The organism is Nocardioides sp. S5-5, from assembly GCF_054954065.1.
Map to the genome: position 1 here is coordinate 731,509 of NZ_CP199913.1, position 225,686 is coordinate 957,194.

205 protein-coding genes, 7 tRNA genes and 6 pseudogenes (2 of these 218 only partly in view) are annotated in these 225,686 nt (G+C 71.3%); 137 read left to right on the forward strand and 81 right to left on the reverse strand.

Annotation, left to right across the window (positions count from 1 at the left end; genetic code table 11):
- Together ACUP6Y_RS03440 and ACUP6Y_RS03445 are read right to left on the reverse strand one after the other, a co-directional pair.
- Positions 1 to 1,659 carry the 5' portion of an ABC transporter ATP-binding protein gene (locus ACUP6Y_RS03440; RefSeq protein ID WP_462554222.1) on the reverse strand. It extends 312 nt beyond the left edge of the window, so only the first 1,659 of its 1,971 coding nucleotides appear in the window; it begins with the start codon at positions 1,657 to 1,659; the stop codon falls past the left edge of the window.
- Positions 1,659 to 2,321, reverse strand: coding sequence for a nitroreductase family protein (locus tag ACUP6Y_RS03445; protein WP_462554223.1), 663 nt, complete (start codon positions 2,319 to 2,321; stop codon positions 1,659 to 1,661). Before ACUP6Y_RS03445 ends, ACUP6Y_RS03440 begins: the two co-directional genes overlap by 1 nt.
- Before the next feature lie 106 nt (positions 2,322 to 2,427).
- On the opposite strand from ACUP6Y_RS03445, the gene ACUP6Y_RS03450 reads away from it, so the two are divergent.
- The 3 genes from ACUP6Y_RS03450 to ACUP6Y_RS03460 are packed head-to-tail and all read left to right on the forward strand — an operon-like array spanning position 2,428 to position 7,053.
- Positions 2,428 to 2,580 (forward strand): hypothetical protein, encoded by a 153-nt coding sequence (locus ACUP6Y_RS03450; protein WP_462554224.1) that lies wholly within the window; start codon positions 2,428 to 2,430, stop codon positions 2,578 to 2,580.
- 47 nt (positions 2,581 to 2,627) lie between these two features.
- Positions 2,628 to 5,612 carry a helix-turn-helix transcriptional regulator gene (locus ACUP6Y_RS03455; protein ID WP_462554225.1) on the forward strand — a complete coding sequence of 995 codons (2,985 nt, stop codon included), beginning with the start codon at positions 2,628 to 2,630 and terminating at the stop codon, positions 5,610 to 5,612.
- Between the two features lie 40 nt (positions 5,613 to 5,652).
- Positions 5,653 to 7,053 carry a cytochrome P450 gene (locus ACUP6Y_RS03460; RefSeq protein ID WP_462554226.1) on the forward strand — a complete coding sequence of 467 codons (1,401 nt, stop codon included), beginning with the start codon at positions 5,653 to 5,655 and terminating at the stop codon, positions 7,051 to 7,053.
- 14 nt (positions 7,054 to 7,067) lie between these two features.
- On the opposite strand, the gene ACUP6Y_RS03465 is transcribed toward ACUP6Y_RS03460, so the two are convergent.
- On the reverse strand, positions 7,068 to 7,625 hold the full coding sequence (locus ACUP6Y_RS03465; protein WP_462554227.1) for a hypothetical protein: 558 nt from the start codon (positions 7,623 to 7,625) through the stop codon (positions 7,068 to 7,070).
- A gap of 94 nt (positions 7,626 to 7,719) precedes the next feature.
- Between ACUP6Y_RS03465 and ACUP6Y_RS03470 the strand changes: the two genes are divergently transcribed.
- Positions 7,720 to 8,079, forward strand: coding sequence for a VOC family protein (locus tag ACUP6Y_RS03470; protein WP_462554228.1), 360 nt, complete (start codon positions 7,720 to 7,722; stop codon positions 8,077 to 8,079).
- A 61-nt stretch (positions 8,080 to 8,140) separates the two neighbouring features.
- Here ACUP6Y_RS03470 and ACUP6Y_RS03475 read toward each other — a convergent pair whose 3' ends face one another.
- Complete coding sequence (locus tag ACUP6Y_RS03475; protein ID WP_462554229.1) at positions 8,141 to 9,298, reverse strand: sulfotransferase family protein; 1,158 nt, start codon at positions 9,296 to 9,298, stop codon at positions 8,141 to 8,143.
- Positions 9,291 to 10,097, reverse strand: coding sequence for an SDR family oxidoreductase (locus tag ACUP6Y_RS03480; RefSeq protein ID WP_462554230.1), 807 nt, complete (start codon positions 10,095 to 10,097; stop codon positions 9,291 to 9,293). The genes ACUP6Y_RS03475 and ACUP6Y_RS03480 overlap by 8 nt, the downstream gene beginning before the upstream one ends.
- Before the next feature lie 104 nt (positions 10,098 to 10,201).
- Between ACUP6Y_RS03480 and ACUP6Y_RS03485 the strand changes: the two genes are divergently transcribed.
- Positions 10,202 to 11,050 carry an aldo/keto reductase gene (locus tag ACUP6Y_RS03485; RefSeq protein ID WP_462554231.1) on the forward strand — a complete coding sequence of 283 codons (849 nt, stop codon included), beginning with the start codon at positions 10,202 to 10,204 and terminating at the stop codon, positions 11,048 to 11,050.
- Positions 11,051 to 11,071: 21 nt separating this feature from the next.
- On the opposite strand, the gene ACUP6Y_RS03490 is transcribed toward ACUP6Y_RS03485, so the two are convergent.
- The 3 genes from ACUP6Y_RS03490 to ACUP6Y_RS03500 form a co-directional block, all read right to left on the reverse strand.
- On the reverse strand, positions 11,072 to 11,725 hold the full coding sequence (locus ACUP6Y_RS03490; RefSeq protein ID WP_462554232.1) for a Uma2 family endonuclease: 654 nt from the start codon (positions 11,723 to 11,725) through the stop codon (positions 11,072 to 11,074).
- Positions 11,726 to 11,835: 110 nt separating this feature from the next.
- Entirely contained in the window at positions 11,836 to 12,996 is a 1,161-nt protein-coding gene (locus tag ACUP6Y_RS03495) for a hypothetical protein (RefSeq protein WP_462554233.1), read from the reverse strand.
- Positions 12,996 to 13,883 (reverse strand): TIGR03619 family F420-dependent LLM class oxidoreductase, encoded by an 888-nt coding sequence (locus ACUP6Y_RS03500; protein ID WP_462554234.1) that lies wholly within the window; start codon positions 13,881 to 13,883, stop codon positions 12,996 to 12,998. The genes ACUP6Y_RS03495 and ACUP6Y_RS03500 overlap by 1 nt, the downstream gene beginning before the upstream one ends.
- A gap of 46 nt (positions 13,884 to 13,929) precedes the next feature.
- Here ACUP6Y_RS03500 and ACUP6Y_RS03505 point away from each other — a divergent pair, with 46 nt between their 5' ends.
- The 11 genes from ACUP6Y_RS03505 (at position 13,930) to ACUP6Y_RS03555 (ending at position 28,912) form a co-directional block, all read left to right on the forward strand.
- A complete protein-coding gene (locus tag ACUP6Y_RS03505) occupies positions 13,930 to 14,424 on the forward strand; it encodes a nuclear transport factor 2 family protein (RefSeq protein ID WP_462554235.1) in 495 nt (164 codons plus the stop codon).
- A 30-nt stretch (positions 14,425 to 14,454) separates the two neighbouring features.
- Positions 14,455 to 15,057 carry a hypothetical protein gene (locus ACUP6Y_RS03510; RefSeq protein WP_462554236.1) on the forward strand — a complete coding sequence of 201 codons (603 nt, stop codon included), beginning with the start codon at positions 14,455 to 14,457 and terminating at the stop codon, positions 15,055 to 15,057.
- 148 nt (positions 15,058 to 15,205) lie between these two features.
- The gene (gene dnaK, locus ACUP6Y_RS03515) at positions 15,206 to 17,065 is read left to right on the forward strand and encodes a molecular chaperone DnaK (protein WP_462554237.1); all 1,860 of its coding nucleotides are present in this window, start codon (positions 15,206 to 15,208) and stop codon (positions 17,063 to 17,065) included.
- Positions 17,062 to 17,631 (forward strand): nucleotide exchange factor GrpE, encoded by a 570-nt coding sequence (gene grpE / locus ACUP6Y_RS03520; protein ID WP_462554238.1) that lies wholly within the window; start codon positions 17,062 to 17,064, stop codon positions 17,629 to 17,631. The genes dnaK and grpE overlap by 4 nt, the downstream gene beginning before the upstream one ends.
- A gap of 36 nt (positions 17,632 to 17,667) precedes the next feature.
- On the forward strand, positions 17,668 to 18,897 hold the full coding sequence (gene dnaJ, locus ACUP6Y_RS03525; protein ID WP_462554239.1) for a molecular chaperone DnaJ: 1,230 nt from the start codon (positions 17,668 to 17,670) through the stop codon (positions 18,895 to 18,897).
- Positions 18,897 to 19,328, forward strand: a complete 432-nt coding sequence (locus tag ACUP6Y_RS03530) for a heat shock protein transcriptional repressor HspR (protein WP_462554240.1) — start codon at positions 18,897 to 18,899, stop codon at positions 19,326 to 19,328. Before dnaJ ends, ACUP6Y_RS03530 begins: the two co-directional genes overlap by 1 nt.
- Positions 19,329 to 19,464: 136 nt before the next feature.
- Entirely contained in the window at positions 19,465 to 20,796 is a 1,332-nt protein-coding gene (locus tag ACUP6Y_RS03535) for a hypothetical protein (protein WP_462554241.1), read from the forward strand.
- 28 nt (positions 20,797 to 20,824) lie between these two features.
- On the forward strand, positions 20,825 to 21,742 hold the full coding sequence (locus ACUP6Y_RS03540; RefSeq protein WP_462554242.1) for an Abi-alpha family protein: 918 nt from the start codon (positions 20,825 to 20,827) through the stop codon (positions 21,740 to 21,742).
- A 266-nt stretch (positions 21,743 to 22,008) separates the two neighbouring features.
- A complete protein-coding gene (locus tag ACUP6Y_RS03545; protein WP_462554243.1) occupies positions 22,009 to 24,954 on the forward strand; it encodes an InlB B-repeat-containing protein in 2,946 nt (981 codons plus the stop codon).
- 197 nt (positions 24,955 to 25,151) lie between these two features.
- A complete protein-coding gene (gene clpB, locus ACUP6Y_RS03550) occupies positions 25,152 to 27,743 on the forward strand; it encodes an ATP-dependent chaperone ClpB (protein ID WP_462554245.1) in 2,592 nt (863 codons plus the stop codon).
- A 125-nt stretch (positions 27,744 to 27,868) separates the two neighbouring features.
- Entirely contained in the window at positions 27,869 to 28,912 is a 1,044-nt protein-coding gene (locus ACUP6Y_RS03555) for a hypothetical protein (protein WP_462554246.1), read from the forward strand.
- A gap of 68 nt (positions 28,913 to 28,980) precedes the next feature.
- Here ACUP6Y_RS03555 and ACUP6Y_RS03560 read toward each other — a convergent pair whose 3' ends face one another.
- A complete protein-coding gene (locus tag ACUP6Y_RS03560; RefSeq protein ID WP_462554247.1) occupies positions 28,981 to 30,153 on the reverse strand; it encodes a pyridoxal phosphate-dependent aminotransferase in 1,173 nt (390 codons plus the stop codon).
- A 27-nt stretch (positions 30,154 to 30,180) separates the two neighbouring features.
- On the opposite strand from ACUP6Y_RS03560, the gene pyrE reads away from it, so the two are divergent.
- Positions 30,181 to 30,717, forward strand: a complete 537-nt coding sequence (gene pyrE, locus ACUP6Y_RS03565; protein ID WP_462554248.1) for an orotate phosphoribosyltransferase — start codon at positions 30,181 to 30,183, stop codon at positions 30,715 to 30,717.
- A gap of 34 nt (positions 30,718 to 30,751) precedes the next feature.
- Here pyrE and ACUP6Y_RS03570 read toward each other — a convergent pair whose 3' ends face one another.
- From ACUP6Y_RS03570 to ACUP6Y_RS03605, 8 genes are all read right to left on the reverse strand, one after another.
- Positions 30,752 to 31,945 carry a vWA domain-containing protein gene (locus tag ACUP6Y_RS03570; protein ID WP_462554249.1) on the reverse strand — a complete coding sequence of 398 codons (1,194 nt, stop codon included), beginning with the start codon at positions 31,943 to 31,945 and terminating at the stop codon, positions 30,752 to 30,754.
- Positions 31,942 to 34,185, reverse strand: a complete 2,244-nt coding sequence (locus tag ACUP6Y_RS03575) for a DUF5682 family protein (protein ID WP_462554250.1) — start codon at positions 34,183 to 34,185, stop codon at positions 31,942 to 31,944. Before ACUP6Y_RS03575 ends, ACUP6Y_RS03570 begins: the two co-directional genes overlap by 4 nt.
- Positions 34,146 to 34,814 (reverse strand): AAA family ATPase, encoded by a 669-nt coding sequence (locus ACUP6Y_RS03580; protein ID WP_462554251.1) that lies wholly within the window; start codon positions 34,812 to 34,814, stop codon positions 34,146 to 34,148. The genes ACUP6Y_RS03575 and ACUP6Y_RS03580 overlap by 40 nt, the downstream gene beginning before the upstream one ends.
- Complete coding sequence (locus ACUP6Y_RS03585; RefSeq protein ID WP_462554252.1) at positions 34,754 to 35,242, reverse strand: AAA family ATPase; 489 nt, start codon at positions 35,240 to 35,242, stop codon at positions 34,754 to 34,756. The genes ACUP6Y_RS03580 and ACUP6Y_RS03585 overlap by 61 nt, the downstream gene beginning before the upstream one ends.
- A complete protein-coding gene (locus tag ACUP6Y_RS03590) occupies positions 35,239 to 36,525 on the reverse strand; it encodes a DUF5691 domain-containing protein (RefSeq protein ID WP_462554253.1) in 1,287 nt (428 codons plus the stop codon). The genes ACUP6Y_RS03585 and ACUP6Y_RS03590 overlap by 4 nt, the downstream gene beginning before the upstream one ends.
- A complete protein-coding gene (locus ACUP6Y_RS03595; protein ID WP_462554254.1) occupies positions 36,522 to 37,811 on the reverse strand; it encodes an SWIM zinc finger family protein in 1,290 nt (429 codons plus the stop codon). The genes ACUP6Y_RS03590 and ACUP6Y_RS03595 overlap by 4 nt, the downstream gene beginning before the upstream one ends.
- Before the next feature lie 364 nt (positions 37,812 to 38,175).
- The gene (locus ACUP6Y_RS03600) at positions 38,176 to 38,595 is read right to left on the reverse strand and encodes a VOC family protein (RefSeq protein WP_462554255.1); all 420 of its coding nucleotides are present in this window, start codon (positions 38,593 to 38,595) and stop codon (positions 38,176 to 38,178) included.
- Between the two features lie 138 nt (positions 38,596 to 38,733).
- Positions 38,734 to 39,465, reverse strand: a complete 732-nt coding sequence (locus tag ACUP6Y_RS03605; protein WP_462554256.1) for a DedA family protein — start codon at positions 39,463 to 39,465, stop codon at positions 38,734 to 38,736.
- An 85-nt stretch (positions 39,466 to 39,550) separates the two neighbouring features.
- On the opposite strand from ACUP6Y_RS03605, the gene ACUP6Y_RS03610 reads away from it, so the two are divergent.
- From ACUP6Y_RS03610 to ilvA, 3 genes are all read left to right on the forward strand, one after another.
- Positions 39,551 to 40,198 (forward strand): TrmH family RNA methyltransferase, encoded by a 648-nt coding sequence (locus ACUP6Y_RS03610; RefSeq protein ID WP_462556606.1) that lies wholly within the window; start codon positions 39,551 to 39,553, stop codon positions 40,196 to 40,198.
- Between the two features lie 62 nt (positions 40,199 to 40,260).
- Entirely contained in the window at positions 40,261 to 41,292 is a 1,032-nt protein-coding gene (gene fbaA, locus ACUP6Y_RS03615; RefSeq protein WP_462554257.1) for a class II fructose-bisphosphate aldolase, read from the forward strand.
- Position 41,293: 1 nt separating this feature from the next.
- Positions 41,294 to 42,625, forward strand: a complete 1,332-nt coding sequence (gene ilvA, locus ACUP6Y_RS03620; protein ID WP_462554258.1) for a threonine ammonia-lyase IlvA — start codon at positions 41,294 to 41,296, stop codon at positions 42,623 to 42,625.
- Positions 42,626 to 42,872: 247 nt separating this feature from the next.
- Here ilvA and ACUP6Y_RS03625 read toward each other — a convergent pair whose 3' ends face one another.
- Complete coding sequence (locus tag ACUP6Y_RS03625; protein ID WP_462554259.1) at positions 42,873 to 44,354, reverse strand: DHA2 family efflux MFS transporter permease subunit; 1,482 nt, start codon at positions 44,352 to 44,354, stop codon at positions 42,873 to 42,875.
- A 57-nt stretch (positions 44,355 to 44,411) separates the two neighbouring features.
- Between ACUP6Y_RS03625 and ACUP6Y_RS03630 the strand changes: the two genes are divergently transcribed.
- Together ACUP6Y_RS03630 and ACUP6Y_RS03635 are read left to right on the forward strand one after the other, a co-directional pair.
- Positions 44,412 to 44,852: a DUF3151 domain-containing protein gene (locus ACUP6Y_RS03630; RefSeq protein ID WP_462554260.1), complete on the forward strand. Its 441-nt coding sequence runs from the start codon at positions 44,412 to 44,414 to the stop codon at positions 44,850 to 44,852.
- Between the two features lie 13 nt (positions 44,853 to 44,865).
- Entirely contained in the window at positions 44,866 to 45,192 is a 327-nt protein-coding gene (locus ACUP6Y_RS03635; RefSeq protein ID WP_462554261.1) for a winged helix-turn-helix domain-containing protein, read from the forward strand.
- A gap of 1 nt (position 45,193) precedes the next feature.
- Here the strand turns inward: ACUP6Y_RS03635 and lysS are convergent, their stop codons facing one another.
- Both lysS and ACUP6Y_RS03645 read right to left on the reverse strand, forming a co-directional pair.
- Positions 45,194 to 46,867, reverse strand: a complete 1,674-nt coding sequence (gene lysS, locus ACUP6Y_RS03640; protein WP_462554262.1) for a lysine--tRNA ligase — start codon at positions 46,865 to 46,867, stop codon at positions 45,194 to 45,196.
- A 19-nt stretch (positions 46,868 to 46,886) separates the two neighbouring features.
- A complete protein-coding gene (locus ACUP6Y_RS03645) occupies positions 46,887 to 47,777 on the reverse strand; it encodes a diacylglycerol/lipid kinase family protein (protein ID WP_462554263.1) in 891 nt (296 codons plus the stop codon).
- A gap of 68 nt (positions 47,778 to 47,845) precedes the next feature.
- Here ACUP6Y_RS03645 and ACUP6Y_RS03650 point away from each other — a divergent pair, with 68 nt between their 5' ends.
- From ACUP6Y_RS03650 to ACUP6Y_RS03680, 7 genes are all read left to right on the forward strand, one after another.
- Positions 47,846 to 49,294 (forward strand): carboxyl transferase domain-containing protein, encoded by a 1,449-nt coding sequence (locus tag ACUP6Y_RS03650; RefSeq protein WP_462554265.1) that lies wholly within the window; start codon positions 47,846 to 47,848, stop codon positions 49,292 to 49,294.
- Positions 49,295 to 49,634: 340 nt separating this feature from the next.
- On the forward strand, positions 49,635 to 50,918 hold the full coding sequence (locus ACUP6Y_RS03655; RefSeq protein ID WP_462554266.1) for an adenylosuccinate synthase: 1,284 nt from the start codon (positions 49,635 to 49,637) through the stop codon (positions 50,916 to 50,918).
- 103 nt (positions 50,919 to 51,021) lie between these two features.
- On the forward strand, positions 51,022 to 52,293 hold the full coding sequence (purD, locus tag ACUP6Y_RS03660; protein ID WP_462554267.1) for a phosphoribosylamine--glycine ligase: 1,272 nt from the start codon (positions 51,022 to 51,024) through the stop codon (positions 52,291 to 52,293).
- Positions 52,290 to 52,421, forward strand: a complete 132-nt coding sequence (locus ACUP6Y_RS03665; protein WP_462554268.1) for a hypothetical protein — start codon at positions 52,290 to 52,292, stop codon at positions 52,419 to 52,421. The genes purD and ACUP6Y_RS03665 overlap by 4 nt, the downstream gene beginning before the upstream one ends.
- Complete coding sequence (locus ACUP6Y_RS03670; RefSeq protein ID WP_462554269.1) at positions 52,414 to 52,914, forward strand: GNAT family N-acetyltransferase; 501 nt, start codon at positions 52,414 to 52,416, stop codon at positions 52,912 to 52,914. The genes ACUP6Y_RS03665 and ACUP6Y_RS03670 overlap by 8 nt, the downstream gene beginning before the upstream one ends.
- A 96-nt stretch (positions 52,915 to 53,010) precedes the next feature.
- Positions 53,011 to 54,429 (forward strand): adenylosuccinate lyase, encoded by a 1,419-nt coding sequence (purB, locus tag ACUP6Y_RS03675; protein ID WP_462554270.1) that lies wholly within the window; start codon positions 53,011 to 53,013, stop codon positions 54,427 to 54,429.
- Complete coding sequence (locus ACUP6Y_RS03680; RefSeq protein WP_462556608.1) at positions 54,426 to 54,824, forward strand: SRPBCC family protein; 399 nt, start codon at positions 54,426 to 54,428, stop codon at positions 54,822 to 54,824. The genes purB and ACUP6Y_RS03680 overlap by 4 nt, the downstream gene beginning before the upstream one ends.
- Here ACUP6Y_RS03680 and ACUP6Y_RS03685 read toward each other — a convergent pair.
- Both ACUP6Y_RS03685 and ACUP6Y_RS03690 read right to left on the reverse strand, forming a co-directional pair.
- The gene (locus ACUP6Y_RS03685) at positions 54,811 to 55,128 is read right to left on the reverse strand and encodes an antibiotic biosynthesis monooxygenase family protein (protein WP_462554271.1); all 318 of its coding nucleotides are present in this window, start codon (positions 55,126 to 55,128) and stop codon (positions 54,811 to 54,813) included. The two genes, ACUP6Y_RS03680 and ACUP6Y_RS03685, sit on opposite strands and share 14 nt — an antisense overlap.
- Positions 55,129 to 55,402: 274 nt before the next feature.
- Entirely contained in the window at positions 55,403 to 59,995 is a 4,593-nt protein-coding gene (locus tag ACUP6Y_RS03690; protein WP_462554272.1) for an Ig-like domain-containing protein, read from the reverse strand.
- Positions 59,996 to 60,118: 123 nt separating this feature from the next.
- On the opposite strand from ACUP6Y_RS03690, the gene ACUP6Y_RS03695 reads away from it, so the two are divergent.
- Entirely contained in the window at positions 60,119 to 61,540 is a 1,422-nt protein-coding gene (locus ACUP6Y_RS03695; RefSeq protein ID WP_462554273.1) for an MFS transporter, read from the forward strand.
- Here ACUP6Y_RS03695 and ACUP6Y_RS03700 read toward each other — a convergent pair.
- Both ACUP6Y_RS03700 and ACUP6Y_RS03705 read right to left on the reverse strand, forming a co-directional pair.
- Positions 61,494 to 64,052 carry a LuxR C-terminal-related transcriptional regulator gene (locus ACUP6Y_RS03700; protein ID WP_462554274.1) on the reverse strand — a complete coding sequence of 853 codons (2,559 nt, stop codon included), beginning with the start codon at positions 64,050 to 64,052 and terminating at the stop codon, positions 61,494 to 61,496. The two genes, ACUP6Y_RS03695 and ACUP6Y_RS03700, sit on opposite strands and share 47 nt — an antisense overlap.
- Before the next feature lie 75 nt (positions 64,053 to 64,127).
- Complete coding sequence (locus ACUP6Y_RS03705; RefSeq protein WP_462554275.1) at positions 64,128 to 64,490, reverse strand: hypothetical protein; 363 nt, start codon at positions 64,488 to 64,490, stop codon at positions 64,128 to 64,130.
- A gap of 107 nt (positions 64,491 to 64,597) precedes the next feature.
- Here ACUP6Y_RS03705 and ACUP6Y_RS03710 point away from each other — a divergent pair, with 107 nt between their 5' ends.
- Positions 64,598 to 65,482, forward strand: a complete 885-nt coding sequence (locus ACUP6Y_RS03710; RefSeq protein ID WP_462554276.1) for a hypothetical protein — start codon at positions 64,598 to 64,600, stop codon at positions 65,480 to 65,482.
- A 42-nt stretch (positions 65,483 to 65,524) separates the two neighbouring features.
- On the opposite strand, the gene ACUP6Y_RS03715 is transcribed toward ACUP6Y_RS03710, so the two are convergent.
- The gene (locus ACUP6Y_RS03715; RefSeq protein WP_462554277.1) at positions 65,525 to 66,493 is read right to left on the reverse strand and encodes a sulfotransferase family protein; all 969 of its coding nucleotides are present in this window, start codon (positions 66,491 to 66,493) and stop codon (positions 65,525 to 65,527) included.
- Positions 66,494 to 66,580: 87 nt separating this feature from the next.
- Here ACUP6Y_RS03715 and ACUP6Y_RS03720 point away from each other — a divergent pair, with 87 nt between their 5' ends.
- The 4 genes from ACUP6Y_RS03720 to ACUP6Y_RS03735 all read left to right on the forward strand — a co-directional run bounded on the left by ACUP6Y_RS03720 (position 66,581) and on the right by ACUP6Y_RS03735 (position 70,820).
- On the forward strand, positions 66,581 to 67,132 hold the full coding sequence (locus ACUP6Y_RS03720; RefSeq protein ID WP_462554278.1) for an RNA polymerase sigma factor: 552 nt from the start codon (positions 66,581 to 66,583) through the stop codon (positions 67,130 to 67,132).
- Entirely contained in the window at positions 67,129 to 68,184 is a 1,056-nt protein-coding gene (locus ACUP6Y_RS03725; protein ID WP_462554279.1) for a hypothetical protein, read from the forward strand. The genes ACUP6Y_RS03720 and ACUP6Y_RS03725 overlap by 4 nt, the downstream gene beginning before the upstream one ends.
- Before the next feature lie 119 nt (positions 68,185 to 68,303).
- Positions 68,304 to 69,206, forward strand: coding sequence for a phosphoribosylaminoimidazolesuccinocarboxamide synthase (locus ACUP6Y_RS03730; RefSeq protein WP_462554280.1), 903 nt, complete (start codon positions 68,304 to 68,306; stop codon positions 69,204 to 69,206).
- A 57-nt stretch (positions 69,207 to 69,263) separates the two neighbouring features.
- Positions 69,264 to 70,820 carry a long-chain-fatty-acid--CoA ligase gene (locus ACUP6Y_RS03735; protein ID WP_462554281.1) on the forward strand — a complete coding sequence of 519 codons (1,557 nt, stop codon included), beginning with the start codon at positions 69,264 to 69,266 and terminating at the stop codon, positions 70,818 to 70,820.
- 25 nt (positions 70,821 to 70,845) lie between these two features.
- On the opposite strand, the gene ACUP6Y_RS03740 is transcribed toward ACUP6Y_RS03735, so the two are convergent.
- On the reverse strand, positions 70,846 to 71,352 hold the full coding sequence (locus ACUP6Y_RS03740; RefSeq protein ID WP_462554282.1) for a YflT domain-containing protein: 507 nt from the start codon (positions 71,350 to 71,352) through the stop codon (positions 70,846 to 70,848).
- A 239-nt stretch (positions 71,353 to 71,591) separates the two neighbouring features.
- Between ACUP6Y_RS03740 and purS the strand changes: the two genes are divergently transcribed.
- Both purS and purQ read left to right on the forward strand, forming a co-directional pair.
- Positions 71,592 to 71,837 carry a phosphoribosylformylglycinamidine synthase subunit PurS gene (purS, locus tag ACUP6Y_RS03745; protein WP_462554283.1) on the forward strand — a complete coding sequence of 82 codons (246 nt, stop codon included), beginning with the start codon at positions 71,592 to 71,594 and terminating at the stop codon, positions 71,835 to 71,837.
- Positions 71,834 to 72,502, forward strand: coding sequence for a phosphoribosylformylglycinamidine synthase subunit PurQ (gene purQ / locus ACUP6Y_RS03750; RefSeq protein WP_462554284.1), 669 nt, complete (start codon positions 71,834 to 71,836; stop codon positions 72,500 to 72,502). The genes purS and purQ overlap by 4 nt, the downstream gene beginning before the upstream one ends.
- A 42-nt stretch (positions 72,503 to 72,544) precedes the next feature.
- On the opposite strand, the gene codB is transcribed toward purQ, so the two are convergent.
- A complete protein-coding gene (gene codB, locus ACUP6Y_RS03755; protein ID WP_462554285.1) occupies positions 72,545 to 73,849 on the reverse strand; it encodes a cytosine permease in 1,305 nt (434 codons plus the stop codon).
- The gene (locus tag ACUP6Y_RS03760; RefSeq protein ID WP_462554286.1) at positions 73,846 to 74,304 is read right to left on the reverse strand and encodes a nucleoside deaminase; all 459 of its coding nucleotides are present in this window, start codon (positions 74,302 to 74,304) and stop codon (positions 73,846 to 73,848) included. Before ACUP6Y_RS03760 ends, codB begins: the two co-directional genes overlap by 4 nt.
- A gap of 117 nt (positions 74,305 to 74,421) precedes the next feature.
- Between ACUP6Y_RS03760 and ACUP6Y_RS03765 the strand changes: the two genes are divergently transcribed.
- Positions 74,422 to 75,966, forward strand: coding sequence for a PucR family transcriptional regulator (locus ACUP6Y_RS03765; protein ID WP_462554287.1), 1,545 nt, complete (start codon positions 74,422 to 74,424; stop codon positions 75,964 to 75,966).
- Between the two features lie 22 nt (positions 75,967 to 75,988).
- Here ACUP6Y_RS03765 and ACUP6Y_RS03770 read toward each other — a convergent pair whose 3' ends face one another.
- Positions 75,989 to 77,170 (reverse strand): glycoside hydrolase domain-containing protein, encoded by a 1,182-nt coding sequence (locus tag ACUP6Y_RS03770; RefSeq protein ID WP_462554288.1) that lies wholly within the window; start codon positions 77,168 to 77,170, stop codon positions 75,989 to 75,991.
- Positions 77,171 to 77,431: 261 nt separating this feature from the next.
- Here ACUP6Y_RS03770 and purL point away from each other — a divergent pair, with 261 nt between their 5' ends.
- On the forward strand, positions 77,432 to 79,705 hold the full coding sequence (gene purL, locus ACUP6Y_RS03775) for a phosphoribosylformylglycinamidine synthase subunit PurL (protein WP_462554289.1): 2,274 nt from the start codon (positions 77,432 to 77,434) through the stop codon (positions 79,703 to 79,705).
- Between the two features lie 13 nt (positions 79,706 to 79,718).
- Here the strand turns inward: purL and ACUP6Y_RS03780 are convergent, their stop codons facing one another.
- Entirely contained in the window at positions 79,719 to 80,783 is a 1,065-nt protein-coding gene (locus tag ACUP6Y_RS03780; RefSeq protein WP_462554290.1) for a hypothetical protein, read from the reverse strand.
- A 20-nt stretch (positions 80,784 to 80,803) separates the two neighbouring features.
- On the opposite strand from ACUP6Y_RS03780, the gene ACUP6Y_RS03785 reads away from it, so the two are divergent.
- The 6 genes from ACUP6Y_RS03785 (at position 80,804) to ACUP6Y_RS03810 (ending at position 86,980) form a co-directional block, all read left to right on the forward strand.
- Complete coding sequence (locus tag ACUP6Y_RS03785) at positions 80,804 to 81,163, forward strand: sterol carrier family protein (protein WP_462554291.1); 360 nt, start codon at positions 80,804 to 80,806, stop codon at positions 81,161 to 81,163.
- A gap of 58 nt (positions 81,164 to 81,221) precedes the next feature.
- Entirely contained in the window at positions 81,222 to 82,574 is a 1,353-nt protein-coding gene (locus ACUP6Y_RS03790) for a M20/M25/M40 family metallo-hydrolase (RefSeq protein ID WP_462554292.1), read from the forward strand.
- A 49-nt stretch (positions 82,575 to 82,623) separates the two neighbouring features.
- Positions 82,624 to 84,018, forward strand: coding sequence for an FAD/NAD(P)-binding protein (locus tag ACUP6Y_RS03795; RefSeq protein ID WP_462554295.1), 1,395 nt, complete (start codon positions 82,624 to 82,626; stop codon positions 84,016 to 84,018).
- Positions 84,019 to 84,043: 25 nt separating this feature from the next.
- Positions 84,044 to 85,513, forward strand: a complete 1,470-nt coding sequence (gene purF, locus ACUP6Y_RS03800; RefSeq protein WP_462554296.1) for an amidophosphoribosyltransferase — start codon at positions 84,044 to 84,046, stop codon at positions 85,511 to 85,513.
- 64 nt (positions 85,514 to 85,577) lie between these two features.
- A complete protein-coding gene (gene purM / locus ACUP6Y_RS03805) occupies positions 85,578 to 86,639 on the forward strand; it encodes a phosphoribosylformylglycinamidine cyclo-ligase (protein WP_462554297.1) in 1,062 nt (353 codons plus the stop codon).
- 155 nt (positions 86,640 to 86,794) lie between these two features.
- Complete coding sequence (locus ACUP6Y_RS03810; protein WP_141797229.1) at positions 86,795 to 86,980, forward strand: DUF3073 domain-containing protein; 186 nt, start codon at positions 86,795 to 86,797, stop codon at positions 86,978 to 86,980.
- A 120-nt stretch (positions 86,981 to 87,100) separates the two neighbouring features.
- Here ACUP6Y_RS03810 and ACUP6Y_RS03815 read toward each other — a convergent pair whose 3' ends face one another.
- The 3 genes from ACUP6Y_RS03815 to ACUP6Y_RS03825 all read right to left on the reverse strand — a co-directional run bounded on the left by ACUP6Y_RS03815 (position 87,101) and on the right by ACUP6Y_RS03825 (position 89,675).
- Positions 87,101 to 88,414, reverse strand: a complete 1,314-nt coding sequence (locus ACUP6Y_RS03815; protein WP_462554298.1) for a hypothetical protein — start codon at positions 88,412 to 88,414, stop codon at positions 87,101 to 87,103.
- A gap of 33 nt (positions 88,415 to 88,447) precedes the next feature.
- Positions 88,448 to 89,524, reverse strand: a complete 1,077-nt coding sequence (locus ACUP6Y_RS03820) for an NADH:flavin oxidoreductase (protein WP_462554299.1) — start codon at positions 89,522 to 89,524, stop codon at positions 88,448 to 88,450.
- 74 nt (positions 89,525 to 89,598) lie between these two features.
- A tRNA-Phe gene (locus tag ACUP6Y_RS03825) sits at positions 89,599 to 89,675 on the reverse strand.
- 166 nt (positions 89,676 to 89,841) lie between these two features.
- Here ACUP6Y_RS03825 and ACUP6Y_RS03830 point away from each other — a divergent pair.
- Positions 89,842 to 89,914, forward strand: a tRNA-Glu gene (locus ACUP6Y_RS03830).
- Between the two features lie 30 nt (positions 89,915 to 89,944).
- Here the strand turns inward: ACUP6Y_RS03830 and ACUP6Y_RS03835 are convergent.
- A complete protein-coding gene (locus ACUP6Y_RS03835; protein ID WP_462554300.1) occupies positions 89,945 to 90,721 on the reverse strand; it encodes a hypothetical protein in 777 nt (258 codons plus the stop codon).
- Positions 90,722 to 90,861: 140 nt separating this feature from the next.
- Here ACUP6Y_RS03835 and ACUP6Y_RS03840 point away from each other — a divergent pair, with 140 nt between their 5' ends.
- The 4 genes from ACUP6Y_RS03840 to ACUP6Y_RS03855 all read left to right on the forward strand — a co-directional run bounded on the left by ACUP6Y_RS03840 (position 90,862) and on the right by ACUP6Y_RS03855 (position 94,698).
- Positions 90,862 to 92,061, forward strand: coding sequence for a HupE/UreJ family protein (locus tag ACUP6Y_RS03840; RefSeq protein ID WP_462554301.1), 1,200 nt, complete (start codon positions 90,862 to 90,864; stop codon positions 92,059 to 92,061).
- A 135-nt stretch (positions 92,062 to 92,196) separates the two neighbouring features.
- A complete protein-coding gene (locus ACUP6Y_RS03845) occupies positions 92,197 to 93,993 on the forward strand; it encodes a purple acid phosphatase family protein (RefSeq protein ID WP_462554302.1) in 1,797 nt (598 codons plus the stop codon).
- 143 nt (positions 93,994 to 94,136) lie between these two features.
- A tRNA-Asp gene (locus ACUP6Y_RS03850) sits at positions 94,137 to 94,213 on the forward strand.
- Between the two features lie 119 nt (positions 94,214 to 94,332).
- Positions 94,333 to 94,698 (forward strand): metallopeptidase family protein, encoded by a 366-nt coding sequence (locus ACUP6Y_RS03855; protein ID WP_462554303.1) that lies wholly within the window; start codon positions 94,333 to 94,335, stop codon positions 94,696 to 94,698.
- A gap of 11 nt (positions 94,699 to 94,709) precedes the next feature.
- Here the strand turns inward: ACUP6Y_RS03855 and ACUP6Y_RS03860 are convergent, their stop codons facing one another.
- Complete coding sequence (locus tag ACUP6Y_RS03860; RefSeq protein ID WP_462554304.1) at positions 94,710 to 95,696, reverse strand: ATP-binding protein; 987 nt, start codon at positions 95,694 to 95,696, stop codon at positions 94,710 to 94,712.
- A 247-nt stretch (positions 95,697 to 95,943) separates the two neighbouring features.
- Here ACUP6Y_RS03860 and ACUP6Y_RS03865 point away from each other — a divergent pair, with 247 nt between their 5' ends.
- On the forward strand, positions 95,944 to 97,434 hold the full coding sequence (locus ACUP6Y_RS03865; RefSeq protein ID WP_462554305.1) for an NAD(P)/FAD-dependent oxidoreductase: 1,491 nt from the start codon (positions 95,944 to 95,946) through the stop codon (positions 97,432 to 97,434).
- A 28-nt stretch (positions 97,435 to 97,462) separates the two neighbouring features.
- On the opposite strand, the gene ACUP6Y_RS03870 is transcribed toward ACUP6Y_RS03865, so the two are convergent.
- Complete coding sequence (locus tag ACUP6Y_RS03870) at positions 97,463 to 98,101, reverse strand: PaaI family thioesterase (RefSeq protein ID WP_462554306.1); 639 nt, start codon at positions 98,099 to 98,101, stop codon at positions 97,463 to 97,465.
- Positions 98,102 to 98,174: 73 nt separating this feature from the next.
- On the opposite strand from ACUP6Y_RS03870, the gene ACUP6Y_RS03875 reads away from it, so the two are divergent.
- Complete coding sequence (locus tag ACUP6Y_RS03875) at positions 98,175 to 98,708, forward strand: GNAT family N-acetyltransferase (RefSeq protein WP_462554307.1); 534 nt, start codon at positions 98,175 to 98,177, stop codon at positions 98,706 to 98,708.
- On the opposite strand, the gene ACUP6Y_RS03880 is transcribed toward ACUP6Y_RS03875, so the two are convergent.
- A complete protein-coding gene (locus tag ACUP6Y_RS03880; protein WP_462554308.1) occupies positions 98,695 to 99,639 on the reverse strand; it encodes a hypothetical protein in 945 nt (314 codons plus the stop codon). The genes ACUP6Y_RS03875 and ACUP6Y_RS03880 overlap by 14 nt on opposite strands.
- Positions 99,640 to 99,823: 184 nt before the next feature.
- Between ACUP6Y_RS03880 and ACUP6Y_RS03885 the strand changes: the two genes are divergently transcribed.
- Positions 99,824 to 100,243 carry a Fur family transcriptional regulator gene (locus tag ACUP6Y_RS03885; RefSeq protein ID WP_462554309.1) on the forward strand — a complete coding sequence of 140 codons (420 nt, stop codon included), beginning with the start codon at positions 99,824 to 99,826 and terminating at the stop codon, positions 100,241 to 100,243.
- On the opposite strand, the gene ACUP6Y_RS03890 is transcribed toward ACUP6Y_RS03885, so the two are convergent.
- The 4 genes from ACUP6Y_RS03890 to ACUP6Y_RS03905 all read right to left on the reverse strand — a co-directional run bounded on the left by ACUP6Y_RS03890 (position 100,241) and on the right by ACUP6Y_RS03905 (position 103,861).
- Positions 100,241 to 100,313 (reverse strand) — tRNA-Lys (locus ACUP6Y_RS03890). The genes ACUP6Y_RS03885 and ACUP6Y_RS03890 overlap by 3 nt on opposite strands.
- 9 nt (positions 100,314 to 100,322) lie before the next feature.
- On the reverse strand, positions 100,323 to 101,927 hold the full coding sequence (locus tag ACUP6Y_RS03895) for an acyl-CoA synthetase (RefSeq protein ID WP_462554310.1): 1,605 nt from the start codon (positions 101,925 to 101,927) through the stop codon (positions 100,323 to 100,325).
- A gap of 13 nt (positions 101,928 to 101,940) precedes the next feature.
- Positions 101,941 to 103,071 carry a DUF5938 domain-containing protein gene (locus ACUP6Y_RS03900; RefSeq protein WP_462554311.1) on the reverse strand — a complete coding sequence of 377 codons (1,131 nt, stop codon included), beginning with the start codon at positions 103,069 to 103,071 and terminating at the stop codon, positions 101,941 to 101,943.
- Between the two features lies 1 nt (position 103,072).
- Entirely contained in the window at positions 103,073 to 103,861 is a 789-nt protein-coding gene (locus tag ACUP6Y_RS03905) for an SDR family NAD(P)-dependent oxidoreductase (RefSeq protein ID WP_462554312.1), read from the reverse strand.
- A 147-nt stretch (positions 103,862 to 104,008) separates the two neighbouring features.
- Here ACUP6Y_RS03905 and ACUP6Y_RS03910 point away from each other — a divergent pair, with 147 nt between their 5' ends.
- The gene (locus ACUP6Y_RS03910) at positions 104,009 to 104,755 is read left to right on the forward strand and encodes a TetR/AcrR family transcriptional regulator (RefSeq protein ID WP_462554313.1); all 747 of its coding nucleotides are present in this window, start codon (positions 104,009 to 104,011) and stop codon (positions 104,753 to 104,755) included.
- On the opposite strand, the pseudogene ACUP6Y_RS03915 reads toward ACUP6Y_RS03910, so the two are convergent.
- A pseudogene (locus tag ACUP6Y_RS03915) lies at positions 104,688 to 105,083 on the reverse strand (universal stress protein); the annotation flags it as partial. The gene ACUP6Y_RS03910 and the pseudogene ACUP6Y_RS03915 sit on opposite strands and share 68 nt — an antisense overlap.
- A gap of 28 nt (positions 105,084 to 105,111) precedes the next feature.
- Positions 105,112 to 105,471, reverse strand: coding sequence for a hypothetical protein (locus ACUP6Y_RS03920; RefSeq protein WP_462554314.1), 360 nt, complete (start codon positions 105,469 to 105,471; stop codon positions 105,112 to 105,114).
- Positions 105,472 to 105,554: 83 nt separating this feature from the next.
- Here ACUP6Y_RS03920 and ACUP6Y_RS03925 point away from each other — a divergent pair.
- A pseudogene (locus tag ACUP6Y_RS03925) lies at positions 105,555 to 106,582 on the forward strand (acyl-CoA dehydrogenase family protein).
- Positions 106,572 to 107,618 (forward strand): LLM class F420-dependent oxidoreductase, encoded by a 1,047-nt coding sequence (locus ACUP6Y_RS03930; RefSeq protein WP_462554315.1) that lies wholly within the window; start codon positions 106,572 to 106,574, stop codon positions 107,616 to 107,618. The pseudogene ACUP6Y_RS03925 and the gene ACUP6Y_RS03930 overlap by 11 nt, the downstream one beginning before the upstream one ends.
- A gap of 6 nt (positions 107,619 to 107,624) precedes the next feature.
- On the opposite strand, the gene ACUP6Y_RS03935 is transcribed toward ACUP6Y_RS03930, so the two are convergent.
- The 6 genes and pseudogenes from ACUP6Y_RS03935 to ACUP6Y_RS03960 all read right to left on the reverse strand — a co-directional run bounded on the left by ACUP6Y_RS03935 (position 107,625) and on the right by ACUP6Y_RS03960 (position 112,365).
- A complete protein-coding gene (locus ACUP6Y_RS03935; RefSeq protein WP_462554316.1) occupies positions 107,625 to 108,413 on the reverse strand; it encodes an SDR family NAD(P)-dependent oxidoreductase in 789 nt (262 codons plus the stop codon).
- A 103-nt stretch (positions 108,414 to 108,516) separates the two neighbouring features.
- The gene (locus ACUP6Y_RS03940) at positions 108,517 to 108,861 is read right to left on the reverse strand and encodes a hypothetical protein (RefSeq protein WP_462556612.1); all 345 of its coding nucleotides are present in this window, start codon (positions 108,859 to 108,861) and stop codon (positions 108,517 to 108,519) included.
- Complete coding sequence (locus ACUP6Y_RS03945) at positions 108,783 to 110,099, reverse strand: diflavin oxidoreductase (protein ID WP_462554317.1); 1,317 nt, start codon at positions 110,097 to 110,099, stop codon at positions 108,783 to 108,785. The genes ACUP6Y_RS03940 and ACUP6Y_RS03945 overlap by 79 nt, the downstream gene beginning before the upstream one ends.
- Before the next feature lie 395 nt (positions 110,100 to 110,494).
- Positions 110,495 to 110,803: pseudogene (locus ACUP6Y_RS03950) on the reverse strand (molybdopterin dinucleotide binding domain-containing protein); the annotation flags it as partial.
- The gene (locus ACUP6Y_RS03955) at positions 110,722 to 112,026 is read right to left on the reverse strand and encodes a molybdopterin-binding protein (RefSeq protein WP_462556615.1); all 1,305 of its coding nucleotides are present in this window, start codon (positions 112,024 to 112,026) and stop codon (positions 110,722 to 110,724) included. The gene ACUP6Y_RS03955 and the pseudogene ACUP6Y_RS03950, both read right to left, overlap by 82 nt.
- Before the next feature lie 263 nt (positions 112,027 to 112,289).
- Positions 112,290 to 112,365: transfer RNA gene (locus tag ACUP6Y_RS03960), tRNA-Arg, on the reverse strand.
- Between the two features lie 387 nt (positions 112,366 to 112,752).
- Here ACUP6Y_RS03960 and ACUP6Y_RS03965 point away from each other — a divergent pair.
- A complete protein-coding gene (locus tag ACUP6Y_RS03965; RefSeq protein ID WP_462554318.1) occupies positions 112,753 to 113,280 on the forward strand; it encodes a helix-turn-helix domain-containing protein in 528 nt (175 codons plus the stop codon).
- On the opposite strand, the gene ACUP6Y_RS03970 is transcribed toward ACUP6Y_RS03965, so the two are convergent.
- Positions 113,237 to 114,499: an ISL3 family transposase gene (locus tag ACUP6Y_RS03970; protein WP_462552196.1), complete on the reverse strand. Its 1,263-nt coding sequence runs from the start codon at positions 114,497 to 114,499 to the stop codon at positions 113,237 to 113,239. The genes ACUP6Y_RS03965 and ACUP6Y_RS03970 overlap by 44 nt on opposite strands.
- Positions 114,500 to 114,514: 15 nt before the next feature.
- On the opposite strand from ACUP6Y_RS03970, the gene ACUP6Y_RS03975 reads away from it, so the two are divergent.
- The 5 genes and pseudogenes from ACUP6Y_RS03975 (at position 114,515) to ACUP6Y_RS03995 (ending at position 118,470) form a co-directional block, all read left to right on the forward strand.
- Positions 114,515 to 115,315 (forward strand): IS630 family transposase, encoded by an 801-nt coding sequence (locus ACUP6Y_RS03975; RefSeq protein ID WP_462556618.1) that lies wholly within the window; start codon positions 114,515 to 114,517, stop codon positions 115,313 to 115,315.
- 27 nt (positions 115,316 to 115,342) lie between these two features.
- On the forward strand, positions 115,343 to 115,615 hold the full coding sequence (locus ACUP6Y_RS03980; RefSeq protein ID WP_462554319.1) for a hypothetical protein: 273 nt from the start codon (positions 115,343 to 115,345) through the stop codon (positions 115,613 to 115,615).
- A 166-nt stretch (positions 115,616 to 115,781) separates the two neighbouring features.
- Positions 115,782 to 117,340, forward strand: a pseudogene (gene istA / locus ACUP6Y_RS03985) (IS21 family transposase).
- A complete protein-coding gene (gene istB, locus ACUP6Y_RS03990) occupies positions 117,337 to 118,116 on the forward strand; it encodes an IS21-like element helper ATPase IstB (protein ID WP_462551617.1) in 780 nt (259 codons plus the stop codon). The pseudogene istA and the gene istB overlap by 4 nt, the downstream one beginning before the upstream one ends.
- A gap of 69 nt (positions 118,117 to 118,185) precedes the next feature.
- On the forward strand, positions 118,186 to 118,470 hold the full coding sequence (locus ACUP6Y_RS03995; protein ID WP_462554320.1) for an alpha/beta fold hydrolase: 285 nt from the start codon (positions 118,186 to 118,188) through the stop codon (positions 118,468 to 118,470).
- Between the two features lie 190 nt (positions 118,471 to 118,660).
- On the opposite strand, the gene ACUP6Y_RS04000 is transcribed toward ACUP6Y_RS03995, so the two are convergent.
- Positions 118,661 to 119,875 carry an IS4 family transposase gene (locus ACUP6Y_RS04000; protein WP_462551601.1) on the reverse strand — a complete coding sequence of 405 codons (1,215 nt, stop codon included), beginning with the start codon at positions 119,873 to 119,875 and terminating at the stop codon, positions 118,661 to 118,663.
- Positions 119,876 to 119,932: 57 nt separating this feature from the next.
- Here ACUP6Y_RS04000 and ACUP6Y_RS04005 point away from each other — a divergent pair, with 57 nt between their 5' ends.
- Positions 119,933 to 120,292 (forward strand): alpha/beta fold hydrolase, encoded by a 360-nt coding sequence (locus tag ACUP6Y_RS04005; protein WP_462554321.1) that lies wholly within the window; start codon positions 119,933 to 119,935, stop codon positions 120,290 to 120,292.
- 262 nt (positions 120,293 to 120,554) lie between these two features.
- On the opposite strand, the gene ACUP6Y_RS04010 is transcribed toward ACUP6Y_RS04005, so the two are convergent.
- Entirely contained in the window at positions 120,555 to 120,956 is a 402-nt protein-coding gene (locus ACUP6Y_RS04010) for a PaaI family thioesterase (protein WP_462554322.1), read from the reverse strand.
- A 1,024-nt stretch (positions 120,957 to 121,980) separates the two neighbouring features.
- Entirely contained in the window at positions 121,981 to 122,472 is a 492-nt protein-coding gene (locus tag ACUP6Y_RS04015) for a nuclear transport factor 2 family protein (RefSeq protein ID WP_462554323.1), read from the reverse strand.
- Positions 122,473 to 122,638: 166 nt separating this feature from the next.
- Here ACUP6Y_RS04015 and ACUP6Y_RS04020 point away from each other — a divergent pair, with 166 nt between their 5' ends.
- From ACUP6Y_RS04020 to ACUP6Y_RS04040, 5 genes are read left to right on the forward strand one after another with little or no spacing between them, the layout of a single operon-like run.
- Entirely contained in the window at positions 122,639 to 123,139 is a 501-nt protein-coding gene (locus ACUP6Y_RS04020; RefSeq protein WP_462554324.1) for a MarR family winged helix-turn-helix transcriptional regulator, read from the forward strand.
- 41 nt (positions 123,140 to 123,180) lie between these two features.
- Entirely contained in the window at positions 123,181 to 124,362 is a 1,182-nt protein-coding gene (locus ACUP6Y_RS04025; RefSeq protein ID WP_462554325.1) for a flavin reductase, read from the forward strand.
- A 41-nt stretch (positions 124,363 to 124,403) separates the two neighbouring features.
- Positions 124,404 to 125,432 carry an LLM class flavin-dependent oxidoreductase gene (locus ACUP6Y_RS04030; RefSeq protein WP_462554326.1) on the forward strand — a complete coding sequence of 343 codons (1,029 nt, stop codon included), beginning with the start codon at positions 124,404 to 124,406 and terminating at the stop codon, positions 125,430 to 125,432.
- Entirely contained in the window at positions 125,429 to 127,036 is a 1,608-nt protein-coding gene (locus tag ACUP6Y_RS04035) for an AMP-binding protein (protein WP_462554327.1), read from the forward strand. The genes ACUP6Y_RS04030 and ACUP6Y_RS04035 overlap by 4 nt, the downstream gene beginning before the upstream one ends.
- Positions 127,033 to 127,965, forward strand: a complete 933-nt coding sequence (locus ACUP6Y_RS04040) for a beta/alpha barrel domain-containing protein (RefSeq protein ID WP_462554328.1) — start codon at positions 127,033 to 127,035, stop codon at positions 127,963 to 127,965. Before ACUP6Y_RS04035 ends, ACUP6Y_RS04040 begins: the two co-directional genes overlap by 4 nt.
- 61 nt (positions 127,966 to 128,026) lie before the next feature.
- Here the strand turns inward: ACUP6Y_RS04040 and ACUP6Y_RS04045 are convergent, their stop codons facing one another.
- Positions 128,027 to 129,037, reverse strand: a complete 1,011-nt coding sequence (locus tag ACUP6Y_RS04045; protein ID WP_462554329.1) for an Ldh family oxidoreductase — start codon at positions 129,035 to 129,037, stop codon at positions 128,027 to 128,029.
- A gap of 67 nt (positions 129,038 to 129,104) precedes the next feature.
- Between ACUP6Y_RS04045 and ACUP6Y_RS04050 the strand changes: the two genes are divergently transcribed.
- Positions 129,105 to 129,659 (forward strand): PaaI family thioesterase, encoded by a 555-nt coding sequence (locus ACUP6Y_RS04050; protein ID WP_462554330.1) that lies wholly within the window; start codon positions 129,105 to 129,107, stop codon positions 129,657 to 129,659.
- Between the two features lie 94 nt (positions 129,660 to 129,753).
- On the opposite strand, the gene ACUP6Y_RS04055 is transcribed toward ACUP6Y_RS04050, so the two are convergent.
- A complete protein-coding gene (locus ACUP6Y_RS04055; protein WP_462554331.1) occupies positions 129,754 to 131,283 on the reverse strand; it encodes an MFS transporter in 1,530 nt (509 codons plus the stop codon).
- Between the two features lie 296 nt (positions 131,284 to 131,579).
- Here ACUP6Y_RS04055 and ACUP6Y_RS04060 point away from each other — a divergent pair, with 296 nt between their 5' ends.
- From ACUP6Y_RS04060 to ACUP6Y_RS04075, 4 genes are all read left to right on the forward strand, one after another.
- Complete coding sequence (locus ACUP6Y_RS04060) at positions 131,580 to 132,101, forward strand: type II 3-dehydroquinate dehydratase (protein ID WP_462554332.1); 522 nt, start codon at positions 131,580 to 131,582, stop codon at positions 132,099 to 132,101.
- A complete protein-coding gene (locus ACUP6Y_RS04065) occupies positions 132,101 to 132,841 on the forward strand; it encodes a carboxymuconolactone decarboxylase family protein (protein WP_462554333.1) in 741 nt (246 codons plus the stop codon). The genes ACUP6Y_RS04060 and ACUP6Y_RS04065 overlap by 1 nt, the downstream gene beginning before the upstream one ends.
- A 21-nt stretch (positions 132,842 to 132,862) precedes the next feature.
- Complete coding sequence (locus ACUP6Y_RS04070; RefSeq protein ID WP_462554334.1) at positions 132,863 to 133,024, forward strand: hypothetical protein; 162 nt, start codon at positions 132,863 to 132,865, stop codon at positions 133,022 to 133,024.
- A 134-nt stretch (positions 133,025 to 133,158) separates the two neighbouring features.
- The gene (locus ACUP6Y_RS04075) at positions 133,159 to 133,464 is read left to right on the forward strand and encodes a Clp protease/crotonase-like domain-containing protein (protein WP_462554335.1); all 306 of its coding nucleotides are present in this window, start codon (positions 133,159 to 133,161) and stop codon (positions 133,462 to 133,464) included.
- 42 nt (positions 133,465 to 133,506) lie between these two features.
- Here ACUP6Y_RS04075 and ACUP6Y_RS04080 read toward each other — a convergent pair whose 3' ends face one another.
- Positions 133,507 to 134,103: a TetR/AcrR family transcriptional regulator gene (locus tag ACUP6Y_RS04080; protein ID WP_462554336.1), complete on the reverse strand. Its 597-nt coding sequence runs from the start codon at positions 134,101 to 134,103 to the stop codon at positions 133,507 to 133,509.
- A 111-nt stretch (positions 134,104 to 134,214) separates the two neighbouring features.
- On the opposite strand from ACUP6Y_RS04080, the gene ACUP6Y_RS04085 reads away from it, so the two are divergent.
- The 6 genes and pseudogenes from ACUP6Y_RS04085 to ACUP6Y_RS04110 all read left to right on the forward strand — a co-directional run.
- Positions 134,215 to 134,646: an Ohr family peroxiredoxin gene (locus ACUP6Y_RS04085; protein ID WP_462554337.1), complete on the forward strand. Its 432-nt coding sequence runs from the start codon at positions 134,215 to 134,217 to the stop codon at positions 134,644 to 134,646.
- A 29-nt stretch (positions 134,647 to 134,675) separates the two neighbouring features.
- Entirely contained in the window at positions 134,676 to 135,269 is a 594-nt protein-coding gene (locus ACUP6Y_RS04090; RefSeq protein ID WP_462554338.1) for a hypothetical protein, read from the forward strand.
- Complete coding sequence (locus ACUP6Y_RS04095) at positions 135,266 to 136,171, forward strand: FAD-dependent oxidoreductase (RefSeq protein WP_462554339.1); 906 nt, start codon at positions 135,266 to 135,268, stop codon at positions 136,169 to 136,171. The genes ACUP6Y_RS04090 and ACUP6Y_RS04095 overlap by 4 nt, the downstream gene beginning before the upstream one ends.
- Before the next feature lie 108 nt (positions 136,172 to 136,279).
- Positions 136,280 to 136,684 (forward strand): hypothetical protein, encoded by a 405-nt coding sequence (locus tag ACUP6Y_RS04100; protein WP_462554340.1) that lies wholly within the window; start codon positions 136,280 to 136,282, stop codon positions 136,682 to 136,684.
- 566 nt (positions 136,685 to 137,250) lie between these two features.
- Positions 137,251 to 137,643 carry an aconitase family protein gene (locus ACUP6Y_RS04105; protein WP_462554341.1) on the forward strand — a complete coding sequence of 131 codons (393 nt, stop codon included), beginning with the start codon at positions 137,251 to 137,253 and terminating at the stop codon, positions 137,641 to 137,643.
- A gap of 261 nt (positions 137,644 to 137,904) precedes the next feature.
- A pseudogene (locus ACUP6Y_RS04110) lies at positions 137,905 to 138,067 on the forward strand (IS5/IS1182 family transposase); the annotation flags it as partial.
- A gap of 216 nt (positions 138,068 to 138,283) precedes the next feature.
- On the opposite strand, the gene ACUP6Y_RS04115 reads toward ACUP6Y_RS04110, so the two are convergent.
- Positions 138,284 to 138,356, reverse strand: a tRNA-Arg gene (locus ACUP6Y_RS04115).
- A 202-nt stretch (positions 138,357 to 138,558) separates the two neighbouring features.
- Here ACUP6Y_RS04115 and ACUP6Y_RS04120 point away from each other — a divergent pair.
- The 3 genes from ACUP6Y_RS04120 (at position 138,559) to ACUP6Y_RS04130 (ending at position 140,938) form a co-directional block, all read left to right on the forward strand.
- A complete protein-coding gene (locus ACUP6Y_RS04120; RefSeq protein WP_462554342.1) occupies positions 138,559 to 139,929 on the forward strand; it encodes an LCP family protein in 1,371 nt (456 codons plus the stop codon).
- An 11-nt stretch (positions 139,930 to 139,940) separates the two neighbouring features.
- Positions 139,941 to 140,114, forward strand: coding sequence for a hypothetical protein (locus tag ACUP6Y_RS04125; protein WP_462554343.1), 174 nt, complete (start codon positions 139,941 to 139,943; stop codon positions 140,112 to 140,114).
- Between the two features lie 107 nt (positions 140,115 to 140,221).
- Positions 140,222 to 140,938 carry a helix-turn-helix domain-containing protein gene (locus ACUP6Y_RS04130; RefSeq protein ID WP_462554344.1) on the forward strand — a complete coding sequence of 239 codons (717 nt, stop codon included), beginning with the start codon at positions 140,222 to 140,224 and terminating at the stop codon, positions 140,936 to 140,938.
- A gap of 2 nt (positions 140,939 to 140,940) precedes the next feature.
- Here ACUP6Y_RS04130 and ACUP6Y_RS04135 read toward each other — a convergent pair whose 3' ends face one another.
- Positions 140,941 to 141,579 (reverse strand): TetR/AcrR family transcriptional regulator, encoded by a 639-nt coding sequence (locus ACUP6Y_RS04135; protein WP_462554345.1) that lies wholly within the window; start codon positions 141,577 to 141,579, stop codon positions 140,941 to 140,943.
- Positions 141,580 to 141,673: 94 nt separating this feature from the next.
- Between ACUP6Y_RS04135 and ACUP6Y_RS04140 the strand changes: the two genes are divergently transcribed.
- Complete coding sequence (locus ACUP6Y_RS04140; RefSeq protein WP_462554346.1) at positions 141,674 to 142,744, forward strand: hypothetical protein; 1,071 nt, start codon at positions 141,674 to 141,676, stop codon at positions 142,742 to 142,744.
- A complete protein-coding gene (locus tag ACUP6Y_RS04145; protein WP_462554347.1) occupies positions 142,741 to 143,652 on the forward strand; it encodes a hypothetical protein in 912 nt (303 codons plus the stop codon). Before ACUP6Y_RS04140 ends, ACUP6Y_RS04145 begins: the two co-directional genes overlap by 4 nt.
- Here ACUP6Y_RS04145 and ACUP6Y_RS04150 read toward each other — a convergent pair.
- From ACUP6Y_RS04150 to ACUP6Y_RS04160, 3 genes are all read right to left on the reverse strand, one after another.
- A complete protein-coding gene (locus tag ACUP6Y_RS04150; protein ID WP_462554348.1) occupies positions 143,615 to 143,956 on the reverse strand; it encodes a large conductance mechanosensitive channel protein MscL in 342 nt (113 codons plus the stop codon). The two genes, ACUP6Y_RS04145 and ACUP6Y_RS04150, sit on opposite strands and share 38 nt — an antisense overlap.
- A gap of 62 nt (positions 143,957 to 144,018) precedes the next feature.
- Positions 144,019 to 144,675: an SAF domain-containing protein gene (locus ACUP6Y_RS04155; RefSeq protein ID WP_462554350.1), complete on the reverse strand. Its 657-nt coding sequence runs from the start codon at positions 144,673 to 144,675 to the stop codon at positions 144,019 to 144,021.
- Positions 144,676 to 144,726: 51 nt separating this feature from the next.
- Complete coding sequence (locus ACUP6Y_RS04160; protein WP_462554352.1) at positions 144,727 to 145,050, reverse strand: FmdB family zinc ribbon protein; 324 nt, start codon at positions 145,048 to 145,050, stop codon at positions 144,727 to 144,729.
- A 95-nt stretch (positions 145,051 to 145,145) separates the two neighbouring features.
- Here ACUP6Y_RS04160 and ACUP6Y_RS04165 point away from each other — a divergent pair, with 95 nt between their 5' ends.
- Positions 145,146 to 147,761: a penicillin acylase family protein gene (locus tag ACUP6Y_RS04165; RefSeq protein WP_462554354.1), complete on the forward strand. Its 2,616-nt coding sequence runs from the start codon at positions 145,146 to 145,148 to the stop codon at positions 147,759 to 147,761.
- On the opposite strand, the gene ACUP6Y_RS04170 is transcribed toward ACUP6Y_RS04165, so the two are convergent.
- Positions 147,745 to 148,347: a 5-formyltetrahydrofolate cyclo-ligase gene (locus ACUP6Y_RS04170; RefSeq protein ID WP_462554356.1), complete on the reverse strand. Its 603-nt coding sequence runs from the start codon at positions 148,345 to 148,347 to the stop codon at positions 147,745 to 147,747. The two genes, ACUP6Y_RS04165 and ACUP6Y_RS04170, sit on opposite strands and share 17 nt — an antisense overlap.
- 29 nt (positions 148,348 to 148,376) lie before the next feature.
- Between ACUP6Y_RS04170 and ACUP6Y_RS04175 the strand changes: the two genes are divergently transcribed.
- The 9 genes from ACUP6Y_RS04175 (at position 148,377) to ACUP6Y_RS04215 (ending at position 154,853) form a co-directional block, all read left to right on the forward strand.
- A complete protein-coding gene (locus ACUP6Y_RS04175) occupies positions 148,377 to 149,768 on the forward strand; it encodes a UTP--glucose-1-phosphate uridylyltransferase (RefSeq protein ID WP_462556620.1) in 1,392 nt (463 codons plus the stop codon).
- Entirely contained in the window at positions 149,761 to 150,960 is a 1,200-nt protein-coding gene (locus ACUP6Y_RS04180; protein WP_462554358.1) for a molybdopterin molybdotransferase MoeA, read from the forward strand. The genes ACUP6Y_RS04175 and ACUP6Y_RS04180 overlap by 8 nt, the downstream gene beginning before the upstream one ends.
- Positions 150,953 to 151,429, forward strand: a complete 477-nt coding sequence (gene moaC, locus ACUP6Y_RS04185; RefSeq protein WP_462554360.1) for a cyclic pyranopterin monophosphate synthase MoaC — start codon at positions 150,953 to 150,955, stop codon at positions 151,427 to 151,429. Before ACUP6Y_RS04180 ends, moaC begins: the two co-directional genes overlap by 8 nt.
- Positions 151,426 to 151,908 carry a MogA/MoaB family molybdenum cofactor biosynthesis protein gene (locus ACUP6Y_RS04190; protein ID WP_462554362.1) on the forward strand — a complete coding sequence of 161 codons (483 nt, stop codon included), beginning with the start codon at positions 151,426 to 151,428 and terminating at the stop codon, positions 151,906 to 151,908. The genes moaC and ACUP6Y_RS04190 overlap by 4 nt, the downstream gene beginning before the upstream one ends.
- A complete protein-coding gene (locus ACUP6Y_RS04195) occupies positions 151,905 to 152,558 on the forward strand; it encodes a GNAT family N-acetyltransferase (RefSeq protein WP_462554365.1) in 654 nt (217 codons plus the stop codon). Before ACUP6Y_RS04190 ends, ACUP6Y_RS04195 begins: the two co-directional genes overlap by 4 nt.
- A gap of 107 nt (positions 152,559 to 152,665) precedes the next feature.
- The gene (gene sepX / locus ACUP6Y_RS04200) at positions 152,666 to 153,526 is read left to right on the forward strand and encodes a divisome protein SepX/GlpR (RefSeq protein ID WP_462554367.1); all 861 of its coding nucleotides are present in this window, start codon (positions 152,666 to 152,668) and stop codon (positions 153,524 to 153,526) included.
- A gap of 50 nt (positions 153,527 to 153,576) precedes the next feature.
- Positions 153,577 to 153,652 (forward strand) — tRNA-Ala (locus ACUP6Y_RS04205).
- A 380-nt stretch (positions 153,653 to 154,032) separates the two neighbouring features.
- Entirely contained in the window at positions 154,033 to 154,218 is a 186-nt protein-coding gene (locus ACUP6Y_RS04210; protein ID WP_462554369.1) for an antitoxin VbhA family protein, read from the forward strand.
- Positions 154,215 to 154,853, forward strand: a complete 639-nt coding sequence (locus ACUP6Y_RS04215; protein ID WP_462554371.1) for a Fic/DOC family protein — start codon at positions 154,215 to 154,217, stop codon at positions 154,851 to 154,853. The genes ACUP6Y_RS04210 and ACUP6Y_RS04215 overlap by 4 nt, the downstream gene beginning before the upstream one ends.
- A gap of 1,154 nt (positions 154,854 to 156,007) precedes the next feature.
- Here ACUP6Y_RS04215 and ACUP6Y_RS04220 read toward each other — a convergent pair.
- On the reverse strand, positions 156,008 to 156,934 hold the full coding sequence (locus ACUP6Y_RS04220; RefSeq protein WP_462554373.1) for an AraC family transcriptional regulator: 927 nt from the start codon (positions 156,932 to 156,934) through the stop codon (positions 156,008 to 156,010).
- A gap of 81 nt (positions 156,935 to 157,015) precedes the next feature.
- Here ACUP6Y_RS04220 and ACUP6Y_RS04225 point away from each other — a divergent pair, with 81 nt between their 5' ends.
- The 3 genes from ACUP6Y_RS04225 to ACUP6Y_RS04235 all read left to right on the forward strand — a co-directional run bounded on the left by ACUP6Y_RS04225 (position 157,016) and on the right by ACUP6Y_RS04235 (position 159,335).
- Positions 157,016 to 157,927, forward strand: coding sequence for an SDR family NAD(P)-dependent oxidoreductase (locus ACUP6Y_RS04225; protein ID WP_462554375.1), 912 nt, complete (start codon positions 157,016 to 157,018; stop codon positions 157,925 to 157,927).
- Between the two features lie 122 nt (positions 157,928 to 158,049).
- Positions 158,050 to 158,799, forward strand: coding sequence for an SDR family oxidoreductase (locus tag ACUP6Y_RS04230; protein WP_462554377.1), 750 nt, complete (start codon positions 158,050 to 158,052; stop codon positions 158,797 to 158,799).
- Positions 158,800 to 158,882: 83 nt separating this feature from the next.
- Positions 158,883 to 159,335 carry an RrF2 family transcriptional regulator gene (locus ACUP6Y_RS04235; RefSeq protein ID WP_462554379.1) on the forward strand — a complete coding sequence of 151 codons (453 nt, stop codon included), beginning with the start codon at positions 158,883 to 158,885 and terminating at the stop codon, positions 159,333 to 159,335.
- A 34-nt stretch (positions 159,336 to 159,369) separates the two neighbouring features.
- On the opposite strand, the gene ACUP6Y_RS04240 is transcribed toward ACUP6Y_RS04235, so the two are convergent.
- On the reverse strand, positions 159,370 to 160,944 hold the full coding sequence (locus ACUP6Y_RS04240) for a 4-hydroxyphenylacetate 3-hydroxylase family protein (RefSeq protein ID WP_462554381.1): 1,575 nt from the start codon (positions 160,942 to 160,944) through the stop codon (positions 159,370 to 159,372).
- Between the two features lie 66 nt (positions 160,945 to 161,010).
- On the reverse strand, positions 161,011 to 161,577 hold the full coding sequence (locus ACUP6Y_RS04245) for a flavin reductase family protein (protein ID WP_462554383.1): 567 nt from the start codon (positions 161,575 to 161,577) through the stop codon (positions 161,011 to 161,013).
- A gap of 208 nt (positions 161,578 to 161,785) precedes the next feature.
- Here ACUP6Y_RS04245 and ACUP6Y_RS04250 point away from each other — a divergent pair, with 208 nt between their 5' ends.
- Positions 161,786 to 162,862, forward strand: a complete 1,077-nt coding sequence (locus ACUP6Y_RS04250) for an AraC family transcriptional regulator (RefSeq protein WP_462554385.1) — start codon at positions 161,786 to 161,788, stop codon at positions 162,860 to 162,862.
- 41 nt (positions 162,863 to 162,903) lie between these two features.
- Here the strand turns inward: ACUP6Y_RS04250 and ACUP6Y_RS04255 are convergent, their stop codons facing one another.
- Positions 162,904 to 164,517 (reverse strand): FAD-dependent monooxygenase, encoded by a 1,614-nt coding sequence (locus ACUP6Y_RS04255; RefSeq protein WP_462554387.1) that lies wholly within the window; start codon positions 164,515 to 164,517, stop codon positions 162,904 to 162,906.
- A 155-nt stretch (positions 164,518 to 164,672) separates the two neighbouring features.
- Here ACUP6Y_RS04255 and ACUP6Y_RS04260 point away from each other — a divergent pair, with 155 nt between their 5' ends.
- Positions 164,673 to 165,596, forward strand: a complete 924-nt coding sequence (locus ACUP6Y_RS04260; RefSeq protein ID WP_462554389.1) for a LysR family transcriptional regulator — start codon at positions 164,673 to 164,675, stop codon at positions 165,594 to 165,596.
- 22 nt (positions 165,597 to 165,618) lie between these two features.
- Here the strand turns inward: ACUP6Y_RS04260 and ACUP6Y_RS04265 are convergent, their stop codons facing one another.
- Positions 165,619 to 166,305, reverse strand: a complete 687-nt coding sequence (locus ACUP6Y_RS04265; RefSeq protein WP_462554391.1) for a GntR family transcriptional regulator — start codon at positions 166,303 to 166,305, stop codon at positions 165,619 to 165,621.
- Positions 166,306 to 166,334: 29 nt separating this feature from the next.
- Entirely contained in the window at positions 166,335 to 166,847 is a 513-nt protein-coding gene (locus ACUP6Y_RS04270; RefSeq protein ID WP_462554393.1) for a VOC family protein, read from the reverse strand.
- A gap of 134 nt (positions 166,848 to 166,981) precedes the next feature.
- Between ACUP6Y_RS04270 and ACUP6Y_RS04275 the strand changes: the two genes are divergently transcribed.
- From ACUP6Y_RS04275 to ACUP6Y_RS04290, 4 genes are all read left to right on the forward strand, one after another.
- Positions 166,982 to 169,162, forward strand: a complete 2,181-nt coding sequence (locus ACUP6Y_RS04275; RefSeq protein ID WP_462554395.1) for an alpha-ketoacid dehydrogenase subunit alpha/beta — start codon at positions 166,982 to 166,984, stop codon at positions 169,160 to 169,162.
- A gap of 37 nt (positions 169,163 to 169,199) precedes the next feature.
- Positions 169,200 to 170,498, forward strand: a complete 1,299-nt coding sequence (locus ACUP6Y_RS04280) for a dihydrolipoamide acetyltransferase family protein (protein ID WP_462554396.1) — start codon at positions 169,200 to 169,202, stop codon at positions 170,496 to 170,498.
- Between the two features lie 25 nt (positions 170,499 to 170,523).
- Positions 170,524 to 171,906, forward strand: coding sequence for a dihydrolipoyl dehydrogenase (gene lpdA / locus ACUP6Y_RS04285; protein WP_462554397.1), 1,383 nt, complete (start codon positions 170,524 to 170,526; stop codon positions 171,904 to 171,906).
- A 122-nt stretch (positions 171,907 to 172,028) separates the two neighbouring features.
- Positions 172,029 to 172,931 (forward strand): cupin domain-containing protein, encoded by a 903-nt coding sequence (locus ACUP6Y_RS04290; RefSeq protein ID WP_462554398.1) that lies wholly within the window; start codon positions 172,029 to 172,031, stop codon positions 172,929 to 172,931.
- Positions 172,932 to 173,019: 88 nt separating this feature from the next.
- Here the strand turns inward: ACUP6Y_RS04290 and ACUP6Y_RS04295 are convergent, their stop codons facing one another.
- Positions 173,020 to 174,267: an MFS transporter gene (locus ACUP6Y_RS04295; RefSeq protein WP_462554399.1), complete on the reverse strand. Its 1,248-nt coding sequence runs from the start codon at positions 174,265 to 174,267 to the stop codon at positions 173,020 to 173,022.
- Between the two features lie 436 nt (positions 174,268 to 174,703).
- On the opposite strand from ACUP6Y_RS04295, the gene ACUP6Y_RS04300 reads away from it, so the two are divergent.
- From ACUP6Y_RS04300 to ACUP6Y_RS04315, 4 genes are all read left to right on the forward strand, one after another.
- A complete protein-coding gene (locus ACUP6Y_RS04300) occupies positions 174,704 to 176,224 on the forward strand; it encodes a 4-hydroxyphenylacetate 3-hydroxylase N-terminal domain-containing protein (protein ID WP_462554401.1) in 1,521 nt (506 codons plus the stop codon).
- Between the two features lie 146 nt (positions 176,225 to 176,370).
- Positions 176,371 to 179,436 carry a BTAD domain-containing putative transcriptional regulator gene (locus tag ACUP6Y_RS04305; RefSeq protein WP_462554402.1) on the forward strand — a complete coding sequence of 1,022 codons (3,066 nt, stop codon included), beginning with the start codon at positions 176,371 to 176,373 and terminating at the stop codon, positions 179,434 to 179,436.
- Positions 179,437 to 179,516: 80 nt separating this feature from the next.
- Positions 179,517 to 180,056 carry a flavin reductase family protein gene (locus ACUP6Y_RS04310; protein ID WP_462554403.1) on the forward strand — a complete coding sequence of 180 codons (540 nt, stop codon included), beginning with the start codon at positions 179,517 to 179,519 and terminating at the stop codon, positions 180,054 to 180,056.
- A gap of 135 nt (positions 180,057 to 180,191) precedes the next feature.
- Entirely contained in the window at positions 180,192 to 180,434 is a 243-nt protein-coding gene (locus ACUP6Y_RS04315) for a hypothetical protein (RefSeq protein ID WP_462554404.1), read from the forward strand.
- Positions 180,435 to 180,460: 26 nt separating this feature from the next.
- Here the strand turns inward: ACUP6Y_RS04315 and ACUP6Y_RS04320 are convergent, their stop codons facing one another.
- A complete protein-coding gene (locus ACUP6Y_RS04320) occupies positions 180,461 to 181,165 on the reverse strand; it encodes a helix-turn-helix domain-containing protein (RefSeq protein ID WP_462554405.1) in 705 nt (234 codons plus the stop codon).
- 232 nt (positions 181,166 to 181,397) lie between these two features.
- Between ACUP6Y_RS04320 and ACUP6Y_RS04325 the strand changes: the two genes are divergently transcribed.
- The 6 genes from ACUP6Y_RS04325 to ACUP6Y_RS04350 all read left to right on the forward strand — a co-directional run bounded on the left by ACUP6Y_RS04325 (position 181,398) and on the right by ACUP6Y_RS04350 (position 187,826).
- Entirely contained in the window at positions 181,398 to 182,462 is a 1,065-nt protein-coding gene (locus ACUP6Y_RS04325; protein ID WP_462554406.1) for an alkene reductase, read from the forward strand.
- A gap of 143 nt (positions 182,463 to 182,605) precedes the next feature.
- Complete coding sequence (locus ACUP6Y_RS04330; RefSeq protein WP_462554407.1) at positions 182,606 to 183,982, forward strand: NADP-dependent succinic semialdehyde dehydrogenase; 1,377 nt, start codon at positions 182,606 to 182,608, stop codon at positions 183,980 to 183,982.
- The gene (locus ACUP6Y_RS04335) at positions 183,979 to 184,854 is read left to right on the forward strand and encodes an NAD(P)-dependent oxidoreductase (RefSeq protein WP_462554408.1); all 876 of its coding nucleotides are present in this window, start codon (positions 183,979 to 183,981) and stop codon (positions 184,852 to 184,854) included. Before ACUP6Y_RS04330 ends, ACUP6Y_RS04335 begins: the two co-directional genes overlap by 4 nt.
- A 113-nt stretch (positions 184,855 to 184,967) precedes the next feature.
- The gene (locus ACUP6Y_RS04340; RefSeq protein ID WP_462554409.1) at positions 184,968 to 186,359 is read left to right on the forward strand and encodes a M24 family metallopeptidase; all 1,392 of its coding nucleotides are present in this window, start codon (positions 184,968 to 184,970) and stop codon (positions 186,357 to 186,359) included.
- A 127-nt stretch (positions 186,360 to 186,486) separates the two neighbouring features.
- The gene (locus ACUP6Y_RS04345; RefSeq protein ID WP_462554410.1) at positions 186,487 to 187,134 is read left to right on the forward strand and encodes a hypothetical protein; all 648 of its coding nucleotides are present in this window, start codon (positions 186,487 to 186,489) and stop codon (positions 187,132 to 187,134) included.
- Between the two features lie 20 nt (positions 187,135 to 187,154).
- Entirely contained in the window at positions 187,155 to 187,826 is a 672-nt protein-coding gene (locus tag ACUP6Y_RS04350) for an enoyl-CoA hydratase/isomerase family protein (protein ID WP_462556622.1), read from the forward strand.
- Between the two features lie 44 nt (positions 187,827 to 187,870).
- Here ACUP6Y_RS04350 and ACUP6Y_RS04355 read toward each other — a convergent pair whose 3' ends face one another.
- Positions 187,871 to 190,153 (reverse strand): LuxR C-terminal-related transcriptional regulator, encoded by a 2,283-nt coding sequence (locus ACUP6Y_RS04355; protein ID WP_462554411.1) that lies wholly within the window; start codon positions 190,151 to 190,153, stop codon positions 187,871 to 187,873.
- A 143-nt stretch (positions 190,154 to 190,296) separates the two neighbouring features.
- On the opposite strand from ACUP6Y_RS04355, the gene ACUP6Y_RS04360 reads away from it, so the two are divergent.
- The gene (locus ACUP6Y_RS04360; RefSeq protein WP_462554412.1) at positions 190,297 to 191,820 is read left to right on the forward strand and encodes a 4-hydroxyphenylacetate 3-hydroxylase N-terminal domain-containing protein; all 1,524 of its coding nucleotides are present in this window, start codon (positions 190,297 to 190,299) and stop codon (positions 191,818 to 191,820) included.
- A 16-nt stretch (positions 191,821 to 191,836) separates the two neighbouring features.
- Here ACUP6Y_RS04360 and ACUP6Y_RS04365 read toward each other — a convergent pair whose 3' ends face one another.
- The 4 genes from ACUP6Y_RS04365 to ACUP6Y_RS04380 form a co-directional block, all read right to left on the reverse strand.
- A complete protein-coding gene (locus tag ACUP6Y_RS04365) occupies positions 191,837 to 193,819 on the reverse strand; it encodes a LuxR C-terminal-related transcriptional regulator (RefSeq protein ID WP_462554413.1) in 1,983 nt (660 codons plus the stop codon).
- Positions 193,820 to 193,822: 3 nt separating this feature from the next.
- Positions 193,823 to 194,356, reverse strand: a complete 534-nt coding sequence (locus tag ACUP6Y_RS04370) for a flavin reductase family protein (protein WP_462554414.1) — start codon at positions 194,354 to 194,356, stop codon at positions 193,823 to 193,825.
- Positions 194,357 to 194,574: 218 nt separating this feature from the next.
- Positions 194,575 to 195,159: a carboxymuconolactone decarboxylase family protein gene (locus tag ACUP6Y_RS04375; protein ID WP_462554415.1), complete on the reverse strand. Its 585-nt coding sequence runs from the start codon at positions 195,157 to 195,159 to the stop codon at positions 194,575 to 194,577.
- 73 nt (positions 195,160 to 195,232) lie between these two features.
- A complete protein-coding gene (locus ACUP6Y_RS04380) occupies positions 195,233 to 196,036 on the reverse strand; it encodes an SDR family NAD(P)-dependent oxidoreductase (RefSeq protein WP_462554416.1) in 804 nt (267 codons plus the stop codon).
- Positions 196,037 to 196,511: 475 nt separating this feature from the next.
- On the opposite strand from ACUP6Y_RS04380, the gene ACUP6Y_RS04385 reads away from it, so the two are divergent.
- From ACUP6Y_RS04385 to ACUP6Y_RS04440, 12 genes and pseudogenes are all read left to right on the forward strand, one after another.
- Positions 196,512 to 197,168, forward strand: coding sequence for a methylenetetrahydrofolate reductase (locus ACUP6Y_RS04385; protein ID WP_462554417.1), 657 nt, complete (start codon positions 196,512 to 196,514; stop codon positions 197,166 to 197,168).
- Between the two features lie 31 nt (positions 197,169 to 197,199).
- A complete protein-coding gene (locus ACUP6Y_RS04390) occupies positions 197,200 to 198,546 on the forward strand; it encodes a hypothetical protein (protein WP_462554419.1) in 1,347 nt (448 codons plus the stop codon).
- A gap of 36 nt (positions 198,547 to 198,582) precedes the next feature.
- Positions 198,583 to 199,440 carry a formyltetrahydrofolate deformylase gene (gene purU, locus ACUP6Y_RS04395; RefSeq protein ID WP_462554420.1) on the forward strand — a complete coding sequence of 286 codons (858 nt, stop codon included), beginning with the start codon at positions 198,583 to 198,585 and terminating at the stop codon, positions 199,438 to 199,440.
- 207 nt (positions 199,441 to 199,647) lie between these two features.
- The gene (locus ACUP6Y_RS04400) at positions 199,648 to 202,575 is read left to right on the forward strand and encodes a BTAD domain-containing putative transcriptional regulator (RefSeq protein ID WP_462554421.1); all 2,928 of its coding nucleotides are present in this window, start codon (positions 199,648 to 199,650) and stop codon (positions 202,573 to 202,575) included.
- A complete protein-coding gene (locus ACUP6Y_RS04405; RefSeq protein ID WP_462554422.1) occupies positions 202,572 to 203,681 on the forward strand; it encodes a cupin domain-containing protein in 1,110 nt (369 codons plus the stop codon). The genes ACUP6Y_RS04400 and ACUP6Y_RS04405 overlap by 4 nt, the downstream gene beginning before the upstream one ends.
- A 43-nt stretch (positions 203,682 to 203,724) precedes the next feature.
- Positions 203,725 to 203,877, forward strand: a pseudogene (locus tag ACUP6Y_RS04410) (LacI family DNA-binding transcriptional regulator); the annotation flags it as partial.
- A gap of 45 nt (positions 203,878 to 203,922) precedes the next feature.
- Positions 203,923 to 204,744, forward strand: coding sequence for a substrate-binding domain-containing protein (locus ACUP6Y_RS04415; protein ID WP_462556624.1), 822 nt, complete (start codon positions 203,923 to 203,925; stop codon positions 204,742 to 204,744).
- A gap of 201 nt (positions 204,745 to 204,945) precedes the next feature.
- Entirely contained in the window at positions 204,946 to 205,932 is a 987-nt protein-coding gene (locus ACUP6Y_RS04420) for an MBL fold metallo-hydrolase (protein ID WP_462554423.1), read from the forward strand.
- A gap of 13 nt (positions 205,933 to 205,945) precedes the next feature.
- A complete protein-coding gene (locus ACUP6Y_RS04425; RefSeq protein WP_462554424.1) occupies positions 205,946 to 206,446 on the forward strand; it encodes a VOC family protein in 501 nt (166 codons plus the stop codon).
- A gap of 152 nt (positions 206,447 to 206,598) precedes the next feature.
- Entirely contained in the window at positions 206,599 to 207,414 is an 816-nt protein-coding gene (folP, locus tag ACUP6Y_RS04430; RefSeq protein ID WP_462556626.1) for a dihydropteroate synthase, read from the forward strand.
- A gap of 198 nt (positions 207,415 to 207,612) precedes the next feature.
- A complete protein-coding gene (locus tag ACUP6Y_RS04435) occupies positions 207,613 to 208,620 on the forward strand; it encodes an AraC family transcriptional regulator (RefSeq protein WP_462554425.1) in 1,008 nt (335 codons plus the stop codon).
- Between the two features lie 153 nt (positions 208,621 to 208,773).
- A complete protein-coding gene (locus tag ACUP6Y_RS04440) occupies positions 208,774 to 210,033 on the forward strand; it encodes an MFS transporter (RefSeq protein ID WP_462554426.1) in 1,260 nt (419 codons plus the stop codon).
- Between the two features lie 52 nt (positions 210,034 to 210,085).
- On the opposite strand, the gene ACUP6Y_RS04445 is transcribed toward ACUP6Y_RS04440, so the two are convergent.
- Positions 210,086 to 210,601 carry a carboxymuconolactone decarboxylase family protein gene (locus ACUP6Y_RS04445; protein WP_462554427.1) on the reverse strand — a complete coding sequence of 172 codons (516 nt, stop codon included), beginning with the start codon at positions 210,599 to 210,601 and terminating at the stop codon, positions 210,086 to 210,088.
- A gap of 191 nt (positions 210,602 to 210,792) precedes the next feature.
- Between ACUP6Y_RS04445 and ACUP6Y_RS04450 the strand changes: the two genes are divergently transcribed.
- Positions 210,793 to 211,059, forward strand: a complete 267-nt coding sequence (locus ACUP6Y_RS04450) for a hypothetical protein (protein ID WP_462554428.1) — start codon at positions 210,793 to 210,795, stop codon at positions 211,057 to 211,059.
- 54 nt (positions 211,060 to 211,113) lie between these two features.
- Here the strand turns inward: ACUP6Y_RS04450 and ACUP6Y_RS04455 are convergent, their stop codons facing one another.
- Both ACUP6Y_RS04455 and ACUP6Y_RS04460 read right to left on the reverse strand, forming a co-directional pair.
- The gene (locus ACUP6Y_RS04455; RefSeq protein WP_462554429.1) at positions 211,114 to 212,187 is read right to left on the reverse strand and encodes a mandelate racemase/muconate lactonizing enzyme family protein; all 1,074 of its coding nucleotides are present in this window, start codon (positions 212,185 to 212,187) and stop codon (positions 211,114 to 211,116) included.
- Positions 212,184 to 213,320, reverse strand: coding sequence for a hypothetical protein (locus ACUP6Y_RS04460; RefSeq protein WP_462554430.1), 1,137 nt, complete (start codon positions 213,318 to 213,320; stop codon positions 212,184 to 212,186). Before ACUP6Y_RS04460 ends, ACUP6Y_RS04455 begins: the two co-directional genes overlap by 4 nt.
- Positions 213,321 to 213,452: 132 nt before the next feature.
- On the opposite strand from ACUP6Y_RS04460, the gene ACUP6Y_RS04465 reads away from it, so the two are divergent.
- From ACUP6Y_RS04465 to purU (ACUP6Y_RS04495), 7 genes are read left to right on the forward strand one after another with little or no spacing between them, the layout of a single operon-like run.
- Complete coding sequence (locus tag ACUP6Y_RS04465) at positions 213,453 to 214,643, forward strand: homogentisate 1,2-dioxygenase (protein WP_462554431.1); 1,191 nt, start codon at positions 213,453 to 213,455, stop codon at positions 214,641 to 214,643.
- 1 nt (position 214,644) lies between these two features.
- A complete protein-coding gene (trxB, locus tag ACUP6Y_RS04470) occupies positions 214,645 to 215,610 on the forward strand; it encodes a thioredoxin-disulfide reductase (RefSeq protein ID WP_462554432.1) in 966 nt (321 codons plus the stop codon).
- A 1-nt stretch (position 215,611) separates the two neighbouring features.
- Entirely contained in the window at positions 215,612 to 216,040 is a 429-nt protein-coding gene (locus tag ACUP6Y_RS04475) for a hypothetical protein (RefSeq protein WP_462554433.1), read from the forward strand.
- 10 nt (positions 216,041 to 216,050) lie between these two features.
- Positions 216,051 to 216,890: a methylenetetrahydrofolate reductase gene (locus tag ACUP6Y_RS04480; protein WP_462554434.1), complete on the forward strand. Its 840-nt coding sequence runs from the start codon at positions 216,051 to 216,053 to the stop codon at positions 216,888 to 216,890.
- A 39-nt stretch (positions 216,891 to 216,929) separates the two neighbouring features.
- Complete coding sequence (locus ACUP6Y_RS04485; protein ID WP_462554435.1) at positions 216,930 to 218,285, forward strand: hypothetical protein; 1,356 nt, start codon at positions 216,930 to 216,932, stop codon at positions 218,283 to 218,285.
- 34 nt (positions 218,286 to 218,319) lie between these two features.
- On the forward strand, positions 218,320 to 219,249 hold the full coding sequence (locus ACUP6Y_RS04490) for a bifunctional 5,10-methylenetetrahydrofolate dehydrogenase/5,10-methenyltetrahydrofolate cyclohydrolase (protein WP_462554436.1): 930 nt from the start codon (positions 218,320 to 218,322) through the stop codon (positions 219,247 to 219,249).
- Positions 219,246 to 220,112: a formyltetrahydrofolate deformylase gene (gene purU, locus ACUP6Y_RS04495; RefSeq protein WP_462554438.1), complete on the forward strand. Its 867-nt coding sequence runs from the start codon at positions 219,246 to 219,248 to the stop codon at positions 220,110 to 220,112. Before ACUP6Y_RS04490 ends, purU (ACUP6Y_RS04495) begins: the two co-directional genes overlap by 4 nt.
- Before the next feature lie 23 nt (positions 220,113 to 220,135).
- Here the strand turns inward: purU (ACUP6Y_RS04495) and pabB are convergent, their stop codons facing one another.
- The 3 genes from pabB to ACUP6Y_RS04510 form a co-directional block, all read right to left on the reverse strand.
- Positions 220,136 to 221,422, reverse strand: a complete 1,287-nt coding sequence (gene pabB, locus ACUP6Y_RS04500; RefSeq protein WP_462554439.1) for an aminodeoxychorismate synthase component I — start codon at positions 221,420 to 221,422, stop codon at positions 220,136 to 220,138.
- Positions 221,409 to 222,227 carry a dihydropteroate synthase gene (folP, locus tag ACUP6Y_RS04505; protein WP_462554440.1) on the reverse strand — a complete coding sequence of 273 codons (819 nt, stop codon included), beginning with the start codon at positions 222,225 to 222,227 and terminating at the stop codon, positions 221,409 to 221,411. Before folP (ACUP6Y_RS04505) ends, pabB begins: the two co-directional genes overlap by 14 nt.
- Before the next feature lie 151 nt (positions 222,228 to 222,378).
- Positions 222,379 to 222,855 carry an OsmC family protein gene (locus ACUP6Y_RS04510; protein WP_462554441.1) on the reverse strand — a complete coding sequence of 159 codons (477 nt, stop codon included), beginning with the start codon at positions 222,853 to 222,855 and terminating at the stop codon, positions 222,379 to 222,381.
- A gap of 141 nt (positions 222,856 to 222,996) precedes the next feature.
- On the opposite strand from ACUP6Y_RS04510, the gene ACUP6Y_RS04515 reads away from it, so the two are divergent.
- The 3 genes from ACUP6Y_RS04515 to ACUP6Y_RS04525 form a co-directional block, all read left to right on the forward strand.
- Positions 222,997 to 223,689, forward strand: a complete 693-nt coding sequence (locus ACUP6Y_RS04515) for an IclR family transcriptional regulator (protein ID WP_462554442.1) — start codon at positions 222,997 to 222,999, stop codon at positions 223,687 to 223,689.
- Positions 223,690 to 223,955: 266 nt separating this feature from the next.
- The gene (locus tag ACUP6Y_RS04520; RefSeq protein WP_462554443.1) at positions 223,956 to 224,621 is read left to right on the forward strand and encodes a peroxiredoxin-like family protein; all 666 of its coding nucleotides are present in this window, start codon (positions 223,956 to 223,958) and stop codon (positions 224,619 to 224,621) included.
- A gap of 44 nt (positions 224,622 to 224,665) precedes the next feature.
- Positions 224,666 to 225,686, forward strand: partial view of an ABC transporter substrate-binding protein gene (locus ACUP6Y_RS04525; protein ID WP_462554444.1) — the 5' portion only. Its footprint extends 242 nt past the window's final position; the window shows 1,021 of its 1,263 coding nt (coding positions 1-1,021); it begins with the start codon at positions 224,666 to 224,668; its stop codon lies beyond the right edge, outside the window.

The following is a 225,686-nucleotide window of genomic DNA, read 5'->3' on the forward strand; positions in this document are numbered from 1 at the left end:
GAGCAGCACCCGGGCGATGGCGAGGCGCTGCTTCTCGCCGCCGGAGAGCCGGTAGCCGCGCTCGCCGGTGATCGTCTCGTAGCCCTCGGGGAAGCTCATGATCCGGTCGTGGATGTTGGCGTCGCGGGCCGCCCGCACGATCTCCTCGGAGCTCGCGCCGGGGCGGGCGTAGGCGATGTTGTCGCGGATGGTGCCGTGGAAGAGGTACGGCTCCTGGGTGACCATCCCGACCGCGTCGGCGAGCGAGGAGAGGGTCAGGTCGCGGACGTCGTGCCCGTCGATGAGGACCGCGCCCTCGGTGACGTCGTAGAACCGCGGGACGAGGTACGTCGCCGTCGTCTTGCCGCTGCCCGACGGGCCCACGATCGCGGCCAGCTGGCCGGGCTCGACCACCAGCGACACGTCCTCGAGCGCCCAGCCGGAGCCCTCCGGGAGCTCGTCCTCGGTGTCGTCGGCCTCGATCCGCATCCCCGCGTCGCCGAATCGATCGCGATGGACGGTGCCGGACAGCGACCGCGGCTCGGGGTAGCGGAAGCGCACGTCGCGCAGCTCGACTCGCCCACGCAGCCGCTCGGGGTCGAGGTCGACCGCGCCGGGCCGCTCGGTGATGGCGGGCTCGAGGTCGAGGTACTCGAAGATCCGGCGGAACAGCGCGAGCGAGGTCTGCACGTCCAGCGAGACCCGCATCAGCTGGAGCAGCGGCATCTGCAGCCGGCTCTGCAGCGTGGTGAACGCGACGAGCGTGCCGGCGGTGAGGGCGCCGTCGCCCGCGGGCAGCGAGCCAGTGAGCATCCACCCGGCGACCAGATAGATCAGCGCCGGGGTGATCGCGAAGAACGTCTGCACCACGGCGAAGAACGTGCGGCCGGTCATCGCCTGCTTGACCTGCAGCCGGGTCTGTCGCCGGTTGGCCCTGCGGTAGCGCTCGACCTCCGACTCGGCCCGGTTGAACACCTTCGCGAGCAGGATCCCGCTCACCGACAGGGCCTCCTCGGTGATCGCGGTCATCTCGGACAGCGACTCCTGGGTACGCCGCGCGAGCCGCTGCCGCCGTCGCCCGACCCGCAGCTGCAGGGTGATGAACAGCGGCATCACGATCAGCGTCAGCACCGTCAGCTGCCACGACAGCACCACCATCGACACGAACGCCGCGGTCACCGTGACGGAGTTCTGCACGATCGTGGTCGCCGTGTCGGTGAGGACGGTCCGCACACCGGCGACGTCGTTGGCCAGCCGGGACTGGATGGCCCCGGTCTTGGTGGCGGTGAAGAAGGCGAGCTCCATCTTCTGCAGGTGCTCGAAGAGGTCGCCGCGCAGGTCCGCCATCGCGGAGTTCCCGACGGTCGAGGTCAGCCAGTTCTGCCCGATCCCGATCAGCGCCGTCGCGACCGGGATCACGCACATCCCGGCGACCAGCCAGGCCAGCAGGTCCAGCCGTGGCCTGCCCCCGTCCAGCGGGAACAGTGCGTGGTCGAAGACCGCCCGGGTCAGGAAGGGGACGACGGCCTGGAGCGCCGCCGAGGCGACCACCGCGCCGAGCACCAGCGCGATCTTGGCGCGGTAGGGCCGCAGCATCCGCGCGACCCGCGGCAGGACCTCCTGGTTGCCGCGCAGCTCGTCGGGGGAGAGGTGCGTGATCGTGGAGCTCGCGCGCGGCATCAGCTGTCCTTCTCGGTCGTCGGCTCCCAGCCCGCGCCCCAGCGGCCGCGGTGGGCCACCTCCTGCCACGGCGTACGACGCCGGCGGCTCGCCGAGCCTCGCGCACCCGTCGCGCGGGGGGCCGGGTGGCCGATCGTGATCGCGCCGACGGGATGCGGCGCCTCCTCGTCGGCGGAGTCGAGGAGCCCGAGCGCGGCCTTGACCGCGTCGACCCGGCCGGGCACCAGCCCGAAGAAGCAGCCACCGAGGCCGGCGTCGGTCACCGACTGGAGCAGCAGCAGCGACGCCATCGCGGCGTCGAGGTGCCAGTAGGGCATCGCCCAGCGGCTCTCGTCGTGCTCGTGGAGGCCGGCACGACGCTTGTCGGGCTCGGCGTAGCGGTCGAGGTACGCCGAGCGGCGGCTGCACGGGACGACCACCACCGGCGCGCTCATCATCCCGGCCAGCCAGCGGTCCGGCGCGGAGGTGTCGGTCTGCGCCTCCCAGAACCCGCCGACCGTCTCCGGCGTGTCGAGCACGACGAACGCCCAGCCCTGCGCGAAGCCGGCGCTCGGCGCGCGGGTGGCGTGGTCGAGCGCCCGCTCGAGCACCGCCGGGTCCACCGGGGCCGAGGTGTAGGCGCGCGTCATCCGGCGCCGACGGACCACCTCGGAGAACTCCACGGGGGTCAGCCTAGGGGTGGGCCCGACCGAACCTGAGGTAGCCGCTTCGCCGGATAGGGCAGTCGTCCGATGTGGGGGCCTACCTCAGAGGACGAGTCTCGACGTCATGAGCAGCAACTACTACCTGAGCGCAGAGAACGACTACCGCCGCCTGCAGGCGGCCCGTGGGATGGCCGCCAGCCGGGCGGGCCGCAGCCGCACCTCCTGGCTGCGGGGCATCGCCGCCACCGACCCCAGCGTGGAGCGGCGCTCCCGCTGAGCCTCACCGTGACCGCCCTGTCGGTGGCGGACGCCATGATGGTGCCCGTGGCCGCACACAGCAGCCTGACCATGGTCGGGCGTGACACCGAGCTCGCCGAGGCGATCGCGGTGCTCGACGACGCCGTGAGCGCCGCCGAGTCCGAGACGTCGCGACGCGCGGTGCTGCTGTCGGGCGACGCCGGCGTCGGCAAGACCCGGCTGCTGCGGGCGCTGCGCGACCACGCCCTCGACAGCGGGTGGCAGGTGCTGGCCGGACACTGTCTCGACTTCGGCGACAGCGCGCTGCCCTACCTGCCCTTCAGCGAGGTGCTCGGCCGGCTCGCCGCCGGCCACCCCGAGCTGGTCGAGGCGGTGGCCGCCGTCCATCCGGCGTTGACCCGGCTCCAGCCCGGGCGGCGTACGCGTGTCGTGGGCGAGGAGTCGTCCGACGAGCGCAGCCGCGGCGCCGACCGTGGTGACACCTTCGTGGCCGTGCATGCGCTGCTCGACGCGGCGGCCACCGAGGCGCCCGTGCTGCTCGTCGTCGAGGACCTGCACTGGGCCGACCAGTCGACCCGCGACATGCTCGGCTTCCTGTTCACCCGGGCCTTCGCGCGGCCGGTGGCCATCGTGGCGTCGTACCGCTCCGACGACCTGCACCGCCGCCACCCGCTGCGCCGCCAGGTCGCCGAGTGGACCCGGCTGCCGCAGGTCGGGCGCCTCGGTCTCGGGCCGCTGCCCGCGGAGGCGGTGCGCGCCCTGGTGGGCGAGCTGGCTCCGGCCGGGCTCGACGAGCGCTCGGTCGCGCGGATCGTCGAGCGGGCCGAGGGCAACGCCTTCTTCGTCGAGGAGCTGGTGGCGTCCGGGTCCTGCGCCGACGGCGACGTTCCGGGCGACCTGGCCGACCTGCTGCTGGTCCGGCTCGACCGCCTCTCCGACGAGGCGCGCCACGTCGTCCGGGTGGCCAGCGTCGCCGGGCGGCGGGTCACCCACGACCTGCTCGCCGCCACGGCCGACATCCCCGTCGAGCAGCTCGACTCCGGCATCCGCCAGGCCGTGGAGATGAACGTGCTCGAGGTGGGCGGCCACCTCTACTCCTTCCGCCATGCGCTGCTCGGCGAGGCGGTCTACGACGACCTGCTGCCGGGCGAGCGGGTCCGGCTGCACGCCCGCTACGTCGCCGCGCTGTCGAGCGGCGCCGCCGGAGGTACGTCGGCCGAGCTGGCCCGCCACGCCCGCCGTGCCAACGACCTCGACCGAGCGGTGACCGCCGGGATCGAGGCCGGCGACGAGGCGATGGCGGTCGGCGGTCCCGACGAGGCGGCCGACCACTACCAGCAGGCGCTGGAGCTGCTCGAGGACCCCGACCGCGTGGCCCGGCTGGAGATCGACCGGGCCAGGGTCGTGGTGAAGGCCGCCGACGCGCTCACCGCCGGCGGCGGCGTGCTGCGTGCCTCCCAGCTCCTCGGCGCACAGCTCGACGCGACGCCGCGGCGACCCGGCGGCGGGCCCGACCCGGAGCGGGCCCGGATGCTCAGCCGATACGCGGACCTGCTGCTGATGACCGAGATCGCGCTCGACGCGGTCGCGCTCTCGGCCGAGGCGGTCGCGCTGACTCCCGACGAGGAGAGCGTGCTACGGGCGAAGGTCCTCGCGACCCATGCTCGGATCCTCGCCAGCCACCACCCCGATCGGGCCGACGAGGCCGAGGTGTTCGCGACCGAGGCGCTCGCCCTCGCGGAGCGGTTGGCGATGCCGGCGCTCACCGCCGACATCGTCACCACGCTGAGCGGCCTGCGGGTCAAGCTCGCCGAGGGCGGCGAGCAGAGTCGGCTGCGCGAGGCGCTCGTCGCCGCGGTCGACCACGCGGTCGCCGCCGACGCGCTCGACGCAGAGGTCCGCGGCCGTTGGCTGCTCGGCCGCTCCTACCAGGACACGGGCGAGTGGGAGCCCTCCGTGCGCTGGTTCGCGTCAGCGCTCGAACGCGCCGACCCGCTGGGGCTGGTCTGGGCGCCCTATGTCATCGACTCCCGCTGGCAGCTGACCTGGATCCACTACCTGCTCGGCGAGTGGGACGACGTCCTCTCCCTCGTCTCGGTCATCGACGACCAGTCCGGTCCGTCGATCCCGGTCGGGGTCATCGAGCCGGCTCGGCTCGCCGTGCTGGCCGCCCGTGGCGAGGACGTGCTCGACCGGCTTCGGGCGCTGCGCCCGCTCTGGGCGGACGAGGGCGGCATCACCGTCCACAGCGCCGGTGTCGAGATCGAGGTCCACGCCGCCCGCGGCGAGGCGAGGGCGGCGATCCAGGTCTACGACGACGCCGTCGCGGTGCTGGGCCGGATCTGGCAGGAGCACTTCGGCGGCCGGGTCCGGCTGGTCGCCCAGAGCCTCGCCGCGATCGCGGCCGGGATGCGCTCGGCGAGCGCCGCGGAGAGACGCGCCCTCGTCGATCGCGCCGACCGGCTCCGGGCCGACGGCGAGGCGGTGATCGCCTGGTTCCGCGAGCACGACAGCCCGTGGGGACCCGAGGGCCGGATGTGGGCCGACCGACTGGTCGCCGAGCATGCCCGGATCGCCTGGCTGGCCGGCGCCGAGGGCGCGGTGGGCCGCGAGGAGCTGCTCGCCTCCTGGTCGGCCGCGCTCGACTCCGCCCGCAAGCTCGGTCACGTCCCCGAGCAGGCGCGCATCCACGCGGCCCACTCCCAGATCCTGCGTCTCGTCGGCGACACCGCCCGCGCCCGCGACGAGGCCGACCAGGCGCGTACCCTCGCCGACCGGCTCCGCGCCCCGCTCCTCGTCGCCGACCTCGCGGCCGAGTCCTCCGGCCCCCGGCCCGCGGCTGCCCCCACCGGCGGCGCCGCCCTCACCGCGCGCGAGCTGGAGATCCTCGCCCTCGTCGCCGAGGGCCGGTCCAACGGCGAGATCGGCAAGCAGCTGTTCATCAGCACCAAGACCGTCAGCGTCCACGTCTCCAACATCCTCGGCAAGCTCGGGGCCGCCGGACGCACCGAGGCCGCCGCGATCGCGCGCCGCGACGAACTCCTACCGTAGGCGGAGGCCGGGCGCCGAGCCGCGGCGTAGCGTCAGGGGGGTGACCCAACGCGTCGACACCGCGGCACACGACGACACCCGCGAGCTCACCCTGCGCCGGTTCCGGCGCAGCAGCGTGGTCGGCGGGCGCGAGCTGCCGCCCGTGCCCACGGACGGCCTGCCGCCCGGCCCGCGCTGGCCGGCGCTGGTGCAGACGGTGGCGCTGATGCGCTTCCGGCACCAGTTCCACCCGTGGCTGCACCGCAGGTACGGCGACGCGTACACCCTCAACCTGGTCCCCGGGAACCGGCCGCTCGTGCTGTTCACCCGGCCCGAGGTCACCAAGGAGATCTTCGCGGCCGACCCCGAGGTCTTCCACGCCGGCAAGGGCAACGCCGTCCTCGGCCCGATCATGGGCGAGCACTCCCTGCTGCTCCAGGACGGAGGAGAGCACCACCGCGCCCGCAAGCTGCTGATGCCGGCCTTCCTCGGCCACGCGCTGCGCGGATACCGTGGTCTGGTCGCCGAGGTCGCGGCCGCGGAGGTCGGCACCTGGAGCGAGGGCGAGCCGTTCCGGGCGCTGGAGCGGATGAACGCGCTGACCCTCGAGGTGATCCTCCGCGTCGTCTTCGGTGTCACCGACGAGGACCGGCTGGCCCGGCTGCGACCGGCGGTCAACCACACCGTCGAGATCCACCCGGCGATCCTGCTCGGCTGGGCGTACCCGCGGCTGCAGCGGCTCGGCCCGTGGCGTCGTACGGTCGACAACCAGGTCGAGCTCGACCGGCTGATGTACGCCGAGATCCGCGAGCGCCGCGCCGCCGACGACCTCGCCGACCGGTCCGACGTCCTGTCCCGGCTGCTGGCGGCGGGGGACGCCGAGGAGCACGGCCTGGACGACACCGAGCTGCGCGACCAGCTGGTGACGCTGCTGCTGGCCGGTCACGAGACCACCGCCTCGGCGCTGTCGTGGGCGCTGGTCGAGGTGGGCCGCGACGCCGACCTGCTCGCGCGCACCCAGCGCGCCGTCGACGACGGCGACGACGCCTGGCTCGAGGCCGTGCTCAAGGAGTCGATGCGGCTGCACCCGATCATCCCGATGGTCGTGCGCACCCTGATGGCGCCGGCCACCGTCGGCGGCTGGGACCTGCCCGCCGGCACGACGGTCGGCCCCTCGATCATCATGAGTCACCAGCAGGAGTCGAACTTCGCGGACCCGGACGTGTTCCGGCCCGAGCGCTTCCTCGGCGAGGACGTGCCGCCGCTCACCGTGTGGATCCCGTTCGGTGGCGGCGTGCGGCGCTGCATCGGCGCGGGGTTCTCGCTGATGGAGGGCGTCGAGGTGCTGCGCGAGGTGTTCGGCCGCTACGACGTCACCGCCGTCGGCACCGACGAGCCGTTGGTCCGCAACATCACCAGTGTGCCCCGGCGGGGCGCGCGGATCCGGGTTCGCGCGCGCTGAGTCCGGCCCGGTGCTCACGCGACGACCCGGGGCACCAGCACCACGGTCGCCGCCACGTCCTCGAACAGGTCGCAGTAGTCGGCGTAGTCGGCCCGCGCGACCGTGCCGGTCAGGGTCACGCCGACGCCGTCGCGCAGCCAGGCCCACTGGTCGCACAGCACGTCGGTCCCGCCGATCCGGTGGGAGAAGCGGACGTAGGCGACCGTCTCGCCGTCGAGGTCGACCAGGTCGGTGTCCTCGACATCGAGGGCGTCGAGCTGGCGGGCGAGCGTCGACATCGCGTCGGTGCGCCAGTCGGTGAGGGACGAGGTGTCGTCGACCGGACCGGAGTGCAGCGTCAGCTCCGGGGTGAAGCCCGAGGGCGCGGCAGCCGGCGCCCGGGCGACCAGCGAGACGCCGGGAGCGGGGTCGTCGAAGGTGGCCCAGCGGCGGGGCACGGCGAGCGAGACGGCAGGGGTGTGGTGCATCGTTCCACCTCCGGTGGGTCGGGCTGAGGGATGAGCGGGCGGCCGGGCGTCCTCGCCGGGCGGCCGGCCGACGGGCAGCGGGGCGGGGTCGACGGTGGAGGTCATGCCGGGAGCCTCGGCGGCGCCGGGCTGTGGACAAACCTCGCCTGTCCGGGCCTGTGGACGGGAGTGTGTCGGAGGTGCCGCCTACCGTCAGGACATGGCTATCGCACGCAATCCCCAGTTCGTCATCGACTGCCCGGACCCGCGGGTCCTCGCCGAGTTCTACGGCGCCCTGCTCGGCTGGGAGTCGAGCACCGAGGAGGACGGTTCCTGGGCGACCGTCTGGTCCGGCGATCACTTCATCCAGCTGCAGCGGGTCGGCGACTACCGTGCGCCCGACTGGCCGGGGCAGGACGTGCCCCAGCAGGTCCACCTCGACGTCGACGTCGAGGACCTCGACGTGGCCGAGGCGGCCACGCTCGCGCTGGGCGCGACCAAGCATCCCCACCAGCCCGGCACGTCGTTCCGGGTGTTCCTCGACCCGGCCGGCCACCCGTTCTGCCTGTGTCGGGCGTGAGAGGAGATCGTGATGCTGCCTCCGGAGCCACCGCTGGTGGGCTGCCGCGCGCCGCCCGGGCTCAGCGCGCGAAGGACTCCCTCACCTCGTCCTCCGTGATGCCGTAGTCCGCGAGGTCGTACTGGTGCGACGGACGGCGCGGTCCCTGGCGCGACTCCTCGTCGAGCCGGCGCACCGCGGCCTGCGCCTCGGCGCTCCAGGTGAGGCCGAAGGCGTCGTAGATCGCGCCGACGGTGCCGACCGGGTCCTGCACGAAGCCGCGGTAGTCGACGTCGAAGAACTGACGCTCGTCGGCTTTCTCCCGGGCCTGCCAGAACGCGTCCCACTGGCGGGTGAGGTGGCCGAGCTGGTCGCGGCCGAGGGTCTCGCCGGCGAAGGTCGTCGAGTGGCCGGCGGTCGCCTCGGCGGACAGTGAGCAGGCCGACGCGACCGAGGTGACCGGGTCGCGCCGGGTCATCACGACCAGTGCGTCGGGATAGACCTCGAGCAGGGCGTCGAGCGCGATCAGGTGCGAGGGGTTCTTCAGCACCCAGCGCCGGTCCTGGTCGTTGAGCCCGATCAGCTGCAGGTTGCGGCGGTGCCGCTCGTAGGCGTCGGTCCAGGGCTGGGTGGCCAGCCAGCGGGAGTACGCCGGCACGTGCGCCAGCGACTCGAAGCCGAGCGACTTGCCGGTCTGGCGCAGCACCCGCCAGCACTCCTCCGGCTCGGTGGCGTCGGAGTAGTGGATGCCCATGAACTCGGGGTTGGTGACGTGGTGCTCGCGGAAGGCCGCCTGCATGGCGGCGAAGATCGGGTCGTCCTCCCAGGTCTCCCGCGGCGGGCGCGGCTGGGGGAACTCGGTCAGCCACATCTCGAGGCCCTGGTGCGCGGGGTCGGCGCAGAGCAGGCGGCTCAGGGCCGTCGTACCGGTGCGGGGGAGACCGAGCACGAAGATCGGCCGCTCGACGGCGACCTCGGCGTGCTGGGGGAACTCGGCGAACCGGGCCTGGGTGAGCAGACGCGCCACCAGCGCGCTCTTGACCTGCGAGCGCATGAAGTAGTTGCCGATCCCGGTCAGTCCGGCCTCGGCGGACCCGAGATCCTGGACCAGGGTCCGGAACGCCTCCTCGTGCCCGGGGGCCTCGGCGAAGCCGAAGTCGCTCAGCCCGGTGGTGCGGGTCGCGGCCGCGCAGATGTCCTCGAAGCTGCCGACGTCGGCGCGCTGGCGGGGCTCAGGCATGGAATTCCCCGCAGTCGACGTTCAGCATCTGGCCGGTGACCGCGGAGGCCAGGTCGGAGGCGAGGAACAGCGTGGCCTTCGCGACCTCGTCGGGGGTGGCGAGCCGCTTGAGATCGGTGGGGGCCGCCTTCTCGGCGTACACGTCCTGGTGGGTGCGGCCCGACTCCTGCGCGATCCAGTCGAAGTAGGCCTTGTTGACGTCCTCGTAGATGTAGGAGGGCGCGACGCTGTTGACCCGGATGCCGCGCGGGCCGAGCTCGGTGGCGAGCGACTGGGCGAGGTGCTCGAGGGTGCCCTTCGACAGCTTGTAGCCGGAGTACTCCGGCTGGCTGCTGTAGATCACGCACGAGTTCACCATGATCACCGAGCCGCCGATCTTGTCGTCGGCAGGATCATCGGAGCGGGCGAGGGCGTCGGCGAACAAGGACGTCAACCGCAGCGGCGCGAACACGTTGGTCTCGTTGGCGGTGCGCAGGCCGTCGAGGTCCAGGGTGCTGATCGGGTCCATCGGCGGGATGCCGAACGCGTTGTTGATCAGGCAGTCGACCTTGCCGAACTCGTCGAGGGAGGCCTCGACCAGGGCCTTGCGCTGGTCCTCGTCGGTGATGTCGGTGGGGACGACGAGCGCCCGGCGGCCGTACGAGCGGACGACCTCGGCCATCTTCTCCAGTCGCTTCGGAGTACGGCTCGCGAGCACCAGGTCGGCCCCCATCCGGGCCGCCTCCTCGCCGAGCGCGCGCCCCAGGCCCGGCCCGACGCCGGAGAGCACGATGACCTTGTCCGTCAGCAGATCCACCATGGCGGACACACTAGAACGTGTTTCAGTTTCGGGAAAGGGCTCTCGGTGGGCGATCTCCGGATCGGCGTCCGGAATAGACGCGGACCGGGGTCGTTGGACTTCTCGTGAGCATTCCCCGGATCGAACTCAACGACCACACGTCCATCCCGCAGTTCGGCCTCGGGGTGTGGCAGGTGCCGCCGGCCGACACCGAGCGGGTCGTTTCCGACGCCCTCGAGATCGGCTACCGCCACGTCGACACCGCCCAGATGTACGGCAACGAGGAGGGCGTCGGTGCCGCGATCGCGCGCTCGGGCCTCGCCCGTGAGGACGTCTACGTCACCACCAAGGTCAACAACAACCGGCACCGTCCGGCCGATGCCAAGGACTCCGCGCGGGCATCGCTGGACCGGCTCGGCCTCGACCGGGTCGACCTGCTCCTCATCCACTGGCCGCTGCCGACGCAGTACGACGGCGACTTCGTCTCCACCTGGGAGGCGCTGCTCGAGCTGCGTGAGGCCGGCCTGGCCACCTCGGTCGGCGTCTCCAACTTCCAGCCCGACCACCTCGACCGGATCGTCGCCGCCACCGGCGTCGTGCCGGCCGTCAACCAGGTCGAGGCGCACCCCTACTTCGCCAACGACGCGGTCCGGACCGCGACCACCGGCCACGGCGCCCACGTCGAGGCCTGGTCCCCGCTGGGCCAGGGCGGTGGCGAGCTCACCGACCCGACGGTGACCGCGCTCGCCGAGCGCCACGGCAAGACCCCGGCCCAGGTGCTGCTGCGCTGGGCGCTGGACCGCGGCGACATCGTGTTCCCCAAGTCGCTGAGCAGGTCCCGGCTCGCGGAGAACTTCGAGGTCTTCGACTTCGCTCTCACCGCCGACGAGGTGGCCAGCCTGGCCGTGCTCGACAAGGGCGAGGCGGGGCGGCAGGGCCCGAACCCCGACGTCTTCGACTGGATCCCCGCCTGACTCTCGGGCTTCCGGGCCCGGTCAAGGCAGGAGGACGGCGAGGTCGAACGAGACGCACACCGGCTCGTCCACCTCGACCGTCTCGCCTGCCGTCCAGGCGCCGAGCTCGGTGTAGCCGCCGTCGCGCAGGGCGTGGGCGATGACCTTGATCGGGTCCAGCTCCACGCGCCAGTAACCGGGGATGCCGGCCTCGGCGTACTTCTCTGCCTTGACGGTTCGGTCCTTGAGCTGGGTGGTCGGTGAGGCGACCTCGATGACCAGTCGGACGGCCGTCGGAGACTGGGCGCTGCTCTTCCGATCGACATCCGCGTTCTTCAGCACCACCACATCGGGGATGACGGTCGAGTCAGGGAACGTCGGCAGAGCGATGCCGACCTCGCGGACGACGGCCATGGAGGGATCGAGTTGCCCGAGCAGGACGCGAACCAGAGTGTCCGCGGTGGACTGATGCTCGAAGCTCGGGGCCGCGTTCACGTAGAGGATCCCGTCGATGATCTCGAAGAGCGTCGACTCAGGCAGTCGTTCGAGGTCCTCGTCCGTCCAGATGTGATTGCGGAACGGGTTGGACTCGACGATGAGGGTGCCGTCGATGACCTCGGCCCGGAACTTCTCCGGGAACCGCTGCAGTTCCTCGGGTGTCCAGGGCTGTGGGTGGTCCACGAGCAACTCAAGCACCGCTTCACCGTCCATTCGTCGAGTGTGTCATTGGTCCGAGACATGGACCAAGCATCACGCGGACCGGCGACATCTCGCCGTGGTCGGCCGACCGGCTGTGGATAACCCTCCTACGAGATCATCCGCCGCGCGACCGCGCGCTGCCGCGCGGCGATCCGCTCGGCGTACTCCTCCTCCGTCAGCCCGCCCGGCCCCGGCAGCCGCGCCGCCACCTCGGCGACGGGGACGACCTCGACCGTGGGCCCGTCGGCGGCGGTGAGCGCGCGCGAGAGCTGCTGCCACCGCAGCATGATCGGGCCGGTGCGGTGGCCGGTGGTCTCCAGCCAGTTGGCGAGAGGGCTGCCGTCGGGTCCCGGCGGACGCTCGGAGATGACGAAGCGCATCACGCCGTCGGCGTCGCAGGCCGCCTGCGCCTTGGTGAGCGAGGTCTGGTGGGTCTCGTAGTCGGTCGAGGCGTACCAGTCCGAGCCGAGCTGGACGGCCTGGTAGGTGCAGTCGTCGCAGCGGGGGACTTCGACGATCATGGCCTCGTCGGGGCCGAGCTCGTAGTGCCCGATCGAGGAGAACTGCGAGGACAGGCCGCCGGGCGTGGACGCGGGGGCGGTCAGGGTGTTGACCGGCTCCTGGTACTGGAAGAAGTGGGGGAAGGCGAACCAGGTCTGGATCGAGCCGATCAGCGACCGGGCGGCGACCTCGTACTTCTTGCGCAGCACGTCCTCGGTCAGTGGCCGCCGGGCGAGTCCGATCGTGTCGACCCGCTCGATGGTGAGCGTCCCGCGGGTCTCGGTGTCCCAGTCGTTGAAGACCTCACGCACGATCAGGGTCTTGGCGCCGGGCTCGGCGGTGTACTCGAAGGAGAAGCTCCCGTCCGCGTCGATCGACAGCTCGCGCTCGTCGAAGGCCATGAGCGACGTGGCCGCAGACGAGGCGGAGTAGGTGCCGCCCATGACCTGGAAGGACAGGTCCGCCGACGTGCCCCGCCGACCGCGGATGACGTACGAGACGCCCTCGCGCAGGTAGGCGTGGAGGTACACCGCGTCCGGGTTGTCGAGCCCCTGGCGCGAGAACTGGTGCGTGGGGTTGATGAACAGCGGCTGCTCGAGGTCGTAGTCGAAGGCGGTCTGCAGTGCCATCCGGATCCGGCCGGCGAGGTAGTCGTAGCCCTCGAGCCGGTCGGCCTCGGTCTTGATGAACGGCGCGTTCGCGATCAGCTCCTCGGCCTGCGCGATCGCCTCCTGCAGGACCCCGGTCAAGCCGAGGGCGGCCGACATCAGGACGCCTTCGCGATGATGCTCTCGGCGTACTGCTCCAGGTGCTTGACCTTCGTCTCGAGCGGCTCGGTGTCCGGGCCTTCGATGTAGGGCACCCGGAAGCCGACGATGCAGTCGGTGACGCCCTTGTCCTCGAGCCGCTTGATGCCGTCGAGGGTGTACGCGTCGTACGAGATCACATGGACCTCGAAGTCCGAGCGGGTGTCGCCCTCCTCGGCGCGGATCTCCGCGAGCCGGGCGAGCAGCCGGTCCAGCTCCTCGCCGTCGCCGCCGGCGTGCATCCACCCGTCGCCCTTGCGTACGGCGCGCCGCAGGGCCGCGTCGGAGTGCCCGCCGACGAGCAGCGGGATCCGCTCGGTCGGGGCGGGGCACTGCTGGAGCGGCTCGATGTCGTAGAACTCGCCGGAGTAGCCGAAGAAGGTCGGCTCGTCGCCGGGCTGGGTGAGGCCGCGCAGGACGTCCATGCACTCGTCCATCCGCCTGCCGCGCCTCTCCCACGGGACGCCGAGCGCGGCGAAGTCCTCGGGCCAGGGCGAGAGCCCGACGCCCAGCCCGAGCCGGTTGCCGGACAGGAAGGCCAGCGAGGACGCCTGCTTGGCGACCAGCACCGGCGGCCGGATCGGCAGCTTGAGCACGAACGGCGTCAGCCGCAGCGTCGAGGTGACCGCGAACAGGTGCGCGCACAGGATGAACGTCTCGATGAACTCCTTGCCGAGCAGGAACTCGCGGTCCCCGGTGTCGGTGTAGGGGTACTTCGAGTCGGACTCCTGCGGGTAGATCAGGCTGTCCGCGATCGTCATCGAGGTGTAGCCGGCGGCCTCGCAGGCCTGGGCGAGCGGGGCGTAGTAGTCGGCGTGGGTCATGCCCTCGGCGAAGGAGAAGCGCATGGTCAAACACTAGAACGTGTTCTAGATTTCTGCCAGAGTGAGTCCCATGGCAGCGACCGAGCCGAAGCCCGGCGGCCCCGCCGAGCGCGCGAGCCACCGAGGAGCGACCGTGGACGTGCAGCAGCTGATCGACCGCGCCGAGATCACCGACGCGATCACCCGGTACACCCTCGCCGTCGACGAGGGTGACTTCGACCGCCTCGACACCGTCTTCACCCCCGATGCGCAGATCGACTACACCGAAAGTGGCGGCGTCGCCGACGTCTTCCCGGTCGTCAAGGCGTGGCTCGCGCAGGCGCTGCCCGCCTTCTCCACGCACCGGCTGCACACGGTCGGGCAGGTCGACGTCGACTTCGCCGACTCCCGCGACGAGGCTGCCGTGACGGCGTACTTCCACAACCCGATGCGGATCTCGGACGGCCAGGGCGGGGAGCGCGTGGTCGAGGTGGGTGGGCTGTACCGCCACACCTTCGTTCGCACGACGGCCGGCTGGCGCTCCCGCCGGCTCCACGAGCAGGTCGTCTGGACGCGCGGTTTCTGATTTCCTCGGCCCGACTGGAGAATGGGCCGGGTGAGCGACCAGCAGAAGCCCCCCGGCGAACGTCCCGTACTCAACGGGCTGGTGGCGCTGGTCGCGGTCGCGCTGGGGGTCGGGCTGATCCTGGCCGTGGTCGCCCTGGTCGGCTCCCAGGTGCTCGGCCTCGGCGGTGACGACGGCGACTCGTCGGCGCGCACCACGGTGCGCCAGTCGATGTACCTGCCCACGCCGGTCGAGACCGACGAGGCCACCGGCCCGCTGGTCACCCTGAACACCCAGAGCACCGACGAGCCCACGGCGACGGGCGAGAGCGAGCAGTCCGAGGACGAGCCGACGACCGAGCCGCCCAGCGACAGCGCCACCGCCGGCCAGATCTCCCTGCAGGCCCTGGCGAACACGGTCGCCAGCGGCGAGCGGATCTACTTCAGCGGCGTCTACCCCGGCGGTGAGGGCGCGATCTTGTTCGTCCAGCGCTTCGAGAACGGCGAGTGGGCGGACTTCCCGGCCAGCGTGGGCGTCACCAACGGCACCTTCTCCAGCTACATCTTCACCGGCGTCGGCGGCGTCAACCGGTTCCGCGTGGTCGACCGCGACAGTGGCACCGTCAGCAACGAGATCAGCGTCACCGTCGGCTGATCGCGGCGCGTCCGACGCCCGCGGGGAACTCCTCCCGTCCACCGGGAACAACCCGGTGGACAGGTCCGTTGTGGCCTGTGTCAGACTTGAGTCCATCCGGCTCAACTAACTTGCATCAACGTCTTCACAACACGGAGGAGAAACACCCATGGCACGAGCGGTCGGCATCGACCTCGGTACGACGAACAGCGTCGTCGCGGTCCTCGAGGGCGGCGAGCCCACGGTCATCGCCAACGCGGAGGGAGCGCGGACCACGCCGTCCGTCGTCGCCTTCGCGAAGAGCGGTGAGGTGCTCGTCGGCGAGGTCGCGAAGCGCCAGGCGGTCACGAACGTCGACCGCACCATCCGGTCGGTCAAGCGCCACATGGGCACCGACTGGACCCAGCACGTCGGTGACCCGGTGGACAAGGACTTCACGCCGCAGCAGATCTCGGCGTTCATCTTGCAGAAGCTCAAGCGCGACGCGGAGGCCTACCTCGGCGAGACCGTCACCAACGCGGTGATCACGGTTCCGGCGTACTTCTCCGACGCGCAGCGCCAGGCCACCAAGGAGGCCGGCGAGATCGCGGGCCTCAAGGTCGACCGGATCGTCAACGAGCCCACTGCGGCCGCGCTGGCCTACGGCCTCGACAAGGGCGACGACCAGACGATCCTGGTCTACGACCTCGGCGGCGGCACGTTCGACGTGTCCCTGCTCGAGATCGGCGAGGGCGTCGTCGAGGTCAAGGCGACCAGCGGCGACAACCACCTCGGCGGTGACGACTGGGACAACGCGATCGTCGAGTGGATGGTCAAGAAGTTCAAGGACGCCAACGGCGTCGACCTGGCCGCCGACAAGATCGCCGCGCAGCGCCTCCAGGAGGCCGCGGAGAAGGCGAAGATCGAGCTGTCCTCCTCGAGCGACACCACGATCCACCTGCCCTACATCACCCACGGCGAGAACGGCCCGCTGCACTTCGAGGAGCGGCTCACCCGTTCGGAGTTCCAGCGTCTCACGGCCGGGCTGCTCGAGCGCACCAAGGCGCCGTTCCAGAACGTCCTCAAGGACGCCGGCGTCGCGCTCTCCGCGATCGACCACGTGGTCCTCGTCGGCGGCTCGACCCGGATGCCCGCGGTGACCGAGCTGGTCAAGGAGATGCTCGGCGGCAAGGAGCCCAACAAGGGCGTCAACCCCGACGAGGTCGTCGCCGTCGGCGCCGCTCTGCAGGCCGGTGTGCTCGCCGGTGAGGTCAAGGACGTGCTGCTCCTCGACGTCACCCCGCTCAGCCTCGGCATCGAGACCAAGGGCGGTGTCTTCACCACCCTGATCGAGCGCAACACCACGATCCCGACCAAGCGGTCCGAGATCTTCACGACCGCCGACGACAACCAGCCGTCGGTCGAGATCAAGGTCGCCCAGGGCGAGCGCGCGATCTGGTCGCAGAACCAGGGCCTCGGCAACTTCGAGCTGACCGGACTGCCGCCCGCCCCGCGGGGTGTGCCCAAGATCGAGGTCACCTTCGACATCGACGCCAACGGCATCGTCCACGTCTCCGCCAAGGACCAGGCGTCCGGCCGTGAGCAGTCGATGACCATCTCCGGCGGCAGCGCGCTGTCCAAGGACGACATCGACCGGATGGTCAAGGAGGCCGAGCAGTACGCCGAGGAGGACGCCAAGCGTCGCGAGGCCGTCGAGGTCCGCAACCAGGGCGACCAGCTCGTCTACACCACCGAGAAGTTCCTCGCCGACAACGGCGACAAGATCCCGGACGACGTCAAGGCCGAGGTGACCACCGACCTCGAGGCGCTCAAGGGCTTGCTCGAGAACGCCGAGTCCAGCGCCGAGGACCTGACCGGCGCCATCTCCAAGCTGGGCGAGTCCAGCCAGAAGATGGGCGCCGCGATGTACGCCGCGGCCGAGGCCGACTCCGCCGCCGCGGGCGGCACCACCGGCGCGACCGGTGAGTCCGACGACGATGTCGTCGAGGCCGAGATCGTCGACGAGGACACCGAGGGCGACGCCAAGTGACCGAGGAGAACCTCAACCCGGAGGAGGGGGAGCTGCAGGAGACTGCGGCTCCCTCGCCCGAGGGCGACCAGCCCGAGGCGGCCGAGGGTCCCGAGGCACCCGAGCCCGAGGCCGAGGCCGAGCCCGAGGCCGACGAGCTGACCGTCACGAGGATGGAGCTCGAGGAGCGGACCCTCGACCTGCAGCGCCTGCAGGCGGAGTTCCTCAACTACAAGCGGCGGGTCGAGCGCGACCGCGAGCTGCTGCGCGAGAACGCGACGTACGCCGCGCTCACGCCGATCATCGACGTCCTCGACACGATCGACCGGGCTCGTGAGCACGAGCCGCTCGAGGGTGGCTTCAAGGCCGTCGCCGAGCAGTTGGAGCGCACTGTCGCGGGTCTGGGCCTGGTGAAGTTCGGCGAGCCGGGCGACGCCTTCGACCCCACCGTCCACGAGGCGCTCTCGCACATCGGCACCGACGCCGAGGTCGAGGTGACCACGTGCAAGGTGGTCGCGAAGGCCGGCTACAAGATCGGCGACCGGGTGGTCCGCGCAGCGCAGGTGCTGGTGGTCGACCCGGCTTGATGACGGACACGACAACGACGAGGAGGGAGGTGCGCGATGAGTGACGACGGGATCCGGTCCGACTGGGCGACCAAGGACTTCTACAAGGAGCTCGGGGTCGCCAAGACCGCGTCGCAGGACGAGATCAAGAAGGCCTACCGCAGGCTCGCGCGCGCCAACCACCCCGACTCGCACCCCGACGACACCGCCAAGCACGACAGGTTCAAGGCGGTGGCCGAGGCGTATGACGTCCTCGGTGATGCCGAGAAGCGCAAGAAGTACGACCAGGCCCGTGAGATGTTCAGCCGCGGCGGGTTCCCCGCGGGTGCCGGCTTCGGCGGGGGCGCGGGCGGCTTCGGCGGTGGCTTCGGCGGCAGTGTCAACGTGGAGGACCTGCTCCGCGACCGCGCGGGTGGTGGTGGCGGCTTCGGAGACCTGTTCGGCGATCTGTTCGGAGGGGGTGGCCGGGGCCGGGCCCGCGCTCCACGGGCGACCCGCGGCGCCGACCTGGAGACGACCGCGACCATCGGCTTCACCGAGGCGCTCGAGGGCGCCACGGTGTCGCTGCGGGTCAGCTCCGACGGCGCCTGCGCGACCTGCCACGGCACGGGCGGCAAGCCCGGTACCCAGCCGCACGTCTGCCCGACGTGCGACGGCGCCGGTGTCGTGACGGCCTCGGTCGGCGGCGGGTTCTCCATGAACGAGACCTGCCCGACGTGTGGGGGACGTCAGCTCGTCTACGACGACCCGTGCCCCACCTGCCACGGCACCGGCCAGGGGCGTGCGACCCGGACCATCCAGGCCAAGATCCCCGCCGGGGTCAAGGACGGCCAGCGGATCCGGTTGCGCGGCAAGGGAGTCCCGGGCGACAACGGCGGCCCCGCCGGCGACCTCTACGTCACCGTCAAGGTCACCGGGCACCGCGTGTTCGGTCGCAAGGGCGAGCACCTCACGGTCGACGTACCCGTGTCGTTCGCCGAGCTCGCCCTCGGCGCCGAGATCAAGATCCCGACCCTCGGCGGCGCCCCGGTGACCCTCAAGGTCCCCGCCGGCACGCCGAACGGGCGCACCTTCCGGGTCCGCGGCAAGGGCGCGACCAAGGCCGACGGCTCGCGGGGCGACCTGCTGGCCACGGTCGAGGTGCAGGTGCCGAGCAGCCTCGACGCCGAGGCCAAGGAGGCCCTGGAGGCGTACGCCGCCGCCACGGCCGACGCCCGGCTGCGGTCGGGCCTTTTCGCTGGCGAAGCCGGCGGGGAGCGCAGCGACCGACGCCAGGACGCGAGCTGATGACGCCGCGACCGCCGCAGGGTCCTCCCGGTGAGGAGGAGGCCGTCTACGTCATCAGCGTGGCGGCCCAGCTCAGCGGCCTGCACCCGCAGACGCTGCGGACCTACGAGCGGGTCGGGCTGATCACGCCCGGCCGCACGGGGGGCGGCGGTCGGCGGTACTCCTACCGTGACATCGAGCGGCTGCGCGAGATCGCGCAGCTGACCGCGTCCGGCATCGGCATCGAGGGCGTCAAGCGGATCCTCGACCTCGAGAACGCCGTCACCGCCCTCCGTGCCCGCAACGCCGAGCTGGTCGCCGAGCTCGAGGCCACCCGCGAGGCGCTGCGCCACGCCACCGCCGCCCGCCCGAGCCTGCCCCGCAGCAACCTCCCCGCCCTCCCCGCCACCACCGTCGGCCAGTCCGTCGTCGTATGGCGCCGCAACCCCTGACCTGTCACCCGGTTCCTGCGACACCGTGACCTGAGATCCCTGTGCCGGTTGTCACAGCAGGCGTTAACCTCCACCCGTCGGGTCCATTGCCGGTGCATGGGGGCACGGCCGGGACCGACAGGGACGAGAGGTACGCGTGGACGCAGTGCTGGACGGGCTCAGGGACTGGGCCGACCACGTCGACTGGTTCGCCTTCGTGTCGATCCCGTTCTTCACGGGCGTCATCGGCTGGCTGATCAACTGGTCGGGCCTGTGGATGCTGTTCAAGCCGATCGACTTCCACGGCTTCCGGGTCCCCGGCCTGCGCGAGGTCGCGGGCGTGCTGCCCCGCAAGCTGCAGGAGGTCCCCGGCTGGATGGAGGGCGGCCTCGGCTGGCAGGGGATCGTGCCCGCGCGCGCCGCCAAGATGGGCAGCATCGCGGTCGACAAGGTGATCGCCAAGCTCGGCACGCCCGCCGAGTTCTACGCCCAGCTCGAGCCCGACCAGATCGCCGAGCACATCGTCGCGGTCTTCCGCCCCGACCTGCCCGCGCTCGTCGACGACGTGATGATGCGCGAGCATCCGCGGCTGTGGCGCGACCTGCCGCGCCCGGTGCGTCAGGCGGTCATCGACCGGGTCCAGGCCCAGCTGCCGGGCGTCGTCAAGACGATCACCGACGAGATCGGCGTCCACATCAACCAGCTGCTCGACCCGAAGATCATGGTGATCGACCACTTCCGCAAGAACCCCGAGCTGGTGGTCAAGGTCTTCAAGGACGTCGGCCAGCGCGAGCTGAACCTGATGGTCGCGTTCGGCTTCATCTTCGGCTTCCTGCTCGGTGTCCCGGTCGCGATCATCGACCAGACCTGGCACATCTGGTGGCTGCTGCCGCTGCTCGGGATCGTCGTCGGCTGGACCACCAACCTGCTCGGCATGTGGCTGATCTTCGACCCGCCGGAGGAGAGGCGGATCCTCGGCATCAAGGTGCAGGGCCTGTTCCTGCGCCGCCAGGACGAGTGTGCCGAGGTCTACGCCCGGATCATCGCCGACGACGTGATCACGCTCGAGCGGATCGGCGACTTCCTCATGGACGGCCCCCGCGGCGACCGCACCCGTCAGATGATCGCCACCGCGATGCGCCCCGCGATCGACAAGGCCGCCGGCCCGCTGCGCGGCGCGGTCAACGTCGCGATGGGCGGTCGGCGCTACGACAGCATCAAGGACTCCTTCGCCCAGGAGGCGGTCGGGCGCACCATCACGCCGTTCCGCGACGCGGACTTCAGCCGCCAGCAGTCGGAGAAGATCCGGGTGCTCATCGCCCGGCGCACCAAGGAGCTGGCGCCCAAGGACTTCGTCGAGATGATGCGCTCGGCGATCAAGGAGGACGAGTGGATGCTCTACGCCCACGGCGCGATCATGGGGGCCGCCGGCGGGTTCATCCACCTCGGCATCTTCAATTGGGGCTGGATCCCCGGCTTCCCGCCGTGACCACATGTCCGAGCACCGGAAGGCAGAGATGACTGAGGACCTCGACCAGGACGGCCTGCCGCGCCTGCCCGCGCTGACCGGGCCCGCGGTGGCGGAGTCGCTGCCGGGGCTGGCCCGGGTCGCCGGCTCGGCCGCGCTGCACACCGCCGGCTGGGGCCTGCGCACGACCACCCGCAACTGGATGCGGGTCGGCCGCGCGGTGACCAGCCGCGACGAGGCGACCTCCCTCATCCGCGACGTGGGCTCGTACGTCGGCGCCCTCGGCGAGGTCGCCAAGCAGGTGTCCGGCGGGGTGCCCGTCGCCACCGCGCTGATGCGGGCCGGCGAGTCGCTGGGCGCCGCTGCCGACCGGCCGCGGGAGGCGTTCGCGTCTCCGGTGGTCGACGGCCAGGTGATCGCCTCCCGGCCGCAGTCGCTGCGCGACCGGGGCAAGGACCTGCTCGAGCGCTCCCGTGACGTGTGGAGCACCGACGACCGGCACCCGGCGTTCGACCGGATCCTCGACGAGCTCGCGCCCGACGAGGCCCGGATCCTGGTGATGCTGCTGCGCGACGGGCCGCAGCCGTCGGTCGACGTGCGCACCGGCGGCCCGATCGGCATGGTCAGCAGCCAGCTCATCGCCCCCGGCCTCAACATGGTCGGGCCGCGGGCCGGGCTGCGCTACCTGGAGCAGGTGCCGTCGTACCTCAACAACCTGTTCCGGCTCGGCCTGGTCTGGTTCTCGCGCGAGCCGGTGCGCGACCACCTGGAGTACCAGGTGCTCGAGGCGCAGCCCGACGTGCTGGCCGCGCTGCACTCGGTGAAGTTCGCCAAGGTCGTGCGGCGCAGCATCCACCTCACCCCGTTCGGTGAGGAGTTCTGCAAGCTGGCGCTTGTCGACGAGCAGACCGCGTCCAGCTCGGACCTGCCCGAGCACGAGACCCCGCCCGAGGCCGAGGGGCAGTGACCCGCGTCAGCGGATGATCCGGCCGCCACCACCGAGCCGCTGCGCCGGCCGGTGGTCTCGACGCGCGACAGCGTGGCGGCCGACAGCCCGCCGCCGCTGCGGGCCGCGAACTCGCGCAGCGCGGCCCGGGCCGACCGCGACGACTACGCCGCGCGGGTGATTGGGCGGGCGACACCGGGGTGGTTCGCGGCGAATCCGGCCCCGGCATCCGCGAGTGCGGCCGACAATGAGGCGCTCCCCGTACGGCCCTCCGAGAGGCTCCCTCGATGTCCGGCTCCCGCACGTCTCGCCTGTCCCGCACCCTGGTGCTCACCCTGCTCGCCGGCGCCGCCGGCTCCGCGGTGGCGCTCCAGGGCGCCGTCCCCGCCGCGGCCGCCGCTCCCGGCGGGCCCGACTGCACCACCGTCCCGGGCACATGCGCGGTGACCTTCGACGACCTCGACGACTTCGAGACCTGGACCGTTCCGGCCGGGGTGAGCAGCGTGACCTTCACCGCGGTCGGCGGCGGCAGCTGGGGCGGCGGCCAGGGCGAGACCGGTGCGGGCGGGGGTGGCGGCGCCAGCACGGTCGAGCTCGACGACACGGCCGCCGACGACTGGGTGGAGCTGCTGGTCGCCGGCGGCGGTGGCGGCGCCGGCCGCACCGCCGCGGGCGCCGAGGCCGGCGGTGCGGGAGGTACGGCGACGGACGGCTCCACGACGCGTACCGGCGTGTCGGGCCGCGCGATCCTCGGCGGCGGCTTCGGCAACCCGTACGCCCCTGGGTACGCCGCCTTCGCCGCTTCCGCGGGCGGAGGCGGCGGCCGGTACGGCGGCGGCCAGGGCACGGTCTCCTACGCCTCCCTCGCGGGCGGGGGTGGCGGTGGCGGCTCCAGCTACGCCGCTGCCGAGGTGACCGCGGTGAGCTTCGCCAGCGGGGCGAACCCGATCTCCGGGCAGACGAGCGGCAACGGCTACGTCACCGTCTCGTACGCCGACCCGGACGCCGGGCCACCCGCTCCCAGCGACGTGTACGTCGCCGTCACCGGCACGGACAGCGGCGACTGCTCGACGCCGGCCGAGCCGTGCGCGACGCTGAACTACGCGTACGGCAAGGCCGCCGCCACCGCGACGATCCACCTAGGGCCGGGCGAGTTCCCGCAGGGCGGGTCGTTCACCGGCAGCGACCGCGACGTGACGATCCTCGGCGACCCGGGCGGGACCCGGATCGGCTACGGCCTCTACCTGTGGATCGCCGACGCGCCCACGGTCACGGTCCGCGACCTCACCCTCACGACCGCGCTGGTGTGCGGTGGCGCCGTCACGCTCGACCGGGTGCTGGTGGCCGGTGACCCCGCCTTCCCCTACTACGGTGTCAACGCCTGCGGCGGTGCCGTCGACGTGCGCAACAGCACGATCGCCGGGCCCGGCATCACGAGCGGCGTGCGTGCCGAGGCCGGCAGCGTCGTCGACGTCCGCGGCAGCACGATCGCGGAGGTCACCGAGGACGCGCTCCAGGAGGTCGGTGGCGTGATCGAGGTGTCCGGCTCGCTGCTCACCGGGTCTGCCGGCGCCGAGTGCAGCGGCGTGGTCGCCGACGGTGGCTACAACCTGGCGGAGGACGACAGCTGCGCCTTCGGCTCGGTCGGCAGCAGTACCGGTGTGACCGATCTGGACCTGGGCTCGCTCGGCGACCACGGTGGGCCGACCGCGTCGTACCGTCCGGGCGCGGACAGCTCGGCGGTCGACCTGATCCCCGCCGCCGCGGCGTTCTGTCCGGTCGCTGCCGGCGCGGGTCGGGACCAGACCGGCGCCGCCCGGTTCCAGGGAGCCGGCTGCGACGCGGGCGCGGTCGAGCAGGCCGGCCTGAGGACGGTCACCTTCGACGCGGCGGGCGGCTCGGGCGTCGTACCGGTCGAGGTGGCCTACGGTGACGCCGTGCCCGAGCCGGCCGAGCCGACCCGGGCCGGCTACACCTTCGACGGCTGGTACGACGGCGGGTCGGCGTACGACTTCGACGCGCCGGTGACCGACGACCTCACCCTGACCGCCCACTGGACGCTGATCACCGTCGGCACCGTGATCACCGACCAGCCTGACGACGTGACGGTGAACGAGGGCCAGGACGCCACCTTCACGCTGACCGTCACCGGGACCCCGGACCCGGTGGTGCGCTGGCAGGTGAGCACCGACGGAGGCCAGCACTGGAGCACGCAGGGCGACGAGGTCGCCACCGTGTCGGGACAGCCGACGACGCTGACCCTGGCGGACGTCACGGCCGCGATGGACGGCTACCGGTACCGGGCGCGGGTCAGCAACGGCGCCGGCGACCTCCTGGAGACCGATGCGGCCACTCTCACGGTGCGCTCGCCGGTGACGGTCACCTTCGACTCCCGGGGCGGCAGCGCGGTCGCCGCGCAGAGCGTCGTCCACGGCACGCCGGTCGCCCGCCCGGCCGATCCGACGCGGGCCGGCTACAGCTTCACCGGCTGGTACACGACGGCCGACGGCAGCACGCCGTACGCCTTCGAGACGCTGGTCTCCGGTCCGGTCACGGTCTACGCGCACTGGGTCCCGGCGGGGGACCTGACGGTCGACGCCCAGCCCGTGGTCGTGACGGCGGACCGGTTCGAGGTGCGCTGCCACGCGACGGCCGGCACGCTGCGCAGCTGCGCAGCGACCGTGACCACCCGGCACCGGGGCCGGACCGTGGTCCTGGCACGCGGCGAGGCCACGGCGAGCACGGCGGACGCGGTGGTGGGGATGACGCTGACCAAGGCGGGCCGGCGGCTGACCCGGCCGGCGCTCGGCGGGGTGGCGGTCACACTGCTGGCCACGGGGGTGCTGGACAACGGGCTCACCCGGCACGCCGAGCGGTCGTCACTGCTGTTCGCGCCCAAGCAGAGCCGGCGCGGGGCGAGCGCGATGTTCGGACCCGACGGCGCCCGGCTCACCGCCGCCGGCCGGCGGTTCCTCGACCGGATCGCCGCGCGGGCCGAGCAGGTGTCCCTGCTGACCTGCGTCGGCCACACCGCCCGGACCGGCAACCGGGTCGGCAACCGGATCGCCCACCGGCTGTCGGTGCGCCGAGCGAGGGCGGCCTGCGCCTACCTGGTTCGGCACGGCGTCCAGGTCCGCACCAAGGTCCGGGTGGTCGGCGTCGGCAACACCGAGACCCGGACGGGCGGCGCGCCGCGGAACCGGTTCGTGGACGTGGTCGTCCGGCACGGGTGAGGGGGCTGCAGGAATCACCGGTTGAGCGGTGGTTCCTGCACTTCTTGGCCGTTGCATCGGCCACGAAGCGAGAGCCTTCTGCCAACCGGCGCTTCCGGCACCCAACGAATTCGGCAGAGTTGAGTGGAACAGACTCAACTTTCCTGATGTTGGGACGGTAGCTCGATCATCCCGACGACACAGGAGAGACTCTGCACATGAGCCAATTCGGGGCCGACAAGTTCACCACGCGCAGCCGCGAGGCGATCGAGGCCGCCCAACTCGCCGCGACCACTGCCGGCAACACCAGCGTCGAGCCGATCCACCTGCTCGTCGCCCTGCTGCTGCAGGAGGACGGGACCACCGCCCACCTCGTCGCCAAGGCCGGCGTCGACGTGTCGGCCCTGGTCCACGCCGCCTCCGCGACGCGCGACGCGCTGCCGCGCGCCAGCGGCGCGACCGTCCAGCAGCCCGCCGGCTCGGCCGCGCTGACCCGGGTCCTCGCCGCGGCGCTGGACCTGGCGCGCTCGATGAAGGACGAGTACGTCGCGACCGAGCACCTGCTCATCGGGCTCGCCACCGTCGAGTCCTCGGCCCAGCAGGTGCTGGGCGACGCGGGCCTGAGCGCCGACGCCCTGCGCGAGTCGCTGACGGCCGTGCGCGGCAACCGGCGCGTGACGTCGCAGGACGCGGAGGCGACCTACGAGGCCCTGGAGAAGTACTCCGTCGACCTCACCGCGGCCGCGGAGGAGGGCAAGCTCGACCCGGTGATCGGCCGGGACCAGGAGATCCGTCGCGTCGTCCAGGTGCTGAGCCGTCGTACCAAGAACAACCCGGTGCTCATCGGCGAGCCCGGCGTCGGCAAGACCGCCGTCGTCGAGGGCCTCGCCCAGCGCGTGGTGGCCGGCGACGTCCCCGACTCCCTCAAGGGCAAGCGGGTGCTCTCGCTCGACCTGATGGGCATGGTCGCGGGCGCGAAGTACCGCGGCGAGTTCGAGGAGCGGCTCAAGGCCGTGCTCGACGAGATCAAGCAGTCCGAGGGCCAGGTCATCACCTTCATCGACGAGCTGCACACCGTCGTCGGCGCGGGTGCCGGCGGCGACTCGCAGATGGACGCCGGCAACATGCTCAAGCCGATGCTGGCGCGCGGCGAGCTGCACATGATCGGCGCCACCACGCTCGACGAGTACCGCGAGTCGATCGAGAAGGACCCCGCCCTGGAGCGCCGCTTCCAGCAGGTCTTCGTCGGTGAGCCCTCGGTCGAGGACACCATCCAGATCCTGCGCGGCATCCAGGAGAAGTACGAGGCCCACCACGGCGTACGGATCACCGACGCCGCCCTGGTCGCCGCCGCGACCCTGTCCGACCGCTACATCTCCGGACGCCAGCTCCCCGACAAGGCGATCGACCTCGTCGACGAGGCCGCGTCCCGGCTGCGGATGGAGATCGAGTCCTCGCCGGAGGAGATCGACCAGCTCCGCCGAGCCGTCGACCGGCTGAAGATGGAGGAGTTCGCGCTCGCCAAGGAGTCCGACGACGCCTCCCGGGATCGGCTGGAGGTGCTGCGCGCCGACCTCGCCGACAAGGAGGAGGAGCTGCGCGGGCTGGAGATCCGCTGGGAGCGGGAGAAGTCGGAGCTGGAGGGCGAGGGCGCCCTGCGCCGTCGGCTCGACCAGCTGCGCAGCGAGGCCGAGCGGCTGCAGCGCGAGGGCGACCTCGGTGGTGCCAGCGCCATCCTCTACGGTCAGATCCCCGCACTGGAGCAGCAGATCAAGGCCGTCGAGGCGGCCGAGGACAATGTCGACGCCAGCGAGAAGCTGGTCGGCGAGGAGGTCGGCTCGACCCAGATCGCCGAGGTCGTCGAGGCCTGGACCGGCATCCCGACCGGCCGGCTGCTGCAGGGCGAGACCGCCAAGCTGCTCGACATGGAGCTGGCGATCGGTGCCCGGCTGATCGGCCAGGCCGACGCGGTCCGCGCGGTCAGCGATGCCGTCCGCCGCGCGCGGGCCGGGATCTCCGACCCCAACCGGCCGACGGGCTCCTTCCTGTTCCTCGGCCCCACCGGCGTCGGCAAGACCGAGCTCGCCAAGTCGCTGGCGGACTTCCTGTTCGACGACGACCGCGCCATCGTGCGCATCGACATGAGCGAGTACGCCGAGAAGCACTCGGTCGCACGGCTCGTCGGCGCGCCTCCGGGCTATGTCGGCTATGACCAGGGCGGCCAGCTCACGGAGGCCGTCCGCCGGCGCCCGTACTCCGTCGTGCTGCTCGACGAGGTCGAGAAGGCCCATCCGGAGGTCTTCGACGTCCTGCTGCAGGTGCTCGACGACGGCCGCCTCACCGACGGCCAGGGCCGCACGGTCGACTTCCGCAACACGATCCTGATCCTCACCTCCAACCTGGGCTCGCAGTTCCTGGTCGACCCGTCGCTGTCCCCGGAGGTGCAGAAGGAGTCGGTGATGGGCGTGGTGCGGGCCTCGTTCAAGCCGGAGTTCCTCAACCGTCTCGACGAGATCGTCATGTTCGACACGCTGACGCGCGAGGACCTGGCGCAGATCGTGGAGCTGCTGCTGCGTTCGCTGGAGGCTCGGCTCTCCGCCCGCCGGATCTCGCTGTCGGTCACGCCCGAGGCGCGGGCCTGGCTGGCCGAGACCGGCTACGACCCGGCGTACGGCGCCCGGCCGCTGCGCCGGCTGATCCAGACCGCCATCGGCGACCCCCTCGCCCGGCTGCTCATCGGTGGCGAGGTCGCCGACGGTGGGTCGGTCACGGTCGACCGGGGTGAGGCGGGGTTGGTGCTCCTCGGCTGAGGCCCGAGGCGCAGGAATCGCCGCTGAGGAGGTGATTCCTGCGCTTCTTGGCCTTTGCAGCGGACAAGAAGCGCGAGAACCGGTCAGGAAGTACGCCGTGTGGGCCGGTCTGGTGGAATGGGGCCATGAGCGAGCAGCAGCCCCGGCCGGGACAGGCGACGCTGGCGGGCGCGCTGATCATCGGCGGGTCGGTGTTCGTCGTCCTCGCCGCGTGGCAGCGGATCTCCACGCTCCACACCATCGCGGTGCAAGAGGAGCTGCAGAAGGTCCTCACCGAGCCGATGACCGCCGACCTCGGCCTCGACGCCGACGGGCTGGCCACGATGATCCGCGTGCTCTGCCTGGTCGGCGCGGGCGCGGCGACGGCGTCGGCGATCCTCGGCTTCCAGGTCTTCAAGCGCTCGTCGAGTGCCCGGGTCGCGCTGACCGCGCTGGCGCCGCTGCTGTTCGTGGGGGGCCTCGCCACGGCGGGCTTCCTGGCGCCGATGGTGCTTGCCGGGATCGCGCTGCTGTGGTTGCAGCCCACCCGGGACTGGTACGCCGGCCGGCCCTGGGCCCAGCGCCTCGAGGCGCGCCAGGCCGCCCGGCTGGCCGCGATCCGGTCCGCGGCCCGACCGACCCCGCTCAACCAGCCCACCCAGCCCACCCAGCCCACGCAGCCCACCCCGCCCGGCCCGGTGCCCGGCGCGGTGCCTGGTCCCGCGATCGGCGTCGCCTCGCCCGCTCCCGTGCTGGGCGCCCGGCCGCCGGCGTTGGTGGCGGCGTGCGCGATCACGTGCGTCGTGGCGGTCGTGATCGTGCTGCTCGTGGCCGGCGCGGTCGCCTACGTGTCGGCCAACAGCGAGAAGCTGTTCGCCGACGTGATGAAGGACCAGCCGTCGTGGCTGGACACCTCGCAGCTCACCGAGCGGGACCTGGTGGCCGGCATCTACGTGCTCATGGCCGGTGTCATCGCCTGCGCGCTCGGCGCGATCGTCCTCGCCGCGCTCGCGTTCGTCGGTCAGAACTGGGCCCGGATCGTGTTGGCGATCGGGGCCGCGGGCGGCGCGGCCGTCTCGCTCTTCCTCGCGCTCGGCGCCTGGCCGTTGGTGATCCTCGTCGCGGCGCTCGCCGGCACGACCAGCCTGCTGCTGCGGACCGAGGTCAGTCGCTGGTACGTCGGCCGCTGACCTCCCAACGTTACGTCATTCGTTCCGTGGGCGATCGCCCACGGAACGAATGACGTAACGCCAGGAGGTCAGACCCGCAGGTCGGCTGCCGCGAGCCGGCGGACCGCCTCGGCGATCACCTCCGGCCGCTTGCAGAACGCCCACCGGACCAGATGTCGGCCGCTGCCGGGGGCGTCCGGGTCGTCGTAGAACACCTCCGACGGGATCGCCACCACGCCGGCCCGCTCGGGCAGGGCGCGGCAGAAGTCGCCGCCGCTGGCCCAGCCGAGCGCGCTGACGTCGGTGGTGGCGAAGTAGGTCCCCTCGGGCACGTACGTCGTCAGCCCGGCCGCCCGCAGCCCGGAGACCAGCTGGTCGCGTTGGGCCTCCAGGTCGCGGGCCAGCCCGGTCGGGAAGGCGTCGCCCGCGTCGAGGGCGGCGGCCACCGCCGGCTGCAGCGGCGCGCCCGAGGTGAAGGTCAGCCACTGCTTGGCCGCGGTCACGGCCGCCACCAGCTCGGCCGGACCGGTCGCCCAGCCGACCTTCCACCCGGTCACCGACCAGGACTTCCCGGCGCTGGACAGGGTCAGGGTGCGCTCGGCCATGCCGGGCAGGGTCGAGATCGGGACGTGCGCGCGCCCGTCGAAGGTGAGGTGCTCGTAGACCTCGTCGGTCACGACCAGCAGGTCGTGCGCGATCGCGACCCGCGCCACGGCGGCCAGCTCGTCGGCGTCGAGCACCCGTCCGGTGGGGTTGTGCGGGGTGTTGAGCAGGATCAGCTTGGTCCGCGCCGACACGGCCGCCTCGAGCTCGGCCGGGTCGAGCCGGAAGTCGGGGGCGCGCAGGGTCACCGGCCGTCGTACGCCGCCGGCGAAGTCGATCATCGCGGTGTAGGAGTCGTAGTAGGGCTCGAGGACGACCACCTCGTCGCCCGGGTCGACCAGCCCCAGGAGCGCGCCGGCGATCGCCTCGGTGCAGCCGGTGGTGACCACGACCTGGCGGTCCGGGTCGAGGTCGATGCCGTAGCGGCGCTGCTGATGGCGGGCGATCGCCTGCCGCAGCGCCGGGATGCCGGGCCCGGGCGCATACTGGTTGGCGCCGCCGCGCAGTGCGGCGACGGCCGCATCGAGGATCACCGGGGGTCCGTCGGTGTCGGGGAATCCCTGACCGAGGTTGACGGCGCCGGTACGGACGGCGAGGGCGGACATCTCGGCGAAGATGGTGGTACCCATCCCGGCGACGCGTCGGGCAGCAGCAGGCATGGGCACGACGATAGATAACCTGTGCGCGTGACGACCACGGACACCGCCCTCGCCGCCGACATCGACGCCACCTGCCGCCTTACCGGCGAGTTCGTGCTCCGGTCGGGGCAGGTGAGCAGCGAGTACTTCGACAAGTACCTCTTCGAGGCCGACCCGCTCCTCCTCGCCCGCGTCGCCCGCGAGGTCGCCCAGCTGCTGCCGGCCGACGCCGAGCTGCTCGGCGGCCTGGAGATGGGCGGCATCCCGATCGCCACCGCGGTCAGCCAGCTCGTCGGTCTGCCGGTCGTCTTCGTGCGCAAGAAGGCCAAGGAGTACGGCACCGCCAAGCTCGCCGAGGGCCCGTCCTTCGGCGGCCGGAAGGTCGTGCTGATCGAGGACGTCATCACCACCGGTGGCGCGGTCCGCGACGCGACGAACGCGCTGCGGTCGGGCGGGGCCGTGGTCGAGACCGTCGTCTGCGCGATCGACCGCAGCCCGGCCGGCGAGAACCCGCTCGCCGACGTCGAGCTGGAGGTCCGCGCGGTGCTGACCAAGGCCGAGCTGGACGAGGCGCGCGCTCGTTGATCTTGGCCCTCGCTTCGGCCCGACGGGACTGCTCCTAGTCCTCCTCCGGGACGGCGCTGGCGATCACGATGTCGTTGGCCGCCGCCCACTGCGCGAGGTCGCGCCTCTCGATGGCGGCGGCCATCAGATCGGGGAACTGGTCGGGCGTGCATGCGAAGGCGGGGACGCCGATCGCGGCCAGCGCGGCGGCGTGGGTGGCGTCGTACGACGGCGCCCCGGAGTCGCTCAGCGCCAGCAGCGCGATCATGACCGCGCCTGAGGACGTGATCGCGTGGGCCCGGCGCAGCATCTCCTCGGCGATGCCGCCCTCGTAGAGGTCGCTGATCAGCACCAGGACCGTCTCCTCGGGCCGCTCGATGAGCGACTGGCAGTAGGCGAGGGCGCGGTTGATGTCGGTGCCGCCGCCGAGCTGGACGCCGAAGAGGACGTCGACCGGGTCCTCGATCTCGTCGGTGAGGTCGACGACCTCGGTGTCGAAGGCGACCAGCCGGGTCGACACCGCGCGCAGCGAGGCGAGGACGGCGCCGAAGACACTCGAGTGGACGACGGACTCGGCCATCGATCCGGACTGGTCGATGCAGAGGATGATGTGGCGCTGGGTCTGGCGGCTGCGGCGGGCGTGGCCGTAGAGCCGCTCCGGCACGACGGTGCCGTACTCGGGCAGGTAGTGCCTGAGGTTGGCGGCGATGGTGCGCCGCCAGTCGATCTCGTGGTGCCGGGGGCGGCGGGTACGGGCGGCCCGGTCGACGGCGCCGGTGATCGCCTGCACGGTGCGGCTGCGGAGCCGCTCCTCGAGCTGGTCGGTGACGGCGCGGACCACGGCGCGGGCGGTGGTGCGGCTGTGCTCGGGGATCACCCGGTTGAGGCCGACCAGGGTGGTCACCAGGTCGAGGTCGGGCTGCACCGCTGCCATCGTCTCGGGCTCGAGCAGCAGCTCGTGGAGGCCGAGCCGGTCCATCGCGTCGGCCTGCATGACCTGCACCACCGACGACGGGAAGTAGGTGCGGATGTCGCCGAGCCAGCGGTTCACGCCGGGCGCCGAGCGGCCCAGCCCGCCGCGCCGCGGGCCGCCGGGACGACCGGGGCCGGCGCCGCTGCCGTCGTACAGCTGGGCGAGGGCGCGGTCGCGGACCAGGTCCTCCGCCGACAGCTGGACGTCGTCGGGATCGGCGTCGTCACCGCCGAGGACCAGGCGCCAGCGGGTCGGCCGGTCGCGGGGCTCGGTCATGGGCTCACCTCCAGGCCGAGCAGCGAGGCCACGCGGCGGGCGGCGTCGCGGCCGGCGACCAGGTCGAGGTCGGGGACGACGTCGGTGTGGTCGCGGTCGAGGTTGCGGACCCGGGTGGCGACCTGGCGGCGCTCGGCGGGCGGGAACCGGGAGAAGGTACGGCGCAGCAGCGGCAGCAGGTCCTCGAAGACGGACTCGTCGACCCGGCCGACCCACTCGTCCACCATCGCGAGCAGGGTCGGGTCGTGGAGCAGGAGCACCGACTCGCCCTCGAGGAAGCCGTCGAGCCAGGCCGCCGCGTGGACGGGGGAGGCGCCGACGGAGAGCTGGCGGCTGAGCCGCTCGGCGGCCCGCTCGGCCGCGAGGTGCCCGCCGTCGAGCAGGATCCGGTTGACCCGGCCGGCGACCGAGCCGTGCATCCGGTCGTCGGCGGCCACGCCGGCCAGCGCCTCGCGCCATCGGTCGGCGCCGGCGCCGACCAGGGCGATCCCGCGCTGGGCGCTGTCGATCGAGCCGCGCAGCGCGGCGGCCGCGTCGTCGTCGAGCCCGCTGCACGCCGCGCGCAGCTCGACCGCCGCGCGCACCACGACGGTGTCGAGGACCTCGCGGACCCGGCCCAGGTCGGCGCGCCGGACGTCGCCGTACCGCTGGGTGCGCGCCAGCGGCTCGACCGCGTCGAGCAGGGCGCGGGTGTCATGCTGGTGGGCGGTGGCGGGGGCGAGCGCGTCGACCACCGTGGCGAGGGCGCGGGGGAGGTCGGCGACCAGCGCGGACTCGACCAGCCGGCCGAGCGTGGCCAGGTCGGTCGCGGCGGCCGCCGCCTCCCGCACCCGGGTCTCCGCGGCGCCGAGCACGGTCGTGCCGAGCAGCCCGGCCTCGACCAGGGCCACCGCGAACTCCGGCTGCCACTCGAGGTCCCAGGCCTCCTTGAAGGTGCCGGTCGTGCGGCCGGCGTCGCCAGGGGTGCCCCACGGGACGCCGAGGAGCGCGAGCCGGTGGAGCAGCCGGGAGCGCTCCAGTTGCGCGTCCTTGCGCAGGTCGAGGGCGATCGTGGTCGGCGTCGGCGACGGCCGGAGCCGGAGCCGGCGCTGGCTGCGGGCCAGGTCCTCGGCGAGCGGGACCAGCGGCACCTCGTCGGGCACCCGGCCGAGCTCCTCGCCGATCACCAGCCGCCGCTGCACGAGACCCAGCGGCACCGCCGAGCCGCCGCAGAGCACCGTCTGGCTGGCGTCCATCAGCTCGTCGAGGCCCGCCGACGAGCGCCCGCGTACGGCGGCCAGCGCCTCGGCCATCCGCACCGCCTCCACCACCGTCGCCGGCGCCGCGTCGAGGCCGTCCTCGCGCAGCGCCCGGGCCACCCGGGTCAGCCAGCCCGGGACGACGTCGCCGGGCCGGTCCGCGGCCCAGCAGGCGAACAGGTGCTGGTACCAGCCGGGCGAGGTCACGCCGGCGCCGTACCCGCTGGCGTAGGCCAGGCGCCCCGCCGTCCACGGCGCCCAGGTCGCGGTCACCTTCACCTTCGCCAGCCCGGCGAGCAGCCTGTTGTCGGCGCTCTGGGCCGGGAAGCCCGCGGGGTCGAGGACGGGCGCGTGGTAGGCGCCGCAGACGACCGCGACGCGCTCGGGCCGCCCCTTGAGCGTCGTGCGCAGCACCTTGCGCATCGCCGCCTCGCGGCGCAGGTTGTCGTCGCTCACCGGTCCGGCCGCACGGGCCTCGGCCATCGCCTCGCGCAGCAGCGCGAACCGCTCCAGGGACGACTCCGCGCGATGCTCGACCGCGTCCTCCCACCAGCGCTCGGGGTCGTCGTACCCGGCGGTCGTGGCGAGCAGGGCGATCGGATCGACGCGCTCGGTGGGCTTCTCGTCGGGATCCTCGGCAGGGGCGAGGGCGTTGGCGGCGGGCAGGTCGGCGAACCGGACAGGGACGCCGTGCTCGACCGCCCAGGTCAACGCCACCCACTCGGGGGAGAAGGCCGCCATCGGGTAGAACGCGGCCCGCCAGGGCTCGGCGGTGACGTACGCGAGACCGGCCACGGGCGGCACCAGGCCGGCGCCGACGTACGACGTCAGCCGGTCCAGCTCCGGAGGCCCCTCGATCACCACGGCATCCGGCGCGAGCTCGTCGAGCGCGCCGGTGACCGAGCGCGCCGAGCCGGGGCCGTGGTGGCGGATGCCGAGCACCTCGACCCGGGGCTTGGTGCTCAGGTCAGCTCCCGACAGGCGCGGTACAGGTCGGCCCACTCGGGGCGGTCCTTGACGACGGTCTCGAGGTACTCCTGCCACACGATGGAGTCCTGTACCGGGTCCTTGACCACCGCGCCGGTGATGCTGGCGGCGAGGTCGTCGGCCCGGACCACGCCGTCGCCGAAGTGCGCGGCCAGCGCGACGCCGTTGGTCATCACCGAGATCGCCTCGGCGGTGGACAGCGTGCTCGACGGGGACTTCACGGTGGTGCGCTGGTTGAGGGTCATCCCGCCGCGCAGCTCGCGGAAGATGGTCACCACCCGTTCGATCTCCGGGGTGGCCGCGAGCTCGTCGGGCAGGGCCAGACCGCGACCGATCGAGGTCACCCGGGTCCGGACGATCTCGACCTCCTCGTCGAGGCTGTCGGGCAGCGGCAGGACCAGGGTGTTGAACCGGCGCTTGAGCGCCGAGGAGAGCTCGTTGACGCCCTTGTCGCGGTTGTTGGCGGTGGCGATGACGTTGAACCCGAGCCGGGCCTGCACCTCGTCGTCGAGCTCCGGGACCGGCAGCGTCTTCTCGGAGAGGATCGAGATCAGCGCGTCCTGGACGTCGGCCGGGATCCGGGTCAGCTCCTCGACGCGGACCAGCGCGCCCGTCTCCATCGCCCGCATGACCGGGCTCGGCACCAGCGCCTCGCGGGAGGTCCCTCGGCGAGCAGCCGCGCATAGTTCCAGCCGAAGCGCAGCGACTCCTCCGGAGTCCCGGCCGTGCCCTGCACCACCAGCCTCGAGCTGCCGCTGATCGCGGCCGCGAGATGCTCGCTGACCCAGGACTTGGCGGTGCCGGGCACGCCGAGCAGCAGCAGCGCGCGGTCGGTGGCCAGGGAGGCGACGGCGATCTCCATCAGGCGCCGCGCGCCGACGTACTTGGGGCTGATCTCGGTGCCGTCGTCGAGCCGCCCGCCCAGGAGGTAGGTCGTCACCGCCCACGGAGACAGCCGCCACTGCGGCGGCCGGGGCCGGTCGTCGGCGGCGACCAGCGCGGCGAGCTCGTGGGCGTACTCGTCCTCGGCGTGCCGGCGCAGCACCCCGTGGGTCGGGTCGGTGAGGTTCATCGGAAGGCCTCCGTGATCGCGGGCAGGAAGGAGAGGTACTGGTCGAGGTCGGCGGGCAGCGAGCCCCAGCGGTGCTCGGAGCGGGCCCACGTCGACACCGCGGGCCGGACCGAGGGGTGCAGGCCGGCGGCGAGGGCGACCAGGCCCACCGAGGCCGAGCCGGCGGCCGGCGCGGTATGGCGCAGCACGTCGACGACGCCGGCGCTCACCGCCGGACTCCACGGCGGCGCGACGTGGTGGACCACCGCCGCGACACCGGCCGGAGTCGTGGTGGCCCGCAGCAGCCGGAGCGCGGCCGGGTCCTGGTCGGCGACCGGCAGGAGGGCCAGCAGGTCCGGGCTGTCGGCGACCGCGGCGGTGGCCCAGGCGACGTCGCCGCGCGCCCGGATGGCCCGCAGGACGCCGGCCCGCGCGGCCGGCCGGGTGATCAGCGGCCAGGTGTGGGCAGGGTCCTTGCCGGTCGCGTCGGTCCACACCGAGAGCGGGGCCCCGGCGCTGATCAGCTCCAGCCACCGCTCCCGCTGCGAGCCGCCGCGAGTGCTGGTCAATCCGTCGCGGACCCCTGCCGCATCGGGCTCGGTCGGCAGCGCGATCTCGAGACTCCGCCGGAGCCGGCCGCTCGGCGTCAGGAGCGGGCGCAGCCGGGCGGCCATCCGGGCGGCCCGGGCCGAGTCCGGCGCCGCGTCGAGGAGGGCGACGGCCTGGCGTCGTACCTTGGCGGAGCGATCGTCGAGGGCCGCCTCGAGCAGGTCGGGGTCGAGGACCGGGGGTACGGCGGGAGCCGGGTCCGCCCCGAGCGCCCAGGCCCAGTCGGACCGCAGTCCGGCCAGCCAGCGGCCGCGCTCGCCGATCGCGAGCCTGGCGGTGGGACGCAGATCCGGCTGCTGGGTGGCCAGCGCGAGCAGCCGGGGCAGGACGCGCGCCGGAACCCGGACGCCGCGGTCGGCGGCGACGCCCAGCCAGCGCTCGAGCGCCAGCGGACGCAGCCGGGCGGCCACCGGCGACTGGTCGAGGAGCAGGCCGAGCAGCTGGACGGCCGTCGGTGGCGCGACCGGGGTGGGGTCGGGTGGTGCGGGGCTGGGCAGCTCGCCGGTGATACGGGCGGGCAGGTCGGCGCGGAGCAGGGCGCCGCCGACCGCGGCCGCGTCGAGCAGCGCCGTCTCGGGTGTGTGATCGGGGCGCTCGGCGATGCCGAGGTCCGGAGGGAGCGCAGGCGGCTCGCGGCGCTCGGTGCCGAGCAGCGCGGCCGCGGTGGTCTGCTGCCACCAGGTGGGGGCGCTCACCCGTCGACCTCCAACAGGCTGAGCGGGCGCAGGCCACGCTCCTCGAGCTCCCCGAACACGTCGCTCACCGCACCGCCCGTCGCGGCCAGCGCGTCCCACGGGTCCGGGCCGAGTACGTCGACCGTGTCGCCGGACTCGTCGACGAGGCGGGCCGGCGCGCCGTCGCGTGGCGGGACCAGGCGGCCCCGCACCACCGTCGGCACTCGGACCGCCCACGGGTTGCGCTGCCACAGCCCGGTCAGCGCCGCCCGGGCGTCGGCGAGCGAGCCGCCGGTGGGCAGCGGGGTGTCGAGGGAGAGCGGCGCGGGGGTGCCCGCGAACCGGGCACGGGCCGGTGCCGAGCAGGGGTAGCGGACGAGCGGGACGTCGAGGATGCTGCCGTCGAGCTGGGGCACCGGCAGCGGCTGCGGGCCGCCCGCGAAGTCGAGCACCAGCACCAGCTCGCCGGTCGCGACCGAGCGCAGCCAGGTCCGCTGCTCCTTGAGCCGCCCGCTCTCGTCGCGGTGCGCCCCCAGCACCTGCCAGCCCTGGGTGGGCTCCGGCGCGGCGAGGTCGTCGGTGCCCCATGACCAGCCGAGGTAGGTGCGCAGGTCGCCCTGGGTCTCCGGCGCCAGCTCGTCCCAGCGCCGCCACGCCTGCACCGCCAGCCACCACCGGCCCGCCTCGGCCAGCAGGTACACGGCCCAGTCCTCACGGCTGCCCACCGCCGCCCCCATGTCGCGCAGCCGCTCCGCCAGGCCCGGCACCTGGCCGTCGACCAGACGCGCGGCCGCCGTGTCCCACCAGGTCCACGGCTGGCGGCGCGTGGTCGCCGTACCGCTGCGGGCGAGGTCGGCCAGCCACTGCGCGAAGTCCTCGAGCGCCGCCGACATGGTCGCCCGCCGCTCCTCGACCCGCTTCGCCCGGGCCTCGGGGTCGACCGGCTTCGTCGCCTTCACGGCCTCCGCGGCTCGGCTCGCCCGGATCGCGGCCCAGTCGCCCGCGAACCCGGCCGGCTCGGCCGCCTCCGCCACCGCCCCGTCCGAGCGCACCCACAGGAGCAGCAGCGCCAGCGCATGCTTGCAGGGGAACTTCCGGCTCGGGCAGCTGCACCGGTACGCCGGTCCGGCGAGGTCGATCGACACCTGGTACGGCGTCCTGCCGCTGCCCTGGCACCTGCCCCACACGAGGGCGTCCGTGCTGCCCGTCTCGGACCAGGGGCCGGGGACCGCGAGCTTGCGGGCGGCGCTCAGGGACGAGGCGTCCGGGGCGGCCTTCTCGACGGCCTGGAGGTTCCAGCGGGGCATGGTGCGTTCATCATGGCCGATGGGTCCGACTCGGGTGCTTCGGCGGATGTGCTGCGGGAACGGATCACGGTGCTTGTTTGGCGCTCGCTTCGCTCGCGCATGTCGCGCGCGCTTTTGCGCGTTGCCTTCCTCCGCTCCGCTCGTTCCTCGCTCCGCTACGTCCAGGCAACGCGGCGCGCGCGACGGGCTCAGCTGAACGTCATGCACCGCCGAGCGTCATGCCGCTGAATGTCGTCGGGCGCCCCGCGTGGTCTGGACTGAGCGAAGCGAGCGAGGAACGAGCGAGCGCAGCGAGGGAAGACCACGCGCTAAAAGGGCGCCCGACATGCGCGAGCGAAGCGAGCGCCAAAATCACACCGCCAAATCACGCAGCGATGTTGATCAGCCAGTCGACGCCGTACTTGTCCTGCAGCATGCCGAAGCTGTCGCCCCACGGCGCCTTCTCGAGCGGCTGGTGGATGGTGGCGCCGTCGGAGAGGCCGTCCCACCAGGCGCGCAGGGTGGCCTCGTCCTCGGCGGGCCCGCTGATGCTGACCTGCTGGGTCTGCGGCTCGCCGGGGACGTGGCTGGGGTGGTCGGCGCCCATGAGCAGGACCGAGGGGGACACGGAGAGGGCCGCGTGCATCACCCAGTCGACCTCGGCCTCGGCGACGCCCATGGCGGTGCCGCCCATGTCGGCGAAGGTCATCACGTTGAGCTCGCCGCCGAGGACGGACTGGTAGAACTCCATCGCCTCGCGGGCCTGGCCGCGCCAGTTGACGTAGGGGTTGAGGTTGATCGCCATGGTTGCTCCCGGGGTGGTTGGGGTGGACGCCGGGATGGACCGGCGGCCGGTCCGGAAATCATCGCGCCGACCACCGACACTGACCACCAACGTACGGCGACGACCCGGCGACGGTGACCGGACCGCCGTGACCGCAGCTCACTCGACGGGCGAGTCGACCTCGACCGTGCTGGCGCGACGCTTGGCGCTGGGCCGCTTGTGTCGCCACCACTCCCAGGCGACCGGGACGGCGGAGAAGGCGAGGATGGCGAGGGTGACGTAGTCGATGTTCTCGCCGAGCGCGGGGATCGCGGCGCCGAGGAAGTAGCCGAGCAGCGTGATCGAGACGACCCACAGCACGGCGCCGATCGCGCTCCAGGTGAAGAAGCGGCGCCGCTCCATCATGGTGACGCCGGCGACGACGGTGATGTAGGTGCGCACGAACGGCACGAACCGGCCGATGACCAGCGCCTTGTTGCCGTGCTTGTCGAAGAACGCGCTGGTGTTGTCGAAGTACTTCTTCTTCAGGACCCGGCCCTCGCGCTCGTAGAGCGGCGGCCCGAGCTTGCGCCCGATCTCGTAGCCCGCGACGTTGCCGGCGAAGGCCGCGACGATGAGCAGGACGCAGGCGATGACCAGCTCGACGGGCTCGTTGGAGATCCCGACGACGGAGTACCCCGTCTTGTTGCTGCCGGCGATGAACAGCCCGAGCGCGAACAGCAGGGTGTCACCGGGCAGGAACGGGAAGAAGAGGCCGCACTCGATGAAGACGATCGCGATGGCGATCCAGATGAACGTGGTGCCGTACTCGTGCTGCAGCCACTCGGGATCCAGCCACTTGATGCCCAGCAGCATCGGTACGACGAACGGGGTCGCCACCAGCGAGTTCACGCGGTCACGCTACCTGTCGGGACCCAGCAGGGTGGTCGATAGGGTCGGGTTCGTGGATGGGGAGGAGCGCGCGCCGTACGACCCGATGCCCCACGGTCCGCCCGAGGTCGGGGTCGGCCCCTGGCCCGGGGCGTGGCCGCAGGGCCCCGGGAGCGAGGCGTACGACGAGGCGCTGCTCCGCGACGGCGACCGGCGCAACGTCGTCGACCGGTACCGGTACTGGTCCGTCGAGGCGATCGTCGCCGACCTCGACCGGCGCCGCCACGGCTTCCACGTCGCCATCGAGAACTGGCAGCACGACTTCAACATCGGCACCATCGTCCGCTCCGCCAACGCCTTCCTCGCCGCCGAGGTCCATATCGTCGGCAACCGCCGTTGGAACCGGCGCGGCGCCATGGTCACCGACCGCTACCAGCACGTGCGCCACCACCCGAGCGTCGCCGATCTTCGCGCCCACCTCGCCGAGACCGGCGTGCCGCTGCTCGGCATCGACAACCTCCCGGGCTCCGCCCATCTGGAGACGATGGAGCTCCCCGAGCGGGTCTGCTTCCTGTTCGGGCAGGAGGGGCCGGGGCTCTCGGACGCCGCGCGCGAGGCCTGCGACGGCACCTTCTCCATCGCCCAGTTCGGGTCCACCCGGTCGATCAACGCGTCCGCCGCGGCGGCGATCGCGATGCACTCCTGGGTGCGCCAGCACGCCGACCTCGACAGCGACGAGGCCTGGCGGGGATGAGCAGGTCGCGGACGCGGTAGGTTGAGGCGGACGTCACCGCACCCCGCGCAGGAGCCAATCGCATGCCCATCGCCACCCCTGAGAAGTACGCCGAGATGCTCGACGCCGCGAAGGCCGGCTCGTTCGCCTTCCCGGCCATCAACGTCACGTCGTCGCAGACCCTCAACGCGGCGCTCAAGGGCTTCGCGGACGCCGGCTCCGACGGCATCCTGCAGGTGTCGACCGGCGGCGCGGAGTACCTGTCCGGCCCCTCGGTCAAGGACATGGTCACCGGCTCGGTGGCCTTCGCCGCGTACGCCGTCGAGGTCGCGAGGAACTACCCGGTCAACATCGCGCTGCACACCGACCACTGCCCCAAGGACAAGCTCGACGGCTTCGTCCGCCCGCTGCTCGCCCTCTCGGCCGAGCGGGTCGCCCGCGGTGAGGCGCCGCTGTTCCAGTCGCACATGTGGGACGGGTCCGCCGTACCGCTGGACGAGAACCTTCAGATCGCCGAGGAGCTGCTCGCCAAGGCCGCGGCGGCCAAGGTGATCCTCGAGATCGAGGTCGGCGTCGTCGGTGGCGAGGAGGACGGCATCGTCGGCGCGATCGACGAGAAGCTCTACACGACAGCTGAGGACGCGCTGGCCACGGTGCGCGCGCTCGGCATCGGCGAGAAGGGCCGCTACCTGACGGCGCTGACCTTCGGCAACGTCCACGGCGTCTACAAGCCCGGCAACGTCAAGCTGCGCCCCGAGATCCTGCGCGACGCACAGGCCGCGGTCGTCGCCGAGCTCGGCCTGGCTGCCGACGCCCGGCCGTTCGACCTCGTCTTCCACGGCGGCTCCGGCTCTACGCCCGCGGAGATCGCCGCCGCGGTCGACTACGGCGTCGTGAAGATGAACGTCGACACCGACACCCAGTACGCCTTCACCCGCCCCGCCGCCGACCACATGCTCCGCAACTACGACGGTGTGCTCAAGATCGACGGCGAGGTCGGCGACAAGAAGGCCTACGATCCGCGCGCCTGGGGCAAGGCCGCCGAGGCCGGCATGGCCGCCCGCGTCGTCGAGGCCGCCGAGAACCTGCGCTCCGCCGGCAAGTCCGTCGGCTGACGTGCCGGAGATCGAGGAGGTCGCGCAGCGACCGTCACGAGATCCCGCTCTCCCGAACGCCGCGGACGTCGACCGGGCGGCCGGGCTGCTCGGCTCGGTCATTGCGCCGACCCCGCTGCAGCGGGCCGACCGGCTCTCCGCGCTGACCGGATACGACGTCTGGCTCAAGCGCGAGGACCTCACCCCGGTCCGCTCGTACAAGGCCCGCGGCGCCTACACCGTGCTCGCCGGGCTGACGGAGGAGGAGCGGTCTCGGGGCGTGACCTGCGCGAGTGCAGGCAACCACGCCCAGGGCGTCGCCTTCGCGTGCGCCCGGGCCGGCGTCCACGCCACGATCTTCCTGCCCCGCACCACCCCGCGGCAGAAGCGGGACCGGGTCGCCGCCCTCGGCGGCAACCAGGTCGAGGTCGTTATCGCCGGCGACCAGTACGACGACGCCGCCGTCGCCGCCGCCGACTTCGCCGCCGCCTCCGGCGCCACCTCGGTCCCCGCCTTCGACCATCCGGGCATCGTCGCCGGCCAGGGCACCGTCGCCGCCGAGATCCTCGCCCAGGCCGCCGAGCTGGGCTGGCAGCCCGACGCGCTCGTCCTTCCCGTCGGCGGGGCCGGCCTGATCGCCGGCTCCCTCACCGTGCTCGCCGAGCGCCTGCCCGGGGTCCGCGTCCTGGCCGCCGAGCCCGGCGGCGCCGCCTCGCTCGCTGCCGCCCTCGCCGCCGGCGGCCCGGTGGAGCTCGACTCCGTCGACCCGTTCGTCGACGGCGCCGCCGTACGCCGGGTCGGCGACCTCACCTACCGTGCCGTGGCCTCCGCCCGTGCCTCCGTCGACCTGTCGGTCGTCGCCGTGCCCGAGGGGCTGATCTGCGTCGAGATGCTCGACCTCTACCAGGTCGACGGCATCATCGCCGAGCCCGCCGGCGCGCTCGCCCCCGCCGCACTCCGCCTGCCCCCGGCCGACGGTGGTCTGGAGGGACTGGCACCCGGCGGCCGGGTCGTCGTGGTGGTCTCGGGCGGCAACAACGACGTCTCCCGGTACGCCGACATCGTCGAGCGGGCGCTCGTTCACGAGGGGCTCAAGCACTACTTCCTGGTCGAGTTCCCGCAGGAGCCGGGCGCGCTGCGCCGCTTCCTCGACGAGGTGCTCGGGCCCGACGACGACATCACGCTCTTCGAGTACACCAAGCGCAACAACCGGGAGACCGGACCCGCGCTGGTCGGCATCGAGATGCAGTCGCCCGACGATCTCGCCGGCCTGCTGGCCCGGATGGAGGAGTCGCGGCTGCGGGTGCAGAAGGTGCCGCCGGACAGTCCGCTGTTCGGGTTCGTGCTGTCCTGACGGCGTTCGCCTCAGGTGGCACCGTGATCACGTCCAGGGATCCGGGGGCGTCGGGATCACCTCTTCAGAGGTGATCGTCTCGCTTCCTGCCCGTTGCAACGGGCAGGAAGCGACAGTTTCGCCTCTGAAGAGGTGATTCCTGCACCGGCTCCAGCACCATCTCGGCGGCGGGGCCGACCACCAACCCGATTCTGGGTACGTCGGCTGGGCAGGCCGGCGATGTCGGCCGCCCGCTCCTCGTGGCAGCTCAGTGCCCGAAGCCCTCGTGCCGCGGCCTCTCGTAGAACATCACGGCGATCAGGCCGACGAGATACATGGCGGCGGGCAGCCACAGGGACTGCTGCATGGCCTTGCTGAACAGCTCGGCGACGTGAGGGTCGGGGATCTGGGCGGCGCCGGCCTCTCCGTGGGCGGCGGCGCCGGGGAGGAAGTGGGCGAGCCGGGCGTCCATGAGGACGGCGATGGCGGCCGCGCCGAGCACCGAGCCGACCTGGCGGGTGGCGTTGTAGACCCCGGCGCCCGCACCGGCCTGATGCATCGGCAGGTTGCGGTTGGCGGTGGTGGCGGTGGGCGCCCAGATGAAGGCGTTGCCGATGCCGATCACGGCCATGGGGACGGCCAGCTCCCAGATCGCGACGTCGGGCTCGAGGCGCCACATCAGGAGCAGGAAGCCGACCAGGCTGGCGGCGAAGCCGAAGCCGAGCACTCGTCGCGGATGCTGCTGGTCGGAGAGGCGGCCGACCAGGCGGGCGAGCACGATCGACATCAGCGCCATGGGCAGCATCAGGAGGGCGGCGCCGGTGGGGGAGTAGCCGCGCACGGCCTGGGCGTAGAGCATCAGCGGGAAGCCGAAGGACGCGGCGATGGCGCCCATGCAGGTGATCGCGACGGTGGACACCGAGAAGTTGCGGTCGCGGAACAGGTCGAGCGGAACCAGCGGCTCGGCGCGGTTGAGGCGCTGCCAGACGACGAAGGCGACCAGCAGCACCGCGCCGCCGACGATCGTCGCGATGATCCACCCGGCCCAGTCCATCTGGTGGCCCTCCTGGATGCCGAAGCAGAGCAGGAACATGGCCGCACCCGACAGGCCCACGCCGAGCCAGTCGAACTTGTGGGGGTGGGTGGGCAGCGCGGGAACGAGGCGCCACGCCATCGCGAAGGCGACCAGGCCGACGGGGACGTTGATGAAGAAGATCCACTCCCAGCCGAGGCCGTCGGTGAGCACGCCGCCGAGGATCGGGCCGACCACCATGGCCACGCCGGCGGTAGCGCCCCAGACCGCCATCGCGCTGCCGCGCTTCGCGGGCGGGAAGATCCGGGTGATGATCGCCATCGTCTGCGGCGTCATCATCGAGGCGCCGAGGCCCTGCACGACGCGGGCCAGGATCAGTGCCTCGACCGTGGTGGTCAGGCCGCACCACAGGGAGGCGAGGGTGAAGACGGTGAGCCCGGCGAGGTAGAGGTACTTCGAGCCGAACCGGTCGCCGAGCCGGCCCATGATCAGCACCGGCACGGCGTAGGCCAGCATGTAGGCGCTGGTGACCCAGACGACGTCGTTCACGGACGCGTCGAGGTCCTCGATGATCGTCGGCGTCGCGACCGTGACGATGGTGAGGTCGACGAGGATCATGAAGAAGCCGAGGACCAGGGCCCACAGGGCCGGCCACGGATTGCTCTCGGTCGCGGCGGGCGGATTCGCCGTCGGGGAGGTGGGTGCGCTCTGGGTCACGACATCAGTCAACACCCGGGCACCGACAACGCTTCCCGGTCGAGCGAGAATGTTCACATGAGCATCACGCCCGGCGCCGACCTGATGGCCGGCCCCCCGCCCACGCACCTGCCCGTCGACCCCGCCGAGGCCCTCCTCGCCGAGGGCCAGGCCCCCGCTGCCGTCGTACGACGCCTGCCCGCCTCGCCGCTGGCCTGGGCCGCGTTCGCCGAGCAGGCACGGAGTCAGCTGGATGCCGGCGCCGCCGGTGTCGATTGGGTGACGGTCTACGCCTACTCCCGGGTCGGCTACCACCGCTCGCTCGACCTGCTGCGCCGCAACGGCTGGAAGGGCAACGGCCCGGTGCCGTGGGAGCACGAGCCCAACCGCGGCTTCCTGCGCGCCCTCGCGCTGCTCGCCCTCGCCGCCCGCGCGATCGGCGAGACCGACGAGTGGGAGCGCTGCGCGGGCTTCCTGCGCGACTCCAGCCCGACGGCGTACGACGAGCTGCTGGGCTGAGGCAGGCTCAGCGGTGACCGGCGGCCTGCCGCGGCTGGGCCCCCGGGTCTGGTGGGTCTACCTCGCGGTCGACACGCCGAGGACGGTCGACCAGCTCGCGGCGGACGCCGGGATCGTGCCCGCTTCGATCCGCCGGCACCTGCGCACCCTCGAGCGCGCCGGCCTGGTCCGGGTCAGCGCGGAGCCGGGTGCGGAGCCGATGTGGGTGCAGGCGCGGGAGATCGACCCGGCGACCCGGTACCGGATCGTCGGCCGGGTCGAACGGGGCCGGCTGCGCCAGCCGCCCGACGCGGTCGGGGCGGAGTGCCCGCCCCGGCGGCGCAGGTGGTGGCCGTGGTGACTCAGCCGGCGAGCAGCTCGCGCACCTTCTCGGGCCCCAGCGCCGCGAACAGCGTGGGCAGCCGCGGACCGCGCTCGGCGTCGACGAGCAGGTGGTAGAGCAGCGTGAAGAACGCCTTCTGGTCGGCCTTGACCTCGTCGGTCGGCGCGTCCTCGAGGGCGAGGCCGCGGGCCAGCTTGGGCACGCCGTAGATCAGCGTGGTCAGCTCATCGACGGAGTCGAAGGCGGGCGGCAGGCCGTCGAGCAGCAGCCCGAGCCAGCGCGCCTCGTCCTCGTCGAGCGCGGCCAGACGGGCGGCGTCGGCGGCCCCGCGCACGGTGGTGCGCTCGTCGGGGTCGACGTACTCGGCGATCCAGGTGGCGGCCTTCGCGAGCCGGGGCTCGAGGTCGGCCTCGCCGGCGCCGACGGTGCGCGCGATGATCTCCCGCGAGCCGGCCGTCACGTCGGCGACCGACGACAGCATCCGGAACGGTACGACGACCGCGGGCGTCGGCAGCGTGCCGGCCGTCGACGTCGCGGACGCCCGCTCCCAGGCGAGCACGGCGGCGTCCCGCTTCTCCGGGATCGCGGCCTTCTTCGTGAGGGCGTCCCACTCGTCGTAGAGGCGCAGCACCTCCTGCCCGAAGTCGACGTTGAACGCCTGCTTGGGCTGCCGGCGGGCGTAGAGCCAGCGCAGGATCGGCGCCTCGAGGATCCGCAGCGCCTCGGCCGCGGTCGGCACGCCGCCCCTGGACGACGACATCTTCGGCATGCCGGCCACGCCGACGAAGGAGTAGCCGACGAACGACGGGGCGGTGCCGCCGAAGATCGGGCCGACGATCTCCTTGCCGACGGTGTACGACGACCCGGGGGAGGCGTGGTCGACGCCGCCGGGCTCGAAGTGCACGCCCTCGAACGTCCAGCGCATCGGCCAGTCGACCTTCCAGACCAGCTTGCCCTCGTCCTGCGTCGCGACGTTGGTGACGAACGAGTCGCCGCAGACGTCGCAGGTGTAGGCCAGGTCGGTGGTCGCGTCGTCGTACGACGTGAGGGTGACGGTGTCGCGCCCGCAGCCGCGGCAGTAGGGCTTGTAGGGGAACCGGGCGAGATCCTCGGTCGAGCCGTGCCCGGAGTCCTCCTCGGCCGTCGACTCGCCCTCCACCTTCTTGGTGCGGAACCGGGCCATCACGGTCTCGATCTCGCCGCGCTTGCGGATCGCGGTGAGCACCTGCTCGCGGTAGATCCCGGACCGGTACATCGCGGTCTGGTCGACCTCGACCATGTCGCAGCCCATCTCGACCAGCGCCGCGCGCAGCGGCGCCTTGTAGCGCTCGCCCCAGTCGGCGAACTCGCCCGTCGGGTCGGGGACGGCGGACAGCGGGCGGCCGATGTGCTCGTTCCACGCGGTGTCGACGCCGGCCGGCACCTTGCGGAAGCGGTCGTAGTCGTCCCAGCTGTGCAGGTGGCGCACGTCGATGCCGCGGCGCCGGATCTCCTCGGCCACGAAGTGGACGGTGAGGAACTCGCGCAGGTTGCCGAGGTGGATCGGCCCGGACGGGCTGATGCCGGATGCGCAGGTCACCAGGTCGGGCAGGGTGCCGCCATTGACCTGCTCGGCGTGCCGGAGCGCCAGGTCGGCGGTCCGGGTCACCCAGTCGGCGGGGTCCTGCTGCTGGTTGCGCTGTCCACGTGCCACGGCGCCCAAGCCTATTGCGCTAGCGCGGCGGGACCACCATCGCGTACGCCGCCGGCAGCACCCGCCAGGTCCGCGACCGCACCGGCCCGTCGATCTCGCCGTCGCTGTTGCAGTCGAAGGGGGTGCCGCTCACCCGGACCGTGCGCCCGCGCAGGATCCGGACGTCGCCGTGCTCCTCGTGGCGCGCGAACGGCAGCCGGACGAGGTAGCCCAGCCGAGCGAGCGGCCCGCGCGGCGTCGCGATCAGCACGTCCACCTCGCCGTCGTGGGGCTCGGCGCCGGGCGTGAGCTCGGTGCCGCCGCCGACGGAGGCGCCGTTGCCGACGGCGACCATGAGCACCGGTCGGTCGACGTCGGCGACCACCGCGCCGTCGACCTCCACCCGCACCCGCAGGCTGGGTGGGTTCAGCGCCGTCTGCAACACCCCGATCGGGTAGCCCACCCGGCCGAGTCGCTCCTTCCAGCGGGCCCCGCGCCGGCCCGCCTCCGCGCCGGCGCCGAGGTGGACGCTGTTGACGGTGACCTGCTCGTCGTCGTCGACGACCAGATCGGTCGCGCGCGTCGTACCCCCGGCGACCACGCGGGCGGCCGCCGCCGGATCCAGGGGCAGGCCGAGGGTGCGGGCGAAGTCGTTGCCGGTGCCGAGAGGGATCAGGGCCAGCGTCCGTCCGCTGAGGTCGCCGCGGGAGCGCAGCGCCTGGACCACCGCGTGGATGCTGCCGTCGCCCCCCGCCACCACGATCGTGCGGTCGCCGGCCGCGGCCAGCACGCCGTCGAGCTCCTCGGGGGACGAGGTGCCGCGGACCTCGACCTCGGCACTCTCGCGAAGAACCGCCAGCGCCGCGTCGACCCCGTCGCGGTCGGCCGCGCCCGCGTCGCCGTTGGTGATCAGCAGCAGTCTCGTGGCCACGGATCCACCCTACGGATTGGCAGAACTTGCCGACGTACGCCGTGCGCGGCCGTGGTTGGATCCGGGCCATGAGCACCTCTCGCCGCTGGACCGCCCGCGAGCTGATCGACCTCGTCCTCGACGACGGCTCCTACGAGTCGTGGGACACGCCCGTCGACATCAGCGGGCACGCCCAGGCCTACCAGGCCGAGCTGCGTGCGGCGGCCGAGAAGGCCGGGACCGACGAGTCGGTGCTGACCGGGCGCGGCACCGTGCGCGGGCGGCCGGTGGCCTTCGTGGTCAACGAGTTCCGGTTCCTCGCCGGCTCGATCGGCGTCGCCGCGGCGACGCGGATCGCGGCCGCCGTACGCCGGGCCACGGCCGAGGGCCTGCCGGTGCTGGCGAGCACGTCCTCGGGCGGGACCCGGATGCAGGAGGGCACCCGGGCCTTCGTGCAGATGGTCGAGATCTCGCGGGCGCTGATGGAGCACCGCGGTGCGGGGCTGCCGTACCTCGTCCACCTGCGCCACCCCACCACCGGCGGCGTCTACGCCTCGTGGGGCTCACTGGGGCACGTCACCGTCGCCGAGCCGGGGGCGCTGGTGGGCTTCCTCGGGCCGAAGGTGTACGAGGCGCTCAACGGCCGGCCGTTCCCCGAGGGCGTCCAGCTCGCCGAGAACCTCGCCGCCCACGGCGTCATCGACGCCGTCATCCCCGCCGAGCACCTCCCGGCCCTGGTCGACCACGCCCTCGGCGTGCTCGTCGACCCGCCGTCCGCACCCACCCTGGAGCGTCGTACTCCGGTCGTTCGGGGGACGGCGCTCGACCACCCGGTCTGGGAGGACGTCGAGGCGACCCGCGCGCCCGGGCGGGTGGGGGTCCGCGACCTGATCAGGTGTGGCGCCGCGAGCACGCTGCGGCTCAAGGGAACCGACGAGGGCGAGCGCGACGACTCGGTCCTCATCGCCCTCACCCGCCTCGACGGGCAGCCGTGCGTCCTGGTCGGCCAGGACCGCTCCCGCCAGACGCCGGCGACCCCGATGGGACCGGGCGCGCTGCGCGAGGCCCGGCGCGCCATGGAGCTCGCCGAGGAGCTGCGGCTGCCCCTCGTCACGGTCATCGACACCCCGGGCGCCGAGTTGTCGCAGGCTGCCGAGGAGGGCGCGATGGCCGGCGAGATCGCCCGCTGCATCGCCGGCCTGGTCACCATGACGGTGCCCACCGTGTCGGTCATCCTCGGCCAGGGCTGCGGCGGTGGCGCGCTCGCCCTGCTCCCCGCCCGGACGGTCCTCGCGACCGAGCGCGGCTGGCTGTCCCCGCTCCCGCCCGAGGGCGCCAGCGTCATCGTCCACGGCGAGCCGTCCCGGGCCGCCGAGATGGCCGCCGCGCAGGGCGTCGGGGCGCTCGACCTGCTGGCCGACGGGGACGTCCACGGCGTCGTGCCCGAGGTGGAGGGGGACACGCCCGAGACCCTCGCCCGCGCCGTGGTCGCCGAGATCGCCGCCCGGCTCGCCGACCCGGCGCGCAGCGACTCCTGAGATCCGCCGACCCGGCGCAAACAGAACTCGCGGACGCCTCGACCCGCCACAGTGACGCGTCCGATGTGATCGGCGGGGCGCCGGGTCGGCGTTCGGTGGCCGTTGTTTCGCGCCGGGTCGGCGTCTCGCGGCCGGCCCCTCTGACTGCTCCTGAAAATAGAACGTGTTCTTGTTCTGGCTCAACTTAGCGGGCAGGTCGCGATTTGGTAACGTGACGCCGCAAGAGCCCCGGTCTTGCCGGGGCTCCTGCATGTGAGGACACCAACAACAGTGGTGCGTTGAGCAGCCGACCCGGTACGCCGGGGCGGAGGGACTCCGTCCGTGCGAAGGAGCAGCCAAGATGCCGGCAATCGTGATCGTCGGAGCCCAGTGGGGCGACGAGGGCAAGGGCAAGGCGACCGACCACCTCGGCAGCCAGGTCGACTACGTCGTCAAGTTCAACGGCGGCAACAACGCCGGCCACACCGTGGTCATCGGCGACGAGAAGTACGCCCTCCACCTGCTGCCCAGCGGCATCCTCACCCCCGGTTGCACGCCGGTCATCGGCAACGGCGTGGTCGTCGACATCGACGTGCTGTTCCAGGAGATCGACGGCCTCGAGGGCCGCGGCGTCGACACCGGCAAGCTCAAGCTCAGCGCCAACGCGCACGTCATCGCCGACTACAACCGCACCATCGACAAGGTCACCGAGCGCTTCCTCGGCTCCCGGCGGATCGGTACGACGGGCCGCGGGATCGGCCCGACCTACGCCGACAAGATGAACCGGATCGGCATCCGGGTCCAGGACCTGTTCGACGAGAAGATCCTCACCCAGAAGGTCGAGGGGGCGCTGGAGCTCAAGGGCCAGATCCTGACCAAGATCTACAACCGGCGCGCGCCCTCGGTGCAGCAGACCGTCGAGGGGCTGCTCGCCCACGCGGAGCGGCTGGCGCCGTACGTCTGCGACACGGGGCTGCTCCTCAGCCAGGCCCTCGACCGCGACGAGGTGGTGCTGATGGAGGCCGGCCAGGCCACCCTGCTCGACGTCGACCACGGCACCTACCCGTTCGTGACCTCCAGCAGCGCAGTCTCCGCCGGCGCCTGCACCGGCACCGGCATCCCGCCGACCCGGATCGACCAGGTGATCGCCATCGCGAAGGCCTACACGACGCGCGTCGGTGAGGGCCCGTTCCCGACCGAGCTGTACGACGAGAACGGCGAGTTCCTGCGCAAGGCCGGGTGGGAGTACGGCACCACCACCGGCCGCCCGCGCCGCTGCGGCTGGATGGACACCGTGATCACCCGGTACGCCGCGCGGGTCAACGGCGTCACCGACTTCGTGCTCACCAAGCTCGACACCCTGACCGGCCTCGCGGAGCTGCCGGTCTGCGTCGCGTACGACGTCGACGGGGTCCGTCACGACGACATGCCGGTCAACCAGACCGACTTCCACCACGCCGTGCCCGTCTACGAGAACCTCCCCGGCTGGACCGAGGACATCTCCGGCTGCCGCAGCTTCGAGGAGCTGCCGAAGGCGGCGCGGGAGTACGTCGAGTTCGTCGAGGCGCGCTCCGGCGCCCGCATCTCGGTCGTCGGCGTCGGCCCGGAGCGCGAGCAGGCGGTCGTCCGGCACCCCCTGCGCTGATTCCTCCCGGGGTCCAGGCGCCCCCTTCGCGCACCCAATGCACGCACCCTGGGCACGCGACGGGGCAAGCCGCCTCAGCGCCACACCACTAGGATCGACGCCCGTGAAGACCCTCGTCATCGGCACCGGCGGCCGCGAGCACGCCCTCGCGCTCGCCCTCTCCCGCGACCCGGGCGTGAGCGAGGTCCACGCCGCCCCCGGCAACCCCGGCATCGGCGCCTTCGCCACCCTGCACGAGGTCGACCCGATGGACGGTGCGGCCGTCGCCGCTCTCGCCGTCTCCCTCGGCGCGGAGCTCGTCGTGGTCGGACCCGAGGCGCCGCTGGTCGCCGGGGTCGCCGACACCGTGCGCGCGGCCGGGATCGCGGTCTTCGGACCGTCGCGGGCCGCCGCGCGGCTCGAGGGCTCGAAGGCGTTCTCCAAGGAGGTCATGGCCGCCGCGGGGGTGCCGACGGCCGGGTCGCGGACCTGCACGACCGCCGAGGAGGTCGCGGCGGCGCTCGACGAGCTCGGGGCGCCGTACGTCGTGAAGGACGACGCGCTCGCCGCCGGCAAGGGCGTCGTGGTGACCCTGGACCGCGCCGAGGCGCTCGCCCACGCGGCCGGCTGCGAGCGGGTCGTGGTCGAGGAGTTCCTCGACGGCCCGGAGGTCTCGCTGTTCGCGGTCTGCGACGGCGCGACGACGTACCCGTTGCAGCCGGCGCAGGACTTCAAGCGGATCTTCGACGGCGGTCGTGGGCCCAACACCGGCGGCATGGGGTCGTACTCCCCGCTGCCCTGGGCGCCCGTCGACCTCGCCGCCACCGTGGTCGACACGGTCGTGCGGCCCACGCTCGACGAGATGGCCCGCCGGGGCGCGCCCTTCGTCGGCTGCCTGTACGTCGGCCTCGCGCTCACCGCCGCCGGTCCGCGGGTCATCGAGTTCAACTGCCGCTTCGGCGACCCCGACGTCCAGCCCGTCCTGGCGCTGCTGGAGTCGCCGCTGGGCGCCCTGCTGCACGCGGCGGCGACCGGGCGGCTGGCGGAGGTCGAGGCCCCGCGGTTCGCCGACGGCGCGTCGGTCACCATGGTCCTCGCCTCGGCCGGCTACCCGGAGTCCTCGTCGAAGGGCGACGTGATCACCGGCGTCGGCCGGGCCAACGGGGTCGCCGACGTCGACGTCATCCACGCCGGCACCGCCCTCGACGGCGACCGCCTGGTCACCGCGGGTGGGCGGGTGCTCGCCGTACGCGCGGTCGGGTACGACATCGCGGACGCCCGCTCGCGCGCGTACGCCGCGGCCGACCTGATCGCCTTCGACGGCATGCAGCGGCGCTCCGACATCGCCGCCGAGCCCCTCGGCGTGGTCGAGGGCGCCTCGCTGAGGGACGCGTGAGCACCGTGCCCGGCCATCAGCTCGCCGAGCGGCTGGCGTGCCCGCTGCTGACCACCGACGCGCGGCTGGAGCGCGCCGATCCGCCCTGCGAGGTCATCGTGGCGCGGGCGGGGGCCGTCGATGACTGACGCACAGCCCGTCGGCGTGCGGACCGACCGCCTGCAGCTGGTGCTGTGGGACGAGGCGACCGTGGCGGCGATCCGCTCCGGGGAGCGGCTCGCGGGCTGGCACCCGGACTTCCCGCGCGAGGACGACCGCGGCGCCGCGACCCTGTGGCGCGACGGCGACCCGTGGGGCCCGCGGTCGATCGTGTCGCTCACGCAGCGGCTGGTGATCGGCTCGATCGGGTTCTTCGGGCCGCCGGAGCCGGCGGCCGACGAGGTTGCCGAGGTCGAGGTGGGCTACGGGCTGGTGGAGCCGGCGCGCGGCTACGGCCTGGTCACCGAGGCGCTGGGCGCACTGCTCGCCCGGGCCGACGCGGCGGGCGTGCGCGTGCGGGCGTCGATCGCGCCCGACAACACCGCGAGCCTGCGGGTGGCGGCCAAGGCCGGGTTCACCGGGGTGCGGGGCAGCACCGAGGACGGCGAGCTGGTGCTGGTCCGCCCGCTGCGGTCGGCCTGACCGGCCACATCGGCGATCGGGGCGCCGACTCGTCCCGATGACCACCGCAACGCCGGGTGCGACGGCGCGGCCGGCAGCGTGGGAGAATCACCACCCGTGACCGTGCCGAACGTCCTCGCCACCCGCTACGCCGCCGCTGACCTCACCGCGATCTGGTCGCCGGAGCACAAGATCGTCCTCGAGCGGCAGCTGTGGATCGCCGTGCTCAAGGCCCAGCGCGACCTGGGGATCGACGTACCCGACGGCGTGGTCGAGGCCTACGAGAAGGTCGTCGACGACGTCGACCTCGCGAGCATCGCCGAGCGGGAGCGGGTGACCCGCCACGACGTGAAGGCGCGCATCGAGGAGTTCGCGGCGCTCGCCGGGCACGAGCACATCCACAAGGGCATGACCAGCCGCGACCTGACCGAGAACGTCGAGCAGCTGCAGGTCAAGCAGTCCCTGGAGCTGCTCCGGGACCGCGCGGTCGCCACCCTGGCCCGGCTCGGCCGCCTCGCCGCCGAGCACGAGACCACCGTCATGGCCGGGCGCAGCCACAACGTCGCCGCGCAGGCGACCACGCTGGGCAAGCGGTTCGCGACCGTGGCCGACGAGCTGATGATCGCGGTGGAGCGGATCGAGGACCTGCTCGGTCGCTACCCGCTGCGCGGCATCAAGGGCCCGATGGGCACCGCGCAGGACATGCTCGACCTGCTCGGTGGCGATGCCGACAAGCTGGCCGACCTCGAGCAGCGGGTGGCCGGCCACCTCGGCTTCGAACGGGTGCTCACCAGCGTCGGGCAGGTCTACCCGCGCTCCCTCGACTTCGACGTGCTCTCGGCGCTGGTGCAGCTGACCGCGGCGCCGTCCAACCTCGCCACCACGATCCGGCTGATGGCCGGCAACGAGATCGTCACCGAGGGCTTCAAGGAGGGCCAGGTGGGCTCGTCGGCGATGCCCCACAAGATGAACACCCGCTCCTGCGAGAGGGTCAACGGCCTCGCGGTCGTCACCCGCGGCTACCTGTCCATGGTCGGCGAGCTCGCGGGCGACCAGTGGAACGAGGGCGACGTCTCCTGCTCCGTCGTACGACGGGTGGCCCTGCCCGACGCCTTCTTCGCCGTCGACGGGCTGTTCCAGACCTTCCTCACCGTGCTCGACGAGTTCGGTGCCTTCCCGGCGGTGATCCAGCGCGAGCTGGACCGCTACCTGCCCTATCTCGCCACCACCAAGGTGCTGATGGCCGCGGTGCGCAACGGCGTCGGCCGCGAGAGCGCACACGAGGCGATCAAGGAGGCGGCGGTGGGCACCGCCCTCGCGGTGCGCCAGGGCCAGGCCGAGAACGACGTCTTCGCCAAGCTCGCCGCCGACGAGCGCCTCGGCCTCACCGAGGAGCAGCTGCAGTCGCTGGTCGCCGAGCCGATCACCTTCACCGGCGCCGCGGTCGCGCAGACCCAGGAGGTCTGCCGCCGGGTCGCGGCCGTCGTCGCCGCGCACCCCGGCGCTGCCGACTACCACCCGGGCGCGATCCTCTGACCCCGGTCGAGGTCGCCTTCCCGGTCCGCGCGGACCGGGCCTTCGACTACCTCGCCGATCCGCGCAACCGCCCGCTGTGGCAGTCGTCGCTGCGGGCGGTGGCCGACGTCGTACCCGACCACAGCGTGTGGACCGACGTGACCGTGGTGCCCGGCGTGCGGCCGCGGATGCGTACGACGACCCTCGAGCCGCCGTACCGGTGGGTCGAGGAGGGGGAGTGCGGGCCCTTCCGGGCGCGCCTCGAGCTCCGGTTCGCGCCGAACGGGAGCGGATGCCGCGTGAGCGCGGACTTTTCCGTCCGCGGCCTCGGGCTGGGACGGCTGCTCACCGCCGGCGCCCGGCCGGCCGTGGCGGCCGACCTGCGCCGGGCGGCGCGCCTGCTCAGGCCGGCCTGACGTCCAGCACGACCTCGAACTCCAGCAGGCTCGCGCCCGTGGCGACCGGCTTGCGCGGCGCCTCGCCCTCGGGCGTCGCGTGGGCGGCGCGGGCGTCGCCGTCGCGCCAGGCGGCGAAGGACTCCTCGTCGGCCCAGTGGGTGACCACGAAGTAGCGATCCTCGCCGGCGGTGGGGCGCAGCAGCTGGAAGCCGAGGAAGCCGGGCGAGCTCTCCACCGCCCCGGCGCGGGCGGCGAACCGCTTCTCCAGCTCGGGGCCGGCGTTGGGCGGGATCTGGATGGCGTTGATCTTCACGACGGACATGGGTGTCTCCTCCGGTGCTCTCGGGTCTGACGTGACGGTAGTGCCTGCCGCGGGCGTCAGCGGCGGCGGGACGCCCGCCCCGCCCGCGCCCGGTCAGGCCTGCGGGCCGAGGCTCGGACCGGCCCTGCTCGGTGAGTACGTCGAAAGGTGTGGCCCGGACGGACCTGGGGGGATCGGTCCGTCCGGGCCACACCGGTCGGTGGGTGCCGGTGACTCCAGCCAACCGGACCCGGTGCGGGTCGACAACGCGGCGGGCCGGATGTCGCCCGGCAGGTCACCCGATCGGCACGGCGGTGACGATGAGGTTCTTGGTGTAGTGGAAGTGGCCGTTGCGGTAGGTGACCCGGCCGGTGCAGGTGACCAGCGTGAGCCGGTGGTCACCGGTGGTGGAGACGGCGGCGCCGGAGAGTCCGGTGGTGCGGGGTTGGGTGGTGATGGAGGTGATCCGGTAGCGCAGCCGGCGGCCGTCGGCGGTCTTGACCTCGATGACCTGGCCGGGGCGGGCGTTGCGGAGCCTGCCGAAGGCGCCGGGACGGTCGCCGCGGTCGGAGACGTGGCCGGCGATGACCGTGGAGCCGACGGTCTCGCCCGGGGCGGCGGAGCCGGCGAGCCAGCCGCCCTTGGCGACGTCGTCGGGGATGACCATCGCGCGGTGGCGGGTGCCGACGGTCTGAAGACGGGCCTTGAGGCCGACGGCGCGGACCGTGAGTCGGGTGGGTCGGACCCGGCGGCCGGCGACGGAGTCGGCACGGACGCCGGTGTAGCCGGTCTTGACCTGGACGCGACCGATGTCGGGACGGTGGACCAGGGTGGTGGAGCCGGATGCGCCGCAGGCGGAGGTGGCGGCGAGGTTGTCGCCGTCCGCCGTGGTGGCGGCGACCCAGGTGTAGTGGCCGGGCCTGGTGACGGTCACCGATGGGAGGGTGATGGTGCCGTCGGCGGGAACGAACGCGACCGTGGCGACGGCGTCGGCGGGACTGCACATCGTGTCTGACGCCGTCGTCGCGGGCCCGTAGAGGGTCGCCGTCCCGGTCGTCGCCCGGCTCGTCACCGGGCGCCCGGCCAGACCGGTGACGGTGACCCGCGCGGTCAGGGCCAGTGGCCTGGTCCGTCCGGACCTGGTGACCTTCATGGTGGCCTCGGGCGGAGCGGTCACGGTGATCGCGGGACCCGTCGACGGCCCCGCCGACGGACCCGACGCGGCCGACACCGTCACGCTCACCTCGACGTCGGTGCACTGGACCGGCGCGGAGGTGTCGCACACGGTCACGACGTAGCCGTCGGAGCCGCTGAAGCCGGGGACCGGGGTGTAGGTGACCCCGCCGGTGGCCGGGTCGATGGCGAGCGACCCGTGGGCCGGAGAGGTGAGCGAGGCCACGGCACGCGGGTCCAGGGGAGCGCCGGTGGTGGTGGCGATCTCCGCCAGGGGGGTGGTGACCGGCGTGCTCTGCGGGGTGCTCACCCCGGGGCCGGGCACGAACTCGTTGGCGACGCTCACCGTCACCTGGGCCGCATCGCAGGCGACGGCAGGGTCCTGGTCCTCGGAGACGCGGTAGCGGTAGGAGGCGCGTCCCGAGAAGCCGGCTGCCGGCGTGAAGGTGATCGTGCCGTCGGCGTTCACGCTCGCGGCGCCGCCCTGCGCCGTACCGACCAGGGTGGGATCCGACAGCGGGGTGCCGTCGGGCGTCGCGCTGTCGTTCGACCGGACGTCGGTCGTCACCGGCGTCGCCACGGTCGTGGAGCCGGTGTCGTCCTCGGCGTCGACGGTGATCGAGCCGATCACCACGACCTCGGCGGTGTCCTGGTCGACGACCAGGATCGCGCCGGTCGCGGTGGTCGCCACCCAGGTCGGCGTGTGGCTGCCCCAGACCTCGACGGTCTCCTGGCGGTAGCCCGAGCCGTCGGGCACCAGGCGCAGCACCCGGTCGTTGCCGGAGTCGCCGACGATCAGGGTGCCGTCGGGCTCGGCCGCGATGCCGTACGGGTTGTCGACGCTGCGCGAGACCACGCTCTGCGTGTACGACGTGCCGGTCGGGCTCAGCCGCACGATCTTGTCGCCGTCGGCCCAGTCCGCCACGAAGACGTTGCCGTCGGCGTCGACCGCGACGCCGCGCGGGCGCTCGTAGCCGGATCCGACCAGCGACCTCGTGTAGCCGCCACCGGCGGGCGTCAGCCTGTGGACGTGCCCGCTGGAGCTCTCGGCGAAGTAGACGTTGCCGTCGGCGTCCACCGCGACGCCGGAGGGCCGCTGCAGGCCGGTGGCGAGCACCGAACGGGTGTAGCCGCCGCCGGTCCAGGCGAGCTTGACGATCTCGTGCTCGCCCTCGTCGGCGTAGTAGACGTTGCGGTCGGCGTCGACCGCGATGCCCTGCGGGTCGATGTCGCCGTTGCTGTCGATCGTCGAGGGGCCGGAGCCGGGACTCCAGCCGATCACCTTGCCGTTCCCACCGGCGCCGACGTCGGAGATGTAGATGATGTTGCCCGCGTCGGCCGCGATGCCGGTCGGCTCGGACAGGCCGGTCGTTGCGGCGACCCGGAAGGCGTCCGCCGTCGGCGGCAGCGTGGCGCAGCCGGTCGCGGTCGCCACGGTGATCGTGACGGTGGCGAGGCTGCACACCTGCGCCGGCATGCCGTCGTCACGGACCAGGTAGGTGTAGCTGTCGGTGCCGGAGAAGCCGGCGGCCGGGGTGTAGCTGACCGTGCCGTCGAGGTTGACGCTCGTCGTACCGTGCGCCGGTGCCTGGACGACCGTGGGCGGCGACAGCCTGGTGGTGGCCCCGTCGTTGGCGCGGACGTCGGTCGTCACCGTGCGCGGCGCGGTCACCGTCGTGGTGTCGTCGGCGGCATGCACGGTCGTGGGGCCGAACCTCCACAGACGTTCGAAGTCGGAGACGTGGACGGCGTCGTCGTCGGTGATCGCGAGGGTGGTGGCGTACTCCGCACCCCAGGGCGCGTAGAGCTGCTGGGCGTCGTAGCCGGATCCGGACGGGGTCGCCGTCCAGAGGCCCGGGTTCTCGGAGGTGCTGACCCAGAGGGTGCCGGTGCTGTCGACCGCGACGCCCTGGCCGCTGCCGAGGCCCGTCACGGCGTTCGTCGGGGTCCAGCCGGACCCGGTGTCGACGGCCTTCACCACCCGCGTGTAGCTGGCCACGTAGACCGCGCCGCCGTCGTCGACCGTGACCTGATGCACGAACTGGAGGCCACCGAGGACCTGGGTCTGCGACATGCCCGACCCCACGGCCAGGCGGGCCACGCCGCCGGCGCTGGACGAGGTGGCGTTGAAGCTCACGTAGACGTCGCCGTCAGGCCCCACGTCGACGCCGCCGATCTTGGTCAGGAACCCACCGGTGTGGATGTCGGCGATCGTGTAGTCCGACCCTGTCGCCGTCAGCTCGAGCAGCTCGTCGGGATAGCGCACGACCCACAGGGCGCCGTTGTCCCCGATCGCGATGGCGGTCACGTTGCCCACGCCGGTCGCCACGACCGAGCGGCTGTAGCCCGACCCGGAAGGGGCCAGCCTGACGATCTCGCCGGCCTGGGAGTCGGTGACGAAGATGGTGCCGTCGGCGTCCACGTCGAAGTAGTTCGGGTAGTCGGTGCCGGTCTCGATCGGGAGCCGGGTGATCTCGCCGCTGGTGCCGAGTGGGTCGCAGGAGTTGCCCTGGGCGACCGTGACGGTGACCGTCGCGGTGGCGCACGCGCTGCGGGTGTCGTCCGCGACGGCGTAGGTGTAGCTGTCGGTGCCGGAGAAGCCGGCCTCGGGGGTGTAGGTGATGGTGCCGTTCGCGTTGACGCTCGCCGTGCCGTGGGCCGGGCGCTTCGCGATGGTCGGGTCCGCGAGGGTGACGTCCGTCGCGGTGTCGTTGGCGAGCACGTCGGTGGTGACGCTGCCGCCGGCCGTCGTCGTCCCCGTGTCGGCGGCGGCGTCCACCGAGACGGGAGTCAGCTTGACCACCCGGTCGTTGCCGGTGTCGGCGACGTACAGGTTGCCGTCCTCGTCGGCCGCGACGTCCTGGGGCTGGTTGAGGCCGTCTGCCGGCAGGGTGTCCTGGTCGCCGCTCGTGAGGCTGAGCCGGACCAGCCGGTTGTTGCCGGTGTCGGCCACGACGAGGGCGGGCGTCGGGCCGGACGGGTCGATGTCGAGGCCACGCGGGTCGGACAGTCCGTTCGTCGGGACCGGATTGCCCGGGGTGTTGCCGAGGACGTTCAGCGCACGCACCGTGTCGTCGTCCATCGAGAACCACAAGGTGGTGCCGAACACGGAGATGCCGCGGACGTCGGTCAGCGGGAGCGACTGCACGCCCGAGGGGACGTAGCCACCGCTCCCCGGGGTCAGCTTCGTGATCCGCTGGTTCGAGGTGTCGCCGATGAAGACCGCGCCCGCGGCGTCGACATCCAGCGCAGCCAGACCGCCGCCGTAGCCCCACGCGACGTTCTCCTGGGTGTACGTGTCGCCCGACGGCGTCAGCTTCTCCACCTTGCCGTTCGGGCGATCGGCGACGTAGATCGTGCCGTCGGTCCCCACCGCGACCGCAACGGGCGTGAAGGCGCCGCCCGCGGTGGTCTGGGTGTACGTGTCGCCCGACGGCGTCAGCTTGTCGACCTGACCGCCGTTGCCGACGTAGACCACGCCGGCGGCGTCGACGTCGATGCCGCGAGGCGTGGTCAGGCCGTTTGCGATGGTCGAGTGGCGATAGCCGGACGCCGTCAGGGTCTCGCAGCCGACCGTCGCGGCCCCGGCGGGAGGCGCGAGCGTCGTCGCGACGCCGGTGACCACCAGCGCGCCGCTGACGGCGAGCGCCGCGGACAGTGCGATCCGGGGGAGTCGGGCAGGTCGAGGGCAGGCGAGGGCGCGTCGAGAACGCATGGGGGAGCAGCTCCGTTCCGAGGGCCGGACGACAGGCTCCGGCGGGTCCAGCGAACCCTCACCATGGGGACCGTGACAATGCTCCGTCGCAGATGTCGCCCGTCGAGTCACCCGCTCGTCGCGGTGATCGGGCTTCTGGCCGCCGTCGAGGTCGCCAGCGGTGTGGTCCAGGGCTACTACGGCCCGGTCATGGTGGACATCGCCCACGACCTCGACGTCCGCTACGCCGACCTCAACTGGCTCGAGGCCGCCCAGCTGGTGTTCTCGGCGCTGGTCGTGCCGCCGCTGGCCCGGCTGGGGGACCTGGTCGGGCACAAGCGGGTGCTGCTGGCGGCGACCGCGGTGACCGCGCTCGCCAGCTGGGGGATCGCCTTCGCGCCGAGCTTCCCCGTGATGCTGGTCGCCTGGACCCTCCAGGGCGCCTACGTGGTCTGGCTGCCGATCGAGGTCGCCGTCATCCACCGGCGCACCGCCGGCCGACCCGACCAGGGCCGGCTGACCCGGCGGGCGGCCGCGATCCTGGTCGCGACGCTCGAGCTCTCGATCATCGTGGCCGCCGTGCTGGCCGGTCAGCTCGCCGACCGGGTCTCGGTGACCACGATGCTGGTGCTGCCCGCCGTGGCCGTCACGGTGTGCCTGCCGCTGCTCGCGCTGCTCGAGGACGTCCCCGGGCTGGGGGGCGGGCGCTTCGACTGGGGCGGTCTGGGCCTGATGGCGCTGGCGGTGCTGTCCGTGCTCGGCGGCCTGGTGGTGATCCGGGTCGAGGGGATCTCCTCGCTCGCCGCCTGGCTCCTGGTCGCGCTCGGCACGGCGCTGCTCGTGCCCTGGTGGCGCTATGAGGCCCGCCACCCCGACCCGATGGTCGACGTCCGGCTGCTCCGGCAGCCGGCCCAGTGGAGCGTGCAGGCGACGGCCTTCCTGGTCGGCATGTCGCTGCTCGGGGCCCAGGTCCCGCTGTCGACGTACTTCCGCAGCGACCCGGCGGTCCACGGCTACGGCTTCGGGCTGACCGCGGCCCAGGGCTCGGTCCGGATCGCGTTCTACGTCGCCTGCCTGGCGCTCGGCGCGCTGGCCCTCGGCCCGGTGAGCCGCCGGCTCGGCGTCCGCGGCGCGATGGCCGTCGGCTGCGTCGTCTACGCGGTCGGGTACGCCGCCTGGCTGCCGTGCCACGCCAGTCCCGCGGCGGCGTGGGCCGTGATGGCCGTGATCGGGCTCGGTACCGGAGGGCTGATCGCCGCGATCCCCGCGGCCGCCGCGGCGGTCGCGCCACCCGGGCGGGTCGGCTCGGCCACCGGTCTCACCAACGCGGCGAAGACCATCGGCGGCGGCATCGCGTCGTCGGTGTTCGCGATCTGCCTCGCGCGGACCGGAGGGATCCGGGTCGACGGCGGCAGCCTCGGCGGCTACTACGCCGTGTGGTCGATCTGCGCGGTCTCGGGGCTCGCGGCCGCGGTGGTCCTGGTCGTCGCCGCCCGCGCGCGCCTCACCGACGCCGCGCTCACCGGACCCGCCCCAGCAGATCCAGCTCGATCGCCTTCTCGATGACCCCGTCGCGGGAGTTGACCCCGAGCTTGCGGTAGATCCGCTGCAGGTGGGTCTTCACCGTGTTCTCCGAGACGTGCAGGGCGGCGGCCACGGCGGCCCGGGTCGGGTGGTAGGCGAACGCCGCGACCACGAGCCGCTCCTGCGGGGTCAGGGAGAAGGTCATCGTGTCGCCGGCGACGCAGTCCGGCACCGCCGCGCCGAGGTAGTCGCGCAGCGCCGCGTCGTCCTGGGCCTGAGCGAGCCGGCGCAGGCCCGCCAGGTCGGGCGCCGGCAGGTACATCAGGTGGGCCCGGGCGCCTCCGGGGCCGACCAGGGCGAGGACCCGGTCCAGCAGCGCCACCGCCGTGTCGCGGCGCTCGGAGCGCAGCGCGGCCGCGGCGCCGAGCGTGAGCACGGCAGCCCGGGACCGGTTGGTGTGGCCGGGCTGGTCCTCGAGGCGGGGGAGGACGGCGAGCGCGTCGGCACTCTCGCCCGCGAGCAGCCGGCCGAGCAGGACGGCGGGGGCCAGCTGGCCGGCGTACCTGGTGCGGGTGCGGAGCAGCGGGCCGGCCTTGGTGCGGTTGCCGGCGGCCAGCCACAGCACCGCCAGCGCCGCGCGGACCGCCGCCCCGCCCAGACTGTCGGCGGTGCCGGGCGGCGCGGGGGTGCGGGTGAGGGCCGCCTCGACCCGGTACGCCTCGGTGGCGGCATGGCCGAGCCCGAGCCGGGCATGCATCAGGGTCCAGGTGACGAAGGGCCAGAACTCGGAGGCGACCGCGAACTGGCAGCCGTCGTACTGCGCGACGGAGGCCGCCAGCTCGAAGTCGTCGAGCAGCAGCGTGGCCTGCCCGATCCGGCCCAGCGCGTTGACGTAGTTGTGGGTCTGGCCGGGGCGCCAGGCCGCCGGATCGACGTGCTCCTGCGCGGCGCGGGCCTCGGCGCAGCGGCCGTCGAGGGCGTCGAAGCCGACCGCGTAGACCGCCGTGTGGTTGAGCGACTCCGGGCGGGTGCTCATCGTGATCGCCCGGTTCACGGCGCTGCGCGCGGCGTCGACCTGCCCGTCCTGGAGGAGGGAGTAGGCCAGGTGGCGCAGGGTCGTGGCGCCGAGGTCGGCGACGTGGTGCTGCTCCCCGTCGGGGATGGTGTCGAAGTGGGCGAGGGCCTGGTGCGCGGCGCGGGCCGAGTCGTCGAAGCGGCCCAGCACGCGCAGGCTGGCCACCTTGGCGGTGTGGAGCATGAGCACTTCGCCGGGGGTCATGTCCGGAGGCGGCGGGCCGACCCACGAGGCGGGGATCCGGAAGTACTCCGCGGCCGCGCCGTGCAGTGCCGGGTTGCGGTGGCAGGCCAGCCCCCGGCCCAGGGAGAGGGCGGGGTACTGGGCCAGCGCTCGCCGCGGCACTGTCGCCAGCTGCCGGTCGAAGCGGCTGGTCGTGATCGTCTCGGGGTTGCTCGCGACCAGGTCGGCGTAGACCCGCCCGGCGACGTCGTACTGGCGGGCGGCGACGGCCAGCTCGAAGGCGGCTTCGAAGTTGCCGTTGCGGTGCAGCCAGGTGGCCGCCGTCCGCGCGGCCCGGGCCTGCTTGGCGGCCGGCTGGCGGGTGGCGTCGGCGAGCATGGCGGTGCGCAGCGACTCGACGTACTGGAACACCTGGCGACCGGGCGCGAACGGGATCCAGCGCCCGTAGCCGTTCCACTCCAGCTCGGCCAGCGGCTCCTTCACGTCGGTGGAGCCGGTCAGCTCGATCGCGAGGTCGGTGTCGAAGTACGGCGGCAGGCAGGTCGCCAGGACCAGCTCGTACGCCGTCCCCTCGCCGAGCTGGACCCGCAGGTCCTCGGCGACCAGCGACTGCCAGTCGGGGGCGTCGGGGTAGGTTCCCGAGCGGGCCAGCGAGAGCATGCCGGCGCGCACCGCGAGCGGGAACCCGCTCGTCGCGGCGTGCAGCTCGGCCGCATGCTCGGCGACCCCGGGCTCCCCGAAGCTCGCCAGCAGCTCGTGGGTCTCGGCCGCGGTGAAGGCCAGGTCGGCGGCGGTGAGCAGCTCGACGTCGCCGCGCAGGGTCCGGCCCGGGTTGGCGAGCCCGCTGCCGGTGCGGGTCGTGACGACCACCCGGACCTCGGGCGCCAGCCGGACCAGCCGGACCAGGTCGGAGTCGACGGGACCGCTGTCGTCGCGCAGCCGCTCGTGGGCGTCGACGACCAGGACGAGGGGTCCGTGACCGGACAGGGCGCCGGCGACCAGCTCGGCCAGGTCGGCGCTGCGCTCGACGTCACCGACGAGGCCGGCCACCTCCTCGGCCGGCAGCACGCCGAGCCGGCCGGCGCTGGTCAGCACCAGCTGCCAGAAGCTGGCCCGGCGTACGTGGTCGGTGTCCAGGGTCACCCACACGACGGTGTCGGCGCGGGGCGCGACCCAGCACCGGACCAGGCTGGTCTTGCCGGACCCGCTCGGCGCCGAGAGGACGACGATGCGCGGGTCCTCCCGGTCCAGCCGCTCGTGCAGGCGGGGACGCGTGAGCAGCACCGGTCCCGTCATCGGCGTCTTCCCCCTTTCGGAGGAACCCTAGTGTCGAGACGCCGAGTCGGTGGGGTTTTTGGTGAGGCCAGCCGGTCAGGCGCGAGCGTCGCCGCCCCAGTTGGCGAGCTTGACCGCGATGTCGTGCAGACGGCCCTCCGGCACGCCCTCCGCCTCGAAGGCCAGCTGGACGTGGTCGTCGGAGGTGCGGGCCAGCCGTACCTTCCCGGCGTCGGGCAGGTGCTCGATGATCCGGACCAGGCGGTTGCCGATCCGGCCGAGCTGCGAGGCGTGGTCGTCGGAGAGCTGGCCGAGGGACTCGGGCTCGCGGTGGTGCAGGGTCAGGCCGAGCCGGGTGCCGGCGTCGTGGCGGGCGAGGATCCAGACCTCGTCCTCCCACACCACCTGGCCGGGGGCGAAGGACGAGCTGTCGATGAGCGGCTGCGCGGACTCCGTCATGGCGACACTCTGCCATTGGCCGTCCGGGTGCCGACCGGCACCCCCTGTCGCTCCGTCCAGCACCCTGTCGTCAAAGTCAGTCGACTTTGTGAAGTATCATGCGGGCCATGACCCTGGGTGCCCTCGCCGTCCCGACGTACGACGACCCGCGGGTCGTCGTACCCGCCCCGGCCGCCGGTGCCGGCAACTGGGCCGGTGCGGCCAGTGCCGTGCTGGTCGACGGGGTCTTCTGGCTCACCTACCGGGTGCGCCGCCCGCTCGACGAGGGCCGCGGGGTGACCGTCGTGGTCGCGCGGTCCGAGGACGGTGAGCGGTTCACCACCGTGGCCGAGGTGCACCGCGACGCGTTCGGGTGCGAGTCCTTCGAGCGGCCGGTCCTGGTGCCGGTGCCGGGGGAGGGCTGGCGGCTGTACCTGTCCTGCGCGACGCCCGGCTCCAAGCACTGGTGGGTCGACAGCCTCACCGCCGCGACGCCGGAGGAGCTGCCCGGGGGGCGGCGGCAGGTCGTGCTGCCCGGCGACGACACGGTCGCGGTCAAGGACCCGGTCCTCACCCACGGACCCGACGGCTGGGAGATGTGGCTGTGCTGCCACCCGCTCACCGCGCCCGGCGACGAGGACCGGATGACCACCCGGCTGCTGCGCAGCGCCGACGGCCTCGCCTGGACCGACCACGGCGAGGTCCTCGCCGGCCGCCCGGGGGAGTGGGACGCGCGCGGCGCCCGGGTCACCACGGTGCTCGCGACCAGCCCGCTGACGGTTCTCTACGACGGCCGCGCCGACGCCGCCGCCAACTGGTTCGAGACCACCGGCGTCGCCACCTGGGACGGCTCCCGACTGGTCGCCGCCGCCGGCCCGCCGATCGCCTCGCCGCACGGCGACGGCGCCTGGCGCTATGCCACCGCCGTGCCGCTCCCCGACGGCCGCACCCGGTTCTACGTCGAGGCCGCGCGACCCGACGGAGCGCACGACCTGGTCACGTTGGTCCGCTGAGGACGGACGACCCGCGACGGGGGCGCTCCGGACTCGATCGTCTCAGGCCGACCGGGTCCCGCTCCGCTGCGCGAAGGATCCGCGGTCGCGGGTGGAGAGCCAGTCGGAGAAGTCCTCGCCGGTGATCTCGCCGAGCAGCCGGATGTCGTCGGCGAACGACGGCAGCAGCCGGGCCCGCTGCTCGGCCGTGAGCGAGGGCCGGTGCGTGTCGCGGGTCTGCAGTCGCGCGATGACCGGGACGCTCGCGCGGCGCCACACCTCCGGCCGCACGAACTGGCCGGCCCAGGCGCCGCCGCGCACCACCGGGCCGAGCACGCGCGGGCGCCAGCCGGGAGCGACGTACGGACGTGAGTTGTCGCGCGGGATCGCCGCGACCTGGCCCTCGCGGATGCCGAGGAAGCGGCAGGCCCGGTCGACGGTCTCGGCGGGACGATCGACGATGTCGCGGTAGCGCAGCACCAGGATCCGCGCGGGGTCGACCAGCTTGACCAGGTCGCGCAGCTGCTCGCCGTACCGGCCGAGCTCGCGGTAGCGCCAGAACGGCGCATGGCCGGCGGCGATCCGCTCCGCCTCGCGGCCGAACGCGGTCTCGAAGTCGGCCTCCGGCTCGAGGCCGTCGGACCACAGGTGCATCCAGTTGCTGTACGCGCGGTCGATCGGGTCCCGCACCACGGCGATCAGCCGTACCTCGGGCAGGGCGTCGGCGATCCGGCGCTGGGCGCCGCGGTGCCACAGGTAGAAGGGCGTCGACTCGCCCCGGATCGCGTCGGGCGGCGCGGGACGGAACAGGTCGGCGTACGCGTCGGCGCGCCAGACCCACTCCTGTTGGGAGTGCCGGTCGCCGGGGCCGCTCCAGTGCGGCGGGGGCGCGCCCTCGCAGAGCCAGAACTTCGGCTCCTTGGGCGTCGTCACGAAGACGTCGGGATGGGTGGCGAGCGCCAGGTGCAGCGCGCTGGTGCCGGCCTTGGGTGCGCCGACGAGCAGGAAGTCGGGGCGGGGCTCCCGGGTCATCTGCGCCTCCTTAAGTCTGGTAAGTCAGTTTAGATAAACAACAAGGCGCGATGCAACGATCGTCCTGCATCCGGACATGGGAGAGGCATGGGCGAGGACGACTTCCGCCGGCTGTACGCCGCGCACTTCGACGCGATACTGGGCTTCGCCCTGCGCCGGGTCGACCGGCCCGAGGACGCGGCCGACGTCGCCGCGGACACCTTCCTGGTCGCGTGGCGTCGCCTGGCGCACGTCCCCGAGGGCGACGCGGCCCGCCCCTGGCTGTACGGCGTCGCCCGTCGCAGCCTCGCCAACCACCGCCGCGGCGAAGGCCGTCGTGCCGCCCTCGGCGAGCGGCTGCGCCGCCAGCTCGCCCACGCCGTCGCGGACCTCGCCGACGAGGTCGTCCACCGCGCCGACGTCACCGCCGCGATGCGGCGGCTCAGCGCCCGCGACGAGGAGGTCCTGCAGCTGCATCTGTGGGAGGGCCTCGAGTCGCGCGAGATCGCCGAGGTGCTCGGGCTGCCGGCGGCCGTCGTCCGGCCCCGGCTGTCGCGGGCCCGGTCCCGGCTGCGCGACCTGCTCGGCAACGATCCGCCCGGCACCGGACATCTCCCTGCAGAACCCGTCACGTCGACCCGCGAGGAGGGACGCCGATGAACCGCACCGTCACCGATGCCGAGGTCGCCCGGCTGCCCATCGCCGAGGGCCGCGCCGAGCTGCTGGAGGAGATCATGACCCTCGCCCCCGTCCAGACCCCCACGCCACCTGCCCCCCGGCAACGCCGAGTGCTGCCGGTCCTCGCCGCCGTCGCCGCCGTCCTGGCCGTCCTCGGCGGGGTGAGCTGGCTCGGCCGGCAGGGCGGCTCCGGTGCCTCGGTGACCGCGACGCCGGCGCCGCCCGGCGCCGAGCTCGCCCTCCTCGACGTCGCGGGCTGGCGCCTGGAGCGGGCGCATGTCGGCGACGACGGGGGCGAGCTGGTCTATGCGGGCGACGACGGCGCCGAGGTGGAGATCGACTGGCGTCCTGCCGACCGGTACGCCGGCTACCTGGCCGACCGCGAGGACGTCGGCTCCGGCGAGCGGATCGAGGTGCTCGGCGTACCGGCTCGACTGTGGACCTACGCGACCGACGACCACACCGTGCTGCGCGACGTCGTCGGCGAGCACACCGTCGAGGTGCGCGGGATCCGGCTGTCGCGCGGCGCCTACCTCGACCTGCTCGCGCGACTCAGCCCGCTGAGCACCGCCGATCTCGGCGCCCGGGTGCCGAAGGCGGCGTTCACCGACGACGGCTACCTGCGCCCAGGCGCCGAGGCGCGGGGTCTGCCGGCGGCGCCCGACCGTCCGGCCCTGATCCGGGCGCCGGGCTGGTCGATCGGGGTGGACGACAGCGTGTTCTGGGAGCGGGCCCGTGCGCGGGTGCTGATGACCACGGTCGGCAACGTCCCCGATGCCTTCACCTACGACCGCTACCTCGACGCCGATCTGCGCCGGCCGATCCAGGTCCTGGGACAGCGTGCGCTGCTCGCCGAGTGGCGTCAGGGCGGCGTGCAGTACCGGGTCGCCGCACTCTCGGCCACGCCGAGCACCGTGCTGATCTTCGAGGGCACCGGTCTGAGCCGAGCGGAGTTCCTCGAGGTGGTCGGCTCGGCGCAGTGGGTCTCGCGGCAGGAGTACGACGACGCCGTCGCCGGCGTCGGGCGGGGGTAGGGACCGCTCGTCGTCCATCGGAGCCCTGGATGCGCGGTGGGCCGGTCACGGGTCCGGTCACGGGTCCGGGCACGGTCAGGAAGTTCGTGGTCCGCCGCCGCTGGTCCTACCTTTGCTCCGTGACGCTCGCGAACATCCCGCCCGCCCCGGAGCTCCCCGGCGCCCGCCACCTGCACTCCGGCAAGGTCCGTGACCTCTACGAGCTCACCGAGGGACCCCATGCCGGCAAGCTGCTCATGGTCGCCAGCGACCGGCTCTCGATCTTCGACTTCGTGCTCGAGACCACGATCCCCGACAAGGGCGAGATCCTGACCCGGATGTCGTCGTGGTGGTTCGACCAGCTCTCCTCCCTGGTCCCCAACCACGTCGTCGCCACCGACGTGCCGGACGCCGTCCGCGGCCGCGCGGTGATCTGCGAGCGGCTCGACATGTTCCCGGTCGAGTGCGTGGCCCGCGGCTACCTCACCGGCTCCGGCCTCCTCGACTACCGCGCCACCGGCGAGGTCTGCGGAATCGCGCTGCCCGCCGGACTCGAGGACGGCAGCCGCCTGCCCGAGCCGATCTTCACCCCCGCGACGAAGGCCGAGCTGGGCGACCACGACGAGAACGTCTCGTACGACGCCGTCGTCGCCACCGTCGGCGCCGACGCCGCCGCCGCCCTGCGCGAGCTCACCCTGCGGGTCTACGGCCGGGCCGAGGAGATCGCCCGGGAGCGGGGGATCCTGCTCGCCGACACCAAGCTCGAGTTCGGCGTCGCCCCCGGCGGCGACGGCCACATCGTGCTCGCCGACGAGGTCCTCACCCCCGACTCCTCGCGGTACTGGCCGGCCGACGACTGGCGGCCCGGGCGCGCGCAGCCGTCGTACGACAAGCAGATCGTGCGCAACTGGGCGCTCTCGCCGGAGAGCGGCTGGGACAAGACGTCCGGCGAGGCCCCGCCGCCGCTGCCCGTCGAGGTCGTCGAGCGCACCCGCAACCGCTACCTCGAAGCCTACGAACGGCTCACCGGCGAGCGGTTCTGACCGGGCTGGTCCCGCGACCCGTGACCGGGGTCACGACCGGCCAGTAGGTTGTGCGGCATGACGAACCTCGCCGAGTTCCTCGAGAACAGCGCCCAGTCCTACCCCGACCGCACGGCCGTCGTCTTCGGGGACACCCGGCTGTCGTACCCCCAGGTGAACGGCGCGGCCAACCAGGTCGCCAACCTGCTCGTCTCGCGCGGCATCCAGCCGGGCGACAAGGTGGCCCTCAGCTGCCCGAACCTCCCGTACTTCACGATCATCTACTACGGCATCCTCAAGGCCGGCGCGACCGTCGTCCCGCTCAACGTGCTGCTCAAGGGCCGCGAGGTCGCCTACCACCTGGGCGACTCCGACGCGAAGGCCTACTTCGCCTTCCAGGGCACCCCGGACCTCGCGATCGGCGCCGAGGGGTACGCCGGCTTCCAGCAGGCCGACGGCTGCGAGCACTTCTTCGTCGTCACCGCCGACCCGACCGCCCCGTCGCCGATCGAGGGCACCGAGACCTTCGGCCAGGCGCTCGCCGGCCAGCCGCCGACCTTCGACACCGTCCAGGCGGACGACGACGACACTGCCGTCATCCTCTACACGTCCGGCACCACCGGCCAGCCCAAGGGCGCCGAGCTGCGGCACCGCAACATGCGCGACAACGCGCTCGCCGGCGAGGACCTGTTCGGCGCCGACCCGGAGCGCCCCGACACCTTCTTGTGCGTGCTGCCGCTGTTCCACTCCTTCGGCCAGACCGTCATCCAGAACGGCGCCTTCGCGTTCGGCGGCACCGTCGTGATGCTGCCGCGCTTCGAGGCGGCCCCCGCGATCGGCCTGATGCTCAAGGAGAAGGTCACCTTCTTCGCCGGCGTGCCGACGATGTACTGGGGCCTGCTCAACGCCCTCGACGACACCGTCGACGTCAAGGCCCTCGCCGAGAGCCTCCGGGTCGCGGTCGCCGGCGGCGCCGCCCTCCCGGTCGAGGTCCACCACCAGTTCGAGGAGCGCTTCGGCGTGACCATCCTCGAGGGCTACGGCCTCTCGGAGACCTCGCCCGTCGCGAGCTTCTCGCGGCTCGGCTCGCCGGTCCGGGTCGGCTCCATCGGTACGCCGATCCCCGGCGTCGAGATGAAGCTGCTGGAGCCGGAGTCCTGGGACGAGGTGAAGGACCCTGACGGCATCGGCGAGATCGCCATCAAGGGCCACAACATCATGAAGGGCTACTACCAGCGGCCCGAGGCCACCGCCGAGGCGATCAGCGGGGACGGCTGGTTCCGCTCCGGCGACCTCGGCCGCAAGGACGCCGACGGCTGGTACTACATCGTCGACCGGTCCAAGGACATGATCATCCGCGGTGGCTTCAACGTGTACCCGCGCGAGATCGAGGAGGTCCTCCTCACCCACCCGGCCGTCTCGCTGGCCGCCGTCATCGGCGTCCCGCACGAGAGCCACGGCGAGGAGATCAAGGCGTTCGTCATCCTCAAGCCCGGCGCCACCGCCACCCCCGAGGAGATCGTGGCCTGGGGCAAGGAGCAGATGGCGGCGTACAAGTACCCGCGCGTCGTCGAGGTCGTCGAGAGCCTGCCGATGACCGCCACCGGCAAGATCCTCAAGCGTGAGCTGAGCTGAGCGTTGAGTCGCCCCTGACTCGACGTCAGGCGAACGGGTTCGGCAGCGCGCCCGGCAGCTTCGCGAGCAGCTCGCGGGCCTGGGCGGCCACCTTGTGCTCGACCAGCACCTCGTAGCGGGTCGCGACGACCGAGCTCACCGAGGAGAAGTCCCGCTGGCCGCGGGTCACGGCGTACCCGGCCAGCGCGAAGACGACGCCGAACGCGATGCCCATCAGCGTGGTGGACAGGATGATCGGCAGCGTGTCGCCGGTGCCGAAGAAGCTGAACAGCACGCCGACGAACAGCCCGAACCACAGCCCGCTCATCGCGCCGCCGGCCGCCACCCGGCCACTGGTGAGCCGGCCGGTGATCCGCTCGACCTGCTTGAGGTCGGTGCCGACGATCATGCAGTTCTGCACCGGGAAGCCCTCGTCGGAGAGGAAGTCGACGGTGCGCTGGGCGGTCACGTAGTCGTCGTACACGGCCAGCGACTGGGGGAACTCGAGCGTCAGCAGCGAGCGCGACATCGCGCCGGGGGTGGGGTTGCTCATGACCCCAGTCTGCCCCTCGTCCGGCAGAGGAGCGCGGAATCGGCAGCCGGGAGCGTGGCCACTGGTGGTCATCTCCGGAAGTTGTGCGGGGGTGGCCCGTGCTCCGGGTGCGTGCATCGCAAGGCGCCGGCGCGCAGCCATACCGGGTCGTCTCGCCAGCGTCGGCAACGCCGCGAGGTGCGTGCCCGGGGTGCGGGACACCCGAAGAACTTCCGGAGATGACCACTAGACTGCGGGCCGTGGCCCGAGTCGTCGTAGCTGTCATGCCGAAGCCCGAGATCCTCGACCCCCAGGGGAAGGCCGTCCAGGGCGCGCTGCCCCGGCTGGGCTTCACCGGCGTGACCGACGTCCGCCAGGGCAAGCGGTTCGAGATCGAGCTCGAGGGCGAGGCCACCGACGCCGTGCTCGCCGAGGTCGAGAAGATGGCCGAGACGCTGCTCTCGAACCCGGTCATCGAGAACTACACCGTGAGCGTCGAGCAGTGAAGGTCGGCGTCGTCACCTTCCCCGGCTCGCTCGACGACGTCGACGCGCGGCGCGCGGTCCGGATCGGCGGCAACGAGGCGGTCGCGCTGTGGCACGGCGACGCGGACCTCAAGGGGGTCGACGCGGTCGTCCTCCCCGGTGGCTTCTCCTACGGCGACTACCTGCGCTGCGGCGCGATCTCCCGGTTCGCGCCGGTGATGGACAAGGTGGTCGAGGCGGCCGACGCCGGGATGCCCGTGCTCGGCATCTGCAACGGCTTCCAGATCCTGTGCGAGTCCCACCTGCTGCCCGGTGCGCTGATCCGCAACGACCACCGCAGGTTCGTGTGCCGCGACCAGCTGCTGCGCATCGAGAACGCCACCACGCCGTGGACCTCCGCCTACGAGCAGGGCCAGGAGATCCGGGTCGTCCTCAAGAACGGCGAGGGCGGCTTCGTCGCCGACGCCGAGACCCTCGCCCGGATCCAGGGCGAGGGCCAGGTCGTGGCCCGCTACCTCGAGGTCAACCCCAACGGCTCGCTCGACGACATCGCGGGCGTCAGCAACGAGCGCGGCAATGTCGTTGGCCTGATGCCGCACCCCGAGCACGCGGTCGAGGAGCTCACCGGCAGCGGCCTCGACGGGCTCGGGTTCTTCACCTCGCTCGTCGAGACCGCCTTCGCCTGACCCCGGACCCGCCCCAGTGGGGCCCGGGGCCAGACGACCGGATCAGTCCCCGGTGGGGGTGAGCCGGCGGTTGAGCCCGGCGCGCCCGACGGCGTACGAGCCGCACGCGGCCAGCACGACGCCGATGACAGGTGGCACGCCGAACTCGGTCTCCTTGGCGATCCACGCGAGGCCGCTGGCGAGCGCGTAGACCGCGAGGTTGGGGATGTTGAGGGCGGGCAGCGGCTCGCCCTCGGGCATCCCACCGCGGCGCCAGCGGGCGAGATAGTCGCCGATCACGACACCGCCCAGCGGCGGGATGAAGACGCCGAGCAGGACCAGGTAGTCGACCAGATGGTTCTGCACGCCGACCAGGGCGAGCACGGTGCCGATCACTGAGCCGTACACGACGAAGGGCGTCTTCTTGGGCTTCTCGAAGAGCTCGGCGCCCGCGACCCCGAAGGCGTACGCCGTGTCGGCGTTCGACTTCCACAGGTTGCCGAACAGCAGCACCAGGCCCCAGGTGACCAGGCCGAGGTCGTAGAGCACGAGCACGAAGTCGCCCTGGCCGAAGGTCATCGCGCCGGTGGCGCCGAAGAAGATCATCAGCCCGTTGCCGATCAGGAAGCCGATCACGCAGGCGACCAGGGCCTGGCTGCCGGAGCGGGCGAACCGGGTCCAGTTGGGTGCCTGGGTGCCGGCGGAGACGAAGGTGCCGACCACGGTGGTGATCGCGACCGCCATCGTCATCGACCCGTTCGGCTGGACGTCGGCCAGCCCGGACCAGCCGCCGACCTCGTCGAGGGAGCGGAAGAGCACCCAGAACGCGAGGATCAAGATGAGCGGCGTGGAGATCGCGGAGACCCAGTACATGCCGCGGTAGCCGTAGCAGGCGGTCAGGCACATGAGCACGCTGGTGGCGATCATCACGGCGGCCTTCGCGAGGTCGGACTCCCAGGAGAAGGCCTGCGCGGTGAGGTCGCCGATGGTGCCGATGACGACGCCGTACCAGCCGATCTGGGTGCCGCCCAGCAGGATCGAGCCGAGCTTGCTGCCGCGGTGCCCGAGCACGTAGCGCGCCATCACGACCGTGGTCAGGCCGGTGTTGGCGCCGATCCAGCCGAGGAGGGCGACGTAGGTCCCGAGCACCAGCGAGCCGAGCAGGATCACCCGGATCAGCTCGCCGAGCGCGAACGCCGAGCCGAGCTGGGCGCCGGCCAGCATGGTCGGGGTGAAGACGGTGAACCCGAGCAGCACCACCGCGAGGGAGAGGAACGACTTGCGGGCGTGCGCGGGGACCGGCGTGACCGGGTAGTCGGGGTCGACCACCGCCGCCGTGGTCTCGGTGCCCGGCTGCACGGCCGTCACGCCTCCTCCCCGATGTCCTCGGCCCACAGGTCGGGCTTCTCCCGCATCATCGTGGCCATCAGGTCCCGGCACGCGGGGTCGTCGAGTACGTCGACGACGACCCCGCGCGAGCGCAGCCACTCCTCCGAGGCCTGGAAGCTGTGGTTCTCGCCGACCACGATCCGCGGGATGTCGTAGAGGACCGACGTGCCCGCGCACATGAAGCACGGCGAGAGCGTCGTGTAGAGCGTGCTCGCCCGGTAGACCTTGGCGGGCAGCCGCCCGGCGTTCTCGATGCAGTCGGTCTCGCCGTGCCGGATGGCGGAGCCGAGCTGGACCCGACGGTTGCGGCCGACGGCGAGCACCTCGCCCTCGTGGACGAGCGCGGCGCCGATCGGGATGCCGCCCTCCTCCCAGCCGATCCGGGCCTGCTCGATCGCGAGATCGAGGAACCTGCGGTCGTCGTCGGTGATCATGGGTGCCTCCGCGTCGGGTGGGTCGGTGTGTCGGGGCTCACATCACCAGAGGCGCCGGAGGGCGACAAGGGACATACTGTCCGGCATGGATGCTGACTCTGCGGACGGAATGTCCTGATGGGAGCAACTCTCGCCGAGGTGTTGGGCCTCCCGTCGTTCCGGGCTGCCAACACCGAGGTGCTGCACGGCGACGTCGACCGGGTCCAGGTGCGCTGGGTGCACTCCTCGGAGGTCTTCGAGATGGGCGCCCTGCTGGCTGGGGGAGAGGTGCTGCTGACCACGGGGCTCGGCCTGCACGGGCGCACGGCCGACCACCTGGCGTCGTACGTCGACCAGCTGGCCGACGCCGGCGTCGCGGCCCTCGCCCTGGAGCTGGGCCGGACCTTCTTCGCCGTGCCGGAGCCGATCCTGGCGGCCGCCCGGCGCCGGGACCTGGCGCTGCTGGCGTTCCCGACGATGGTGCCCTTCGAGCGGATGGTCGAGGACTTCCACGAGCTGCTGGTACGACGCCGGGTCGCCTCGGGCGGGGACGCGGGCGACTCCGGGTGGCGGGCGCTGACGCAGGTGGTGATCGAGGGCCGAGGGCTGCGCGCGCTGCTCGACGAGGTCTCCCGGCTCGCCGGCTGCGCGGTGGAGCTGCGCGATCCCGACGGCCAGACCGTCGAGCGGAGCCGGATCGCGTCGGTGTCGGCGGACGCGGCGCACGCCACTCCGGTGCGGGGCGCGTCCGGTCCGGTCGGGACACTGCGCCTGCTCGGCGAGGAGAGCCCGGACCGGCTGCGGCTGGCCGAGGTCGCGGCGCACGCCGTCGCGCTCGAGGTGGGCCGGGGGAGCGGGGCGGGGCACCGGCCGGGACCGGCGCAGTCCCTGGTCTCCGACCTGGTCGCCGGGGTCGTGGTGTCGCGGGCCGACGTGCTGCACCGGCTGGCCGCGCTCGGCTGGCCGCCCCAGGAGGGCCGGCACCTGGTGGTCGCGGCGGTCGAGGTCGACGCCGCCGTACCGCTGACCGACGCGGTGGCCGCCACCGAGGCGGTGTTCCACGAGGACGAGCGCGGCGACCCCGCGGTGCTGGTCGGCGTCAGCGGCGGGCACGTCGTGGTGGTGCATCGCGGCGGCCGGCGGCCGGTGCCGGCGCAGGTCCGCGACGAGCTGGTCGCCGCACGCGACCGCCTCGTCGCGCGGCTCCCGGGCCGGGTGCTGGTCGCTGCCACGACGCCCGTCGCCGACGCGGGCGACCTGGCCGCGGCGGTCGGCCGGGCCCGTCAGGTGCTGCGCACCGCCCGGCGCTACGGCCGGCGCGACGGCGTCGTGATGGAGCGCGACGTGGCCGCGCACCGGCTGGTCACCTCGGCGGTCGACCCCGCGGTGATGCGGGCCTTCGTCCGCGAGCAGATCGGGCCGCTCGTCGACCACGACCGCGAGCACCGCAGCGAGCTGCTGCGCACCCTGGACGCCTACCTCGCCTGCTCGCTCTCCAAGGCCCGCACGGCCGACCTGCTCGGGATCCGCCGGCAGTCGCTCTACGACCGGCTGGCCCGGATCGAGCGGCTGCTCGGCGTCTCCCTCGATGAGCCGGACCACCGCACCGGCCTCGGGATCGCGCTCCTCGGCTGGCGGATGCGGACCGGGCTCGACCCGCAGGTCGGCTTCGGCGGCCCTTAGCCTCGAATCACCGATTCGTGGCTCAGCCGCCCAGCAGGGACGCCCAGTTCTTCTTGGTCCAGTTGTCCTTGACCTTCTGGCCGGCCTGCGTCTGCCAGGCGTGGACCCCCGCCCGCATCTTCTTGTTGTATTTCTTCGACATCTTGCCGGGGTAGAGGCCCTTGCCCTGCAGCAGGCACTTGAGGGCACGCACCTGGCGCGGCTTGGCCTTGCGCGGGGTGATCTTCTTGTAGTTCTTCAGGCTCACCTTGATGCCGCCGCACCCGTACCCCGGCACCGCCGTGTCGCCGAGCTCGAGCCAGTTGCGGTCGATGTTGATGGTGACGCCGCCCCAGGTCTCATTGTGGCCGCCCTGGTACTGCTTCACCCGGCCGCCGGGGCGCCAGCCGTCCTCGGCGATGTAGCTGGTCGAGGTGTTCGCGATGTTGTCCCAGCGGGCGATCCAGATCCGGTCGGGGAGGGTCACGTCGGCGCGGCCCTGCAGCCGGGCGTCGTCGAGGACCTTCATGCCGGATCCCGCGCTGGAGTAGACGCCCGAGAGGTAGCCGAGCTGGCGCACCCGCGTGGTCCAGGCGCTCAGGAAGGCCAGGGCGGACTCGCGGCAGGTGGCGTCCTTGTAGTTCGACCAGCCCTCGAGGTCGTACCAGAGCGTGCTGCCCGGGACGATGCCGAGGGCGGTCGCTGCGGCGACGGCGGTGTCGGCCTCGACCGAGCCCTGGGACCGGGCGGCGGCGTACGCGTCTGCGCCGGCGTTGCTGATCGTCGGGTCGACGGCGGCGCCGTACCGCGGGAATCGGCCGACGCAGGTCGACTGCGGGCCCAGCGTGATCGCCAGGATCTGCCAGCCCTTCGCGAGCTGGGTGGCCACCCACGTGGGCGTCAGGTTCTTCTGCGTCTTGCAGAACCGCGAGGCGCCGGAGATGTAGACCCCGACGGCCCGGAACGGCGAGTGGGCCAGCCAGGTGTCCATCTTCTTCTGCGACTGGGTCTCGCACTGGTCGAAGCCCAGGCCGGTGAAGTTGCCCGGCGTCGGCGGGTTCGTGGACGTCGCCGCCAGGTCGACCGGCGCGTCGGTGCTGCGCGCCGTGGGCGTGCCGCTGAGGGGCGACAGCACGAGCGCGAGCAGCACGATCAAGACGCCGGTCCCGGTACCGAGCAGGGGGAGGCGGAGACGGCGGGGCGGGCGGACGGGCCGGGAAGGCATCTCTCGGACTCCAGGGGAAGAGGGGTCTGTGGGTGAAGGCCGAGTCACGATAACCACAAGATTCACACGAGTAACAGGGTTGTCGGTGAACTACAGATCTGTAATTCGTCGACGACGTCCGGGTGCCGCTGCGACCGGGTGACTCCTTCGGTCGACACGAGGTGGCGGCCTCGACCTGCCGTCGGCCGCCGAGGCCGCTGCCGTCCCACGGGGGCTGAGCCGATCAGCGTGATCGGGCCGGTCCCGGATAGCCTTGGGGCCGTGGCCGACACCGCTTCCGCACCTGCCCGTTCCAGTCTCGACACCGTGGCCGTGGCGGCCGGTGACCCCGACCGCGAGCAGCCCTGGGCCGAGCTCGGCCTGAAGGCCGACGAGTACGACCGGATCCGCGAGATCCTCGGTCGCCGGCCCACCGGCGCGGAGCTGGCGATGTACTCGGTGATGTGGAGCGAGCACTGCTCCTACAAGTCCTCCAAGGTGCATCTCAAGCAGTTCGGCGAGCTGGCCCAGGAGACCCCGATCGGCCCGATGCTGGCCGGCATCGGCGAGAACGCCGGCGTCATCGACATCGGCCAGGGCTACGCCGTCAGCTTCAAGGTCGAGAGCCACAACCACCCGTCGTACGTCGAGCCCTACCAGGGTGCCGCGACCGGCGTCGGCGGCATCGTCCGCGACATCATCGCGATGGGGGCCCGTCCGATCGCGGTCATGGACCCGCTGCGCTTCGGCCCGCTCCACGCCGACGACACCCACCGGGTGCTGCCCGGGATCGTCGCGGGCGTCGGCGGCTACGGCAACTGCCTCGGCCTGCCGAACATCGGCGGCGAGGCGGTCTTCGACGAGACCTACCTCGGCAACCCGCTCGTCAACGCGCTGTGCGTCGGCGTGCTGCGTCACGAGGACCTGCACCTCGCCAAGGCGTCCGGCACCGGCAACCGCGTCATCCTGTACGGCGCCCGCACCGGCGGCGACGGCATCGGCGGCGTCTCGGTGCTGGCCTCCGAGACCTTCGATGCCGACGGTCCGGCCAAGCGGCCCAGCGTCCAGGTGGGCGACCCGTTCATGGAGAAGCTGCTCATCGAGTGCACCCTCGAGCTGTTCGCGGCGGGCGTCGTCGCCGGCATCCAGGACCTCGGCGGCGCCGGCCTGTCCTGTGCCACCTCGGAGCTGGCCTCGGCCGGTGACGGCGGCATGCGCTGCGAGCTCGACCGCGTCCCGCTGCGCGACTCCACGCTCTCGCCCGAGGAGATCCTCATGAGCGAGAGCCAGGAGCGGATGATGGCGGTCGTCGAGCCCGCCGAGGTCGCGGCCTTCCTCGCGATCTGCGCCAAGTGGGACGTTGAGGCCGTCGACATCGGCGAGGTCACCGACACCGGCCGGCTCGAGATCACCTGGCACGGCGAGACCGTGGTCGACGTACCGCCGCGGTCGGTGGCGCACGACGGACCGACCTACCACCGCCCCTTCGCCCGCCCCGACTGGCAGGACGCGCTGCAGGCCGATGGCGCCGAGAGGCTCTCGCGCCCGAGCACCGGCGAGGAGCTGCGCGCCACCCTGCTGCGGCTGGTCGCCAGCCCCAACCTGTGCGACAAGTCGTGGATCACCGACCAGTACGACCGCTACGTCCAGGGCAACACCGTCCTCGCGCAGCCGGCCGACTCCGGCATGGTCCGCGTCGACGAGGAGACCCACCTCGGCGTCTCCGTCGCCACCGACTGCAACGGCCGCTTCGCCAAGCTGGACCCGTACGCCGGTGCCCAGCTCGCGCTGGCCGAGGCCTACCGCAACGTCGCCACCGGCGGCGCCGTCCCGTTGGCGGTCAGCGACTGCCTCAACTTCGGCTCGCCCGAGGACCCGGCCGTGATGTGGCAGTTCGCCGAAGCCTGCCGTGGCCTCAAGGACGCCTGCGCCGAGCTCGGCATCCCGGTGACCGGCGGCAACGTGAGCCTCTACAACCAGACCGGCGAGACCGCGATCCTGCCGACGCCCGTGGTCGCGGTGCTCGGCGTGATCGACGACGTGCGGCGTCGTACCCCGTCGTCGTTCCCGGCTGCCGACGAGCGGGTCGTGCTCCTCGGCACCACCCGAGAGGAGCTGTCCGGCTCGGAGTGGGCGAAGGTCGTCCACGACCACCTCGGCGGTCTCCCGCCGCAGGTCGACCTCGCCGCCGAGCGCTCCCTCGCCCGGCTGCTCAAGGACCTGGTCGGCGTGGCCACCAGCGCCCACGACCTCTCCGACGGCGGCCTCGCCCAGGCCCTCGCCGAGTCGGCCATGGTCAGCGGCATCGGCGTCCGGGTCCGCCTCGAGGGGGACCCCTTCGTCGGCCTCTGGTCGGAGTCCGCGGCTCGCGCCGTCGTCACCGTCGCGGCCGGCGATCTCGACGAGCTGCGCGGGCTGTGCGCCCGCCACGGGGTCGCGATGACCGAGCTCGGCTCGACCGGCGGCGACGTGCTCGCGGTCGAGGGCGCCTTCGAGGTGCCGCTCGCCGAGCTGCACGAGGCGTGGACCGGCACCCTGCCCAACGCGCTGGGCTGAGGGGCGGTGCGGGCTACCTCCTCAGCGTCGTCTTCGCGGTGACGCCGAGGTCGAGGTCCTGCGGACCCTGGCCGCCGCCCCAGACCGAGGCCTGGCGCAGCCGGTAGTCCTGCTCGATCCTCAGGGCCCTGGACGTCTTGGCGTCGACCCGGAACAGGGCGTGGTAGGTGCTGGTGCAGGAGCCGCTGTCGGTGACGTCGGGGCAGCTGGACTTCGCGGAGTCCACGATGACCTGGTCGGCCTCGGCCTTCCCGAGCCTGACGCTGCTGTCGGCGCGGTCCGCGTAGTAGACGACCCCGGACTGGAGATCGGATGCGACCTCGTTCCAGTGCCCGAGCCTGGTGCGCACGGTCACGACCAGCCAGCTCTGGCCGTCCTCGGCCCAGGAGTCGCCGGCGTACGGCAGCTCGAAGGGCCGCGTGGTCGCACAGCTGTACTCGGCCGCACCGACCAGGTCCCTGCTGAAGGTCACCTCGCCGGAGCACGGGAGCTCCTTGGCGGGCGGTCTCGTGATCTCGTAGAGCGGCGCGGCGCGGCCCTTCTCGACCTCGCCGCTGGACAGGTCGACGTGCTGGGTCACGCCGTCGAAGTCGACGTCGAGCCGCAGCTCGCCGGCCGTGCCGGAGACCAGCACGTAGAACGACTCCGAGCCCTCGCCCGAGGTCGCCGGCGCCGGGATCCGGTACGACGCCCCGTCGGCCACCAGGTCGACCACGGGGCTCGCGTCGGTGTCGAGGTAGCCGCTGAGCGCGCCGAAGGTGGCGGCGTCGTACTGCCAGCTGATCGGCACGAACGTGCTGCCCTCGGGAGCCTCGACCTTCTCGACCTGGCGGGTGTCCTCGGCGGGGATGTGCGTGATCGGCGTGCCGGCGGTGATCTCGAGCCGCCCGATCGGCAGCGCCACCATGGACTCGACGCCCTGGCCGGTGAACTGGGCGTCGTTCGCCGCCGGCACCACGGTGCCGACCCTGATGCCGCTCTCGCCCCCGCAGGCGGCGAGGGCGGGGGCGAGCAGGAGCAGGCCGAGGGCAGGAGCGAGCGTGGCCGTGCTGCGGCGCGGGCGGGAGCGGGGGCGCATGGGGAGTAGCGTGCCACCCCGTGCCCTCTCGTCTGCGTCCCGCTGCCCCGGAGGCGGTGGCGGCCGCGCTCGCCCGCGTCGACGCCGGCGCCGCCGAGCGTGCCGACCTGCGGCTGTTGACCAAGCACTTCCTCGCGCTGCTCGAGAGCCTCGCGCCGGGGCGCTCGGTCGAGGTCCGGGTGCCGCCGTACGCGGCCGTGCAGGTGATCGCGGGCGTGCGCCACACCCGCGGCACCCCGCCCGCGGTCGTCGAGACCGACGCCGCCACCTGGATCGCGCTCGCGACCGGCCGGCTCACGTGGACCGATGCCGTCGCGGAGGCCCGGGTGCAGGCGAGTGGTGAGCGGACCGAGCTGACGGCGTACCTGCCGCTCGGGTGATCGCCCCGAGGGCCCGAGAAGGTGCCATGCCTCGATCCAGCCCCATATCTTGAGACGCATGACCGGACCCGTCCCCACCACCGACCTGCGTACGCGCCTCGCCGAGATCCTCCCGGGTGTCCGATCGGACCTCGAGGCGCTCGTCCGCATCCAGTCCGTCAGCGCCGACCCCGCCCGCCTCGACCAGGTCGAGGTGAGCGCACGGGCGACGGCTGACCTGTTCGCCGCCGAGGGCGTCGACGTCCAGATCGTGCGGGCCTTCGAGGGCGCTCCGCCGGCCGTGATCGGCGAGAAGTCGGGGCCCGAGGGTGCGCCCACGGTGCTGCTCTACGCCCACCACGACGTACAGCCCGAGAACGACCACGCCGAGTGGGACAGCCCGCCGTGGGAGCCCACCGAGCGCGACGGCCGGCTCTACGGACGCGGTGCCGCCGACGACAAGGCCGGCATCCTCACCCACGTCGCGGCGCTCCGGCTGCTCGGCGACGACCTGCCCGTCACGGTCCGGCTGTTCATCGAGGGGGAGGAGGAGGTCGCCAGCGCGACCCTCCCGCAGCTGCTGCAGAAGTACGTCGAGGAGCTGCGCTCCGACGTCATCGTGATCGCCGACTCCGGCAACTGGGACATCGGCGTACCCGCCCTCACCACCAGTCTGCGCGGCCTGGTCCGCGTCAACGTCGAGGTCCGCACGCTCGACCACGCCGTCCACCAGGGCATGTGGGGCGGCCTGGTCCCCGACGCCCTCATCGCCCTGTCCCGGCTGATCGCCACGCTGCACGACGACGCCGGCCAGGTCGCCGTCGCCGGCCTGCACTCCGGTCCGGCCGCCGACATCGAGTACCCCGAGGAGCGGCTGCGTGCCGAGTCCGGTGTCGCCGAGGGCGTCCAGTGGGTCGGCTCCGGCCCGGCCGTCGAGAGGCTGTGGACCCAGCCCGCGCTGTCGGTCATCGGCCTCGACGCGCCCAAGGTCGACGGCTCCTCCAACACCCTCATCCCGTCGGCCCGCGCCCGCCTCGCGCTGCGCACCGCCCCCGGCGAGACCTCCGAGAACGCGCTCGCGTGCCTGAAGGCGCACCTCGAGGCGCACGTCCCGTGGGGCGCGCAGCTCGCGATCGAGGTCGTCGACACCGGCGAGCCGATCGCGCTCGACGTCACCGGTCCGGCGTACGACGCCGCGCGGGCCGCGTTCACCGAGGCCTGGGACGGCACCGCCCCCGTCGACATGGGCGTCGGCGGCTCGATCCCGTTCATCGCCGAGTTCCTGGAGACCTTCCCGCAGGCGGCCGTGCTGGTGACCGGTGTCGAGGATCCCGACACCCGCGCCCACGGCCCCAACGAGGGGCTGCACCTGGCCGAGTTCGAGAGGGTCCTGCTCGCCGAGGCGCTGCTCCTGCGCAACCTCGGCCGTTGACCTTCCCCCGACGAGCATGAAAGTCGAGTGATCCGCTAGACTAACTGTCATGACGGTCACGCGCACCCCGGCAGCCCCCCGCACACGCACCCGGGTGGCGGTGATCGGCGGCGGCGCGAGTGGGGTGCTGACCGCGATCAACCTGCTCGTCCGCTCGGACGACCCGGGCCTCGAGGTCGTCGTCCACGAGGCCAGCGGGGTCGTCGGGCGGGGTGTGGCCTACGGCACCAACGACCAGCGCCACCTGCTCAACGTCCGCGCCCGTCACATGAGCGCCTTCCCCGACGCGCCGTCCGACCTGCTCGACTGGGCGCTGCGCACCGGTAGGAGCAGCGACCCCCAGGGCTTCCTCCCGCGCGCCGACTACGCCATCTACCTCCAGGACCGGCTCGCGGACGTCGCCGACGACCGGCTCCGGATCCGGGCCGGCCGGGTCCTCGACATCGTGCCCACCCAGGCCGGCTTCGAGATCGTCACCGAGCGCTCCACCTCGAACGCCGACGCCGTCGTGCTCTGCCACGGGAACCAGCCGCCCCGTCCGCTCGCCACCGCGGACGGGGCGGTGCTCCCCGACGCGCCGTGGCACGTCGCGAACCCGTGGGAGCTGGCCCGGCTGCGCACCCTCCCGGGCGACGCCCGGGTGGTCGTCGTCGGCACCGGCCTGACCGGCATCGACACCACGATCACCCTGCTCGAGGACGGCCCGGCCCGCCACGTCACGCTCGTCAGCCGCAACGGCCTGCTGCCCAAGCCCCACGTCGGCCAGGCGCACACCGCCTGGGTCACCAAGGTCCCCGACGACGCCGTCACCGCCGACGACATCGCGGCGGCGGTCGCCGACGAGTGCCGGGCCGCGGCCGAGCGAGGCGTCGGCTGGCGCGCCGTCGTCGACGGCCTCCGCCCGCTCACCCAGGAGCTGTGGCGCCGGCTCCCGGTCGCCGAGCGCCGCCGCTTCCTCGACGTCCATGCCCGCGACTGGGAGGTTCGCCGGCACCGGATGGCGCCCGAGGTCGCGCTGCGCCTCCAGTCCTACCGGTACGACGACCGCCTGGCCGTGCAGGCCGGGAGCCTGTACGCCGTCGAGGACCTCGGCGAGCGCTGTCGGGTCACCACCACCCCCGGCCAGGCGCCGGTCGAGGTGGACGCGGTCGTCAACTGCACCGGCCCCCTCGCCGACGTACGCCGCAGCGCCGACCCGCTGCTCAGGGCCCTCGTCGCGCGGGGCACGGTCGCCCCCGACCCCCTCGCCCTCGGCATCGACACCACCGTCGACGGCGCCGTGCTGGGCGCCGGCGGGCGGGTCGTCGACGGGCTGTTCGTGGTCGGTCCGCCGCGCAAGGGCACGCTGTGGGAGTCGACCGCGATCCCCGAGATCCGGGGTCAGGCCGCGCAGGTCGCCGCCGCCGTGCTCCAGGCCGCGTCTCGCCCGGTCGTCGCGAACTGAAGGATCGAGCGCCCGGCCGGTAGGCTTGCGCAACGTGTGCGGAGTCTTCGGTGTATGGGCCCCGGGTGAGGACGTCGCGAAGCTGACGTACTTCGGCCTCTACTCGCTGCAGCACCGCGGCCAGGAGTCCGCGGGCATCTCGGTCAGCAACGGTCGCCAGATCCTCGTCTACAAGGACATGGGCCTGGTCTCCCAGGTCTTCGACGAGAACACGCTGGAGTCGTTCGCGGGCCATCTCGCCGTCGGCCACTGCCGCTACTCGACCACCGGCGCGAGCACCTGGCAGAACGCCCAGCCGACCTTCCGGCCGACCGCGGACGGCTCGATCGCGCTCGGCCACAACGGCAACCTGATCAACACCGCGCAGCTCGCGGAGATGGTGCAGGCGCTGCCGAGCGACGACGGCGAGCTCGACATCCACGCCCGCAACCTCGAGTCGTCCACCAACGACACCAGCCTGGTCACCGCGCTCCTCGCGCATCACCCCGACCAGTCGCTGGAGGCGCGCGCGCTCGAGCTGCTGCCGCAGGTCAACGGTGCCTTCTCGTTCGTCTTCATGAACGAGAACACGCTGTACGCCGCCCGCGACCCCGAGGGCATCCGTCCCCTCGTGCTGGGCCGGCTCGAGCGGGGCTGGGTCGTCGCCAGCGAGGACGCCGCGCTCGCCACGACCGGCGCCAGCGTCGTGCGGGAGGTCGAGCCGGGCGAGCTGATCGTCATCGACGAGGACGGCCTGCGCTCCCACCGGTTCGCCGAGCCGCGCCGCAAGGGCTGCGTGTTCGAGTACGTCTACCTGGCCCGCCCCGACGCCACCATCGCTCACCGCAGCGTCCACGAGGCGCGGGTCGAGATGGGCCGCCAGCTGGCCCGCGAGTTCCCCGTCGAGGCAGACCTGGTCATCCCCGTCCCCGAGTCCGGTACGCCGGCCGCCTCCGGCTACGCGCTGGAGAGCGGCATCCCGTTCGGCCAGGGCTTCGTCAAGAACGCCTACGTCGGCCGTACCTTCATCCAGCCGAGCCAGACCCTGCGCCAGCTCGGCATCCGGCTCAAGCTCAACGCGCTCGAGCACATGATCCGCGGCAAGCGGATCGTCGTGGTCGACGACTCGATCGTGCGCGGCAACACCCAGCGCGCCCAGGTCCGGATGCTGCGCGAGGCCGGTGCGCTCGAGGTGCATGTGCGGATCTCCAGCCCGCCCGTGAAGTGGCCGTGCTTCTACGGCATCGACTTCGCCACCCGCGCCGAGCTGATCGCCAACGGCCTCGACGTCGACGAGATCGCCGCCAGCGTCGGCGCCGACAGCCTCGGCTACATCTCCCTGGAGGGCATGGTCCAGGCCACCGGCCAGCCGGTCCAGACGCTGTGCACCGCCTGCTTCACCGGCGAGTACCCGATCGAGCTGCCCGACGAGAGCCTGCTCGGCAAGCACCTCCTCGAGGCCACGCTCACGCCGAGCACGCACGGCGAGGCCCTGCCCGTCTTCAACAACCCGTAGTACATCGGAGGTCGAGGAGGTCGCGCAGCGACCGTCACGAGACCCCAGCAACCGAAGGAGCACCGTGGCTGACAACGCGTATGCCCGTGCCGGCGTCGACATCGAGGCCGCGGACCGCGCCGTCGACCTGATGAAGGAGTGGGTCGAGAAGGCCCGCCGTCCCGAGATGCTCGGCGGCCTCGGCGGCTTCGCCGGCCTCTTCGACGCGAGCGCGCTGACGTCGTACAAGCGGCCGCTGCTCGCGACCTCGACCGACGGCGTCGGCACCAAGGTCGCCGTCGCGCAGCTGGTCGACAAGCACGACACCATCGGCTTCGACCTGGTCGGCATGGTCGTCGACGACCTGGTCGTCTGCGGCGCCGAGCCGCTGTTCATGACCGACTACATCGCCACCGGCAAGGTCGTGCCGGAGCGGATCGCCGCGATCGTCAAGGGCATCGCGGAGGCGTGCGTCGAGGCGGGCTGCGCGCTGGTCGGCGGCGAGACCGCCGAGCACCCCGGTCTCCTCGCCCCCGACGAGTACGACGTCGCGGGCGCCACCACCGGGGTCGTCGAGGCCGACGCCCTGCTCGGCGCCTCCCTGGTCCGCGAAGGCGACGTCGTGATCGCGATGGCCGCCAGCGGCCTGCACTCCAACGGCTACTCCCTGGCTCGCCACGTGTTCTTCGCCCAGGCCGGCTGGACCGTCGACCGTCACGTCGAGGAGTTCGGCCGCACCCTCGGGGAGGAGCTCCTCGAGCCGACCCGGATCTACACCAAGCCGTGCCTCGCGATCGCCCGGGAGACCGAGACCCACGCGATGGCCCACATCACCGGCGGCGGCCTCGCCAACAACCTCGCCCGGGTGATGCCCCCCGAGCTGAAGGCGACCCTCGACCGCGCCACCTGGACCCCCGGCCCCGTCTTCGACGTCGTGCGCAAGCTCGGCGAGGTCGCCCAGCCCGATCTCGAGGCCACCCTCAACTGCGGGGTCGGCATGGTCGCCCTCGTCGCCCCCGACGCCGTCGACGCGGCCCTGGCCCGCCTGGGGGACTTCGGCATCGACGGCTGGGTGGCCGGCGAGGTCGCCCCCGACCCGGAGCAGAAGGGCACCGTCGAGCTGGTCGGCCAGCACCCCGGTTGGTGACCTGCGCCTCACTCGCACCGAGAAGGCGCGCTGAGGTGCGTCCCCAGCGTGCGGGAACAGCCACCGGCCATGTACCGTTGGACCCACGAGACTACGTATTCAGCAGTCCGGGGCCCGGAGGGCTACCGGCCAAGTGTGCGAGGGGGCTGGACCCTATGGGCCGCGGCCGTGCGAAAGCCAAGCAGACCAAGGTCGCTCGCGACCTGAAGTACCGCACTCACGAGACTGACCTCTCGGCTCTGGCGGCGGAGCTCCATGGAGAGCCCGCGTCGTCCAGCGCCGACGAGGTGGAGCCCGAGGTGCTCGACAAGTGGTCGGACTACGCCGACCGTCGCGACTGAGCTGACCTCGCTCGTCGAGTAGCCCGAGCCCCGGGGGCGAAGGTGGTTCGAGACGTGTCACCACGTCCCCGGGCCGCCACTCGTACTCGCCCACGGCTCCGGCTGCGCGTCAGTGCGCGGTCAGCGCTGCCGCATCACCACCACGTCTCCGTGGGTGCCGTAGCCGGCGAGCCGGCCACCTGACCGGCGCCCGTCGAACGTCACCAGCCGCCACTCGTCGCCCGGCACGTCCGGGTCGGGCGGTATGACGGTCGGCCACGGGATGTTGGTGGGGTACGGCGCGCTCAGGGTGCCGATCTCGGTCATCGTCGTGTCGAACACCGGATAGCGACCCCGGACCGACCGCGGGTTGTCCCTGCCGTCGCTGGCGAGCACTCTCCACTCCTCGCCGACGCGGAGCAAGGTGGTGCCCTCGGTCGCCCGCCGGTCGGTCGCCGCGCCCCGCAGGGCGAGGTGGTCGAGCGACGGCCCGGCGGCGAGCAGCGGGTGGAAGTCGAAGAACCTCCGCGCGCTCACGTAGCCGACCAGCCAGCCGTCCGGGGTGCGCACCAGGTGCGGGTCCCAGACGCCGACGGTGGGCCCGTCGGTCGGCAGCTCCAGGCGCCGGGTGCCCAGCACGTGCTGCCCTCGGGTGAGGTCCGCGGCCGACTCGGCCAGGGTGACGCCGAGCGCCCCCGGCGCCCGGTCCGCCTTGCGCGCCGGGAAGTCCGACCAGGTGCTGGTCGCGACCAGCCACCGGTCGCGGTCGCGGACCAGATGGGTGGCGTGGTCGCCGTACACGCCGGGGCGCTCGGGCCGCTCGAAGAACAGGTCGCTGCGCCAGGCGATCTCCCCGGCCGCGGACAGCGACCAGACCGAGGTGTGGGCGGTGTCGAAGAAGCCGGGGCCGGCGCTGGTGGCGGTCAGCAGCACCTCGCCCCCGACCCGGTACGGCGACCCGTCGGCGTACGACACCAGCCGGACGTCACGCAGCCCGAGCTGCCCGAAGCTCCCCGCGCGCACGTCCCCGACCGCCCCGGACGCGTCGGGCCGGAGCCCGGCCAGCCACGCGGGGTCGCGGGTGTCGGGGCCGCCGAGCTCACGCAGGTCGACCCGGCCGCGGACCGCCCATGCCCCGCTCTCGAAGGTCAGCACCGCGAGGTGGCTGCCGGTCAGGGTCAGCCCCAGTCGCGTGGGCGGTGCGCTCACCCGCCCGTGGCGACGGCTGCGCAACGCCTGCTCGGTCCCGCCGATCCGTACCCGCAGCGCCGCCCGCCCGTCCTCGAGACGCACCGCCAGCCGGGTCCCGTCCGCACCCGTCAGGGCGAGCTCCACCGGCCCGTCGCCGGGCAGCGTCGCCTCGACCGCGCCGAAGGGCCCGCGCAACGGGACGGCCTCGGTCGCCACCAGGGTGATCGGGCGGTGGCGGGCGGCGATCTCGAAGGACGGCAGCACGGGCGAAGGCCAACCGGCGGGCTCGGATGTGCCTCAGGCCACCAGGTCGTCCCAGCCCGCGGCGAGGTAGTCGAGGAAGGCCGGGCCGACGTGCTCGGCGGCCAGGTCCGCGCGCGGGACCGGGCGGGGCCGGGTGTGGAAGCCGCTGTCGGCCAGCGCGCGGGTCGCGAAGTCGTGGTGCAGGATCGCGCCGGTGCCGACGGTGACGACGTCGGCGCCCTGGTCGAGGCACCACTGCGCGTCGGCGGTCGTCAGGACGCCGCCCGCCACGCCGAGCAGAGCGCCGTGGCGCGGCAGGTCGGTGAAGTGCTCGATCAGCAGGCCGTCGTGGCCCTCGCCGCGAGGGCGCATCCGCACGTCCCACAGCGACATGTCGAGGTAGTCGAGCAGGCCGGTGGCCAGCAGCGCCCGGGCGGTCTCGCGCCCCTCGGGCAGCGTGATTCCGTAGCCCTCCGGCGAGAGTCGCAGGCCGAGCTGGAAGTCGGGCCCGGTCGCGGACCGGATGCCCTCGACCACCTCCCGCAGCGGCCGCATCCGGTTCTCGAGGGAGCCGCCGTACTCGTCCTCGCGGTGGTTGGAGCGTGCGTCGAGGAACTGCGCGAGCAGGTACCCGTGGGCGCCATGCACCTCGACGCCGTCGAAGCCGGCCTCCTGCGCGCGGGCCGCGGCCGCCACGAAGTCCGCCACGATCCGGCGTACGCCGTCCGTGGTCAGCGCCACGGCGTCCTTGGCCGGGTCCGCCCACGGGGCCACCTTGGGGACGCCGTCGAGCGCGGCATCAGCGCGCCGTCCGCCGTGGTGGAGCTGGACGGCCGACCGGGTGCCGGTCGCGCGCAGGCTGTCGGCCAGGCGCCGCAGTCCTGGCAGGTGCTCGTCGCCGGCGATGCCGAGCTGGCCGCCCCACGCCCGCCCCTCCGGGGCGACGTACGTCGCGCAGGTCATGGTCAGTCCGAACCCGCCGCGCCCGCGGGCCACCAGCCAGTCGTGCTCGTCGTCGCTCAGCGTGCCGTCGTCGTTGCTCTGCACGTTGGTCAGCGGCGCGAGCGCGAAGCGGTTGGCCCAGGCGGGGCCGTGGGCGAGGGCGACGGAGTCGGCGAGCGTGGAGGTCACCGGTCCATCCTGCCAAGGCACCGCGGCCGGGAACGAGGAGACCCCCGCCGGTCACCCGGCGGGGGTCTCGCTGCTGGTGGGCAGGGGCGGGGTCGAACCGCCGACCTATCACTTTTCAGGCGATCGCTCGTACCAACTGAGCTACCTGCCCAAGCAGTCGCCCACCTTACCGGAGGGTGGGCCGAGGGACGAAAGCGGCGGCGACTTCCGGACGGGTGCCTCCGTCCGCCCGAGGTGCCCGGCGTTCCGGATGAGCGGCCGGGAGGTGGCGGGCACTATGCTGGCCCGCGCTGCGGAGGTCTGCTCCTCCACGGTGGGCCCCCATCGTCTAGCGGCCTAGGACACCGCCCTTTCACGGCGGGTACGCCGGTTCGAATCCGGTTGGGGGTACACAGTCGTCGTCCGGTACGACGGGCCGGGTCAGTCCACGCGGACGACGTAGCCCGCGTAGCCCTTCAGCACGGCGGCGACGCCGGCGTCGAGGGCGCGAGCGGCGCGCTCGACGGTGAAGCTCGCGGCGTCGTACGCCCAGGCGTTGCCGGTGCCGCTGCCGCCGCCGCGCGCGGTGGTGCCCTTCCAGACCGCGGCGGTGACATTGTGCGTCGGCTCGGCGAGCTCGGCGCCGAGCAGGAGGAACTCCTGCCCCGGCCAGCTCGCGGTGACCACCGAGAGCGGGTCGGCGAGCGGGTCGCCGGCGCTGATCACGAGGTCGGTGCCGAGGTCGATGGCCTGCTGGATGCTCGCGACGTACGCGTGCGGGTCGTGCGCCCGCACCCGGGTGAGCCGGACATGGTTCGCCGTCGCCCAGTCCCGTACGGCGGTCGTGAGGTGGCGGGCAGCGGCGCTGTCGTCGGTCGAGAGCAGCGCCGCGGTGTAGCCCGCGGGGACGGTGACGCCGGCCCATGAGTCCGCGGTCGGGGTCATGGTGCCGCCGGGCGGGGGCGGGGCCGTCGGGGTGACGAACCCGGGGCCGAGCTCGCCGCTGCCGGGGGAGGGCACGACCGGGCCGCCGTCGGCGCCGAGGACGGTCGGTCCGGGGGGCGCGGACGGTGCCGCGGACGGGCCGGAGGGGGTCGCGGTGTCGACCGACGCGGCCGGCGACGGGGTGCTCGACGGGGTGTCCGACGAGGAGCACGCGGACAGCGAGATCAGAGCGACGGCGGCTGCGGCGAGCCGACCGGGAACACGGGCGGGCACGACGGGCCTCTCCGACGGGGACGGGACGGGGCATGTCTACCCGATGCGCTGAACCGTTCCAAAGCGCTCCTCGCCGGTGTCGAGGCGTTCGCCGGAGCGTCGCCGTTCGTTCATCCGCGACCGCCACCCTCCGCTCTGCCATGCGACGAATTCCCCCACTGCTCCTGCTGACCTCCGCCCTCCTGCTGATCCTCGGCACCGCCCCTCAGGTCGAGGCGCACGGGTTCTCCTCGGTCGTGTACGCCGACGTCACCGCACCCGAGCGCGGGCAGGTCCGTGTCGAGCTCGACCTCGAGTACGACCTGCTGCTCTACTCGGTCGCCGACACCCAGGATGCCGACGAGCTGGCGCAGGTCGGGCAGCCGGCGTGGGAGTCCGCGGACTTCGCGGGCATGACGAGCGCGATGAACGACCACGCGGACGCCGTCCTGGCCTATGTCGAGGACCGCTTCGGCGTCAGCGTCGATGGCACCGCCTGCCGGCCGTCCGCCGCGGGTGCGTTCACCGTCGACATGCGCGACGTGCCCTATCTGCACGTCGTCCTCGACCACGCCTGTCCCGTCGACGCCACCGAGCACGACGTGCGCAGCACGCTGTTCCCCGACGCCGAGGGCTACGTGACCGGTACGACGACGATCGTCACCTACGACCTGGACCTCGTCGAGGGCAGCGCCGTCCTCGACTCCTCGCGCACGTCCTTCTCGTCCGAGCAGTCGACCGGCGAGCGGTTCCGGGAGTTCTTCAAGCTCGGCGGCGAGCACCTGCTCTTCGGCCTCGACCACATCTTGTTCCTGCTCGCCCTGATCGCCGGCTCGCGCCGGCTGCGCGAGATCGTCCTGGCGGCGACCACGTTCACCCTGGCGCACTCGGTGACCTTCGTCCTCGCCGCGCTGGGCCTGGTCGCCGTCTCGGCCCGGGTCATCGAGCCGGTCATCGCCCTGTCCATCGCCGTCGTCGCCGGCTGGCACCTGCTCCGGCTGTGGCGCAAGCGCGAGCACGCGAGCGACCTCGAGGTCACCGGCAGCAGCCACCTCGCCCTGGACCGCGCCGGGTGGACGCGCCTGGCCGTCGTGTTCTGCTTCGGGCTGATCCACGGCCTCGGCTTCGCGGGCGCGCTCGGGATCGACCAGGCCTGGTCCTGGACCCTGCTGTGGTCGCTGATCGTCTTCAACCTCGGCATCGAGGCGGTCCAGATCGGGCTCATCGTGCTGCTCTTCCCCGTGCTGGCGCTGCTGCGCCGCAAGGCGCCGACCGCGGGCCTGTTCGTGACCGGCGCGGTCTCCGCCGTCGTCGCGGTCTTCGGCCTGGTCTGGTTCGTCCAGCGCCTCGCCGCCGGGTGAGCCGCCGCCGGTCACTGTTCGCCGAAGCACGTCTTCGCGCATCCGCCCCGTTCACCGAACGTTCGCCAGAACTCGCGACGGTGGAACGTCCAACCTCTGGACCTTTCCTCGGACACTTCGAAAGGGACCTCCTCCATGACGTTCAACCTCACCCGTCGCCGGATCGGCGCGGGAGTCGCGACCGTGTCGTTGGCAGCCGGCGCGGTCCTCGGCACCGGTGTGACCCTGTCGGCCAACGGCGCCGACCCGGCGGCCTTCGCCATCAGCGGCATCGTGCTGGGCGTGGGCGACGACGAGACCTCGCGCACCGTCGCCTGGTACTCCGCCACCAACCCGGCGACCGGCGAGTCGATCGAGCTGGCGACCAAGGCCGACTTCTCGGACAAGCAGGTGATCGCGGCGACCGTCGCGGCGAACACGACCACCGACGCCAAGACCGGCGCCGCCCTCACCAACTTCAACGGCAAGGCCGAGATCACCGGCCTCGCCGAGAACACGACGTACTACTACCGGGTGGCGGAGCAGAGCACCGCCAACGTCTCCGACGACTACTCCTTCACCACCGGGTCGTTCGGCAACGGCGACTTCCAGTTCCTCTTCTTCGGTGACCCGCAGGTCGGCTCCTCCGGCGACCCCGAGGCCGACGGCGACGGCTGGGAGTGGGCGCTGGACCAGACCGAGAGGTACAGCCCGAAGGCGGAGCTGTACGTCTCGGGCGGCGACCAGGTCAACACCGCCAACAACGAGACCGAGTGGGACAACTTCCTGCAGCCCGACCAGCTCCGCTCGATCCCGTGGGCCGCCACGATCGGCAACCACGACGTCGGCGGCTACGCCTACGAGCAGCACTTCGCGCTGCCCGACACCGTCGACCGCAGCGACGCGCTCTACACCAACGCCGCCAACAAGGCGACCCTGTCCGGCGGCGACTACTGGTACAAGTGGAAGGGCGTGCTGTTCATCGACTTGAACTCCAACGCCTACTCGACCGTCAACGGCAGCGACCCGGCCCACGTCGAGTTCGTCCGGCAGACGATCCAGGAGCAGAAGGACGCCGACACCAAGCACGTCGTCCTCGTCTACCACCACGCGATCTACTCGCCCGCCGACCACGCCAACGACAGCGACAACCAGCAGCGGCGCAAGGACTTCACCAAGGAGTTCTCCGACCTCGGCGTCGACCTGGTCCTGCAGGGCCACGACCACGCCTACTCGCGCTCGTACGCCCTCAAGGGCACGGCGGTCGGCTCGGACGCGGTCAAGGCCGACCCCAACGAGCAGCCCGGTCAGCAGACGGTCGTGGAGAAGCAGGGCGGTGTCGTCTACGTGACCGCCAACTCCGCCTCCGGCTCGAAGTACTACGACCTCACCGAGCCCGACGCGAGCAAGGGCGGCTACGGCCCCGACGACAAGATCGGTGGCCCCCAGTCGGTCCAGACCGGCGACAAGACCAAGGCGCACGTGCGGCACTGGGCCAACTCGGTGGAGAACCAGGAGCACGTCCAGACCTACGTCGAGGTGACGGTCAACGACAAGGGCCTGCAGGTCAAGAACATCCGCGCCAACGACAACAGCGCGGACAAGGGCCCGAACCCGGCCGTCGACCGCGGCAACGTCACCGGGATCGGCCCGGAGCTGGGCGACTGGACCGCTCCGATGGGCTCGATCCAGGACCAGTTCGGCATCTTCCGCACCCCGGCCGACGTCTCGCCGATCCTCCCGCCGATGGACGTCGTGACGACCACCAAGACCGAGACCGTCATCCAGAACAACGACCACACCGTCGAGGTCGTCCCCGCCGCGGTCAAGGCGAGCATCACCGCCAAGATCGCCAAGCTGACCAAGAAGATCAAGAAGGCGAAGGGCGCCAAGCTGGCCAAGCTCAAGGGCCAGCGCGCGGCCTACCGCGCCATCTTGAAGCAGCTCGGCTGACCCGCACCCAGCGCACAGCACCCGACGCGACGGCCCCCGGATTCCCGTGGGCCGTCGCCGATCGGGGCCGCCGATTGGGACTGGCGCCGGAGGATGGGTTAGAGTTCCATCCGCTTCACCACGCGAGAGCGCGGTGAGCGAATGGCCCTGTAGCGCAGTTGGTTAGCGCGCCGCCCTGTCACGGCGGAGGTCGCGAGTTCGAGTCTCGTCAGGGTCGCCAGTCTCAGGCGGCTTGTGTCTGCGGAAAGCGCAGACCAGGTCGCCTGGTGTGTTGCTGGCGGCCTCCGGCCGCGAGGCGCGGGGCCCCAACCCCACGCCCGGCTGGGGGAATCCCGCACAATGGCTCGTGTGCCGGTCGAGATGAGCCCCGAGGACTTCGACGCCCTCGTCGACCGCGCCCTCGACGGCATCCCCGAGGAGCTGGCCCGGCTGGTCCACAACGTGGTCGTGCTCGTCGAGGACGAGCCGCCCGAGGGCGAGCCCGACGACCTGCTGGGCCTGTACGACGGCGTGGCGCTCACCGAGCGCGGCGGCGGGTTCGAGCCGCAGCTGCCGGACCGGATCTTCCTGTTCCGCGGCCCGCTGCTCGACATGTGCCACGACGAGGAGGACCTGGCCGAGGAGGTCCGGATCACCGTCGTCCACGAGGTCGCCCACCACTTCGGCATCGACGACGCCCGACTCCACGACCTCGGCTACGCCTGAGCCGGAAGGGGTCAGGCCTGCAGACTGGGGCGCGTGCCGGAGCCGGTGCCGGTGCCGGTCCAGGCGACCGGCGGCGCGCCGACCGACTGGCGGCGGAACTCGCCGAGGAACCAGATCTGGAAGGAGCGCTGCTCGGGGGTGCGCGGCGCGGTCAGCAGCCGCTGGGCGCGGGAGAACTCGTCGGCCGCGTCGAGCAGGTCGATCAGGCCGCCGATCTGCCGGGCGGTCTCGCGCGGCATCCGCAGCCGCAGGTCGATGGTCTCGCGCCCGTCGGCGTGCGCCTTGTCGACCTGCTCGCGACCCATGTTGGCGCGCAGCGGCCGCTCGAGGGCGTCGAAGTGCTCCGAGAGCACCTTGGCCAGCGGGTAGTCGTCCTCGTGGGCGAGGGCGAGCAGCCGGATCTCGCGGCTCAGGTCGCGGTAGTGGCGCTGGAACCGGCCGAAGGCGCCGATCGGCACCCCGTTGATCTGGACTCCGACCTCGCCGACCCGGGTGTGGTCGGCCTGGAGCGACGGCATGCTGTGGGTCTGCTGGTACGGCGCCCCGCCGGTCTCGGACAGCTCGGGGGCCGGTTCGAACCACACCGCCTTGCCGTCCTCGTCGATCTCGGCGCCCCACGCGGCGGAGGCCCGGGCGACGATGTCGAGGCCGCGGCCGACGGTGGTGAGCGCGGCGAGCTGGTCCTCGTCGAGCGTGTCGAAGGCGTCGAGGTCGAAGGCGTCGATGTCGAAGCCACCGGCCTGGGTCGAGGGCTGCGGTGGGATCACCGAGGCGTCATGCACCTCGAACCGGGGGTGCTCGGCGGTGCCGCGGACCTGGAGCCGGATCGGGGCGATCCCGTGGAGGACCGCGTTGGTGACCAGCTCGGAGACCGCGAGCTCGGCGCAGTCGGCGAGGTCGGTGCGCCCGAGCTGACCGCAGGTCTGGACGACCCAGCGTCGTGCGTCATGCACGATGCGTGGCCCGGGGGCCAGGTCCAGGGACTGCCGGTGCTGCACGGAGGAACCTTCCGGGGTCGCGGCCCGAGTGTGCTGATCGATCTTCCGGGGTGTTGGGTGGCGTTCCCGGGTGCGATACCCCACCCGGTTGACGACTAAACCAACCTCCTCGACGTCGTTTGGTGACGGTATCGAAGGCATGTGACCTACCAGACCTTGACCTCGGGTTGGGGGTCGTGCAGGGGACGCGGAACAATGATCTCGAACCGGCGCGACGCGTCAACCAGAGGTGCTCCAGGAGGCAGCCATGGCAGCAGGCGACATCCAGCCCGACCTGCCCGATCGCATCATCGTCCCCCGCTCGGACCGTCACCAGGTCGTCGTCATCGGTTCGGGCTTCGGTGGCCTGTTCGGCACCAAGCAGCTGCGCAAGACCGACGTCGACGTGACGATGATCGCGAAGACCACCCACCACCTCTTCCAGCCGCTGCTCTACCAGGTGGCCACCGGCATCCTCTCCGAGGGTGAGATCGCCCCACCCACCCGCGAGGTCCTGGCCAACCAGAAGAACGCCCAGGTCCTGCTCGGCGAGGTCACCGACATCGACCTGGAGAACCGCCAGGTCGTCTCCCACGTGCTGGGCCGCGAGCTCGTGACGCCGTACGACTCCCTGATCGTGGCCGCCGGCGCCGGCCAGTCGTACTTCGGCAACGACCACTTCGCCGAGTTCGCGCCCGGCATGAAGAGCATCGACGACGCCCTCGAGCTGCGCGGCCGGATCTTCGGCGCCTTCGAGATGGCCGAGCTCGGCGCCTCCCGCGGTGAGAACGTCGACCACCTGCTGACCTTCGTCGTCGTCGGCGCCGGCCCGACGGGCGTCGAGATGGCCGGTCAGATCGCCGAGCTCGCCCACCGCACCCTGACCCGGGACTTCCGGGCGATCTCGACCCGGCACGCGCGGGTGATCCTGGTCGACGCGGCGCCGCAGGTGCTGCCGCCGTTCGGTCACAAGCTCGGCAAGTGGACCCAGGAGAAGCTCGAGCGACTCGGCGTCGAGGTGATGCTCGGCGCGCTGGTCTCCCAGGTCGACGAGCGTGGCCTGACGGTGAAGTACAAGGACGGCTCCGAGGAGCGCATCAACGCGGTCACCAAGGTGTGGGCCGCGGGCGTGCAGGCCAACAAGCTCGGCAAGACGCTGTCGGAGCAGACCGGCGCGCCCCTGGACCGAGCGGGCCGGATCTCGGTCAACCCCGACCTCACCCTGCCGGGCTACCCCGAGGTGTTCGTCGTCGGCGACATGATCTCGCTCGACAACCTCCCCGGTGTCGCCCAGGTGGCCATCCAGGGCGCGAAGTACGCCGCCAAGGAGATCGAGGGCCGCCTGCAGGGCAAGCCCGCGCAGCCGCCGTTCAAGTACTTCGACAAGGGCTCGATGGCGATCGTCAGCCGCTTCCGCGCGGTCGCGATGGTCGGCAAGCTCCGGCTCACCGGCATCCTCGCCTGGCTGATGTGGCTGGTCGTCCACCTCTTCTACATCACCGGCTTCAAGAACCGGGTCACCGCGGTGATGCACTGGTTCGTCTCGTTCATCGGCAAGGGCCGCTCCGAGCGCACCTCCACCGAGCAGCAGATCTTCGCCCGGGTGGCCCTGCAGCGGCTCGCCCGCGGCGCCACCGACCTGGTCTCCCAGCCCGGTGAGTACGACGAGGCGGTGCGGCGGGCCGAGCTCGAGGCGCAGGCTGCCGAGGAGGCGCGGCTCTCGGACGAGAACAAGCGTGGGGTGAAGGTCGGGGGGTGACGCCCGGCTGGATGAGAAGCCGGACCAGTCAGCTGACCTGCTCCCGAATCGCCCGCGGCAGCAGGAACACCCCCTCGGCCTCGGCGGTGACGCCGGCCGGGCCGATCAGGTGGGCCCGAGCCCAGGTCTTGATGCCGTCCTCGCGGTCGATCCACGCCTCGGCGCGCAGGTCGCCGAGGGGAGTGCCCTGTCGGTAGACGACGGTCAGCGTGCCGGTCATGCCGGGGCGGCCTGCGGCGCCGACGGCGTGCCCGAGGATCTGGTCGAGGATCAGCGACACCACCCCGCCGTGGACCAGCCCCGGCGGTCCCTCGTACGCCGCCCCGCAGTGGAAGTCCGTCTCCGCCCGCCCTGCCGGGTCGCTGGTCACGGCGAGCGGTGGGGCGATGGGGTTGCGCAGCCCGATGACCGGGTTGCCCCAGGGGCGGCGGCGTCCGCCGGTGAGGTGCTCCTGCCCGAGCGTGCGGGTACGACGGACCCTCCGCAGCCGGGCGACCGCGGCCTCGACGTCGGCCCGGGCGGCGGCGACCTCGGCCTCGTCGACGTCCGAGGTGACGCACAGGTCGACCAGCTCGCGGGCGACCTCGGCGAGCGGGCGCCAGACGGCCGCCTCCTGCTCCACCACGGCCGGGGGCGTGTCGTCGGTGTCGGGGAGGTGCCAGTTCATGCGGGTCAGAGTAGAACACGTTCTCGTTCTGTCGTGAGAAAGAGCCGTTGACCGGGATGGTGGGATGGGAGCCATGACCGCGCTCGTACCTCCCGACGTCGCCCGCTGGCAGTCCTGGGCGGCGATGGTCGAGGACTTCGGCGGGACCGACGAGATGCACGGCTCCGGCCACTGGAATCTGGAGGGCGCCCCGGTGCCGACCGAGGCCGGGTGCGCGGCGTACGTCGCGATGACCGAGCTGACCTCGGCCCCCGACCTCGACGGCACCCGGGTGCCGTCGACGTACTTCTGGATCACCGATGGCACCGGCGCGCCAAATGACGAGGTCGTCGGCTTCCTGCACCTGCGGCACCTGCTCAACGACTGGCTGCTCGACCAGGGCGGGCACATCGGGTACGCCGTGCGGCCCTCGGCCCGGCGCCGCGGCCATGCCTCGCGCGCACTGGCCCTGGGGGTCCGGGCGGCGGCCGGGCTCGGCATCGAGCGGGTGCTGGTCACCTGCGACCTCGACAACGACGCGTCGCGGCGCACCATCGAGGCCGGCGGCGGGGTGTTCGAGGACGAGCGCCAGGGCAAGCTGCGGTTCTGGATCGCTACGGCCGGGTGACCGTGTCGGCGCCCGGGCGCAGGCCGGGACGGAGCCGGTAGAGCACGGTCGTGAACCAGTGCGGGTCGACCATCGAGCGGGTGATCACGACCAGCGGCAGGCCTTCGCGCTCGATCAGCACCGTCCAGTGGCGCTCGCCCGGCTCGCCGATGATCGCGATCGGTGTGTACGGGCTGGCCAGGTCGACCAGCTCGGTCTGCCCGTTGCGCGTGATCGACAGCTGGCCGCGCCGGACGGCGAGCTCGGTCGTCGTGCAGCCCGCACGCACCGCCCACACGACGAGCAGCAGGAGGCCGAGGGTCGCCGCGACGCCGATCGAGGCGGTGGTCGGCTCCTTCGCGGCGGCGTACGACGCCCCGCCGGTGCCGATCAGCACCGCGAGCAGCACCCAGGACAGGGTGCGCCGGATGCCGCCGCGCACCGGGAACTGCGCGTCGGTGCTCGCGTTGAGCGCGGTCAGGTTGTCCTCGGGCTCGGTCCAGCGGCCGTGCTTGACCTCGGGCTCGCTGCGCACCCGCGGAGGCGGCGCCGGGCGCGTGGGGCTCGGGACGTCGGCGGGATCCGGGGCGGGCGGTGGTGCCGGGGGAGCCGAGCGGGGCGCGGGCTTCGGCTTGCGCGGCAGGTCGGCGCGCAGCGCCTCCACGACGGAGCGGCCTAGGTCGGTGCTGTCGAGCCCACCGGCCCGCGCGATCCGCGAGGGCGGCTCGGGCGGCGTCTCGACCCCGAGGGCGTCGAGCACCGAGCGGCCGGCCTTCAGCGAGTCGGCGCGCCCCTGGGGCGTCGTGCCGGGGGCGGGCGGCGGGGGAGTCGGCGGAGGTACGGCGCCACGGGGTGCGCCGACGACCCGGGCATCGCGGGCATAGGTCCCGCGCTTGTCCAGCCAGGTCCGGATGCTCTCGGTGTCCGGCCCGAACTCGTCCTTGCTCCCCACGAGCGAGTTCCTCTCTCGTTCCCTCTCCCGCGGCCAGGGTACCGGGGTGGGTCCCGGGTCGTCCTCGGTCCGGCGGTCCCGTCCAGATGGCCCGAACGAGCCATGCGGGCCGGCTCCCGCGGAGGACACGGTAGATTTGAGATCGATTCCCAGTCCGTTCGACCCGATCGCACCAGGAGGCCCGGTGCCCGACACCGACGCGCGCCCGACCGCGCTCCGGCCGACCCGCCAGCGCCGGGCGATCACCGACGCCCTGGCCGGCGCCGCCGACTTCCAGAGCGCGCAGGAGATCCACGACAGCCTGCGGCGCACCGGCGACAAGGTGGGCCTGGCCACGGTCTACCGCACCCTGCAGGCGATGGCCGAGAGCGGCGAGGTCGACGTACGCCACAACCCGGCCGGCGAGGCGACGTACCGCCGCTGCAGCGACTCCCACCACCATCACCTGGTCTGCCGCTCCTGCGGCCGCACCGTCGAGATCACCGGGTCCGCGGTCGAGCGGTGGGCGCGCGCCGTCGCCGACGAGCACGGGTTCACCGAGGTCAGTCACACGGTGGAGCTGGTCGGCCTGTGCGCGGAGTGCGCGCAGCGGCAGTCGGGGTAGGCCGTGTCGGGCTCGAACCGACGACCCTCGGATTAAAAGTCCGGTGCTCTACCAACTGAGCTAACGGCCCGGGCTGAGCCTATCGAGCGTGCCTCGGCGTGGTGGCGGCGGCCGCCGGTCGGTCCAGTTGTGCCTTGATCTCCGTCTTGAGCACCTTGCCGACCTTCGAGCGCGGCAGGTCCGCCCAGATCTCCACCTGCTTGGGCGTCTTGACGCTGCCGATCCGCTCCTTGACGAACGCTCGCACGTCCTCGGGCGTGACCGAGTGGCCCGCTCGCAGCTGCAGGACGGCGGTGAGGCGCTCGCCCCACTTCTCGTCGGGCAGCCCGACCACCGCGCAGTCGGCGATCGCGGGGTGGGCCATCAGGGCCTGCTCGACCTCGGTGGAGTAGACGTTGAAGCCGCCGGTGATCACCATGTCCTTGGCCCGGTCGACGATGTGGAGGAAGCCCTCCTCACCCGGTTCGTTGCTGAGGTAGCCGATGTCGCCGGTGTGGTGCCAGCCGTGTGCCGACGCCTCGGCCGTCGCCTCGGGGTTCCGGTAGTAGCCGCGCATCACCAGGGAGCTGCGCACCACGATCTCGCCCCGCTCGCCGTCGGGGAGCAGGCTGCCGTCGTCGGCCATCACCGCCACCGTCACCAGCGGCGCCGGCCGGCCCGCCGACGAGAGCCGCTCGAGTGCGATCGAGCCGTCGGCGCGGTAGTGGTCGCGGGGCGCCATCGTGGAGATCATCATCGGCGCCTCGGTCTGGCCGAACAGCTGGGCCATCACCGGGCCGATCCGGGTCAGCGCCTCCTCCAGCCGCCGGGCCGACATCGGCGCGGCGCCGTACCAGAAGCACTGGAGGCTGCTGAGGTCGGTGGTCTCGAGGGCGGGATGGTCGAGGACCATGTAGATCAGCGTCGGCGGCAGGAAGGTGTGCGTCACCTGCTCCGACGCCACCAGGTCCAGGAAGGCGCCGACGTCCGGCGTCCGCATCACCACGATCGACCCGCCGGAGGCGAGCACCGGGAAGCAGAGCACGCCGGCGGCGTGGGTGAGCGGAGCCAGGGCGAGGTACGTCGGCCGGTTGGGCCGCGCGGGCCACGGGTAGCTCATCAGGGTGAGCGCCGTCATCGTCTCCAGGTTGGTGCCGGTGAGCATCACGCCCTTGGGCCGCCCGGTGGTGCCGCCGGTGCCGACGATCATGGCCAGGTCGTCGTCTGGACCGGCGTCTCGTGACGGTCGCTGCGCAACCTCCTCGACGTCTGGGGTGGCGAGGAAGTCGTCCCAGGACAGCGCCCACTCGAGGTCCGCGTCGAGGCAGACCAGCGTGGTGATCGCCGGCAGGTCGCCGCGGATCCGGTCCACGAGGTCGGCGTAGGACGCCTGGAAGACCAGCGCCGAACAGTCGAACAGGTCCAGCAGCTCGCGGTTCTCGTCGGCCTCGTTGCGTGGGTTGATGGGGCACCACACCGCCCCGGCGCTGCTGATCCCGAAGACGCAGGTGAAGGCCACCGGGTCGTTCGCGGACAGGATCGCGACCTTGTCGCCGGGCCGCACGCCCTGTCCTGCGAGGGCGGACGCGATCCGATCGGCGAGGCCTCCCACCTCGTCGTACGTCCACGTCCGCCCGTCGCAGACCAGGCAGGGCGCGTCGCCCCCCAGCGACGCCCCCTTGTCCAGGTAGTCGACCAGTCGCACCGGCCCGCTCTCCTCAGCCCTCGACCGTGAGCACCGGCTCGGCGACCAGGCCGAACGCGCGCAGCTGGCCGAGGAGCGCGCGGTGACCGAACGCCTTGCAGCCCGAGGCGAACCCGACCCGCAGCGGGGGCTGCTGGAGCAGCGAGTACGCCGCGTAGGCCTGCAGCAGACCGGTCTGCTTGTAGTTCTGGTTGCCGTGGATCACGCAGTGCGCGCGGCCCAGCGGTCCCGAGGCGTGGACCGAGTCGAGCGACTTGTTGAGCCGGGGGTTCTCGCGCGGCGGCATCTGGTTCATCACCTGCGCCGCGGTCGCGGTCAGCGCCTCGTCGCGCTCCGACTCCGACATGTCCTTGGTCGCCTCCAGGGCGCCGGCGACGATCTGCGGGACGCCGTTCATCAGCGCCGCGTTGAAGACACCGCCCTGGGCCTTGCAGTTCGCCACGCGGGGGTCCTTGCGGTACCAGACCGGGTGCGAGGTGCCGCCCCACGGCAGGGAGAGCGCGAGCTCGTGCTGACCGGGTACGACCAGGGGCACCAGGCCCTGCGTGGGGTCGAACTCGACGTACTGGTTCTGCTGGAGGAAGTGGGCTCGCGACGTCGCGGCGTTGACCAGGATGGTCTGCGTGGAGGCGATCGTGGGGGAGCCTCCCCAGAACACCGCGATGTCGAGGGTGTCCAGGCCCGGCCTCTCGAGGCACAGCTCGGCCGCGATCTCGCCGGTGGTGTACATCTGCGCGATGCCGGGGGAGAGCAGCAGTCCGGCGGCCGCGAAGTCGGCGCCGTACCTCTCCTCGCAGGTGATCAGCCAGTCCTGCTCGCCGGTGGTGTCGAGGTAGTGGGTGCCGGCGGCCAGGCAGGCCTCGACGACCTCGGGGCCGTGCTTGCTGAACGGGCCGACCGTGTTGCACACGACGGACGCGCCGCGGAAGAGCTCGGTGAGCTCCTCGACGGCGTGGCCGACCTCGACCACCTCGTGGTCGGCGGTCTCGATGCCGGGGACGTGGGCGTCCATCGAGTCCTTGAGCTTGTCGGCCGAGCGGCCGGCGGCGACGAAGGGGACGCCGAACTCGCGCAGGTACTCGCAGATCAGCCGGCCGGTGTAGCCGGAGGCGCCGTAGACGACGACGGGCTTGTCGGTGGTCATCTCACATCCCCATTCCGCCGTCGACCGGGAGGCCGGCGCCGTTGACGAACCGCGCCCGGTCGGAGGCGAGGAAGGCGACCGCGTCGGCGATCTCGTCCTCGGTGGCCAGCCGTCCCGAGGGGGTCAGCGCGACGACGCCCGCCACCGCCTCCTCGGGTGAGGGGAACAGGCCGAGGGCGGTCATCTCGTTGGCGAGGCCGGCGCCCATCTCGTTGGGGACCAGGCCCGGGTAGACGCAGTTGACCCGGACGCCGAGCCCGAGCTTGCCGCTCTCCATCGCGGCGATCCGGGTGATCCGGTCGACGGCCGACTTGGAGGCGGAGTACGCCGACAGCGCCGGGAACGCTATCGTCGCGGCGACCGACGCGATGTTGATGACGACCCCGCCCTTCCCGGCCGCGCCGCCCGGCCCCATGGTGCGGAAGGCGTGCTTGATGCCGAGCGAGGTGCCGACCACGTTCACGTCGAGGATGCGTCGGACGACGTCGGGGTCGAGGTCGACGAAGAGCCCGGCGATCTCGATGCCGGCGTTGTTGACGACGATGTCGAGCCCGCCGGTCTCGCGCACCGCCTGGGCCACGGCCGCCTCCCAGGAGGCGTCGTCGGTGACGTCGAGGTGAACGAAGGCGCCGCCCACCGCGTCGGCGACGGTCTTTCCCTTGTCGTCTTGCAGGTCGGCGACCACGACGGTCGCGCCGGCCGCTGCGAGGTGCTCGGCGAACTTCCGGCCCAGGCCCTGGGCGCCGCCGGTGACGAGCGCCGTGCGCCCGGACAGTTCGGCTTCGGTCATGGTGTGCGACTCCTTCGTCGACATGGGGTGACGTGGGCCACACAACCCCGCCTCCTTGACGACTGTCAAGACTTCTCTTGACAATCGTCAAGAAAAATCTGGGCGATCGTCCAGAGAACCCGGAGGGGCGCGGTAGGGTCGGGCCCCATGACGACAGCGACCGCGCGTCGTACGCCCGCCGACAAGCACGACGAGCGCCGCCGCGCCCTGGCCGACTCGGCCCTGCGCACCCTCGGCGAGCTCGGCTACGCCCGCGCGAGCCTGCGCGAGATCGCCAACAACTCCGAGTTCTCCCACGGCGTCGTCCACTACTACTTCACCGACAAGCTCGACCTGATCGTCTACTGCGTACGCCAGTACAAGGCGACCTGTGTCCACCGCTACGACGACGTGGTCGCCGACGCGACGAGTGCCGAGGGCCTGGTCGCGGCGTTCGCCGACAAGCTCGTCGAGACCATCGTCGACGAGGCGCCGATGCACCGTCTCTGGTACGACCTGCGCTCCCAGAGCATGTTCGAGGAGAGCCTGCGCGAGGCCGTCCTCCAGATCGACCAGACGCTCGAGGACATGGTCTGGCGGGTCGTGTCGACGTACGCCGACCTCGCCGGCCGCCCCGCCGCGATGACCCCCCATGTCGCCTACGGCCTGCTCGACGGCCTGTTCCAGCAGGCGCTGCTCGGCTACCTGTGCGAGCGGGAGGGTGTGCTCGACGACCTGCGCGCCCAGGTCCGCGCGCTGATGCCGGTGCTGCTGGGCCACCCGCTCACGGCACCACCAGGACCGGCCAGCGACGCAGCCGCATCAGCTGGACCGGCAGTGGACCGCCGGGCCGCAGGTACGCGTGCTGGCGCGACGAGCCGAGCACCACGAGACCGGCCGACAGCTCCTCGCTGACCTCGGCGATCACCCGCGCGGGTGGGCCGGTCCGCACGAACAGCTCCACGTCGACCGGCCAACTGGTGGTCGCGATCGCCCGGCGCAGCTCGCGCTCGATCTCGTCCTGCCCCTCGATCGCTGCGCGCACCGCCTGCTCCTGGCCGAGCGAGGCCTCCACGCTGAGGTCGCGGGCCAGGACCAGCGCCAGCCGGCTGCCCTGCCGGCGGGCCAGGCCGGCGGCGTACGCGCCCGCCCGCTCGGAGGTCACGCTCCCGTCGACGCCGGCCACGATCCAGGCGGTGCCGTCACGCCCGAGCTCGAAGCCGGTGCCGGGCTGGTGGGTCACGGGGTCAGGGTACGACGCCCGACCGGCGTCAGGCCTGGTCCCGCACGGCGGGGCCGAGGGGAGTGCCGAGCGGCGGGCCGGGGCACGGCCGCGGTGAACCTCCCTCGGCGTCGGCCTGTCCCCAGTCGACGGTGAGCCCGGCAGACGTGAGCACGGTGACCACGGCCTGCCGCGGCGGTGTGCCGTGGCTGTCGAGCACCCGGCCGCGCACGAGGTGGGACTGCGCGGTGTTCTCAGCGCCCGAGCGGTCGGCCTCCTCGACGTACTCCCGCATGCGCAGCATGGGAACGCCGATCGCGGCCGTGGCCAGCGCCGCGGCGGCGGCCAGCCAGAGGATCAGCCGCAGGTCGTCGAAGGCGGGGAGCTCGCGGCCGCCGACCACCATCACCGACGCGGTGCTGATCGCCGCGCTCGCGCGAGGATCTCGGCTACGACGCCGGAGGTCCGGAGTTCCTCCGGTTTCGGCGGAGAGTGGGGGAGCGCGGCTGGTTCGGGGTGGGGTGGCCGAAGGAGTTCGGCGGCCTCGGTCTCGGTCCGGTCGAGCAGCAGATCATGTTCACCGAGTTCGAGTACGCGGGCGCCCCGAGCCGCGACTTGACGGTGGAGTCGATCGCGCCCATGATCCTGCGCCACGGGACCGACCGGAACCGTGAGGAGTTCCTTCCCGCGATCGCGAGTGGCGACCTGATCTTCTCCGTCGGCTACTCCGAGCGGGAAGCGGGCTCCGATCTCGCGAGCCTGCGGACCCGTGCTCGCGTCGACGGCGAGGAGTGGGTGATCGACGGGCACAAGATCTGGAACAGCTACGCCCACTTCGCCACGCACGAGTGGCTCTGCGTCCGGACCGACCCGGACGCGCCCAAGCACCGAGGCATCTCCGTGATCGTCGTACCGATCGCGACTCCGGGCGTGGAGGTCCATCCGATCCAGACGTGGTGCGACTATCGCACCAACGAGACTTTCTTCGACGGTGTACGAGTGCCGCGGAGCAACCTGATCGGGGAGCTCAACCGCGGTTGGCAGTACATCACCGGCGCCCTCGACCTGGAGCGGTCCACGATCTCCAACGCCGGCCGCTATCGCCGTGCGGTGGACGACCTGCTCGCGCTTGCCCAGCAGCCACGCCCCGACGGCCTGGTTCCGGTCGACGACCCGCTCACGCGACACAAGCTCGCCCAGCTCGACGCCGACGTCGAGGTCGCTGAGCTGCTCGCCTGCAGGGGGCCTCACTGCTCACGTCGGGCGGGATCCCGACTATCGAGGTGACCGCTCAGAAGATCTACGCCACGGAGCTCTGCCAGCGCATCGCTCACGTGGCGACGCAGATCCTGGGAGTCGACGGACTGCTGAGCCGCAGAAGCGTCGACGCCATCGCAGGGGGTGCCTACGAGCGGATGTACCGCTACGCCCCTGTCCTGAAGTTCGGCGGCGGCTCCAACGAGATCCTGCGCGACGTCATCGCCCAACGCGGCTACGGCATGCCGGCCTATGGGCGCTGAGACCGGCGCTGGCCCGCGGCTCGGGCTCCGGCTCAGCTACTGGGAGCGCACCATGCCCACCGATGTCGGCGATCGGGTCCGTCGCGCCGAGGCCGCGGGCTACGACTCGGTCTGGACGGCGGAGTCGTACGGCTCGGACTGCTTCACGCCGCTTGCCTGGCACGGCTCCGACACATCGAGGATCCGGCTGGGGACCGCCGTCGCCCAGATCGCCGCTCGCTCGCCCGCGGCGACGGCGATGAGCGCCATGACGCTCGACCACCTGACTGGTGGACGCGTCGCCCTCGGCCTGGGCGTCTCCGGGCCGCAGGTGGTGGAGGGCTGGCACGGGCGGCCGTTCGTCAAGCCGCTGGCCCAGCTGCGGGAGTACGTCGCCATCGTGCGCTCGATCATCGAACGGCACGGCCCCACCACCTATCCGGGGGAGCACTACCGCCTCCCGGCGCTCGGGGGCTCCGGCCTCGGCAAGCCGCTGAAGTCGATGATCCACCCGCTGCGCGAGCGGATTCCGATCCTGCTCGGCGCCGAGGGGCCGCAGAGCATCGCGCTGGCAGCGGAGATCGGCGACGGCTGGCTGCCTGTGTTCTTCGCGCCCGACCAGGACGAGTGGTACCGCGAGCAGCTCGGGCGAGGGTTCGAGCGCGGCAGCCACCGCCGTCCCGAGGACTTCGAGGTGGCCGGGCAGGTTCCGGTGTTCGTGGGCGACGACCTCGAGGCCTGTGCCGATGAGCTGCGGCCCGCGCTGGCGCTCTACGTGGGTGGGATGGGCGCGCGGACCGCGAACTTCCACCGCGACGCCTTCGTCAGGATGGGCTTCGGGCACGAGTGCGACCGAATCCAGGACCTCTACCTGGGCGGGGACAAGGAGGCGGCCGCGGCGGCTGTCCCGGTCGAGATGGTGGAGGCGATCGCGCTCATCGGTCCGCCGTCGAAGATCAGGGCCGAGCTGCCGCGCTGGCGCTCGTCGGTGCTGACGACGTACGTCGTGCGCTGCCGGCCGGACGACATCGAGATCGTCGCCGGCCTGCTGTCCTGAACGGGATCAGACCGCGGCGAGGCCCCCGTCGACCAGCAGTGTCGTTCCGGTCACGTAGGACGACGCCGAGCTGGCGAGGAACAGCAGCGCGGCGTCGAGCTCGTGGAGCTCGCCGAACCGACCCAGCATGCTGTGCTGCTCGACCATCGCGGTCAATGCCCCCGTGCCCCGCGCCGTCAGCTCGCTGTGGAAGTAGCCCGGGCACAGCGCGTTCACCCGGATCCCCTTGGTTCGCGACCACTGCTGCGCGAGGTCGCGCGTCAGCCCGATGAGTCCGGCCTTGCTGGCGGCGTACGAGGCCTGCGGGAACCGTGACGCGACGAGGCCATGCACGCTCGCGACGTTCACGATGCTCGAGCCGGGAGGCATCGCGTCGGCGCATGCCTGGGACATCCAGAACGCCGCATTGAGATTGACGTCGACGACGCGCCGGAAGTCGTCCGGCGCCTCCTCCGACGCCGGCCGCGCGTTGGCGGTGCCCGCGTTGTTGACCAGGACGTCCACCCGTCCGAACCGCTCGGTGGCCACCCGGGCCAGTGCCCGGCACTGGTCCGGGTCACCGACGTCCGTCTCCCGGATCTCGACCATGCCGCCATGCGCCCGCAGCTCCTCGGCAGCCGTCATCAGGCGATCGATGCGCCGTGCGCCGAGTACGAGGGTCGCGCCGGCCGCCGCCGCGACGTGCGCGAAGCGCAGGCCGAGGCCCGAGCTCGCGCCGGTGATGACGACGACGTCGCCGCGGAGGCTGAAGAGCGGGGGCAGCGACTGCGCGAGAGGGGGGACGTCGGCGAGCATGACACCACGGTCGCCTCTCGACCTCCGGCTGCCCAGGGTCCCCGGGGCCCGGCTGATGTCCGGTCGTCCGCTGCGGCCTCACGAGCAGCTCCTCGACCTCCGATCAGTAGACGTCGCGGACGTACCGTTTGTCCTTCGCCATGGCCTTGACATACCTGGCCGCGTTGTCGTCGCTCAGCCGCCCGTGGACCCGGGCGATGTCGTGGAGCGCCTGGTCGACGTCCTTGGCCATCCGGCTGGCGTCGCCGCACACGTAGAGGTGGGCGCCCTGCTCGAGCCACGCCCACACCTGGGCGCCGTGCTCGCGGAGCCGGTCTTGGACGTAGACCTTCTGGCGCTGGTCGCGGGAGAAGGCGAGGGTGAGGTGGGTCAGGAATCCGTCGCGCCACGACTCCAGCTCGTCACGGTAGTAGAAGTCGGTCTCGGAGTTCCGGTCGCCGAAGAACAGCCAGTTGGGGCCGGGTGCCCCAGTGCCTGGCGCTCCTGGAGGAAGCCGCGGAAGGGCGCGATCCCGGCGCCGGGGCCGACCATGAGCATCGGGGTGTCGGCCGACTCCGGCGGCCGGAAGTGGCCGGTGGGCTGGACGAAGACGGGCACGTCCGCGTCGTCGCTGTGGTCGGCGAGGAAGGTCGAGCACACCCCGTTGCGGACCTGCCCGTCGTACTCGAAGCGCACGGCGGATACGGTGAGCTGCACCTCGTCGGGATGGGCCATCGGGCTGGACGAGATCGAGTAGAGACGGGGCTGGAGCCGCTTGAGCACGGTGAGCCAGTCCTCGACCGAAGCGGTGGTGGGGTACGCCGCGAGGACGTCGACGGCCTGCTTGCCCCACAGCCACTGCTGGAGGCTCATCTTGTTGCCGGAGCGGAGCAGGGTGGCCAGGTCGCGGTCGCCGGCGCGCTCGTTGACGAAGCGGAGCAGGTCGGTGGTGATGTTGACGATCTCGAGGTGGCGGGTGGCGGCCTCGCGCAGGGACACGGTCCCGACGCCGTCGAGGTCGACCGCGGTGTCGCCGTCGAGGCCGGTGCGCGCGAGCCAGGAGTCGACCGCGGCGGGGCTGTTGAGCGGTCGCACGCTCAGCGCGTCGCCGGCCCGGTAGGTGAAGCCGGGCGCGGTCGCGAAGCCGAACTGGCGCACGTCCTTGGTCGAGCCGGAGCCGCCGAGCGCCTGGTTGCGGACGACGCGGGTCAGCAGCGGTGCCTGGCGCCCGTACGACGGGCCGGGTACCGCCGTGGGGGTGGCGACCGGCGGGGGCGAGGTGGGGGCGATCCCGGCGGCCACCCGGGCGAACCAGGCGTTCGCGGGCTCGCTGTCGCCGGGCTCGCAGTCGGCACGCTCGGTGATCGGCGCCGCGCCGAGCTCGGCCATCCGGGCGTCGAGGCGGCGGCCGTGGCCGCAGAAGTCGTCGTAGCTGGAGTCGCCGAACGCCAGGACGGCGTACCGCACGCTCTCGAGGCGGGGCACGCCGTCGGCGGCGAGCGCGCTCCAGAAGGCCTCGCCGTTGTCGGGGGACTCGCCGTCGCCGAACGTGCTGCTGACCAGCAGGACGATGCCGGTGGAGGGGAGCGCGGCGACGTCGTACTCGTCCATGTCGACCAGGTCCACCTCGTGACCGCTGCTGCGCAGCTTGTCGGCGTAGGCGACGGCGTGCTCCTCGGCGTTGCCGGTCTGGGAGGCCCAGAGCACGAGGACCCCCGGCTGCGTCGGTGGGGTAGGCGCGGTGGCCCGGTCGTGGGCGCCGGCGTGGCGAGGCCGGCGAGCATGCCGTCAAGCCAGGCCCGCGTGGTGGGCTCGAACGGCGCGGTCGGCGGGAGGGTGCGGAGCCCGGCGGCGCCGTCCTGGGCGCGCGCCCACAGCAGGCCCTGGAGGTAGTGGCTCTGCTCCTCGGTCAGGAGTGGTCGGGGCACCGGTGCCAGGCCGAGGCCCTGGAGGACGACGGCCGTGGTGACGTCCGGTGCGGGCGCGGCGGCTGGAGCGGGCACGGCAGCGGCAGCGCTGGCGACCTTGGTCACGGTGACCGCGGCGACCTTGAACTCCGGCTGGAACGAGAGCGGGTCGACGGCATCGTTGGTGACGGCGTTGACCGCGAGGTACTCACCGAAGCTGTCGTTCCAGTGGAACGGCGCGAACAGGCTGCCCACCTGCACCCGGTCGGTGATCGCGGCCGGCAGGACGGCGCGTCCGCGGCGGGACGCGATCTCGACGCTGTCGCCGTCGCCGATCTCCAGGCGCGCCGCGTCGAGCGGGTGGATCTCGACGAAGGGCTCGGGGTTGAGCTTGTTCAGCTTGGCGACCTTGCCGGTCTTGGTCATGGTGTGCCACTGGTGCTGCAGGCGGCCGGTGTTGAGAAGGAACGGGTAGTCGTCGTCCGGCATCTCCTTCGCGTCCATGTGCGGTCGCGGGAAGAACACCGCCCGGCCCGTCCTCGTGGCGAAGGCGAGCCGGGGCCGGGTGCCGTCCTCGCGCTCGAGCAGGTGCTGGCTGGTGCCGTCGTTGAGGTACCGGATCGGGTTGCGGCCGTCGTCGGTCCCGTCGTGCTCGGCGTCGGCAGGCGGGCTGGGCCACTGGACCGGGGTACGACGCAGCCGGTCGTAGGTGACGCCGCGCAGGTCGTAGCCGGTCCGGGGGTTCCAGAACGCCTTGAGCTCCTCGAAGACCTCCTCGACGTCGCCGTAGGTGAACGCCTCGGCGTACCCCATGCGCAGGCGACCTCGGCGATGATCCGCCAGTCCGGCATCGACTCGCCGACCGGGTCGGCGGCCTGCTGGAGCAGGGAGGCGATGCCCGTGAACCCGGCGAGCGGGGTCCCCGGCAGGGTCACGATCACGCGGTGGTCGTCGGTCACGTGCAGCTTGGTCGGATGTCCGGGCCGCATTCCCACCCCGGTGAACAGCGGCCGCGCGCCGATCGCGTCCAACGCCGCGGCCGCGTGATCGACCGGCCCCCGTGAGCTGCCTCCCGTCGTGAGCACCAGCGGCGCGGCCCTCAGCGCCGTGGTGAGCGCGTCGACCGTGGCGTCCCTGTCGTCCGGGCACAGGAGCTGACGGGCCAACGAGAGGCCGAGGTCCTGCAGGAGCGGCGGCAGAGCGACCCCGAAGACGTCCCGGACCGTGCCCGCCGCGGGTACGCCGGTCGTGCGGACCTCGTCGCCCAGCGTCACCAGTGCCGCCGGCAGCGGCGCGACGACCCGCGCGTCGTCGTACCCGGCCGCGGCCAGCAGCCCGAGCCGTGGTGGCGTCAGGAGGGCGCCCCGCCCGACGAGCACCTCACCCGCGGCGACCTCCTCACCCCGCCATCGGATGTCCGCGCCGGGGCGCGGCGGACGGTCGGCGTGAAGCACCCCGCCACCGACCCGACCATGCTCGCTGCGGAGCACGGCGTCCGTCCCGGCCGGCACGACCGCGCCGGTGGTGATCGGACGAGCCCAGCCGGGCTCGAGGGACGAGGCGGCCGGTGCCTCGCCGGCGAGCAGCGCGTCGCCGAGCAGCCATGGACCGAGCCCCGCGACCGCCCAGCCGTCCATCGCCGCCGCATCGAATCCGGGCACCGGGACGCGCGCCGTCAGGTCCTTCGCGGCGCGAAGGGCCGTGGGCCTGCGCGAGCGGCAGCACAGCGCTGCGCTCGTACGCGGCCGCCATCATCCCGCCGGCGCGATGAGCCAGTCGGCGGGCCTGGTGCCACGTTACGGTCACATCGGTCGGTAGGTCGAGAGCTGAGCTGGCCACCCGAGAATGCTGGCGGCCCGGGATTTCGCGATGCCGTGGTCAGCGTGCCGTCGGTGTCACCAATCGCTCACGGCCGCACGGACCCTCTCCTGCTCAGGCGTGCCGGCGGCGAGGTGTCCGGCAAAGGACGATGGTTCGGATATGAACACTTTGGTGCCCCAGGCAAGAGTCGAACTTGCGACCTTTCGCTTAGGAGGCGGCTGCTCTATCCACTGAGCTACGGGGGCCCGGAGTGATCGTACCGTGCCGTCTGTGAGCGTGAATTGTGCCTCTGACCTGCTGTTTTGACTCCATGCGGCCCGGGTGGCGAGTGGGTGCTGTTGTCCGGTCATGTCCGGCTGAATCCGGCGGATTTCGGTTGTCTGGGGGGAATACGGGGGGAAGTTCTTGACCCCATCGGCCCACTGACTCCTCGGAGCGGCCGGCCATGGAGACTCGTGTTGGCCTTGGCTTCGCCGTCCGGGCATCAAGGAAGGGAGGACGGTCAACGATAAGGCTCGCGTCGCCTGCTGGCCGTCGCCTAGTAGCGTGTCGCCGCTAATAGTGGTTGCGTTTGGTGCAGTTTGGGATCTGGCGGGATCTTCCCCTTTCACCTGCCAGTCAGGACGTGTGTCGTGTCGTCGCAGAAGAAGTACCCGGTGGTGTTGTCGCCGGAAGATCGTGAAGAGCTGGAGCGTGTGACCCGCAGCGGCGTGCAGTCGGTGTCGCTGGTGCGTCGTGCGCGGGTGCTGCTCGCACTGGACACCGGTGACGCGGCGCCTGGGCCGGTCGAGGCTCGCGCGGTGATCGCGCAGCGGCTCGGCGTGTCCTGCGAGACGATCCGCCTGGTTTCCAAGCGGTTCGTGGAGTCCGGTGGTGATGCGTGGTTCACCGTCGGGCGTAAGCCGCGCCAGTTCCCGCCGGTGCCCTCGCAGATCACTGGTGAGGTCGAGGCCCGACTGATCGCGTTGGCCTGCACCAGCCCGCCCGAGGGGCGCTCGCGGTGGTCGTTGCGGCTGCTGGAGAAGCACGTCGCGCTGGTCGATGACATCCCGGATCTGGACCACTCCACCATCGGCCGGGTGTTAAAAAAACAGGCTCTCCTGACCCTTCCGTGGGTCATTTGCGGCCGGGGAGCACTGGTGGGTGGCCGCCGAGGTTGAGCATGGCCAAGGCGATCAGGGCTTCGGGTGAGCGGAAGCCGAAGGCGACCCGGGTGATCGGTCGGATCTTGGTGTTTACCGACTCGATGCGTCCATTGGACAGGCCGTGCTCGATCGCGGCGAGGATAGAGGCTCGGTGCTTGACGATCCGGCGTTGCAGATCGACGAAGGCCGAGATCCGACAGCGACGGGCCCAGCCGATCCAGACGTCGAGGGCCTCTTCGGCCTCGTCGTGCGGGAGCTGGAACACCAGCCGGAGGCCTTCCTTGAGCAGGTAGGCGCGGTGCAGGCGCGGATCGGTCTTGGCGACCCAGGCGAGCTTGGCCCGCTGCCGGAGGGTGAGGTTCTCGGGGTTCTTCCACAACGCGAACCTGGCGTGTTTGAGTGCCTTCGCCTGGCCGCTGGCTCGTCCGGCGCGGCGCTGGGTGACGGCGCCACGGGCCTCGTTCCAGGCCTGCCGGCGGACCTCGTCCAGCGCGTCGGTGGCCCAGCGGACAACGTGGAACGGATCAGCGCAGCGCACCGCGTTCGGACACCGCTGTGCGACCACCGTGCTGATCCAGTCCGCCCCGTCTGCAGAGATGTGGGTGATCTGGGCGCTGCGCTCGGGGCCGAGGGCGTCGAAGAACTTCTCCAGGGTTGCCTTGTCACGGCCCGGTGCGGCCCACACCAGCCGACCACTGTCGTGGTCGACGACCACGGTCAGATATCGGTGCCCGCGCTTGTACGAAATCTCATCGATCCCCAGCCGTCGCAGGTCCGCGAACCGGTCGTGCAGGGCTTCGACGTCGGCCCAGACCCGGGTGATGATCGCGCCGACGGTGCGCCAGGCGATCCGCATCAGCTCGACCACCGCGCTCTTCGAGCACTGGGTGGCCAACCAGGCCACCTGCTCGTCGAACACGACTGTGTGGCCGGCCGCGTGCCGTGCCCAGGGCACCGCGACGACCGTCGGGCCATGTTCGAGACACCTCACCCGCGGTGCGTCCGCCTCGAGCACGACCTGGATCGTGCCTAGGTCCAGTGCCCGCCACCGTCGCCGGCCTTCTCCGGCGTCGTAGCCAGGCGAAGGTCGCCCGCACCGTCCACAACGACCGCGAGCACGCTTCCGCGGCCGCACATGGGCCACCAACAGCTCTTCGTCCTCGTCGAACTCGATGTCCTCCACGACCGTCTTCTCGACCCCCAACAGGGCGCGCCATAAGGTGGCGTTCTGCACGCCGTTCTCCGCTCACTGGTTTCGGTTCCTCAACAGCTCAGAAACCTAGACAGGGAACGGCGTGCTCACGTTTCAGGCGCGCTCAAGCACCCACGGATGCGTCACAAGAGCCAAAAAACAGAGCTTCGTCCTCATCTGAAGAAGTGCTGGACCATCCCGCCAAAGCAGAACGCAGCGTTCGCGGCGGCGATGGAGGATGTGCTGGCGGTCTATGCCCGCGGCTACAACCGGTGCCGACCGGTGGTGTGCATGGACGAGAAGCCTTACCAGCTGCTCAACCATGCCCGCGACCCGATTCCCGCCGAGCCTGGACACGACCTGAAAGAGGACAGCGAGTACGTGCGGCACGGAACCTGTTCCATCTTCTGCTGGGTCGAACCGTTGGCCGGTTGGCGGCGGGTGGACGCGCAACCGCGTAGGACCAAGGTCGACTGGGCTCACCAGGTCCAGCAGCTCTTGGAGGTCGACTACCCCGACGCCGAGCAGGTGGTGCTGGTGATGGACAACCTCAACACCCACAACATCGGATCCCTCTACGAGGCATTCGAACCCGACAGGGCGTTCGCCCTCGCGCAACGCCTCGAGATCCACCACACCCCCAAGCACGGCTCCTGGCTCAACATCGCCGAGATCGAGCTCTCCGCGCTGACCCGGCAATGCCTGGACCGCCGCATCAGCGACCTCGACGTCCTCAACACCGAACTCGCCGCCTGGCAGGCCGACGTCAACGCCGATCAGCGGAAAGTCAACTGGCACTTCACCACCGACGACGCACGAATCAAACTCCGACACCTCTACCCAAAACAGCAAGAATAAGAAGCGACACCCTACTAGACTGTGTACATGTCCGAGCCTGCTCTTGCTCGCCACGTGCGAGTTGTCCCCGCCGCGGCGGAAGAGTTGAGCGTACCCGCTGACGTGGCAGCGTTGTTGGGCGAGGACGCTCAGATCGAGGTCGGTCCGGGGCAGGTGGTGACGCTGCGTCCCGGCAAGCTCAGCAGCGCGGCCTTGGCTGCGGGCGTGAAGCCGCTCGAGGACGCCGCCCGGCTGCGGCACGCACGCACGCCGCTGACCGCGGCGGAGCGCGCGGCGCTCGACGAGTTTCTGGCTCAGTGACGCCTGTCCGTGGCCATGAAAAAGTCCCCACTGGTGGCCAGGTCAAGGTCCCCACTGGTGGCCAGATAGAAGTCCCCACCCTTCGCGTGTCGTAGCCGACGTGAGGGCCCTGCGTGGTGACGGTGGCGGTGCCAACCAGTCACCGAGCACCACGCAGGGGCTTCCATTGAAGAACGCGAAGGAACGAATGGACGTGATTGCCGCCTACCGAGACGTAGGCACCTACCGGGGAGCCGCAGAGATCTGCGGCACGACCCATAAGACGGTGAAGCGGATCATCACCGCGCACGAGCTGGCCAGCCAGGGTGGGAGTCCGCAGGTGCGGGCGCCGCGAGCCAGGAACTACGACGGGGTCGCCGACCTGGTCGCGGAGAGTGTGAAGAAGACCGCGGGGAAGATCAGCGCGAAGCGGCTACTGCCGGCGGCGCGCGCTGCCGGCTATGCGGGGTCGGACCGCAACTTCCGGCGGCTGGTCGCCCAGGCCAAGAGCGAGTGGCGACGGGGTCATGCCCGTGCCGGTGGCCGGCGTCCGGCGGTGTGGTCGCCGGGTGAGGTCCTCGCGATCGACTGGGGCGAGGAGATCATCGGCGGGCGGAAGGTCCACGTGTTCTGTGCTGTGCTGGCGTGGTCACGGTTCCGGTTCGTCCGGTTCGCCGCCGATGAGCAGCAGGCCACGACGCTGGGGATGTTGGCGGAGTGCTTCGAGGTTCTCGGCGGGGTCCCGAAGGTCGTGCTGGCCGACCGGATGGGGTGCCTGAAGGGAGGGGTGGTCGCGAACGTCGTCGTGCCTGCACCGGACTACGTCCGGTTCGCGACCCACTACCGGTTCCGGCCCGACTTCTGTCATGGCGCGGACCCGGAGTCCAAGGGCATCGTGGAGAACCTGGTCGGCTACGCCAAGGACGACCTGCTGGTCCCGCTCGAGCTCGACCCTGTTCTTGGCGAGGACCCGTGGGCTGAGGGCATCGCGGGGCTCAACGCCCGCGCCGTGGCGTGGTGTGAGGAGGTGAATGGTCGTTGCCATAGCGAGATCCACGCGATCCCGGCCGAGCGGCTCGACACGGAGCGGGAGCTGCTCGGTGAGTTGCCGTCGCTGCGGCTGGAGGTCGGTTCGAAGCCGATCACCCGCAAGGTCGACAAGCTGTCCTGCATCCGGTTCGCCTCAGCGCGCTACTCGGTCCCGAACCGGCTGATCGGGGCCACGGTCACGGTGCTGGTCGACGAGCGGGACCGGGTGCTGCGAGTGGTCGAGCCGGTCACCGGCGAGGTCCACGCCGAACACCAGTTGGTGGCGCCGGGCGAGACCTCGGTCGTCGATGCCCACTACGACCGGCCACGCCCGGACACTCCGCGTCGCGGAGCACGCCCCAAGACGGTAGTCGAGCGGGAGTTCCTGGAGTTGGGGCCAGTCGCCGAGGCGTTCCTGACCGGCGCCGCGGCCGCGGGTGTGACCAAGCTGGGCAGCGAGATCGCCGAGATCCTCACCCTGGCCGCCGCCCATGGCACCGAACCACTGCTGGCCGCACTCGAACGGGCGGTCGCGTTCGGGCGGTGGCGTTCGGGCGGTGGCGTGCCGACGACGTCCGTTCGATCCTGGCCACCAACGGCCACGCACCCCGGCCGACCGCCGCGGGGCAGGCGCTGGTGATGACCCTGCCCACGGTGCCCACACGGTCGCTGGACGCCTACCGGATCGACGGGACGGATGGGGGTGAGGTGTCGTGACCGCGTCGACCCCACCACCGCTGCCGACGGACCTGAACGAGGGATTGAAGCGGTTGAAGATGGCCGCGATGCGCCGGCTGGCACCCGAGCTGCTGGTCACCGCGAAGACCCAACGGTGGAAGCCCGAGGAGTTCCTCCGCACCCTCATCGAGGCCGAGATCGCCTCGCGTGAGGAGTCCAACGTCCGCACCAGGATGCGGCAAGCAGCCTTCCCTGTGAGGAAGACGCTCGAGGAGTTCGACGTCGCAGCGTCCTCGATCCCACCAGCGACGTTCGACTACCTCTCCTCGTTGGAGTGGATCCGCGCAGCCGAGAACGTGTGCATGATCGGCCCGGCCGGCACCGGGAAGTCCCACACCCTCATCGCACTCGGCATCGCCGCCGTCGAGCACGGTCATCGGGTCCGGTACTTCACCGCCGCCGAGCTCGTCGAGACCCTCTACCGCGGGCTGGCCGACAACAGCGTCGGAAAGCTCATCGAGACCCTGCTGCGCAACGACCTCGTCCTCGTCGACGAGCTCGGGTTCGCGCCCCTGGACGACACCGGCGCCCAGTTGCTGTTCCGGTTCGTCGCAGCCGCCTACGAACGCAGGTCGCTCGGCATCGCGTCCCACTGGCCCTTCGAGTCCTGGGGACGGTTCCTGCCCGAGCACACCACCGCGGTCAGCATGCTCGACCGGCTCCTGCACCACTGCCACACCGTCGTCACCGACGGCGACTCCTACCGCATGCGACAGGCCCGAGCGAAGGGAGGAACCCGACTCACGACCAGCTGAACCCCGAGCGAAGGGTGGGGACCTTTAGTTGGCCACCAGCGGGGACCTCAACTTGGCCATTGACACGCGGTGGTAAACCGTCGCGGGCGTGAGCCGTCAGGCCCTCTGGGTGCCGCCTACAGTCTGGAGACCGAAGTCAGCGACGCAGCAACTGTCGTGAGCGAGTTCGCCGATGTGCAGACACTGATCGGCTGGAGCTACGGGGGCCTGATCGTTCTCCACCTCGCCAGCACGATCTCGGTGCCGCACGTGATTGCGTACGAACCAGTGATGTCGCCGTTCGGTGCAGGCGCCCTCCACGACCTGCGCACCGCTCACGATCGCGGCGACCTAGACCCAATACCGTTCAGTTAGCCGCGCGACGGAGATGGTTGTGGTGTTGCCGGGTTGGGGCCAGGTGGCGTGGGCGGCGCGTTTGACGTGCCACTTGGTGTACTTCCTCTTCACGACGCGCGGTGCTGCCCGTCGTCGCCGCTCTGGGTTGAGTCGTCGCAGCAGCCGGCGTAGGAAGTCCAGCCAGCCGGGACTGTCTCGCCCATGCTGGTCAGGGGGGAAAGGCGCCCGGGTGGGCGAGGGTCTGGCGGGTGATCCGTAGCGCGGCAACGAAGCTGACCCGGTCGGGATCATGCCCGGAGTGTGCGGCGGCTTCGGCCATCAGCGAGCGGATCGCGAAGTGGCAGCACAGGTGGCCCCAGATCTCCTGGAGCACCAGGTCCGGCGACTTGGATCGCAGCACAGTCCTCGGGCCGCGTTGGTGGGTCTTGAGCTCGTCGAAGGTCGACTCGATCTCCCACCGTTGCGCGTAGGCCGCGGCCAGATCGGTCGCGCTCGCCTCGCCCGGGTCCACGATGGTGGTGAAGAGCCGATACGACGTGGTGTTCTCGCGGCCGTCGTCGAGGGTGTAGTCGATGACGCGCACTCGCATCGGCTCCGCAGCCCGCGCGGCCTTGGAGTGGGTCTGTTGTAGGTCGGCCAGCCAGGAGCCGTCGGGCAGGTCTTCGACATGGACCGGCTTGGGGGCGGATTTGTCGGTGCGGATCCGCCACAGCAGGTCCGCCCCGGTCGCGATTGCCTTGCGCCACAGGGCGTAGGAGAAGAACCCGCGATCCGCGGTCAGCAGCATCCCTGGCGCCAACCGGTCCACGAGACGATCAGCAAAGACGGCCTCGGATGTCGAGTAGGTGCCGACCTCGGCGGCGAACACCGCGTGCGTGCCACACTCGGCCAACGCGACCACGCGAGCCTGGGGGAAGGCTGCCTGCTCGCCCTTGTTCACCCCCGGCCGGCCGAAGTGCTCGGCATTGACTGCCGTGTCGGCGACATCGAGACACGTGCCGTCGATCGCAACCAGCCGCCGACCGGCGAGCCAGACTCCTGGCATCTCATCGGTGCCGATCGGCTTGGCAACCCGCTCGAACAACTCCTTCAGCGGTTCAGCGCCCAGCCTGGCCCGGGCCTGGAAGATCGCGGACTTGCTCGGCGGGGAGTACTCCTCGGTCCAGCCCGAGGCCCACGAAAGACCATCGGTCAACTGAGCCAGCACGTCCTCATAAGAGCCCTCCGAGTACAGCGCCATCCCGATCGAGAAGTACGCCATCACCCGCGCCGGCAACGACCGATGCCGACGCTCGGTCCGCCCCACTTTGGCGATCACATCGTCGACCAACTCCGGCGGGAACACCCGCGTCAGCACCCCCACCGACACCAGATCAGACAAGCGTCGCTCGGTCTCCGGCTTCCTCCATCCAGCACGCGGCATGCCACCAAACTACACCGTCGTAACCTTAACTGAACGGTATTGGACCTAGACCGGGGCGTGGAAGTCGCGCTGCAGCAAGTCGCCGGTATGAGCGAGGCGGCTGTCGGTGCGCTTCGCACTCAGGATGCGATATGGGCTGAGATGCTGCGTTTGAGTTCCCCGATCTACGACGAGACCCTCGCCATCAATCAGGCGTCGAAGATGGGAACGCTCGCCGCCGGAGCCGGACATGTCGACCTGATCGTCGGCGAGCTGAACCGCGGGAGGGCGCCCTACGGCACCTCGTTTGAGGACGTCGCTCGCCGGGTTCCACACGCCAGTATCCACGAGCTTGCCGGCCAGGGCCACCTGGCTCATCTGCAGGCGCCGGAGCAACTCGCGGCGCTGGTCAACGACCTGCGGGCCATCGCACGCTGATGGCCTCGGCGAGGCTCAGAGGGCGACCTCCGGCGAAAGGTCGATTACAGCCACTTTGACCGGCGCACCGTCTCCCGTCCACATAGTTGACGGTTGCCGGCACCTCGCACCGTCCGAGAATCTCTTCGACCACCGCGCAAACGTAGGCTCACAACATACGAGCATGCGCCGGGCCAGCGTCAGTCAGGCCCAGGCCACCCCGGGGGCCACCAAACGTTCCAAAGGCACGGCCAGAACTCTGTCTCAGGAGACAGACCTGACGTCAGCCCATGCGGACAAGAGCGACAGTCTGGGTCGACACAGCGCAGATTTCACCATCTTCGCGGCGTACCTCAATGGCGACGACAACAGAACGACGCCCCGCCCGAACAGGAACGGCGGTCGCGGTCAGTGTTCCGATCGCGGGCTCAAGGAAGTGGATGGACGACTCGGCGGTCACAGGCCCGGACCCGTCGGCGTTCACAGCGGTCGCGAGTACAGCAGCCGCGGCGTCAGCCAGAGAGTACACCGCGCCGCCATGGGAACCGCCGCCGATGGTGGCTAGGTCCGCGCGTGCATCCATGACCGCCTCGACACGCTCGGATGAAATGGTGGGGAACCGCATTCCCAACGTCGCCGTGTACGGAACGAGCTGGTGAATAGCCGACTCGGATACATCACTCATGCGAGCCAGTCTCGCAGGTCTGAACGGTGTGCTCGGCGCCGGCCTCGGTGCTCCCCGTTGTCGGTGATCCGGGCTCTATCCGCCGGGGTCAAGGTTCGCGGTAGTGGTGCCGCGCCCCGAAACCCCGGGCCGGGGGACGCTTCCTTCAGCCCATGCGTCGGTGTAGACGAAGCGCGAACCCGTGCGTTTCGACTCCGACCACATCGATTGCAGCCCGCGGTTGCGGCACCCACGCCGAGGAACAACCACGCCGCAGACCCACGGGTGCTTTACCTACGACAGCGTCAGCGGAGACTCTCGCAGCTGTCGGCCATTGACCCCGGCATGAAGACCGAGCGATGAGGTCGCGGACGACCGACTCATGCGGTCCCGGTCCCTCCGCGAATGTGTGGAGGAACAAGGAAGGCACGAAGAGGTTCTTGACGCCGATGCACAGGAGGCGCCGTGACGGCGGTTGTTCCCGCTGCTACGGCGCCTCGGGTCAGGCAGCAGCGGTTCTCTCGTGGGAGCGGTGCTGCCGGGCCCCTGATTGCGAGGTCGCAGGTGCTGGCTTCGGCGAGCAGGTCGTGTCGAGACGCAGCCGCCGGCGATCGCGAGTCGCATTGAGTGGGACTCATGTCCGCACTCTCCGCGGCAGCCGACGGCCGGGGAGCGCTACTTCCGAGTCCCAGAACGAGAGCCAACGCGCTTCGAAGCAGTTCGAAGCCGCCTCTGCTGGCTGGATCCATCATCCGAACGCACGGCGTCAGACCGCGAGTAGGACGTGGCGTCAGCGTGCTGCTCAGCGCGGCCGCCGCTGCGCAGATTGTGTTCTCGTGCGGCGCCGGCCGGACCGGCCGCACGCAGCCCAGCAGGCTCATAAGACGATCCAGTTTGGCTTCGCGACCGCGCCTTGCCATCGCACGCGCCTCGCGACGACGCCCCCTACCGGCACAACCCTCGTAGAACCGGACGGGTACGCGACGACATGGCGCACAGGTGCGGGGCCCCGGCTTGCCAGGCCCACCGGGCTGCTGGAGTGCCGCTACTCGTTGATGCCGCCGACGCCAGGGAAGTCGATGTCGGACAACGGCGCTTCATACTGCAGGAACGGGGCGTGGCGGCGCTTGGCGACCTTCCACCCGTCCGCGCTCCGGACGTACTCGTCCACCACGCGAACCCCTCGCACGATGACGGATGGGGAGTCGGCGAGCATCATGGTCGCGAAGATGTGCATGTCGCCGCTCGCGGTGTCGCCGTCGACCACGACCCGGATGCTGCTGATGGAGTGGTTGATGGTCTTGAACGGCGTCAGCGAGGGGACCAGGGCATCTGCGAAGCCGTTGCCGTCGAACTGCTTGAGGCCGCCGAAGTAGCTCAGGTCGGCGTCCGGTGTGAAGCACGTGCGCATCAGCTCCGTGTCGCGGCGGTCCATGGCGAACGCGTAGCGCTCTACGAGGGTCCTGATCGCCTGGATGTCCGCGAGCTCCTGCGAGGTTCGGTCAGCGGGAGTAGGTCCTACCTGGGCACTGGTCATCGCGCCGCTCCTGTCGTGTCGTGTGGCCCCGGGCACCTCGGGGCGAGAGGATGTGTCTCCAGTCACGACGACGATAGGGTGAGCAGCGACCAATAGCAAGCGTGCATATAAGCAAGCTGAAACATGTATGCATGGAGCGCCGCGCGGTCGGCCCTAGACTGCGCCAATGGTCGATCCTGCGAAGCGCGACGAGGGCAACAACATCGACGAATCCGAGTACGACGAGGAGATGACGCTCCTCGTCGACTCCGTCTTCCGATTGGAGCGGGCGGTCTCGCGGATCGGGGCGATGCGACTCCGACCTTGGCGGATGACCCTTTCCGGGTACGCCGCCTTGCGGGTGATCGAGCGCCGCCCTCACCTGTCGCTGGCCCAGCTCTCGCGCCGGTGCTTCGTCAAGCCGCAGACCATGACCCGAATCGTGTCCAACCTCGGTGAGGCCGGCTATGTCAAGCGCACGATCAGTCCAGACAACGAGCGCGCGATGTCTCTGACGCTGACCGCTCGCGGTCGCAAGGTGCTGCGCGAGATGGACGCCGAGGTGCTGAAGATCAACGAGACGCTCTCGCAGAACCTACCGGGCGCGGAGCGAGCCCGGCTGATCACCCTGCTGCGTGAGAGTGCGGTCGCTGTCGAGCAGGAAGCGGCTGCACTCGAAGGCTTGTAAGCATGCTTGCATTTCTCCTGTAGTCCACCTACGGTGTCGGCATGCCCGGCCACTTGGAGACGCCCGACGGCGCCCGCGTTCTCGACTCCGCCTTCTTCAGGTTCGTTCTGGGGCACTATCCCAGTGGGGTTGTGGCGGTCACCGGTCGCGACGCCGCTGGAGCACCCGTCGGCATGGTCGCGACGTCGTTCACCTCGGTCTCGTTGGACCCGCCGCTCGTTGCTTTCCTGCCCATGCGGACGTCGAGTACTTGGGCCGCCCTGCGGGAGACCGGCGCCTTCTGCGTCAATGTCCTAGCCGCCGACCAGGAGCACATCTCCCGACAGCTCGCCGTCAAGGGTGGCGACAAGTTCGGCGGCATCTCGTGGCGGCCGGCGCCGACGGGCTCGCCCGTGCTGGGTGGCGCTGTCGCGTGGATCGACTGCACGGTCAGTGCCGTCCACGAAGCCGGCGACCACTTCATCGTTGTGGGCAGCGTCCAGGACCTCCGGGCGGCGAACCCCGCTTCACCGCTGCTGTCATTCCAGGGTGGCTACGGCACCGTGGCCTCCCCGGCGCTCGCCGCGAGCGGAGTACCAGACCTGCCGGAGGTCGTCGAGCACTTCCGTCTCGTCGATCGGCTGCGCCCGCTCATGCTCGAGGCCTCGCGTGAGCTCGGGGTCGAGATCGTGGCGACTGCCCTTCTCGACGCCGAGGTGGTCGCCTTGGCCACCAGTGGTCATCCCGAGGCGGGCCGGCTGCCGACCCGGGTCGGTCAACGCATGCCGTACCAGCCCCCGTTGGGGGCGGCGTTCGCTGCGTGGTCGGATCCCGAGCGCTGGGTCGCTCAGCTGCCGCCCGAGCAGCGCGACCATGCGCGAGGACTGGCCAGTCGCGTCCGTGAACGCGGCTGGTCGGCGACGCTCGGCGGGCCCGGCAGCCTCGACCTCGAGCGGGCGCTCTACCGGCTGCCGGTTGACGCACCCGCTCCCGGACAGCTCGACGCCGTCGGACAGCTGCTCGACCCCCTCAGCGAGGCCTACGAGCCGCACAGCTTCGCCGCCAAGGATCGGATCCCGCTGCGCACCGTCGCGATCCCGGTGCTGGGGTCGGTGGGCGCGGTCCGGCTCGTACTGACTGCCTACGGCCTGCCGCCGTTCTCGGCGTACGACGACTTCGTCCGCTACCGCGACACGTTGGTGGACGTCGCCCGCGCCGTACAGCCCGGGAGTCTGAGCGCCTGACGCAGGCGCTCCTCCCTCATCCGTTGCAAGGAAGGACATCGATGTTCGAACTGTTCACTGGAGCGCAGCCGCTGGTCGGCGGCGAGACCGATCCCGGCCTGCTGGAGAAGCGCATCGCCGATCTCGACCGCGCCGAGGTCATCGATCGGGTGCTGATCGGCTACTCCTCGATCTGGCCGCACAACCACGCTGTCGTGCCTTACGCGCTCGCACAGACGAGTCACCTCTCGCCGATCATGGCTCACCGCCCTGGCGTGATGTCGCCGACTTCCGCCGCGCGCTTCTTCGCCTCGCTCGATGTACTCGCTCGAGGGCGTCTCGCTCTGAACGTTGTCGTGGGGGGCAGTGACAAGGACCTGATGCGCGAGGGCGACAGCACGCCCAAGGCGGACCGCTACCGGCGAGCCACGGAGTACCTCGACATCGTGCGACGGGCGTGGAAGAGCCCGGAGGCGTTCGACCACCACGGCGAGTTCTACGACGTCGAGGCCATCAAGCTCCAGACCCGGCCGTGCCAGGGCGAGGTGCCGATCTTCATGGGTGGCGACAGTGAGGACGCGATCGAGTTCGGTGCGAAGCACGCCGACCTCTACATGCTGTGGGGGGAGCCCGTCGCGGGCACCCGCGAGCGGATCGAGCGGGTGCGGGAGGCCACTGCCCGGCACGGTCGGGAGATGCGCTTCTCGGTCAGCCTGCGACTGTTCGTGGCCGAGACCGACGACCTGGCGTGGCAGGCCGCGCGTGCGGTGGAGCGGGAGATCGAGGAGGCCCAGGGGACGAACACCTTCCTGCGCTCGTCGAAGGGCGATACGTCGACGGGTCGGCAGCGCGCGCTGGCCCTGACCGACGAGGAGCTCCACGACGACTGCTTCTGGACGGGTCTGACCAAGCTGCTCGGCGGGTTCGCCAACTCCCAGGCTCTCGTGGGCTCGTACGACCGCGTGCTCGACTCGCTGCGCCGCTACCGTGACTTGGGCGTCGACGCCTTCCTGGTGACGACTGGGGCCGAGGCGAGCTACGACCCGTCGCTCGCGGAGTTCCTCTCCGAGACGAAGCGAGCACTGGCATGAGCGGACGTGAGCTGGTCGACGTGGGCGGCGGTACCGTCGGCGGGCTGCTGGCCCGCCGCGCGTCGGCGAATCCGGACAAGCCGGCTGTCATCACGCCGCACGCGGAGCTCACCTACGGCGAGCTCGACTCACTCGCCACGCAGGTCGCCACCTCCCTGCAGAGCCTCGGCCTGGCGAAGGGCGACGCGGTCGCGATCTTCCTGCGCAACCGGATCGAGTGGATCACCACCTGGCTCGGAACCGCACGCGGCGGCTTCGTCTGCGTCCCGGTCAACACCGCCTACAAGGCCGCTTTCCTCGTGCACGCGCTGAAGCTCACGAAGGCCCGGGTCGTCGTCACCGAGGCGCTGCTCCTGCCGGCCGTCGTCGCCGAGATTGCGGACCTGCCGAACCTGGAGTGGGTGGTGCTGGTCGACGAGACGGCCGAGGCGTCGGAGGTGGTGCGGTCGATGAGCTACCGCGAGCTGCTCGACAGGGGAGATGCGCTCGCTCCGGTCGCCGATGTCGCCCCCGCCGACATCAGCGGCATCGCCCTCACCTCCGGCACGACCGGCAAGAGCAAGGGCGTCGTGATGCCGCACTACCTGGCGGTCGTGGCGGCCCGCGAGAACGTCGAGTCCATGGGGACGACCTCGCGCGACCGCCTCTACACCTGTCTGCCGATGTTCCACGGCGCCGCGCAGTTCAACATGTGCCTGCACAGCATCTATGCCGGCGCGACGATCGTGCTGGCCGAGAGGTTCAGTGCGAGCCGCTTCTGGGACGAGATGCGGACCTACGACATCACGATGTTCAACGCCCTGGGCTCGATCCTCCCGATGCTCCTCGCCCAGCCGCCCTCCGAGCGTGACCGCGACCATCGGGTACGCCGTATCTTCGCCGCTCCCGCGCCGCCGGATGTGCTCATGCCGTTCGAGGACCGCTTCGATATCCACGTCGTCGAGGGCTATGGGCTCACCGAGATCAAGAACGTCACCTACAACCCCATCGAGACGCGCAAGATCGGCTCGATCGGCAAGCCCACCAACACCACTGAGCTGCAGATCCAGGGGCCCACAGGTGCGCCGCTGTCGGTCGGCGAGGTCGGGGAGATCGTCTACCGGCCGCGGGTGCCCAACGTGATGTTCACCCACTACGTCGACGACCTCGAGGCGACTCTCTCGACGATGCGCAACATGTGGTGGCGGACGGGTGATCTGGGCTACGTCGATGCCGACGGCTTCTACTACTTCGTCGACCGCCAGAAGGACGCCCTGCGCCGCCGCGGCGAGAACATCTCCTCCTACGAGGTCGAATCGGTGCTGACGAGCTTCGACGGGGTCCTCGAGGCCGCTGCCGTCGGCACACCGTCGGACCTCGGTGAGGACGAGGTGCTGGCGATCGTCGAGACCGGGGACGTCGAGGGCTTCGATCTCGAGGGCCTCTTCCGCCACTGCGACCAGCGACTGCCGCACTTCATGGTCCCGCGCTTCTACCGGGTGCTGTCGACGCTTCCGCGCACGCCCACGGGCAAGGTCCAGAAGGCGGTGCTGCGCTCCGAGGGCCGGGCGGGGCGCACCTGGGACTCCTGGGAGGCCGGGCTGCGGCCGACGAGGCCCGCATGACCCGGGTGGTCCTCAAGGACGTCGCCCCGCGACTGGCCCTGCAGGCCCACCAGGTGGACACCGGCGTCAAGGTCGAGCTCGTCGACCGGCTGACGGCGGCAGGGATGCCGGCGATCGAGGTGTCGTCCTTCGTACGGCGTGACCTGGTGCCAGGTCTTGCGGACGCGGAGGACGTGTTCGCTCGGATCGACCGCTCGCGCGGGACGTCACTTCACTGCTGCGTCGGCAACGAGGCCGGGTTGCGGCGCGCCATCGACGCTGGTGCCGACGCTGCCTGGTTCCTGCTCTCGGCCGACGAGGGGTTCTCGCGCAACAACACCGGGCGCAGCACCGACGAGGCCCTCGACGTCCTCGCTCGTCTGGCGAGCCTCGCCGATGGTACGGATACGGTCATCGGCACCTACCTCATCTTCGCGTGGGGTGGCCCGAGCGGACCGCCGCGCGGGCCCGAAGTCCTCAACCGCTTCGCGCGTCGGCTGCACGACATCGGCGTACGGGACTGGCTGCTCGCCGACTCGATCGGCTATGCGTCGCCTCGTCAGATGCGCACGATGATCGAAGCGGCGCTGGCGATGACGTCGCCGGAGCACCTGTCCGTACAGGTGCACGACTCCCGTGGGATGGGCCTGGCCAATCTCGTCGAGCTGGTCGATCTCGGCCTCGCTCACATCGACGTCTCGCTCGGGGGCTCCGGCGGACACCCGGCGATCCCGGGCGTGCCCGCGGGCGGGGTCTGCAGCGAGGACGCCGTGCAACTGCTGGACCGGATGGGTATCGAGACCGGGGTCGACCTGGAGGTGCTCGTCGAGACGGCCGTGTGGTTCGCCGACGAGGTCGGTGTGCCCTGTCCCGGCTTCGTTCGCAAGGTCGGGCCGGTGCCGGTGGCGGAGGGCCACGACAGCGGCCCGGCGTTCTCCTGGGGCTCCTGACGGAGAAGCAACAGGGCTTCCCACCACTGCCGGTGGTGGGAAGCCCTGTTCGTGGTGGCCGTCAGCTCCGTCCGGCGATGCTCCGCAGGCTCGCCAGCACCGCGGGATCGACATCGACGAGACCACGCTCGAGCGCCAGTCGGCGCGTCCGGCGGGAGCGATCGAAGGGCATTCTGACCTCGTCCACGCCCTCGGCGGTCCGGGTGCTGCGGACCCAGTCGGCGTACGCCGATACGCGGGCCCGGTAGTCATCGGCGTCGGTCACGGTCCCCGGGTCGATGGCGACGACGAGGAAGCCCAGACCCGCTACGCCCTCAGTGATCGCCGGAGCGCCGGTCAGCATGCCGAGGAGCTGGACGACCAGCGCCAGACCCGAGCCGCGGTGCCCGCCCCAGACGGTGAACGCTCCAGCCAGTGCTTCGGCGGGTGACGTGGTCGGTCGTCCCTCGGCGTCGAAGGCGAGACCCTCCGGCAGCGATGTGCCGAGCCGATCAGCCAGCACGACCTCGGCGTAGGTGACCGACGACGTGCCGGTGTCCCAGATGACGGGCTCGTCGGCGGTAGGGAAGCCGAAGCCGATCGGGTTGGTGCCGAATCGTGCCTCGGTGCCGCCGTGCGGTGCGACCAGCCGCCCGGCGTTGCCGGCGATCATGCCGACGAGACCGGCGGCGGTGATCTGCTCGAGGTACCACGAGTACATCCCCGTGTACCAGGTGTCCGTCGCGGCCACCACGGCCATGCCACCCGCGCGCGCCTTCTCGATGGCCATCTCCGTGGCCCGCTGGGCGACGACGTAGCCGACTGTGTCGCCTCCGTCGATCGTGGCCGACAGCGCCGAGTCCCGGACGACCTGCGGGGGCCGAGCCGCTGTCGGCGTCGACTGAATCCGCTCGGCGATCGACAGCGCACGCGGAAGCCCTCCGTAGCCGAGGCCGCGCAACTCGCAGTCGATGAGATGGGCCGCGACCGTCGCCGCGTCGTCTGCGGACAGGCCGACGCCCATCATCACCCCTTCGACCACCTCGGTCGCCTCGGGCACGGTCAGCTGCACGATCTCACTGTTTGTAAGCATGCTTGTATTATGAGACGTGCGTCATGCCGCGCACAAGGGCGATCCGGCCAAATGTCAGCATGCTGTCATGACTGACGACGGGTACGGCAAGCTCACGGCTGCGCTCCGTGGATTCCTCGACGCGGTGGCCTCAGCCGGGCCACACGAGCAGGTGGAGGCGCTGACCGCAGATCTACGAGACTGGACCGCCCGGCTGGGCCCGCTCCGGGAGGAGGAGTCGCGGCGCGTGTTCGGGGCCCGGTTCGACTTGCCCGGTAGAGGCCAGACGATGACGCCCTTGTTCGTGCCGCATGTCGTCAGTGCTTCGCGCGCGGAGGGCACGGCGCGGTTCGGCGACTACTTCCACGGCAGCAACGGAGCTGCTCACGGCGGCACCCTGCCGCTGCTCTTCGACGAGGTGTTCGGTCATCTCGCGCTCGCGCGGGGTCCACGCGCGCGGACGGCGTACCTGCGCACCGACTTCCGCGCGATCACCCCCATCGGGCCCGAGCTGCAGGTTCGGGCGTGGGTGGACCGTGTGAGCGGTCGCAAGCTGTTCCTCGCGGGCGAGCTGCGGCACCGCGGGGTTGTCTGTGCCGAGTCCGAGGCGCTCTTCGTGTTGCTGCGGGACGGAGCGCCCTGATAGCGCAAAACCGAGACCGACACAGGAGACGCCGCCCTGGGCACGGACGATCCGTGCCCAGGACGGCGCTGGTCGGCCGTGCCCGATGAGGGGGTCAGGGACGCGAAGGCGTGCTGCCGTCGATCCATTCGGTGTTCTCGGCCGCCCTCTGGTCGAAGCGCGCCTCGCGGACCAGGACACCGACGATGAGCATCACGAGCCCGATGCCTGCGAGGAAGAGCCATACGTGGTCGTAGTTCTCCCTCGCGGGAAGCGGTAGCCCCGGCGCTTGGGAGGCTGTCAGCAGGGCCGTGATGATCGGCGGGCCGAGCGCGCCGATCGCAACACTGGCGGCGCGTGCAGCACCGGTGAGCATTCCCTGCTCACCCGGCCGAGCGGCGCGCAGGTAGGCAGCTGTCGACGCTGTGTAGGACAGTGCGTAGCTCGTGCCGATCAGAAAGGACAGGATGAAGAACTGATAGGAGGTCCCGGAGACCGTCGAGAACCACAGGAACGCGACCACGGCGAGCACCGCCCCCGCGATGCTTGTGGCACGCTGGCCGAAGCGACCGATCACCTGGCCGACGATGCCACCCCCCAACGCGATGGTGAGGCCGCACGGCAGCAGGTAGACGCCGGCCATGAGGACTGACGCGTCCAGGCCGTAGCCCGCGATGCTCGGTGTCTGGACGTAGTTGCTGATGGCCAGGGCGCCGTTGATGCCCAGGATGGATACGACGCCGGCGATGACGAAGGCCGGCCACACGTCGCGCCGCTTGATGACTCGCAGGTCGAAGAGCGGTTGGCGGTGTCGGAGCTCCCAGGCAGCCCAGGCGAACAGCAGAAGCACCGAGATCGCGACCAGCGAGAGGAGCCGACCCGAGCTCCATCCCCACTCGTTCGCCTTTCCGATCGAGTAGACGAGCAGGGTGAGGCCACCGGCCAGCAGCAGTGCGCCGACGTAGTCCAGAGGGACCCGGGTTCGTGTCGGAACGTCCTCCACGAACAGCCATATGAGGGCGAGGAGGACCAGCGACAGGATGAGGATCAGCCAGAAGACGGTCCGCACGCCGCCGCCGAGCTCGAGGACGGCCCCGCCCATCAGGTAGGACCCCGAGATGGCGAGACCGATCGCGAAGGTCATCGCCCCCGAGTACTTGTCGGACTCCTGCCCACTGCGGCTGCGACCGCGCAGGATCGCGTAGTAGATCGGCAGGCCGGCGTTGAAGCCGACGATGACACGGCCGGCGAGCAGCGCCTCGAAGTTCTGGGATGCGACACAGATGACGTTGCCGATCACGACCATCGTGGTCGTGAGCAGGAGCATGCGACGCATGCCGAACAGGTCCGCGAGGCGCGAGAGGACCGGCACGCTGGCGGCCGCGGCGATGCCGGTCGCCGAGAGTACCCAGGCCGACTGGGCCGGCGTCAGCGCGAAGGTCGAGGCGATCTCCCTCAGCAGGGGGATCACCGTCAGTTGCTCGGTGTCCAGGCACAGCACGATCAGGAAGCCGATCGCGAGCGCCAGGCCGCGCTCGGAGATCCCGGCTGCCCGCACACGCCGGCCCACGGCGGACACCTTGCCGGAGTCGTTCGTGGAGATGTCGCGATCCGACGTCGGGTCGGGCGCCCTGCCCGCTGTCACCGGTCACTCCAGGCGATCACGGTGTGGATCCTTCTCTCCCCGAGACAGACATTGATGGACATGGGTTGCAGCCCTCCGGATGGTGAGTATGCGTGACGAGGGTCACGACCGTAGAGGCGCGAGTGCGAAATAGCAAGCATGCTTATACGAATGCTGGTTGAACTGGCGAGCCGTCCGCTCGGCTGTTGACACGCTCCAAGATCGTAAGCATGCTGGTTAGGGCGCTGAGACATCCGATCGCCTGCGCGCCTTCCCACGACTCGAGAGTGAGATCCATCATGTCGACGAACATCTCCGTGCTGACCGGCCTGCGTGCGAGCGAGCGGCGCTATGCCATCGCCGTCATCGACGGGCCGAACGTCTCCAACCTCGCGCGCCGCAACAAGCGGATGTACGGCCCGCAGGTCTCGGCGGAGGGGCTCGGACGGTTCGTCGAGGAGTGGGGTACGCGGCTCGGCGTCGACATTGAGCGCTTCATGTCGAACCACGAGGGCGACATCCTCGAGTTCATCCACGAGTCCGGTGATCGCGTCGACGGCTATCTCGTCAACCCCGCCGGTCTCACGACCACGAGCGACATGGTCCCGTTCGCCCTCTACGACACCGGCAAGCCGGTGGTCGAGGTGCACTTCGCCAACATCAAGGCCGCGGCATCGACCGCGCGGGGCCCGGTGTACGGGCCCCGTGAGTCCACCTTCACGCCCTACGTCTCCGGACAGTTCATGGGGATGCGCGAATACAGCTACGCCGGCGCGCTGCTGTCGCTCGTGCTGGCACTGGACGACCAGACGTTCCTCGGCGCGCCGTCAGAGGGCTGATGACCTCCAGCGCATCGCCGCCTCCGGTCGGCGGGCAGGCGGTCGACGACTACCTTGCCCAGGGTGGCCGATGGTCCAGGGGCCTGGAGGCGGTGCTGCTCCGATCGCCCCTCTTCGGGGAGGCGCACCTGCGGATGGCGACGAGTGCCCTGCGCGACGGTGGGCTCAGTCGCAAGACGCGGGAGTTCGTCCTGGTGGCGGCCAACCTGAACGCCACCCACCTGAACATCGACGCTGCTCGGGACCATCTGCGCAGCGCCCGGGCTGCAGGAGCCACCGACGAGGAGCTGCTCGAGGTCGTCCAGTGCGCAAGCCTGGTCGGGTTCCACGCCGTCGTCATCGGTCTCGGGCCGCTCCAGCGCCTGGCGCCGGTGGACCTGTCCCGCGAGCTCACCCCGGCGGAGGTCGATCTGAAGCAGGCGTTCGTGGACCGGCGAGGCTACTGGTCGCGCCAGTGGGACCAGCTCCTCCGGCTGGACGGCGCCTTCTTCGCCGACGTACTGGAGTTCTCCGCAGCTCCGGGCGCCACCGGTGCGCTCTCCGCTCTGGACCGCGAGTTCGTCTACATGGCCTTCGACTGCTCGCCGACGCACATGTTCGAGCCGGGGCTGGAGCTGCATATGCGTGAGGCACTGAGTCTGGGCGCGAGCCCCGACGACCTACTCGCTGTTCTGAAACTCGTCAGCGGCATCGGCATCGAGGCAGCAACCATCGGCTACCAGCTCCTCGACTACCTCTGAGGTCACTGGATCCTGCGTAAGATGCGCGGGTTTCAGGACGACGATGTGGCGACGCTGGTGCTGAACCGCGCCGAGCGTCGAAACGCTATGAGTGACGAGATGCTCGAGTTGTTGGCCGCATACACGGCCGACCTATCGGCCGATGACTCGATCGGCGCCATCGTCCTGACCGGCAACGGTTGAGCCTTCTGCTCCGGCGGCGACGTCCAGGTGTTCGACGATGGCGGCGGCGAAGGCGGCGGAGACGTTGAGGTCGACCCGTCGCTGGTCGCGTGACAGCGCGATGTACAAAGACGTACAGGCGCGAGCGCACCGTGATGAAGACGGCCTTCGCCACGGTCGGCCTCTCCGGCGACTTCGGGGTCGCCTGGTTGCTGGATCGCCTCGTCGGTCTCGAGAAGGCCCGCGAGCTGATGCTGCTCGACCCCAAACTCGACGCCCGCTTGGCCGATGGGCCGCGAGGCATTCGCGCTGGCGAACGCCGACCTTGCGGAGGCGCCACACATCTCACGCTGGAGGAGAGCATGGGAGGCCGCGAGGTCGCCCGCCACAAGGCGACCGAGCCGACGGCCTACCATCGGGCGGCTGTGCGCGATTTCGTGCAGGTGTGGGGTGCGTCCTAGGTGTGTAGACGGTCGACGGTCCTGACCCCTCCTCCTTGTGGGTCACGGCTTTGAGGCGGCGGTGATCACCGACTCGAACGCCGCGGCGAGTGAGTCCGCGACGGAGTCGGCTTCGCCGAGGTAGCCGTTCACCATCGCCCCGTCGCGCAGCATCATGAGTTGCCGCGCGGACGCGACCGGATCAGGGGCTCCGGCCTCCGCTGCGATGCTGGCGAACTCGTCGAGCATCCACTGTCGGTGCTCCTCGACGGCGGCGCGGACCCGGTCGTCCGGATCTGAGAACTCGGCCGCGGCGTTGATGAATGCGCACCCGCGGAATCCAGGGCTGCAGCTCGCGGCGCCGATGCCCTCGGCGATCGCGCGCAAGGATTCTGCTGGGTCGTCGGCTTGGCGCATGGCGGTGAACCAACTGCGCTCTGCCGTTGCCTGCTGGGCGAGGTAGGCAACGACGAGGTCGCTCTTGGTGGGGAAGTGGCGGTAGAAGGTGACCTTCGTGATCCCGACCTGAGCGATGATGCGATCTGCGCTCGTAGCACGGATCCCGTCTGAGTAGAACAGCTCGGCGGCGGCCTGCAGGATGCGCTCCCGCGTGGCAGGACCGGACCTTGTCCTTGTGACTGCGGGTGCCTCGTTCTGCATGGTCCCTCTCTGGATCTCGGTGGCCGTCTCTTGCATTGGTGTACGAACTAGTCTACCTTCTTCACGTAGACGTACTAGTAACTCTACATTCATTCGACCAGAGGAGAGATCATGTCCACAACGCTCTACCGCACCACCGCCACCTCGACGGGAGAAGGTCGCGCCGGAGGCCGCGCGGTCACCGATGACGGCCTGCTCGACGTCACTGTCGCCATCCCCGCATCGATGGGTGGCCCTGGCGGTGCGACCAACCCGGAGCAGTTGTTCGCCGCTGGCTGGGCCTCGTGCTTCCACTCGGCGCTGAAGATGATCGCGGCGCAGCAGAAGGCGCCGCTGACCGACTCCACGGTGGCGGTCGAGGTCGAACTCGCCAAGACGGATGCTGGCGGCCTTGCCCTGAGCGCGGGAGTGCGCGTACACGTCGGCGATGGCCGCAGTCACGAGGCGGCGGAGGCCCTCGTCGCGGCGGCGCACGAAGTATGCCCGTACTCCGTCGCGACCCGCGGCAACGTCCCCGTCACCCTCATCACCACTGCCGCCTGAGCGGCCTGCCGGAAACGAGAGAAGCCATCATGACCAGCACCGGAACCACCACCACCACCGCACCCGTCGCCGCGTCGGCGTTTAGTCGCTCGCTGCGCGACCTGTACGTCGTCCGTTTCGTCTTCGCCCTCGTTTGGGTGGGGATCATGTTCGCGGCCTTCACCGACCGGACCGAGCCGAGCGCGCTCCTGACCGTTCTGCTCATCATCTACCCACTCTTCGACGCCGGTGCCGTCCTATGGCAGTTGCGCGCCGATCCGGACCGCCATCGCTCGAAGGTCGCCGAGCGTACCAATGTCGTCGTCAGCGTCGCTGTCGCGGTCGCGCTCGGCATCTCCTCGTCGACGGACATCTCCGCGACGCTCGCGGTCTGGGGCGTGTGGGCGATCGTCGCCGGCGTACCGCAGCTGATCGCCGCGATCCGCAACCGCCGCAGCGGCGGCCAGGTCGCGCAGATGCTGTCGGGGGGCATCTCGGTGTTCGCCGGTCTCGGCTTCCTGGCCCAGGGCATCCAGGGCGACGGCAAGATCTCGGGCGCAGCCGGCTACGCAGCGCTCGGCGCGATCTTCTTCCTCGTCTCGGCTGTCAGGTTGAGCGCGGCACTGAGGAAGCAGCAGGCATGAGCACCCCGCAGACATGCCCGGTCGACTACGACCTGATCGTGGTCGGCGGTGGCCCGGTCGGCGAGAACGTCGCCGACTACGCCTCTCGAGCGGGTGCCCGGGTCGCGATCATCGAGTCCGAGCTCGTCGGCGGCGAGTGCTCCTACTGGGCCTGCATGCCCTCCAAGGCACTGCTGCGCAGCGGGCAGGCGCTCCGTGCCGCCCGCCGTGTCCCGGGTGCGCGCGAGGCCGTCACCGGAACACTCGAGGCCGACACGGTCCTCGCGCGGCGCGACAAGTTCACCAGCGGCTGGAAGGACGACGGACAGGCCGCATGGGTCGCGTCCGCCGGCATCGACCTCATCCGCGGCTTCGGCACCATCGTCGCTCCCGGCCGTGTCAAGGCCGGAGACCGTGTCTATACCGCACGCGCCGTTGCGTTGGCAACCGGGTCCGTGCCGGTCGTCCCCACCATCCCGGGGCTCGAGGAGTCCCGGGCCTGGGGAACGCGCGAGATCACCTCGGCCGACCACGTGCCCGCGAGCCTGATCGTCCTCGGCGGCGGCGTCGCCGGCACCGAGATGGCCTTCGCCTTCTCCTCTCTCGGCACGAAGGTCACCGTGCTCTCGCGCGATGTGCTGCTCGAGCGCGAGGAGCCCTTCGTCGGCGAGATTCTCGCCGCGCCACTCGAGAAGGAAGGCGTTGACGTACGGATCGGCGCGGCGCCAGTCCGCGTCGACCGCAACACCGACGGAACCGTCAACCTCGTGCTGGACGACGGTTCCAGCCTGCAGGCCGCAGAGCTGCTGGTAGCCACCGGCCGTCGCCCCGCCACCAGCGGCCCTGGTCTCGCGACGGTCGGAGTCGACGAGCGCCTGACTGTCGACGACACGATGCTCGTCGATGGCACCGACTGGCTGTAGGCGGTCGGCGATGTCAACGGCCGCGCGCTTCTCACGCACCAGGGCAAGTACCAGGCGCGCGCCGCCGGGGAGGCTATCGCGGCGCGCATCAACGGCACCGCCGCATCTGTGGAGGCTTGGGGGCAGCACGTCGCAACGGCCGACCACGGTGCCGTACCGCGCGTCGTGTTCACCGATCCCGAGGTCGCCGCGGTCGGGCTCACCGAGACGCAGGCGAGGGAGGCGGGCCTCGGCGTGCGCACCGTGGAGTACGACCTAGGGCAAGTTGCGGGCGCGAGCCTGCATGCGGACGGGTACGCCGGGCGCGCCAAGCTCGTCGTGGACGATGCGCGCCGCGTCGTCGTGGGCGCGACCGTCGTCGGGCAGGACGTGGCCGAGCTGCTGCACTCTGCGACGATCGCCGTCGTCGGAGAGGTCACGCTCGACCGTCTCTGGCACGCGGTGCCGTCGTATCCCACCATCAGCGAGGTCTGGCTACGGCTCCTCGAGGCCTACCGGAGGACGGCGCAGTAGTCTCGCCAGTACGTACCGATCGGCGTGGTGCTACATGCGGCGCGCCCGCCAAGCCCAGCCGGCGGTACACGACCGCCCAAGTGGAAGCGGTCCCCTGCCGGAGCCACGCTGTCGCACGCGGTTGACCTCGGACGGCCCTCGTTGGGCAGCCTAGAGTCACCGTGACTCCGCGATTCGATCAGGGCATTCTCGCGCTGCAGGTGTCGACGCCTCAAGGCGTCGCCGACGATGACTAACGCGAGAGCCACGCCGCGATGAGGCCTTGTCGCGGCCGCAGGCAGCGGCGCTGGCGCCCGGCATCGCGGAGGGACGCGCAGCACGCTGAACGCACCGAGCCGACTGCCCGCCGTACGACCCGGGACCTCGCTCACTGGACGGCGCCGAGCCCGGAGCTGGGTCGTCGCAGCCGTCACCGCGACCGCGATCAGCGGCAGGAGTGCGGGGACCGGCAGAGACGCCGGTCGTGGCACAGTGCGCGCTCGAAGCGGGCCAGCTCTCCCACGCCACCGCGGGCACCAGCACCCCGGTGGTGTGGGCGAGGGGGCGGCGGCGCGACGTACGCCGCGGTGCGCCGCATCGACCTGGACCAACTCGACGCGATGGTGGCGCGACCCGGCACCGTCATCAACAACGCCGTGCCCGTGGCCGATCTGGAGCCCACCCCGATCAACCAGGCGTTCATCGGCTCCTGCGCCAACGGCCAGCTACCCGACCTGGAGAAGGCGGCCCGGGTCGTGGCAGGCCACCGGGTCGCACCCGGAGTGCGGCTGATCGTCACCCGAGCCTCCCATCAGATCTACCGCGAGGCCGTCGAGCGCGGCTACGTCTCGACACTGAATCTCGTCGAGCCCGGCGACATCGTGGTCGCCGGCCGCAACTTCGGCCTCGGATCGAGCCGCCTGGTCGCCGAACTGTTCACCACAAATGGGCGTCGCAGCCCTGGTCGCCGAACAGTATAACTCCCTGTTCCTGCGCAACTGCCTCAACTTCGGGCTGCCTGCGGTGACCATCCCCGACGCCACCAGCTTCGTCACCGAGGGCGACGTCGTCACCCTCGACATCGAGCACGGCACCGCCACGATCGAAGCGAGGGGCGCCGAGCGCAGCCTCACCAGGTTCCCCGAGTTCTTGGTCGAGATGCTCCGGCGCGGCGGGCTGATCCGCCGCTCGAAGCGGCCGGGCACCTGCGGACGCCGGCCGAATCGACGATGTGAGCAGCCGCGAGGAGGGGCATCCGCTGGCCGTCGCGGAGCTCGGCAGCTGGTCAGCGATGCAAAGTCGAGCGCACCCCACGCCTGGATGAACGGCTACGGCAAACTCCGCCGCTGCACCGAGAAGAACACCAACGTCATCGACTTCTACCTGCACCTTGATGCCCGGGTGCCCCGCCGAGCAAGCGGTAGACGTCCTGCGTGACCTCGCGGTCACGGGTCGCGCCGCGGGGTAATACCGGGGGAGGTTTTGTTGAGCGGCGAGTGATGGGTTAGTGCGTGGTGCAACAGCGGTGTCTGCGTTATCCAGAGATCGCCGTGTCGGCCAAGCATATAACCGCAGGTCAGGGATGGGTTCCTGACGGAATTGGCGCCGCATGCCGGTCGGTGCCCCAGGCAAGAGTCGAACTTGCGACCTTTCGCTTAGGAGGCGGCTGCTCTATCCACTGAGCTACTGGGGCGTGGAGACCATATTGTCAGGTCGGCGCGGACCGGTCCGGATTGGGTCGACGCGGGGCCAGCGGGGACAATGGTGGGCGACTCGCCGCCGCGCTTGGCGCGGACCGTACGGTGGGCGTGGTACCACCGGTGCCGATCGGCCGCTGACTCGGCAGCGTCGAGAACAGACCATCCGCTGCGAGCGGCCACACGACCAGGTGATCCATGACGCAGGACGATCAGACCGGGCGCCCCGACGCGCCCGGGAGCCGCGCGCGGCGGGTGTCCACCTCGCGGGCCGATCGCGACCGGCGCCGGCCCCGCGGTGAGCGCCCGGCCCGGCGCAGCGGCGGGGCGCGGCGGGTGGCCGGGGGGCGGCGCAAGGCGCCGCAGCCGGGCAAGCTGGTCTTCAAGGTCATCCTGGCCAGCCTGATGTCGCTGGGCCTGGCGACCGGCCTCGGCGTGGTGCTGATCTACAACAACTGGAACGGCAACATCGACCGTCGCGACCTCTCGGCGCAGGTCAAGAACCGACCCGAGAAGGAGGTCGCGGGCCCGCAGGAGCCGATGAACATCCTGGTCATGGGCTCCGACACCCGCTCGGGCAAGGGCAACGGCATCGACGGCGCGTCGACCGGCGGGCTGTCCGACACCACCATCCTGTTCCACCTCTCGGCCGACCGGGAGTTCGCCTACGGCATCTCCATCCCGCGCGACACCGCCGTGATGCGGCCGACCTGCTACAAGCCGGACGGCGCCGAGATCCGGGCGGCGACGTCGTACGACAAGTGGAACGCCGCCTTCGCGTACGGCGGGCCGGCCTGCACCATCCAGCAGTTCGAGCAGGTCACGAAGGTCCGCGTCGACAACTACGTCGTGGTCGACTTCAACCAGTTCAAGGACATGGTCAACGCCCTCGACGGCGTCGAGGTCTGCATCCCCGACGACATCGACGACGACGTGCGCCACATCTACCTCAAGGCGGGCACCCGCGAGATCAAGGGCAACGAGGCGCTCACCTACGTCCGGGCCCGCTACCGGATCGGCGACGGCACCGACCCCAACCGAACCCGGCGCCAGCAGGCGTTCATCGGCTCGATGATCAACAAGGCGCTCACCGCCGGCATGATCGCGCGGCCCGACCGGATGATCAGCTTCATGAACGCCGCGACGTCGTCGCTGCAGACCGACTTCAAGGGCATCGCGCAGATGGCCGACCTGGCCGTCACCGCGAAGGGCATCGGCGCCGACAACATCAAGTTCATCACCACGCCGTGGGTCTACTCCGACAAGGTGAGCTCCGGCATCGAGTGGACGCCCGAGGTCAACAAGCTGTGGCAGCTGGTCCGCCAGGACAAGCCGCTGACCGCCGAGTTCCTCAAGGACGCGCTCAGCGCCGGTGACAAGCCCGACGGCTCGCCGTCCGCCACCGACGACGCGACCGAGTCCCCCTCCGAGACGGGCACGCCGTCCGACACGGCCAGCGCCTCCGGCACGCCCAGCGGTACGCCGGGCGACACCGCCACCGACGGCGAGACCCCGCCGGCCACGGGCCTGAGCGCCTCCGGCCGCGAGGCCGCCGGTCTATGCACCTGAGGCCGGTCGTCGTGGGCGAGCAGCGGGAGACCGACTGGGAGCGCCGGCGCCGGCTGGCCGAGATCTTCGGCGACGCCGAGCCGTCGGTGACCTCCGACGAGCGCGACGACACGCCTCCCGCCAGCCGCGAGAGCGCGAGCGAGCGCTGGCTCAAGGCCCAGGTCCCGCCGCACCACGGCGACTGACGGTCCGCGCGTGAGGTGACCTCACCCACAAATCCTACGCTTGCGTAGCATTTTTGTTCACGGGCGTCGTATCTTCCTCTCAGAGGATTTCCTCGAGGGGGACGACGATGACGAGGCCGGCGGGACCTGTGGGGGTCATGGACGCGGTGGCGACGAACCTGGACCGATTGGTCCGGGCGCCGGACCAGAGCGCGCTGCGCGAGCTCGACCGGCTGATCCGGCTGCTCGGCGAGCAAGGGCTGGCGCGCCGGCACCGGCGCCTGGAGGAGGCCGGTACGACGGGGGCGAGCCGGGTGTCCGCGCTGTTCGCCCTGCTGCGCGACGCGCCCCGGCTGCGGCGACTGCTCGACGAGGACGAGGGCGCCGACGAGTCCGTCGACACCCTGGTCGCTCGCCTGCAGATGCAGAGCGCCTGGCTGGTCGCGATCGGCCTGGCGCCGTCCGACGGCCCGCGGGTCCGGGGCGAGTTGGCCGCGCTGCGCTCCGCCCTGCGCCCGCTGCTCGCCCGCCCCTGGGGTGACCTGGACGAGGTCGCCGCCCGCGGGGCCGCGGTCCTCGGCCCCGACGCGGCGGACGTCGTCCGGTGCATCCAGGCGGCCTGCCAGGAGATCCAGATCTCCAACGAGCGACGCGTGGTCAGCGCCCAGGTCCGCGCGTACGTCGCCCGCAGCGGCCTGACCCAGCGCCAGTTCGCCACCATGATCGGTACGTCGCCCTCGCGGCTCTCGGCCTACGTCAACGGGGGCACGGTCCCGTCGGCGGCGTTGATGCTGCGGATGCAGCGCACCGCCGGGCGATCGGCGTCGCTCCCCGTCGCCGGCTGAGCTCAGTCCGGCTGTCGGCCGGCCCGGTGCGGCCGGGTCGCGCGGTACGCCGCCGGTCCGTAGGTCGCGGCGATCTCCTCCTTGGTCCAGCGGTCCGTGGTGAGGTGGATGCGGACCGCGGACTCGGCCGCCGACATGAAGAACTCCAGGAGCAGGAGGCTCTCGCCGTCGCTCGGCACCGGCTCGCCGGGTGGGACGTCGGCGAGGTGGATCGCCGCGACGTGCCGCGCGATCTCGCGGCGCTGGTCGGCGAACGCGATGCTGCGCGGGTCGTCGGGCGAGGCGAACACCATGAACCGCCACAGGTCGCCGTGGGTCTCGACGGTGTCGAGCAGCGCCTCGAACCCGGAGACGAAGGCCGACTCCTGGTCGTCGAGGCTGGTGACGCTGTAGAGGGCCGCGCCGACCACGGTCATCAGCTCGGCCGCGTCGCGCTCGATCAGCGCGGCGATGAGGGCGTCGCGGTCCGGGAAGACCGAGTAGATCGTGGGCCGGGTGACGTCGAGCTCGGCGGCGACGTTGGCGAAGGTGATGTCGGCCAGCGAGCCGCGCAGCGCGAGGTGCCGCGCCGCGTCCAGGATCTGGGGTCGGCGGCGCTCGGGCCCCAGATGGGCCGCGCGCTCCCTCTTCTCTTTCCCCATGATGCCTCCCCCATTTTGCTACGCTCGCGTCACAAAATTTGCCGGACCGGGAACCGTGCAAAGTCCGTCATGATACGCCGACCGGAGGTCGCCGATGCGCCGGGTGCGCCTTGCCGTGGCCAGTCTCCTCGCTCTGCTCGCCGTCGTCTGCGCCATGGCGTCGGTCGTCGCGGTGTGGGGCCGTGGCCAGATCCTCGACACCGACCGCTACCTGTCCTCGGTCGCGCCCCTCGCCGGCGATCCGGTGATCCAGACCGAGGTCGCCGACAAGGTCGCCGACGCGATCGCCGCCCGCCTCGACCTGGTGGGGTACGCCGAGGACGCGCTCGGTCCGAAGGCCGGGTTCCTCGCCGCGCCGCTCGCGAGGGTGGTCGAGGACTGGATCGCGGACACCGCGCGCGACGTGGTCCGCTCCGACGAGTTCCGCAGACTCTGGGTCGCCGCCAACCGGCTCGGGCACGCCGAGCTGGTCCGGCTGCTCACCGGTGAGGAGCCGCCCGGCGTGGTGATCACCGCCGGCCGGATCCAGATGGACCTGACCGGGCTGGTGGAGGTGGTCCGCAGCCGGCTGGCCGCCGCCGGGCTCTCCATCGTCACCACCATCCCGCCGATCACGCTGGTCGTCGACGTGGCCGACGCCGACGGGCTGACCACCGCCCGCAACGCGGTCGACCTGCTCGACCGGCTGGCCTGGTGGCTGCCCGTGCTGACCCTGTGCCTGGTCGCGGCCGCCGCCCTGGTCGCCGTCCGCCGCCGCCGGACCGCCGCCTGCACCCTGGTCGCCATCGCCTGGGCCATGGTGCTGCTGCGGGTCGTGGTCGGCGTCGGCAAGCGGATCGCCGCCGACCACGTGCCCGCCGACATCGCGAGCCGGCTCGCGGTGGACCACTACTACGACCACCTGCTGCACCTGCTCGAGCGCGGCCTGCTCACCGCTGTCCTGGTGGCCGGGGTGCTGCTCCTCGGCCTCGCGGCCACCACGGTCGACGTACGACGCCCGCGGCCGCCCACCGGCCACACCGCGAGCCTGCTCGGGGTCCTCGCCGCCGTCCTGGTCATCCTCGGCTGGGGCCACGCGGCGCTGCTGGTCCTGGCCGCGCTGGTGACGATCGCCGCCGCCCTGGCCGCGGCGGCCGGCCGCGACACCGAGTCGCCCGCCGCATGAGCGGCGGCTGGCTCGCGCGGGCCCGCGCCCTCGGGCAGCGGCTCGCTCAGCGGTTCCCGGTGGCAGGGGAGACGGTCGCGGAGTTCCGCCGGGTCGAGGTGCTGGACCGCTCGGTGGTCGTCGCCGCCCAGGCGCTGCTGGCGCTGATCCCGCTGGTCGTCGTGCTGGTCGCGTTCCTGCCGGCCGACCTCACCCGCACCGGCATCGACCGCTTCGCCGGCCTGACCGGCCTCGACCGGGCCGCGAGCGACCTGGTCTCGAGCTCGGGGGCGGTGGCCCGGCCGTCGGCGGAGGTCCGCTCCCAGGTCGGGGTGCTGAGCGGGGTGGTGATCTTGGTGTCGGCCTCGTCCTTCGCCCGCGCCGTGCTGCGCGCCTACGAGAAGGTGTGGGACCTGCCTCGGATGGTCGGCATCCGCGCCCGGGCCCGCGCGCTGGGCTGGCTGCTGTGCTGGCTGGCCGCGCTCCAGGGCGTGGCCGTCGGTGGCTGGCTGGCCCGGGACGCGGGCATGCCCGTGGGCCTGCGGCTGATCCTGCAGGCCGTGCTGCTCGCGGCGCTGTGGTGGTGGTCGCTGCACGTGCTGCTCTGCGGGCGGGTCGCCTGGCGCCGGCTGCTGCTCAGCGCAGCGCTGAGCGGGGTCGCGCTGGTGGCGTACTGCGTGGGTGCGGCCGCCGTGATGCCGGCGCACGTCGTCGCGGTCGTCCACCGCTTCGGCGCGTTCGGGCTGGTGCTGGGCGTGGCCACCTGGCTGATCGGCATCGCGGTCGTGGTGGTCGCCTCGGCCACGCTGGGCCGGATCGCCGACCGAGTCCTGCGGACATGGCGAGGGCCGGTGGGTGCGCCCACCGGCCCTCGGTCTGATCGTGCGGCGCTCAGGCGCGGCTCGCGAGCGAGTCGCGGATCTGCCTGAGCACGTCGATCTCGGCCTCACCCGGCTCCGGGTCCGGGAAGAAGCGCTCCTTGGCCTTCGTGTATGGCATGACCACGAGGAAGTAGACGACGGCGGCCAGGATCACGAACGCCACGACGGCGTTGAGGAAGGCGCCGAACGAGTTCGGCGCGTTGCTGAAGACGTCGCTGGCGGAGTCGGGCATCTGGGCGGTGAGCCAGTTGACGAAGGTGTTGACGACGGTCGCGAACGAGGCGCCGATGATGACCGCGACGGCCAGGTCGACCAGATTGCCTCGCAGGATGAACTTCTTGAAGCCGTTCATGAATCTCTCCTCTGTCCCGAGACGGTGGTGGAGGTCGGGACCCCTCTTCTTGGCAACAGAAACTAACTGCGACTCCATGTGTAAGTCACGTATTCGGCAGCGGACGCCGACGTGACGTGGTAGACGACATCCGAATCTAGCGCCAGCACGACGAGTCGCCCCGGAAGCGCGCCGTCGGCGCCCGTGACGGGGTCGGGGACGGCGAGGACGGTGGCGACGGGCGCCAGCAGGTCGGTCGTGCCGGTCTGGGTGTCGGTGCCGAGCAGGCTGATCCGGTCGCCGGGACGCAGCAGCGTCACCTGCGCGGCGTCGGAGAGCCGGATCGGTACGACGACGGTGCCGGCGGGCTGGGCCGTGCCCAGGGCCGGACCGACCAGGCGCACGTCGGTGACCGGCTCCCCGGCGCGCAGGGGAGCGGCCAGTCGGCGACCGACCGGGTCGCGGGCCACCCCGTGCGGCACGACGGCCGGCGGCACCTCGACCGTCACGACGTCGGCCGGCGAGAGCTCCCGGCCGGCCGGCAGGTCCCGGGCGGCGACCAGGACCGCCGCGGTCGCGGGTGGTGGCGGCGCCAGGGAGCGCACGGCGACGGCGGCGCCGAGACCGAGCAGCAGGGCGGCGATCAGGCGACGGCGGCGCAGGACCCGGCGTCGTACGCCGTCTCGGGCGTCACGCAGGCGACGCAGGGGCGAGCGGGCAGGCGGGTCGCGGGTCTCCATGCCGGCGACCGTAGGCCGCCGCGACGCCGGCTGCCGGCGTCATCCACAGGCTCAGGCGGGCGAGGCGGCCGAGCTGGAGCTGGACGAGCCGGAGGACTCGCTCGACGAGCTCGACGAGCCTGAGGGGGCCGACGAGCTCGAGGACGCGCTGCTCGCGTCGCTCGACGACGCGGCCGGCGTGCTCGACGCGCTGCTCGACGACTTGCTGTCGGTCTTGTAGAAGCCCGAGCCCTTGAACACGACGCCGACGGCGTTGAACACCTTGCGCAGCTTGCCGGTGCACTCGGGGCACGTGGTCAGGGCGTCGTCGCTGAACTTCTGGACCTGCTCGAAGGCGTGACCGCACTCGGTGCACAGGTACTGGTAGGTGGGCATCGACGTTCCTCGCTTGGCACTCTCGCCCTAGCACTCTTGCCGGGCGAGTGCCAATGCTACGCCAGCAGGCAACCGCACGGCACAATGGCGCCACCATGGCGGACCTCGACTCTCCCTCCCCGGCCCGGACCCGATGGCCCCGTTGGCTGCGCTGGACCGTGGCCCTGGGCGTGCTGCTCGTCCTCGTCCTCGTCGCGGGCCTGACCACCGCGGTCGTCGGGGTGCGCCGCTCCTGGCCGCAGACCGGAGGCGAGCTGTCGGTCAGCGGCCTCGACGGCGAGGTGCGGGTGGTCCGCGACGACCACGGCATCCCGCAGATCTACGCCGACTCCACGCACGACCTGATGCTGGCGCAGGGCTTCGTCCACGCGCAGGACCGCTTCTTCGAGATGGACGTGCGCCGCCACGCCACTGCCGGGCGTCTCTCGGAGCTCTTCGGCGAGTCCGGCCTCGAGACCGACCTGGTGGTGCGCACCCTCGGCTGGCGCGACGTCGCCGAGAAGGAGGTCGCGCTGCTGCGCCCGGCCACCCGCAGCGCGCTGGACGCCTACGCGGAGGGCGTGAACGCCTACCTCGAGGGCCGCTCGACCTCGCAGCTGTCGCTGGAGTACAGCCTGCTCGGCATCACCGGTCTCGACTACCAGCCCGAGCAGTGGAGCGCCGTCGACTCGGTCGCCTGGCTCAAGGCGATGGCCTGGGACCTGCGCGGCAACCTCGAGGAGGAGATCGGCCGCGCGATCACCACGGCCACCGTCGGCGCGGAGCGCACCAAGGACCTCTACCCCACCTACCCGTACGCCGAGCACGCCCCGATCGTCCAGCAGGGCGGCGTGGTCGACGGCGCCTTCGACCAGGACGCGAGCGCCGCTGGCGGCGCGCTGGGCCGCCCGCCGCTCGGCGACCCGGCCACCGTGCGGTCGCTGACGCGGGTGCGCGCGGTGCTGGCCGGCGTACCCCCGCTGCTCGGCCAGGGCGACGGCATCGGCAGCAACGCCTGGGTCGTCGACGGCGATCACACCGACACCGGCTCGCCGATCCTCGCCAACGACCCGCACCTCGGCATCTCGCTGCCGGGCGTGTGGACCCAGGTGGGTCTGCACTGCCGCACCCTGTCCGCCGAGTGCCCCTACGACGTCGCCGGGTTCAGCTTCTCCGGCGTGCCCGGCGTCGTGATCGGCCACAACCGCGACATCGCCTGGGGCTTCACCAACCTCGGTCCCGACGTGACCGACCTGTACGTCGAGCGGGTCACCGGCGACGCGTGGGAGTACGACGGCCAGCAGCTCCCGCTGACCCGGCGCACCGAGACGATCGGGGTGCGCGGCGGCGAGGACGTCGAGATCGTCGTCCGCTCCACCAGCCACGGCCCGCTCCTCTCGGACCTCGCGCGGTTCGCCGCCGAGGACGGGCTCGAGGTCACCGACGACGGCCTGCTCGACCAGATCGACGACGTCGCCGCCGCCCAGGACGAGAGCGACCCCGCCGTCTCGCTGGCCTGGACCGCGCTCACCCCACGCCCGACCGCCGACGCGCTGCTCCTGCTCGACCGGGCCTCCGACTGGACCTCGTTCCACAAGGCGCTGTCGTCCTTCGCGGTCCCCGGCCAGAACGTCGTGTACGCCGACACCGAGGGCCACATCGGCTACCAGGCGACCGGCGTCGTCCCGATCCGGCGTCCCGGCAACGACGGCCGGCTGCCCGCGGCGGGCTGGCTGAAGGAGACCGACTGGACCGGCGACGTGGTGCCCTACGACGAGCTGCCCAGCGTGCTCGACCCCGACTCCGGGATCATCGCCACCGCCAACCAGGCGGTGATCGACCCGGCCCGCTACCCGCCGTACCTCACCTCGGACTGGGACCTCGGCTACCGCTCGGACCGGATCAACCGGCTGCTCGCCGCCGACGACGAGCTCAGCGTCGAGGGGATGGCGGCCATCCAGCTCGACGACCGCAGCGCGATCGGGGAGGCGCTGACGCCGTACCTCCTCGACGTGGAGCTGCCGCGCGGCTACTACTCCGACGGGCAGCGGCTGCTGAAGTCGTGGAACTACCAGCAGGACGCCGACAGCGCGGCGGCGGCGTACTTCAACGTGGTGTGGCGCGAGGTGCTCGCCCGCACCTTCGCCGACGAGCTGCCGGAGGTGATCCAGCCCGACGGGGGCGACCGGTGGTTCGCGGTGGTCAGCGCGCTGCTGCCGCGTGGCAAGAGCCCGTGGTGGGACGACGTGCGCACCGACGACAAGGTCGAGCGGCGCACCGACATCCTGCGCGACGCGATGATCGCGGCCCGCGACGAGCTCACGGCGCTGGAGTCGCCGAACGCCGCCGAGTGGACCTGGGGCGCGCTGCACGAGCTCGAGCTGCGCTCCTCGACGCTCGGGGAGTCCGGCATCGGGATCGTCGAGCGGCTGTTCAACCGCGGCGGCTGGGAGGTCGGCGGCGGTGGCTCGCTGGTCAACGCGACCTCGTGGTACGCGCGGGAGGGCTACCAGGTCGCGACCGCTCCCTCGATGCGGATGGTCGTCCCGATGGACGACCTCGACGCCGCCCGCTGGATCAACCTCACCGGCGTCTCCGGGCACGCCTTCCACCCCCACTACACCGACCAGACCGACCTGTGGGCCCGGGGCGAGACGCTGCCGTGGGTGTTCTCGGAGAAGGCGGTCGACCGGGCCGCCGACGACGTGCTGCTGCTCACGCCCGAGGGCTGAGCCTCAGCACCCCGCCGGGGGTCGCGGCCGCGGTGACCGGCCGGTCGTGCGGCTCGGCGGGCACGTCGGGGAGCACCTCGTCGTCGTAGAGCAGCACGCAGGTGAAGGTGCCGACCGGCACCCGGGCCAGGGCCCGGTCGTAGGAGCCGCCGCCGCGGCCCAGCCGGAGTCCGGTGGGCGAGACCGCGAGGCCGGGCACCAGGACGACGTCGGCGGTGGCGACCGCCTCGACGCCGAGCCGGCCGCCCACCGGCTCGAGCAGGCCGCGACGGGCGGGAGCCAGCGAGGTGGGGCCGTGGTAAGGCGCCCAGTCGAGGTCGTCGTCGGGCAGCAGCACCGGCAGCACGACCCGCTTGCCCGCGTCGAGCAGGAGGTCGAGCAGGGCGGTGGTGCCGGGCTCGGTGCCGACGGAGACGTACGCCGCGACGGTGGCCGCCCGGCGTACCTCCGGCGTCGCGAGGAGGTGCTCGGCGATGGCTCGCGCGGCGGCCCCGACCTCGGTCAGCGAGCGGCGCCGGCGGGCGGTGAGGAGCTGGTCGCGAGCCGCGATCTTGGCCGCTCCGTGGAGCGGATGTGGACCTGTCACGCAGGAAGCCTACGATCGGCAGTATGGGTATGAGTGGTCGCAGTGGCGGCCTCGAGAAGGCGCGGGCGAAGATGCTCGACGCGGGGGTCGACCCCGTGGCGATCGAGACGTTCGCGCACTACTACCGGCTGCTGGAGCACGGCGAGACCGGCATGATCCCGGAGTCGACGATCGAGCCGGTCGACATGGAGAGCCTCGCCGACGTGGAGGTCCCCGACGACGTCGCCGCCGACGCGATCGGCAAGACGGTCGCGATCAAGCTCAACGGGGGGCTCGGCACCTCCATGGGGATGGAGCGAGCCAAGTCGCTGCTGTGCGTGCGTCGCGGCCTGTCCTTCCTCGACATCATCGCCCGGCAGGCGCTGCACCTGCGCCAGAAGTACGACGCCCGGCTGCCGCTGCTGCTCATGAACTCCTTCCGCACCTCCGCCGACACGCTGCACGCGCTCGGCCGCTACGAGGACCTGCCGGTGGAGGGGCTGCCCCTGGAGTTCCTGCAGAACAAGGAGCCGCGGCTCCTCACCACGGACCTCACGCCGGTCAGCTGGGCGAAGGACCCCGACCTCGAGTGGTGTCCGCCCGGCCACGGCGACGTCTACACCGCGCTGCGCGGCGCCGGCCTGATCGCGCGGATGATCGAGCAGGGCTACCGCTACGTCTTCGTCTCCAACTCCGACAACCTCGGCGCCGTCCCGGACCCGCGGATCGCCGGGTGGTTCGCCGCATCGGGAGCGCCGTTCGCGATCGAGGCGGTCCGCCGTACTCCCTCCGACCGCAAGGGCGGCCACTTCGCCCAGCGCAAGGCGGACGGCCGGATCGTGCTGCGCGAGACCGCGCAGACCCTGCCCGAGGACCGCGAGGCGCTCGCCGACCTCGACCGGCACCGGTTCACCTCGACCAACAACCTGTGGTTCGACCTGCACGCGATGAAGGCGGTGCTCGACGACCGCGAGGGCATCCTCGGGCTGCCGCTCATCCGCAACGTCAAGCCGGTCGACCCCGCCGACCCCGCGTCGCCGGAGGTGGTCCAGATCGAGACCGCCATGGGCGCGGCCATCGAGATCTTCGACGGCGCCCGGCTGATCGAGGTCGGCCGCGACCGCTTCATCCCGGTCAAGACCACCAACGACCTGCTGATCCTGCGCTCCGACGTCTACGAGATCGGCGCGGACTTCGCGCTCACCCAGGTCGCCGCCGACGTCCCGTACGTCGACCTCGACTCCGGCTACTACCGGACCATCCACGAGTTCGACCAGCGCTTCCCCGACGGGGAGCCGCTGCTGTCCCGGTCCACGGCGCTGCGGATCCGCGGCGACTGGACCTTCGGCCGCGGCGTGCAGGTCGTCGGCAGTGTCGAGCTGGACGCCAAGGGCGCCCAGCGGGTCCCAGCGGGCGAGGTGCTCTCGGGGTCGGATGACTGACCCGGCCTGTCCGGTCGAGGAGCACCGGTCGCGGGTGCTCCAGGGCGTCACCTCGCTGGCGCCGGAGGTCGTGCCGCTGGCCGACGCGCTGGGGCGCCGGCTCGCCGTCGACGTGGTCGCGACCCTGTCGGTGCCGCCGTTCGACCATGCGGCGATGGACGGCTTCGCGGTGCGTGCCGCCGACGTCGCGACGGTGCCGGCGTCGCTGCCGGTGACCGGCGCCGTGGCGGCGGGTGACGCGGTGCGGCCGTTGGCGGCCGGTACGGCGGTCCGGATCATGACCGGCGCGCCGGTGCCCCCGGGGGCCGACCTGGTCGTGCCCTTCGAATGGACCTCGGGGTCCGACCCGGTCGAGGTGCTCCGGCGGGCGGACGCCGGGCGGCACATCCGGTTCGAGGGGGAGGACGTCCGGGCCGGTGACGTCGCCGTCGCCGCCGGGGTCCGGCTCGGCCCGGCCCAGCTCGGCCTGCTCACCTCCGTCGGCGCCTCGTCGGTCACGGTCCAGGCCCGCCCGCGGCTGGCCGTCCTCTCCACCGGCGCCGAGCTGGTCGAGGGCCACGTGCCCGACAGCAACTCGCCCACCCTGGTGGCCGCCGGCCGCGCCGCCGGTGCCGACGCCACCGCGCTCGGGCCCGCTCCGGACGACCACGACGGCTTCCGTGCCCTGCTCGCGGCCGCGGCGGAGGCGGCCGACGTGGTCGTCACGACCGGCGGCATCTCCGCCGGCGACCACGACGTCGTCAAGGCCGTCCTGAGCGACGACCCCGCGTTCTGGTTCGGCCCGGTCGCGATGAGGCCGGGCCGCCCCCAGGGGTGCGGCGCGCTCGTCGCCTCCGACGGCCGCCGGGTCCCCGTCGTCACCCTGCCGGGGACGCCGATCGCCGCCTACGCCGCCTTCCTGCTGTACGTCGTCCCGCTGCTCGACGCGCTCGCCGGCACGCCCTCGCGGCCGGTGACCGCGCCGCTGGCCGCCTCCGTCCAGGCCGGCGACCGGACCGTGCTGCTGCCCGCCGTCGTGGACGCGGCCGGAGCGGTCCGGCCGCTGCCGGGGCACGCCGGCCACTCGCAGCGACTGCTCGCCGCGGCCGACGCGTTGCTCGTCGTACCGCCCTCGGGGAGGCTGGTGCCCGAGGGCACGCTCGTCGAGGTCCTCGCCCTGCATCCGCGACCCCAGGAGGACCGCCATGGCTGACGCGCCGCGGCTGACCCATGTCGACGCCTCCGGCGCCGCCCGGATGGTCGACGTCTCGGCCAAGGAGGTGACCCACCGGGTCGCGACCGCGTCCGGCCGGGTACACGTCTCGCCCGAGGTGGTGGCCCTGCTGCGCGGCGAGGGCGTGCCGAAGGGCGATGCGCTCGCCGTGGCCCGGATCGCCGGGATCATGGGCGCCAAGCAGACGCCCGCCCTGGTCCCGCTGTGCCACCCGCTGTCCATCTCCGGGGTGAGCGTCGACCTCACGGTCGCCGACGACGCCGTCGAGATCACCGCGACGGTCAAGACCACCGACCGCACCGGTGTCGAGATGGAGGCGCTCACCGCGGTGTCGGTCGCGGCGCTCACGGTGGTCGACATGGTCAAGGCGGTCGACAAGGGCGCGGTCATCACCGACGTCCGGGTCGAGACCAAGACCGGCGGCACGTCGGGGGACTGGTCGCGGTGACCGCTCCTCTCCCAGCGGCGGTGGTGGTGGCGTCGAACCGCGCCGCGGCGGGGGTCTATGCGGACACGACCGGTCCGCTCATCGTGTCCGCACTGCGCTCCTGGGGCTTCTCCGTGGGGGAGCCGGTGGTCCGGCCGGACGGCGAGCCGGTGGGCGCGGCGATCGCGCTCGCCGTACGCGACGGGGCACGGGTGGTGCTCACGACCGGCGGCACCGGCCTGACCCCCACCGACCGCACTCCGGAGGTCACCCGGCCACTGCTCGACCGCGAGGTCCCCGGCCTGGCCGAGGCGATCCGCGCGGCCGGTGTCGCGAAGGGCGTCCCGACCGCGGTCCTGTCGCGGGGACTGGCCGGCGTCGCCGGCTCCGCTCTCGTCGTGAACCTCCCCGGCTCGCGCGGCGGCGTGAAGGACGCGCTCGCCGTGCTCGAGCCGGTGCTGCTGCATGCCGTCGAGCAGATCGTCGGGAGCGACCATTGAGTGACGCCCCCCGCGAGCGGATGGTCGTCGGCGTACCCGGCCGTGCCTGGCCCAACGAGCTCATCTCCGGCACCGATCCCGTCGTCCGGCTGCGCCCCATCGCCGGCACCGACGCCCGCGCCTGGCGCACGGCCCGCCGCCGCAACGCCCTGTGGCTCGGCCCCTGGGACGCCACCGCCCCGCCCGGCTCCGACGCCCGACCCACCTCGTTCCGAGCCCTGGTCAAGCGGCTGCGCCGGGCCGCGCGCCGCGGAACGACGTACCCGTTCGTGGTGGAGGTCGACGGCGTCTTCGCCGGTCAGGTCAGCGTCAACAACATCGTCCGCGGCTCCGCCCAGTTCGCGTCGGTCGGCTACTGGATCGACCAGGAGTTCGCCGGCCGCGGGGTGATCCCCCGCGCCGTCGCGATGGTGATCGACCACTGCTTCTTCCTCGGCGGCCTGCACCGCATCGAGATCTGCGTCCGCCCCGAGAACTCCAACTCCCTGCGCGTCGTGGAGAAGCTCGGCATCCGCGAGATCGGCTACGCGCCGTACTTCCTCCACATCGACGGCGAGTGGCGTGACCACCGCATCTTCGCCGTCACCCGCGAGGAGGCCCCCCGGGGCGTGCTGATCCGTCTCGACCGTTCTGCCGGAGGTCCTGCCTAGCGTGACTTGTCGGGGGAGCCGGCAAATCACATGAGTCACACGAATCAATCTGTGACACACCGATGGACATGCGCCCCGCAGTCAGGTACCGCTCCTAACCTCTCGGTGTGGACCTGAGCTCGCTGATCTTCGTCGCCTTGTTCGTGGCGTGGGCGGTCTACCTCATCCCGATGGCGCTGCGACGCCACGAGGAGGACGCCTCCAGCCGCTCGGTCGACGGGTTCTCCGACCGGCTGCGGGTGCTCGCCCGGCGGGATGCGGTGTCGTCCACCGAGGCCGAGCTGGTCGCGACCGGCCGGCCGGAGAAGTCGTCCGAGACGCCCGAGACCTCTGAGAAGTCGTCCGGGAAGCGGGTCGAGGAGCCCGCGGCGCCCACCCCTGCGCCGCGTGCCACCCGCCCTGTCGCCACCTCCGCTCGCCGGGCCGCCGCGCGCCGCCGCCGGGTGGTCAACCTGCTGCTGCTCGCCATCGTGGCCGTCGCCGCCCTCGCGATCGGCAAGGTCGTCGCCTGGCCCTGGCTCGCCGCGCCGGCATCCCTGATGGTCGCGTGGCTGGTCGCCTGCCGGCTCATGGTCAAGCGCGAGCGCGCCGCCCGCGCGTCCCAGGCGCGCAGGCGTCGTACGACTCTCGCGGACGAGGCCATCGCCGCCGAGGACGCTTCCGAGGACGCCGCCGAGACCGACGAGCCGCGCGACGACACCGACGAGATCCCGGTCGTCACCGCCGAGGTCCTCGATGAGGCCGCCACCCCCGCGCAGGGCTGGACGCCGGTCCCGGTCCCGCTGCCGACGTACGTCGCCAAGGCCCCCGCCGGCCGGACCGTCCGCACCATCGACCTCGACTCCACCGGCGTCTGGAGCTCGGGCCGCAACGAGGCCGACTCCCTACTGGCCCGCGAGGCCGACGCCCAGCGCGCCCAGGACGCAGCCACCGCCGACGCCGAGCAGCGCCGCGCCTCCGGAGGCTGACCCCCGATTCGGTGACGCCTGTCGCCGGGTGCTACCGTTTCTCCTCGCTTGGGGGTGTGGCGCAGTTGGTAGCGCGTCTCGTTCGCAATGAGAAGGTCAGGGGTTCGAATCCCCTCACCTCCACCAAGTACGCAGGTCAGCGGCAGGGTTCCAGAACCTCACACGAGGAGAAGGAACCCTGTCTTGGCATTTACTCGGCACTTCGCCCCATCCCGCTGACGTCTCTGGCCGTAGTTCGATCGGCGCATCTGCGTTTTCGGACCGCCTCGCGCATCTGTCCGTCATGGACACCGCGAACGACCGCCCGGAGACCCCCGAGCCCGTCCTGACCCTGACGGAGCTCGCCGACCGGCTGCACGTCTCCGTGCAGACCCTGTACGACCTGCGCAGCCATGGCCGCGGACCGCGCGGCTTCCGCGTACGGGCACGTCCTAGTGGGCGATGTGATTCGTGACGGATCGACGTGACTGCGGCACCATGTCCCCGCTGCGGTCTACGATGAGGCCATGGGTTCAGTACCGGTGCGGGCTACGGATCGCGAACGTGTGATCGCGGATGCGCGGCGCTCGTCTGAGCTTGAGGGCGCTCGGAGCACGGATGCGACGCGTTCGGACCAGGATGCCTACGTTCGTGGGGAGATCGACATCGACCAGCTCGGCGAGCGGGTTCGTGCTCGCTATGGACTCACTTGAGTGATCCGCGGCCGTGGGAGGTCGGCGACCATCAGGCACGCTGGGACGGCTACCTGATCGAGCCGGGGTCAGAGGTGCTGCGCAACAAGGTGGGCGCGACGACCGTCGAGCAGTTGCGGGCCGCTGAGAACGACTTGCTGGAGTACCGGCTCGCCGAGCTTCGGGAGCGTCCCGGGCTGGTTGTCCGGGCGTACGACCTCTCCCATCTGAAGGCACTGCACCGTCAACTCGTCCAGGACGTCTATGAGTGGGCTGGGGATTTGCGGACGGTGGGCCTCGCGAAGGGCAAGGGCGATGACACGTCGTTCATGCCGCCGTTCGAGATCGAGCGACCAGTCGCTCACGTTGCGGCACGAATCGCCGAGACCGACAGGCTCAGGAACGTCGAGGCAGACGGTCTGGTTGCCGAGGTGACATACCTGTACGACTACCTCAACTTCGCTCACCCGTTCCGCGAGGGCAACGGGCGGGCGCAGCGCGAGTTCTTCGTCCAACTCCTGGAGGAGACCGGGCCGCGGATGGCATGGGAGCGTGTCGAGATGGAGCAGCTTCACGATGCATGCCACGTCGCTCGCGCTGCCGGCGACACCGGCCCTCTGTCGGAGGTCATCGGAACTGTTCTGATCGACCGATGATCGCGCGGACCGTCTCGATGTGGATGCCGTAGGAAACGGCCAGTTCCCGCTGCAAGGCACCTGCATGGCGGCGCGCGACCAGTTCCTCTCGCTGTCGTCTCGACAGGCGGACAACCTTCCGGGTCGGCACTCGCCTGTCCCGAACGGCTACACCTCTACACCCCGTCTGACCAGCGGTTTCTCGTTCCGCAGCATCTTGCTCAGGGGTTCGGGCAAGTTCGATAGTTGTCCTGAAACTTCCACCAAGTAGGCAGATGGGCACCGTCCTTGAAGAGGAGGACAGGTGTCCATTCGCCATTCGTTCCCACTCATGCCGCGAGCCCGCCGGCCGGACAGTCCAGGCGCCGCTGATCGAACCAGCCGACCACGGGGGAGTGCAGACCATCCGTCGCGGGACTACAACCGGCAGATGATCCCGCCCACTGCGCTGTTCCCTCGTGTCCCCGCCGCCCCGCTCCACCTGACCGGCGAGCCGTCGGCGCCGCCGGACCTGCTCGACCTGACCGAGGTCCCCGGCCTGACCGGCACCGACGCCGACCGCCAGGTCCGCCGCGGACTACGCTGCGCGCTCGGCACCGCCCTCGGCGTTGGCGAACGCGGTCAGCGGCTTGCCGAGATCCGTGGCCGCGGTGCGGACCGACGTGCGGTCGAACCACTGGTCCTCGTGCATTGCGAGGAGTCGGGGGCCTACCTCGCTGGGGTCAGCCGCGAGCGCGGCGTCAACCTCGTTTGCCGTCACGCATCTGCTCGAAAGTGTTTCGAGTAGCGTTCAAGTAGGGTCGCTGGCCACGACAGCGATCCGGATCGCCTGGAGGTCGCTCCCTGTCGCGGGGAGCTACTTGAACGTCAGCGTTCGAGACTTGAACGCCAGCGTTCAAGTAGTGCTTTCGGCAGTCGAGTTCGCCCGACGCGCCCGAGTGCAACCACGGACAGCCGCACCTCGTGTCGTTCCGTGTCGTTGTGCGAGGTGCCTGCTCCGGCGTCCAGGAGACGTCACGACTGTGCTGGCGGGCGCCGGTGCGGTGGCCAGCTTGCTCGGCCGTGCTCGACAGCTGACACCGAAGGCCACCACATCGTCCCGGATCCCACTCTGATGGACCTCGAGGCCGCCAAGGAGTTCGCTCACGTCTCCCGCGTAGCCTCGGTAGGAAGCGCTACTCCGTCGTCCGCTGACGCTGCCGGTGGTGGGAGGGGGTGACGCCTCGGATCCGCTTGAAGGCCGTGCTGAACGTGCTCTCGGAGGCGTAGCCCAGGCGCCGGCCGACCCGGGCGACGCTGTCGTCCCCCAGGGCCAGGTGGCGGGCGGCGAGCTCCATCCGCCAGTCGACGAGGTACTCGATCGGGCCCATGCCGACCGTGTCACTGAACCGCTGCGCGAGGGTGGAGCGAGAGACGCGGCTGGCGCGGGCGAGCTCCGCGACGGTCCAGCCGCGGTCGGGGGTCTCGTGGATCGCGGTGAGCGCGGTGGTGACGACCGGGTCGGCGAGGCCCCGCAGCCAGCCCTGCGGGAGTGCGGACTCGTGGGCGAGGTGCCAGCGCACCATCCGCACCAGCATCACGATGGCCAGGTGCTGGGCCACGACCGGCGCGCCGGGCAGGTCATGGCGCAGCTCGCGGTCGATCGACGCCAGGGTCTCGGCCAGGCCGTCGGAGACCGCGGCGCCGCGCGGGACGAGGAGCACCGGCGGCAGTACGTCGAGCAGGCGCGCGGCCGGACCGGAGAAGGCGAAGCTGCCACCCAGCGCGGTGAAGGAGGGCGCCTCGCCGGGCGCGCAGCCGACGACGGCGGTGTCGTCGACGGGGTGTGCGAAGACGTCCGCGGCCGGGACCGCTGGGGCCGACGGGTCGCTGGCGAGGGCGAAGGAAAGGGGGCGGGTGAGGAGATAGCAGTCGCCCGCGCCGACGCTCATCGGCTCGAGACCGTCGACGACGAGCTGACATGCGCCGGTCAGCACGGCGTTGAACTTCAGGCCGTCGGGTGGCTCGAAGTCGACCCGCCAGGGGCCGCTGCCCGCGGCGAACCGGCTCGAGAGGCGACTGCGGGCGTCGAGCAGGGTGAGGATGTCCACCAAGGGATCCATGGCGTCCAGTCTGGACGATGACGCAAGAAGTGCGGACTCATTGTCATGGATCGTCCGAGAGGTCCTGCCTACCTTCGAGGCATGGGCACTCCTTCGATTCCGTTCGGCCCCCGCTCGACGGCGGCCGACGTACTGGCAGACGTCGACCTGCGTGGCAAGCGGGTGGTGGTGACGGGAGGTGCCTCGGGGCTGGGTCTCGAGACGTCCCGCGCCCTGCTCGGTGCGGGCGCCGAGGTGACGGCGGCGGTGCGACGTCCGGTGGATGCGGCGCTGCCCGGCCTGGTCCAGCGCCGCCTCGACCTCACCGACCTCGACTCCGTGCGCCGGTTCGCCGAGGAGTGGGAGGGCCCGCTCGATGCCCTGGTCGCCAACGGGGGCATCATGGCGGTCCCCACCCGCGAGCTCTCTGCGGAGGGCTGGGAGCTTCACCTGGCCACCAACTTCCTGGGCCACTTCGCGCTCGCGCGTGGCCTGCGCCGATCCCTGGCCGACGCGCACGACGCACGCATCGTCGTCGTGAGCTCCGGAGCGCACCGGTCCGCGCCCGTCGAGCTCGACGACCTGCACTTCGACCGCCGCCCCTACGATCGATGGACGGCCTACGGCCAGTCGAAGTCGGCCGACATCCTGTTGGCGGTGGCGGTCGCCACCCGATGGGCGGACGACGGCATCGTCGCCAACGCCCTCAATCCCGGCTACATCCTGACCGGCCTCCAGCGTCACGTCGACGACGACACCATGCGCGCCATGGGCGCCATGGACGAGGCGGGCAGTCTGGTCGAGCCGGACTACTTCAAGAACCCGCCGCAGGGTGCCTCCACTGCTGCGCTGCTGGCCGGATCCCCGCACGTACGCGGGATCACCGGCCGCTACTTCGAGGACAACCGGCCAGCGGAGGTCGTCGCGGACGGTGACCACGGCGTCGCACCGCACGCCCTCGATCTGGAGACCGCGGATCGCCTGTGGGGGCTCGCGGAGGAGGTCCTCGGCTGACGAGGCGGTCCTCCGGGATCGCTCGGGACCGAACGGCGGGCATGTCCATGACGCTTCTTGACTAAGACAACTAGTATCTGAGATAACTAAGACTCAATCTGTCGTAGTAAATGGAGGAAGAGATGAAGATCGTGATCTTCGGCGCCGGCCTGATCGGCGGCCAGCTGCGGGACCGGCTCAGCGCGGCCGGCCACGACGTCGTCGCGCTCGGCCGGGAGGACGGCATCGACACGACCACCGGGGCGGGTGTGGCCGCCGCGGTCGCCGGTGCCGACGTCGTGGTCGACCTGACCAACTCGCCGTCGTGGGCCGACGACGACGTGCTCGCGTTCTTCCGGGACTCGACCCGGGAGCTCGTGGCGGCGGAGGCGGAGGCGGGCGTCGGTCACCACGTGATCCTCTCGATCGTGGGCGCCGACCGGCTCACCGAATCCGGCTACATGCGGGCCAAGCTGGCGCAGGAGGCGGGCGTCGAGGCCGGCTCGGTGCCGTACACCATCGTCCGATCGACCCAGTTCTTCGAGTTCCTCCCGGGCATCGCCGATGCGGCCAGCATCGATGGCGAGGTCCGGGCCACGCCCGGCCGGCTCCAGCCGATCGCGTCCCAGGACGTGGTGGCCCGGCTGGCCGAGGTGGTCACCGGACCGCCGGTGAACGGGACACTCGAGATCGCTGGTCCGGAGGCCCAGGGCATCGACCAGCTCGTCGGTCGCCTGTTCGCCGCGACCGGCGACGAGCGGACGATCGTGACCGACGCGTCGGCCGGCTACTTCGGTGCCGCCCTGGACGACGTGGCCCTCGTGCCGACGCCGGGCGTGGACGCGTGGATCGGCCCGACGACGCTCGACACCTGGCTCCGCGACCGTCCGTGAGTCGGTGACCCGACAGGTGCGAGGATGCTGTCCCTGTCCGCGCCGCAGCGTGGGCAGGGACAGCTGTCGGAGGGGATGATCGCGTGAGGCTATCGGCGGGGGTGGAGTGGGCGCTGCACTGCTGTGTGGTGCTCAGCCAGGCCGAGCAGCCGGTGCCCAGCGCCCGGCTGGCGGAGCTGCACGGCGTCTCGAAGACCTATCTCGCCAAGCACCTGCAGGCCCTCGCCCGGGCCGGGATCGCCCGCCCGAGCGAGGGCCGGGACGGCGGCTACGTCCTGATGCGCGAGCCCACGCGGATCACGGTTCTCGACGTCGTGCAGGCGATCGACGGCACCGATCCCGCGTTCCGTTGCACCGAGATCCGACAGCAGGGCGAGCTCGCACTGCCGTCCCGGGAGTGCCGTACGCCGTGCGGGATCGCCCGCGTGATGGCGGACGCCGAGCATGCCTGGCGCCGGTCGCTGGCGGAGACCACGATCGCCCAGCTGGCGGGGACGCTGGACACCAGCGGACTGCGGCAGATCCTGGCGACATAGGACACGGCTCCGGGCCAGGCACGCCCGCACGACGTCACCTCCGGTTGAGGAACGAGACGTCGTCGTTGCCGATCAGATCGGGCACGGTCCAGCCGTCGAGGTCGTACTCCGCCATGCACTGCTCTGCGAAGCCCCGCATCCGGTCGGCGGCGCCGGACTGCTCGGCATTGAGCAGCGCCTCCACCCGGATCTGCTCGTGGTTGCCGGCGTAGTTCATCTCGTAGAGCTCGTGACGGCCACCGAACTCCGAGCCGATCGAGTCCCAGATCAGCTTCATCAGCTTGACCCGCTCGACGGCGTCCATGCCGTGCGAGCCGCGGACGTACTTGTCGAGGTACGGGCGGATGTTCTCGTTCTTGAAGTCGGCGGCGCTCGAGGGCAGGTAGACCAGCGCCGAGCCCAGGTCGCGCATGACGATCTCGCGGATCTTCGGGTAGCCCTGGGTCATGAACCACCGGTAGACCATGCCGTAGTCCAGGTTCGGGAGCAGCGCCCCGTCCTTCCACTCGGCGGGCTGGGCGACCTGCACGTCGGAGAGCGACCACATCAGGTTGCGCCAGTTGATGACCTCGCCGACCCGGGTCTGCACGCCGCGGAAGTCCTTGGTGCCGGTGGCCTCCAGTCCCTTGAGCAGCAGCCCCGCCAGGAAGTCGAGCTTGACCGCCAACCGGGTGACGCCGTGGAACGTGAGGCGGTGCAGGAAGCCGGAGTGCGGCAGGAAGCTGCTCGCGGCCTCGGTGTCGCCGTAGATGAGGACGTCCTCCCACGGGACCAGCACCTTGTCCATCACGAAGATCGTGTCGTTCTCGTCCAGACGACTGGAGAGCGGATAGTCGAACGGCGACCCCGTGACGGCGGCCTGGTTCGTGTACGACGGCCGGCAGATCAGCTTCATGCCCGGCGCGCCCGCGGGAACCGCGCAGACCAGGGCGAACTCGCGCTTCTTGATGGGCAGGCCGTAGTGCGCGATGAAGTTGTAGTTCGTGATCGCCGACCCCGTGGCGACCACCTTCGCGCCGCTCACGACCAGGCCGGCGTCGGTCTCCTTCTCGACGTGCAGGAAGACGTCACTGACGTCGTCCGGGTCGCGGTGCCGGTCGACGGGCGGGTTGATGATGGCGTGGTTCCAGTACGCCAGCGTCTCCTGGGACTCCTGGTACCAGCGACGCGCGTTGCCGGCGTACTCGCCGTAGAACTCCGAGTTGGCGCCGAGCGTGCCGAGGAAGCTCGCCTTGTAGTCGGGACTGCGCCCCATGAAGCCATAGGTCATCCGCGCCCACTCGGCGATCGCGGCCTGGTCGGCCTTGAGGTCCTCGACGGTCCGCGGTGTGCGGAAGAACGGGTGGGTGAACCCGTTGCTCCCGGTGTCCGTCGGCGTGGTCAGCACGTCCCGGTGGTCCGGGTCGTGCAGGGCGTCGTAGAGCCGTGCGGTCATCCGGACCGGATTCCGGAACGCGGGATGGGTGGTCACGTCCTCGACGCGCTCGCCGTAGAGGTAGACCTCCCGTCCGTCCTTCAGGCTCTCGATGTATTCGCTTCCCGTCATCGGGCGGGTCACTCGCTGCGCGGTGTCCTCCGCTGACGGTGGAACGGACTCCTGCAGAGTCATCGCTCGGCTCCTTCGTGTTGATGTGACTTGCGGTGTGGTGCGTCGCCCGGGTAGGCCCGGAACGTCTCAGATGCGTTGCTCCAGCAGCGCTGCGGCCTCCGCGATCCAGGCCATCGCCGCGGGCGCGTCGCCAGAGCCCTCCCATGGGGCCGGCCCCGGGTCGTGGTGGAGGTCGTGGAACTGGCCGGTGTGGAAGAGCAGCGGCCGGCCTGCCGCCCGGTGGATCTCCTGGACCTCGCCCAGGAAGAGGGTGTGGTCGCCACCGTCGTAGGTTCGCCACGGCATGCACGAGATCGTGGCCAGGCAGCCCGCGAGAACCGGCGCCCCGTCGCCCGGCCTGCACGTGCGCCAGTCGATCTCGTCGACCTGGGGCCGGCCGGCGAAGTGGAGGGCGAGGTCCTGCTGGTCGCGGTGCAGCACGTTCACCGCGAACGGCACGCCGTCGAGGTAGCCGCTCATCCGGGAGCCGTTGTTGACACACACCAGGACGAGTGGCGGCTCGAGCGAGACGCCGGTGAAGGCATTGACGGTCGCGCCGTGCGCCGTGCCGTCCGGCGTGTGGCAGGTCACCACGGTGACGCCCGTCGCGAAATGGCCCAGACAGTTGCGGAGCTCTCGTGGATCGATGCGCATCGCGGGTCCTCCGGTTCGTGCGTGGGTCACGGTGTCCAGATCACGGTAGGAACGCGGCGACCCCGGCCACGAGACGGATTGCGCGCCCCGTCGGACGGATTGCGCAAAGTCTTCTGTGAGTCGTGTCACCGGCGCTCGAACGCGCCTACGCTGAGGGTCGTAAGACCGTCTGGTTCAGCGCCGGTGAGGCTTTGGCGTAAGGATCTGCGTGAGCCGCGAGCCGAGAGATGAAGGCGAGTCCCCCGCCGTCGTGGAGGAGGGACCGACCGGCCGTGCGTCCGGGCCGTGGGCCCTCGACCGCATGCCCAACGAGGTGGCGGACGCCGACTTCGGTCTGTTCCGGGACCGTCTGCAGGGCCACTACTACCCGGCGCGGGTGCGGCCGCTCGACGGTCGCGGCCTCCTCGAGGACCCGCGGCTGTCCGCGGTCGAGCTCGAGCACATCACGATCGGCTACGTGCGGTTCGGCACCGCTGTCAGCATCGACGCGGGCGACCTGCTGGGCTACCACGTCGACGTACCCCTGCAGGGCGAGGTGGTCTCCCGGTGCGGCCACGAGGAGACCGTCGCGAGCCCCCGCCAGGCGGCGGTGTTCTCGCCGCGCCGGCACACCTACGTGCCGGCGTGGGCCAAGGACGCCGCCCAGCTCCTGATCAAGCTGAACCCGCGCAGCGTCGAGTACGAGCTCGAGGGACTGCTGCGCCGCCCGGTCGTGGAGCCGCTGCAGTTCCGGATGGCCATGCCGACGGTCGCCGGTCCCGGGCGCGCCTGGGTTGCGTCCCTGGCGGGCTTCGTGGCGTTCCTCAACAGCGGGTCGGAGGGCGGTGCCGCCGTACGACGGCACGCGGAGCTGCTCGAGCGCAGCCTGATCAGCGGGCTCCTGCTCGCCCAGCCGCACTCCTACAGCGAGCTCCTGTTCGAGGGCGCCGAGTATCGGGTGGCCAGCTCCGCCGTCGACCGGGTGGTCGACGCGATCACGTCCTTTCCGGAGCGTCCCTACACGCTGGCCGACCTGTGCCGGATCGGCTGTGCGAGCGCACGGGCACTCCAGACGCAGTTCCAGGAGCGGTTCGAGATGAGCCCGATGCAGTACCTGCGGCGCGAGCGGCTGGTGCGGGCCCGTGCGGAGCTACGCCAGGGCCAGGGCGCGGTCTCCACCGTCGCCTACAGCTGGGGGTTCTCGAACCTCGGCCGGTTCGCCCGGGCCTACCGCGCACAGTTCGGTGAGCTGCCGTCCGAGACGTTGGAGAACGCGATACGCGGGGGCGCGGCGTACCGACGGTGAGGTACGCCGCGCCCCCGCGAACGGGATGTCGGGTCGGGTGATCAGGACAGAGGGCGGGCGAGGACCCGGCCCAACGTGGTCGACAGAGCCTTGCCGGCGTCCGCCTCCCGCTCCTTGCTCCGCCAGCAGACGAACCCGTCCGGGCGGATCAGTGAGGCCCCGCTGGGCGTGATGCCGTAGAGCCGCCGCAGCTCGGCCGCCGGCACGCCGGCCGTGTGGGCCGCCAGCGGGACGTCCGTACGTCGCGCCAGCTCGGCCGCGGCCTCGTGCCACGCCGTTCCGTCGTCGCCGGTCAGGAGGACGAAGCCGTCGCCGTACAGGTCGAGGACGGAGAGTCCCTTGTCGTCCCAGAAGTGGGCGGCGCGGGTGCCGGGCTCGCCCGCGGCCTCGCGCGGGTGGACGGCCAGGTCGGCGGGCACCGGCGTGGGGGACTCGGCGTCGATGGCGTCGGAGAAGTTGCGGTAGCCGATCTCCGCGCTGAAGTCGTCGACGAGTGCCGGGAGGTCGTCGTCGATGAGCTCGGGGGTGACCCGGCGCCTGAACCGGGTGTAGGCCTGGTCGATCGTGAACCGGCCGATGGGGCGCCGCTCGGCGTCGTACGACGCGAGGAGGGCGCTTCCCGCCTGGCCGTGGACGACCATCGCCAGCTTCCAGGCGAGGTTGTGCGCGTCGTGGATGCCGGTGTTGCCGCCGAAGCCACCGTTCGGTGGGACGACGTGGGCCGCATCCCCGGCCAGGAAGACCCGGTCCGTGCCGTAGCCGGTCGCGACGTCGGCGGTCGCCCGCCAGAGTGCGATGTCGTCCACGGTGATCCGGAGGGACGCGTCGCCGAGAGCGCTGCGGACCAGATCCTCGGCACGCTCGGGCGTCAGGCCCTCCCACACGTCGAGGTTCGCGGGGTCGGTCGGGTCGCCGAGGGTGTTGACGACCAGGAACCCGGACCGGCCCGACCTCTCGAACCGGAAGAAGCCGCGCAGGTCGTCGTTGGTCACGTAGGTGACGCCGAGCTCCTGGTCGCCGAGGAGGTGACGGAAGTCTGCGGAGAAGTAGATCGTGGCGCTGCGCGACAGCTCGCCATGGCCGACCATCTCGATCCCCAGCGAGGACCGGACCGGACTGCGGTTGCCGTCGGCCGCGACGACGTACTGGGCGCGGACCCGTCGCTCCGCCCCGGTCGTCAGGTCGCGAACGACGGTGACCACGCCGTCGTCCCCGCTGCTCTCGATCGACGCCTCCGAGCCGTAGAGCAAGGTGGCGCCGTACTCCAGTGCCCGCGCGCGGAGCAGGGGCTCGATGGCGTCCTGGGCGACGAACAGCCGACGGGACGGGCTGAACTCCTCGACGCCCCCGTTGAGGTCGGGGATGAAGGTGGCGATCTCACCACCGCTGAGGGTCCGCACCTCGTTGACGCATCCGTTGGGGAAGTAGCGCTCCGCCGACAGGCGCCGCAGCGGCTCCTCCAGGTCGACGGATCGCATCAACTCCAGGGTGCGGAGGTGGAGATGGCCCGCGCGGGGGTGGATCGCCGTGCCGGGATGGCGCTCCACGGCGAGGACGTCGACGCCCTGGCGAGCCAGGAACATCGCGGTGGTGAGCCCCACCAGGCTTCCTCCGATGACGAGGACCTGTACGTCGTCGCGATCGATCTGTGTCATGTCGCTCAAGGTAGGAGCCCACCCGGCTATCAGCAAGGCTGATGGTAGTGATGCCAGTCATCTCTCTCGATGATGTGTGGGGACGGGGCCAGCACGCCTCGGAGTTCAAGGCGATCCTGCGCTGACGGCCGCCGGCGCCGCCGTATCCTCCAGCAATGAACCTCGCGGGCGTGGACCTGAACCTCCTGGTCGCCCTCGATGCCCTCCTCGCGGAGCGGAACGTCACCCGGGCGGCACGGCGGGTGGGGATCAGCCAGCCCGGCATGAGCAGTGCCCTGGCCCGGCTGCGCAAGCTCTTCGGCGATCCGCTCCTCGTGCGCGAGGGGAACAGCCTCGTCCCCACCGCCCGCGGCAGGTCCCTCGTCGAGCCGGTGCGGACGGCGCTGACCGTGATCGAGGTGGCCCTCAACGACCGGGTCGCCTTCGACCCGGCCACGGACAGCGGGACGGTCAGCATGAGCTGCTCCGACTACAGCGCCCTGCTGATCGTCGCGCCGCTGATCCGGCGCCTGGCCGCGGAGGCGCCTGGTGTCGTCGTACAGCTGCTGCCCCGCGCGGCCGAGCCCGGCGCGATGCTGCGCCGGGGCGAGGTCGACCTGGTGATCGAGCCGGTCGAGGTGGTGGACGGTGCGACGCTGGCCTCGGAGAGCCTGTTCGAGGACCGGTGGCGGTGCTGCGTGTGGGAGGGCAACCGGCGGGTGGGCGACGAGCTCGACCTGGCGACCTACCTCGACCTCTCGCACGTCGTGTACTCGATGGGCGCCGGCCAGCCGGTCTCCCTCGTGGACGCCTACCTCGAGAGCATCGACCTGCAGCGCAACGTCGAGCTGCGGGTGGAGAGCTTCCTCCTGGCGCCGATCCTGCTCCAGGGCACCGAGCTCGTCACCCTGGTCCTCGAGCGTGCCCTGCCGCACGTCGAGCGGACCGCGGACATCCGGGTGCTGGATCCCCCCGTCGCGATCCCGCCGATCGTGGAGACCATGTGGTGGAGCCCCAGCCGGACGACGGATCCGGTCCTCTCCTGGGTCCGCGGCGTCGTCGCGGACGTCGCGCGCGAGGTGGCGGTCAGGCCGTCGTGACGCGGGCCCCATCGACCTCCGGCTATTGGCCGGGTCTGCTGTCCGACGTGGCGAACAGCTCGGGGTGGTCGGCGAGCGCGAGACGGGTGCGACGGATGTGCATCGTGAGCACGGCGCCCGCCGTCTCCTCGTCGTCGGCGCGCAGGGCGTGCAGGAGCAGGCGGTGCTCCGCGCTGATCACCCACGAGCCCTGTGAGCGGGCCAGGCGCACGAAGGCACGCCGGTAGTGCTGGGTGGTGTCCCAGAGCCGGTTGATCATGTCGGCGAGCTGGGGGGCGTCGTGCCCGCGGTACGACGTCCAGTGGAGCTCGCGGTCGAGGCGGAGGAACTCCTCGACGTCGTCGTTGTCCTCGATCTGCAGCTGGAGCGACTCCATGTGGTCGAGGTCGTCGTCCGTGAGCCGGGGCATGCTCTCCACCAGGAGGAGGGGCTCGATCCGCTCTCGGATCTTGTAGGAGAGGCCGAGGTCTCGCAGGGTCATCTGCGACACCCAGGCGCCGACGTTGGCGCGCAGCGTGACCAGGCCGCGGGAGGAGAGGATGCGCAGCGCCTCCCGGACGGGGATGCGGCTGGCGCCGAGCTCCTCGGCGAGGTCGTCCTGCCGGATCCGGGTCCCCGGCGGCAGCGAGCCGTCCAGGATCCGGGCGGCGAGGAGGTTGGCGATGCGCTCGCTCGCCACCTCGCGGCGTGCGTCCTCGGTGTCAGTCATCCGTCGCTCATGCAGGCTCGCCCGGCTCCTCACTCGAAGGCGGAGGGCTCGTGGTCGAACGCCTTGCCGCCGGGATAGGAGACTAGCTCGAACTGCATGCCCCACGGCGCGAGGAAGTAGATCCACCGCTGCCCCTCGCTCGGCCCGCGACTGGCCGTCGGACCGGCCATCACCTCGACCCCGTGGGCGTGCAGGGCGGCGATCGCGGCGTCGAGGTCATCGACGTAGAGCGCGACGTGGTGCCCGCCGACGTCGCTGTTGCGGGGCACCTGAGGGACCTGGTCCACGGCGTCGTACGCGAAGGTCTCGAAGATCGCCTGCCCGCCGAGGCGGTAGAAGCGGAGCTCGCGCATCACGGTGCCGTCCGCCACCCGCAGGTGCGAGCTCATCCACGAGCCGCCGTCGGCGAACGGCCCGAGGCGGTAGAGGTACTCGCAGCCGAGCACGTCGACCAGGAAGTCGTGGGCCTCGTCGAGGTCGGGGACGGTGAAGCCGATGTGGTCGACGCGTCGGACCGCCGGCAGGGCGGGGGGCTTGGTCATCGAGTTCCTCCGGTTGCAATGGATCCAAACAACGGTCTATGTTTAGCACCACTGTACGACGTTAAGCGTCATCTCACCATTGGCCGTGTGCCGAATGGATGCATCTGACGCTCACTCGATCGAAGGAGCACGTCATGCCACGCCGGTCCAACCTCCGACCCGGAGCTCCCTGGGTGCAACTGGCCCTGACCGACGCGGACCGCAGGAAGGCCGACGGCGACCTGCTGCTGCGCCTGTTCGCCGAGGCGCAGTGGATCCGCACCTTCGAGGAGTACGTCCTCGAGCTGGCGGCCCAGGGCCTGGTCCACGGCCCGGCGCACTCCAGCATCGGCCAGGAGGGCGGCGCGGTCGGGTCGATCGTCGGGCTCCGGTCCGACGACTACGTCAACGGCTCCCACCGAGGCCACCACCAGTTCCTGGCCAAGGCGTTCGAGCACGTTCTCGAGCCGACGCCCGGTGCGTTGCCCTCGATCACCCCCGCGGTCGACGACGTCCTGCGCCGGACACTCGCCGAGATCTGCGGTCTCGCCGACGGCTATTGCCGCGGCCGGGGCGGCTCGATGCACCTGCAGTGGAAGGACGCGGGCGCGATGGGGACCAACGCCATCGTGGGCGGCGGCGTACCGCAGGCAGCGGGCTTCGCGTGGAACCAGCTCCACGCCGGGACCGACGCCGTCACCGTCACCTACTTCGGCGACGGCGCGGTCAACATCGGCTCCGTCCTCGAGACCTTCAACCTGGCGGCCGCCTGGCGGCTGCCGCTGTGCTTCTTCATCGAGAACAACCAGTACGCCGTCTCGACCCCGGTCGAGAGGTCGACCGCCGAGACCCGGTTGTCCGCGCGCGGCCTGGGGTTCGGCATCCCGAGCTGGCGCGTTGACGGGATGGACGCGCTCGCGGTCCACACGGCCATGCAGGAGGCCGTCGCCCACATGCGCGCCGGCAACGGTCCGACGATCGTCGAGGCCGACATGTACCGCTACTTCCACCAGAACGGGCCCTACCCGGGCAGCGCGTTCGGGTACCGCGACAAGGCGGAGGAGCAGGCCTGGCGCGAACGTGACCCGATCGCCCAGCTGAGGGCCCACCTCCTCGACCGGGGCCTCGTCGCGGAGCAGGCCGTCGTCGACCTGGAGGGGGCGATCGCCGCCGCGATGGCGCGGATCGGGGACTCCTTCCTCGAGGCGGTCCCGGACGGCAAGCCCGGGCAGCGCCGGATCATCGCCGACCTCTGGCCCGACCCCGGCTTCGTCGACGTCGGCGTGCGCGGCGACCTCGGCGAGCTGGCGGGGAGTCGGTACGCCGACGTCGACACCTTCGGCGGCGAGATCGCCGAGCGCCGGTTCATCGACGTCGTCTCCGACGTCATGGCCCGGCGGATGGAGACCGACGCGTCCGTCGTCGTGCTCGGCGAGGACGTCGACGGGCTCAAGGGCGGCACGAACGGGGCCACCCGCCGACCGCTCGAGCTGTTCCCGGAGCGCGTGCTCGGCACGCCGATCAGCGAGAACGCGTTCACCGGCCTCGCCGGCGGGATGGCGTTGGACGGGCGGTTCCGGCCCGTCGTCGAGTACATGTACGCCGACTTCATGTGGGTCGCCGCCGACCAGCTGTTCAACCAGGTGGCCAAGGCGCGGCACATGTTCGGCGGCGAGGCGGCCGTGCCGTTCGTGCTCCGCAGCAAGCTGGCCGCCGGGACCGGCTACGGATCGCAGCACTCGATGGATCCGGCCGGTGTGCTGACCACGGCGCCCGGTCTGCGGGTGGTCGCCCCCTCCAACCCGTTCGACTACGTGGGCCTGATGAACACCGCCCTGGCCTGCGCCGACCCGGTCGTCGTCCTGGAGCACGTCGACCTCTACGCGTCGTCCGGGCCCGGGCCGGTCGACGACCTCGACTACTGCCTGCCGGTCGGGAAGGCGGCCCTGCGCCGCGAGGGCGACGACGTCACAGTCATCTCCTACCTGAGCATGGTGAACCACTGTCTGGAGGCGCTCGACGTCGTGACCGACGTCCGGGCGGACCTCATCGACCTGCGCTGGCTCGATCGCGCCTCGCTCGACTGGGAGACGATCGAGCGCAGCGTCCGCAAGACCAACCGCGTCCTGATCGTCGAGCAGGGCGCCACGGGCACGTCGTACGGCGGCTGGCTGGCCGACGAGATCCAGCGGCGCCTCTTCGACTGGCTGGACGCGCCGGTCGGACGCGTGACCGGCCGCGAGGCCTCGCCCAGCATCAGCAAGGTGCTCGAGCGCGCGGCGATCGCCCGGACCGAGGAGGTCGTCGCAGCCCTGCGGGACCTCCCCAACCTCTGAGCCCCTCCAGGAAGAGAGCAGCGTCGTGGCCGAACTGATGAGAATGCCGGAGGTCGCCGCGGGGGCGACCGAGGCCGTGCTGTCCCAGTGGCTGGTCGAGCAGGGAGCGGCCGTGGCGGCCGGCGACCCGGTGGCCGTCATCGAGACCGACAAGGCCCAGGTCGAGGTGGAGGCCGAGACCGAGGGCGTCGTGATCCGGCTCCTGGTCGAGGAGTCCCGTCAGGTGGAGGTCGGCTCCCCGATCGCGCTCCTCGGATCGCGCGCGGAGCTCGCCGGCGATCCGGACGAGCTGCTCCGCGGGTTGGGCGTCGACGCCGGATCGGGCGCCGGCGTACCGGCTCCGGAGCGCCGCGACGTCCCCGAGCCCGCGGCTGCCGCACCTCCCGCGGCTGCCGCACCGCCTGTTCCTGCCGCCGCCCTCGCGCCCTCACCGGCGACATCGCGCCCGTTCATCAGCCCGATCGCCCGGCGCCTGCTGCGTGAGGCCGGCCTCGACGGGGCCGGGATCGGCGGCACCGGGCCCGGTGGCCGTGTCGTACGCCGCGACGTGGAGCAGCACATCGCGGCGCAGGCAGCGCCGGACACCTCCGTGCAGAATGGCCCGGCGGCGGCCGCTCCCGTGCCCGCCGGCCGGGCGGACCGCCCCGCCACCGGCGAGCCTGTCGAGACGATCGAGCACAGCCGGCTCCGGCGCACCGTCGCCCGCCGCCTCTCGGAGAGCAAGCAGACGGTCCCGCACTTCTACCTCAAGCGCACCGCGCGCCTGGACACCCTCCTGGCGCTCCGTGCGGAGCTGAACGAGCGCACCGGGCGTCGGATCTCGGTCAACGACTTCGTCCTGCGTGCTGCGGCCGAGGCCCTCCTCGCCGTGCCCGAGGCCAATGTCGTGTGGTCCGACGATGCGATGCTCCGCTACGACACGGCCGACATCGCGGTCGCCGTGGCCTCGGAGCGCGGCCTGGTCACGCCCGTGCTGCGCTCCGTCGAGCGGATGGCGCTCGGCGCCGTCTCCGCCGAGGTCCGCGGACTCGTCGAGCGGGCGAACGCAGGGACGCTGAAGCAGCACGAGCTGGAGGGCGGCACCATCAGCGTGACCAATCTCGGGATGTTCGGCGTCGACGAGTTCAGCGCGATCATCAACCCGCCGCACTCCGCGATCCTCGCCGTGGGCGCCGCGACGCCCCAGCCCGTGGTCGTCGACGGGGCGCTGGAGGTCGGCACCGTCGTGTCGCTGGTGCTCTCGGTCGACCACCGGGCGATCGACGGCGCACTCGCGGCCCGCTGGATGGGCGTCCTGGTCGAGACGCTCGAGAACCCCTACCGGCTGCTGGTCTGAGCGGGCCGGAACAGGAGGAACGTCGATGAGCCAGGACAGCACGACGTCGTTCGACGTCTTGATCCTCGGAGCCGGCAGCGCCGGATACGCCTGCGCGCTGCGCGCCGCGCAGCTCGGCCTGAGTGTCGGCCTCGTTGAGCGCGACGAGGTCGGCGGCACCTGCCTCCACCAGGGGTGCGTGCCGACCAAGGCGGTGCTCCACGCCGCGGAGGTCGCCGACGTCGTACGCGAGGCGGGCAGCGTGGGCGTGGACGCCACACTCGGCGGCATCGACGCCGCCGCGGTCAACCGGTTCAAGGACGGTGTGGTGGGCCGCCTCCACAAGGGCCTCTCCGGACTCCTGCGGGCGAGCGGCGTGGTCGTCATCCGAGGGGAGGGACGGCTGACGTCGTCCCACACGGTCGACGTCGACGGCGTGCGGTACGGCGGCACGCATCTCGTGATCGCCACCGGGTCCGTCGCGCGCTCGCTGCCCGGGATCGAGGTGGGCGGACCGGTGGTCACCAGCCGCGAGGCCCTGGCCCTGCCCCGGATCCCCCGGCGCGCCGTGGTGATCGGCGGCAGCGTCATCGGCGTCGAGTTCGCCTCGGCCTGGCGCTCGCTGGGTGCCGAGGTCACCGTGGTCGAGGCGCTGGGCGGCCTGGTCCCGCTGGAGGACCCGACCCTGGGCAAGCAGCTCGAGCGTGCGTTCCGGCGGCGCGGCATCGACGTACGGACCGGGACGGCCGTGACCGGCGTTCGCCGCGAGGGCACGGAGGCCACCGTCACCTTGGGGGACGGCGCGCGGCTGGCGGCCGATGTCGTCCTCGTCGCGGTCGGCCGTGGCCCGAACACCGCCGGTCTCGGGCTCGAGGACGCCGGGATCCGGACCGACCGCGGCTGGGTCGAGGCCACGGAGCGGCTCGAGACCAGCGTGGCCCGGGTCTGGGCCGTCGGTGACGTGGTTCGGGGACTGCAGCTCGCCCACCGCGGCTTCGCGCACGGCATCTTCGTCGCCGAGGAGATCGCGGGACTCGCGCCCGCGGTCGTGGTCGACAGCCAGATCCCGCGCGTCACCTACTGCAGCCCGGAGCTCGCGTCGGTCGGCCTGACCGAGCCCCAGGCGCGGGAGCGGTACGGCGACGGGGTCGAGGTCGTCGAGTACGACCTCGCGGGCAACGGCAGGAGCCAGATCCTGGAGACCGGCGGCACCGTCAAGCTGGTGGCGCTCGCCGGCGGACCGATCCTCGGGGCGCACCTGATCGGCGCCCGGATGGGCGAGCAGATCGGCGAGGCCGCGCTGGCGGTGGGCTGGGAGGCGACGGCGGAGGATCTCGCGCTGTACGTCCACGCCCACCCCACGCAGAACGAGGCGCTGGGCGAGGCGGCGATGGCTTTGGCGGGCCGGCCGCTGCATGCCCACGGATGAGTCCGCCCCGAGCCGGGCGGTTCGTCTCACCGTCCGCTAACGGGCGGTCGACGACGATCGTCCGACGTGCGCAGGGGCCGTTCCCTGCGCTGACCCACCCACCGGAAGTAGGGAACGCAACCATGGCAACGCCCGCAGCACCACGAGTCTCGACGATCATCCGGCCCGAGGACACCACGTCGGCCACCGATCATCCCAGTGAGCCGGGAACGGGGGTGACGGTGACCGAGGTGCTGGGGCACGCGAACGCGGCGACCCACATCGCGGTGGCGATCGTCGAGATCGCGCCGGGCGGCCACGTGCAGGGCCATCTCCACCCGTTCGAGGAATCCTTCTACGTCCTGCAGGGCACGCCGCTGCTGAACCTCGCAGGCACGCACTACCAGCTCGCCGAGCGGGACTTCGGGCTGGTGCCGTTCGCGCACGGCCACGCCTGGGCGAACCTCTCCGACGAGCCGGTCCGCCTGCTCCGGCTCTACGCGCCGCAGCCTCGCCCGATGAACGGCCGCGCGCCGTGGGGGGTGTACGCCGCGCCCGACGTCGAGCCGCCGACCTCCGGTCGTGCCGTCGTGGAGCTCAGCCCGCTGAACCCGTACGTCGGCCACTTCGAGGAGTCCGACATGGCGCCTCCCGGCTCGATCTCGATGCCCGGCTACCACGGCGCGAACATCCAGAACGTGCAGATCAGGATGATGGTCGACGACCTGTTGGGCGCGCGGCAGCACACCATGTTCATGGTCCAGTTCACGCCGTCCGACGCGATCCCGGTGACGGCGAAGGAGCACTTCCACACCTTCGAGGAACTCTACTACCTCATCGGCGGGAAGGCGATGGCCTCCTTCGACGGCGTGACCACGCCCGTCCAGGCGGGGGACCTCATCTTCGCGCCCACGGGCGCCTCCCACGGCTTCACGCCGATCGGCGACGAGCCGGTCTGCTGGATCGAGGCCCAGTCGCCGCTCCCGCCGGCCGCCAACGCCTTCACGTTCCACAACGACTGGGCGGACCTGACGCCGCTGGGCTGAGCCGGGTCGCGGGTGGCCGCCCATGACGATCGGCCCTGGGACCGCGTGGGGTGTCACGCGGTCCCAGGGCCGATGTGCGTACGCCGGGTCAGCCGACGGCGGGTGCGTCCGCCACGCCGACGGTGACCTCGGCGCGGTCCTCGCGGAGGGCCAGCGCCGGGACGGCGGCGCTCGCCACGGCGCCGACGAGGGCTACGGCGGCGAAGGCGGCGAAGTTCCACCCGAAGCTCACGCCCGAGCTGACCAGGATGCCGCCGACGATGGGGCCGGCGACGGAGCCCAGTCGGCCGAACCCGGTCGCGATGCCGAGGGCCGCTGGCCGGTGATCGGCCGGGAAATGCACGGCGACGTAGCCGAACACGACCATCTGGGTTCCCACCGAGGCCGCTCCGGCGACCCCGATCAGCAGGTACAGCACGGCCGTGGGAAGTTCGGCGGCGAGCAGCCCGATGGAGACCACGCCGACGAGGAAGGCGACGGTGGCCACGCCACGCGGACCGCGCCGGTCGGCCAGAGTGCTGCCGAGCAGCCCGCCGCCCACGGCGCCCACGTTGAACACGAGCAGGAAGCCGATCGAGGACTGGAGCGGGTAGCCGGCCTCACGCATCAGCTGTGGCAGCCAGGTGTTGAGCCCGAACACCAGGAGGAAGCCGGCGACGTTGGCGAGCGCGAGCAGCGCCAGGGCGACAGCCGAGCGGCCCTGGAGCAGGCCCTGGGTCGAGGCCGTCACCCGGCCCTGCTGCTGGAACCGCGGTGACTCCGGCAGGTACAGCAGGGCGATCGGCACCAGGGTGGCCAGCGGCAGGCCGCCGAGAGCGAACAGCGGCCGGAATCCGAAGGGCTCGAGCATGGTGATGCCCGCGATGGCCGCGAACACGCCGCCGATCGGGAAGCCGCTGAGCATGACGGCGTTGAACAGACCTCGGCGGTGAGGGGGTGCCACCTCGGTCACCAGCGCGATCGCCACCGGTGCGATTCCCCCGAAGCCGAGGCCCGCGAGGAACCGGGTGAGGGCCAGGAGGAGTGGCGTCGGCGCCGCGGACACCGCCAGCATCATCACCGAGAACCAGATCAGGCACCCGATGAAGGCCCGTCTGCTCCCGATGCGGTTCGTGACGGCGCCGATGCCGATCGCGCCGAAGAACATGCCGACCAACGCCATGCTGCCGATGGTCCCGACCTGGGTCGGGTTCAGGTCCCACTCGGAGTGGCCGAGCAGGGATGGCACGGCCGAGCCGTAGACGATGAGGTCGTAGCCGTCGAAGACGACCGCGGAGAACCCGAGGGCGACCACGATCCACGGCGCTCGGGCGCCGACTCGCCGCGCGTCAGGCATGACCGCCCCCGATCGGCGTGGGAACGGGGCTGGTGCGGGTGGCCGCCGGCCATGGGCCGGGCAGGGATGAGCTGATCACGCGATGTCTCCTTGCGTGTTAAGGATTGCTGGTTGCGTTAAGTGACACTTCCGAGACGGCATGATCTAAGTCACAGCGCGCGGCCGCGGCAAGGTCGCTTAACGGCCCGGCTAACAGTCGGTCGCGGGGCGACGCCGACGAGGCTCTCTGGCCTGCCCGGACCCATGAAGCGGTGCTCTCGACGTGCCCGGCCCGACAAGGGCGACCGCGCGATTACCCCGGCTCTAACACGGCGTGCCTAGCGTCACATCTCACGGTCCGGGACGGGCCGGCGCGGGGCGGCGGTCGGGGATCCCGGAGGCGCCGCAGGAGCGGGCACACGGTGTGCTCGCCGTTGATTCGGAAGAGGAAATGTCCATGCGAACTGGAGAGCAGTACCTGGAGTCCCTGCGGGACGGCCGGGTCCTTTGGGTCGGCGGCGAGCGCGTCGACGACGTCACGACTCATCCCTCGACGCGTGCCTTCGCGCAGCGGACGGCGCAGTTCTACGACCTCCACCACCGTCCGGACCTCCAGGACGTGGTGACCTTCGTCGACGACAGCGGCGAGCGGAAGTCGATGATGTGGTTCAAGCACGCCGACCTCGAGGGTCTGCGTCGTCGCCGCGCGTACCTCGAGACGGTGATCCGCGAGCTCGGCGCCGGCTCGGCGCCGCGCACGCCCGCGGCCAACGCCATGTGCCTCATCACCTACGAGGAGGACCCGCAGCCGTGGAGCGACACGTCGGTGGGCACTGACGGCCGTGACCTCACCGCCGGCATCCGGGAGTTCCTCGCGGAGGTCGAGGCCGGCGACCTGAACGCCTGCTTCGCGTTCATCGACCCCCAGCTGAACCGGTCGGATCCCGACGCGGCGAAGAACTCGCCCATGCTGCGGATCGTCGAGACCCGCGACGACGGCATCGTCGTCTCCGGCGTCAAGGCCGTCAGCACCGGCACGCCCTTCGCCGACTACATCCACCTCGGCGTCTTCTTCCGGCCCGGCATGCCCTCGGAGCAGGTCATCTACGCCGCGGTTCCGGCGAACGAGGCCGGCGTCACGATCGTCGCCCGGGAGAGCACCGTGCGGGACGGGGACACGGAGAACCACCCGCTGGCCTCGAGTGGCGACGAGCTGGACTGCATCGTGCTGTTCGACAACGTCTTCATCCCCTGGAAGCGGGTCTTCCACATCGGGAACCCCGACCACGCCGCCCTCTACCCGCAGCGCATCTTCGACTGGGTGCACTACGAGGCACTCGTGCGGAAGATGGTCCGGGCCGAGCTGATGGTCGGGCTCGCGCTGCTGATGACCGAGCACATCGGCACCTACCAGCTGCCGCCCGTCCAGGCGCGGATCGCACGTCTGGTCGAGTTCCACCAGACCCTCAAGGCGCACGTGGTCGCCTCGGAGACCGAGGGCTTCGTCTCGCCGGCCGGCCTCTACAAGCCGAACGTGCTGCTGTTCGACTTCGGCCGCTCCTACTACCTCGAGCGGTTCGCCGAGATGCGCAACGAGGTGGTCGACCTCGCCGGCCGTGCCTCGCTCCTGTTCCCCACCGAGGAGCAGTGGAACAACCCCGAGCTCCACGACTGGCTGGAGCCGCTGCAGCGCGGTGCGGTCGGCGAGCCCCACGACCGGGTCAAGATCTCCCGCGTGATCCGCGACCTCTTCCTCTCCGACTGGGGCGACCGGATCAGCACCTTCGAGCAGTTCAACGGCACGCCCATGCTGAGCACGCGCATGCTCACCATGAAACGAGCCGAGCTCGCGCCGTCGGGCCCGTTCGCGGACCTCGCGCGCAAGGTGTGCGGCATCGGCAAGGAGGCGGTGGAGGAGACGGACTACACCGCTCAGGCGGACTATGCCCGGGCCCTGGACAACGCTGCCGCTCGCTGAGCCGGTCCGGCACGGGCGGCCACCGGGGCTCACCCGGGGTCGCCCGTCGCCGGTGCCGCCCCGGGGCCTCGGGGCGGCCGCGGGCAGCGGCCTGCTCCAGTACTGTGTTCCCGGGCCGTGGGGCAGTCGGTCCGATGGTCGGAGGCGTGCGCGTGGTAGATAGCCGTGACGAGACCGGGCCCGCGGGCGCCCCGACGCCGGAGCGCGCGCAGCGCTTCATCATCCGGCGCAAGCTCCAGCGTCCCGAGCCCGCCCACGACGTCGTCGTCCGCGACCGTCTCACCGACCGGCTACGTGACCTCCTCGGGGCCCATCGGGTCGTCGAGGTGCTCGGCACCGCGGGCGCCGGCAAGACCACCGCGGTCGCTCTCGCCCTCCGCGGGCTGGACCGTCCGGTCGCCTGGCTGACCCTGGACGGCACCGAGCAGGCCGCCGGCCGCCTCCTGGTCTACCTGGAGGCGGCGGTCGGCGCGCTGGTGCCCGGCGCCGCGGACGTCGCCTCGGACGCCCTGAGCAGCAACCTGCAGATCGGTGAGGCCGCCGGCCTGCTGGCCGAGAGCCTCCAGGGCAGTGGCCCGGTCGTGGTGTGCGACAACGTCGAGCGGGTGGCCGCTGACGACGGCTGCCTCGCGGTCCTCTCCTCCTTCGCGAAGTACCTGCCGCCCGACGTGAACCTGGTCCTGATCTCGCGCGAGGACCTGCATCTCGACCTCGGGTCGTCCGGTGAGCACCGCCCGGTCGGCAGGCTGACCGAGGAGGACCTGGCGTTCGACCGCGAGGAGGCGCGCTCCGCGCTCGTCTCGGTCGGCCGCGAGGACGCCGACCCCGACCAGGTACTCGTCGCCACCGGCGGGTGGGTGACCGGCGTCCTCTTCGAGGGCTGGGCACGCCCCGAGACCGGACCGACGGATCCGGACTCCGTGCGCGCCTACGTGTCGGCCAACATCTTCGGCTCGCTCACCCCGGCCGAGCAGACCTTCCTCGTCCACACGAGCCTCCTCGGCGAGGTGTCGATCGACGGCGCCCGGTCGCTCGGTCAGGCGAACGCCGCGCAGCTGGTCGCCCGCCTGCGACAGCGACACCTCCCCGTGACCTGGTCGGCGGACCGTCAGCGGCTGACCCCGCACCCCGTCTTCCGGGACTTCCTGCGCGCGACGCTCGACAGCGAGGACGCGACGACGCGCGACCAGGTACGGCGCCGCTACGCCGAGGTGCTGATCTCCCGAGGCGAGCGCGAGGAGGCCGTCGACGAGCTACTGCGGCTCGGCGACCTCGATGCGGCCGGCCGCCTGGCGGCAGACGCCCTGCCCCATCTCGTGGCCCGGATGGACTTCCCGCTGGCGGCGCGGTGGCTGGACACACTCGGGGCGACGTCCCAACCCCCGAACGCCGTCATCGGTGCCGTGGTCCTGAGAGTGGCGTTCGCGCTCGAGCAGTGCGGTCGGGGCGTGGACCTCATCGACCGGTACGGCGACGCGTGGCTCCCCGCGCCGGGCGAGCCGGGCTTCGAGGAGGCGCACGTCCTCGCGGCCTGGTGTCTGTGGCACTCCGGTCGGCTGTCCGAGGCCCGGCTGATCGCCGATCGCGTGCCCGAGGGGCGCCATCGCGAGATCGTCCAGACCCTGATCGGGCTCGCTGCCGACGAGCGACCGCCGGAGCTCCCCAAGCTGTCGACGATGCCGTCGGGGCCGCTCGACGGCCTCCTGATGCGCCTTGCCTACATGCGAGGCCGCTTCGACGGGCTTGACGAACCGGGCTCCTTCGACCCGTGGCGGACCATCCTGGGCGGTCCCTGGGTGGTCGCCGCGCTGCGCGCGACCGGACGTCTCGACGAGGCGATGACGAAGTACGCCGAGCGCAGCGGCGCCGACCAGCCCGTCTGGCTGCACGCCATCGACGCGGTCGACCTGATGCTGGACGTCGGCCGGGCCGACGAGGCCTGGGCGCTGCTCCGCCACGGTAGGGAGCTGATCGCCACGACCGGGTCGGTGGTGTTCCGCAACATGAGCCTGCTGGCGGAGGCGAAGCTCCTCCTCCGCCTGGAGCGGAACGGCCCGGCCGCGGACCGGGTCCTCGCCGACGCGGCCTCCAGTGGAGCGCTCGACTATGCCTTCACCCGCGACGCCTGGCGGCTGTGGTCCGGCCTGTCGCTGCTTCACCAGGACCGCGACACCGAGGCGCACGAGCTGCTCGCCGCCTGTCTCGACGGCATGAGACGCGGTGACCGGCAGCTCGACCTGCCGGCGGCCGCCGTCTACCTGGCCGAGGCGCAGTGGCGCCTGGGCCTCGAGGACGAGTCCGACGAGACCGCGGAGTTCGCGATGGAGTGCGCCACCCAGCTCGGGTCGCAGCACCTGCTGCTGACCGCTCTCGCCGACATGCCGGCCGTCGCCACCCGGTCGGCCGACAACGTCGCGACCCGTACGTCCCCGTGGCACCGCGCCCTCGCGGTCCTCTCGGGGCACAGCCATGTCAGCGTCCATGTCGAGGCGCCCCGGCTCGTGCTGGAGGAGTTCGGCGACCCCGTCCTCACCGTGGACGGTTCCGTGGTGCAGCCCCGGCTGACGAAGAGCGTGGAGCTCCTCAGCTACCTGCTGGGCACGCCCGCGCGCCGGGCCAGCCGCGTGGAGCTGCTCGGCGCCCTCTTCGGCGGCCGCAACGACGGCGCCGGGCGCAGCTACCTGCGGCAGGCCCTTTACCGCCTGCGTGAGGTGCTGCCCGAGGAGCTGTCACCCGCGCAGAACGGCGACGTCTTCAGCCTCGCCGGCCCGGACCTCGCGCTGGGAACGGCCCAGCTCACCATCGACCTCATCGCCCAGGCCGGGCGGCAGGACGGCACGACCCGCCTCGCCACGCTCGAGCGCGCCATCGCCGCGACCGGGTCGGGACCGTTCCTGAAGTCGATGTCGGGGGAGTGGCTGAACCAGCGGCGCGAGGACCTGCGGGAGGCGCTCCTCGCCGCCCGGGTCGACGCGGCGACGATCGCCTACCAGCTCAGCCGGTACCGGGAGGCGAAGGGATGGATCGACGAGGTCCTGCAGGAGGACCCGTACCGCGAGCAGGCCTGGCAGCTCGCGATCAGGCTCGCCCAGGGAACCGGGAGCGACGACGCCGTGCTCGCGCTGTACCAGCGCTACGCCGCACGGATGCGGGAGCTGGGCGTGCCGCCGTCGGACGACGTACGACGTCTGGTCACGCAGTTCCGCCGCTGAGGACGGTGGCGATTTCGCCTCCATAAACATGTCCCTCCTCACACTCGAACTCCCAGTGTCGAGCCGTACGGAGGGCAACCATGCACACGACCTTCGCCCAGGACAGGCAGGCGACCTATCGCGGCGCGATGGCTCGCTTCACCACCGGCGTCACCATCATCACCACCCATACGCCGGACGGGCCGGCGGGGATGACCGCCAGCGCGGTGGCCTCGGTCTCGCTGGACCCGCTGATGCTGCTGATCTGCGTCGGCAACGACCTGGCGAGCAGGGACGCCATCTCCGAGGCCGGCGCGTTCGCGGTGAGCGTCCTCGCGGACGGGCAGGAGCGGACCGCGCTGCGCTTCGCGAGTCGGTGCGACGACAAATTCGCCGGCATCGACTTCCGTTCCGACCATGGGCTGCCGGTCGTCGACGGCGCTGTGGCGCACTTCGCCTGCACCGTCCACGAGGAGGTGGCCGGAGGCGACCACACCATCTTCATCGGCAAGGTCGTCAGCTGCGCCTACGATGCCGAGTCCGACCCGCTCGTCTACTTCGCAGGCCGGTTCAACAGCCTCTGCGACCCCGACTCGCATGCCCGCATGGCCTTCGAGTGGCAGCTCGCGGCCTCGCTCTGAGCAGCGCGACCCCGACCTCGTGACCATGCTGCCTGAGCTCGTCGGCCCGGACGCCCGGTCCGGTCACCGGGCCACCGGCGACGCGGCCGTCGCCCAGTGCGCCGAACGGCACGCGCTGTGGTGACGCCGGCATCAGTGGCCGCTCGGCGCTCCTGGGGCAGTGCGCTCCGCGAGGCGGTGCGCCCGCCGTCGCTGAAGCGATCGGCGATCGCGGCAGGGGTCGTCGGCACGACGCTGCTGATCGCGAACCTCGGCGCTCGCCTGGTCGCGGAGCCCTTCACGATCGGTCTCGCCGTCAAGGTCTTCCTGACCTACGCGGTGCCCTGGGGGAACGCCACCGTCGGCATCGCCATGGGGTTGAGGGAGCAGGACGTATGAGGGGCGTACGAGGGCTGCTCGCGCGATCAGGAGCTCAACGACGGCAGGTGCGTCACCGAGCCCGCCGGGGCGGGGACATCGTGCCCGCGGACGTCGTCGCGTCGTCCGACGACCACCCAGATCGCGACGCAGTCTTCGGTGCCGTCGTTGCTCAGCCGATGCGGCGTCATCGAGTCGAAGGTGATCGCGTCGCCGGTCGTCATCGGATAGCTCTCGAAGCCGACTTGCACCGTCAGGCTGCCGGAGAGCACGAAGCCGTACTCGTGCCCGCCGTGCCGCATCATGTCCTCCTCGGGGCACGATGCGCTCCCCGGCGCGTACGTGACGTGCAGGAAGTCGACCTGAGGGTCGGCCGCCTGGGTCAGCCGCTCCCACACGACACCGGGGAACTGGATCCGGGCCCGCCCGCCGGCCGGCTGCAGTGGCTGCTCCACCCGGAACCCGCGCGACGCGATGGCCGGGGCCGCCGCGCCACGGGCCGAGACCGGGCGTTCGGTGGTCTCGGCCATCAGCTGGTCGATCGAGAGACCCAGGACGTCGACCAGCGCGTAGAGCGTGCCGACACTGGCATTGGCCTTGTTGCGTTCGAGCTGGGAGATGAAGCTGGGCGATACGCCGATGCGGCGCGCGAGCTCGCGCAGCGACATCCCCTGTGCCTCGCGCGCGGCGCGGACGTTCGGTCCGATCAGGTCGACGGGGGCTGCTCCGTCGACGGGCTCGCTGCTGGTCATCGGCACTTTCCTCCGGTCTGCGCGACGGTCGATGGGACCGCGTTGTTCAGCACTGGAAAACACTAGCGCAGAGAACTCCGCGAAGCTGCGCTCCTCTTCTGACGCCCGAGCGGGCGGACAGCTCACACGGCGTCCAGAGAGACTCTTGACAAAGTGTGAAGTAGCACTCAACATCATAAACAACCACTGAACGCGGCATTCGTCGCAGTGGAACGACCGCAAGGAGCTGGAGATGCACGACAGCCTGTGGCAGCCGATCAAGGTCGGCGGCCTGGACCTCGACCACCGGATCGTCATGGCGCCGATGACCCGCAACCGGTCCACCCCGGAGGGCGTCCCGAACCCCATGAACCTCGAGTACTACGCCCAGCGCGCGGCGGCCTCGGCGCTCATCATCACCGAAGGCACACAGCCGTCGGAGGACGGTCAGGGCTACCTGCTGACCCCGGGCATCTACACGCCCGCCCAGATCAACGGCTGGCGCAAGGTCACCGATGCCGTCCACGACGCCGGCGGCAGGATCTTCATCCAGCTCATGCACGTCGGTCGCGTCGGACACCCCGTCAATACCCCGCACGGCCGCACGCCCATCGCGCCGTCCCCGGTCAGGGCGGCCGGCACGATCGTCACCTACGACGGCCCGCTCGAGCTCCCGGTCCCGCGCGAGCTGACGACCGCCGAGGTCCGCGGCGTGGTCGACGACTACCGCCGCGCCGCGGCAGCGGCGATGGAGGCCGGGGCCGACGGGGTCGAGATCCACGGTGCCAACGGCTACCTGATCCACCAGTTCCTGGCGCCGAACACCAACCTGCGCACCGACGAGTACGGCGGGTCCGACGAGAACAAGGCGCGGTTCGCGGTCGAGGTGACCGAGGCCGTCGTGGCCGAGATCGGCGCGGAGCGCACCGGTTTCCGCATCGCGCCCGGCAACCCGTTCAACGACATCCAGGAGACCGAGCCGCAGGCGCTCTACCTCCACCTGGTCGAGCGGCTCGCCGGCCTCGACCTCGCCTACCTGCACCTCGTCCGGCCCGCCGACGACGACTTCGTCAAGGGGATCCGCGCCGCCTGGCCGAACCCCTTGATCGTCAACCACGCGCGCCAGCCTCTCGAGCCGCGCATCGACGACCTCGCGAACGGCCTGGCCGACCTCCTGTCGTTGGGTGCCCTGCACATCGCGAACCCGGACCTCGCCGTCCGGCTCAAGGGCGGCCACCCGCTGAACCAGCCCGACCCGGACACCTTCTACGGCGGCGACAGCCGGGGATACGTCGACTACCCCGCGCTCGACGTCTGAGGACCGACGGGAGTCCCTGCGCGCTCCCGTCCACCGCACGATGACGTGCGGCGCGCGAGGTGACGGGACCCGGACCGCTCGTCACCTCGCGCATCAGTTCACCCCGTACCAGCAACAGCGAGCAGATCGAGGAAACACCGACGATGGCGATCGCCACCACGAACCCCGCGACGGGACGCGTCGAGCGCACCTTCGAGGAGCATGACGCGGCCGAGATCGAGCGGCGACTCGAGCGCGCCGAGCAGGCGAGCCGGGAGCTGCGGCGTACGTCGTACGCGCAGCGCTCGGCCTGGCTGCACGCGGCCGCCGGCCTGCTCGAGGAGGAGGCGGAGCAGACGGCGCGGATCCTGACCACGGAGATGGGCAAGACCATCGCCCAGGCCCGTGCCGAGGTCGCGAAGTGCGCCAAGGGGCTCCGGTTCTACGCCGACCACGGCGCGGCGATGCTGGCCGACTCCCCGTTGGACGACGCGAGCGTCGTCGGCGCCGAACGGGCGTGGACGCGGTACGAGCCGTTGGGGCCGGTGCTCGCCGTGATGCCGTGGAACTACCCGTTGTGGCAGGTCATCCGGTTCGCCGCCCCGGCCCTGATGGCCGGCAACGCCGGCTTGCTCAAGCACGCGTCCAACGTGCCCCAGGCGGCGCTGTACCTCGACTCCCTGTTCGAGCGCTCCGGCTTCCCCTCGGGTGCGTTCCAGGCGCTGATGATCGGTGCGGGCAGGGTGGACGAGGTGATCCGTGACCACCGGGTCCGGGCGGTGACCCTCACCGGGTCCGAGCCGGCCGGCCGCTCGGTGGCGGCGGTCGCCGGCGCGCAGGTCAAGAAGGTCGTCCTCGAGCTCGGTGGAGCCGACCCCTTCATCGTCCTGCCCAGCGCCGATCTGGATCGGGCCGTCGCGACCGCCGTGGCCGCCAGGGTCGTCAACAACGGGCAGTCGTGCATCGCCGCGAAGCGGTTCATCGTCCACCAGGACGTCTACGACGAGTTCGTCGCGGCCTTCGTCAAGCAGATGGGCGGGCTGAGGGTCGGCGACCCCCTCGACGAGGCCACCGACGTCGGCCCGATCGCCACGCAGGCGGGTCACCGCGACCTCGTCGACCTGGTGGCCGACGCGGTCGAGGCCGGCGCGACCGCCACGGTCGGCCAGCGCGTGCCGGACGAGGGCTGGTACTACCCACCGACGGTCCTGGAGGACGTCACCGAGGGGATGCGGGTCTACCGAGAGGAGACGTTCGGGCCGGTGGCCACCGTGTTCCGGGCGACTGACGCCGACCAGGCGCTCGCGATCGCCAACGACACCTCGTTCGGCCTGAGCTCCTCGGTGTGGACCTCGGACCAGGCCGAGGCGGACCGCTTCGTCGCCGACCTCGAGGCCGGAGCCGTGTTCGTGAACGGGATGACGATCTCCTATCCCGAGCTGCCGTTCGGCGGCATCAAGGACTCGGGCATCGGCCGGGAGCTCGCTGCCGAGGGGATCAGGGAGTTCTGCAACCTCAAGACCGTCTGGACCGTGTCATGACGGCGATCGGCTTCCTCGGTCTCGGGGCGATGGGAAGTGCCATCGCGTCGAACCTGCTCCGGCAGGGCATCGACGTCGTCGTCTGGAACCGCTCGCAGGAGCGGGTCGCGCCTCTCGTCGCCCTCGGCGCGCGGGCCGCGGAGTCCGCCGAGGAGGCGCTGCGGCAGCCGGTGTCCATCTCCATGCTCGCCAACGACGCCGCGGTCGACCAGGTCCTGACCGCCGACGCGATGGCCGCGGCCACGGGGTGTGTCCATCTCTGCACCGCCTCCATCAGCCCCCAGGCGTCGGACCGACTCGAGCAGACCTGTCGTGACCTCGGGGTCTCCTACGTGGCCGCACCGGTCCTTGGCCGCCCGGAGGTGGCGGCTCGCGGTGACCTCAACGTGGTCGCGGCCGGTCCCGCCGACGTGATCGACCGGGTGCAGCCGTTGCTCGACGTCATCGGGTGCCGCACCTGGCGCGTCGGCGAGGTGCCCCGGACCGCGAACGTGGTCAAGGTGGCGGTGAACTACAACATCATCCACGCGCTCCACGCGCTGGGGGAGTCGGTCGCACTCGTCGAGAGGCATGGCGGCTCGGCGGCCGAGTTCACCGAGCTGCTCAGCAGCACCATGTTCGGCGGGGTCGTCCACCAGGTGTACGGCCGCATCATCGCCGAGCGGAGCTACTGGCCCGCGGGGTTCACCCTCGAGCTGGGGCTCAAGGACCTGGAGCTCGCTGCCGTCACGGCCGAGGAGGCCGGCGTCGAGCTGCCCTCGGTTCCCGTCCTCCGCTCCATCTTCGCGGACGCCCTGCGAGACGTCGTACCTCCGGACGCGGACTGGTCGGCGATCGCCGAGGTCACCCGCACCCCGACCGAGGGACCCTGACCTCCGCCCGTCGACCGGTTCTCACCCCTTCCCGGTCGACGGGCGGTGACCCACCCCGACCGCACCACCCGCTCCGCGCACCTGGCGGAGAAGAGCATCCAGAGGAGCACCAGATGTTGAGCAGCACCGCGAGTACCGGAACGAATGCCGTCGACTGGGAGGAGCGCATCGACTTCGATCGGTTGCGCAGCGAGCGCCTGGCGCGGCTCAAGGCCGAGCTGGCGACGTCGGAGTGCGGCGCCGTCCTCGCCTTCGACTTCTCCAACATCCGCTACATGAGCGCCACCCACATCGGCACCTGGGCGATGGACAAGCTGATCCGGTTCAGCCTCCTCACCCGGCGCACCGACCCCGTGGTGTGGGACTTCGGCTCGGCGGCCAAGCACCACCTGCTGTACAACCCCTGGCTCTCCGAGACCACGGCGGAGGCGGACGCCGACCCGCATGCCCCGCACCACGGCGCCGTCCGGCCGCGACTCGAGACCGGCGCCCGTGCCGGCATCTCCACCCTCCGCGGCGCCTTCAGTCCCGACGCCGAGATCGCCCGCTCGGTCGCCCGGAAGATCAAGCGGGAGCTGGAGAAGTTCGGTCTTCAGAACGAGCCCCTCGGCGTCGACGTGATCGAGATGCCGATCCTCTTCGCCCTCCAGGACGAGGGCATCCAGGTCGTCGACGCCCAGCAGATCTTCATGGAGGCGCGGCGGGTCAAGACCCACGACGAGATCGCGCTGCTGACCCAGGCGGCGTCGATGGTCGACGCTGCGTACGAGAACCTCTACGAGTTCCTCCGGCCGGGGGTCCGGGAGAACGAGTGCGTCGGCGTGGTCGCCAAGACGCTCTACGACCTGGGCTCCGAGTACGTCGAGGGTGTCAACGCCATCAGCGGAGAGAGGTGCTCCCCGCACCCGCACGTCTTCTCCGACCGGCTGATCCGCCCGGGAGACCCCGCCTTCTTCGACATCCTGCACAGCTTCAACGGGTACCGGACCTGCTACTACCGCACGTTCGCTGTCGGCTCGGCGAGCCGGGCGCAGCACGATGCCTACAAGCGCGCCCGCGAGTACATGGACCACGCCATCGCCCTGGTCCGGCCCGGCGCCACCACGGCCGACATCGTGTCGGTGTGGCCGACGGCGCAGGAGTTCGGATTCCCTGATGAGGAGGCGGCCTTCGCGCTCCAGTACGGCCATGGTGTCGGCCTGTCGATCTGGGAGAAGCCGATCTTCTCGCGCCTGGTCTCGCTCGAGCACCCCGAGGTGCTGCAGGAGGGCATGGTCTTCGCCCTGGAGACCTACTGGCCCTCGGCCGACGGCATCGGTGCCGCCCGCATCGAGGAGGAGATCGTCGTGACCGCCGATGGTTGCAAGGTCATCACCAAGTTCCCGGCGGAGGATCTGATCGTCGCCGGCCGCAAGTACTACGCGGTGGGTGGCGAGCTGCCCACGCTGCGCGACGCCCAGTCCCACCTGAACACCGAGGCGGGCCGCGGCGGCATCCCCGGATGAGCTCGGGAGCGATGATCCGTGGCCGGACGAAAGATCACGCGTTCGCGTGATGTGGTGCCGGTCCGGCTCCCGCGACGATGCACAGACCGGAGGATAGGCCGGTGGGACGAACGAGAGGACTGTGATCATGGGCTCCGCTTCCGGCACGGCGTTCGTCACTCGTGCAGGGCTGCGCGGCATGACGTACCGCCGGCGGGGCGTCGAGGCCCCTGGGCGGCCGGTGGTCGCGATCGGCCAGTTCGACGGCGTCCACCTGGGCCATCGACTCCTGGTCGACGAGGCGAAGCGACACGCCGCCGCCGTCGGCGCGCCGACGGGGGCGATCACCTTCGATCGCCATCCGCTGCAGGTGCTGGCGCCGGGAACGGCTCCTGTCGAGCTGACCTCGCTCGACGAGAAGGTCGCGCTCCTGCTCGATGCGGGCCTCGACCTCGTCGTGGTTCTCGAGGTAGGACACGCGCTGCTAGCGACCGAGCCGCGGGACTTCGTCGACGACCTGCTCTCCGGCGCCCTGGACGTCGCCGCGGTCGTGGTCGGGACCAACTTCAGGTTCGGCCGGGGCGCCGCGGGTGACCCCTCGACCCTGCGGGCGCTGGGTCTGGAGCGAGGGTTCGACGTGGCCTGCCCGGAGCTCGCGCTGCACGGCGACGACGCCATCTCCTCGACGCGGATCCGGGCCGCGATCGGCGCCGGCCGACTCGACCGGGCGGCGGCGATGCTCGGGCCGTCCTTCGCCCAGACCATGACAGCCATCGGACAGCGAGGAATGCGATGAACGCCGGGATCGATGCACGGATGGAGGGCGCGACGCGCGTCCTCACGATCGCGAACGGTGCGAGGAACCTCCTCGATCCACCGTTGATGGACCAGCTGCGATCGCTGCTGCTGGAGGCGGACACGGATCCGCAGGTCCGCGCCGTCCTGCTCACCGGTGCCGGGGACACCTACTGCGGAGGCCTGGACATCTCCGCGATCAAGGAGGGCGCTGACCCCCGCGACTTCGCTGCCACCCTCGTGGAGCTGCTCCGGGTCATCCCCCGGTTGGGCCTGCCTGTCGCATCGGCGGTCAACGGCGACGCGCTGGCGTCCGGAGCGTCCCTGGTGGCTGCCTCGGACTACGCGGTGGCCGGCGAGCACGCGCGGATCGGGACGGTGGAGGTCAGCGCCGGCCTGTGGCCGATGATCGCGCAGGTGCCCGTGATCCATCGTCTGGGCGCGCGCGGCGCGATCGAGAACGTCGGCTCGGGCGAGCCGTTCACCGCAGCACGCGCGAGGGAGGTGGGCCTCGTCCAGCAGGTCGTCGAGGCGGGGAAGGACCTCTCGGCCGCCCTGGTATGGCTGGAGAACGCCTCACGTGCCCCTCTCGCCGGGCCCGACGGGCGGCGCTCCCTCTACGAGTTCGCGGACATGTCGTACGACGACGCGCTGGATGCGTCCGTACCGCGGTTCCTGGCGCTGTTCGACTGAGGTCCGCCCGCGACGGATCGGGACCGTCGCCGCTCGCGAGGAGGCTACTGCTCCAGCAGGTCGGGTCCGGTCGCGTTCCGTTGCAGGGCCAGCCTGGTCAGCTCGACGCGGGTGTTGATGTCGAGCTTGGTGAAGACATGGCGCAGGTGGGTGCCGACGGTGTGGATCGAGACCTGGAGCATCGACGCGATCGCCCGGTTGGTGTGTCCGGCCACGACGAGCGAGGCGACCCTGAGCTCGGACGCCGTCAGGCTGTCCCATCCGGTGGCCGGGGCACGGCCGGCTCCCCGGGCCTGTGGCCGGTGTGTCTGCTGCGTCGTCGTCGCCTTCAGCGCCTCGACCACCACGGCCTGGTCGCTCGCCTCCCGTGCGATCGCGTCGAAAGTGCGACGGAGCGCCTCGCTCTCGGGGCCGGGCGCGACCAGCATCGGCCACAGCCGTGGCGGCAGGGACATGATCCGTGCGGTGTTGGCGTATCGACGCAGCCAAGGGCGGCCGACGTGCGCCTCGCTGCCACCGAGGCGGATCAGCGCGGCGGCGGTCCAGGCGTCATAGGTGCGCGGTCGTGCCGGCAGGGTCGCGTCGGCCATCAGTCGCCGCGCGCGGCTGAGGTTGCCTCTGTCGGCCTCGACGATGCTGAGAACCGATCGGCTCAGCGGGACGTACCTCGCGATCTCGAGGGTGTCGGCGACGTGGATCGCCGTCTCGGCCTCCGCGGCAGCGTCGTCGAGCTCGTCGAGGAGCCACCGCTCGATGGCCCGCACGGTATGCCAGTACGGCACCGACCAGACGAACCCTCGCCGCTCCGCCTGCCGCTGGCCGGCGAGAAGGAGGTCCGAGGCCTCGGGGGCTCGGTCGCTCGACAGCATGACCGTGGCCAGCCAGAGCTCGGGGATGCGTGGCGCCGGCAGCGGTCGGGCGGCGGAGACCTCGAAGGAGTGGGCGGCGCGCTCGGCCAGCTCGAGCGCCGTGCTCACCTGGCCCTTGCTGAACGCGAGCTGGGACCTGAAGAGCTCGGCGCTGAGCTTGACCGCTGGGTCGTCGCTGAGGTCGATGGACTCGGCCAGCACCTCCGAGAGCCGGGTGGCGGCATCGACCTCACCGAGGTTCACGTGGCCCACCGCGCTTGTCTTCAGCAGAGCGATCCGCAGCTGGTCGTCGATCCCGGAGAGGGCGAGGGCCCGGGCCACGTGATCCATCGCCTCGCCGTCGTCGCCGGCAGCCTGGTGCAGGTGGGCGGCGACCAGCCGCAGTCTCGCCTCGTCCTGATCGCGCAGGCCGGCCGTGCTGCGCTGCTCGACGAGGTCGAGCGCCTCTCCGACACGACTGGTGTTCCCCAGGTCGCGTGCGGCGGACGTGACGAACTCGATGTGGTGGGGGTCGTAGGGGTCGAAGAGCTGGCTGACGCGCAGGGCGAGCTCGGCGGCATCCTCCGGCGCGACCGGAGAGAGTCGTGCGATCGCGGCGCGGATGAGGGCGAGCTCGCTGTCGCTGAGGTGTCCGGTCGAGCGGATCAGGTGCCAGACGGCGTCGGACTCCGCCCCCGGACGCTGGAGCTCGCGGGCGACATCGTGGTGGAGGGCTCGCCGAACCGGGTCCGACAGACCGGTGTAGATGTCGGTGCGGAGGCTCGGGTCGGCGAAGCGCAGGCGTGGGCCGTCGTCGGCGAGGACTCCGCTCTGGAGGGCAGCGTCGACCTCGCCCAGCAGGCTGCCGACTGTCCGTTCGAGGACCCGGGCCACCACGTCGAGATCGAACTCGACGCCGACCACGGCGGCGACCTGGAGGAAGGCCAGTGGCATCGAGGTGACCACCCGCTGGTCCCTCGGGTCGTGGCAGGGGATGGTGTAGGTCTTCAGGCGCCGGAGCACGGAGAGCACCCGGTCGCCGCGGCGTGAACCGGGGCCGATGCCCACCACCCAGCAGATGGGTAGATGGCGCAGCGGCCCGGGGAGAGTGCGGAGGGCCTGGAGGCTGGCCGGATCGGTCCAGCGCAGGTCCTCGACGATGACGACGACGGGCCGTGTGCGGGAGAGCGCCTCGAGCATCTCGGCAGATCGGTCGCTCTGGAGACCCTCGTCGTGGGTCGTGCTCGTCGTGGTCGTCGAGAGCTCCTCGAGGAGCCTCGACCGAGCGGAGACCTCGTCGGTCTCGACGGCGGTGACGGTGACCGACACGAAGCCGAGCTCGTTCGCGCGGGCCCTGACCTCGTCGAAGGCGTCGGCTGTGCGGGTCCGCTCGTCGAGCTCGACGACGAGCGCTGCGGATGCGCCGTGCTCGAGATGCCGGAGGGCCTCGGAGATCTCGGGGCGCGGGACCGGAGGCATGCCTACAGCATGCGACACCGCCGGGCCCCCTGCTGGACGGAACGGCGATTTCACCCAGGTGAACGGGGGTGACCGTGGCACCCGGTCACCCCGACGGCCGTCACCGTGCGAGGACCGGACAACGCCGACAGAGAAGGAAGACCATGCGTACTGGCAAGGAATACCTCGAGGCCCTGAACGACGGCCGGAGGGTGTGGGTGGGTGACGAGCTCATCGACAACGTCGCCACACATCCCCGGACCCGGGCATTCGCGAAGCTCACCGCCGACTTCTACGACCTGCACCACCGCCCCGACCTCGAGGACGTCATGACGTTCGTGGACGAGGACGGCGTCCGCCGGTCGATGATGTGGTTCAAGCCGATCGACAAGGAGTCGCTGCGGCGCAAGCGCCACTACCACGAGACCCTGCTCCGCAACCTCGGTGCGGGCGCGGCGCCGAGGTCCCCCGATGTGAACAACTCGGTGTTCCGCACCTACGTCGACGACCCGCGCCCGTGGAGCGACCAGTCCGTCGGAACCGACGGCCGCGACCTGGTCCCGGGCATCCTCGAGTTCTGCGACCTGCTGCGCGAGGGGGACCTCAACGCCGCAATCGCGTTCGTCGACCCGCAGACCGACCGGTCGCGGGAGTCCGCCCAAGCGGAGTCGCCGAACGTGCATGTCGTGTCGACGAACGACGAGGGCATCGTCGTGTCCGGGGTGAAGTCGGTGGCGACGGGGGCGGTCTTCGCGGACTACATCAACCTCGGCACGTTCTACAAGCCCGGGGTCACCTCGGAGCAGATCGTGTTCGCCGGCGTACCCGCGAACGCCCCGGGCGTGACGATGATCAACCGGGAGGCCAACGTGCGCGACGGTGAGGAGACCGAGCACCCGATGGCCTCCCAGGGCGACGAGCTCGACACCACGATCATCTTCGACAACGTCTTCATCCCGTGGAACCGCGTCTTCCATCTCGGCAACCCCGAGCACGCCAGCTACTACCCGCAGCGGGTGTTCGACTGGGTGCACTACCAGGCGGTCGTCCGGGAGATGGTGCGCGCCGAGCTGATGCTGGGTCTCGCGTTGCTCATCACCGAGCACACCGGCACCTACGCGATCCCGCCGGTCCGGGCCCGGGTGTCGCAGTTCGTGGGCTTCATGCAGACCTTGAAGGCCCACGTGGTCGCCTCGGAGGAGGACGGGTTCATGACGCCCGGAGGAACGTACAAGCCCAACGTCCTCATGTTCGACTTCGGCCGCGTGTTCTACCTGGAGAACATCAGCCGGCTCACCGCCGAGCTGCTCGACCTCTGCGGTCGCGCGTCGCTGGTGTTCCCGACCGAGGGGCAGTGGCAGAACCCCGAGTTCCGGCCGTGGCTGGAGGCGCTGCAGTCCGGTCCGGTCGGGCGTCCGCACGACCGGCTGAAGATCAGCCGGGTCATCCGCGACTACTTCATGTCCGACTGGGGCGACCGGATGGCGGCGTTCGAGGGCTTCAACGGGACGCCGATCCTTCTCATCCGAGAGCTCACGATCCGGCGCGCGGAGATCTCGGCCGCGGGCCCGATCGCGGATCTCGCCCGGTCGATCTGCGAGATCGAGAACCCCGAGCGTCCCGACCAGACCGAGTACCTCGCCCAGGCCGAGTACGCACGGCTCCAGGACAGCGCCGCCGGTCGTTGACGACGCCGTGACCGCTTCAGCCGGTCATGAGGCTCCGGGACCGGGCAGCGGCGACCGCCGCTGCCCGGTCGTGGACCTCGAGCTTCCTGAAGATGGAGCTGACCTGGGTCTTGACGGTGTTGTGGGACACGTAGAGCTCCGCCGCGATCTCGCGCAGGGTCAGCGGACCGCTGAGGGCGCGCAGGATGCGACGCTCTCGCTCCGAGAGCGCGGATGTCGCCGGACGCGTCGTCGTGAGCCGGGGGCGGCCGGAGTCCGAGGGCGTGCGGAGCTGCTCGGCCCGGCGCCGTAGCCGTGGCTCCAGCCCGGCGGCGGTCGAGCCGAGTACGTCGAGCACGGTCCTGGCCGCCGTGTCAGCCGCGTGGACGTCGCCGACGGCGATGCTCAGCTCCGCGAGCGCGAGGTGGGCGTTGGCCACCACCCACCGACTGGAGGGACACAGGCGCCCGGCGGTGGCGATGGCCTCGCTGGCGGCCTCCACCGCCGTCGGGAGCCCCCTGGCTGCGTCAGCGAGGGCGCCGCCGGCCAGGGCATGGACCAGCGCGAGCTGGTCGCCGCAAGCGCGTGAGGACACCTCCGCGGCGCTGAACCTGGCGCTGGCCTCACTCGCCCGACCGACCCGCAGCAGGTCCAGGCCTACCGCCACCTCGTCGATCGCCCGCCAGACGCCACGCAGCTCGTCGGCGGCGGGAGCAGGGCCGAGGACCTCGCCGAGGAGCGCCTGGGTGAGCCGTCGAGCGGAGCGCAGCGCGTCCTCGAGGGTGATGCCGGGGCCGACGACCAGATGCGGATCGCCCTGGATTCGGGCGACATCGCTCCACCGACGCCACTGGACGTGATCGCCTGCTGCGAGGCTGGCCATGGCGCGGACCAAGCAGAGACGAGGGTTTGCGGTGACGCGGTGCTCGGGGAGCAGTGTGAGCGCGGCCAGAACCTGGTCGCATCGCCCAGAGAGGACGGTTCGCTGCCAGCCGTCGAGCAGCGCGCTCTCGGCGGCCTCGTGGAGCCCCAGGTCGGCATAGGCACGCACGGCCTCGTCGAGTCGGCCGTCGCCCGCCAGCCAGCCCGCGTACCTCTCCTTGAGCTGTGCGTACCTCGACCAGTTCTCGGCTCGGAGCTCGTCGTGGAGATGTCGCGCGAGGACGGGGTGGAGGGCGAAGACGCCCTCCGAGGACATCGTCGCCAGCTGCGTCGTCGCCGCGAAGCTTGTCAAGAGCCTGCCGCAGGCCGGGTCCTGGGTCAGGTGGAGTGCGAGCGCCGGCCCGACCGGCCCCCCGATGGCGACGGCGTGGAGGATCCGGTGCATCTCGGTGGTGACCTTCTGCATCACCTGCCCATGCACGTAGTCGCGCAGCGCCTCCTCGCCGGCACCGGCACCGAGGTCGGCGTACGCCTGCACGCCCACCGCCCAACCGGCGAGCTCGGGTGCCGGGTAGCCCAGGGTCGTCTCGACGTCGGTTTCGCTCAGCCGCAGGTCGTCGGCGCGGACGGTCGTGGCGACGATGCCGTCCGTGTGGCTCCTGGTGAGCCAAGGAAGGCATCGGTGACGGGTGGTGATGATCCAACGCAGTGCTTCGGGGCTCGACTCCACCAGGTCGACCAGGAGTTGTTGGGTCTCCTGCGCGGTGATCAGCTCGGTGTTGTCGAGGACCAGGGAGCACGGGTCGCCGGCCGCCAGCGTCGAGAGGGAGCCGATCAGGACGTCGGTCCAGCGGTCGGGGTCGACCGGCTCGTCCGCGAGCTCGGCGGTGTGGGGATTCAGGGTCCTCAGGATCGTTCGCGCCAGCGTCCCGGGTGCGTTGTCGCGCCGGGTCAGGTCGACGCGTCGGGCGCCGGGGCGGTTCGCCGCCCACGCGGCGACGAGCGTCGTCTTGCCCGACCCGGGCGGACCGCTGACGACGACGACTCGACGGTCCTCGTCGTCGAGCCGTCCGAAGAGCTCAGCCCTACGTCCGGGAACGGACGAGGGAGGACGCAGTGGATCAGATCCCCGCGACATCGTTCACGCGATGCGGCCGAACTCGCCACCACAGTGGATCAGCGGCCGCACCTGATCGACGTGCCCGTAGGAGAGCACCGTGCCGATGAAGATGGTGTGATCGCCACCGGGAAGCTCGTCCGCGACGTCGCAGACGATGGAGGCGATGGCGTCGTGCAGGACCGGAACACCGCGGCCCTCGTCATAGGAGACTCCGGCGAACCGGTCACCCTGTGAGGAGAACTGTCTGGCCAGATCCTGGTGCTCCTCACCGAGGACGTTGACACAGAATCGGCCGTGCTCGGCGATCGCCGACCGGGTGAAGAGGTGGTTGCCGACGCACACGAGCAGCTGCAGCGGATCGAGCGACAGCGGCGTCACCGAGCTGGCGGTCATGCCGACAGGTACCTCGCCTGCCCTCGTCGTGATGACGGTGACGCCGGAGGGCAGTCGGGACATCGTGGCGCGGAACGCGAGGGCTTCGTCGACGAGTGCGGCGGCAGTCACGGGTTTCCTCCTGGGTCGTCCGGATCGGTGAGCGGCCCCGGGAAGGGGCATCACCCATCGTGGACTCGCGTTGCGCAGGTCACATCGCACGAACGTGTGATTCTGGGCAGGCTGGTGGATGCCGCAGCCGAACCGCTCACCGTCCGCGGTTGACCGCGTCAGGACGGATCGCCTGGGGTGCCCACAGAGCCGTCGCCCCGAGCACGTAGGCGCGCTGGATCCGCCTCGCCAGCCTCACGATCGCCGAGTGACGCACTCGGCGCCCGCCCTCAGACATGCGGGTCGACCCCGGCAGGGGGCTCACCCAGATCGAGCTCGAGCCCCAGGACCCGGTGGAATCGGCTGAGCGCGTTCCACAGCGAGATGGACATCGTGAGCTCGACCAGCTCGTCGGGGGAGAACAAGGAGCTGACCCTCTCGAGCAGCTCCGGCGCCACGCCCTGCGGACAGGCCGCGGCCTCGGTCACCGCGAGGTCCAGCGTCACGGCCTTGGTGAACTCGAGCGCAACCCGCTCCGTGCTCGAGAAGGTGCTGTGGTCGCCGGACGCGAGGAGTGCGAGGTCGCTCTCGTCGATCCCCTTCGCCAGCGCCGAGTAGCAGCGGTGACTCGTCGTGTAGCGACAGTGGTGCAGAAGTGCGACGTAGACCGCTGTGAGCTCCTTGATCCTCGGTTCGATCGCCCCCGGCCCGGACACGTGCCGGACGAACGGCAGATAGGTCGACAGCATGCCCGGACGTTGGGCGATCGCCAGCCAGGTGTTCAGCAACGTGCCGAAGCCGGCCTCGCCCGCCTCCAGTGCGGGCAGATCGACGGGGGAGACCTGCTCCCGGGTCGCCAACGGAATCAGTGCCATGACGGTGCTTCCTCTCTTGTTCGTGTCTCTCGGTCTCGTGGACGCGGGCCGGGGGTGTCTTCGGCGCTGGCCGTCAGATCACTGACTTGCCGAGCCCGCCGTCGACCTGGAGCACCTGACCCGTGACGTACGACGAGAGGTCCGACGCCAGGAACAGGGCGGCGGCGGCGATCTCAGACGGCTCGGCCCACCGTCCCAGCCGGATGCCGAGGCGCTCGACCATGCCGTCGCGCACGGCCTCGGCCGTGGAGCCGTTCTGCTCGGCCGTCGCGGCGTGGCGGTCCTTCCAGACCTGGGTGAGGGTCATGCCGGGCGAGATGCCGTTGACCAGGACGCCGTGCGGAGCGGCCTCCGCGGCGAGGTAGCTGGTCATGGCGACCACCGCGGCGTTCACGGCGGCGGCGATGCCGATGCCGGGCACGAGGACGTGCGCGGCCATGCCTGCGATGTTGACGATCCGCCCGGCCTCACTCTTCTGCAGCAGCGGGAGCGCCGCGCGGGAGACCCGCAGGTAGCCCGTGGCCTTGCCCTCGAGAGCATCGGTAAGAGCAGACTCCTCCGCCTCGCTGAGGGCGCTGTTGACCAGCAGCGGGGCGGCGCTGTTGACCAGCACATCGAGGCCGCCGGTCCACGCGGCGACCGCGTCGAAGGCGCCGGCGACGGCGGCATCGTCCGTGACGTCGGCGACCAGCGTCAGGATGCGATCCGCGTCGGGTGAGATCTGACGCGCGGCGTCCTTCAGCTTCGGCTCGGTCCTGCCCAGGAGGGCGACCGACGCTCCCTGCTCGTGCAGGGCCTGCGCGATCGCGAACCCCAGACCGCTGCCACCTCCGGTGACCAGCGCGGTGCGTCCGTCGAGGCGAGTTCCCAATGTCATTGCTGTACGTCCTTCGCGGGTGTGCTCCGACGCCGTGGCCGGCGTCGCTTTCCGGCCCAGTGTGAAGAGGTGCCGCCGGCACCGCAAAGGCCATTAACGGGCCGCTAACGGAGCCGATCCGGGGTTAACGACCGCATAACTCGAGGTGACATAGAACACTCCGGCAGCGGCGAGGTCAGGGCACACGACAGGCCCGGCCGACGGCGACATCGACGCGGCTCGGCCGCCTTCAAGCGAGTGGGGATCACCTATGGACCGACCAGACGGACGAAGTTCGGAACTTAAAGGAGTCATCAGGAATTCCAGTATCGAGATCATCCCGCTGAAGGGCGCCGAGGAGGCGGTCGCGAATATGCCGGCCGACCGGCCGTTGACGATCACATGCTCGCCGAAGTTCGGCCTGGAGCGCACCCTGCGGCACGTCGCCAGCGCCCGGCGAGCCGGCCACCGAGTGGTCCCTCACCTCGCTGCTCGCATGGTCGGAGACCGCCAGGAGCTGAGATCGTTCGTGAACCAGGTCGTCGACCTGGGTGTGGACGACCTGTACGTCGTCGGCGGCGACGGCGACCTGCCGGTCGGTCCCTACGGTGACGCGCTCGAGATCCTGCGGGACCTCGCCGAGTTCGACCACGGCCTGCGCCGCCTCGGCGTCGGCTGCTATCCCGAGGGTCACCCGAAGATCGATGACGACGTGCTGCACGAGGCGCTGCTCCAGAAGCAGGAGTACGCCGACTACATGGTCAGCCAGCTCTGCTTCGACTCCGGGGCCCTGGCGGGCTGGCTCGGCTCCGCCCGCGCGGGCGGTGTCACGCTGCCCCTGCGGGTCGGCGTCGCTGCCCCGTTGCAGACTCGGAAGCTGATCGAGCTCTCCTTGAGGATCGGTGTCGGCCAGTCGGTCCGGTTCCTCTCGAAGCAGCACGGCATCGTCGGGAACCTCCTCCTCGGGCGTGCCTACGAGCCCCTCGACCTCCTCACCGAGCTCAGCCGCGAGGTCTCCTTCGCCGCCGACGGGGTCGAGGGTCTGCACCTCTTCTCGTTCAACCAGCTCGAGCCGACCCTCGGGTGGCTCTCCCGCGCCGGCGAGCTTCGCGATCCGGATGCATCCAACGACGCCAGCATCGCCATCAACTGACCCACGACATCAGAAAGCACGTGCGAACGAAATGAACCTCGAAGACAAGATCAAGCAGGCCGGAAATGTCGCCCAGATGCTGCGCAATGCGCCGCAGGGGCCGTACATCTTCCCGATGCAGTCGGAATACACCAACTGGCGCGACGAGCAGAGGGCGTGGAGCGAGACCGCGGTCATGTTCGACCAGTCGCTGCACATGACCGACATCCATTTCAAGGGCCCTGACGTGCTGCGGCTGATGTCGGACATCGGCGTGAACGGATTCAAGAGCTTCGGGCGGAACAAGGCCAAGCAGCTGATCACCTGCAACGACGACGGCTACTTCGTGGGTGATGCGATCCTCTTCGCATTCGAGGACGACCACTACAGCCTGGTCGGCCGGCCGGTCGCACCGAACTGGGCGGCGTTCCAGGCAGAGACCGGCGGCTACGACGTCGAGGTGACCCGCGACGAGCGCTCCGTCGCGAACAACGGGCGACGGCTCTCCTTCCGCTTCCAGCTGAACGGTCCGGCCACGCACAAGATCGTGGAGCGGGCCGTCGGCGCGCCATTGCCCGCGATCAGGTTCTTCGCGATGGGCGAGATCGAGATCGCCGGCGTCGCGATCCGTGCTCTCAACCACACCATGGCGGGGGTTCCCGGCCTCGAGTTCACCGGGCTCGAGCTGGTCGGCCCCTCGGAGGGCGCCGAGCTGGTGCGCGAGGCGCTGATCGCGGCAGGAGAGGAGTTCGGCCTTCGTCTGGGTGGCGCCCGGGCATACCCCTCGACCGCGATCGAGTCGGGCTGGATCGCCGCTCCAGTGCCGGCCATCTACACCGGCGACGCGATGAGGGCATTCCGCGAGTGGCTTCCCGGCAACGGCTTCGAGGCGAACGCGTCGATCGCCGGCAGCTTCGTGTCCGACGACATCGAGGACTACTACGTGACTCCGTGGGATCTCGGCTACGGTCGCGTGATCCGCTTCGACCACGACTTCATCGGGCGTGCGGCACTGGAGAAGATGGTGGATCAGCCGCACCGGCAGAAGGTCTGGCTGCGGTGGAACGACCGGGACGTCGCGGACCTCATCGCCGACAGCCTCTTCGGCTCCGGGCCCCGGACGAAGTACCTGGAGATGCCGGTCTCGAACTACGGCACCAACTCCTACGACCAGGTGCTCGCGGACGGGCGGCTGATCGGCTTGTCGGCCAGCTCGGGCTACACGGTCAATGTCGGGGGCTGGTCCTCGCACGGCATGGTCGCCGAGGACGAGGCCGTCGACGGGCGTGAGGTCACCGTCTTGATCGGTGAGGAGAACGGCGGCTCCGCCAAGCCGACGGTCGAACGTCACGTGCAGCGAGCGATCCGCGCGACGCTCCGAACCAGTCCGTTGGTGTGACGGCCGTGATTCGTGCGAGCACGGAAGGTATCCGCCATGACTGACGCGACGGTGGTCTTGACCCTCACCTGCCCCGACCAGCCGGGCATCGTGTACGCCGTCTCGCGGTTCCTCCACGAGAGCGGCTGCTCGATCATCGAGAGCCAGCAGTTCCTCGACCAGCAGTCGGGCAACTTCTTCATGCGCGTCGAGCTCGAGGTGCTCGACCCCGCCGTCAGCGCCGAGTCCCTTCGAGAGGGCTTCGGCTCCGTCCGCCGGATGTACTCGATGGAGGACCAGTTCCTCGACGCTGCCCGACGACAGCGGGTGCTGGTGATGGCGAGCACGGCGGGTCACTGCCTCAACGACCTCCTCTTCCGTACCTTCAACGGAGGTCTGGACGTCGAGATCTGCGCTGTCGTGTCCAACCACGATGAGCTGCGCTACCTCGCCGACACCTACGGGGTTCCGTACCACCACATCCCGGTGGGTGTGCAGACCAAGGTGCAGGCGGAGCGGCAGCTGCTCGACCTCGTGGTCGATCTCGACGTCGACCTCGTGGTCCTGGCGCGGTACATGCAGGTCCTGTCCGGCGACCTTTGCAAGGCACTCGAGGGGAGGGTGATCAACATCCACCACTCGATGCTGCCGAGCTTCAAGGGCGCTCGACCCTACGACCAGGCCCATGCCCGGGGCGTGAAGCTGATCGGCGCGACCGCACACTACGTGACCGCCGACCTCGACGAGGGGCCGATCATCGAGCAGGAGGTGGCCCGGGTGGATCACGGGATGACAACGGCGCAGGTCCGTACCCTGGGCCGGGACGTCGAGTGTCTCGCCCTGTCACGGGCGGTTCGCTGGCACACCGAGAACAGGGTGTTGCTGGACGGCGGCAGGACCGTCGTCTTCCCGTGATCGAGGCCGCTCTCCGGGGCGGGAGGCGTACGTCGTCACGGTGATCCGGTCGTGGAACCGGGACGACCCTCGCGGTGCGCGGCATATCCTCTACCCGGGGACAGGCAGGTCATGACGATGGACGATCGGAAGCCGAGCGGACCGTACGTGATCCGCCGGAAGATCATGCCACCGCCGCTGGGCGAGCGCGTTGCGGAACGTGCTCGAGTGGTCTCACACCTCGATGATCTCCTGGCCGGACGGCACGTCGTGCTGGTACAGGCGGCGGCAGGCAGCGGGAAGACCACGGCGGTGGCCATGGCGACCCGGCGCCTCGAGCGTCCGGTCGCCTGGCTGTCGTTCGATGGTACGGAGCTGGCACCGGGACGCCTGCTGGCCTACCTCGAAGAGGCAGCGACCGTCCCGCTGACCAGCGCGCCGCGCATGATCGCCGGCGCGCTGGAGGGGAGGCTGCTCCCTGCAGAGGTGGCCGGCCTGCTGGCGGAGAGCTGGTCCGGCTCCGGGCTGGTCCTCGTTTGTGACAACGTCGAGAGGGTGGCCCACGACCCGGGGTCGTGGGCCACCCTCTCGTCCTTGGTCAGCTATCTGCCGCCCGACGTGAGCCTCGTCCTGATCTCGCGCGTCCGGCTTCCTGTCGACGCGACCGCGTTGCTGGATCGACGTGTCATCGAGGTCGGGCAGGACGTCTTGAACTTCGACCGGGACGAGGCCCGGCAGGCACTGCTTCGCCGGGGCGACTTCCCGGGAGACCTCGACGTCGTGCTCGGGTTGACCCACGGGTGGGCGGCCGGCGTCCTGTACGAGGGCGAGCGGTCCGTGCGCCCGGAAGCGGTGCGGTCCGTCGAGTTCGAGACCTACCTCTCCGCGGAGGCTCTCGGCCCGGCTTCGGCACCCTTGCGGGCCTTCCTCGCCCGGACCAGCATTCTCGCGGAGGTCTCGACGGCCGGCGCCCTGGCCTTGGGAGAGGAGGACGCGCCGCGCATGCTCGCTGCGCTCGAGGAGATCCACCTCCCGGGGTCGTGGTCGGCGGACCGCAGCCGTTTCGTCGTGTACCCGCAGGTTCGCGAGTTCCTCGAGGTCGAGCTCGTCAGGACCGAACCGGCGGAGTCTGTTCGTCGGGTACGGCGCGCGCACGCTGATCTGCTGGCCCGAGAGGGCAGGTTGGAGGAGGCGGTCGACGCACTGCTCGAGCTCGGCGAGACCGAGCTCGCCTGGCAGCGGGCGGCCCAGGCGCTGCCCAGCCTGGTGGCGCGGATGGACTTCACGTCGGCCGCGCGGTGGCTCGACGAGCTGGATGTCGTCAACCGGACGCCGACGGCGGAGGTCGGCGCGGTGGTGCTGCGCGTCTCGTTCGCGCTCGAGCAGTGCGGCCGCGGCAACGCGCTGCTCGAAGCCCATGGTTTCGACTGGCTTCCGCGACCCGGCGCACCGTTCTCCGAGGAGGCGCTGCTGCTCGCGGCATGGTGCCGGTGGCACGCCGGAGAGCTCGGGGAGGCGCGCGCCTTGGCGGACCGGCTGCCGTCGGGCCGTGCTCGGGAGACCGCCGAGAGCCTGCTCGCTCTCTCCGACGGGAGCGCTCCGCCGTTCCCCGACTTCTCCTCGAGCCGCTCTGAGACCGTGGACACGCTGTTGATGCGGATCGGCTACTACCGAGGACGCCTGCGCGAGCTCGAACGAAGGTCGACCACCGGGGACGGGACTCCGGCGCTCGGCGTCCCCTGGGTGATCGCCGGCTTGCGGGCCAAGGGCCGACTCGACGAGGCCATGGAGCTCTACGACGTGCTTCGCGGCTCATGGCAACCCCCGTGGCTGCACGCGTTCGACGCGGTCGACCTCATGATCGACCTCGGCCGACGAGACGAGGCCTGGGCCGCGCTGACCAGGGGCAGTCGGCTGATCGCCGAGACCGGCTCGAAGGTGTACCGGATCATCGGGCATCTCAACGAGGCGAAGCTGAGCCTGCGCCTGCATCGTGACGCCGAAGCAGCCCGCCGAGCACTGGCCGACGCCGAGGACGACGGTGCCTCGGACCACGCGTTCAGCCGCGAGCTCTCCCAGCTCTGGCGTGGCTTCTCGTACCTGTTGGAGGATCGCGATGTCGAGGCACGCGCGGAGCTGGCGGCGTGCGTCGACTCGATGCAGTCCGGGGATCGTCGGCTCGAGTTGGCGACGGCTGCCACCTACCTCGCCGAGGCGTGCTGGCGGATCGGCGACGAGGAGGCGTCCGACGCGGCTGCCGAGCTGGCACTGGCCGAGGCCACGACCGGCGGTTCGCAACACCTGCTGCTCACCGCGCTGCACGATGTGCCGGCGGTGGCGGTCCGGGCAGCCGACGCCTCGCCCACGCGCCTGTCCCGGTGGCACGAGCTGACGGCGATGCTGTCGGATCAGGGTTCGCTGCGCGTGACGGCGCGAGCGCCGCGGTTGCTGCTCGAGGAGTTCGGCGATCCCGTCCTCACCGTCGACGGCGAGCCGGTGCTGCTTCGGCTGAGCAAGAGCGTCGAGCTGCTCAGCTACCTGATCGATGCCCGGCGGGAGGTGAGCCGGCGGGAGCTGTTGGCCCAGCTCTTCGACAGCAGCAACGAAGCGGCCGGCCGAAGCTATCTCAGGCAGGCTCTGTACCGCTTGCGCGAGGTGCTGCCCGAGGAGCTGATGCCCCATCAGGAGGGCGAGAGCCTCTCCATGAGGAACCCTGATCTGGTCTGCGGCACGTCACAGGTCGTGCTGGACTCGCTCGTCCAGGCGGATCGGCAGGACGACGAGGTGCGTCTTCGCAGGATGGTCGAGGTACTGACCCATGTCGCCCGTGGTCCCTACCTGGCGACCCTGAGCAGCCGCTGGGTCGAGGCACGTCGAGTCGAGATCGACGAGCGGGTCACGAGCGGACGGATCGACGCGGCCAGGCTGGCCTTCCGGCTCAGCCGCTATCGAGAGGGACGCCAGCTCGTCGAGACAGTCCTGCGCGAGAGCCCGCATCGAGAGCAGGCCTGGCAGCTCGCCATCTCCCTCGCCCATGCAAGCGGGAGCGACGACGCGGTCCTTGCCCTCTATCAACGCTACGTCTCGGCGATGCGCGGACTGGGTGTGGCGCCGTCGGCAGAGGTGCGCCGGCTGGTCACCCAGCTCCGGCGGTGAGTGCCGGACAAGCTCGTCTGTGCGCAATCGAATGCTCACCAGGTGGTGAATCCGATCGGATTCCGCCTGCTGCCGCGACGCCCTCCTCCCGCGCACCGGCGCGTATCTGGCGGAATCTGGCGGAATCTAGCGGAATCGGCGAAAGCAGTGACCTTGACATCTCGGCGGGTGCGAGCAATGATTTGCGCAATCGAATGCGCAAATACGGGCACACTGAGTGCTCAGGAGGAAAGAACGGAATGACGTATCACATCTCCCGTGCCGCGGAACGGGTCTTTCACGAGGTCAAGGAGTTCCCAGGGCTCAGCGAGGCCGTGATGGTGGGCGAGGAGCACGGCGCCCATCACATGGAGGTGTCGCTGCGGAAGTTGGCGCCCGGAGCGTCCCTGCCGTGGTACCGGAGCCCGTTCGAGGAGTCGTTCGTGGTTCGTGGCGGCTCGGGCACGGTCTCGATCGTCGGCCTCGAGTACGACATCGCCGTCGACGACTACGCGGTCGCGCCACCGGCGCTGCCGCACACGCTGACCGCGGGTGAGGACGGTCTGGAGCTTTTCTGGGTGAAGTCTCCGAAGCCGCCGGGCTACGACGGCGCTCGGAACTTCATCAGCGGCCCGCCGATCATCGGGGAGAAGCTGGGGCGTCCGTCGGAGACCGATCCGCGCCACCGCTGGGCCGGCCACTTCGACGACGCCGACATGGCGCCGGTCGGCGATCTGAACATGCCTGGTTATCACGGCCCCTGCATCAAGAACATCTCGATCCGGATGATGGTCGATCAGCTTCTCGGCGCCCATCAGCACACGGTCTTCATGGCGAAGATCGCCAAGGGGATGGGGCCTGGACGCGCCGCGTCGGTGCACTACCACCCGTTCGAGGAGATCTACTTCTACACCCAGGGCGGCATGCACGGCTGGCTCGACGGAAATCACGAGCGAATGACAACCGGGGACCTCGTCTGGGTCGGTACCGGCAGCACGCACGGCTTCGTGAATGATGAGAACGAGGTCGACGCACGGTGGATCGAGGTCCAGTCGCCCGTCCCGCCGGTGTCGGACGCGTTCTACTTCCCCGACAACTGGCGCGACCTGCCAGAGCACACCGAGTAGGGCCACTGCGCCCATAGAGACCCTCAACCCAAGGAGTTGTCTGATGGCTTCGGGACGCGTACCGAGACTCGAGGATGTGGCTCGGTTGGCGGGCGTTCACCCGTCCACCGCGTCCCGAAGCCTCAGCCAGGAGCGGTCCGGGCGGATCGGCGCTGAGACACGCGAGCGTGTCCTGGCGGCCGCGCGTGAGCTCGGATACACGCCGGACCTGACTGCCGCGAGTCTTCGGACCGGCAGGACCATGACGATCGGTGTGGTGATCCCCGACTTCAGCAACCCGATCTGGGCCTCGCTCCTGGCCGGCCTCGGCGAGAGACTGCAGGAGCGGGACTACACGCCGGTGATCATCGAGACCAAGGATGACCAGCGACGGTTCGATCGCGCTCTGGAGATCCTGACGGATCGACGGGTGGACGGCGTGATCAACGCGGCGGTGCGGCTCACCGACAAGAAGCGGTTGAGTGCCTTCGTCGCGAGGACGCCGACCGTGCTGGCTGGTCGTGACCTGCCCAGCCTGGACGTGCCGAAGGTTCTCGTCGACGACGTTCGGGGCGGCGAGCTGGCGGTCTCCCACCTGGTCGAGCGAGGACATCGCAGCATCATCCAGATCTGCGGTCCTGCCTCCGTTGGGCCGTTCAGGAGCAGGGCGGCCGGAGCGGAGGCCGTCGTGAAGAGGTCGGGCGACTCCGTCGCGCTCCACAGCCACGTCGTTGACCGGCCAACGGTCGACGAAGCCGATCGAGTCATGTCCGCAGCCATCGAGGCCGGCACCGCGTTCACGGCGGTGTTCGCCCACAACGACCTGATGGCCATCGGTGCCCTGCAGGCGATCCGGCGGGCGGGGATGCGCTGTCCCGACGATGTCTCAGTCGTCGGCTACAACGACAACCCGCTGAGCCAACACCTCGCGCCGTCACTCACGACGATCTCGCTCCCGTTCGTCCAGACCGGGCGGGCCGCCGCGGACACGCTGCTGTCGACGCTCCTTCACAACGACCCGCCGACGGTCACGACTCTCCAGCCGAGTCTGGTCCTCCGTGACTCGACAGCTGCCGCCCCATGACGTGCGAGCGGACCACGCTTGCTCCTCGCGGATCACAGTGCGCCGCTCCCGAGGAGAGCTGAGAAGACCCGAGCTCGCCGGCCCGGACGCGTCATCCCCTCGCGTCCCGGGGCCGGCCCGCCACGGCCCGTCGTCCGCCGTGAGCGACGCAGGCGCACCATCCATCGCGGCCCCGCCGGGCCACCAGACGAGGAGACAGACATGAACGTTCCCGGAGGATTCGAGATGCAGCTGGTTCCCGATGGTGCCCGTGGGCCGGAGGTCCCGGCCTCGGGCTATCTGGTCGACGAGGTGGCCGGTGGCATCCACTGGATCACCGACGGCGGCTACCAGTGCGCCTTCGTCGTACACGACCACGGTGTCGTGGCGATCGACGCGCCGCCATGCCTCGGGGGCCTGGTCACGCGAGCGATCCGGGACGTGACGGACAAGCCGATCACCCACGTCGTCTATTCGCACTTCCACGGCGACCACATCGGCGCGGTCGACCAGTTCCCGAGCGAGGCGGTCCGGATCGCCCACCAGGACACCTGGGCGAAGCTGAAGGACGCCGGCGACCCGGCGCGGCAGCTCCCGGACGTGACGTTCGCGGACTCGTACCGCCTCGAGGTCGGCGGGCAGGCCCTGGACCTCGTCTACCGTGGCGACAACCATGCACCGGGCAACATCTTCATCCACGCGCCGCAGCACCGCGTGCTGATGCTCGTCGACGTCATCTACCCGGGCTGGGTGCCGTTCACCAACATCGCACAGTCGAAGAGCATCCCGGGGTTCATGGCGCACCACGACCACGCGCTCGAGTTCGACTTCGACACCATGATCACCGGACACCTCACGCGGCTCGGCACACGTGAGGACGTCGAGGTCCAGCGCGCGTACATGCACGACATCCGCGCTGCCGCGCAGCATGCGCTGGAGATCACCGCGGCGAAGCGCGACATCGCCCGCGCCGAGGTGGGGACCGAGCACATCTACCGCTACTTCAAGACCATGTACGAGGCCGCGGCGGCGGAGGCGGCGAAGCCGGTCCTCGACAAGTGGCTCGGCCGCCTCGGCGGTGTGGACACCCTGGGCGTCAATCACACGCTGACGATGTACCACAGCCTCCGCCTCGACGAGAACGCCCAACCATCGGTCGTCTTCTTCCCGCCCGCTGCTGCCGGCGGCTGCGTCGACCACAACCACTGAGAGGGGAGACGCCATGCCACCGTTCGGCATCAAGCGCGTCGATCACATCGGCATCACCGTTCCCGACCTCGAGCAGGCTCGGGAGTTCTTCGAGGACGTCCTCGGGTTCGAGTACCTCTACCGGCTCGGGCCGCTCCGCGGCGACGGCACCTGGATGAGTGACCACCTGAACGTGCCGGACAGTGCCGTCGCCCCCCGCATCTACTTCTTCCGGGTGGGGGAGCAGGCGATGCTCGAGGTCTTCGAGTATCAGGCTCCCGCGCAGCGACGCGACGTCCCGCTGAACAGCGATGTCGGCGGTCACCACATCGCGTTCTACGTCGACGACCTCGACGCCGCGGTCGAGGAGCTGAGGGCGCGCGGCGCGCGGGTGCTCGCGGGACCGACGGCGAGCAAAGGGCCGCACGAGGGCCAGCGCTGGGTGTACTTCGTGTCGCCGTGGGGCCTCAACTGCGAGCTGGTGTCCTACCCGAACGGCAAGGCGTACCTCAACACGCCCGAAGCGTTCGACTGAGCCGCGCCCACCGGCACTTCCGCATCGACGCCTCGCGGGCGACGCCGAAGCCCGCGTGGAGACATCGTCTGCGCACGCGGCCGACGGTTGAAGAGGAGGAGATGGATGTGACCAGCCAGGTCGTGATGACGCCGGCGGCGGCTGAGGTCCCCATGCGCGGCCCGGCAACCGGCCGCCAGATCGTGGGCATCGTCAACGTCACTGCGGACTCCTTCTCGGACGGTGGCCTGTTCCTCGACCGCGAGGACGCACTCAGGCACGGGCTGCGCCTGGTGGCTGAGGGAGCGGACATCATCGATGTCGGTGGCGAGTCGACCCGTCCGGGGGCGCGTCGCGTTCCTGAGAAGCTCGAGCTGAGCCGAGTCATCCCGGTTGTCGAGGAGCTTTCCCGGGCGGGAGTGCGGGTCAGCATCGACACCATGCGCTCGCGCGTCGCCGAGAGCGCAGTGGATGCGGGCGCAACTGTCGTGAACGACGTGAGCGGTGGGCTCGCTGACCGGCGCATGGCCAGCGTGGTGCGCGATGCCGGAGTCCCCTTCGTCGTGACGCACTGGAGAGGCCACAGCGACCGCATGTGGCAGCGCGCCACGTACGACGACGTCGTTGCCGATGTGCGCACGGAGCTGTGCCGGCGCAGGGACGAACTCGTCGCCCTGGGCGTGGATCCGGACCTGATCGTCCTGGATCCCGGGATCGGGTTCGCCAAGTCCAGCGGGCAGAGCTGGTCACTGCTGAACGCGCTCCCCGCGCTCCAGACGCTGGGGCACCCGCTGATGCTCGCTGTCTCCCGGAAGTCGTTTCTCCAGGAGATCGACGATGCTCTCGGCCCGGCCGAGAAGGATCAGGCATCCGCGGTCCTGGCCGCGCTGGTCGCGCCACACGCGTCGTACCTCCGGGTGCATGACGTCGCGTCGACGGTGCTCGCCCTGCGGGTGGTCGACCGGCTGGTCGGAGCCTCGTCTCGATGAGCGGCGGCGTCGACGTCGTGCGGTGGCGACGGGACGCCAGCCTGAGCCCACCGAGAGGGATGCCCGGCCCCGACAGAGGATGGACCGCCCGTTCCTCAGGACGTACAGTGACGCTGAACATGCCGGGTTCTCGGGCGGCGCCGAGCTGGAGGGCGGACGGAGACCGTCCGTCCTCGTGTCAGGTGAGGGGTGACCGTCATGGCGGTCGTGCGTGGGGCCTCGTTCCGCGGGTTCTCGGCGAGTGACGCGCATCATCACGAGACCACGGATCCACGGGTGGCCCGTGACGTCGTCTCGACCTTCCTCGCGCCCCATCACCTCACCGTTGCGGAGAGGCGAGAGCGCTTCCGTGCCGTCGGTGACCACGTCGAGCTCGGCGGTGTGTCGCTTGCCTACGTGTCCTACGGCGCCGAGGTCGTCATCGACCGGGGAGGTGCCCAGGACTACGTCGGTGTCGTCGTTCCCCTCAGCGGATCGGTCGTGGTGCGGCAGGCAGGTCAGGAGATCGTCGCGACAACCGGCGGCTCCTTCGCGGCCGTGGCCAGTGAACCGAGCCTCCACATGCGCTGGGGCCCGGACAGCCAGGCGCTGGTGCTGAGGGCTGAGACGCAGGCGCTGCGTGAGCTGGCCGGCCGCATCGCGCCGTACGGCAGGCACGAAGGGCTCAGCTTCCGACCGTCCAGGGTGGTGGGTTCGGAGGCCGCCGTCCTGGCGGGAGTCATCGATCTGCTCGTCCACCTCTGTCAGGCATGTGGGCCGCCCGATGCGATGCCGGGCCTGGTCAGGCGTCACCTGGGGGAGCAGGCCCTGGTCGCGATCCTCCTGGCCGTCCCGAACTCCAGCACCGGGCAGCTTCTGGACCAGGCTCCTGGCCTGCGCGCGCCGGTCCGGGCCGTGCTGGACCTCGTCGCCGCCGAGGCCGAGGCGACCCTCACCGTCGCCGCTCTCGCGAGTGCCGCCGGCGTCGGCGTTCGGGCACTGGAGATCGCGTTCAAGCGCGATCTGGGCACGACGCCGCATGCGTTCCTCCAGCGGGTGCGCCTCGAGAAGGCGCGCCGGGAGCTGCTGGCCGCAGGGGCGAACCCTGGTACGACGGTGACCGCCGTGGCCAGCCGCTGGGGCTTCTCGAACGCCGGCCGGTTCGCCGGTCTCTACCAGCAGCACTTCGGCGTGCTGCCCTCGGCGACGCTCAACGACTGCCGTTGAGCGACCGACCGGATCGAGACGCTTCGCCATCTGGCCCGGCGGTGTTCGCTTCGTGGCCTGTCGCGAGGCGATCGGGTTGCTAGCTTCCGCGGATCCTCGTCCTCTGCGCTGCCCTTCCGACAGTCGGCAGCGCCCGTCCCGGAGGTTCCATCGATGGTGCAACCAGTCACCACAACACCCGTCGTCGACCGCATGTCGCGCGCCCAGATCGCCGCCGTCGGCATCTGCCTGCTCATCGCCGTCCTCGATGGTCTCGACGCGCAGCTGATCGCCTATGCGGCGCCGTCGATCGTCAAGGAGTTCGGGTTCGGCCCGGCTTCCTTCGGCATCGTCTTCTCGTCCAGCCTGCTCGGGATGGCTCTCGGCAGCGTGGCCTTCGGCATGGTGGCCGACCGGATCGGGCGCAAGCCGGTCATGGTCGTCGCCACGCTCGTCTTCGCCTTCGCGACACTCCTGATCCCTGTCTACGCCGACACCGTCGGCTCGTTCATGGTCATCCGATTCTTCGCTGGGGTCGGCCTCGGCGGCGTGACTCCGAGTCTGATCGCGATGATCGCGGAGAACACGCCTCTCCGGTCGCGCTCGATGGCCGTGACGGTCTCTGTCGGCTGCCTCTCCCTCGGTGCGTTCTTCGGCGGCATCGTCGCGCGCTGGATGATTCCCGCCCACGGTTGGCGCTCGATCTTCGTCGTCGGAGGCGTCGTGCCGCTGGCGCTGGCCGTGGTGATGCTCGTCGGTCTCCGGCGCTTGGAGACTCGGGCGCCGACGGATGGGGCCACCGCGGGCTCGTCCTCACCTGTCGAGCTCTTCCGATCGGGCCGAGCGGGCAGCACGCTGGTCCTGTGGGTGGTCTTCTTCGCGAATCTGCTGGTGATGTACGCGCTCCTGAACTGGTTGCCCACGCTCTTCGTGAAGGCCGGCCACTCTCAGGCGACCGCGACCATCGGCGGATCGCTGTTCGCGCTCGGCGGCTTCGCGGGCGGTGTGGTGATCGGTCTGCTCATGGACCGGATCGGCCGTTCCCACGCCATCCTGGTCGTGGCGTATGTGCTCGGACTGGTCGGCATAGCGACCGTCGCCATGGCTGACCAGACGGCGCTGCTCATGGTCGGGATCGTCCTGGCCGGGATCGGAGTCGTGGGCGGCCAGACCGGGATCAGCGCCCTGGCTGTCGCGCTGTACCCGGCCCAGGTCCGCGGCGCCGGCGTGGGCTGGGCCTATGCGATCGGCCGGGTCGGCTCGATCGTCGGCCCCACCCTGAGCGGGTTCCTGGTCGCCTCGGGGCTCGAGGTCAACGCGATCATCGGGACCGCTGCCATCCCGGCTGCTGTCGCAGGGATCGGCGTGGTGGTGCTTGCCTCGCTCGGTCTGCGGCGCATCCGCGGAGGAGCGCCGCTCGCGTCGTCGACCTGAGCCGGCGTGGGTGGGCGGTCCCGCCCGGGGAGGCGGGGCCGCCCAGCCCTGGTCAGAGCTCTGCTGCCACGTCCGCCGGTGCTTCTGGCATGTCGAGGTCGAACTCCATCAGGCGATGGAACCGGGTGAGGCCGTTCCACAGGCCGATGCCCATGGCGAGCTCGACCAGCTCGTCCGGGTCGAACAGCTCCTGCGACCGGGCGCGCAGCTCCGGAGTGATGCCGCTCGGGCTGATCGCGGACGGGACGACGGGCGGCGCGACGGTCATCTCCTCAGCGAGCATGAGAGCGACCTGCTCGCGCTCGCTGAACCGCTCGAACGCGCCACGAGCGACGGCGACCAGCTCGTCCTCGCCGATGCCTGCCCTGGTCGCGGAGGTGCATCGGTGGCTCGCCGTGTAGCGGCAGTGGTTGAGGACTGCGACGCGGACCGCGGTCAGCTCCTTCACGCGCTGCTCGAGGCGTCCGGGGCCGGCAACCCGTCGGACGAACGGCAGATAGGTCGCGAACAGGCCCGGACTGTTCGCGATTGCGGACCAGGTGTGGAGGACTTGTCCGTAACTGCTCACTCCCGCGTCCAAGTCGGGACGATCCACGACGGAGAACTCAGCTTCCGTCCTGAGGGGAACCATGGCCACGAGTGATCCTTCCCGTTCCTTCGCCGCCGACATGCGACGATGTGTTCAGTTATACTAAACGCCGGTCGGGCCTCCGGAGGGAGGCGCCTGCTGTGGTGTGGCTCGACAGAAGGGAGCCCCGCGTGGCTTCGGAGGACAGCATCGACGCGGCGATGCGGGTGGTGACCACCTTGGTGTCGGGGAGCCTCGACGACGCCGACGCGGAGCTCTTCGCCCGGACGATCGTCGAGGGAGCCGCGGATCTGCCACGGGCCTTCGAAGACCTGTGCGCCGGCCTGCTCGAGGTCATCGTCGTGCTGCTGGTGATCGCCGAGACCGCCAGCGGCCTGCAACGCACTGAGCTGGTCCAGGCCGCGGCCAGGATGGTGCTGGCAGCGCGCTCGGCCTGAGCTCTCCTGCTCCAGGTCGACGGCTCTCCTTCTCGGGGGCGAGCAACGTAGGCCTCAGACCCGGAACCGGCGAAGTGCTTCGTCGTCGAACAGCAGGCCGTGCCCGGGACGCTCGGACGGATGTGCCCGGCCGTCGACGACGGTGATCGTCTCGGCGAGGACGTCGTCGATGAGGGGGAAGTGCTCGACCATCGGGCAGTTCGGCACGGCCAGCGCCAGGTGAACGTTGAGCTCGGGGAGGAAGTGGGGCGAGAGGACGGCCGAGCCGACCTCGGCGATGGCTGAGATCCGGCGCCACTCGGTCACGCCGCCGCAGAGCGGAGGATCGGGTTGCAGGACGGACGCCGCCCGCTGCCCGAGGTAGTCCGCGAACTCGAACCGACCCTGCAGGTGCTCGCCCACCGCGATCGGGAGACCCGTGGCGGCGAGCTGGCGGTGGCCCCGCACGTCGTCCGAGCGCACGGGCTCCTCCAGCCAGAAGACGTCGAGGTCCGTCATGCGTGCCGAGAACCAGAGGGCCTCGGGCAGCGTGAAGCGCTCGTTGCAGTCCACCATGATGCGCACTGAGTCCCCCACGGCGTGCCGAACGGCTGCGACCCGCTCGACGTCCCGCTCGAGCCCCAGCGCTCCCGCGCGCAGCTTGACCGCGCGGAAGCCCTCGTCCAGGTACGCGTGCGCACCCGCGATCAGGTCCGCGTCGCTCATCTGGTGGGTCGCCCGACCACTCCCGTAGATCTCGACGGAGTCGGCGTGAGCTCCGAGGTACCGGTAGAGCGGAAGCTCCTGCCGGCGGGCGAGCAGGTCGTGGACGGCGATGTCGAGGGCCCCGATCGCCGCGAGGGCGTGGCCTCGGCCGAGACGATGGGTTCGCGCCCAGAGTCGTTCCCAGGTCTGCGGCCAGTGATCGAGCTCGGAGGAGAGCGCCAGCGGCACCAGGTCCTCCGTGATGAGACGCTGCACGGCTCCAGCGCCACCGGTCAGGCCGAAGGTGAATCCGAGCCCACGCGCTCCCTCGGTGTCCTCGACGGTGACGAGGACGAGGTCCACCTGGGTCGCGCCCGAGCCGCCTCGGCCGGCGCCCAGCGGTACGGCGTGCATCGATGTCGTGATGCGGTCGATGGCGGTCACAGCACGTCCTCCGTCCAGCCGACGAGGACGTCGGCCATCTCGTCGATCTGGGCGGGCTGGCCGTTGAGGTAGTGGCGGCCACCCCGGACGGCGGTGAGCTCGCGCCTGCCCGGCGGCGCCGCGTCGTACAGCTGACGGGCGTGCTCGGGGAAGCACGCCTGGTCGGCGGTCCCGTAGATGACGTGCACCGGGACGTCCACGCCGCGCAGCCGCGCCGGGCCGTCACCGTGGGAGGTGGTGAGCGACCACTGGGAGAGCCAGGACTGGAGCGAGGTCAGGTGCCCCAAGGTCGTCGGGATGAGGTTGGCGGTCGCGGGATCTCCCCACAGCGTGCCTGGCTCACGGTCCGAAGGATCGATCGTCAGGTCGACGTTGCGCGGGTCGGCGCAGGTGCCATGCACCAGCATCGGCGCATCCTGGACGCGGCCACCGGTGTGCTCGCGGAGGCGAGTGATCTCGCTGCGCGCGAACTCGGTGATCCTGTCGCTCCGGTCCTTCTGGGCCTGCCGGTAGCGGTCCAGCCACGCACGGTCGAACGGCGGCACCCGGCCGGGGGCGAACAGGTCGAGGGACTCGTCGCGCTGACAGATGTCCGCCTCGTCCGTGAGAGCCGGGTCGAGCATCTCGGCCAGCAGGTTCGCACGGCCCGGGTGGGCCATGAGCATGACGAGCGCGTCGACCGAGGGCAGCTCCGCCCGGGTCAGGTCCGGACCGGCACCGCCGGGTGCGGCGGTGATGCTCGGTCGACGTGACTGCTCCTGATACAGCGCCACCAGACCGCCTCCGCCCGAGTTGCCCACCAGGACCACGCGCTCGTATCCCTCCAGCCGGAGGTGGCCGACGACGGACGCCACGTCGAGGACGCAGTTCTCGAGGAGGAGCGCGGAGTCGTTGCCGATGTAGCGGGTCGTCATCGCGACGGCGTCCACTCCGCGCGCGGCCCAGGCGTCCAACGCGTAGTGGCCGAGGAAGTTCGAGGACGGATGCACCACCACGACCGCGGTCGCTGCCCGGTGACCCGGACGCGCCCGCACGCGGGTGCACCACAGCACTCCTGCCATGCGGGCGACCCCCGAGTAGACCTCGGTGGCCCGGCTGCCGGTGCCCATGGGCACGGTGACCAGCTCTCTCATCTGTCCTCCGATTATCGGTTTGCATCTTCGTTTATCGGAGAATAGATGGCCACTGGGCCATTGACAAGGCCCGAGGCGCCGCGGCACGATACCGGTAATCGAGTTCAGTAACCGATAATCGGAGGAGAAGAGATGGTCTTCTACCGCTCGCTGGGAGAGATCCCGCGCCGGCGTCATACGCAGTTCAGGGATCCGGCGACCGGGGAGCTGTACTACGAGGAGATGCAGGGGGAGGAGGGGTTCTCCTGGACGCAGTCGTTCCTCTACCACCGGAAGCTGCCCACCGTGATCACGGCGGCGGAGTCGGTCCGGCTGGAGTCGCGAGAGCTGGTCTCGAACGACCCGCTGCTGCCGCGCCACGTCCTGACGCACAAGCTCGGGACGGCTGGCGACCCCGTTGCCGGGCGCACGGTGATCGTCGGGAACGCCGACCTGACGATCTCCTACGTCGCCGCCACCCGGTCGAGCGGCCTCTACCGCAACGCGATCGGTGACGAGCTGGTCTTCGTGGAATCGGGTTCCGCGGTCCTCGAGTCCCCCTACGGGCGGCTCTCGGTCGCCGACGGTGACTACGTCGTCATCCCGACGTCCACCACCCACCGATGGGTGCTGGAGTCCGATGAGCTGCGCCTGCTGATCGTGGAGGGCACGGGCTCGGGTCACATCCGCCCGCCCAAGCGCTTCATGTCCCCGGTGGGCCAGTTCCTGGACGGCTCGCCGTTCAACGAGCGCGACCTGCGTGCGCCGGAGGAGCTGATCCACGAGGAGGGGCCGGCCGACGTCGTGGTGCGGACCCGCACCGGCTGCACCCGCTACAAGTACGCCTTCCACCCCTTCGACGTCGTCGGCTGGGACGGCTACAACTACCCGTACGCGCTGAACATCGCCGACTACCTGCCGTCCACGGGCGCCCTGCACCTTCCGCCGCCCACCTACGTGACCTTCGAGGGCCCCGGTTTCGTGGTGTGCTCGTTCGTCCCCCGGCTGTTCGACTACCACCCGGATGCGGTGAAGGTGCCCTACGCGCACTCCAACGTCGACTCCGACGAGGTGCTGTTCTACACCGGCGACTTCATCAGCCGCGCCGGCACGGGCATCGTCCAGGGGTCGATGTCGCTGCACCCGGCGGGCTACATCCACGGCCCCCAGCCCGGCAGCCACGAGAAGACCCTCGAGATGACGAGCACCACCGAGACCGCCGTCATGATCGACACCTTCGCTCCCCTCCAGATCGGTGCGGCCGCCCTCGGCGTCGAGGATCCCGGGTACCCCTGGTCGTGGGCACGCGGCACGGGACAGGCCGTGGAGACGGACGGAAGCTGACATGGAGGGGAACGAGGAGGCCGACGTCCTCGACGTGGTGATCGTCGGCTCCGGGCCCGCCGGCTACACCGCGGCGATCTACGCCGCCCGCGCTCAGCTCCGCCCCGTCGTCATCGAGGGATCGGTCTCCGCCGGCGGCGCCCTGATGAGCACCACCGAGGTGGAGAACTTCCCCGGGTTCCCGCAGGGCGTCCTCGGGCCGGACCTGATGGCGAGCATGCGCGAGCAGGCCGAGCGGTTCGGTGCCCGGCTGGTCCCCGACGACGCCACGGCGCTGGAGCTCGGTGGTGCCGTCAAGCGGATCCGGACGGCGGAGGGTGGCACCTACCTCACGCGCAGCGTCGTCCTCGCGATGGGCTCGGCCTATCGCCGCCTCGGCCTGGAGGAGGAGGGGCGCCTCTCGGGGCACGGCGTCAGCTGGTGCGCCACGTGCGACGGCTTCTTCTTCCGGGGCAAGGACGTGGTCGTCGTCGGAGGCGGGGACACGGCGGTCGAGGAGGCCACCTTCCTCACCCGGTTCGCCCGTCGGGTCCACCTCGTGCACCGGCGAGGCGAGCTTCGTGCATCGAAGGCCATGCAGGCTCGCGCGTTCGACAACGACCGGATCACCTTCGAGTGGAACGCCGAGGTGACCGGCATCAGCGGCACGGACCACGTGACGGGAGTCGAGCTGACCGACGTACGCACCGGGACCCGGCGAGACCTGGCGACCGACGGTGTCTTCGTCGCCATCGGGCACGAGCCGCGCTCGGAGCTCGTGCGCGGTCAGCTCGACCTCGACGAGGCCGGATACGTCCTCGTGACAGACGGAACCGGCACGGGTTTCTCCGGGGTCTTCGCTTGCGGTGACCTCGTGGACTCCCGGTACCGGCAGGCGATCACCGCGGCCGGGAGCGGCTGCGCCGCCGCGCTCGACGTCGAGCACTTCCTGGCTGCTTCATCACTCCCCGCGCTCACGGCGAGCTGACGTGCGCCACCAGCCCGTGACGGCCGCTTCGAGCGTGCTCGTCGGCTTCGCCGGCCCGCACGGATACACGCTGGCTGTCTGGTTCACCACGACCCAGGCGGCCCAGACCCATGGTCTGCCCGACCTGACGCGCTCCTTCGCCTTCGTCGGCGGCTGCCTGGCGGCCGTGCTGGTCGCCGGACTCGTAGCGACCGGATCCGGTCTCGGCGGCCGTCCGGCGCAGGTGCAGCCGCCCTGGAACCCTGCCGCGCACCTCGCGTTGGTGAGCGGGAGCTCGCTCGTCGGCTGGGCCGTCGGACAGGCGGGGAGCGGTGCCGTCGTCTGGCTGGCGATGGGCACGGCCGTCACTGCCACCTATCTCTCCGTGCTGATCCTGCGCGCGAGCCGTCACGTGCCCGACCCCGCGGCCGCGACCCATGAAATCCAGTGAGGAACAGACCATGACCACCACCGAAGAACTGACGCGCGCCCTCATCCGGACGGCCAACATCGAGGTCATCCCCCTCAAGGGCGCGGACCGGGCGGTCACCGTGCTCCCGCGGACGACGACCGTGACCATCACCTGCTCGCCGAAGTTCGGCCTCGAGCGCACCCTCGACCACGTCGCCAGCGCTCGCGAGGCCGGCTTCCAGGTCGTGCCGCACCTCGCCGCCCGGCAGGTGCGCGATGTCGCGGAGCTCAGCGCGCTCGTCGGACGGCTGGCAGCGATGGGGATCGCCGACCTGTACGTCGTCGGTGGGGATGCCGCCGAGCCGGCCGGCGAGTTCGACTCGGCCGGGCAGCTCCTCCAGGCGCTGGCCGGCCTTGCCCACCCGTTCGAGCGCATCGGCGTGGCCTGCTACCCCGAAGGGCATCCGAGCATCAGCGACGAGGCGCTCGCGGGCGCGTTGCTGGCGAAGCAGGACCTCGCGACCTACATGGTCAGCCAGCTGTGCTTCGACCCCTCCGTCCTGGGCGCCTGGCTGGGGCGGGTCCGGCAGACCGGAGTGCGGCTCCCGCTGCGGGTCGGCCTGGCCGCACCACTGAACGCGCGCAAGCTCTTCGAGCTCTCGCTCAAGATCGGCGTCGGCTCGTCGGTGCGGTTCCTCAGCAAGCAGCACGGACTGATGAACAACCTGGTGATCGGCCGCGACTACCAGCCGGAGACCCTCCTCGCCGAGCTCGGGGGTGACGCCTCCTTCGCCGACCAGGGGATCGAAGGGGTCCACCTCTTCTCCTTCAACCAGATCGAGCGAACCCTCGACTGGCAGCGGCGGCAGGGTGCGCCGGTTCCCGCCTGACCAACCCAACCACACACAACCATGACAGGAAGTACGACGATGACCACCGAATCGCTCGAGGACAAGCTGGCCCGTTCGGGTGACGCAGTCCGGATGCTCCGCGCCAACAAGGGGGGCTCCTATCCCTTCCCGGTGCCGCGGGAGCACACGAACTGGCGCGACGAGCAGGAGGCGTGGCGAACCTCTGCCACCCTGTTCGACCAGTCCCACCACATGACGGACATCTACTTCAAGGGTCCCGACATCCATCGGCTGCTCGCCGACTTCGGCGTCAACAGCTTCGCGAAGTTCGGGCGCAACAAGGGCAAGCAGTTCGTGGCCGTCAACGAGGACGGCGGCTTCATCGGTGACGCGATCCTCTTCGGCTTGGAGGACGACGAGTTCAGCCTGGTCGGCACGCCGACCCTGCCCAACTGGATCGCCTACAACGCCGAGGTCGGTGGCTACGACGTGGAGGTGCGCCGTGACGAGCGGTCGTCGACCGTCGAGCAGGAGGGGCGCTCCACCTACCGCTACCAGATCCAGGGCCCGCTCGCGCTCAAGATCATCGAGAAGGCCAGCGGTGGCACGCTTCCGGACATCCGCTTCTTCAACATCGGCGAGTTCACGATCGCCGGAACCCCGGTTCGCGCGCTCAACCACACGATGACGGGCGTTCCCGGTGAGGAGTTCACCGGCCTGGAGATGTGGGGGCCTGTCGAGCACGGGGAGCGGGTCCTCGAGGCGATCGTCGAGGCGGGCGAGGAGTTCGGCATGCGCAGGGGCGGGGCGCTCTCGTACGCGAGCACCACATTGGAGTCCGGCTGGATCGGCCTGCCGGTGCCCGCGATCTACACCGCACCGTCGCTGAAGTCCTACCGCGAGCACCTTCCGGCCACGGGCTACGAGGCGGCGTCGACCCTCGGCGGCAGCTACTTCTCCTCCGACATCGAGGACTACTACCTGTCCCCGTGGGATCTGGGGTACGGCCGCCTGATCCACTGGGACCACGACTTCGTCGGGCGCGACGCCCTGCTCCGCCAGAAGGACGAGCCGCACCGCGTCAAGGTGGGACTCTCCTGGAACCGGGAGGACGTCAGCGAGGCGGCGCTGGCAGCGCTGTTCGCCGAGGACGGCAACCGCACGCGCTACTTCGAGCTGCCCAGCATCCCGTTCTCGACCTTCCAGTACGACAGCGTGCGTGTGGGTGATGACGTCGTCGGCCTGTCGACGCGCGCCGGCTACAACACCAACGTCCGGAACTTCGCGTCGCTTGCGATGCTCGACGAGCGGGTGGCGCGCGAAGGCGCCGAGGTCGTCGTGACCTGGGGCGAGCACGACGGTGGGGCCACCAAGCCCTACCTGGAGACTCACGTGCCCAAGCAGATCCGAGCGACGGTCACGCGGCTGTTCTGAGGCGGGGCAGGCAGCAGGACGAGGAGTGAGGACGATGACAGCAACAGTGATCGACGGACGCAAGGCAGCGGTCGAGCTCGCGCGCGTGGTGGGGGCCGAGGCCGCCGACCTCGAAGCGGAGGGCGTGCGGTGCGGCCTGGCGACCCTCCGGGTCGGCGACGACTTCGCGTCGGTGATGTACGAGAGGCGGCTCGGACGAGTCGGGAGTGCCCTGGGCGTGCCCGTGCATCCCGTTCGGCTGCCCGGCACGGCGTCCCAGGCCGAGATCGGCGACGCCGTCCGTGCCCTCAACGATTCCGACGACGTCACGGGGATCCTCGTCCTGCGGCCGCTGCCTCCCACCGTGTCGGAGGCCGCCGTCTTCGAGGAGCTGGCGCCGGGCAAGGACGTCGAGGCCGTCCACCCGGAGAACGCGGGTCTGTTGGCGCTGGGGACGCCACGGTTCGTGCCCTCGACGGCGGCATCGGTCTTCTACCTCCTCGACAGCTGGCTCGACGAGGTGGGCGAGGACAGGTCGGCGTTCTACCGCAGGACGTTGATCACCGTGGTGGGCCGGTCGAACAACGTCGGCAAGCCCGCGCTCGCCCTGGCCGTGGCGCGCGAGGCTGCTGTGCAGTCGGTCGATGTCTGGGCGAGCCGCTCGGGGATGTTGGGCTGGTTCACCCGGCGCTCGGGGGTCGTCATCGTCGCCGCTGGCCAGCCGGGACTGGTCAAGGCAGAGCATGTCAACGACGACGCCATCGTGATCGACGTCGGGATCAACCCGATGGAGGACGAGGACGGTGCGGTGCGCGTGGTCGGCGACGTCGAGTACGAGAGCGTGGTGAACAGGGCCCGGGCCGTGACGCCCGTACCGGGCGGTGTCGGTCCGATCACCGACCTGTGGCTGATCCGCAACACCCTGGCGGCCGCTCGGCAGTCGGCCGCGGACCGCGCGTCGAGCAGGGGAGGGCAGGTCGCATGAGTGAGGACCAGCCGGACGACCTCGTCCTGACCCTGTCGTGCGCGGACCGCCCCGGCATCGTCCACGCGGTGTCCGGGTTCTTGATGGACCACCGGTTCAACATCGTCGAGTCGCGCCAGTTCGAGGACCGGTCCACGGGCCGCTTCTTCATGAGGGTCCAGTGCGCTCCTGTCGACCTCGACCCGGGGCCCGCGCCGCTGCGAGCAGCCTTCGCGGAGGTGGCGCAGCGGTTCGGGATGACGTGGCGGATGACGCGCGTCGCCGACCGTCCGAAGGTGCTGATCATGGTCAGCAAGACCGCGCACTGCCTCAACGACCTCCTCTTCCGTGCTCACTCCGGCGAGCTGCCGATCGAGGTCGTCGGGGTCGTCTCCAACCACCCGGACCTCGGCCGGTACGCCGACCAGTTCGGCGTGCCCTTCCGACACATTCCCGTGACGTCGTCCACCAGGCACGAGGCCGAGTCCGAGCTGTTGAGGATGGTTCGCGAGCTGGGAGCCGATCTCGTCGTCCTCGCCCGCTACATGCAGATCCTCAGCGCCGATCTCTGCAAGGAGCTCGAGGGCAGGGCGATCAACATCCACCACTCGATGCTGCCGAGCTTCAAGGGCGCTCGTCCGTACCACCAGGCGCACGAGCGGGGAGTGAAGCTCATCGGCGCGACGGCTCACTACGTGACCTCGGACCTGGACGAGGGCCCGATCATCGAGCAGGAGGTCACCCGGGTCGACCACTCGATGAGCGCCGCCGAGGTGACTCGCCTCGGCAAGGACAACGAGTGCCGGGCGCTGGCCCGGGCGGTGCGCCACCACGCAGAGAACCGGGTGTTGCTCGACGGCCACCGCACCGTCGTCCTCGCCTGACGGCCGGCTGGGCCGGCGGCCCGTCACTGAAGGCCGAGCGCCGACCGGAGGCGCTCGGCCTTCAGGCGTGCCTCCGCCCACTCCTCCTCGAGCTGGGACTGGACGGTGATTCCGCCGCCGGTCCCGGCCTCGTAGCGCCAGGCCCCTTCACCGGTGGCGCGGGTTGCCGTCAGCGTGCGGATGACGACGGACAGGTCCGCGTCGCCCGCGGGCGTGATCCAGCCGAGCGCGCCCGCGTACACACTGCGCGGCGTGCTCTCGACCTCGGCGATGATCGACATCGTCCGCTCCTTGGGCGCGCCGGTCATCGAGCCCGCGGGGAACATCCGGCGGATGGCCTCGCAGGCGCTGACCCCGTCGGAGAGGACGCCGGTGACCGTCGACACCAGCTGGTGGACGGTCGCGTAGGACTCGACTCCCATGAGGACCGGGACCGTGACCGTGCCCGGTTCGCACATCATCGACAGGTCGTTGCGGAGCAGGTCGACGATCATGAGGTTCTCGGCGCGGAACTTCTCGGCCGAGGCCAGGTGCCGGGCCGAGGCCGCGTCCTCGACCGGGTCGGACGAGCGGGGCGTGGTGCCCTTGATCGGACGCGTCTCGATCCGGCGGCCGGTGATGCGGGCGAAGCGCTCGGGACTGCTCGACAGCACCGCGATGTCGTCGTGTCGCAGGTAGGCGGCGTAGGGAGCCGGGTTGACCTCCCGCAGGCGCCGGTACACGTCCGCCGGATCGGCGGGCGAGTCCTCCCGGAGGCGATAGGTGAGGTTGACCTCGTAGGAGTCGCCGGCATGGAGGCGCTCCTGCACGGCGTCGAACGCGCGTCGATAGGACTCCGGTGGTACTGGATCGGTGGTGCTCGTGGACCGCACGGGCGCTGCGGTCCGAGGCGTGCGGTGATGCACGACCGTCGGGTCGACCGCCCGCATCCACACGGCGTCCGGTGCCCGGGCCGTGTCCGGCTCGGGTCTCAGGACCGGGAGGTCGGTGCGCGCCCCGTAGCCGAAGTATCCGATCCAGACCACATCGCAACGCCCGCGGTCGCGCTCGATGGCGGACTCCAGGGTTGCGAAGACGTCGGTGCCGATCGGCCGGCGACGGCCGGCCCGATGCTCCCACACGACTCGTGCCGCCGCATCGTAGGTCAGGGAGATGTCGTCGTCGGAGAGGGCGGCGAACAGGGACGACCGCTCGGACCACGGTGCGAACGCGCTCGCGTCGATCCAGGCGACTCTGCTCGCACCGCGGTGGGCGTCGAGCAGGCCGGAGAGGTCGTCCCGCGTGCCTGGGGCGCTGTCAGTGCGCGACATCGACCAGGCGGTCGATGACGGCGGCCGCATCGACCGACGCACGCACAGCGTGGACACGTACGGCCCAGACGCCGTGGAGGGCGGCCCACGCGGTGGTGGCCACGGTGGCCGCGTCGCGGTGGGCGGTGTCGCGCATGGTCAGGGCGCCGTCGCCCGGGAGGCTGGCCAGGAATCGCTTGCGGCTGGCGCCCACCATCACCCGGGGCCCGAGGTCGACGATCCGCGAGATGGCCGCGAGCAAGGTCCAGTTGTGATCGGCGTCCTTCGCGAAGCCCAGGCCCGGGTCGATGACGATCCGGTTCTTGTCGACCCCGGCCGCGCAGGCGAGGTCGATCTGTCGCCGCAGCTCGTCGACGACCTCGGCGACGACGTCGACGTAGCGGGCATGGCGGTCCATCACCGCCGCGGGTGCACGCCAGTGGCCGAGGACGTAGTCGACCGCGGGCAGACCGGCGAGGGTGCTGTGCATGTCCGGATCCGCGCGACCGCCGCTCACGTCGTTGACCATCACGGCCCCGGCCTCGACCGCGGCCGCGGCGACCGAGGCGCGCGTGGTGTCGACGCTGACGCTGACGCCGGCGCCGGCGAGCGCCGCGATCACCGGAAGCACGCGAGCGGCCTCGAGGGCCTCGGGGACCCGGCCGGCCCCGGGGCTGGTGGACTCGCCACCCACGTCGACGATGTCCGCGCCGGCCTCCCGCATGGCGAGTCCGGCGATGAACGCCGACTCAGGGTCGGCGTGCCGACCACCGTCGGAGAACGAGTCGGGGGTGACATTGAGGACTCCCATCACCCGGGGCCGCATCACGGGGTTCCAGCGCGCGAGTGGGGGCCGAGGCGGTCGCAGATCGCCGCGCCCGCACCTCCGCCCGGACTCGGCGCACGGTCGGCCACGAGGTCGAGGAACTCCTCGATCGTCAGGTCCGACCACGCTCGTCGCGAGAGCGCGTCCTCGATCATGACAGCGCGAGCTCAGTGGTGATGTCGATCGCGGAGCCGATCGAGCGGGCGACCGGACAGTGGTCCTGATGCCGACCGTGGGCACGCTCGACGTCTGAGTGGTGGACCGCCTCGTCCAGCCGAAGGCGGTAGGTCAGATGGATCGATGCGATCCGGAGCACCCCGCGCTCCTTGACGATGCGTCCTTGTGCCTGTGTGGTGAGTCGGTCCTCGTCCGTGGACTGACCGAGCGCCTGGAGCATGCCTGAGAACGTTCCGGTCAGGCAGCCGGCGGTCGCCCCGATGACGTAGTCGAGGGTCGTGGCATGCGGTACGAGGTCTTCCGGAGGGACGCGGTAGTGACGGGCGATCTCGTCGCGCACCCCCATCGTCACCTCTCCGTCGACCGGCAGATCTATCAGCTTCGTTCGCCCTGGTGCGGGGCGGACGGTGATCTCCACGACCTGGACGAGTTCGGTGTCGGGTGTTGCCATGGTTCCTCCTCCGTTCGATTATCGATTCTAGATGCCGACTATCGGAGATGCAACGATGTCGTGCCCTGACTGTCGGCCGGGGTTGGTGGCGTGTGGCTCGGACTGGTAGAAGAGACCGCGGGTGGCGAGGAGGAGGCCGAGATGACAGAGACCCAGAAGGCGTCGAGCGAGATCGCTCAGACGCTCGACCGTGGCCTGCGGGTGCTGGAGCTCCTCGGTACCTCCGCCGACGGCTTCACGGCCACCGAGGTCGCCCAGCAGGTCGGCATGCATCGATCGATCGTGGCCAGGCTGCTGGGGACGCTGGCGCACCGCAACTTCGTGACCCGTCTGTCCGACGGGCGCTACGTGGTGGGCAGTGGCATCTTCACGCTGGCGCGCATGGTCTCCAGGGACCTGGTCTCGCTGGCGACGCCGATGCTGCGCGACGCGACGGAGCGAGTGGTCGCCACCTCGGTCCTGCATGTGGCAGACGGCGAGGAGGCGGTGACGATCCTGTCGATCGAGCCCCCTGCTGCCAGCTTCCGCGTGGGGATGCGCGTCGGTGCTCGGGTGCCCCTGAGTCTGGCGGCGAACGGCATCGCCATCCTCGCCGGACGGGAGTCGATGCCCGGCGAGCGGCCCGAGGTCGCGGAGGCGCGTGAGCGCGGCTACGCGATGACCACGGGGGAGATCGTCCCCGGCTACACCGGCATCGCGGCGCCGGTGTACATCTCGGACCGAGCGACCGCGAGTGTCGGCCTGGTCATCCCTGAGGCCCGGATCGACGAGGCGCCCGCCCTGGCCGGCGAGGTCATGGCGCTGGCCCGCGCGCTGTCGCTCGCCTCCGGCTGATCCTCGCGTTCCCAGGCCCGGTCGCTCGCGTGCGGGGGGCCGGTCTCGTCGACCCCTGATCGGGCTCGGCTCGTCGCCCGTGGGGATTGCGCGGTTCGTGCGCTTTCCGGCTTTTCGCCGTGCTGTCGTGCCTGCTCCTGTGGTGACGGAGGGCGCGAAGGGTGCTGGCGAATGACGGCCAGGAACCTCTTGACAGGCCTGTGACCCGGCTGACATTCTCCGTTTATCGAACATGAACCTCGGTTATCGGTGAAAGGTCGTATCACGTGAACACGGAGTTGCGGAGTCTGAACGAGCGTCTGGCCCAGTTCGCCGCATCGGTCAATCGGCCCGAAGAGGCGAAGGCGGCGATCAATGCCGCGTTCGCGGAGGTCGAGGAGAAGGGCCTCGTCCCGGGCCTGGCTGTCGGCGATGCGGTACCGGACTTCGAGCTGCCCGACGCGAGGGGCGGCATGGTCCGGCTCTCCGACCGACTCGCCGCCGGCCCGGTCGTCCTCACCTTCTACCGCGGTTCCTGGTGTCCGTACTGCAACCTCGAGCTGCGGGCGTACCAGGCCATGCTCGACGACTTCAGGGCCGAGGGCGCCTCCCTCATCGCGGTCAGCCCGCAGGAGCCGGACGACGCCTTGAGCATGACCGAGAAGAACTCCCTCGACTTCGACGTGCTCTCCGACGTGGAGCAGGACGTCCTGGCCGCCTACCGGATCCGGTTCGACCTGCCGGAGGGCATCACCGAGCACATGCTCGACTCCACGCTGGCCGCGCTGGCGAAGCAGCAGCCGGCGGGCAACTACAGCCTTCCTGTGCCCGCGACGTTCGTCATCGATCCCCGAGGGATCGTGCGAGCCCGTCATGTGTCCATGGCCTACCGCACCCGGATGGAGCCCTCCGAGGCGCTTGCGGTGGTGCGGGAGATCAACGCTTCTCGGTGACCGAGCCCGACCGTCATTCACCAGCCCAGACAAAGGACGATCCAGTGAAACCAGCCAACAACATCCCGCGGAAGAGGCCCGTCTCGGGCCGGCTCGCGCTGAGCATCCTGGTCACGGTCGGTGTGCTGGCGACGACCGCGGCGTGCGCGACGAAGGACGGCGCTCAGGAGGCGACGGTCGGCGTGAGCGACGACGTGATCCGCCTGGGGGTCCTCAGCGACCTGACCGGGCCGTTCAAGGCGCCGGCCGAGCAGCAGAACCTGGGGATCAAGCTCTACTGGGACCAGCAGAACGCGGACGGCGGCGTCTGCGGGCGCCAGGTGGAGCTGGTGACCCGGGACCACGGCTATGACCCGCAGCGGGCGATCGCCCTCGCCGGTGAGCTGAACGACAGCGTTCTGGCCTACCAGATCAGCGTCGGGTCGCCCACGTCCATGGCGATCCGGCCCGAGCTGGAGGAGAAGGAGATCATGGCGATCGCGATGAGCTGGTCGCCCGATCTCGGTGAGTCGCCGTCGCTCGTCGTCCCGGGAACGTACTTCGGCGCCGAGATGGTCGACGCGCTCGACTATCTGATGGAGTCCGGCCAGGTGGAGCCCGGGGACACCGTCGGGCACATCTACTTCCAGGGGGACTTCGGAGAGCCGGCCCTCGAGGGACTCACCTACGCCGGCGAGCACAACGACGTGGCAGTCGCCGCCGTGCAGATCGACCCCTCCATCACCGATCTCACCGCTCAGGTCGCCGAGCTGCGGAAGAAGGGCGTCTCGGCCATCTTCCTCAACGCGGCGCCGCCGCAGCTCGCGTCGGTCGCCGGCCTGAGCGAGGCGCAGGGGCTCGACGTGCCGATCGTGGCGTCGATGGGTGGCTACGCCCCGCAGCTGCTGGACACCAACATCGCGGCCACGCTCGAGGACCGGGTCCTCGTGGTCGGCAGCGTGACGGCCTATGGCGGCGACGAGCCCGCCGCTGTCGCGGTCCGGGAGCTGTACGCCGAATCCGGGGCCGAGGTTCCGCCGAGCCAGATGGTGGTGCTCGGCTATGCGATCTCCTCGGTGATGGACG

Coding starts and splice junctions, on each gene's coding strand:
- ACUP6Y_RS03450 (WP_462554224.1), top strand. CDS start 2,428: ATGAGCAGCAACTACTACCTGAGCGCAGAGAACGACTACCGCCGCCTG.
- ACUP6Y_RS03465 (WP_462554227.1), bottom strand. CDS start 7,625: ATGACCTCCACCGTCGACCCCGCCCCGCTGCCCGTCGGCCGGCCGCCC.
- ACUP6Y_RS03470 (WP_462554228.1), top strand. CDS start 7,720: ATGGCTATCGCACGCAATCCCCAGTTCGTCATCGACTGCCCGGACCCG.
- ACUP6Y_RS03475 (WP_462554229.1), bottom strand. CDS start 9,298: ATGCCTGAGCCCCGCCAGCGCGCCGACGTCGGCAGCTTCGAGGACATC.
- ACUP6Y_RS03480 (WP_462554230.1), bottom strand. CDS start 10,097: ATGGTGGATCTGCTGACGGACAAGGTCATCGTGCTCTCCGGCGTCGGG.
- ACUP6Y_RS03495 (WP_462554233.1), bottom strand. CDS start 12,996: ATGTCGGCCGCCCTCGGCTTGACCGGGGTCCTGCAGGAGGCGATCGCG.
- ACUP6Y_RS03500 (WP_462554234.1), bottom strand. CDS start 13,883: ATGCGCTTCTCCTTCGCCGAGGGCATGACCCACGCCGACTACTACGCC.
- ACUP6Y_RS03505 (WP_462554235.1), top strand. CDS start 13,930: ATGGCAGCGACCGAGCCGAAGCCCGGCGGCCCCGCCGAGCGCGCGAGC.
- dnaK (WP_462554237.1), top strand. CDS start 15,206: ATGGCACGAGCGGTCGGCATCGACCTCGGTACGACGAACAGCGTCGTC.
- dnaJ (WP_462554239.1), top strand. CDS start 17,668: ATGAGTGACGACGGGATCCGGTCCGACTGGGCGACCAAGGACTTCTAC.
- ACUP6Y_RS03530 (WP_462554240.1), top strand. CDS start 18,897: ATGACGCCGCGACCGCCGCAGGGTCCTCCCGGTGAGGAGGAGGCCGTC.
- ACUP6Y_RS03540 (WP_462554242.1), top strand. CDS start 20,825: ATGACTGAGGACCTCGACCAGGACGGCCTGCCGCGCCTGCCCGCGCTG.
- ACUP6Y_RS03545 (WP_462554243.1), top strand. CDS start 22,009: ATGTCCGGCTCCCGCACGTCTCGCCTGTCCCGCACCCTGGTGCTCACC.
- clpB (WP_462554245.1), top strand. CDS start 25,152: ATGAGCCAATTCGGGGCCGACAAGTTCACCACGCGCAGCCGCGAGGCG.
- ACUP6Y_RS03555 (WP_462554246.1), top strand. CDS start 27,869: ATGAGCGAGCAGCAGCCCCGGCCGGGACAGGCGACGCTGGCGGGCGCG.
- ACUP6Y_RS03560 (WP_462554247.1), bottom strand. CDS start 30,153: ATGCCTGCTGCTGCCCGACGCGTCGCCGGGATGGGTACCACCATCTTC.
- ACUP6Y_RS03570 (WP_462554249.1), bottom strand. CDS start 31,945: ATGACCGAGCCCCGCGACCGGCCGACCCGCTGGCGCCTGGTCCTCGGC.
- ACUP6Y_RS03585 (WP_462554252.1), bottom strand. CDS start 35,242: ATGAACCTCACCGACCCGACCCACGGGGTGCTGCGCCGGCACGCCGAG.
- ACUP6Y_RS03595 (WP_462554254.1), bottom strand. CDS start 37,811: ATGCCCCGCTGGAACCTCCAGGCCGTCGAGAAGGCCGCCCCGGACGCC.
- ACUP6Y_RS03600 (WP_462554255.1), bottom strand. CDS start 38,595: ATGGCGATCAACCTCAACCCCTACGTCAACTGGCGCGGCCAGGCCCGC.
- ACUP6Y_RS03610 (WP_462556606.1), top strand. CDS start 39,551: ATGCCCCACGGTCCGCCCGAGGTCGGGGTCGGCCCCTGGCCCGGGGCG.
- fbaA (WP_462554257.1), top strand. CDS start 40,261: ATGCCCATCGCCACCCCTGAGAAGTACGCCGAGATGCTCGACGCCGCG.
- ACUP6Y_RS03630 (WP_462554260.1), top strand. CDS start 44,412: ATGAGCATCACGCCCGGCGCCGACCTGATGGCCGGCCCCCCGCCCACG.
- ACUP6Y_RS03650 (WP_462554265.1), top strand. CDS start 47,846: ATGAGCACCTCTCGCCGCTGGACCGCCCGCGAGCTGATCGACCTCGTC.
- ACUP6Y_RS03655 (WP_462554266.1), top strand. CDS start 49,635: ATGCCGGCAATCGTGATCGTCGGAGCCCAGTGGGGCGACGAGGGCAAG.
- ACUP6Y_RS03670 (WP_462554269.1), top strand. CDS start 52,414: ATGACTGACGCACAGCCCGTCGGCGTGCGGACCGACCGCCTGCAGCTG.
- ACUP6Y_RS03685 (WP_462554271.1), bottom strand. CDS start 55,128: ATGTCCGTCGTGAAGATCAACGCCATCCAGATCCCGCCCAACGCCGGC.
- ACUP6Y_RS03690 (WP_462554272.1), bottom strand. CDS start 59,995: ATGCGTTCTCGACGCGCCCTCGCCTGCCCTCGACCTGCCCGACTCCCC.
- ACUP6Y_RS03700 (WP_462554274.1), bottom strand. CDS start 64,052: ATGACGGGACCGGTGCTGCTCACGCGTCCCCGCCTGCACGAGCGGCTG.
- ACUP6Y_RS03705 (WP_462554275.1), bottom strand. CDS start 64,490: ATGACGGAGTCCGCGCAGCCGCTCATCGACAGCTCGTCCTTCGCCCCC.
- ACUP6Y_RS03710 (WP_462554276.1), top strand. CDS start 64,598: ATGACCCTGGGTGCCCTCGCCGTCCCGACGTACGACGACCCGCGGGTC.
- ACUP6Y_RS03715 (WP_462554277.1), bottom strand. CDS start 66,493: ATGACCCGGGAGCCCCGCCCCGACTTCCTGCTCGTCGGCGCACCCAAG.
- ACUP6Y_RS03720 (WP_462554278.1), top strand. CDS start 66,581: ATGGGCGAGGACGACTTCCGCCGGCTGTACGCCGCGCACTTCGACGCG.
- ACUP6Y_RS03725 (WP_462554279.1), top strand. CDS start 67,129: ATGAACCGCACCGTCACCGATGCCGAGGTCGCCCGGCTGCCCATCGCC.
- ACUP6Y_RS03735 (WP_462554281.1), top strand. CDS start 69,264: ATGACGAACCTCGCCGAGTTCCTCGAGAACAGCGCCCAGTCCTACCCC.
- ACUP6Y_RS03740 (WP_462554282.1), bottom strand. CDS start 71,352: ATGAGCAACCCCACCCCCGGCGCGATGTCGCGCTCGCTGCTGACGCTC.
- ACUP6Y_RS03760 (WP_462554286.1), bottom strand. CDS start 74,304: ATGATCACCGACGACGACCGCAGGTTCCTCGATCTCGCGATCGAGCAG.
- ACUP6Y_RS03765 (WP_462554287.1), top strand. CDS start 74,422: ATGGGAGCAACTCTCGCCGAGGTGTTGGGCCTCCCGTCGTTCCGGGCT.
- ACUP6Y_RS03770 (WP_462554288.1), bottom strand. CDS start 77,170: ATGCCTTCCCGGCCCGTCCGCCCGCCCCGCCGTCTCCGCCTCCCCCTG.
- ACUP6Y_RS03780 (WP_462554290.1), bottom strand. CDS start 80,783: ATGCGCCCCCGCTCCCGCCCGCGCCGCAGCACGGCCACGCTCGCTCCT.
- ACUP6Y_RS03790 (WP_462554292.1), top strand. CDS start 81,222: ATGACCGGACCCGTCCCCACCACCGACCTGCGTACGCGCCTCGCCGAG.
- ACUP6Y_RS03795 (WP_462554295.1), top strand. CDS start 82,624: ATGACGGTCACGCGCACCCCGGCAGCCCCCCGCACACGCACCCGGGTG.
- ACUP6Y_RS03810 (WP_141797229.1), top strand. CDS start 86,795: ATGGGCCGCGGCCGTGCGAAAGCCAAGCAGACCAAGGTCGCTCGCGAC.
- ACUP6Y_RS03840 (WP_462554301.1), top strand. CDS start 90,862: ATGCGACGAATTCCCCCACTGCTCCTGCTGACCTCCGCCCTCCTGCTG.
- ACUP6Y_RS03845 (WP_462554302.1), top strand. CDS start 92,197: ATGACGTTCAACCTCACCCGTCGCCGGATCGGCGCGGGAGTCGCGACC.
- ACUP6Y_RS03855 (WP_462554303.1), top strand. CDS start 94,333: ATGGCTCGTGTGCCGGTCGAGATGAGCCCCGAGGACTTCGACGCCCTC.
- ACUP6Y_RS03865 (WP_462554305.1), top strand. CDS start 95,944: ATGGCAGCAGGCGACATCCAGCCCGACCTGCCCGATCGCATCATCGTC.
- ACUP6Y_RS03870 (WP_462554306.1), bottom strand. CDS start 98,101: ATGAACTGGCACCTCCCCGACACCGACGACACGCCCCCGGCCGTGGTG.
- ACUP6Y_RS03875 (WP_462554307.1), top strand. CDS start 98,175: ATGACCGCGCTCGTACCTCCCGACGTCGCCCGCTGGCAGTCCTGGGCG.
- ACUP6Y_RS03900 (WP_462554311.1), bottom strand. CDS start 103,071: ATGACCACCGACAAGCCCGTCGTCGTCTACGGCGCCTCCGGCTACACC.
- ACUP6Y_RS03905 (WP_462554312.1), bottom strand. CDS start 103,861: ATGACCGAAGCCGAACTGTCCGGGCGCACGGCGCTCGTCACCGGCGGC.
- ACUP6Y_RS03910 (WP_462554313.1), top strand. CDS start 104,009: ATGACGACAGCGACCGCGCGTCGTACGCCCGCCGACAAGCACGACGAG.
- ACUP6Y_RS03930 (WP_462554315.1), top strand. CDS start 106,572: ATGGGCGCTGAGACCGGCGCTGGCCCGCGGCTCGGGCTCCGGCTCAGC.
- ACUP6Y_RS03935 (WP_462554316.1), bottom strand. CDS start 108,413: ATGCTCGCCGACGTCCCCCCTCTCGCGCAGTCGCTGCCCCCGCTCTTC.
- ACUP6Y_RS03980 (WP_462554319.1), top strand. CDS start 115,343: ATGTCCGAGCCTGCTCTTGCTCGCCACGTGCGAGTTGTCCCCGCCGCG.
- ACUP6Y_RS04000 (WP_462551601.1), bottom strand. CDS start 119,875: ATGCCGCGTGCTGGATGGAGGAAGCCGGAGACCGAGCGACGCTTGTCT.
- ACUP6Y_RS04010 (WP_462554322.1), bottom strand. CDS start 120,956: ATGAGTGATGTATCCGAGTCGGCTATTCACCAGCTCGTTCCGTACACG.
- ACUP6Y_RS04015 (WP_462554323.1), bottom strand. CDS start 122,472: ATGACCAGTGCCCAGGTAGGACCTACTCCCGCTGACCGAACCTCGCAG.
- ACUP6Y_RS04020 (WP_462554324.1), top strand. CDS start 122,639: ATGGTCGATCCTGCGAAGCGCGACGAGGGCAACAACATCGACGAATCC.
- ACUP6Y_RS04025 (WP_462554325.1), top strand. CDS start 123,181: ATGCCCGGCCACTTGGAGACGCCCGACGGCGCCCGCGTTCTCGACTCC.
- ACUP6Y_RS04030 (WP_462554326.1), top strand. CDS start 124,404: ATGTTCGAACTGTTCACTGGAGCGCAGCCGCTGGTCGGCGGCGAGACC.
- ACUP6Y_RS04035 (WP_462554327.1), top strand. CDS start 125,429: ATGAGCGGACGTGAGCTGGTCGACGTGGGCGGCGGTACCGTCGGCGGG.
- ACUP6Y_RS04040 (WP_462554328.1), top strand. CDS start 127,033: ATGACCCGGGTGGTCCTCAAGGACGTCGCCCCGCGACTGGCCCTGCAG.
- ACUP6Y_RS04045 (WP_462554329.1), bottom strand. CDS start 129,037: ATGCTTACAAACAGTGAGATCGTGCAGCTGACCGTGCCCGAGGCGACC.
- ACUP6Y_RS04050 (WP_462554330.1), top strand. CDS start 129,105: ATGACTGACGACGGGTACGGCAAGCTCACGGCTGCGCTCCGTGGATTC.
- ACUP6Y_RS04065 (WP_462554333.1), top strand. CDS start 132,101: ATGACCTCCAGCGCATCGCCGCCTCCGGTCGGCGGGCAGGCGGTCGAC.
- ACUP6Y_RS04070 (WP_462554334.1), top strand. CDS start 132,863: ATGCGCGGGTTTCAGGACGACGATGTGGCGACGCTGGTGCTGAACCGC.
- ACUP6Y_RS04075 (WP_462554335.1), top strand. CDS start 133,159: ATGAAGACGGCCTTCGCCACGGTCGGCCTCTCCGGCGACTTCGGGGTC.
- ACUP6Y_RS04080 (WP_462554336.1), bottom strand. CDS start 134,103: ATGCAGAACGAGGCACCCGCAGTCACAAGGACAAGGTCCGGTCCTGCC.
- ACUP6Y_RS04085 (WP_462554337.1), top strand. CDS start 134,215: ATGTCCACAACGCTCTACCGCACCACCGCCACCTCGACGGGAGAAGGT.
- ACUP6Y_RS04090 (WP_462554338.1), top strand. CDS start 134,676: ATGACCAGCACCGGAACCACCACCACCACCGCACCCGTCGCCGCGTCG.
- ACUP6Y_RS04095 (WP_462554339.1), top strand. CDS start 135,266: ATGAGCACCCCGCAGACATGCCCGGTCGACTACGACCTGATCGTGGTC.
- ACUP6Y_RS04120 (WP_462554342.1), top strand. CDS start 138,559: ATGACGCAGGACGATCAGACCGGGCGCCCCGACGCGCCCGGGAGCCGC.
- ACUP6Y_RS04130 (WP_462554344.1), top strand. CDS start 140,222: ATGACGAGGCCGGCGGGACCTGTGGGGGTCATGGACGCGGTGGCGACG.
- ACUP6Y_RS04135 (WP_462554345.1), bottom strand. CDS start 141,579: ATGGGGAAAGAGAAGAGGGAGCGCGCGGCCCATCTGGGGCCCGAGCGC.
- ACUP6Y_RS04140 (WP_462554346.1), top strand. CDS start 141,674: ATGCGCCGGGTGCGCCTTGCCGTGGCCAGTCTCCTCGCTCTGCTCGCC.
- ACUP6Y_RS04145 (WP_462554347.1), top strand. CDS start 142,741: ATGAGCGGCGGCTGGCTCGCGCGGGCCCGCGCCCTCGGGCAGCGGCTC.
- ACUP6Y_RS04150 (WP_462554348.1), bottom strand. CDS start 143,956: ATGAACGGCTTCAAGAAGTTCATCCTGCGAGGCAATCTGGTCGACCTG.
- ACUP6Y_RS04155 (WP_462554350.1), bottom strand. CDS start 144,675: ATGGAGACCCGCGACCCGCCTGCCCGCTCGCCCCTGCGTCGCCTGCGT.
- ACUP6Y_RS04160 (WP_462554352.1), bottom strand. CDS start 145,050: ATGCCCACCTACCAGTACCTGTGCACCGAGTGCGGTCACGCCTTCGAG.
- ACUP6Y_RS04165 (WP_462554354.1), top strand. CDS start 145,146: ATGGCGGACCTCGACTCTCCCTCCCCGGCCCGGACCCGATGGCCCCGT.
- ACUP6Y_RS04175 (WP_462556620.1), top strand. CDS start 148,377: ATGAGTGGTCGCAGTGGCGGCCTCGAGAAGGCGCGGGCGAAGATGCTC.
- ACUP6Y_RS04180 (WP_462554358.1), top strand. CDS start 149,761: ATGACTGACCCGGCCTGTCCGGTCGAGGAGCACCGGTCGCGGGTGCTC.
- moaC (WP_462554360.1), top strand. CDS start 150,953: ATGGCTGACGCGCCGCGGCTGACCCATGTCGACGCCTCCGGCGCCGCC.
- ACUP6Y_RS04210 (WP_462554369.1), top strand. CDS start 154,033: ATGGGTTCAGTACCGGTGCGGGCTACGGATCGCGAACGTGTGATCGCG.
- ACUP6Y_RS04220 (WP_462554373.1), bottom strand. CDS start 156,934: ATGGATCCCTTGGTGGACATCCTCACCCTGCTCGACGCCCGCAGTCGC.
- ACUP6Y_RS04225 (WP_462554375.1), top strand. CDS start 157,016: ATGGGCACTCCTTCGATTCCGTTCGGCCCCCGCTCGACGGCGGCCGAC.
- ACUP6Y_RS04230 (WP_462554377.1), top strand. CDS start 158,050: ATGAAGATCGTGATCTTCGGCGCCGGCCTGATCGGCGGCCAGCTGCGG.
- ACUP6Y_RS04240 (WP_462554381.1), bottom strand. CDS start 160,944: ATGACTCTGCAGGAGTCCGTTCCACCGTCAGCGGAGGACACCGCGCAG.
- ACUP6Y_RS04245 (WP_462554383.1), bottom strand. CDS start 161,577: ATGCGCATCGATCCACGAGAGCTCCGCAACTGTCTGGGCCATTTCGCG.
- ACUP6Y_RS04255 (WP_462554387.1), bottom strand. CDS start 164,517: ATGACACAGATCGATCGCGACGACGTACAGGTCCTCGTCATCGGAGGA.
- ACUP6Y_RS04260 (WP_462554389.1), top strand. CDS start 164,673: ATGAACCTCGCGGGCGTGGACCTGAACCTCCTGGTCGCCCTCGATGCC.
- ACUP6Y_RS04265 (WP_462554391.1), bottom strand. CDS start 166,305: ATGACTGACACCGAGGACGCACGCCGCGAGGTGGCGAGCGAGCGCATC.
- ACUP6Y_RS04270 (WP_462554393.1), bottom strand. CDS start 166,847: ATGACCAAGCCCCCCGCCCTGCCGGCGGTCCGACGCGTCGACCACATC.
- ACUP6Y_RS04275 (WP_462554395.1), top strand. CDS start 166,982: ATGCCACGCCGGTCCAACCTCCGACCCGGAGCTCCCTGGGTGCAACTG.
- ACUP6Y_RS04280 (WP_462554396.1), top strand. CDS start 169,200: ATGAGAATGCCGGAGGTCGCCGCGGGGGCGACCGAGGCCGTGCTGTCC.
- lpdA (WP_462554397.1), top strand. CDS start 170,524: ATGAGCCAGGACAGCACGACGTCGTTCGACGTCTTGATCCTCGGAGCC.
- ACUP6Y_RS04290 (WP_462554398.1), top strand. CDS start 172,029: ATGGCAACGCCCGCAGCACCACGAGTCTCGACGATCATCCGGCCCGAG.
- ACUP6Y_RS04295 (WP_462554399.1), bottom strand. CDS start 174,267: ATGCCTGACGCGCGGCGAGTCGGCGCCCGAGCGCCGTGGATCGTGGTC.
- ACUP6Y_RS04300 (WP_462554401.1), top strand. CDS start 174,704: ATGCGAACTGGAGAGCAGTACCTGGAGTCCCTGCGGGACGGCCGGGTC.
- ACUP6Y_RS04310 (WP_462554403.1), top strand. CDS start 179,517: ATGCACACGACCTTCGCCCAGGACAGGCAGGCGACCTATCGCGGCGCG.
- ACUP6Y_RS04320 (WP_462554405.1), bottom strand. CDS start 181,165: ATGACCAGCAGCGAGCCCGTCGACGGAGCAGCCCCCGTCGACCTGATC.
- ACUP6Y_RS04325 (WP_462554406.1), top strand. CDS start 181,398: ATGCACGACAGCCTGTGGCAGCCGATCAAGGTCGGCGGCCTGGACCTC.
- ACUP6Y_RS04330 (WP_462554407.1), top strand. CDS start 182,606: ATGGCGATCGCCACCACGAACCCCGCGACGGGACGCGTCGAGCGCACC.
- ACUP6Y_RS04335 (WP_462554408.1), top strand. CDS start 183,979: ATGACGGCGATCGGCTTCCTCGGTCTCGGGGCGATGGGAAGTGCCATC.
- ACUP6Y_RS04340 (WP_462554409.1), top strand. CDS start 184,968: ATGTTGAGCAGCACCGCGAGTACCGGAACGAATGCCGTCGACTGGGAG.
- ACUP6Y_RS04345 (WP_462554410.1), top strand. CDS start 186,487: ATGGGCTCCGCTTCCGGCACGGCGTTCGTCACTCGTGCAGGGCTGCGC.
- ACUP6Y_RS04350 (WP_462556622.1), top strand. CDS start 187,155: ATGGAGGGCGCGACGCGCGTCCTCACGATCGCGAACGGTGCGAGGAAC.
- ACUP6Y_RS04355 (WP_462554411.1), bottom strand. CDS start 190,153: ATGCCTCCGGTCCCGCGCCCCGAGATCTCCGAGGCCCTCCGGCATCTC.
- ACUP6Y_RS04360 (WP_462554412.1), top strand. CDS start 190,297: ATGCGTACTGGCAAGGAATACCTCGAGGCCCTGAACGACGGCCGGAGG.
- ACUP6Y_RS04365 (WP_462554413.1), bottom strand. CDS start 193,819: ATGTCGCGGGGATCTGATCCACTGCGTCCTCCCTCGTCCGTTCCCGGA.
- ACUP6Y_RS04370 (WP_462554414.1), bottom strand. CDS start 194,356: ATGCCCCTTCCCGGGGCCGCTCACCGATCCGGACGACCCAGGAGGAAA.
- ACUP6Y_RS04375 (WP_462554415.1), bottom strand. CDS start 195,159: ATGGCACTGATTCCGTTGGCGACCCGGGAGCAGGTCTCCCCCGTCGAT.
- ACUP6Y_RS04380 (WP_462554416.1), bottom strand. CDS start 196,036: ATGACATTGGGAACTCGCCTCGACGGACGCACCGCGCTGGTCACCGGA.
- ACUP6Y_RS04385 (WP_462554417.1), top strand. CDS start 196,512: ATGGTCGGAGACCGCCAGGAGCTGAGATCGTTCGTGAACCAGGTCGTC.
- ACUP6Y_RS04390 (WP_462554419.1), top strand. CDS start 197,200: ATGAACCTCGAAGACAAGATCAAGCAGGCCGGAAATGTCGCCCAGATG.
- purU (WP_462554420.1), top strand. CDS start 198,583: ATGACTGACGCGACGGTGGTCTTGACCCTCACCTGCCCCGACCAGCCG.
- ACUP6Y_RS04415 (WP_462556624.1), top strand. CDS start 203,923: ATGACGATCGGTGTGGTGATCCCCGACTTCAGCAACCCGATCTGGGCC.
- ACUP6Y_RS04420 (WP_462554423.1), top strand. CDS start 204,946: ATGAACGTTCCCGGAGGATTCGAGATGCAGCTGGTTCCCGATGGTGCC.
- ACUP6Y_RS04425 (WP_462554424.1), top strand. CDS start 205,946: ATGCCACCGTTCGGCATCAAGCGCGTCGATCACATCGGCATCACCGTT.
- folP (WP_462556626.1), top strand. CDS start 206,599: ATGCGCGGCCCGGCAACCGGCCGCCAGATCGTGGGCATCGTCAACGTC.
- ACUP6Y_RS04435 (WP_462554425.1), top strand. CDS start 207,613: ATGGCGGTCGTGCGTGGGGCCTCGTTCCGCGGGTTCTCGGCGAGTGAC.
- ACUP6Y_RS04440 (WP_462554426.1), top strand. CDS start 208,774: ATGGTGCAACCAGTCACCACAACACCCGTCGTCGACCGCATGTCGCGC.
- ACUP6Y_RS04460 (WP_462554430.1), bottom strand. CDS start 213,320: ATGAGAGAGCTGGTCACCGTGCCCATGGGCACCGGCAGCCGGGCCACC.
- ACUP6Y_RS04465 (WP_462554431.1), top strand. CDS start 213,453: ATGGTCTTCTACCGCTCGCTGGGAGAGATCCCGCGCCGGCGTCATACG.
- trxB (WP_462554432.1), top strand. CDS start 214,645: ATGGAGGGGAACGAGGAGGCCGACGTCCTCGACGTGGTGATCGTCGGC.
- ACUP6Y_RS04480 (WP_462554434.1), top strand. CDS start 216,051: ATGACCACCACCGAAGAACTGACGCGCGCCCTCATCCGGACGGCCAAC.
- ACUP6Y_RS04485 (WP_462554435.1), top strand. CDS start 216,930: ATGACCACCGAATCGCTCGAGGACAAGCTGGCCCGTTCGGGTGACGCA.
- ACUP6Y_RS04490 (WP_462554436.1), top strand. CDS start 218,320: ATGACAGCAACAGTGATCGACGGACGCAAGGCAGCGGTCGAGCTCGCG.
- purU (WP_462554438.1), top strand. CDS start 219,246: ATGAGTGAGGACCAGCCGGACGACCTCGTCCTGACCCTGTCGTGCGCG.
- pabB (WP_462554439.1), bottom strand. CDS start 221,422: ATGTCGCGCACTGACAGCGCCCCAGGCACGCGGGACGACCTCTCCGGC.
- folP (WP_462554440.1), bottom strand. CDS start 222,227: ATGCGGCCCCGGGTGATGGGAGTCCTCAATGTCACCCCCGACTCGTTC.
- ACUP6Y_RS04510 (WP_462554441.1), bottom strand. CDS start 222,855: ATGGCAACACCCGACACCGAACTCGTCCAGGTCGTGGAGATCACCGTC.
- ACUP6Y_RS04515 (WP_462554442.1), top strand. CDS start 222,997: ATGACAGAGACCCAGAAGGCGTCGAGCGAGATCGCTCAGACGCTCGAC.